At 70.9% G+C, this 224,293-nt stretch carries 209 protein-coding genes, 2 tRNA genes, 2 pseudogenes and 1 riboswitch (1 of these 214 cut by a window edge); of the genes and pseudogenes, 117 read left to right on the top strand and 96 right to left on the bottom strand.

Features of this window, described 5'->3' with window-relative positions; genetic code table 11:
• The 3 genes from ACZ6TU_RS01065 to ACZ6TU_RS01055 all read left to right on the top strand — a co-directional run.
• Positions 1-86 carry the final stretch of a SpoIIE family protein phosphatase gene (locus ACZ6TU_RS01065; RefSeq protein WP_467678764.1) on the top strand. The gene continues 2,551 nt to the left of window position 1, outside the view, so 86 of the gene's 2,637 nt are visible here — the last part of the coding sequence; its start codon lies off the left edge, out of view; the stop codon is at positions 84-86.
• Positions 87-155: 69 nt separating this feature from the next.
• Positions 156-1,259 carry a glycosyl hydrolase family 18 protein gene (locus ACZ6TU_RS01060; RefSeq protein WP_469545754.1) on the top strand — a complete coding sequence of 368 codons (1,104 nt, stop codon included), beginning with the start codon at positions 156-158 and terminating at the stop codon, positions 1,257-1,259.
• Entirely contained in the window at positions 1,256-2,251 is a 996-nt protein-coding gene (locus ACZ6TU_RS01055) for a phosphotransferase family protein (RefSeq protein ID WP_469545751.1), read from the top strand. The genes ACZ6TU_RS01060 and ACZ6TU_RS01055 overlap by 4 nt, the downstream gene beginning before the upstream one ends.
• Here ACZ6TU_RS01055 and ACZ6TU_RS01050 read toward each other — a convergent pair.
• The 4 genes from ACZ6TU_RS01050 to ACZ6TU_RS01035 are packed head-to-tail and all read right to left on the bottom strand — an operon-like array spanning position 2,226 to position 6,138.
• Positions 2,226-3,002 carry a succinate dehydrogenase/fumarate reductase iron-sulfur subunit gene (locus ACZ6TU_RS01050; RefSeq protein WP_469545748.1) on the bottom strand — a complete coding sequence of 259 codons (777 nt, stop codon included), beginning with the start codon at positions 3,000-3,002 and terminating at the stop codon, positions 2,226-2,228. The two genes, ACZ6TU_RS01055 and ACZ6TU_RS01050, sit on opposite strands and share 26 nt — an antisense overlap.
• Positions 2,999-4,939, bottom strand: a complete 1,941-nt coding sequence (locus ACZ6TU_RS01045; protein WP_467678770.1) for a fumarate reductase/succinate dehydrogenase flavoprotein subunit — start codon at positions 4,937-4,939, stop codon at positions 2,999-3,001. The genes ACZ6TU_RS01050 and ACZ6TU_RS01045 overlap by 4 nt, the downstream gene beginning before the upstream one ends.
• 16 nt (positions 4,940-4,955) lie before the next feature.
• The gene (locus ACZ6TU_RS01040) at positions 4,956-5,792 is read right to left on the bottom strand and encodes a hypothetical protein (RefSeq protein WP_467678772.1); all 837 of its coding nucleotides are present in this window, start codon (positions 5,790-5,792) and stop codon (positions 4,956-4,958) included.
• A gap of 55 nt (positions 5,793-5,847) precedes the next feature.
• Positions 5,848-6,138 carry a hypothetical protein gene (locus ACZ6TU_RS01035; RefSeq protein ID WP_467678774.1) on the bottom strand — a complete coding sequence of 97 codons (291 nt, stop codon included), beginning with the start codon at positions 6,136-6,138 and terminating at the stop codon, positions 5,848-5,850.
• Between the two features lie 288 nt (positions 6,139-6,426).
• Here ACZ6TU_RS01035 and ACZ6TU_RS01030 point away from each other — a divergent pair, with 288 nt between their 5' ends.
• The 8 genes from ACZ6TU_RS01030 to ACZ6TU_RS00995 all read left to right on the top strand — a co-directional run bounded on the left by ACZ6TU_RS01030 (position 6,427) and on the right by ACZ6TU_RS00995 (position 17,981).
• Positions 6,427-8,619, top strand: a complete 2,193-nt coding sequence (locus tag ACZ6TU_RS01030) for an ABC transporter family substrate-binding protein (RefSeq protein WP_469545742.1) — start codon at positions 6,427-6,429, stop codon at positions 8,617-8,619.
• Positions 8,620-8,733: 114 nt separating this feature from the next.
• A complete protein-coding gene (locus ACZ6TU_RS01025) occupies positions 8,734-9,411 on the top strand; it encodes a hypothetical protein (RefSeq protein ID WP_467678778.1) in 678 nt (225 codons plus the stop codon).
• Between the two features lie 178 nt (positions 9,412-9,589).
• Positions 9,590-11,497 carry a translational GTPase TypA gene (gene typA / locus ACZ6TU_RS01020; RefSeq protein ID WP_386634001.1) on the top strand — a complete coding sequence of 636 codons (1,908 nt, stop codon included), beginning with the start codon at positions 9,590-9,592 and terminating at the stop codon, positions 11,495-11,497.
• A 601-nt stretch (positions 11,498-12,098) separates the two neighbouring features.
• The gene (locus ACZ6TU_RS01015) at positions 12,099-13,739 is read left to right on the top strand and encodes a peptide ABC transporter substrate-binding protein (protein ID WP_467678780.1); all 1,641 of its coding nucleotides are present in this window, start codon (positions 12,099-12,101) and stop codon (positions 13,737-13,739) included.
• Between the two features lie 143 nt (positions 13,740-13,882).
• The gene (locus tag ACZ6TU_RS01010; protein ID WP_467678781.1) at positions 13,883-14,809 is read left to right on the top strand and encodes an ABC transporter permease; all 927 of its coding nucleotides are present in this window, start codon (positions 13,883-13,885) and stop codon (positions 14,807-14,809) included.
• Positions 14,802-15,770, top strand: a complete 969-nt coding sequence (locus tag ACZ6TU_RS01005) for an ABC transporter permease (protein ID WP_469545736.1) — start codon at positions 14,802-14,804, stop codon at positions 15,768-15,770. The genes ACZ6TU_RS01010 and ACZ6TU_RS01005 overlap by 8 nt, the downstream gene beginning before the upstream one ends.
• 11 nt (positions 15,771-15,781) lie before the next feature.
• Entirely contained in the window at positions 15,782-16,840 is a 1,059-nt protein-coding gene (locus ACZ6TU_RS01000; RefSeq protein ID WP_467678785.1) for an ABC transporter ATP-binding protein, read from the top strand.
• Positions 16,833-17,981 (top strand): ABC transporter ATP-binding protein, encoded by a 1,149-nt coding sequence (locus ACZ6TU_RS00995; RefSeq protein WP_467678787.1) that lies wholly within the window; start codon positions 16,833-16,835, stop codon positions 17,979-17,981. The genes ACZ6TU_RS01000 and ACZ6TU_RS00995 overlap by 8 nt, the downstream gene beginning before the upstream one ends.
• Positions 17,982-18,245: 264 nt before the next feature.
• Here ACZ6TU_RS00995 and ACZ6TU_RS00990 read toward each other — a convergent pair whose 3' ends face one another.
• The gene (locus ACZ6TU_RS00990) at positions 18,246-20,369 is read right to left on the bottom strand and encodes a S9 family peptidase (RefSeq protein WP_469545731.1); all 2,124 of its coding nucleotides are present in this window, start codon (positions 20,367-20,369) and stop codon (positions 18,246-18,248) included.
• Between the two features lie 178 nt (positions 20,370-20,547).
• Here ACZ6TU_RS00990 and ACZ6TU_RS00985 point away from each other — a divergent pair, with 178 nt between their 5' ends.
• From ACZ6TU_RS00985 to ACZ6TU_RS00970, 4 genes are all read left to right on the top strand, one after another.
• A complete protein-coding gene (locus ACZ6TU_RS00985) occupies positions 20,548-20,742 on the top strand; it encodes a hypothetical protein (RefSeq protein WP_019755516.1) in 195 nt (64 codons plus the stop codon).
• 25 nt (positions 20,743-20,767) lie between these two features.
• On the top strand, positions 20,768-21,628 hold the full coding sequence (mshB, locus tag ACZ6TU_RS00980; protein WP_467678791.1) for an N-acetyl-1-D-myo-inositol-2-amino-2-deoxy-alpha-D-glucopyranoside deacetylase: 861 nt from the start codon (positions 20,768-20,770) through the stop codon (positions 21,626-21,628).
• Positions 21,625-22,035 carry a DUF6113 family protein gene (locus ACZ6TU_RS00975; protein WP_469545725.1) on the top strand — a complete coding sequence of 137 codons (411 nt, stop codon included), beginning with the start codon at positions 21,625-21,627 and terminating at the stop codon, positions 22,033-22,035. The genes mshB and ACZ6TU_RS00975 overlap by 4 nt, the downstream gene beginning before the upstream one ends.
• Before the next feature lie 156 nt (positions 22,036-22,191).
• Positions 22,192-24,936 (top strand): hypothetical protein, encoded by a 2,745-nt coding sequence (locus ACZ6TU_RS00970; protein ID WP_469545723.1) that lies wholly within the window; start codon positions 22,192-22,194, stop codon positions 24,934-24,936.
• Positions 24,937-25,177: 241 nt separating this feature from the next.
• On the opposite strand, the gene ACZ6TU_RS00965 is transcribed toward ACZ6TU_RS00970, so the two are convergent.
• Entirely contained in the window at positions 25,178-26,029 is an 852-nt protein-coding gene (locus tag ACZ6TU_RS00965) for a transglutaminase family protein (RefSeq protein WP_467678797.1), read from the bottom strand.
• Between the two features lie 30 nt (positions 26,030-26,059).
• Entirely contained in the window at positions 26,060-27,112 is a 1,053-nt protein-coding gene (locus ACZ6TU_RS00960; protein WP_467678799.1) for a GNAT family N-acetyltransferase, read from the bottom strand.
• A gap of 140 nt (positions 27,113-27,252) precedes the next feature.
• On the opposite strand from ACZ6TU_RS00960, the gene fdxA reads away from it, so the two are divergent.
• Together fdxA and ACZ6TU_RS00950 are read left to right on the top strand one after the other, a co-directional pair.
• Positions 27,253-27,570, top strand: a complete 318-nt coding sequence (gene fdxA, locus ACZ6TU_RS00955) for a ferredoxin (RefSeq protein ID WP_010047804.1) — start codon at positions 27,253-27,255, stop codon at positions 27,568-27,570.
• 127 nt (positions 27,571-27,697) lie between these two features.
• On the top strand, positions 27,698-28,789 hold the full coding sequence (locus ACZ6TU_RS00950) for a bifunctional succinyldiaminopimelate transaminase/glutamate-prephenate aminotransferase (protein WP_467678801.1): 1,092 nt from the start codon (positions 27,698-27,700) through the stop codon (positions 28,787-28,789).
• A 61-nt stretch (positions 28,790-28,850) separates the two neighbouring features.
• Here ACZ6TU_RS00950 and ACZ6TU_RS00945 read toward each other — a convergent pair whose 3' ends face one another.
• The gene (locus ACZ6TU_RS00945; RefSeq protein ID WP_469545718.1) at positions 28,851-29,297 is read right to left on the bottom strand and encodes an ATP-binding protein; all 447 of its coding nucleotides are present in this window, start codon (positions 29,295-29,297) and stop codon (positions 28,851-28,853) included.
• Between the two features lie 345 nt (positions 29,298-29,642).
• A complete protein-coding gene (locus tag ACZ6TU_RS00940) occupies positions 29,643-30,623 on the bottom strand; it encodes a VldE C-terminal domain-containing protein (protein WP_467678805.1) in 981 nt (326 codons plus the stop codon).
• Positions 30,624-30,707: 84 nt separating this feature from the next.
• On the opposite strand from ACZ6TU_RS00940, the gene dapE reads away from it, so the two are divergent.
• Both dapE and ACZ6TU_RS00930 read left to right on the top strand, forming a co-directional pair.
• Complete coding sequence (gene dapE, locus ACZ6TU_RS00935; protein ID WP_467678807.1) at positions 30,708-31,787, top strand: succinyl-diaminopimelate desuccinylase; 1,080 nt, start codon at positions 30,708-30,710, stop codon at positions 31,785-31,787.
• A 119-nt stretch (positions 31,788-31,906) separates the two neighbouring features.
• Positions 31,907-32,665 (top strand): LOG family protein, encoded by a 759-nt coding sequence (locus ACZ6TU_RS00930; RefSeq protein WP_467678808.1) that lies wholly within the window; start codon positions 31,907-31,909, stop codon positions 32,663-32,665.
• A gap of 96 nt (positions 32,666-32,761) precedes the next feature.
• Here the strand turns inward: ACZ6TU_RS00930 and folP are convergent, their stop codons facing one another.
• Complete coding sequence (gene folP / locus ACZ6TU_RS00925) at positions 32,762-33,622, bottom strand: dihydropteroate synthase (RefSeq protein ID WP_467678810.1); 861 nt, start codon at positions 33,620-33,622, stop codon at positions 32,762-32,764.
• A gap of 134 nt (positions 33,623-33,756) precedes the next feature.
• Here folP and ACZ6TU_RS00920 point away from each other — a divergent pair, with 134 nt between their 5' ends.
• On the top strand, positions 33,757-34,158 hold the full coding sequence (locus ACZ6TU_RS00920; RefSeq protein ID WP_467678812.1) for a DivIVA domain-containing protein: 402 nt from the start codon (positions 33,757-33,759) through the stop codon (positions 34,156-34,158).
• Positions 34,155-34,739: a DNA-3-methyladenine glycosylase I gene (locus ACZ6TU_RS00915; RefSeq protein ID WP_469545711.1), complete on the top strand. Its 585-nt coding sequence runs from the start codon at positions 34,155-34,157 to the stop codon at positions 34,737-34,739. Before ACZ6TU_RS00920 ends, ACZ6TU_RS00915 begins: the two co-directional genes overlap by 4 nt.
• 15 nt (positions 34,740-34,754) lie before the next feature.
• Here ACZ6TU_RS00915 and chcB read toward each other — a convergent pair whose 3' ends face one another.
• The gene (gene chcB / locus ACZ6TU_RS00910; RefSeq protein WP_467678816.1) at positions 34,755-35,558 is read right to left on the bottom strand and encodes a 2-cyclohexenylcarbonyl CoA isomerase; all 804 of its coding nucleotides are present in this window, start codon (positions 35,556-35,558) and stop codon (positions 34,755-34,757) included.
• Between the two features lie 385 nt (positions 35,559-35,943).
• On the opposite strand from chcB, the gene ACZ6TU_RS00905 reads away from it, so the two are divergent.
• Positions 35,944-36,111: a DUF3117 domain-containing protein gene (locus tag ACZ6TU_RS00905; RefSeq protein WP_003966491.1), complete on the top strand. Its 168-nt coding sequence runs from the start codon at positions 35,944-35,946 to the stop codon at positions 36,109-36,111.
• Between the two features lie 118 nt (positions 36,112-36,229).
• Here the strand turns inward: ACZ6TU_RS00905 and ACZ6TU_RS00900 are convergent, their stop codons facing one another.
• Positions 36,230-36,928 carry an O-methyltransferase gene (locus tag ACZ6TU_RS00900; RefSeq protein ID WP_467679080.1) on the bottom strand — a complete coding sequence of 233 codons (699 nt, stop codon included), beginning with the start codon at positions 36,926-36,928 and terminating at the stop codon, positions 36,230-36,232.
• Between the two features lie 162 nt (positions 36,929-37,090).
• Here ACZ6TU_RS00900 and sigE point away from each other — a divergent pair, with 162 nt between their 5' ends.
• The 5 genes from sigE (at position 37,091) to ACZ6TU_RS00875 (ending at position 42,427) form a co-directional block, all read left to right on the top strand.
• Positions 37,091-37,861 carry an RNA polymerase sigma factor SigE gene (sigE, locus tag ACZ6TU_RS00895; RefSeq protein ID WP_467678818.1) on the top strand — a complete coding sequence of 257 codons (771 nt, stop codon included), beginning with the start codon at positions 37,091-37,093 and terminating at the stop codon, positions 37,859-37,861.
• Entirely contained in the window at positions 37,858-38,907 is a 1,050-nt protein-coding gene (locus ACZ6TU_RS00890) for an anti-sigma factor family protein (RefSeq protein ID WP_467678819.1), read from the top strand. The genes sigE and ACZ6TU_RS00890 overlap by 4 nt, the downstream gene beginning before the upstream one ends.
• Before the next feature lie 132 nt (positions 38,908-39,039).
• Positions 39,040-40,887 carry a S1C family serine protease gene (locus ACZ6TU_RS00885; RefSeq protein WP_467678821.1) on the top strand — a complete coding sequence of 616 codons (1,848 nt, stop codon included), beginning with the start codon at positions 39,040-39,042 and terminating at the stop codon, positions 40,885-40,887.
• A gap of 194 nt (positions 40,888-41,081) precedes the next feature.
• Positions 41,082-41,522: a sec-independent translocase gene (locus tag ACZ6TU_RS00880; RefSeq protein WP_467678823.1), complete on the top strand. Its 441-nt coding sequence runs from the start codon at positions 41,082-41,084 to the stop codon at positions 41,520-41,522.
• 233 nt (positions 41,523-41,755) lie between these two features.
• Complete coding sequence (locus tag ACZ6TU_RS00875; protein ID WP_467678825.1) at positions 41,756-42,427, top strand: hypothetical protein; 672 nt, start codon at positions 41,756-41,758, stop codon at positions 42,425-42,427.
• Positions 42,428-42,564: 137 nt separating this feature from the next.
• On the opposite strand, the gene ACZ6TU_RS00870 is transcribed toward ACZ6TU_RS00875, so the two are convergent.
• Genes ACZ6TU_RS00870 through ACZ6TU_RS00860 form a run of 3 tightly spaced genes read right to left on the bottom strand, consistent with a single transcriptional unit; the run spans position 42,565 to position 45,616 of the window.
• Positions 42,565-43,698 carry an Mrp/NBP35 family ATP-binding protein gene (locus ACZ6TU_RS00870; RefSeq protein ID WP_467678826.1) on the bottom strand — a complete coding sequence of 378 codons (1,134 nt, stop codon included), beginning with the start codon at positions 43,696-43,698 and terminating at the stop codon, positions 42,565-42,567.
• A 42-nt stretch (positions 43,699-43,740) separates the two neighbouring features.
• Complete coding sequence (locus ACZ6TU_RS00865) at positions 43,741-44,340, bottom strand: DUF1003 domain-containing protein (protein WP_467678828.1); 600 nt, start codon at positions 44,338-44,340, stop codon at positions 43,741-43,743.
• A complete protein-coding gene (locus ACZ6TU_RS00860) occupies positions 44,330-45,616 on the bottom strand; it encodes a magnesium transporter MgtE N-terminal domain-containing protein (protein ID WP_467678829.1) in 1,287 nt (428 codons plus the stop codon). The genes ACZ6TU_RS00865 and ACZ6TU_RS00860 overlap by 11 nt, the downstream gene beginning before the upstream one ends.
• A gap of 213 nt (positions 45,617-45,829) precedes the next feature.
• Here ACZ6TU_RS00860 and ACZ6TU_RS00855 point away from each other — a divergent pair, with 213 nt between their 5' ends.
• The gene (locus ACZ6TU_RS00855; RefSeq protein WP_467678830.1) at positions 45,830-46,585 is read left to right on the top strand and encodes a hypothetical protein; all 756 of its coding nucleotides are present in this window, start codon (positions 45,830-45,832) and stop codon (positions 46,583-46,585) included.
• Positions 46,586-46,589: 4 nt separating this feature from the next.
• Here ACZ6TU_RS00855 and ACZ6TU_RS00850 read toward each other — a convergent pair whose 3' ends face one another.
• Both ACZ6TU_RS00850 and ACZ6TU_RS00845 read right to left on the bottom strand, forming a co-directional pair.
• Positions 46,590-47,102: a hypothetical protein gene (locus tag ACZ6TU_RS00850; RefSeq protein WP_467678831.1), complete on the bottom strand. Its 513-nt coding sequence runs from the start codon at positions 47,100-47,102 to the stop codon at positions 46,590-46,592.
• A 23-nt stretch (positions 47,103-47,125) separates the two neighbouring features.
• A complete protein-coding gene (locus ACZ6TU_RS00845; protein ID WP_467678833.1) occupies positions 47,126-48,241 on the bottom strand; it encodes a magnesium and cobalt transport protein CorA in 1,116 nt (371 codons plus the stop codon).
• A gap of 459 nt (positions 48,242-48,700) precedes the next feature.
• On the opposite strand from ACZ6TU_RS00845, the gene ACZ6TU_RS00840 reads away from it, so the two are divergent.
• Positions 48,701-49,285: a suppressor of fused domain protein gene (locus ACZ6TU_RS00840; protein ID WP_467678834.1), complete on the top strand. Its 585-nt coding sequence runs from the start codon at positions 48,701-48,703 to the stop codon at positions 49,283-49,285.
• A 30-nt stretch (positions 49,286-49,315) separates the two neighbouring features.
• On the opposite strand, the gene ACZ6TU_RS00835 is transcribed toward ACZ6TU_RS00840, so the two are convergent.
• Complete coding sequence (locus ACZ6TU_RS00835) at positions 49,316-50,539, bottom strand: MFS transporter (protein ID WP_467678835.1); 1,224 nt, start codon at positions 50,537-50,539, stop codon at positions 49,316-49,318.
• A gap of 158 nt (positions 50,540-50,697) precedes the next feature.
• On the opposite strand from ACZ6TU_RS00835, the gene ACZ6TU_RS00830 reads away from it, so the two are divergent.
• From ACZ6TU_RS00830 to ACZ6TU_RS00820, 3 genes are all read left to right on the top strand, one after another.
• Entirely contained in the window at positions 50,698-51,339 is a 642-nt protein-coding gene (locus ACZ6TU_RS00830) for a DUF6758 family protein (RefSeq protein ID WP_467678837.1), read from the top strand.
• A 122-nt stretch (positions 51,340-51,461) separates the two neighbouring features.
• Positions 51,462-52,319, top strand: a complete 858-nt coding sequence (locus tag ACZ6TU_RS00825; protein WP_467678838.1) for a PHP domain-containing protein — start codon at positions 51,462-51,464, stop codon at positions 52,317-52,319.
• A 140-nt stretch (positions 52,320-52,459) separates the two neighbouring features.
• The gene (locus tag ACZ6TU_RS00820) at positions 52,460-53,065 is read left to right on the top strand and encodes a MarC family protein (protein WP_354741149.1); all 606 of its coding nucleotides are present in this window, start codon (positions 52,460-52,462) and stop codon (positions 53,063-53,065) included.
• 12 nt (positions 53,066-53,077) lie between these two features.
• On the opposite strand, the gene ACZ6TU_RS00815 is transcribed toward ACZ6TU_RS00820, so the two are convergent.
• Positions 53,078-55,168 carry a trypsin-like serine peptidase gene (locus ACZ6TU_RS00815; protein ID WP_467678840.1) on the bottom strand — a complete coding sequence of 697 codons (2,091 nt, stop codon included), beginning with the start codon at positions 55,166-55,168 and terminating at the stop codon, positions 53,078-53,080.
• 135 nt (positions 55,169-55,303) lie between these two features.
• On the bottom strand, positions 55,304-55,480 hold the full coding sequence (locus ACZ6TU_RS00810) for a hypothetical protein (RefSeq protein ID WP_167337993.1): 177 nt from the start codon (positions 55,478-55,480) through the stop codon (positions 55,304-55,306).
• 204 nt (positions 55,481-55,684) lie between these two features.
• On the opposite strand from ACZ6TU_RS00810, the gene ACZ6TU_RS00805 reads away from it, so the two are divergent.
• Positions 55,685-56,578 (top strand): NYN domain-containing protein, encoded by an 894-nt coding sequence (locus ACZ6TU_RS00805; protein ID WP_467678841.1) that lies wholly within the window; start codon positions 55,685-55,687, stop codon positions 56,576-56,578.
• Here the strand turns inward: ACZ6TU_RS00805 and ACZ6TU_RS00800 are convergent.
• Both ACZ6TU_RS00800 and ACZ6TU_RS00795 read right to left on the bottom strand, forming a co-directional pair.
• Positions 56,575-57,447: an alpha/beta fold hydrolase gene (locus ACZ6TU_RS00800; protein ID WP_467678842.1), complete on the bottom strand. Its 873-nt coding sequence runs from the start codon at positions 57,445-57,447 to the stop codon at positions 56,575-56,577. The two genes, ACZ6TU_RS00805 and ACZ6TU_RS00800, sit on opposite strands and share 4 nt — an antisense overlap.
• 122 nt (positions 57,448-57,569) lie before the next feature.
• On the bottom strand, positions 57,570-60,320 hold the full coding sequence (locus tag ACZ6TU_RS00795; protein WP_469546545.1) for a DEAD/DEAH box helicase: 2,751 nt from the start codon (positions 60,318-60,320) through the stop codon (positions 57,570-57,572).
• Between the two features lie 479 nt (positions 60,321-60,799).
• On the opposite strand from ACZ6TU_RS00795, the gene ACZ6TU_RS00790 reads away from it, so the two are divergent.
• Positions 60,800-61,555, top strand: a complete 756-nt coding sequence (locus ACZ6TU_RS00790; RefSeq protein ID WP_467678844.1) for a ferritin-like fold-containing protein — start codon at positions 60,800-60,802, stop codon at positions 61,553-61,555.
• Between the two features lie 121 nt (positions 61,556-61,676).
• On the opposite strand, the gene ACZ6TU_RS00785 is transcribed toward ACZ6TU_RS00790, so the two are convergent.
• The 4 genes from ACZ6TU_RS00785 to ACZ6TU_RS00770 form a co-directional block, all read right to left on the bottom strand.
• The gene (locus tag ACZ6TU_RS00785) at positions 61,677-61,946 is read right to left on the bottom strand and encodes a hypothetical protein (protein WP_467678845.1); all 270 of its coding nucleotides are present in this window, start codon (positions 61,944-61,946) and stop codon (positions 61,677-61,679) included.
• Between the two features lie 204 nt (positions 61,947-62,150).
• On the bottom strand, positions 62,151-62,378 hold the full coding sequence (locus ACZ6TU_RS00780) for a DUF3107 domain-containing protein (protein WP_010047710.1): 228 nt from the start codon (positions 62,376-62,378) through the stop codon (positions 62,151-62,153).
• A gap of 135 nt (positions 62,379-62,513) precedes the next feature.
• Positions 62,514-63,161: a TetR/AcrR family transcriptional regulator gene (locus tag ACZ6TU_RS00775; RefSeq protein WP_020269805.1), complete on the bottom strand. Its 648-nt coding sequence runs from the start codon at positions 63,159-63,161 to the stop codon at positions 62,514-62,516.
• Positions 63,162-63,368: 207 nt separating this feature from the next.
• A complete protein-coding gene (locus tag ACZ6TU_RS00770; RefSeq protein WP_467678847.1) occupies positions 63,369-63,593 on the bottom strand; it encodes a hypothetical protein in 225 nt (74 codons plus the stop codon).
• Between the two features lie 301 nt (positions 63,594-63,894).
• On the opposite strand from ACZ6TU_RS00770, the gene ACZ6TU_RS00765 reads away from it, so the two are divergent.
• From ACZ6TU_RS00765 to ACZ6TU_RS00730, 8 genes are all read left to right on the top strand, one after another.
• Positions 63,895-64,929 carry an alpha/beta fold hydrolase gene (locus ACZ6TU_RS00765; RefSeq protein WP_467678849.1) on the top strand — a complete coding sequence of 345 codons (1,035 nt, stop codon included), beginning with the start codon at positions 63,895-63,897 and terminating at the stop codon, positions 64,927-64,929.
• Positions 64,930-64,937: 8 nt separating this feature from the next.
• Complete coding sequence (locus ACZ6TU_RS00760; protein ID WP_467678851.1) at positions 64,938-66,560, top strand: DUF3152 domain-containing protein; 1,623 nt, start codon at positions 64,938-64,940, stop codon at positions 66,558-66,560.
• Positions 66,561-66,848: 288 nt separating this feature from the next.
• Positions 66,849-68,570, top strand: coding sequence for a DUF3492 domain-containing protein (locus ACZ6TU_RS00755; RefSeq protein ID WP_467678853.1), 1,722 nt, complete (start codon positions 66,849-66,851; stop codon positions 68,568-68,570).
• Complete coding sequence (locus ACZ6TU_RS00750; protein WP_467678855.1) at positions 68,567-69,808, top strand: hypothetical protein; 1,242 nt, start codon at positions 68,567-68,569, stop codon at positions 69,806-69,808. The genes ACZ6TU_RS00755 and ACZ6TU_RS00750 overlap by 4 nt, the downstream gene beginning before the upstream one ends.
• 119 nt (positions 69,809-69,927) lie before the next feature.
• On the top strand, positions 69,928-70,887 hold the full coding sequence (locus ACZ6TU_RS00745; protein WP_467678857.1) for an NAD-dependent epimerase/dehydratase family protein: 960 nt from the start codon (positions 69,928-69,930) through the stop codon (positions 70,885-70,887).
• Positions 70,875-71,624 carry a spherulation-specific family 4 protein gene (locus tag ACZ6TU_RS00740; RefSeq protein WP_469545687.1) on the top strand — a complete coding sequence of 250 codons (750 nt, stop codon included), beginning with the start codon at positions 70,875-70,877 and terminating at the stop codon, positions 71,622-71,624. The genes ACZ6TU_RS00745 and ACZ6TU_RS00740 overlap by 13 nt, the downstream gene beginning before the upstream one ends.
• Positions 71,625-71,687: 63 nt before the next feature.
• Positions 71,688-72,866 (top strand): adenylyltransferase/sulfurtransferase MoeZ, encoded by a 1,179-nt coding sequence (moeZ, locus tag ACZ6TU_RS00735; RefSeq protein ID WP_274819265.1) that lies wholly within the window; start codon positions 71,688-71,690, stop codon positions 72,864-72,866.
• A 231-nt stretch (positions 72,867-73,097) separates the two neighbouring features.
• Entirely contained in the window at positions 73,098-73,505 is a 408-nt protein-coding gene (locus ACZ6TU_RS00730; RefSeq protein WP_467678860.1) for a DUF7919 family protein, read from the top strand.
• A 153-nt stretch (positions 73,506-73,658) separates the two neighbouring features.
• Here ACZ6TU_RS00730 and ACZ6TU_RS00725 read toward each other — a convergent pair whose 3' ends face one another.
• The 4 genes from ACZ6TU_RS00725 to ACZ6TU_RS00710 form a co-directional block, all read right to left on the bottom strand.
• Positions 73,659-74,231, bottom strand: coding sequence for a LysR substrate-binding domain-containing protein (locus ACZ6TU_RS00725; protein WP_467678862.1), 573 nt, complete (start codon positions 74,229-74,231; stop codon positions 73,659-73,661).
• A complete protein-coding gene (locus ACZ6TU_RS00720) occupies positions 74,228-75,697 on the bottom strand; it encodes an alpha/beta hydrolase (RefSeq protein ID WP_467678864.1) in 1,470 nt (489 codons plus the stop codon). Before ACZ6TU_RS00720 ends, ACZ6TU_RS00725 begins: the two co-directional genes overlap by 4 nt.
• A 135-nt stretch (positions 75,698-75,832) precedes the next feature.
• A complete protein-coding gene (locus ACZ6TU_RS00715) occupies positions 75,833-77,380 on the bottom strand; it encodes an alpha/beta hydrolase (protein WP_469545680.1) in 1,548 nt (515 codons plus the stop codon).
• 101 nt (positions 77,381-77,481) lie between these two features.
• Positions 77,482-80,274 (bottom strand): lysylphosphatidylglycerol synthase domain-containing protein, encoded by a 2,793-nt coding sequence (locus tag ACZ6TU_RS00710; protein ID WP_467678868.1) that lies wholly within the window; start codon positions 80,272-80,274, stop codon positions 77,482-77,484.
• A gap of 186 nt (positions 80,275-80,460) precedes the next feature.
• Here ACZ6TU_RS00710 and ACZ6TU_RS00705 point away from each other — a divergent pair, with 186 nt between their 5' ends.
• From ACZ6TU_RS00705 to ACZ6TU_RS00680, 6 genes are all read left to right on the top strand, one after another.
• The gene (locus ACZ6TU_RS00705; protein WP_467678870.1) at positions 80,461-80,883 is read left to right on the top strand and encodes an MGMT family protein; all 423 of its coding nucleotides are present in this window, start codon (positions 80,461-80,463) and stop codon (positions 80,881-80,883) included.
• Positions 80,884-81,149: 266 nt separating this feature from the next.
• On the top strand, positions 81,150-84,506 hold the full coding sequence (locus tag ACZ6TU_RS00700; protein ID WP_469545676.1) for an ATP-dependent helicase: 3,357 nt from the start codon (positions 81,150-81,152) through the stop codon (positions 84,504-84,506).
• 91 nt (positions 84,507-84,597) lie between these two features.
• The gene (locus ACZ6TU_RS00695; protein WP_469545672.1) at positions 84,598-88,146 is read left to right on the top strand and encodes an ATP-dependent DNA helicase; all 3,549 of its coding nucleotides are present in this window, start codon (positions 84,598-84,600) and stop codon (positions 88,144-88,146) included.
• Between the two features lie 10 nt (positions 88,147-88,156).
• Complete coding sequence (locus tag ACZ6TU_RS00690; protein WP_467678876.1) at positions 88,157-89,560, top strand: dipeptidase; 1,404 nt, start codon at positions 88,157-88,159, stop codon at positions 89,558-89,560.
• A gap of 155 nt (positions 89,561-89,715) precedes the next feature.
• Positions 89,716-90,660, top strand: coding sequence for an NAD(+) diphosphatase (nudC, locus tag ACZ6TU_RS00685; RefSeq protein WP_467678878.1), 945 nt, complete (start codon positions 89,716-89,718; stop codon positions 90,658-90,660).
• 13 nt (positions 90,661-90,673) lie between these two features.
• Complete coding sequence (locus ACZ6TU_RS00680) at positions 90,674-91,291, top strand: class I SAM-dependent methyltransferase (RefSeq protein ID WP_469545668.1); 618 nt, start codon at positions 90,674-90,676, stop codon at positions 91,289-91,291.
• A gap of 94 nt (positions 91,292-91,385) precedes the next feature.
• On the opposite strand, the gene ACZ6TU_RS00675 is transcribed toward ACZ6TU_RS00680, so the two are convergent.
• Positions 91,386-91,625 (bottom strand): mycoredoxin, encoded by a 240-nt coding sequence (locus ACZ6TU_RS00675; protein WP_059417293.1) that lies wholly within the window; start codon positions 91,623-91,625, stop codon positions 91,386-91,388.
• A 184-nt stretch (positions 91,626-91,809) separates the two neighbouring features.
• On the opposite strand from ACZ6TU_RS00675, the gene ACZ6TU_RS00670 reads away from it, so the two are divergent.
• From ACZ6TU_RS00670 to ACZ6TU_RS00650, 5 genes are all read left to right on the top strand, one after another.
• Positions 91,810-94,005, top strand: coding sequence for an ATP-dependent DNA helicase UvrD2 (locus tag ACZ6TU_RS00670; RefSeq protein ID WP_469545664.1), 2,196 nt, complete (start codon positions 91,810-91,812; stop codon positions 94,003-94,005).
• Positions 94,006-94,169: 164 nt separating this feature from the next.
• The gene (locus ACZ6TU_RS00665) at positions 94,170-94,496 is read left to right on the top strand and encodes a hypothetical protein (protein ID WP_467678884.1); all 327 of its coding nucleotides are present in this window, start codon (positions 94,170-94,172) and stop codon (positions 94,494-94,496) included.
• A gap of 173 nt (positions 94,497-94,669) precedes the next feature.
• A complete protein-coding gene (locus tag ACZ6TU_RS00660; protein WP_059417291.1) occupies positions 94,670-95,038 on the top strand; it encodes a WhiB family transcriptional regulator in 369 nt (122 codons plus the stop codon).
• A complete protein-coding gene (locus ACZ6TU_RS00655; protein ID WP_150482912.1) occupies positions 95,035-95,358 on the top strand; it encodes a hypothetical protein in 324 nt (107 codons plus the stop codon). Before ACZ6TU_RS00660 ends, ACZ6TU_RS00655 begins: the two co-directional genes overlap by 4 nt.
• 138 nt (positions 95,359-95,496) lie before the next feature.
• A complete protein-coding gene (locus ACZ6TU_RS00650; RefSeq protein ID WP_467678886.1) occupies positions 95,497-95,715 on the top strand; it encodes a hypothetical protein in 219 nt (72 codons plus the stop codon).
• A 38-nt stretch (positions 95,716-95,753) separates the two neighbouring features.
• Here ACZ6TU_RS00650 and ACZ6TU_RS00645 read toward each other — a convergent pair whose 3' ends face one another.
• Together ACZ6TU_RS00645 and ACZ6TU_RS00640 are read right to left on the bottom strand one after the other, a co-directional pair.
• Complete coding sequence (locus ACZ6TU_RS00645) at positions 95,754-97,124, bottom strand: ABC1 kinase family protein (RefSeq protein ID WP_467678888.1); 1,371 nt, start codon at positions 97,122-97,124, stop codon at positions 95,754-95,756.
• The gene (locus tag ACZ6TU_RS00640) at positions 97,117-98,331 is read right to left on the bottom strand and encodes a TOMM precursor leader peptide-binding protein (protein WP_467678890.1); all 1,215 of its coding nucleotides are present in this window, start codon (positions 98,329-98,331) and stop codon (positions 97,117-97,119) included. The genes ACZ6TU_RS00645 and ACZ6TU_RS00640 overlap by 8 nt, the downstream gene beginning before the upstream one ends.
• A gap of 281 nt (positions 98,332-98,612) precedes the next feature.
• Between ACZ6TU_RS00640 and ACZ6TU_RS00635 the strand changes: the two genes are divergently transcribed.
• From ACZ6TU_RS00635 to ACZ6TU_RS00620, 4 genes are all read left to right on the top strand, one after another.
• Complete coding sequence (locus ACZ6TU_RS00635) at positions 98,613-99,221, top strand: M48 metallopeptidase family protein (protein ID WP_467678892.1); 609 nt, start codon at positions 98,613-98,615, stop codon at positions 99,219-99,221.
• Between the two features lie 195 nt (positions 99,222-99,416).
• Positions 99,417-101,210 carry a TerD family protein gene (locus tag ACZ6TU_RS00630; protein ID WP_469545652.1) on the top strand — a complete coding sequence of 598 codons (1,794 nt, stop codon included), beginning with the start codon at positions 99,417-99,419 and terminating at the stop codon, positions 101,208-101,210.
• 11 nt (positions 101,211-101,221) lie between these two features.
• Positions 101,222-101,902 (top strand): AIM24 family protein, encoded by a 681-nt coding sequence (locus tag ACZ6TU_RS00625; RefSeq protein ID WP_338782945.1) that lies wholly within the window; start codon positions 101,222-101,224, stop codon positions 101,900-101,902.
• Positions 101,903-101,919: 17 nt separating this feature from the next.
• Entirely contained in the window at positions 101,920-102,675 is a 756-nt protein-coding gene (locus tag ACZ6TU_RS00620; protein ID WP_469545649.1) for an AIM24 family protein, read from the top strand.
• A gap of 63 nt (positions 102,676-102,738) precedes the next feature.
• Here ACZ6TU_RS00620 and ACZ6TU_RS00615 read toward each other — a convergent pair whose 3' ends face one another.
• Positions 102,739-103,266, bottom strand: coding sequence for an NUDIX hydrolase (locus ACZ6TU_RS00615; RefSeq protein ID WP_467678898.1), 528 nt, complete (start codon positions 103,264-103,266; stop codon positions 102,739-102,741).
• Positions 103,263-104,714 carry a zinc-dependent metalloprotease gene (locus tag ACZ6TU_RS00610; protein ID WP_469545645.1) on the bottom strand — a complete coding sequence of 484 codons (1,452 nt, stop codon included), beginning with the start codon at positions 104,712-104,714 and terminating at the stop codon, positions 103,263-103,265. Before ACZ6TU_RS00610 ends, ACZ6TU_RS00615 begins: the two co-directional genes overlap by 4 nt.
• Before the next feature lie 193 nt (positions 104,715-104,907).
• Between ACZ6TU_RS00610 and ACZ6TU_RS00605 the strand changes: the two genes are divergently transcribed.
• The 4 genes from ACZ6TU_RS00605 to ACZ6TU_RS00590 all read left to right on the top strand — a co-directional run bounded on the left by ACZ6TU_RS00605 (position 104,908) and on the right by ACZ6TU_RS00590 (position 108,080).
• Positions 104,908-106,029: an SDR family oxidoreductase gene (locus ACZ6TU_RS00605; protein WP_467678902.1), complete on the top strand. Its 1,122-nt coding sequence runs from the start codon at positions 104,908-104,910 to the stop codon at positions 106,027-106,029.
• Between the two features lie 115 nt (positions 106,030-106,144).
• Positions 106,145-106,606, top strand: coding sequence for a molybdenum cofactor biosynthesis protein MoaE (locus ACZ6TU_RS00600; RefSeq protein ID WP_355846341.1), 462 nt, complete (start codon positions 106,145-106,147; stop codon positions 106,604-106,606).
• Between the two features lie 61 nt (positions 106,607-106,667).
• Positions 106,668-106,886, top strand: a complete 219-nt coding sequence (locus ACZ6TU_RS00595) for a hypothetical protein (RefSeq protein WP_467679092.1) — start codon at positions 106,668-106,670, stop codon at positions 106,884-106,886.
• A 102-nt stretch (positions 106,887-106,988) separates the two neighbouring features.
• Complete coding sequence (locus ACZ6TU_RS00590) at positions 106,989-108,080, top strand: YlbL family protein (RefSeq protein WP_467678904.1); 1,092 nt, start codon at positions 106,989-106,991, stop codon at positions 108,078-108,080.
• A 43-nt stretch (positions 108,081-108,123) separates the two neighbouring features.
• On the opposite strand, the gene ACZ6TU_RS00585 is transcribed toward ACZ6TU_RS00590, so the two are convergent.
• Positions 108,124-108,666 carry a PPA1309 family protein gene (locus tag ACZ6TU_RS00585; RefSeq protein WP_467678906.1) on the bottom strand — a complete coding sequence of 181 codons (543 nt, stop codon included), beginning with the start codon at positions 108,664-108,666 and terminating at the stop codon, positions 108,124-108,126.
• A gap of 163 nt (positions 108,667-108,829) precedes the next feature.
• Here ACZ6TU_RS00585 and ACZ6TU_RS00580 point away from each other — a divergent pair, with 163 nt between their 5' ends.
• The 4 genes from ACZ6TU_RS00580 to ACZ6TU_RS00565 all read left to right on the top strand — a co-directional run bounded on the left by ACZ6TU_RS00580 (position 108,830) and on the right by ACZ6TU_RS00565 (position 114,217).
• Positions 108,830-111,766: a UPF0182 family membrane protein gene (locus ACZ6TU_RS00580; RefSeq protein WP_467679083.1), complete on the top strand. Its 2,937-nt coding sequence runs from the start codon at positions 108,830-108,832 to the stop codon at positions 111,764-111,766.
• Positions 111,767-111,823: 57 nt separating this feature from the next.
• Positions 111,824-111,897 (top strand) — tRNA-Met (locus ACZ6TU_RS00575).
• Positions 111,898-112,131: 234 nt separating this feature from the next.
• Positions 112,132-113,955: a tetratricopeptide repeat protein gene (locus tag ACZ6TU_RS00570; RefSeq protein WP_467678907.1), complete on the top strand. Its 1,824-nt coding sequence runs from the start codon at positions 112,132-112,134 to the stop codon at positions 113,953-113,955.
• Positions 113,956-114,143: 188 nt separating this feature from the next.
• Positions 114,144-114,217: transfer RNA gene (locus ACZ6TU_RS00565), tRNA-Met, on the top strand.
• A gap of 48 nt (positions 114,218-114,265) precedes the next feature.
• Here ACZ6TU_RS00565 and ACZ6TU_RS00560 read toward each other — a convergent pair.
• The 4 genes from ACZ6TU_RS00560 to ACZ6TU_RS00545 all read right to left on the bottom strand — a co-directional run bounded on the left by ACZ6TU_RS00560 (position 114,266) and on the right by ACZ6TU_RS00545 (position 117,579).
• Positions 114,266-115,405, bottom strand: coding sequence for an ABC transporter substrate-binding protein (locus ACZ6TU_RS00560; protein WP_467678909.1), 1,140 nt, complete (start codon positions 115,403-115,405; stop codon positions 114,266-114,268).
• A complete protein-coding gene (locus ACZ6TU_RS00555; protein WP_467678911.1) occupies positions 115,402-116,265 on the bottom strand; it encodes an ABC transporter permease in 864 nt (287 codons plus the stop codon). The genes ACZ6TU_RS00560 and ACZ6TU_RS00555 overlap by 4 nt, the downstream gene beginning before the upstream one ends.
• Positions 116,262-117,029, bottom strand: coding sequence for an ABC transporter ATP-binding protein (locus ACZ6TU_RS00550; RefSeq protein ID WP_469545637.1), 768 nt, complete (start codon positions 117,027-117,029; stop codon positions 116,262-116,264). Before ACZ6TU_RS00550 ends, ACZ6TU_RS00555 begins: the two co-directional genes overlap by 4 nt.
• A gap of 133 nt (positions 117,030-117,162) precedes the next feature.
• A complete protein-coding gene (locus ACZ6TU_RS00545; RefSeq protein WP_010047623.1) occupies positions 117,163-117,579 on the bottom strand; it encodes a Fur family transcriptional regulator in 417 nt (138 codons plus the stop codon).
• Between the two features lie 127 nt (positions 117,580-117,706).
• Between ACZ6TU_RS00545 and ACZ6TU_RS00540 the strand changes: the two genes are divergently transcribed.
• Entirely contained in the window at positions 117,707-119,176 is a 1,470-nt protein-coding gene (locus ACZ6TU_RS00540) for a catalase (RefSeq protein WP_469545634.1), read from the top strand.
• Positions 119,177-119,246: 70 nt separating this feature from the next.
• On the opposite strand, the gene ACZ6TU_RS00535 is transcribed toward ACZ6TU_RS00540, so the two are convergent.
• The gene (locus ACZ6TU_RS00535) at positions 119,247-119,639 is read right to left on the bottom strand and encodes a CBS domain-containing protein (protein WP_467678916.1); all 393 of its coding nucleotides are present in this window, start codon (positions 119,637-119,639) and stop codon (positions 119,247-119,249) included.
• Between the two features lie 132 nt (positions 119,640-119,771).
• Positions 119,772-120,572 carry a histidinol-phosphatase gene (gene hisN / locus ACZ6TU_RS00530; RefSeq protein WP_059421254.1) on the bottom strand — a complete coding sequence of 267 codons (801 nt, stop codon included), beginning with the start codon at positions 120,570-120,572 and terminating at the stop codon, positions 119,772-119,774.
• Positions 120,573-120,938: 366 nt separating this feature from the next.
• On the opposite strand from hisN, the gene ACZ6TU_RS00525 reads away from it, so the two are divergent.
• Positions 120,939-121,547, top strand: coding sequence for a TetR/AcrR family transcriptional regulator (locus ACZ6TU_RS00525; protein WP_467678918.1), 609 nt, complete (start codon positions 120,939-120,941; stop codon positions 121,545-121,547).
• A 7-nt stretch (positions 121,548-121,554) separates the two neighbouring features.
• Here the strand turns inward: ACZ6TU_RS00525 and ACZ6TU_RS00520 are convergent, their stop codons facing one another.
• From ACZ6TU_RS00520 to ACZ6TU_RS00505, 4 genes are all read right to left on the bottom strand, one after another.
• Complete coding sequence (locus ACZ6TU_RS00520; RefSeq protein ID WP_467678920.1) at positions 121,555-121,878, bottom strand: DMT family transporter; 324 nt, start codon at positions 121,876-121,878, stop codon at positions 121,555-121,557.
• A 147-nt stretch (positions 121,879-122,025) separates the two neighbouring features.
• Entirely contained in the window at positions 122,026-123,036 is a 1,011-nt protein-coding gene (rsgA, locus tag ACZ6TU_RS00515; RefSeq protein ID WP_467678922.1) for a ribosome small subunit-dependent GTPase A, read from the bottom strand.
• 17 nt (positions 123,037-123,053) lie between these two features.
• Positions 123,054-124,370 (bottom strand): 3-phosphoshikimate 1-carboxyvinyltransferase, encoded by a 1,317-nt coding sequence (gene aroA, locus ACZ6TU_RS00510; RefSeq protein ID WP_469545629.1) that lies wholly within the window; start codon positions 124,368-124,370, stop codon positions 123,054-123,056.
• A gap of 108 nt (positions 124,371-124,478) precedes the next feature.
• Positions 124,479-125,201 carry a M50 family metallopeptidase gene (locus ACZ6TU_RS00505; protein WP_467678925.1) on the bottom strand — a complete coding sequence of 241 codons (723 nt, stop codon included), beginning with the start codon at positions 125,199-125,201 and terminating at the stop codon, positions 124,479-124,481.
• A gap of 50 nt (positions 125,202-125,251) precedes the next feature.
• On the opposite strand from ACZ6TU_RS00505, the gene ACZ6TU_RS00500 reads away from it, so the two are divergent.
• The 10 genes from ACZ6TU_RS00500 (at position 125,252) to ACZ6TU_RS00455 (ending at position 135,369) form a co-directional block, all read left to right on the top strand.
• Positions 125,252-126,067, top strand: a complete 816-nt coding sequence (locus ACZ6TU_RS00500) for an SOS response-associated peptidase (RefSeq protein WP_467678926.1) — start codon at positions 125,252-125,254, stop codon at positions 126,065-126,067.
• Between the two features lie 19 nt (positions 126,068-126,086).
• Positions 126,087-126,734 (top strand): alpha/beta hydrolase family protein, encoded by a 648-nt coding sequence (locus ACZ6TU_RS00495; protein WP_467678928.1) that lies wholly within the window; start codon positions 126,087-126,089, stop codon positions 126,732-126,734.
• Positions 126,735-126,990: 256 nt separating this feature from the next.
• A complete protein-coding gene (gene sigR / locus ACZ6TU_RS00490; RefSeq protein ID WP_086846661.1) occupies positions 126,991-127,677 on the top strand; it encodes an RNA polymerase sigma factor SigR in 687 nt (228 codons plus the stop codon).
• Positions 127,674-127,985 carry a mycothiol system anti-sigma-R factor gene (gene rsrA, locus ACZ6TU_RS00485; RefSeq protein WP_467678930.1) on the top strand — a complete coding sequence of 104 codons (312 nt, stop codon included), beginning with the start codon at positions 127,674-127,676 and terminating at the stop codon, positions 127,983-127,985. The genes sigR and rsrA overlap by 4 nt, the downstream gene beginning before the upstream one ends.
• 153 nt (positions 127,986-128,138) lie before the next feature.
• Positions 128,139-129,470, top strand: a complete 1,332-nt coding sequence (locus ACZ6TU_RS00480; protein ID WP_467678932.1) for an HD-GYP domain-containing protein — start codon at positions 128,139-128,141, stop codon at positions 129,468-129,470.
• Positions 129,467-130,714, top strand: coding sequence for an HD-GYP domain-containing protein (locus tag ACZ6TU_RS00475; RefSeq protein WP_469545624.1), 1,248 nt, complete (start codon positions 129,467-129,469; stop codon positions 130,712-130,714). The genes ACZ6TU_RS00480 and ACZ6TU_RS00475 overlap by 4 nt, the downstream gene beginning before the upstream one ends.
• 117 nt (positions 130,715-130,831) lie before the next feature.
• Complete coding sequence (locus tag ACZ6TU_RS00470) at positions 130,832-131,812, top strand: tetratricopeptide repeat protein (RefSeq protein WP_467679085.1); 981 nt, start codon at positions 130,832-130,834, stop codon at positions 131,810-131,812.
• A 158-nt stretch (positions 131,813-131,970) separates the two neighbouring features.
• Entirely contained in the window at positions 131,971-132,621 is a 651-nt protein-coding gene (gene def / locus ACZ6TU_RS00465) for a peptide deformylase (protein ID WP_469545621.1), read from the top strand.
• A gap of 295 nt (positions 132,622-132,916) precedes the next feature.
• Complete coding sequence (gene cyc1 / locus ACZ6TU_RS00460) at positions 132,917-134,002, top strand: epi-isozizaene synthase (protein WP_467678937.1); 1,086 nt, start codon at positions 132,917-132,919, stop codon at positions 134,000-134,002.
• Positions 133,999-135,369, top strand: coding sequence for a bifunctional albaflavenone monooxygenase/terpene synthase (locus ACZ6TU_RS00455; RefSeq protein ID WP_467678938.1), 1,371 nt, complete (start codon positions 133,999-134,001; stop codon positions 135,367-135,369). Before cyc1 ends, ACZ6TU_RS00455 begins: the two co-directional genes overlap by 4 nt.
• Before the next feature lie 13 nt (positions 135,370-135,382).
• On the opposite strand, the gene ACZ6TU_RS00450 is transcribed toward ACZ6TU_RS00455, so the two are convergent.
• From ACZ6TU_RS00450 to ACZ6TU_RS00420, 7 genes are all read right to left on the bottom strand, one after another.
• Positions 135,383-136,345: a helix-turn-helix domain-containing protein gene (locus ACZ6TU_RS00450; RefSeq protein ID WP_467678940.1), complete on the bottom strand. Its 963-nt coding sequence runs from the start codon at positions 136,343-136,345 to the stop codon at positions 135,383-135,385.
• A 248-nt stretch (positions 136,346-136,593) separates the two neighbouring features.
• Positions 136,594-137,598, bottom strand: a complete 1,005-nt coding sequence (locus ACZ6TU_RS00445; protein ID WP_467678942.1) for a ribonucleotide-diphosphate reductase subunit beta — start codon at positions 137,596-137,598, stop codon at positions 136,594-136,596.
• A gap of 56 nt (positions 137,599-137,654) precedes the next feature.
• A complete protein-coding gene (locus ACZ6TU_RS00440) occupies positions 137,655-140,012 on the bottom strand; it encodes a ribonucleoside-diphosphate reductase subunit alpha (RefSeq protein WP_469545615.1) in 2,358 nt (785 codons plus the stop codon).
• Between the two features lie 122 nt (positions 140,013-140,134).
• A riboswitch (cobalamin riboswitch) is annotated at positions 140,135-140,262 on the bottom strand.
• A 52-nt stretch (positions 140,263-140,314) separates the two neighbouring features.
• Positions 140,315-140,821, bottom strand: a complete 507-nt coding sequence (locus ACZ6TU_RS00435; RefSeq protein ID WP_469545611.1) for a GNAT family N-acetyltransferase — start codon at positions 140,819-140,821, stop codon at positions 140,315-140,317.
• A gap of 85 nt (positions 140,822-140,906) precedes the next feature.
• Positions 140,907-142,535, bottom strand: a complete 1,629-nt coding sequence (gene mctP / locus ACZ6TU_RS00430; RefSeq protein ID WP_467678948.1) for a monocarboxylate uptake permease MctP — start codon at positions 142,533-142,535, stop codon at positions 140,907-140,909.
• Positions 142,532-142,765 (bottom strand): DUF3311 domain-containing protein, encoded by a 234-nt coding sequence (locus tag ACZ6TU_RS00425; protein WP_029181722.1) that lies wholly within the window; start codon positions 142,763-142,765, stop codon positions 142,532-142,534. The genes mctP and ACZ6TU_RS00425 overlap by 4 nt, the downstream gene beginning before the upstream one ends.
• A 238-nt stretch (positions 142,766-143,003) precedes the next feature.
• The gene (locus tag ACZ6TU_RS00420) at positions 143,004-143,768 is read right to left on the bottom strand and encodes a GntR family transcriptional regulator (RefSeq protein ID WP_467678950.1); all 765 of its coding nucleotides are present in this window, start codon (positions 143,766-143,768) and stop codon (positions 143,004-143,006) included.
• A gap of 314 nt (positions 143,769-144,082) precedes the next feature.
• Between ACZ6TU_RS00420 and ACZ6TU_RS00415 the strand changes: the two genes are divergently transcribed.
• The 6 genes from ACZ6TU_RS00415 to ACZ6TU_RS00390 all read left to right on the top strand — a co-directional run bounded on the left by ACZ6TU_RS00415 (position 144,083) and on the right by ACZ6TU_RS00390 (position 149,674).
• Entirely contained in the window at positions 144,083-145,366 is a 1,284-nt protein-coding gene (locus ACZ6TU_RS00415) for an extracellular solute-binding protein (RefSeq protein WP_469545608.1), read from the top strand.
• 72 nt (positions 145,367-145,438) lie between these two features.
• A complete protein-coding gene (locus tag ACZ6TU_RS00410; protein ID WP_467678953.1) occupies positions 145,439-146,428 on the top strand; it encodes a carbohydrate ABC transporter permease in 990 nt (329 codons plus the stop codon).
• Positions 146,425-147,264 carry a carbohydrate ABC transporter permease gene (locus tag ACZ6TU_RS00405; protein WP_467678954.1) on the top strand — a complete coding sequence of 280 codons (840 nt, stop codon included), beginning with the start codon at positions 146,425-146,427 and terminating at the stop codon, positions 147,262-147,264. Before ACZ6TU_RS00410 ends, ACZ6TU_RS00405 begins: the two co-directional genes overlap by 4 nt.
• Before the next feature lie 9 nt (positions 147,265-147,273).
• Positions 147,274-148,818 carry a glycoside hydrolase family 3 protein gene (locus ACZ6TU_RS00400; RefSeq protein ID WP_469545603.1) on the top strand — a complete coding sequence of 515 codons (1,545 nt, stop codon included), beginning with the start codon at positions 147,274-147,276 and terminating at the stop codon, positions 148,816-148,818.
• A gap of 65 nt (positions 148,819-148,883) precedes the next feature.
• Positions 148,884-149,132, top strand: a complete 249-nt coding sequence (locus tag ACZ6TU_RS00395; RefSeq protein WP_467678957.1) for a helix-turn-helix transcriptional regulator — start codon at positions 148,884-148,886, stop codon at positions 149,130-149,132.
• The gene (locus ACZ6TU_RS00390; RefSeq protein WP_467678959.1) at positions 149,129-149,674 is read left to right on the top strand and encodes a hypothetical protein; all 546 of its coding nucleotides are present in this window, start codon (positions 149,129-149,131) and stop codon (positions 149,672-149,674) included. The genes ACZ6TU_RS00395 and ACZ6TU_RS00390 overlap by 4 nt, the downstream gene beginning before the upstream one ends.
• Here the strand turns inward: ACZ6TU_RS00390 and nagB are convergent.
• Complete coding sequence (nagB, locus tag ACZ6TU_RS00385) at positions 149,671-150,456, bottom strand: glucosamine-6-phosphate deaminase (protein ID WP_467678961.1); 786 nt, start codon at positions 150,454-150,456, stop codon at positions 149,671-149,673. The genes ACZ6TU_RS00390 and nagB overlap by 4 nt on opposite strands.
• A 246-nt stretch (positions 150,457-150,702) precedes the next feature.
• Between nagB and ACZ6TU_RS00380 the strand changes: the two genes are divergently transcribed.
• Positions 150,703-151,773, top strand: a complete 1,071-nt coding sequence (locus ACZ6TU_RS00380) for an SIS domain-containing protein (RefSeq protein ID WP_467678963.1) — start codon at positions 150,703-150,705, stop codon at positions 151,771-151,773.
• Here the strand turns inward: ACZ6TU_RS00380 and ACZ6TU_RS00375 are convergent, their stop codons facing one another.
• Positions 151,774-152,526, bottom strand: coding sequence for an SDR family oxidoreductase (locus ACZ6TU_RS00375; RefSeq protein WP_467678965.1), 753 nt, complete (start codon positions 152,524-152,526; stop codon positions 151,774-151,776).
• A 190-nt stretch (positions 152,527-152,716) separates the two neighbouring features.
• Here ACZ6TU_RS00375 and ACZ6TU_RS00370 point away from each other — a divergent pair, with 190 nt between their 5' ends.
• Positions 152,717-153,340, top strand: coding sequence for a TetR/AcrR family transcriptional regulator (locus ACZ6TU_RS00370; protein WP_467679086.1), 624 nt, complete (start codon positions 152,717-152,719; stop codon positions 153,338-153,340).
• A gap of 385 nt (positions 153,341-153,725) precedes the next feature.
• Entirely contained in the window at positions 153,726-155,192 is a 1,467-nt protein-coding gene (locus tag ACZ6TU_RS00365; protein ID WP_467679088.1) for a sensor histidine kinase, read from the top strand.
• 183 nt (positions 155,193-155,375) lie between these two features.
• On the opposite strand, the gene ACZ6TU_RS00360 is transcribed toward ACZ6TU_RS00365, so the two are convergent.
• Positions 155,376-155,633, bottom strand: coding sequence for a WhiB family transcriptional regulator (locus tag ACZ6TU_RS00360; RefSeq protein ID WP_003992873.1), 258 nt, complete (start codon positions 155,631-155,633; stop codon positions 155,376-155,378).
• 322 nt (positions 155,634-155,955) lie between these two features.
• Complete coding sequence (locus ACZ6TU_RS00355) at positions 155,956-156,924, bottom strand: diacylglycerol/lipid kinase family protein (protein ID WP_467678967.1); 969 nt, start codon at positions 156,922-156,924, stop codon at positions 155,956-155,958.
• A 115-nt stretch (positions 156,925-157,039) separates the two neighbouring features.
• Between ACZ6TU_RS00355 and ACZ6TU_RS00350 the strand changes: the two genes are divergently transcribed.
• Entirely contained in the window at positions 157,040-157,480 is a 441-nt protein-coding gene (locus ACZ6TU_RS00350) for a hypothetical protein (protein ID WP_467678969.1), read from the top strand.
• Between the two features lie 3 nt (positions 157,481-157,483).
• Here ACZ6TU_RS00350 and ACZ6TU_RS00345 read toward each other — a convergent pair whose 3' ends face one another.
• The 3 genes from ACZ6TU_RS00345 to ACZ6TU_RS00335 form a co-directional block, all read right to left on the bottom strand.
• Positions 157,484-158,626 (bottom strand): RNA polymerase sigma factor SigF, encoded by a 1,143-nt coding sequence (locus ACZ6TU_RS00345; protein WP_467678971.1) that lies wholly within the window; start codon positions 158,624-158,626, stop codon positions 157,484-157,486.
• 17 nt (positions 158,627-158,643) lie between these two features.
• On the bottom strand, positions 158,644-159,057 hold the full coding sequence (locus tag ACZ6TU_RS00340) for an ATP-binding protein (RefSeq protein ID WP_003992877.1): 414 nt from the start codon (positions 159,055-159,057) through the stop codon (positions 158,644-158,646).
• A 260-nt stretch (positions 159,058-159,317) separates the two neighbouring features.
• A complete protein-coding gene (locus tag ACZ6TU_RS00335; RefSeq protein WP_469545596.1) occupies positions 159,318-159,578 on the bottom strand; it encodes a UBP-type zinc finger domain-containing protein in 261 nt (86 codons plus the stop codon).
• 62 nt (positions 159,579-159,640) lie between these two features.
• Here ACZ6TU_RS00335 and ACZ6TU_RS00330 point away from each other — a divergent pair, with 62 nt between their 5' ends.
• Positions 159,641-161,239 (top strand): Na+/H+ antiporter, encoded by a 1,599-nt coding sequence (locus ACZ6TU_RS00330; RefSeq protein WP_467678975.1) that lies wholly within the window; start codon positions 159,641-159,643, stop codon positions 161,237-161,239.
• Between the two features lie 39 nt (positions 161,240-161,278).
• Here ACZ6TU_RS00330 and ACZ6TU_RS00325 read toward each other — a convergent pair whose 3' ends face one another.
• Entirely contained in the window at positions 161,279-162,187 is a 909-nt protein-coding gene (locus ACZ6TU_RS00325; protein ID WP_467678977.1) for a 1-aminocyclopropane-1-carboxylate deaminase/D-cysteine desulfhydrase, read from the bottom strand.
• Positions 162,188-162,197: 10 nt separating this feature from the next.
• Complete coding sequence (locus ACZ6TU_RS00320) at positions 162,198-162,662, bottom strand: DUF6010 family protein (RefSeq protein ID WP_467678978.1); 465 nt, start codon at positions 162,660-162,662, stop codon at positions 162,198-162,200.
• 291 nt (positions 162,663-162,953) lie between these two features.
• Between ACZ6TU_RS00320 and ACZ6TU_RS00315 the strand changes: the two genes are divergently transcribed.
• The 3 genes from ACZ6TU_RS00315 to ACZ6TU_RS00305 all read left to right on the top strand — a co-directional run bounded on the left by ACZ6TU_RS00315 (position 162,954) and on the right by ACZ6TU_RS00305 (position 166,579).
• Positions 162,954-164,363 carry a family 2B encapsulin nanocompartment shell protein gene (locus ACZ6TU_RS00315; protein ID WP_467678980.1) on the top strand — a complete coding sequence of 470 codons (1,410 nt, stop codon included), beginning with the start codon at positions 162,954-162,956 and terminating at the stop codon, positions 164,361-164,363.
• Positions 164,364-164,474: 111 nt separating this feature from the next.
• Positions 164,475-165,644 (top strand): family 2 encapsulin nanocompartment cargo protein polyprenyl transferase, encoded by a 1,170-nt coding sequence (locus ACZ6TU_RS00310; protein ID WP_469545590.1) that lies wholly within the window; start codon positions 164,475-164,477, stop codon positions 165,642-165,644.
• Positions 165,645-165,973: 329 nt separating this feature from the next.
• Positions 165,974-166,579, top strand: coding sequence for a GNAT family N-acetyltransferase (locus ACZ6TU_RS00305; protein ID WP_467678984.1), 606 nt, complete (start codon positions 165,974-165,976; stop codon positions 166,577-166,579).
• Here the strand turns inward: ACZ6TU_RS00305 and ACZ6TU_RS00300 are convergent.
• Positions 166,576-167,190 (bottom strand): TetR/AcrR family transcriptional regulator, encoded by a 615-nt coding sequence (locus tag ACZ6TU_RS00300; RefSeq protein ID WP_469545587.1) that lies wholly within the window; start codon positions 167,188-167,190, stop codon positions 166,576-166,578. The two genes, ACZ6TU_RS00305 and ACZ6TU_RS00300, sit on opposite strands and share 4 nt — an antisense overlap.
• A 112-nt stretch (positions 167,191-167,302) precedes the next feature.
• On the opposite strand from ACZ6TU_RS00300, the gene ACZ6TU_RS00295 reads away from it, so the two are divergent.
• The 4 genes from ACZ6TU_RS00295 (at position 167,303) to ACZ6TU_RS00280 (ending at position 169,649) form a co-directional block, all read left to right on the top strand.
• Positions 167,303-167,887 carry a dihydrofolate reductase family protein gene (locus ACZ6TU_RS00295; protein WP_467678988.1) on the top strand — a complete coding sequence of 195 codons (585 nt, stop codon included), beginning with the start codon at positions 167,303-167,305 and terminating at the stop codon, positions 167,885-167,887.
• 368 nt (positions 167,888-168,255) lie between these two features.
• The gene (locus ACZ6TU_RS00290; protein WP_469545584.1) at positions 168,256-168,669 is read left to right on the top strand and encodes a YciI family protein; all 414 of its coding nucleotides are present in this window, start codon (positions 168,256-168,258) and stop codon (positions 168,667-168,669) included.
• Between the two features lie 34 nt (positions 168,670-168,703).
• Positions 168,704-168,934, top strand: coding sequence for a hypothetical protein (locus ACZ6TU_RS00285; RefSeq protein ID WP_469545581.1), 231 nt, complete (start codon positions 168,704-168,706; stop codon positions 168,932-168,934).
• Between the two features lie 484 nt (positions 168,935-169,418).
• Complete coding sequence (locus tag ACZ6TU_RS00280) at positions 169,419-169,649, top strand: hypothetical protein (RefSeq protein WP_467678992.1); 231 nt, start codon at positions 169,419-169,421, stop codon at positions 169,647-169,649.
• Here the strand turns inward: ACZ6TU_RS00280 and ACZ6TU_RS00275 are convergent.
• Complete coding sequence (locus ACZ6TU_RS00275) at positions 169,646-170,380, bottom strand: VOC family protein (RefSeq protein WP_469545578.1); 735 nt, start codon at positions 170,378-170,380, stop codon at positions 169,646-169,648. The genes ACZ6TU_RS00280 and ACZ6TU_RS00275 overlap by 4 nt on opposite strands.
• Before the next feature lie 104 nt (positions 170,381-170,484).
• On the opposite strand from ACZ6TU_RS00275, the gene ACZ6TU_RS00270 reads away from it, so the two are divergent.
• Together ACZ6TU_RS00270 and ACZ6TU_RS00265 are read left to right on the top strand one after the other, a co-directional pair.
• Complete coding sequence (locus ACZ6TU_RS00270; protein ID WP_467678996.1) at positions 170,485-171,639, top strand: inorganic phosphate transporter; 1,155 nt, start codon at positions 170,485-170,487, stop codon at positions 171,637-171,639.
• Between the two features lie 15 nt (positions 171,640-171,654).
• Complete coding sequence (locus tag ACZ6TU_RS00265; protein WP_467678998.1) at positions 171,655-171,888, top strand: hypothetical protein; 234 nt, start codon at positions 171,655-171,657, stop codon at positions 171,886-171,888.
• A 75-nt stretch (positions 171,889-171,963) separates the two neighbouring features.
• On the opposite strand, the gene sodN is transcribed toward ACZ6TU_RS00265, so the two are convergent.
• Positions 171,964-172,359, bottom strand: a complete 396-nt coding sequence (gene sodN, locus ACZ6TU_RS00260) for a superoxide dismutase, Ni (protein ID WP_059416585.1) — start codon at positions 172,357-172,359, stop codon at positions 171,964-171,966.
• On the opposite strand from sodN, the pseudogene sodX reads away from it, so the two are divergent.
• Positions 172,247-172,756: pseudogene (sodX, locus tag ACZ6TU_RS00255) on the top strand (nickel-type superoxide dismutase maturation protease); the annotation flags it as partial. The gene sodN and the pseudogene sodX sit on opposite strands and share 113 nt — an antisense overlap.
• Before the next feature lie 65 nt (positions 172,757-172,821).
• Here sodX and ACZ6TU_RS00250 read toward each other — a convergent pair.
• A complete protein-coding gene (locus ACZ6TU_RS00250) occupies positions 172,822-173,475 on the bottom strand; it encodes a CGNR zinc finger domain-containing protein (protein ID WP_467679000.1) in 654 nt (217 codons plus the stop codon).
• Positions 173,476-173,564: 89 nt separating this feature from the next.
• Here ACZ6TU_RS00250 and ACZ6TU_RS00245 point away from each other — a divergent pair.
• A pseudogene (locus tag ACZ6TU_RS00245) lies at positions 173,565-174,333 on the top strand (class I SAM-dependent methyltransferase).
• Positions 174,334-174,388: 55 nt separating this feature from the next.
• On the opposite strand, the gene ACZ6TU_RS00240 reads toward ACZ6TU_RS00245, so the two are convergent.
• The 3 genes from ACZ6TU_RS00240 to ACZ6TU_RS00230 are packed head-to-tail and all read right to left on the bottom strand — an operon-like array spanning position 174,389 to position 177,084.
• The gene (locus tag ACZ6TU_RS00240; protein WP_467679003.1) at positions 174,389-175,150 is read right to left on the bottom strand and encodes an amino acid ABC transporter ATP-binding protein; all 762 of its coding nucleotides are present in this window, start codon (positions 175,148-175,150) and stop codon (positions 174,389-174,391) included.
• Complete coding sequence (locus tag ACZ6TU_RS00235; RefSeq protein ID WP_467679005.1) at positions 175,147-176,094, bottom strand: amino acid ABC transporter permease; 948 nt, start codon at positions 176,092-176,094, stop codon at positions 175,147-175,149. Before ACZ6TU_RS00235 ends, ACZ6TU_RS00240 begins: the two co-directional genes overlap by 4 nt.
• Before the next feature lie 30 nt (positions 176,095-176,124).
• Positions 176,125-177,084: an ABC transporter substrate-binding protein gene (locus tag ACZ6TU_RS00230; RefSeq protein WP_469545571.1), complete on the bottom strand. Its 960-nt coding sequence runs from the start codon at positions 177,082-177,084 to the stop codon at positions 176,125-176,127.
• A gap of 623 nt (positions 177,085-177,707) precedes the next feature.
• Between ACZ6TU_RS00230 and ACZ6TU_RS00225 the strand changes: the two genes are divergently transcribed.
• The 4 genes from ACZ6TU_RS00225 to ACZ6TU_RS00210 all read left to right on the top strand — a co-directional run bounded on the left by ACZ6TU_RS00225 (position 177,708) and on the right by ACZ6TU_RS00210 (position 181,313).
• The gene (locus ACZ6TU_RS00225; protein WP_059416591.1) at positions 177,708-178,940 is read left to right on the top strand and encodes an NAD(P)-dependent malic enzyme; all 1,233 of its coding nucleotides are present in this window, start codon (positions 177,708-177,710) and stop codon (positions 178,938-178,940) included.
• A gap of 523 nt (positions 178,941-179,463) precedes the next feature.
• A complete protein-coding gene (locus tag ACZ6TU_RS00220) occupies positions 179,464-180,429 on the top strand; it encodes a zinc-binding dehydrogenase (protein WP_467679008.1) in 966 nt (321 codons plus the stop codon).
• A gap of 99 nt (positions 180,430-180,528) precedes the next feature.
• Positions 180,529-180,738, top strand: coding sequence for an HTH domain-containing protein (locus ACZ6TU_RS00215; protein WP_467679010.1), 210 nt, complete (start codon positions 180,529-180,531; stop codon positions 180,736-180,738).
• On the top strand, positions 180,738-181,313 hold the full coding sequence (locus ACZ6TU_RS00210; RefSeq protein ID WP_467679012.1) for a Clp protease N-terminal domain-containing protein: 576 nt from the start codon (positions 180,738-180,740) through the stop codon (positions 181,311-181,313). Before ACZ6TU_RS00215 ends, ACZ6TU_RS00210 begins: the two co-directional genes overlap by 1 nt.
• A gap of 19 nt (positions 181,314-181,332) precedes the next feature.
• Here ACZ6TU_RS00210 and ACZ6TU_RS00205 read toward each other — a convergent pair whose 3' ends face one another.
• Positions 181,333-182,388 carry a PadR family transcriptional regulator gene (locus ACZ6TU_RS00205; RefSeq protein WP_467679014.1) on the bottom strand — a complete coding sequence of 352 codons (1,056 nt, stop codon included), beginning with the start codon at positions 182,386-182,388 and terminating at the stop codon, positions 181,333-181,335.
• 1 nt (position 182,389) lies between these two features.
• Positions 182,390-183,361, bottom strand: a complete 972-nt coding sequence (locus tag ACZ6TU_RS00200; RefSeq protein ID WP_467679016.1) for a DUF4097 family beta strand repeat-containing protein — start codon at positions 183,359-183,361, stop codon at positions 182,390-182,392.
• Positions 183,362-183,509: 148 nt separating this feature from the next.
• Between ACZ6TU_RS00200 and ACZ6TU_RS00195 the strand changes: the two genes are divergently transcribed.
• Positions 183,510-184,346, top strand: coding sequence for a hypothetical protein (locus ACZ6TU_RS00195; protein WP_467679018.1), 837 nt, complete (start codon positions 183,510-183,512; stop codon positions 184,344-184,346).
• A 49-nt stretch (positions 184,347-184,395) separates the two neighbouring features.
• Here ACZ6TU_RS00195 and ACZ6TU_RS00190 read toward each other — a convergent pair whose 3' ends face one another.
• The 5 genes from ACZ6TU_RS00190 to ACZ6TU_RS00170 all read right to left on the bottom strand — a co-directional run bounded on the left by ACZ6TU_RS00190 (position 184,396) and on the right by ACZ6TU_RS00170 (position 191,410).
• Positions 184,396-184,575, bottom strand: coding sequence for a DUF6104 family protein (locus ACZ6TU_RS00190; protein WP_003992906.1), 180 nt, complete (start codon positions 184,573-184,575; stop codon positions 184,396-184,398).
• A gap of 86 nt (positions 184,576-184,661) precedes the next feature.
• A complete protein-coding gene (locus ACZ6TU_RS00185) occupies positions 184,662-188,477 on the bottom strand; it encodes a multifunctional oxoglutarate decarboxylase/oxoglutarate dehydrogenase thiamine pyrophosphate-binding subunit/dihydrolipoyllysine-residue succinyltransferase subunit (protein WP_467679020.1) in 3,816 nt (1,271 codons plus the stop codon).
• 281 nt (positions 188,478-188,758) lie between these two features.
• Positions 188,759-189,871 (bottom strand): sensor histidine kinase, encoded by a 1,113-nt coding sequence (locus ACZ6TU_RS00180; protein ID WP_467679021.1) that lies wholly within the window; start codon positions 189,869-189,871, stop codon positions 188,759-188,761.
• Positions 189,868-190,608 carry a response regulator transcription factor gene (locus ACZ6TU_RS00175; RefSeq protein ID WP_003992913.1) on the bottom strand — a complete coding sequence of 247 codons (741 nt, stop codon included), beginning with the start codon at positions 190,606-190,608 and terminating at the stop codon, positions 189,868-189,870. The genes ACZ6TU_RS00180 and ACZ6TU_RS00175 overlap by 4 nt, the downstream gene beginning before the upstream one ends.
• Positions 190,609-190,732: 124 nt before the next feature.
• Positions 190,733-191,410 carry a spermidine synthase family protein gene (locus ACZ6TU_RS00170; RefSeq protein WP_467679023.1) on the bottom strand — a complete coding sequence of 226 codons (678 nt, stop codon included), beginning with the start codon at positions 191,408-191,410 and terminating at the stop codon, positions 190,733-190,735.
• A 172-nt stretch (positions 191,411-191,582) separates the two neighbouring features.
• Between ACZ6TU_RS00170 and ACZ6TU_RS00165 the strand changes: the two genes are divergently transcribed.
• Complete coding sequence (locus tag ACZ6TU_RS00165; protein ID WP_469545560.1) at positions 191,583-192,410, top strand: rhomboid-like protein; 828 nt, start codon at positions 191,583-191,585, stop codon at positions 192,408-192,410.
• A 12-nt stretch (positions 192,411-192,422) separates the two neighbouring features.
• Here ACZ6TU_RS00165 and ACZ6TU_RS00160 read toward each other — a convergent pair whose 3' ends face one another.
• The gene (locus ACZ6TU_RS00160) at positions 192,423-193,070 is read right to left on the bottom strand and encodes a GNAT family N-acetyltransferase (RefSeq protein ID WP_467679027.1); all 648 of its coding nucleotides are present in this window, start codon (positions 193,068-193,070) and stop codon (positions 192,423-192,425) included.
• 174 nt (positions 193,071-193,244) lie between these two features.
• On the opposite strand from ACZ6TU_RS00160, the gene lon reads away from it, so the two are divergent.
• Positions 193,245-195,698, top strand: coding sequence for an endopeptidase La (lon, locus tag ACZ6TU_RS00155; RefSeq protein ID WP_467679028.1), 2,454 nt, complete (start codon positions 193,245-193,247; stop codon positions 195,696-195,698).
• A 171-nt stretch (positions 195,699-195,869) separates the two neighbouring features.
• Positions 195,870-196,361 (top strand): MarR family winged helix-turn-helix transcriptional regulator, encoded by a 492-nt coding sequence (locus ACZ6TU_RS00150; RefSeq protein ID WP_467679089.1) that lies wholly within the window; start codon positions 195,870-195,872, stop codon positions 196,359-196,361.
• A 17-nt stretch (positions 196,362-196,378) separates the two neighbouring features.
• Here the strand turns inward: ACZ6TU_RS00150 and ACZ6TU_RS00145 are convergent, their stop codons facing one another.
• Positions 196,379-197,164: a protein phosphatase 2C domain-containing protein gene (locus ACZ6TU_RS00145; RefSeq protein WP_469545555.1), complete on the bottom strand. Its 786-nt coding sequence runs from the start codon at positions 197,162-197,164 to the stop codon at positions 196,379-196,381.
• Between the two features lie 356 nt (positions 197,165-197,520).
• On the opposite strand from ACZ6TU_RS00145, the gene ACZ6TU_RS00140 reads away from it, so the two are divergent.
• From ACZ6TU_RS00140 to ACZ6TU_RS00120, 5 genes are read left to right on the top strand one after another with little or no spacing between them, the layout of a single operon-like run.
• Positions 197,521-200,355, top strand: coding sequence for a sensor histidine kinase (locus tag ACZ6TU_RS00140; protein WP_467679032.1), 2,835 nt, complete (start codon positions 197,521-197,523; stop codon positions 200,353-200,355).
• A complete protein-coding gene (locus ACZ6TU_RS00135) occupies positions 200,352-200,876 on the top strand; it encodes a roadblock/LC7 domain-containing protein (RefSeq protein ID WP_467679034.1) in 525 nt (174 codons plus the stop codon). The genes ACZ6TU_RS00140 and ACZ6TU_RS00135 overlap by 4 nt, the downstream gene beginning before the upstream one ends.
• Positions 200,873-201,295 (top strand): DUF742 domain-containing protein, encoded by a 423-nt coding sequence (locus tag ACZ6TU_RS00130; RefSeq protein WP_338783068.1) that lies wholly within the window; start codon positions 200,873-200,875, stop codon positions 201,293-201,295. Before ACZ6TU_RS00135 ends, ACZ6TU_RS00130 begins: the two co-directional genes overlap by 4 nt.
• Positions 201,276-201,923, top strand: a complete 648-nt coding sequence (locus ACZ6TU_RS00125) for a GTP-binding protein (protein ID WP_467679036.1) — start codon at positions 201,276-201,278, stop codon at positions 201,921-201,923. The genes ACZ6TU_RS00130 and ACZ6TU_RS00125 overlap by 20 nt, the downstream gene beginning before the upstream one ends.
• 12 nt (positions 201,924-201,935) lie before the next feature.
• Positions 201,936-203,198, top strand: a complete 1,263-nt coding sequence (locus tag ACZ6TU_RS00120) for a styrene monooxygenase/indole monooxygenase family protein (protein WP_469545549.1) — start codon at positions 201,936-201,938, stop codon at positions 203,196-203,198.
• On the opposite strand, the gene ACZ6TU_RS00115 is transcribed toward ACZ6TU_RS00120, so the two are convergent.
• The 11 genes from ACZ6TU_RS00115 to ACZ6TU_RS00065 all read right to left on the bottom strand — a co-directional run bounded on the left by ACZ6TU_RS00115 (position 203,162) and on the right by ACZ6TU_RS00065 (position 214,425).
• Positions 203,162-204,352 (bottom strand): C40 family peptidase, encoded by a 1,191-nt coding sequence (locus ACZ6TU_RS00115; protein ID WP_469545546.1) that lies wholly within the window; start codon positions 204,350-204,352, stop codon positions 203,162-203,164. The genes ACZ6TU_RS00120 and ACZ6TU_RS00115 overlap by 37 nt on opposite strands.
• A 108-nt stretch (positions 204,353-204,460) precedes the next feature.
• Positions 204,461-204,760, bottom strand: a complete 300-nt coding sequence (locus ACZ6TU_RS00110; RefSeq protein WP_467679041.1) for a hypothetical protein — start codon at positions 204,758-204,760, stop codon at positions 204,461-204,463.
• Positions 204,761-204,770: 10 nt separating this feature from the next.
• Positions 204,771-205,424, bottom strand: a complete 654-nt coding sequence (locus ACZ6TU_RS00105) for a TetR/AcrR family transcriptional regulator (protein WP_467679043.1) — start codon at positions 205,422-205,424, stop codon at positions 204,771-204,773.
• A 263-nt stretch (positions 205,425-205,687) separates the two neighbouring features.
• Positions 205,688-206,692, bottom strand: a complete 1,005-nt coding sequence (locus ACZ6TU_RS00100; RefSeq protein ID WP_469545542.1) for a DUF8094 domain-containing protein — start codon at positions 206,690-206,692, stop codon at positions 205,688-205,690.
• Positions 206,693-206,784: 92 nt separating this feature from the next.
• Complete coding sequence (locus tag ACZ6TU_RS00095; protein WP_467679046.1) at positions 206,785-207,723, bottom strand: AurF N-oxygenase family protein; 939 nt, start codon at positions 207,721-207,723, stop codon at positions 206,785-206,787.
• A gap of 175 nt (positions 207,724-207,898) precedes the next feature.
• Positions 207,899-209,377, bottom strand: a complete 1,479-nt coding sequence (locus ACZ6TU_RS00090; protein WP_469545537.1) for a penicillin-binding transpeptidase domain-containing protein — start codon at positions 209,375-209,377, stop codon at positions 207,899-207,901.
• On the bottom strand, positions 209,374-210,738 hold the full coding sequence (locus tag ACZ6TU_RS00085; protein ID WP_467679049.1) for an FtsW/RodA/SpoVE family cell cycle protein: 1,365 nt from the start codon (positions 210,736-210,738) through the stop codon (positions 209,374-209,376). The genes ACZ6TU_RS00090 and ACZ6TU_RS00085 overlap by 4 nt, the downstream gene beginning before the upstream one ends.
• A gap of 52 nt (positions 210,739-210,790) precedes the next feature.
• Positions 210,791-211,153, bottom strand: a complete 363-nt coding sequence (locus tag ACZ6TU_RS00080; protein WP_467679051.1) for an SH3 domain-containing protein — start codon at positions 211,151-211,153, stop codon at positions 210,791-210,793.
• Positions 211,154-211,266: 113 nt separating this feature from the next.
• Positions 211,267-212,520: an ATP-binding protein gene (locus tag ACZ6TU_RS00075; RefSeq protein WP_467679053.1), complete on the bottom strand. Its 1,254-nt coding sequence runs from the start codon at positions 212,518-212,520 to the stop codon at positions 211,267-211,269.
• On the bottom strand, positions 212,517-213,263 hold the full coding sequence (locus tag ACZ6TU_RS00070) for a hypothetical protein (protein WP_467679090.1): 747 nt from the start codon (positions 213,261-213,263) through the stop codon (positions 212,517-212,519). The genes ACZ6TU_RS00075 and ACZ6TU_RS00070 overlap by 4 nt, the downstream gene beginning before the upstream one ends.
• Before the next feature lie 658 nt (positions 213,264-213,921).
• A complete protein-coding gene (locus tag ACZ6TU_RS00065; RefSeq protein ID WP_469545532.1) occupies positions 213,922-214,425 on the bottom strand; it encodes a protein-tyrosine phosphatase family protein in 504 nt (167 codons plus the stop codon).
• A 286-nt stretch (positions 214,426-214,711) separates the two neighbouring features.
• Between ACZ6TU_RS00065 and ACZ6TU_RS00060 the strand changes: the two genes are divergently transcribed.
• On the top strand, positions 214,712-215,515 hold the full coding sequence (locus ACZ6TU_RS00060) for a nuclease-related domain-containing protein (RefSeq protein ID WP_469545527.1): 804 nt from the start codon (positions 214,712-214,714) through the stop codon (positions 215,513-215,515).
• A gap of 77 nt (positions 215,516-215,592) precedes the next feature.
• On the opposite strand, the gene ligD is transcribed toward ACZ6TU_RS00060, so the two are convergent.
• Complete coding sequence (ligD, locus tag ACZ6TU_RS00055; RefSeq protein WP_469545525.1) at positions 215,593-216,474, bottom strand: non-homologous end-joining DNA ligase; 882 nt, start codon at positions 216,472-216,474, stop codon at positions 215,593-215,595.
• 63 nt (positions 216,475-216,537) lie between these two features.
• Here ligD and ku point away from each other — a divergent pair, with 63 nt between their 5' ends.
• Positions 216,538-217,560 carry a non-homologous end joining protein Ku gene (gene ku, locus ACZ6TU_RS00050; protein WP_467679060.1) on the top strand — a complete coding sequence of 341 codons (1,023 nt, stop codon included), beginning with the start codon at positions 216,538-216,540 and terminating at the stop codon, positions 217,558-217,560.
• A gap of 20 nt (positions 217,561-217,580) precedes the next feature.
• On the opposite strand, the gene ACZ6TU_RS00045 is transcribed toward ku, so the two are convergent.
• Positions 217,581-219,389, bottom strand: coding sequence for a rhamnogalacturonan lyase family protein (locus ACZ6TU_RS00045; protein WP_469545522.1), 1,809 nt, complete (start codon positions 219,387-219,389; stop codon positions 217,581-217,583).
• A 171-nt stretch (positions 219,390-219,560) separates the two neighbouring features.
• A complete protein-coding gene (locus tag ACZ6TU_RS00040) occupies positions 219,561-220,130 on the bottom strand; it encodes a helix-turn-helix domain-containing protein (protein WP_467679064.1) in 570 nt (189 codons plus the stop codon).
• A 189-nt stretch (positions 220,131-220,319) separates the two neighbouring features.
• On the opposite strand from ACZ6TU_RS00040, the gene ACZ6TU_RS00035 reads away from it, so the two are divergent.
• Positions 220,320-220,943, top strand: coding sequence for an AzlC family ABC transporter permease (locus tag ACZ6TU_RS00035; protein WP_469545516.1), 624 nt, complete (start codon positions 220,320-220,322; stop codon positions 220,941-220,943).
• Entirely contained in the window at positions 220,940-221,278 is a 339-nt protein-coding gene (locus ACZ6TU_RS00030; protein WP_467679067.1) for an AzlD domain-containing protein, read from the top strand. The genes ACZ6TU_RS00035 and ACZ6TU_RS00030 overlap by 4 nt, the downstream gene beginning before the upstream one ends.
• 73 nt (positions 221,279-221,351) lie before the next feature.
• Here ACZ6TU_RS00030 and ACZ6TU_RS00025 read toward each other — a convergent pair whose 3' ends face one another.
• Together ACZ6TU_RS00025 and ACZ6TU_RS00020 are read right to left on the bottom strand one after the other, a co-directional pair.
• Entirely contained in the window at positions 221,352-221,858 is a 507-nt protein-coding gene (locus ACZ6TU_RS00025) for an Asp23/Gls24 family envelope stress response protein (protein WP_467679069.1), read from the bottom strand.
• A gap of 117 nt (positions 221,859-221,975) precedes the next feature.
• Entirely contained in the window at positions 221,976-222,572 is a 597-nt protein-coding gene (locus ACZ6TU_RS00020) for a TetR/AcrR family transcriptional regulator (RefSeq protein ID WP_467679071.1), read from the bottom strand.
• Positions 222,573-222,676: 104 nt separating this feature from the next.
• Here ACZ6TU_RS00020 and ACZ6TU_RS00015 point away from each other — a divergent pair, with 104 nt between their 5' ends.
• Positions 222,677-222,955 (top strand): hypothetical protein, encoded by a 279-nt coding sequence (locus tag ACZ6TU_RS00015; RefSeq protein ID WP_467679072.1) that lies wholly within the window; start codon positions 222,677-222,679, stop codon positions 222,953-222,955.
• Positions 222,956-223,260: 305 nt separating this feature from the next.
• Here the strand turns inward: ACZ6TU_RS00015 and ACZ6TU_RS00010 are convergent, their stop codons facing one another.
• Both ACZ6TU_RS00010 and ACZ6TU_RS00005 read right to left on the bottom strand, forming a co-directional pair.
• The gene (locus ACZ6TU_RS00010; protein ID WP_037688430.1) at positions 223,261-223,908 is read right to left on the bottom strand and encodes an MSMEG_1061 family FMN-dependent PPOX-type flavoprotein; all 648 of its coding nucleotides are present in this window, start codon (positions 223,906-223,908) and stop codon (positions 223,261-223,263) included.
• 60 nt (positions 223,909-223,968) lie between these two features.
• Positions 223,969-224,293 (bottom strand): transposase (locus ACZ6TU_RS00005; RefSeq protein ID WP_469545510.1); only part of this gene is annotated, 325 nt, incomplete at its 5' end.

The raw sequence follows: 224,293 nt of genomic DNA, 5'->3' as shown, positions 1-224,293 counted from the left end.
GGAAGACGGTGTGGTTCGAACTCCCCCTGCCGGGTGGCGAAACGAGCCTGACGGACCCGGCGGAGGCGCTGCTGAGCCTGTTCTGATCGCAACCGAACACCGGTACGGCTCGTCCTCCCCGGCAACACCAACCGCACCACCCGGGGGGAGACGGCATGGAACGCGTGGAGGGCACGACCCAGGACGAAGCAGCAGTCGGCGACGGCGAGAACCGCGCACAGGAGGCTCCCGCACCCGACAGTGAAAGAAACAGAAGGCGTCGGCGCCGGGTCAGACGCACGGTGCTCGTCCTGCTTCTGGTCCTCCTGGTCCCTCCCCTGTCCGGCCTGACAGCCCTCTACATCAACTACCAGGGCGACCCCGCACAAGGCACCCACACCAGAAACCGCGACGCACTCTGGCTCGGCCACGCCTGGGTCGACGGCCGCAAGAAGGACGCCGACGTCACCGCCCTGGCCCGCCGCCTGCGAGGCACCGGCATCCGCGACCTCTACGTCCACTCAGGCCCGTTGGAACACGACGGCACGCTCCCGAAGTCGGTCTATCCACGAGCCCGTTGGTTCATCGACGCCGTACGCGGGAAACTCCCCGGCGTCCGCGTCCAGGCCTTCCTGGGCGACGTTCTCGCCACCGAGGGCCCTGACGGCATGCGCCTGGAGAACCCGGACACCCGAGCCGCCGTTCTCCGCTCCGCCCGCCAGGTCCTGGACACCGGCTACGACGGCATCCACCTCGACCTGGAGCCCCTGCACTCCGGAGACCGGAACTACCTCACCCTCCTCGACGCCCTGCGCCGCGAGACCCGCTCCCGGGGCGCCCTGCTCTCCGTAGCGGCCCACCAGATCGACCCGCTCCCCGCCCTCCACTCCGTCTTCGGGACGTTCACCGACCACCCCAAGTGGTGGTCGCAGGAGTTCTTCGGCCAGGTCGCCCGCCACGTCGACCAGATCGCCGTCATGTCGTACGACACCGCGCAGCCACTGGAGAGCACCTACGGCGGCTACGTCGCCCAGCAGACCTCCCTCGCCCTGGAGGTCACCCCGCCCTCCACCGACCTGCTGATGGGCCTGCCCTTCTACTGGGAGAGCAACTTCGACCACTGGGGCCACGCCGAGACCGTGCCCGCCGCCGTCCGGGGCGTCCGCCTGGGCCTGTCCCGCACGGACGCCGACCGGGCCCGCTTCGGCGTCGCGCTGTACATCGACTTCGCAGCGACCGATGCGGACTGGCGTGCGTACAAGGAAGACTGGGTGCGGTGACCAGGACCCGACGGCACCTCACCCGCACCGACCTCGCCCCCCTGACCCGCGCCGCCCTGGGCCCCGGCCGCACCCTCACCACCGTGGAACGCCTGCGCGGCGGCACCAAGAAGGGCGTCTACCGCCTGACCCTCGACGACGACTCCACGGCCGTCGCCTACGTGTGGTCGGCCGACGAGGACTACTGGGACCAGCCGGACCCCGACCCCCGGGACGTCTTCTCGCACGGCACCGGCCTCGGCTTGTTCACGGCGGCACACGACCGCCTGGCCGCCTCCGGCGTCCGCACCCCACGCCTCCTGTACGCCGACGCCACACACACGCACCTCCCGGCCGACGCGGCCGTCGTGGAGGACGTGACCGGCGGCAGCCTGGAGGACGCCCTCGCCCGGGACCCGCGCGAGGCACCTCGGCTCATGGACCGGATGGCGGACCTGCTCGCCGCCCTGCACTCCCACACCGGTCCCCGCTTCGGGAAGGTCGCCGTCGTCGACAACGGCGGTTCCTCCCACGGCGTCTCCTGCGAACAGCGCATCACCGACGGCGCCCTGCGGTGCATCGCGGAAGCGGCCCGGCGCGAACCCCGTGCCGCCGCCGTACGCCGGGAACTGGAGGACACGATCCACGCCCTGGCCGCCGAGGTCCGCCCCCGTGACCGTCACACCCTCGTCCACGCCGAACTGGGCCCGGACCACGTCCTGCTCACGCCCGACGGGCAGCCGGCGCTCATCGACATCGAGGGCCTGATGTACTTCGACGTCGAGCACGAGCACGTCTTCCTCAGGCTCCGCTTCGGCCCCCACTACGACGCCTTGCGGGCCCCGGGTCTGGACGAGGCCCGCCTGCGTCTCTACCGCCTGTCGATGCACCTCGGCCTGGTCTCGGGGCCGCTGACGCTCATCGAGGGTGACTTCCCGCATCCGGAGCGCATGCGGGAGATCGCCCAGCACAACCTCCAGCAAGCGCTCAGCCTGCTGAAGAGCGCCTCCTGATCTTCGAACCCAGCCACACCAGCGGGTCGTACTTGCGGTCGATCGCCCGTTCCTTCAGGGGGATCAGCGCGTTGTCCGTGATCTTGATGCCCTCCGGGCAGACCTCCGTACAGCACTTGGTGATGTTGCAGTAGCCCAGGCCGTGTTCGTCCTGGGCGGTGGTCTTGCGGTCCAGGCCGGATTCCGCCGCCGCGTCCAGCGGATGCATGTCCAGCTCCGCCACCCGCATCAGGAAACGGGGCCCCGCGAACGCCTGCTTGTTCTCCTCGTGGTCGCGGACCACATGGCAGGTGTCCTGGCACAGGAAGCACTCGATGCACTTGCGGAACTCCTGCGAGCGGTCCACGTCCTCCTGCATCATCCGGTACTCGCCGGGACCGAGATCCGCGGGCGGCACGAAGGCCGGGACCTCCCTGGCCTTCGTGTAGTTGAAGCCGACATCGGTGACCAGGTCGCGGACGACCGGGAACGCCCGCAGCGGCGTCACCGTGATCGTCTCATCCCGGTCGAACACCGACATGCGTGTCATGCACAGCAGCCGCGGCCGGCCGTTGATCTCGGCGGAGCACGAACCGCACTTGCCCGCCTTGCAGTTCCAGCGCACGGCGAGATCGGGGGCCTGGGTGGCCTGGAGGCGGTGGATGATGTCGAGCACCACCTCGCCGTCGTTGACCTCGACCTTGAAGTCCTCAAGGCCGCCGCCGCTCACGTCCCCGCGCCACACCTTGAAGTGGGCCGTATAGCCGCTCATTCGTAGAGCTCCTCTTCGGCGAGGTACTTGACCAGCTCCTCCTTGTCGAACAGGGCGAGCAGGTCGGCACGGACGGGTTCGGTGGTCTCGCGGGTGAGGGTGATCTGGCCGCGGACCGGGTCCGAAGCCGCCAGACCGCCCGTCGGGTCGGTGAGCGCGCACAGCAGGTTGATCCGGCGCCACTTGCGGTCCATCCCCGGATGGTCCTCGCGGGTGTGCCCGCCGCGGGACTCGGTGCGCTCCAGCGCGGCCCGCGCCACGCACTCGCTGACCAGCAGCATGTTCCTGAGATCCAGGGCGAGGTGCCAGCCCGGGTTGAACTGCCGGTGCCCCTCGACGCCGGCCCGGCGCGCCCGGCCCCGCAGCTCGGCCAGCTTCTCCAGGGCCTGCTTCATCTCCGTCTCGCGGCGGATGATGCCGACCAGGTCGTTCATCGTCTGCTGGAGTTCCTGGTGCAGGGTGTACGGGTTCTCCGGCGGGCCGCCCTTCGGCTCCTCGATCTCCGCCTCGGCGGAGAAGGGCCGCAGGGCCTCGGCGGCGGCGGAGTCGATCTGGACGTCGTCCACGGCGGGCCGCGCCCCCGTCAGCCCCGCCGCGTACTCGGCCGCGTGCCGGCCCGCCCGGCGGCCGAACACCAGCAGGTCGGACAGGGAGTTGCCGCCGAGCCGGTTGGAGCCGTGCATGCCGCCGGCCACCTCACCGGCCGCGTACAGCCCGGGCACGCCGCGCGCCGCCGCCGTGTCGGACTCGACCGCGACGCCGCCCATCACGTAGTGACAGGTGGGCCCGACCTCCATCGCCTCCGCCGTGATGTCGACGTCCGCCAGTTCCTTGAACTGGTGGTACATCGACGGCAGCCGACGCTTGATGACCTCGGCGGGCATCCGGGTCGACACGTCGAGGAACACGCCCCCGTGCGGCGAGCCGCGCCCCTCCTTCACCTCGGTGTTGATCGCCCGCGCGACCTCGTCACGGGGGAGCAGCTCGGGTGGGCGCCGGTTGTGGTCCGGGTCGTCGTACCAGCGGTCGGCCTCGTCCTCGGTCTCGGCGTACTTGTCCTTGAAGACATCGGGGATGTACTCGAACATGAACCGCTTGCCGTCGGAGTTGCGCAGCACCCCGCCGTCGCCGCGCACCGACTCGGTGACGAGGATGCCCTTGACCGACGGCGGCCAGACCATGCCCGTCGGGTGGAACTGCACGAACTCCATGTTCAGCAGGGGAGCGCCCGCGAGGAGGGCCAGCGCGTGACCGTCGCCGGTGTACTCCCAGGAGTTCGACGTCACCTTGAAGGACTTGCCGATGCCGCCCGTGGCGATGACGACAGCCGGTGCCTCCAGGACGAAGAAGCGGCCGGACTCGCGCTCGTAGCCGAAGACCCCGGAGACGCGCCCGTCCTCCTTCAGGACTCGGGTGACCGTGCACTCCTGGAAGACCCTCAGCCGGGACTCGTAGTCGCCGGTCTCCTTGAAGTCCTCCTGCTGGAGCGCGACGATCTTCTGCTGGAGGGTGCGGATCAGCTCCAGGCCCGTGCGGTCGCCGACGTGCGCGAGGCGCGGGTACTCGTGGCCGCCGAAGTTGCGCTGGGAGATCCGGCCGTCCTTGGTGCGGTCGAACAGCGCCCCCCAGGTCTCCAGCTCCCACACCCGCTGCGGCGCCTCCTGCGCGTGCAGCTCGGCCATCCGCCACTGGTTGAGGAACTTGCCGCCGCGCATGGTGTCGCGGAAGTGGACCCGCCAGTTGTCGTTCTCATTGGCGTTGGCCATCGCCGCCGCGATACCGCCTTCGGCCATCACCGTGTGCGCCTTGCCGAACAGCGACTTGCAGATCACGGCCGTACGGGCGCCCCGCTCGCGGGCCTCGATGGCGGCGCGCAGCCCGGCGCCGCCGGCTCCCACCACGACGACGTCCCACTCCTGCCGGTCGACCACGGACATCAGAACGCACCCCTCATCAGAAGAACCGCGGATCGTCGAAGGCACCGGACGCGACCAGGTAGACGTAGAAGTCGGCGAGCGCCACGCTCACCAGCGACGCCCAGGCGAGCAGCATGTGCCGGGCGTTGAGCTTCCCGACCCACTGCCACATCCGGTAGCGCACGGGATGCTTGGAGAAGTGCTTGAGCTTGCCGCCGACGATGTGCCGGCACGAGTGGCAGGACAGCGTGTACGCCCAGATCAGCGCGATGTTGACCAGGAACACGAGCGTGCCGAGGCCCATGTGGCCCCACTCGTAGTTCTCGTCGCGGAAAGCGAGCACGGTGTCGTAGGTCAGGATCCCGGCGACGAGGAGCGCGGCGTAGAAGAAGTACCGGTGGATGTTCTGGAGCACCAGCGGGAAGCGGGTCTCGCCCGTGTACTTCTCGTGCGGCTCGGCCACCGCGCAGGCCGGCGGGGACGCCCAGAAACCCCGGTAGTAGGCCTTGCGGTAGTAGTAGCAGGTCAGCCGGAAGCCGAGCGGGAAGATCAGGATGATGATCGCGGGGGAGATCCCCCACCAACTGCCGAAGATCTCCCAGTTGGGGCCGGCCTTCATCGGCTCGCATCGCTCCGCCAGACACGGGGAGTAGAAGGGCGAGACGTACGGCGCCGCGTAGTAGTCGGCGTCGGCGAAGGCCCGCCAGGTGGAGTAGACGATGAAGGCCAGCAGGCCGGCGACCGTGCCGGCCGGGGCCAGCCACCAGCGGTCGGTGCGCAGGTGCGGGGCGTCGATCGCGGCGCGCGCACCCGCCCGTACGCCGCCGCTTCGGGGATGGGGTTCTGTGGCGGGAGGTTCCGTACCAGTGGCCACTGTGACGACTCCGGTCGGGTTCGGGGGAGGTGCCGGTCGCTCGACGCCCTCCTGGTCAGGGAGCGCGCCGGTCCCGGGCGCCGAGCCCCTCGTCGTCCGAGTCGACCCACAGCGCGGGGTCGTACGGCGCGTCCGAGATGGTGACGAGGTCGGGGCGCTTCGGTGCGGCCGGTGTGGCGGCGGCGTCGCGCAGCAGGGCGACGCTCTCGCGCAGGTGGCTGGCGTCGGCACGGACGCGGCGCATCTCCAGGCCGCCGGTGCCGAGCTGCTTCTCCAGGCGTCCCAGCGACCGGAACAGCTCGTCGAGACTGCGCTGGACTGACGTCAGTTCATCGTGAACGGACATGACTTGCCCTCACTTCCGCGGGTCCTTCGAGGCCCAAGGCGGCAACGTTCATGCGCCTGCGAGTGTTGCGCGTCACACCTTGTGCTGTGAAGGGATGTGCATCGATTGGCCGAGGCGCGTGGGTGCACTCTGCGGTGCGTTGCGCCGCACGGGTGACTTCCCGACCGTGACCGCCGTGTCGCCCTGTGTTGCCGAACCCTTTCCTCTTCAGTGGCCGCATACATCAGATGAACTCCAAATACCGCCAAAAGTGATCATAACGCCCGCGGCTTCCCGGAGGTAGCACAGATGTCCCAGCACGGCGTCGGCCCGCGCGCGGTCACGCGCTCGGTCGCCCTCCTCACCGCGGGCGTGCTCGCGGTGCCCGCGCTCGCCGGATGCGGCTCCGAGGACCCGGCGGGCACGCCGCTCGCCGCACCGGACACCCGGCCCGCGAGCCGCGACCGGATCGCCGACGGCGGCACCCTGCGCTGGGCCGTGGACTCCGTGCCCGACACCCTGAACACCTTCCAGTCGGACGCCGACGCCACCACCGCCCGCGTCGCCCAGGCCGTCCTGCCGTCGATGTTCCGGATGAACGCCAGTGGCCGTCCGGAGCGCAATCCCGCCTACCTGGAGTCCGCCAAGGTCGTCGAGACCGAGCCCAAGCAGGTCGTCCTGTACAAGCTGAACCAGCAGGCCGTCTGGAGCGACGGCCGGGAGATCGGCGCCGCCGACTTCGCCGCCCAGTGGCGTGCCCTGTCCGGCAAGGACACCGCCTACTGGACCGCACGCAACGCCGGCTACGACCGCATCCAGAAGATCGAGCGCGGGGACAGCGCCCTGGAGGTCAGGGTCACCTTCAGCCGCCCCTACGCCGACTGGCGGTCGCTGTTCTCGCCGCTGTACCCGAAGGACGTCATGGGCACCCCGGACTCCTTCAACGACGGGGCACGCAAGAAGCTCAAGGTCAGCGCCGGTCCCTTCACGGTGAAGAAGGTCGACCGCGAGGACGACGAGATCACCCTCGCCCGCAATCCGCGCTGGTGGGGCAAGCCGGCCAAGCTCTCCGAGATCGTGCTGCGCTCCGTGCCGCGCGACGAACGGGCCGCCGAGCTGGCCGCCGGCACCCTCGACGTGGCCGAGATCGACCCCGTCGCCGCCCGCCGCATCACCGTCGCCGCCCGCCCCCGCAGCTCCAGCAGCCCGCTGACGGGCCCCGGCGCCGCCCGGTCCACCGCGAACGCCCTGCGCTCCTGGGCCGTCACCAACGGCTCCGACGAGAAGGCCGCGGACGAGGAGACCGTCGCCCGCAGCAAGCTGCGCAAGGCGGCCGCCAAGTACGCCCGGCAGCAGCAGGCCCTGCGCGGCTTCGAGGTGCGCAAGTCCCTGGAGCCCGCCTACACCCAGCTCGCCCTGAACGGCGCCGAGGGCCCGCTCGCCGACGAGCGCGTCCGCAGGGCCGTCGCCCGCGCCCTCGACCGCAAGGAACTGGCCGAGGCCGTCCTGAAGCCCCTGGGCCTGCCCGCAGTCCCGGTGGGCAGCCACCTCGCCCTCTCCGGCCAGGCCGCCTACGCCGACAACAGCGGCGCCCTCGGCGGCCGGGACACCAAGGAGGCACAGGCCCTGCTCGCGGACGCCGGGTGGGTGCGCGGCGGCCCCGTCAAGGAGCAGGAGAAGAAGGAGGAGGGGGAGAAGGCGGCCGGCGCCGAGGGCGAGAAGGCCGGCGCCTCCAAGGAAAAGTCGGACGACGACGGCACGTACGTCGACGGCGAGGACAACAAGGCGCACGGCCGGCAGGACCCCGCCGACCACCTCGCCCAGGACGGCAAGCAGCACACGCAGCCGGACCAGGGCGCCGCCCCCGGCGCGTACGCCCCCAAGGGCACCGCCGCCCCGGCCAACCAGGAGGCCGCCCGGCTCGCCAAGAACGGCAAGCCGCTCACCCTCCGCTTCGTCCTCCCCTCCGGGCCCGGCTCCCAGACGCTGCGCACGGTCGCCGACCGCATCTCGCGCATGCTGGAGCGCGTCGGCATCGGCACGGACATCTCCAAGGTCTCCGACGAGTCCTACTTCAAGGACCACATCGCGTCCGGTCAGTACGACCTCGCCCTGTACTCCTGGCCCGCCACCGCCTTCCCCGCCACCGACGCCCGCCCCGTCTACGCCAAGCCCGTCCCGGCCGCCGACGGCTCCCTGAACGTCGAGCAGAACTACACCCGCGTCGGCACCGACCAGGTCGACCAGCTCTTCGACGAGGCCGTGTCCACCCTCGACGAGGGCGAGTCCCGCTCCCTCATCCGCAAGGCCGACTCCCGCATCTGGGCGGCGGCCGGCTCCATCCCCCTCTTCCAGCGCCCCCAGCTCATCGCGGCCCGCAAGAACCTCGTGAACACCGGCGCCTTCGGCTTCGGCACGCCGGTGTTCGAGGACATGGGTTATCTGAAGAAGGGCGCGAAGCCGGCTTCGGGCCCGTCGGCGAAGGAATCAGCCGCCCCGTAGCTCTGGGAACGCTCAAACGCCTTGCCGTCTCCCGCCCGGCGTCCGCACCATGAGATCAGCAGTGATCATGGTGCGGACGCCGGGCGTCCGTACACGGGGGACAGGAGCCGGCGGATGCGCGGAACGGTACGGCGGGCCTGCGCGGCCGGGCTGGCCATCGGGGTGCTGGTGACGGGGCTGACGGCATGTGCGGGGGACGCGGGCGACGACAAGGCGCCCAAGGCCCGCAAGACCGACAGGGCCGTCGTGAAGGCCTGCGCGGACGGCACCTTCACCTGGTCCCGGGTCACGGAGCGGGACCGGCTGACCGGCGTCTCCGCCCTCGAGCGGCTGGGCACGGGTGGCGGCAGGCTGCACAACTCGATGCGGCGGGTGTACACGCCCAGCCCCTCGGTGCGCGCCGACGGACCGGCCCCGTCCGCCGCCGAGATCCTCTTCTCGCTCGGCAAGAAGACAGGCGAGATCGACTCCGACGCGCCCACCCTGGCCGAGGCGGGCGGAGACACCTGGGGGTTCACCGACGTCCGGCTCCCGGCCCCGGAGCTCGACTCCGACCGCGTCGCGCCCGGCGCGGCGGGCGAGTTCGTCCAGTACGCCGGCGTGAAGGAAGTCTCGGCGGACTTCCGCTACACGTGCCCGGACGGGGGAACCGTCTCCGGCCACGCCCGGAACTGGACGGTCGACTTCACCGGCCTGATCGACTGCGAGGAGCGCCCCGACTCGCCCCTGGGCCGCGAGGCCGCCCGGCACTCCTGCGGCGAGGCAGGGGCTGACGCCGCCGGCCCCCGGTGATCCGGGAACGCCGAGCACCAGTAAAACCACCCTGACCTGCACCGACGTATCCCGGCTAACCCCAGCGGTAGCGGACCCGTACCATGGGGTGAGGCCGTGGCATGTTGAGCCCGGCAGGGCCCGCGCACCACCGATGTACGCGCAGGGCATTCCTCACACTCCGGGAGTACGCCTTCTTATGGCCACGCGCCACGACATCCGCAACGTCGCCATCGTCGCCCACGTCGACCACGGCAAGACCACCATCGTCGACGGCATGCTGAAGCAGGCCGGCGCCTTCGCCGCCCACCAGCTCGAAGGCGTCGACGACCGCATGATGGACTCGAACGACCTGGAGCGTGAGAAGGGCATCACGATCCTGGCCAAGAACACGGCGGTGAAGTACCACCCGAAGGACGGGGGGGACGTCATCACCATCAACATCATCGACACCCCCGGCCACGCCGACTTCGGTGGTGAGGTCGAGCGCGGTCTGTCGATGGTCGACGGTGTCGTCCTGCTCGTGGACGCCTCCGAGGGCCCGCTCCCGCAGACCCGCTTCGTGCTGCGCAAGGCGCTCCAGCAGCGGCTGCCCGTCATCCTCTGCATCAACAAGACGGACCGCCCGGACTCCCGGATCGACGAGGTCGTCAACGAGACGTACGACCTGTTCCTCGACCTGGACGCCGACGAGGAGCAGATCGAGTTCCCGATCGTCTACGCCTGCGGCCGCGACGGCATCGCCTCGCTGACCAAGCCGGACAACGGCACGGTCCCCGCCGACTCCACCAGCCTGGAGCCGTTCTTCTCCACGATCCTGGAGCACATCCCGGCCCCGACCTACGACGAGGCCGCCCCGCTCCAGGCCCACGTCACCAACCTGGACGCCGACAACTTCCTCGGCCGCATCGCGCTGCTCCGCGTCGAGCAGGGCGAGCTGCGCAAGGGCCAGACGGTCGCGTGGATGAAGCGCGACGGGTCCGTCAGCAGCGTCCGCATCTCCGAGCTGATGATGACCGAGGCGCTCACCCGCAAGCCGGCGGAGAAGGCCGGCCCCGGTGACATCTGCGCGGTCGCCGGTATCCCGGACATCATGATCGGCGAGACGCTGGCCGACCCGGAGAACCCGGTCGCGCTGCCGCTGATCACGGTCGACGAGCCCGCGATCTCCATGGTCATCGGCACCAACACCTCCCCGCTGGTCGGCCGTGGTGCCACCGGCAAGGGCGCCGACAACAAGGCGGCGGTCAAGGACCGCAAGGTCACCGCCCGTCAGGTCAAGGACCGCCTCGACCGCGAGCTGATCGGTAACGTCAGCCTCCGCGTGCTGGACACCGAGCGGCCGGACGCCTGGGAGGTGCAGGGCCGTGGTGAGCTGGCGCTGGCCATCCTGGTCGAGACGATGCGCCGGGAGGGCTTCGAGCTGACCATCGGCAAGCCGCAGGTCGTCACCAAGGAGGTCGACGGCAAGGTCTACGAGCCGGTCGAGCGCATGACGATCGACGTGCCCGAGGAGCACATGGGCGCCGTCACGCAGCTCATGGGCGTCCGCAAGGGCCGCATGGACAACATGTCCAACCACGGCTCCGGCTGGGTCCGCATGGAGTTCGTCGTGCCCTCGCGCGGCCTCATCGGCTTCCGGACCGAGTTCCTGACGCAGACCCGCGGCACCGGCATCGGCCACTCCATCCACGAGGGCTTCGAGCCCTGGTTCGGCACCCTCCAGACCCGTAACAACGGCTCGCTGGTCGCCGACCGTTCCGGTGCGGTCACCGCGTTCGCGATGACCAACCTCCAGGAGCGCGGCGTGCTGTTCGTGGAGCCGGGCACCGAGGTGTACGAGGGCATGATCGTCGGAGAGAACTCCCGCGCCGACGACATGGACGTCAACATCACCAAGGAGAAGAAGCTCACCAACATGCGGTCGTCGACGGCCGATGTGACCGAGTCGATCGTCCCGCCGCGCAAGCTGTCGCTGGAGCAGTCCCTGGAGTTCTGCCGGGACGACGAGTGCGTCGAGGTCACCCCGGAGGCCGTGCGCATCCGCAAGGTGAACCTGGACGCCCGCGAGCGCGCCCGCGCCGCGAGCCGCGCCAAGCACGGCTGACGCCTGCCGTTCGACGACACCGGGCACTCCGCCTCGCGGGGTGCCCGGTGTCGTCGTAAAGCGGAGGGAACGCAAAGGGAAGGGTTAGGGAAAACCCTCGATTTGCCGGGTAAAGCCGTCCGGAGCGCCCCGTTCGCACTACCCTGCTGCGGAAGCGCCGCGCCCTGCCCACGCACGGGCCGTACAACGGCCTTGCGGCGGAGGCCTCTTGAGTGCGCGACAGCCACGAGTGGCACCCTGCACGGCGGCCACGGTAGCCGCAAGCGGTTTATCTCATTCTCGCGTCCGGAATGCGGACACTCGCCACCGATAGATGTGTAACAAGTCCGTTTCGCAGGGATCTTTCACCAAACCCTTTGTCCGGATTTTGGAAGATGTAGGCGCGAGCTGTGATCGAACCGAGACCTCGAGAGTGTGGTTCGCTCCTGGCGCATGGCAGATAGTTAGGCGCGTAGAGCTCGGATGAACGGGTCACTCGCTGGAGGCGGCGCCGACTCACGAGCGCGGGGGCACCTGACGATTTCCGGCACCGGCGACGGGCGGTGCGGTGGTCTGTCTGTGCTCCCCTTGCGGTGAACCAATGACTTCATAGGAGGAACCCATGCGCGGTGCCAAGAGCGCCAAGTGGGTCGCGGGGGCGATAGTCGTCGCCCTGGCCGCCACCGCCTGCGGCGGCGGCGACGACAGTGCCGGCGACGACATGAACAAGGGGAAGGCCGACCCGAACGGCATCGTCACTGCGCAGCTGAGCGAACCTCAGAACCCGCTGCAGCCGGCCAACGCCAAGGAGAGCCAGGGCAGCCGTGTCCTGCGCACGATCTTCGCGAACCTGGTCGACTACGAGCCCGGCACCGGCAAGCTCGAGTACGTCAACGCCGAGTCGGTCACGCCGAACGACGACTCGTCGGAGTGGACCGTCAAGCTCAAGCCGGGCTGGAAGTTCCACGACGGCACGCCGGTCACCGCGAAGTCCTACGTGGACTCCTGGAACTGGTCGGCCAACATCAAGAACAGCCAGACCAACTCCAGCTGGTTCGCGGACATCGTCGGCTTCGAGGACGTGCACCCGGAGAAGGGTGACCCGAAGACCGACAAGATGTCGGGCCTGAAGGTCGTCGACGACAACACCTTCACCATCAAGCTGACGCAGCCGGTCTCGTACTTCGCGTACAAGCTGGGCTACGACGTGTGGGCGCCGCTGCCTGAGGCCTTCTTCAAGGACCCGAAGGGCTTCGGCGAGAAGCCGGTCGGCAACGGCCCGTACAAGTTCGTCTCCTGGGAGCACAACAAGCTCATCAAGGTCCGCAAGTTCGCGGACTACCAGGGCCCGAACAAGGCCAAGAACGGCGGCATCGACTTCAAGAACTACACGACCGCCGACGCCGCGTACTCGGACCTGCGCTCCGACAACGTGGACTGGATCGAGCAGGTTCCGACCACCGCGCTGACGAACTACAAGACGGACCTCGGCGACCGCGCCATCGACCAGCCGTACTCGGCCGTCCAGTCGATCGTCCCGGCGTTCTACACCAAGCAGTTCAAGGACATCGACCCCAAGGTCATCCAGGGTCTGTCCATGGCGATCGACCGCCAGACGATCACCAAGACCGTCCTCCAGGGCACGCGTACCCCGGCCGACTCCTACGTCGCCCCGGGTGTCCTCGGCTACAAGAAGGGCGCGCTCGGCGACATCGTCAAGTTCGACCCGGCCCAGGCCAAGAAGCTCATCCAGGAGGGTGGCGGCGTCCCGGGCAACAAGCTCCAGATCCAGTACAACGCCGACCAGGACCACAAGCCCTGGGTCGACGCGGTCTGCAACTCGATCCGCAAGTCCACCGGCGTGGAGTGCACCGGCGACCCGAAGCCGACCTTCCAGGCCGACCTCGACGCCCGTGACAACGACCAGGTCAAGTCCATGTACCGCGGTGGCTGGGTGCTCGACTACCCGGTCAACTCGAACTTCATGCGCGACCTGTACGGCACCACGTCGGCCGGTAACACCAGCGGTTACTCCAACAAGGAGTTCGACAAGCTGAGCTCCGAGGCCGACAAGGCGAGCTCGATCGACGAGACCGTGGCGAAGTACCAGCAGGCGGAGCAGCTCCTCGCCAAGGACATGCCGGCCATCCCGCTCTGGTTCTACAAGGTCAACAGCGGCCAGTCGACGCACATCCTGGGCAAGATCCCCTACGGCCAGGACGGTGACCCGATCTTCGACGAGGTCCAGGTCAAGCAGAAGTAAGAAGACGACCGCAGACCGGTGCCGCCCTCCCGTCAGGGGAGCGGCGGCGCCGGTCCGTAGGCACAGGCCTCCACCTCACCCCCTTAACCTGCGGTAGATGAGTGCGCAGGCCTCGCCGACCCCTCACGGCATGGAGGCGCAAGATGGGGCGCTACGCCGCCAGGCGACTGCTCCAGATGATCCCGATCTTCATCGGGACGACTCTGTTGATCTTCTTGATGGTCCACATCCTGCCGGGCGACCCGGTCCGGGCCATCTACGGGGACAAGGCTCCCGATCCCGCACAGATCGCGCAGATCAAGCGCGAGTACGGCTTCGACAAGCCCGTCCTCGAACAGTACGTCCACTACATGTGGAATCTCCTCCAGGGAGACTTCGGCAAGAACCTCGCCGGCCGTCCGGTCACCGAGCTCATGTCCGAGGCCTTCCCGGTGACGCTGCGGCTGACGCTGCTGGCCATCACCATCGAGATCATCATCGGTGTGGGCCTCGGCGCGTGGGCCGGTCTGAGGGCCGGCAGGGCCGCCGACACCGGTGTGCTGGTCTTCACGCTGACGGTGATCTCCATCCCGGTGTTCGTCCTGGGCTTCATCGCCCGGTTCATCTTCGCGGACGAACTCGGCTGGCTGCCGCCCAACGTCCAGGACTCCACGGACTTCTCACAGTTGTTCCTGCCGGCCTTCGTCCTCGCCATGCTGTCCATGGCGTACGTGGCCCGGCTGACCCGGACGACCTTCGCCGAGAACCTGCGGGCCGACTACATGCGCACCGCGCTCGCCAAGGGTTTGCCCCGGCGCCGCATCATCGGTGTCCACCTGCTGCGCAACTCGCTGATCCCCGTGGTCACCTTCGTCGGCACCGACGTCGGCGGCTTCATCGGCGGCGCGGTCATCACCGAGGGCATCTTCAACATCCAGGGTGTCGGCAACCTCCTCTACAGGGCGATCCAGACGAGCGAGGGCTCGACGGTCACGGGTGTGGTGACGGTGCTCGTCCTCGTCATCCTCCTGATCAACCTGCTCATCGACCTGCTGTACGCGGTCCTGGACCCGAGGATCCGGTATGCCTGACGTGACCAAGGCCGAGACCACCGACGCCGCGGCCGTGGACGCCGTGGCCCCGCCGGCAGTCGGCGTACCCGCCGAGGAGAGCGGCGATAAGCGCGACAAGCCCCGCTCTCTGTGGGGCGACGCCTGGTACGACCTGCGGCACCGGCCCATGTTCTGGATCTCCTCGGTGCTGCTGCTCCTGCTGCTGGTGATCGCCGCGTTCCCCGGCTGGTTCACCAGCGTCGACCCGCGTGACGGCGACCTCGTCCACCATTACCTGGGCAAGCCGCAGATGGGACACTTCTTCCAGCCCGACTGGTTCGGCTACGACCAGCAGGGCCGTTCCATCTACTCGCGTGTCATCCACGGCACCCGTGCCTCGATCCTCGTCGGCGTCGGCGTGACCGCCCTGGTCACCCTGCTCGGCGGTCTGCTCGGCATGCTGGCGGGCTACTTCGGCGGCTGGATCGACTCGGTGATCTCCCGGATCGTCGACATCTTCTTCGGTCTGCCGTTCCTGCTCGGCACGATGGTCGTCCTGAACGCCTTCACCGAGCGCAAGGTGTACGTGGTGATCCTGGCCCTGGCCTTCCTGGGCTGGACCTCGATCGCGCGCGTCACGCGCAGCTCCGTGATCACGGCCAAACAGGCCGACTACGTGATGGCGGCCAGAGCACTCGGCGCCGGCACCACGCGGATCCTGTTCCGCCACGTGATGCCGAACGCCATCGCGCCGACCATCGTCGTGGCCACGATCGCCCTCGGCGGTTACATCTCCGCGGAGGCGACGCTGTCGTTCCTCGGCCTCGGCCTCAGCGACCCGACGATCTCGTGGGGCATCGACATCTCCGAGGGCAGCAAGGTGATCCGGGACAACCCGCACACGCTGCTGTTCCCGGCGGGCATGCTCAGCCTCACGGTCTTCGCGTTCATCATGCTCGGCGACGCGGTCCGCGACGCCCTTGACCCGAAGCTGCGCTGAGGAGGGCGTACGTGACCACCATCGAAGAGACCCGTGACGTGCCCGAGCCGCGAGGCGCGGCCGGGGACGACATCCCCCTGCTCGAAGTGCGCGATCTGCACGTCGAGTTCCACACCCGCGACGGCGTGGCCAAGGCCGTCAACGGCGTCAACTACACCGTGAGCTCCGGCGAGACCCTCGCCGTGCTCGGCGAGTCCGGCTCCGGCAAGTCCGTGACCGCCCAGGCGATCATGGGCATCCTCGACATGCCGCCCGGCCGGATCCCCCAGGGCCAGATCCTGTACCGGGGCGAGGACATGCTCACCATGTCCAATGACGCCCGGCGCAAGATCCGCGGCAGCAAGATCGCGATGATCTTCCAGGACGCGCTCTCCGCGCTGAACCCGGTGCTGTCCGTCGGCTACCAGCTCGGCGAGATGTTCCGCGTCCACCAGGGCCTGAGCAAGAAGGACGCCAAGGCCAAGGCCATCGAGCTGATGGACCGCGTGAAGATCCCGGCCGCGAAGGAGCGCGTCGGCGACTACCCGCACCAGTTCTCCGGCGGTATGCGCCAGCGCATCATGATCGCGATGGCGCTCGCCCTGGAGCCGGACCTGATCATCGCCGACGAGCCGACCACGGCTCTCGACGTGACGGTCCAGGCCCAGGTCATGGACCTGCTCGCGGAGCTCCAGCGCGAGTACAACATGGGCCTCATCCTGATCACCCACGACCTCGGCGTCGTCGCCGACGTCGCGGACAAGATCGCGGTGATGTACGCGGGCCGGATCGTGGAGACCGCCCCCGTGTACGAGCTGTACAAGCGGCCCGCGCACCCCTACACCAAGGGTCTGCTCGAGTCGATCCCGCGCCTGGACCAGAAGGGCCAGGACCTGTACGCGATCAAGGGCCTGCCGCCCAACCTGACCCGCATCCCGTCCGGTTGCGCCTTCAACCCGCGCTGCCCGCAGGCGCAGGACATCTGCCGTACGGACGTCCCGCCCCTGCACCCGGTCACCGAGCGGGACGGCGGCGAGCTCGTCGGCCGCGGCAGCGCGTGCCACTTCTGGAAGGAGACGATCCATGGCTGAGCTGGACAAGGCGGACGAGTCCATGGACGCCACCCCCAACGTCACCGAGGTCGAGACGGTCGAGGCGGCCACCGACGAGGAGGCCGTGGCCGCGATCGAGGCGCCGGTCGAGCGCGGTGAGCCGATCCTTCAGGTGCGCAACCTGGTGAAGCACTTCCCGCTGACCCAGGGCATCCTGCTGAAGCGTCAGATCGGCGCGGTCAAGGCCGTGGACGGGGTCTCCTTCGACCTCTACCAGGGCGAGACGCTCGGCATCGTGGGCGAGTCCGGCTGTGGCAAGTCCACGGTCGCCAAGCTGCTGATGATGCTGGAGAAGGCGACCGCGGGCGAGATCTTCTACAAGGGCCAGGACATCACCAAGCTGTCCGGCCGCGCCCTGAAGGCCGTACGCCGCAACATCCAGATGGTCTTCCAGGACCCGTACACGTCGCTCAACCCCCGTATGACGGTGGGCGACATCATCGGGGAGACCTTCGAGATCCACCCCGAGGTGGCGCCGAAGGGCGACCGCCGCCGCAAGGTCCAGGACCTGCTGGACGTGGTCGGTCTCAACCCGGAGTACATCCACCGCTACCCGCACCAGTTCTCGGGCGGTCAGCGCCAGCGCATCGGCATCGCCCGCGGCCTGGCGCTCAACCCCGAGATCATCATCTGCGACGAGCCGGTCTCCGCGCTGGACGTGTCCGTCCAGGCGCAGGTCATCAACCTGATGGAGAAGCTGCAGGACGAGTTCAACCTGTCCTACCTCTTCATCGCGCACGACCTGTCGATCGTCCGGCACATCTCGGACCGGGTGGGTGTGATGTACCTGGGCAAGATGGCCGAGATCGGTACGGACACGGAGATCTACGACCACCCGACCCACCCCTACACCCAGGCCCTGCTCTCCGCGGTCCCGGTCCCCGACCCGGAGTCCCGCGAGGGCCGCGAACGCATCATCCTCACCGGCGACGTCCCGTCCCCGGCCAACCCGCCCTCGGGCTGTCGCTTCCGCACCCGCTGCTGGAAGGCCCAGGACAAGTGCGCCCAGGAGGTCCCGCTCCTCGCGGTCCCCGAGCGTTTCAAGGGCGAGGACACCCCGGCGGCCCACGAGTCGGCCTGCCACTTCGCCGAGGAGAAGGACGTGGTCCACGCGGCCTGAGGCGTCCCTACGACGCCCTTTCCGGTTCCCGGCCCTTCCAGGAGGTGCCGGGAACCGGCGCGTCCGCGATCGGCCGGGCTGAGGGCAGTCGTGCAGTCCCCTGCCCTGCCGAAGTGCCCACAAACCTCCGCGAACTGCGTTAACACGCAGGCAACTTCGCCGACCCGATCCCGATATACGGACGCGTCAGGCTGGACAGCGTACGGCCGTGCGGGTGCCGTAAACGGGCCGGGGCGCGCCATGTCGCCCCGGCCCGTTGCATGCTCAGACGCCGGTGATCCCCAGGGACCGCTTCAGGAAGTCCACCTGGAGCAGCAGCAGGTTCTCCGCGACCTGTTCCTGTGGGGTGATGTGCGTGACCCCGGACAGCGGCAGCACCTCGTGCGGGCGGCCGGCGGCCAGGAGGGCCGAGGAGAGGCGCAGGGCGTGGGCGACGACCACGTTGTCGTCGGCGAGGCCGTGCACGATCATCAGCGGGCGGCGCGGCTCGGCGGGGGAGGACAGGCCGTCCGCCGTGACGAGGGAGCTCCTGGCGTACGCGTCCGGGTGCTCGGCCGGGTTCCCCAGGTAACGCTCCGTGTAGTGCGTGTCGTACAGGCGCCAGTCCGTCACCGGCGCGCCCGCGATCCCCGCGTGGAAGACGTCCGGCCGGCGCAGCACCGCGAGGCCGGCCAGCCAGCCGCCGAAGGACCAGCCGCGGATCGCCACCCGGGACAGATCCAGCGGAAACCTCTTCGCGAGGTCCTCCAGGGCGTCCACCTGGTCGTCCAGCGACAGCGTGAAGTCGTGGTGGATCTCCTTTTCCCATGCGGGAGAGCGGCCCGGGGTGCCCCGGCCGTCCGCGACGACCACCGCGAATCCCTGGTCCGCGAACCACTGCGAGGTGAGATGCGGGTTGTGGGCGGCGAAGACCCGCTGCCCGTGCGGCCCGCCATAGGGGTCCATGAGCACCGGCAGAGGGGTGTCACCGGCGTAGTCCCGAGGCATAAGCACGGCGCATGGGATGCGGCGTGCGCCCCCCTCTGTGAGTTTCACGCGGGGGGACATACCAGGATCTTCGGCGTACGAAGGAACAACAGCCGTCGGTTTTCCATCGCGCACCACCTGCACCCGTGCACCCGGCCGGTCCAGCGTCGCCGAGACCAGAACCGTCACGTCCCCGGCCCGCGCCGCCGAGTGCACGCCCGGCTCCTGCGACACCCGCTCCACGCCCAGCTCGTTCACCCGGTACACATGCACCTGGCCCGTCTCCGCCTCGGCGGCCTCCTCGCCGGCCGACGCGGAGACCAGCACGTCGTCGTCGGAGACGTCCAGCACGGCCCGCACATGCAACTGCGCTCCCGTGAGCGGCCGGTCCCCGACGGCCAGCACCCGCGCACCGCCCTCGTCCGCGATCCGCACCAGCTGTCCGGCCGGACTCCAGCACGGCACCCCGGGGAAAAGATCAAGCCATGTTCGATCTTCATCGGCGTGCACCATCCGGGTCGCACCCGACTCCGGGTTCACGGCAAGAATCAGCTGGCTGCGCTGGTCGCGCGCCTGTACGAGCAGCAGCGGCGCGCCCGCCGCTGACCAGTGCACACGCGCCAGATACGGGTACCGTGCCCGGTCCCAGGCGACCTCCGTGCGCGCGCCGTCCAGGCCGATCACGAACAGCCGTACGTCCGCGTTGCCGGTGCCCGCTGCCGGATACGCCACCCGCTGCGGCTCGCGTTCCGGATGCGCCGGGTCGGAGATCCACCACCGGTCCACCGGCGTGTCGTCCGCGCGCGCCACGAGCAGCCGGTCCGACTCCGGAGCCCACCAGAAGCCGCGCGACCGCCCCATCTCCTCGGCCGCGATGAACTCGGCCAGTCCATATGAGACATTTTCCGACTCCGGCTCGGCGAGCGCCCGGTCGTCCTCCCCCTCGGCGCCCACGACGCGCAGCGCACCCTGCGCGACGTAGGCGACATGCCGCCCGTCGGGCGACGGACGCGGGTCGATCACCGGCCCGGGCGTGGGCAGTTCACGTGCCGTCCCGGCCCGCAGCTCGGCCGCGAAAAGCCGGCCTGACAAGGCGAAAGAGGCCAACTCGACGGCCGCGTCGGTGGCGTACCCGACGATGCCGGCGCCGCCCTCCCGGCTGCGTTCACGCCGGGCGCGTTCCTCGGGTGAGAGGTCCTCCGAGGCGCCGCCCAGCAGGGAGCGCGGGTCGGCGGCCACGCGCTCCCCGCCCTCCTCCGTGTCGAGGACCCACAGCGAATTCGCCCGGTCGGTACCGGAACCGGAGCGCAGGAACACGACACGCGAACCGTCGGGCGCCACAGTGAACGAACGTGGCGCGCCCAGCGTGAAGCGCTGGGTACGGGCGTGCCGCCGGGGGAAGGAGTCAAGCTCGGTCGTCATGCCCTGACCATATTGGCCATGCGCCCCCTTGTGCGGCCGTGCGCCGATCGATGCGCACGGACGGATAGTTATGATCAATGGCGCATAGTGGGTATGAACCTGCTGGCTGTTGTACGGATTTGATGCCCCCATAGTCCGACCCCCCCCTGCCCTCGTGGATCTTTGGAGGTGAGCCGCCGTGGCACTCTCGATTTCGGCGGTGGTGCTGCTGGCGATCATCGTCTTCCTGCTCATCAAGAAGTCAGGGCTGAAGGCCGGGCATGCGGTGGTGTGCATGCTGCTCGGCTTCTACCTCGCCTCCTCGACCGTGGCTCCCACGATCAGCGAGCTGACGACCAACATCGCGGGCATGATCGGCAGCATCAAGTTCTGACTGTCGGACCTCGTAGTCTGGGTCCATGACGGAACTGCCCGACCGGCGTCTGCTGCTGGTGCACGCGCACCCGGACGACGAGTCGATCAACAACGGCGCGACCATGGCCAGGTACGCGGCCGAGGGTGCTCACGTCACCCTGGTCACCTGCACCCTCGGCGAACGCGGCGAGATCATCCCGCCCGACCTCGCGCACCTGACCGGCCCCGCGCTGGGCCAGCACCGTCGCCGGGAGCTCACCGCCGCCATGGCCGAGCTCGGCGTCCAGGACTTCCGCCTGCTCGGCGGCGCGGGACGCTACAGCGACTCCGGGATGATGGGCCTGCCCGACAACGACGACCCCGCCTGCCTCTGGCAGGCCGACGTCGACGAGGCCGCCGCACACCTCGTCGAGGTGATCCGCGAGGTACGCCCCCAGGTCCTCGTCACCTACGACGACAACGGCGGCTACGGCCACCCCGACCACATCCAGGCCCACCGCATCGCCATGCGGGCCGCCGAGCTGTCCGCCGAGGCCGGCCGGCCGATCCCGAAGGTCTATTGGAACCGGGTCCCCCGGTCCGTTGTGGAGCAGTCCTTCGCCCGGCTCCGGGAGGACCTGCCCGGCCTCCCCTTCGCCAAGGCGGCCGACGTCGGCGACGTACCGGGCGTCGTGACCGACGAGCGGATCACCACCGCGGTCGACGGCACCGCACACGCCGCCGCCAAGGCCGCCGCGATGCGCGCCCACGCCACCCAGATCACCGTGTCGGGGCCGTACTTCGCGCTGTCCAACGAACTCGCCCAGCCGATCCTCACAACCGAGTACTACGAGCTGGTGCGGGGCGAGCGGGGTCCCGGCGAGCGGGAGACGGACCTGTTCGCCGGTGTCGAGGAGGTCTCATGAGTGACCGGAGTCCGATGCTCGCCCAGCCGATGCGGCCGCCCTCCGCCGGACGGATCGGCGCCTGTGCCGGGTTCTTCCTGCTCGGGGCCGTGGTCGGCGCGGCCGGCGCGCTCGTGCAGCCCGGGTGGTTCCCGGGCGGACTGCTGCTCGCCCTCGCCGGTGAGGCCGGGCTCGTCCTCGGTGCAGCGCGCGTCATCCGCGGGCGGGCCGGGGGTGTCGCGGCAGCCGTCGGCTGGATGCTCGCCGTCGTCCTGCTCACCGCCAGCCGCCCGGAGGGCGACTTCCTCTTCGCGGCGGGAGGCGGCTCCTATCTCTTCCTGCTCGGGGGCATCGGCGTGGCTGTGATCTGCGCCACCCTCGCCCCGGGGCGGCAACCGGACGGCGACCCCGTCCGACTTGGCAAGTGACGTACCACTTCGCCAGGACGAGCCCGTGGGGGTCCGGTGTGAGTTTCCCCAGCGGTCCTGGGATACGGGTGAGAAGTGGCCAGTATGGTGGTGCGCGCCGCCGAGCTGCCCGCGTGAGGTTGTGTCGGGCGGCGGAGCCAACCGGGAGAACCTGCCTTGAGTCGTGAAACTGACACTCCGTCCTCCGGGCCCAACGGGCGCGGCGGAGCCGCCTACCCGTCGGGTACGCCGCCCTACGGGACCCCGACGGTCTCCGACGGCGGTACGGAAGCGGGCCGTTCGGCCACGCGGCCGGAGGAACGCAAGACCGAGACCACGCTGACGACCCGGATCCGGATCAACATCCCCGGGTCACGGCCCATTCCGCCCGTGGTGGTGCGCAAGCCCGTCGCGGATGCGGAGGGCTCCGGCGACACCGGTACCAGTTCCGGTGCCGGCGCGGGCAGCGAAGCGACGTCTCCGGGCGCCGCCACGCCCAGAGGAACCGGCACCGTCGAGCCTCCTGCCGAGCCCACCCAGTCCGCCGAGGACAAGCCGACCAGCGACTGGTTCGCGCCCCGCAAGTCCGGCCCGGCCAAGGGCGGTCAGGGGAGCGGCTCCACCAACGGGGCCGGTCTGCCGGGCGGTTCGGGTCCGGCGGGTGGTTCCGGTGCGGGTGGTCCTGGCACCGGTGGCACCGGTGCCGGCGGCCCCGCTGCGGGCGGCTCCGGTGCCGGGCGGCCCGGAGGCGTGGTCGGTTCCATGAGCAGGCCGGGCGGCTCCCGGCCCGGCGGCACGAACGGTGCGGGGCTCCCCGGCGGCGCGACGGGCGGCCCCGTCGCGCCCGGGCACGGCGGCGGCACGGGCTCCTTCGACGTCACCGAGGCACTGGCGGCGGGCCCGCTCGGCAACGGCTCGCGTCCCGCCCCGGGCAACGGCGGCGAAACGCGCCGCGACGACCTGCCGTACTTCTCGGAGAACGACCGCCTCAGCGGCCAGAACGGTCAGGGGGGCTACGGCGGTCAGAGCGGCCAGGGCGCTCCCAACGGCTTCGGCGACGCGGGCGGGCCCGGCGGCCCCGGCCCCCAGGGCCCGGCCGGCCCGACGGGCGGTCCGGTCATGGGGGACGGCTCCATGGTCCCACCGAGGGGTGGCCCTGGCGGACCGAGCGGCTTCAACGAACAGAGCGGCCCCGGCGGACCTGGCGCTTTCCATGAGCCGGGTGGTCCTGGCGGCCCCGGCGGCTTCAATGAGCCGGGTCGCTCCGGTGGCCCCGGCGGCTTCAGCGAGCCGGGTGGTCCTGGTGGCCCCGGCGGCTTCAATGAGCCGGGTCGCTCCGGTGGCCCCGGCGGCTTCAGCGAGCCGGGTGGTCCCGGTGGCCCCGGCGGCTTCAGCGAGCCTGGTCGCCCCGGCGGTCCCGGTGGCCCCGGCGCGCCCGGCGGCCCCGGAGCCCCCAGCGCCTTCAACGACCCCGGCCGACCGGGCGGCCCCGGCGCACCTGCCGGTCCCGGGGCCATAGGCGGCCCCGCCGGCACGGGCGGACCCGGCGGACCCTCCGGTACGGCCAACCCCGGAGGCCCTGGCGGCCCCGCCGGTACAGGCAAGCCCGGAGGCCCTGGCGGCCCCGGCGCCCCCGCGGGCCCCGGTGGCCCCGGCCCCGTCGGCGGCGCCCCCGGCGCTGCCGCTCCCACCGGCCACGGCGCCGCAGGCCGCGGCCCCGGCGGCGGGATGAGCGACGACACCGCCATCCTCACCCCGCAGAAGCCGGCCCCCGAGCCTCCGGACGGCCAGGGCTACGCCGCCCGCCACGACAACGTCTCCGGGCACACCGTCACCAGCGGTATCCCGGTCGTACCGCCCGGCGCGGCCTCGCCGTTCGGTCCGGGCGCGCCCGGTGACGGCCCGGTGCCCCACACGGCCCCGAAGCTGCCCGAGCCGGTCTCCCCGCCCCCGGCGAGCTCCTCGAAGGCGCCGAAGAAGAAGGGGCGCAACAAGCTCGTGCTGCTCGCCGTCGGCGTGGTCGTCGTGGCCGGTGGCGTCTACGGAGCCGGACTGCTGATGAACCGCACCGACGTGCCCAAGGGCACCACCGTGCTCGGCGTGGACATCGGCGGCACGACCCGTGACGGCGCGGTCAAGAAGCTCGACGAGGCCTTCGACGACCGCGTCGGCAAGGAACTGAAGCTGTCGGTGGGCGGCAGGACCGTCGCCCTCGACCCGGACAACGCGGGCCTCCAGTTCGACATGGACGCCACGGCCGACGCGGCGGCGAAGAGCGACTACAACCCGGTCTCCGTGATCGGCTCGCTCTTCGGCAACCACCGCGTCGTCACGCCCGTCATGCCCGTCGACGAGGAGAAGCTGCACGCCTCCCTGGAGAACGCCGCGGGCGGCTCCGGATCGGCGACCGACGGCACCATCAAGTTCCAGGGCGGCAAGGCCGTCCCCGTGTACGGCAAGGCGGGCAAGGGCATCGACCTCGCCAAGTCGACGACGGCGGTGGAGGAGGCGTACCGCTCCCAGGTGGAGACCGGCACGGCCGGCACGGTGAACCTCCCGACCACCACCCGGCAGCCGACCGTCTCGAACGCCGAGGTCGACCGGGTGCTGAAGGACTTCGCGCAGCCCGCGATGTCGGCCAAGGCCATCGTGCAGACCGACGCGGCGCACAGCATTCCGTTCGGCGCCCTGTCCCTGCCGAAGATCCTCAGCTTCAAGGCCGTCGACGGCAAGCTCGTGGACACGTACAACCTCAAGGCCCTCCAGGAGGCGTACGGCACCACGTTCGAGGGCGTGAAGATCGAGGGCGCGAGCGGCAAGCGCGACGTCAGGCCGCAGGACGTCGTCATCGCGCTGCGCGAGGCCCTGCGCGGCAAGACGTCGGCGGAGCGCGTCGGAGTCATCGACACCACGCCGAACTGACCTCCGGACGCCCGGCCGCACGAAGCCCCTGCCCACACCGGGCAGGGGCTTTCGTCGCTGTCACCCGAGAGGCTGCGCACTGACCCTCCACCACGACGGCACGGGCGCGGGCGACGGTTCGCGAGGCCCCGGCGCCCCGGCACAGCCATCCAGAAGCCGGCAGTGAGAAACCGCGCAGAGGCACTCCGAGCAGCACGGGAAAAGGGCTGGTGGCAAACAAGGCCCCTACGGCGAGAAGGCGTCAGTTGAGCATCGCCCTGGCCGCGTGAGCCTCCCCCCGCACCCGCTCGGCAGCCCTCTCATCCACCGCCCTCACCACTTCCGCGTAGGCCTCCAACTCCACGGCCCCATCCAGAAAATCCCCCCGCCCCACCAGCAACTGCGCCCGCTCGTACCGCAACCGAGCCGGATGCGAGGGCAACAACAGCGACAGCTCGACCGCCCACAACGCCACATCCGACCGCTCCGGCCGAGCCGCCGCCCACGCCCGCACGTTGTTCAGAATCCGCAGCACCACGTCCAGCGGATCGGCCGGCCGCAGCATCGACGCATCAAGGTGTGTCCCCGTCGCCCCGGCCACCAGCAACTCGGCGTCCGCCCCCGTCAGCACCCGCCCGCCGTCGAACGGGTCGGCAAGCACCTGCCCCTCGTCAGGCCCGAACCCGACCACGAAGTGCCCCGGCAGGGCCACCCCGTACACCGGCGCCCCGGCCCGCCGGGCCACCTCCATCCACACCACGGACAGCAGGATCGGCAGCCCACGACGCCGCTCCAGCACCTCGTGCAGCAGTGAGGACTCCAGGCGCTGATAGTCGGCCGGGGTGCCGTGAAACCCCAGCCGGTCCCCGAGCAGCTCCCGCAAGGCGACCGCCCACGCCCGCGGCCCCCCGGGCCGGTACGGCAGCAGCCCGGCCAGCCGGTCCAGCTCGACCTGCGCGGCGTCCATGCCCGTCTCGTCCAGCGCTCCGTCCGCCTCCGCGCCCACCAGCAGGCACAGCGTCGACAGATCGGGCCGCTCGGACCGGGCCTCTTCGGCGAACCGCCGCCGCAGCTCGGCGGAACGCTCGGGGGACGGGGGATACGGGGGACGCATAGCTGGCTCGTGCCCTCTCACGACGATCGGTTACCGGGCGGAGTCGCGGGCATCCGGCTCCCGGTAGTGGTGGTAGGCGTGGTGCGCGGCGAAACCCATCCCGGCGTACAACGCCCGCGCTCCCTCATTCTCGGCCTCGACCTGGAGCCACGCGGCCGACGCACCCTCGTCGAGGGCCCGCCGGGCCAGCGCCGCCATCACGGCCGTGCCCAGCCCCTGCCGCCGCAGATCCGGATCGACCTCGACGGCGGCGAACCCGGCCCACCGCCCGTCGACGACACACCGCCCGATGGCGGCCGGAGCCGCTGCCTCCGCCGAACCGGGCACGGTCGCGAACCACACCGAAGGCCCTCCCCCGCTCTCGGCTTCGCTCGAGCCGGGGGACCCCGATCCCAGCACCCGCAGCGCGACCTCGCTCACGCCCTTGCGCTGGTACCGCGCCAGCCACGCCTCGTCGGCGTCCCGGGACAGCGCGACCCCCGACGGCTCGGCGAGGTCGGCGATCGGCGCCAGCGGCCCGACCCACATCTCGGCGGTCACCTCTCGCACCCAGCCCCGTGCCTCCAGCTCCGCGCAGAGCGACTCCTGCGTGCCCTCGGCACCGGTCGCGGTCTGGACGTAGGCGGGCAGGCCGCGCTCGCCGTACCACCGCCGAACGGCGTCGAGGGCCGCATCCAGGGACACGCCCGGGTCACCGAGCGGCAGCACCGAATTGGCCCGCCGTGTGAACCCGGACGCGGCCCGCAGCTCCCAGTCCCCGAGCCGCTCGCCCTCCACGGGCCGCCAGGCCCGCGCGGCGACCCGGGCCAGCTCCTCGTAGGAGGCGGCCGGACCGCGGCGACGCGCCGGCGCGGCGGGCACGACCTTGCCCGCGACCAGCGTGGACTCCGCGATGCGGACGCTCTCGCCATCCTTGCGTGTGATCAGCAACACACCCTTGTCCCATGATGTGAGAACACCGACCGTGTCGGTGAACTTCTCACCCGGAGCCTCATGTTCGATCAAGCTCCGTACGGAGACCCGTTTGCCCACGTCAGCAGTGGTGATACGGACCTCGAGTCGCCCGGCGGCAGAGATTTCCACAGGTCAGTTCACCCCTCCTGTTCGGATCATGCCCAGGAACGGAGATACTAGGGGTGGGCATCGACGACGCCGCGCTCCCGCGCGCCAGGCGGCGGAGCCTGAGGAGGCCCGCCAGCGCCCTATCGAGGAGGAACGACAGCGTGACCTACGTCATCGCGCAGCCTTGTGTCGACGTCAAGGACAAGGCGTGCATCGAGGAGTGCCCGGTCGACTGCATCTACGAGGGCTCCAGGTCCTTGTACATCCACCCGGACGAATGCGTCGACTGTGGTGCCTGTGAGCCGGTCTGCCCGGTCGAGGCGATCTTCTACGAGGACGACACTCCGGAGGAGTGGAAGGACTACTACAAGGCGAACGTCGAGTTCTTCGATGAGCTCGGCTCGCCCGGCGGCGCCAGCAAGCTGGGGCTGATCGAGCGCGACCACCCCTTCATCGCCGCGCTGCCGCCGCAGGCCTAGTCACCGCAAGCGGCCCGCACATCCGTGCCGCCTCGGTCCCGTACGGCCCGACCACGCCCTGGTCGCCGTGCGGGGCCGAGGCGTTTGCCGCGACGGCTCGTACGTACCAGAAAGTGAGCCAGAAACCGTGTCCGCAGTCTCCGACCGTCTCCCCACTTTCCCCTGGGACAAGCTGACGCCGTACAAGGACACGGCCGCCGCCCATCCGGACGGCATCGTGGATCTGTCGGTCGGCACCCCGGTCGACCCGGTCCCCGAGCTGATCCAGAAGGCGCTGGTGGCCGCGGCCGACTCCCCGGGCTACCCGACCGTCTGGGGCACGCCCGAGCTGCGCGACGCGATCACGGGCTGGGTCGAGCGCCGCCTCGGCGCCCGGGACGTCACCCACCGCCATGTCCTGCCGATCGTCGGCTCCAAGGAGCTCGTGGCCTGGCTCCCGACCCAGCTCGGCCTCGGCCCCGGCGACCGGGTGGCCTACCCGCGCCTGGCCTACCCGACGTACGAGGTGGGGGCTCGTCTGGCCCGCGCCGAGTACGAGGTCTACGACGACCCGACGGAGCTGGCCCCCGAGGGCCTGAAGCTCCTCTGGTTGAACTCCCCGTCCAACCCGACGGGCAAGGTTCTGTCGAAGGCGGAGCTCACCCGGATCGTCGCCTGGGCCCGCGAGCACGGCATCCTGCTCTTCTCCGACGAGTGCTACCTGGAGCTGGGCTGGGAGGCCGACCCGGTCTCGGTGCTGCACCCGGACGTCAACGGTGGCTCGTACGAGGGCATCGTCGCGGTCCACAGCCTCTCCAAGCGCTCGAACCTGGCCGGCTACCGGGCGGCGTTCCTGGCCGGCGACCCCGCGGTCCTGGCTCCCCTCCTGGAGATCCGCAAGCACGGCGGCATGATGACGTCGGCACCGACCCAGGCAGCGGTGATCGCGGCCCTCGGCGACGACGACCACGTCAGCGCCCAACGCGAGCGCTACGCCGCCCGCCGCGAGCTCCTGCGCGAGGCCCTCCTCGCCCACGGCTTCCGCATCGAGCACAGCGAGGCCAGCCTCTACCTGTGGGCCACGAGAGGCGAATCCTGCTGGGCCACGGTGGCCCACCTGGCCGAACGAGGCATCCTGGTCGCCCCCGGCGACTTCTACGGCCCGGCAGGTGCCGAGTTCGTCCGCGTCGCCCTGACGGCGACGGACGAGCGGGTAGCGGCGGCGGTAGAGCGTCTGTAACCCCCACAAACCGAGGGGTCCAGGGAAACTCCCCGGACCCCTCGGCGGCTGAGACGTGGCGTCAGCCCATCGGCAGACCCTTGACCGGCACCGAGTCAGCCGACGGCACCCCACCCTTCGTCAGAGAGTCCGTCGGCAGGCCACCCTGCGCCGAACCAGCCGCGTCACCGACGAGCTGCTCGGCCGAGCCCGCCGCGTCACCGGCGGCCTTCTGTGCGACCGGCGTGGTCTTCTTGACCGACTTGCCGCTGGTCTTGCCCGTGGCCGGCACCGCCTTCTTGACGGCCTTGCTGCCGGTGTCACCCGCGGACTTGGTGACGTGCTGCGTCGCGCCGCCGACGTTGTCGCCGACGTCCGCCCCGTCCAGGGCGGTGAGACCGCCGACGTTCGGGGTGGCCGGCAGCTCGGGGGCCGCGCTGGCGGAGCCGGCCGCACCGACCCCGGCAGCCGCTCCCGCAGCGACGATCAACGCGGCACGGGCGATCCGGCGGGTCAGGGGGAGGGACATGGTGCTCCTTCGACGGGAGAGAACGGTGAGGTTGTGAAGTGTCCGGCCGGGTCCGGGAGTTGATCGACTGGCTGTTGATCTCCCCGGCTCGGACGCAGTGACTACCGCTCGAAGCCCGCGAAGGTTGCGGCGCCGCAACGTAAAGAGTTGGCAATGCGTCGCATTATCGCCTGCGGAAAAAAACGGGCAAAGAGGCTCCCACCGGAAAGCCCGAAGAATCCTTCCGGCCCTTTGTTCCCAAGGGTTCTCACGTTTCCGGGGTGAGGACATGAGAACCTGCGCACACCGTCGCCACCACGCCGTCCGGGTAACCCCCGGGGGTGAAGCCCCGCACCCCTGCGCGATCTAGCGCATCGTCACGATGCGGACGGCGTCCGGGTCCCGCTCCGCACCCGCCGCGCCCTTCGCCGCGGTGTCCCGCCACTCGCTGGCGGTGTTCCCGGCGACCCACTCCCGCCCCGCGTACGTGACGCGTGCGATGTGCAGCTCGGAGGCGTTGGCCACGGCCCAGTGCGCCAGTTGCCAACCGCGCTGCTCCAGGCTCCGCCCGGCGGCGGAGCTCGTGTCGGCGGCCACCGGCAGCGTCATGGTCCGTCCGTCGGACCCGTCCGTGCCGCTCGGGGACGGCGTCGGCGTGGCCGCCGGCGAGCGGCCCACCTCCGCAGCGGCCGGCTCCAGCACATCGCGCCCGAAGTCCCGCGCGAGCGCGGCACGCACTCCGTCCGGGCCTGTCGCCCGGGTCGCGGCCGGGCGGCCCTCGCAGGTCAGCGTGGCCGGGGACTGCCCGGTGAGAGCCGCGGCGAGCAGTGCCGCGTCCGGCTCGTGCTTGGCGTAGGCCTGCGGGAAGCCGCTGCGCTGCACGCGCTGCGCGGCGACCGTGAGCGGCAGTCGCGTGTAGCCGGGCACCTTGACCAGGTGGTCGTAGAACTCGCCGGCCGAGTACGTCGGGTCCAGGATCTCCTTCGGCGTGCCCCAGCCCTGCGAGGGCCGCTGCTGGAACAGGCCGAGCGAGTCCCGGTCGCCATGGCTGATGTTGCGCAGGGCAGACTCCTGGAGCGCGGTCGCCAGCGCGATGGTCACGGCCCGCTCCGGCAGGCCGCGCCCGTCGCCCACGGCGGCGATCGTCGCCGCGTTCACCGCCTGCTCGGGTGTGAACTCGTACGACGCCCCGTCGCCCTTGCCGGAGACGACTTTGCAGCCCGGCCCGCCTGTGCCTCCGGTGACGTACTGCACCACGAGGTAACCGGCGATCGCGAGCAGGATCACGAACGCGGACCCGCATCGGAAGAAGCGGCCGCGACGTTTGGGAGAGGACGGCGATGACACGCCGTACAAGGTACTGGAGAGTACGGAGTGCCTTGAGCCGGATGGGGACAGTGTGCACCGGCCTGGCGCGTTAGGGTCGACGGCATGGCCGACACCTCCCTTGACCTCACGCTGGACGCCGCGGAGCTCACCGCCCGGCTCGTCGACTTCCGCTCCGAGAGCGGCACCGAGAAGCCGCTCGCGGACGCGATCGAGACCGCGCTGCGCGCGCTGCCCCACCTGACGGTCGAGCGCTTCGGCAACAACGTCGTGGCCCGGACGAACCTGGGCCGCCCGGAGCGGGTGATCCTGGCCGGTCACATCGACACCGTCCCGATCGCGGACAACGTCCCCTCCCGGCTCGACGAGGACGGCGTCCTGTGGGGCTGCGGCACGTGCGACATGAAGTCGGGCGTCGCGGTGCAGCTGCGCATCGCGGCCACGGTCCCGGCCCCCAACCGCGACCTGACCTTCGTCTTCTACGACAACGAGGAGGTCGCCGCGGAGCTGAACGGCCTCAAGCACGTGTCCGAGGCGCACCCCGAGTGGCTCCAGGGCGACTTCGCGGTCCTCCTGGAACCGTCGGACGGCCAGGTCGAGGGCGGCTGCCAGGGCACGCTGCGGGTATTGCTGAAGACCAAGGGCGAGCGGGCCCACTCGGCACGCGGCTGGATGGGCTCCAACGCGATCCACGCGGCCGCCCCGATCCTGGCCCGCCTGGCCTCCTACGAGCCCCGCTGGCCGGTGATCGACGGCCTGGAGTACCGCGAGGGCCTGAACGCGGTGGGTGTCACCGGGGGAGTGGCCGGCAACGTGATCCCCGACGAGTGCGTCGTCACCGTCAACTTCCGCTACGCGCCCGACCGCACACCCGAGGAGGCCGTGGCACACGTCAGGGAGGTCTTCGCGGACTGCGGCGTGGACGAGTTCGAGGTGGTCGACCACAGCTCGGCCGCGATGCCGGGCCTGTCCCATCCGGCGGCGAAGGCCTTCATCGAGGCGGTGGGCGGCACGCCGAAGCCGAAGTACGGCTGGACGGATGTGTCCCGCTTCTCGGCCCTGGGCGTCCCCGCGGTCAACTACGGCCCGGGCAACCCCCACTTGGCGCACAAGCGGGACGAGCGCGTGGAGACCGCGAAGGTCCTCGCGGGCGAGGAGCGCCTGCGGACCTGGCTGACGGCCTGACCGGGCCGGGACGCCGTCGTGTTTACGGCGCTCCATCGCGGACATGCTCACGTCCCTCGTTCGTAACCCGCGTAGATCTACGCTGAGGCGGAACGACCGGCACGACGGAGGGAGCGCACATGGCGACCGGCAACCCCGAGGGGAAGAAGCAGCCGCCGGAGGAACAGCGCCTGGGCCCGGTCCTCCGGCGGCGGGGGCAGGTACAGGCGAGCACGACCGACCAGCGGCTGCTGGACGCGGGCGGACCCTCCGACTGGGTCCACACCGACCCCTGGCGCGTGCTGCGCATCCAGTCGGAGTTCATCGAGGGCTTCGGCACGCTCGCCGAACTCCCGCCCGCGATCAGCGTGTTCGGCTCGGCCCGCACGCCGGTGGACTCGCCCGAGTACGACGCGGGCATCCGGCTGGGCCGGGGCCTGGTGGAGGCGGGCTTCGCGGTCATCACGGGCGGCGGACCGGGCGCGATGGAAGCGGCCAACAAGGGCGCCGTCGACGCGAGCGGCATCTCGGTCGGCCTCGGTATCGAGCTGCCGTTCGAGCAGGGTCTGAACCCGTACGTCGACATCGGCCTCAACTTCCGCTACTTCTTCGTCCGGAAGATGATGTTCGTCAAGTACGCCCAGGGCTTCGTCGTCCTGCCCGGCGGCCTCGGCACCCTCGACGAGCTCTTCGAGGCCCTCACCCTCGTCCAGACGCAGAAGGTCACCCGGTTCCCGATCGTCCTCTTCGGCAGTGAGTACTGGGGCGGCCTGGTCGACTGGCTGCGTCACACGGTCATCGCCCAGGGCAAGGCCGCGGAGAAGGACCTCCTCCTGTTCCACGTCACGGACGACGTGGACGAGGCGGTGGCACTGGTGTCGAAGGAAGCGGGCAGGTAGCGGCGAGCCGGGCTTCCTGCCCGACCGAGTCCGGTGGCGGGTGGGCATAGCCGGGGGTCCAGGGGGCGGAGCCCCCTGGTACCTCGGGTCGACGCCCTAGGCCAGCCCCCGCCGGGCAACCGCAGGCTCCCGCCACCCCGCAATCGCCCCGACCATCTCCAGCACCTGCCGCGTCTCCGCGACTTCATGCACCCGGTACACCTGGGCCCCCAGCCAGGCGGACACCGCCGTGGTCGCCAACGTACCGATCACCCGCTCCTTCACGGGCCGATCCAACGTCTCCCCGACGAAGTCCTTGTTGGACAGGGACACCAGCACCGGCCACCCCGTGGCGACCATCTCGTCCAGCCGCCGGGTCGCCTCCAGACTGTGCCGGGTGTTCTTCCCGAAGTCGTGGCCGGGGTCGATCATGATCGACTCCCTCGGCACGCCCAGCGCCAGCGCCCGCTCGGCCAGCCCGACCGTCACACCCAGGATGTCGGCCATGACGTCGTCGTACTCCACCCGATGCGGCCGGGTCCGCGGCTCCGCACCGCCCGCGTGCGTACACACCAACCCCACCCCGTACCGCGCGGCGACCTCGGCAAGCCCCGGATCCACCCCGCCCCACGCGTCGTTCAGTACGTCGGCTCCGGCTTCGCACACGGCCGCCCCGACCTCGGCCCGCCACGTGTCCACGCTGATGATCACGTCCGGGAACCGCCGCCGCACCTCCGCCACGAAGCCGACCGTCCGCCGGGCCTCCTCCTCGGCCGTGACCTCTTCGCCCGGCCCGGCCTTGACCCCGCCGATGTCGATGATCGCGGCTCCCTCGGTCACCGCCTGCTCCACGCGCGCGAGGGCAGGCTCGTCACGGAAGGTCGCGCCCCGGTCGTAGAAGGAGTCCGGGGTCCGGTTCACGATCGCCATGATCACCGGCTCGTGCGGCCCGAATTCCCGCCTGCCCAGCCTGAGCATCCGCTGTGACCTTTCCTGGTACGTCCCGTCTTCCGCCGCCTGCGACCCTAACTGTCAGAGTCGCATGGCACGATCGGAGCCTGACACCATCCGTGTCCGAAGACACCGACACATCCGACCGTGGGGGCTCCGCGATGGTTATGTTCCTGTTCCTGGTCGTCGCGCTAGCCGTCGTGGTCGCCGCGGTGACCCTCGCCGTGGTGGGCGGCGGCGAGAACGGCCCGCTGCCCGAGACCGCCCCCGAGCGGCTGCGGGACCCGCTGCCCCCGGACCGCCCGGTGGACCGTGCCGACGTGGAGGGCCTCCGCTTCCCGCTCGCCGCCCGCGGCTACCGCATGGCGGACGTGGACGACGCCCTCAGCCGCCTGGGCGCCGAGCTCGCCGAGCGTGACGCCCGCATCGCAGACCTGGAGTCGGCCCTGGCGGGCGCGCGAGCGGCCGCCGGCCACGGCCCGGCGCCCAGGGAGAACCACACCTCGGCGGGGAACCACGTGTCCATGGACAAGCCCGACCCGCGCCAGGAGGACCGGCCATGAGCGACGGCGCCGCCCTCGCCGGCCCGGACGGCGCGCTGCGCTGCCCCTGGGCCCTGTCCACCCCGGAGTACGTGACGTACCACGACGAGGAGTGGGGCCGCCCGGTCCACGGTGACGACGCGCTCTTCGAGCGCCTCAGCCTGGAGGCCTTCCAGTCCGGCCTGTCCTGGATCACGATCCTGCGCCGCCGCCCCGGCTTCCGCGCCGCCTTCGCCGACTTCAAGATCGCCTCCGTGGCCGCCTTCACCGACGAGGACCGCGAGCGCCTCCTGGCCGACGCCGGCATCATCCGCAACCGCGCCAAGATCGACGCGACGCTCGCCAACGCGCGCGTGCTGACCGAGTGGGCCCCGGGCGACCTGGACGAGCTGATCTGGTCGCACGCCCCCGAGCCGGGCACCCGCCCGGTCCCGAGGGCGCTCTCCGACGTCCCGGCCGTCACCCCCGAGTCGACGGCCCTGTCCAAGGCGCTGAAGAAGCGGGGCCTGCGCTTCGTCGGCCCGACGACGGCGTACGCGCTGATGCAGGCCTGCGGACTGGTCGACGACCACCTCCAGGCCTGCTCCGCGCGGCGCACCTGACGCCGTCGCAGCAGGTCAGCGGCCCAAATACCGGGGCTTCTCCTTGTTGACGAAGGCCTGCACCGCGATCGCGTGGTCCTCGGAGGAGCCCGCCCGGGTCTGGAGCTCGTCCTCCTTCTCCAGGGTCTCCTCCAGGGAGTGCGTCAGCCCGTAGGCCATCGACTCCTTCAGCGCCGCGTACGCCACCGTCGGCCCCTCGGCCAGCGCCCGCGCCACCTTCTCGGCCTCCGCGCGCAGCTCTCCGGCCGGCACCAGCCGGTTGGCGATGCCGAGCTCGTACGCCTCCTGCGCGCTGATGCTCCTCGGGAAGAGCAGCAGGTCAGCAGCTCGCCCGGGGCCGATCACCCGCGGCAGCGTCCACGAGATCCCCGAGTCGGCGGTCAGCGCCACCCCCGCGAACGAGGTGTTGAACGCGGCCGTGTCCGCCACGATCCGGTAGTCCGCCGCGAGCGCGAAGCCGAAGCCCGCCCCGGCCGCCACGCCGTTCACGGCGGCGACAACCGGCTTCGCGGCCTCGGCCAGCGCCCGCACGATCGGGTTGTAGTGCTCCCGCACCGTGCTCATGGTCTGCCTGGAACCGGTCTCCCGGTCCTCGATCAGCAGACCGATGTGCTCCTTGAGGTCCTGCCCGACGCAGAACGCCCGGTCACCGGCGGCGGTCAGCAGCACCGCCCGTACGGCGGTGTCGTCCACCGCGGCCCGGACCGCCTCCCGCAGGGCGACCTTGGCCGCCACGTTCAGCGCGTTCATCGCCTCCGGGCGGTTCAGCGTGATCGTCGCGAGCCCGTCGCTCACCTCGTAGAGCACGGTGTCGGCCATGGTGTATCCCCTCCGTGTCGCTGCGCGGGGACGTACCGGCCGGTACGCCCCGGGTCTGAGGACAGCATGACGGAGATCGCCGACGGGTGATCGGACCGCACGTGTGACCTGCGTCAAAGAATTCTCGTCCGGATCTGTCCGGCGGATGGGTGTGCGGTGGCGGAGTATCGCAGTCACATCGCCGAATTGAGTGGTTTTGCTCGCGTGCGTTGCCCAAGCGATGCCGACTGATGTTGGTCATCGGGTCCTGAGATGCGGGATAATGGCTTGGAAGCAATGTGTTCGATGCCGGTGTCGCGTGTCCTGCCTCAAGGACCGCACTGTGCCCTTCTTCAGGGGGCCGTCGGCTTTGACGATGAGCTGGGTTTCAGGAAGGGGAACGAGCATGGCGGCCATGAAGCCGCGAACGGGCGATGGCCCGCTCGAGGTGACCAAGGAGGGGCGGGGCATCGTCATGCGCGTTCCGCTCGAAGGCGGCGGTCGGCTCGTCGTCGAGCTGACCCCGGACGAGGCCGACGCCCTGGGCGATGCCCTCAAGAAGGTCGTCGGCTGACGCGCAAGCGACCATACCCTTTCAGCTGCCCCGGCATCACATGAGGTGCCGGGGCGGCTGTTTTCTCACCGATGTCTCTCGCCTTCCCCGGCTTCCGCTCGGCTAACGTGCGGCCCGGCTACCGTTTCACCGCGCACAGCAGCCCGTCGCCCACCGGCAGCAGGGACGGCACCAGCTCCTGGCTCTCGCGCACCGCGCGCAGCAGTTCCCGCAGCCGCAGCACCTCGGTGGGCTGCGGACCGGAGTCCACCGTCCGGCCGTTCGCGAAGGCGCCCTCGAAGACGACGAGCCCGCCGGGGCGCAGCAGCCGCAACGATTCAGCGAGGTAGTCCATGACCTCCAGGCGATCGCCGTCGCAGAAGACGAGGTCGTAGCCGGCGTCCGCGAGGCGGGGCAGCACGTCCAGGGCGCGGCCCGGGATGAAGCGGGCCCGGTTGCTGGCGAAGTCGGAGGCGCGGAAGGCCTGGCGGGCGAACTGCTGGTGCTCCGGCTCGGAATCCACGGTGGTCAGAACACCGTCCGGGCGCATACCGTGCAGGAGGTGGATCCCGGAGACGCCGCAGCCGGTCCCGATCTCCGCGACGGCCTTCGCGTCGACGGAGGCGGCCAGCAACCGCAGCGCGGCGCCCGTGCCGGGCGACACCGAGCGCAGACCCGCCTCACGGGCCCGGTCGCGGGCCCAGCGCAGCGCGTCGTCCTCGGCGACATAGGCGTCGGCGAACGCCCAGCTCGTCTGCCGGTTGCCGGTAATGACCCTCTCCTGTCCCCGTGAATGCCTGGGCGTGACTGTATCCGTTGGCCCCGGGAACCCGCAGATGGGACCGGTCGTTTAGAGGAGTGAGCGAGTGGCGCGGGCCGTGACGGGGGGCAGGCAGTGGATCGAGGCGCCGAGCAAGTACCGACGCAGCAGTACGAGGCGTATCAGCACAGATCAAATTCTCGTAAAACCGCTTATCCGGTCCTAACGGGCGAGGTGGCTATGGTAGGGGCTCCACTGGACACCACCAGAGCTGACAGGGGAGGTGCGGCTGCGCCTGTGGATAGGGGAGGAGTGCTGCGGCGCTTCTTCACATCGGCGGGCAGGCCGACATCCGTGAACGACACCGCTGACCACAGCCACGCCGCTGACTTCGCCCAGACCGCGACCTTCACCACCGACGCGGACGGGCAGGCGTGGACTCCGCCCACGTGGGAGGAGATCGTCAGCACGCACAGCGGCCGGGTCTACCGGCTCGCCTACCGCCTGACCGGCAACCAGCACGACGCCGAGGACCTCACGCAGGAGGTCTTCGTCCGTGTCTTCCGTTCCCTGTCGACGTACACGCCGGGCACCTTCGAGGGCTGGCTGCACCGCATCACCACGAACCTGTTCCTGGACATGGTCCGCCGCAAGCAGCGCATCCGTTTCGACGCGCTCGGCGAGGACGCGGCCGAGCGGCTGCCCAGCAAGGAGCCCTCGCCGCAGCAGGTCCTCAACGACGCGCACTTCGACGCGGACGTCCAGCAGGCCCTCGACACCCTCGCCCCCGAGTTCCGCGCCGCGGTCGTCCTGTGCGACATCGAAGGACTGTCGTACGAGGAGATCGCCGCGACCCTCGGCGTCAAGCTCGGCACGGTCCGCTCGCGGATCCACCGTGGCCGCTCCCAGCTGCGCAAGGCCCTCGCGCACCGCTCACCGGAGGCGCGCGCCGAGCGCCGCTCCTTCGTGCCCCGTGTTCCCGCACTGGGAGGAGGGGGCGCGAGCGCGTGAGCGGATCACGGCCGAAAGCTTCCGAGGGACACCTCGCAGAGCAGCACCTGGGAGACCGACTCTCCGCCCTGGTGGACGGAGAGCTCGGTCATGACGCGCGTGAGCGCGTACTGGCGCACGTGGCCACCTGCCCGAAGTGCAAGGCAGAGGTGGACGCGCAGCGCCGACTGAAGAACGTCTTCGCGGAGGCGGCCCCGCCGCCCCCCTCCGAGAGTTTCCTGGCCCGCCTGCAGGGACTACCCGCGGGCGGCGGCCCGGACGGTGATGCCACATCGCCGGGCGGGGGAGGGCTGCCCGGCGGGCTGTCCGGACGGTTCGGATCGTCCGGAGCCTTCGGAGCGAAGCGTGGCGACCGGTTCGAGTTCGGGTACGTCCCGGCCCGGCCGCACGTTCCCGTGCTGCCGTCCTCCGCGGGGAACCAGGGCCTCCCCTCGGGTGAGTGCGGCCTGCCGTCCGACGGCCGCGGCCTTCCTCCGGGCAGCCGGGGCTTCCGAATCCACGACGTCGGTCGGCACGAGCCCGAGAGATCCTCCTCGCGGCTGCGGTTCGCCTTCGCGGCCGCCGGAGCCGTGTCCCTGGCCGCGATCGCCCTGGGCGGCGTCACCACCGGCGCCCCGATCGACACGGAGGCCCGCGGCGGCTCCGGCACGGGGAGCAACGTGACACCGATGCGCACGCAGGGCACGGGCGCAGCGGCGCAGCCGGAATCCCAGCGGCGCCGCAGTACCGGGCCGATGCTCGGGCAGGTGCACGGCCAGAGTGTGCTCGGCCAAACCCTGGTCGCCCCGACCGAGGTGTCCGCACCGCTGCTGCCGGGTGTGCCGCATTCCGCCGCAGGGCAGCATGCCGTACACGCGCTGGCCGCCCCGGTGATGGCCGGTGCCGCCGCGATGTCCCCGCTGATAGGCCCGCTCGAGACGGCCCCGCCGACCGCCCTGAGCTCGTGGTCCGCGGTCCCCGAGATCGCGGCGCCCCTGCTCGCCGTGCCCCTCCCGGACACGACCTCGTCCCCCTCTCCTCCCGCCTCCTCCCGAACGGCCCGCTGACCGGCCGCTGCGCGGCGGCGAGCGAACCTGATTGAATCCGGGGGTGGCGCCCGCGGCCGAGGCGTGGCCGTGGCGCCGATTCGACGAACTGCGGCTACCGCCGTCGAGCCGTGCCGCGGCTGTGGGGAGAGCATGAACGAGGGGAAGCCCGCGAAGGCCAAGTGGTGGAGCCGTCCTCGGCCGCAGAGCCTTTCGGGGGAGCCGGAGAGCACGGGGCCGGCTCGGGGGGACTCGGCCGACACCGGCGGCGACTTCGAGCTGGCGCGGCCCGTTGCGCGGGCGGACGAGGACGGTGGCGACTACGAGTTGAGGCGCCCCGATCCGGTACCGGCCGACGGCGAGCCCGCTGGGGCGCCTGCTGGGCGTGCCGAGGACGGTGTGTCCGCCACGTCCGCCGTGCCGGCCCAGGGAGGACCTGCCGGGAGCGCTGTGGAGGCCGGGAACTCCACCGCCGCCGTGCTGCCGGTCGCCGGCGCCCCCAAGCCCCTGCACGATCCCGACCCGTACAGCACGCCGCCCTATGGTGAACCCGGCCCCTGGGCGCCCGCCCCGCCGGTGCAGCATCCGGCGGCGACACCGGCACACGGCGTGACGACGGTGGACCGGTCGGCCATGCCCGGCACGCCCGTGCCGCCGCCGCAGGGGACACCGGCGGCGCCTCCCGGCATCCCCGCGCCCGCCGCGCCCCTGCCGCCCTCCACCGCCCCCACGCCGGTACCCGCTGCGGCTGTCTACGCCGACGCCCGGCCCTCGACCCAGGCCTCCGGCCCCTGGCAGCGCTACGACCCCTGGGCGGCCCCCGTGGCCCCCGGCGGCCACGGCCCCCTCCAGCAGAACGGGGCCGGAGTACTCAGCCCGGAGCAGCGGCGCCGACGGGGCAGGAAGGCGCTGCTCGCCGGTGCCGTGCTGCTCGCGCTCGTGTCCGGAGGCGTCGGCGGCGGCATAGGGACGTATCTGGAGCGCAACGGCGGCATCGGGACCGTCGAACTGCCGCAGGCCGGGAAGGAGCCCGCCGGACGGGACGCGGACAGTGTGGCCGGGATCGCCGGGCGCGCCCTGCCCAGCGTGGTCACGCTGCATGTGAGCGGCTCCGGAGAACAGGGCACGGGCACCGGCTTCGTGCTCGACAACCGGGGGCACATCCTCACCAACAACCACGTCGTGCGGGCCGCCGGATCCGTCGGCGAGATCACGGTGACCTTCAACGGCGGGGAGACCGCCGAGGCCGAGCTCGTCGGCCGGGACAGCGGCTACGACCTCGCCGTAGTGAAGGTGAAGGGCGTGCGGGGACTCACCCCGCTGCCCCTCGGCAACTCGGACAACGTGCAGGTCGGCGACCCGGTCGTGGCCATCGGCGCACCCTTCGACCTGGCCGGCACCGTCACCTCCGGCATCATCAGCGCCAAGCAGCGGCCCATCACGGCGGGCGGCGAGAAGGGCGACGGCAGCGACATGTCGTACGTCGACGCGCTTCAGACCGACGCGCCCATCAACCCGGGCAACTCCGGCGGTCCCCTGCTCGACGCCAAGGCCCGGGTCATCGGCATCAACTCGGCCATCCGGTCGGCGGACAGCGGCTCCGAGCCTGACAGCGGCCAGTCCGGCTCGGTAGGCCTCGGCTTCGCCATACCCATCAACCAGGGCAAGCGCGTCGCCGAGGAACTGATCAACACCGGCAAGGCGACCCACCCGGTGATCGGCATCACTCTCGACATGGACTACACGGGCGACGGCGCCCGGGTCGCCGCCGAGGGCAGCGAGGGCGGACCGCCGGTGACCGTGGGCGGTCCGGGCGCCAAGGCCGGGATCCAGGCGGGCGACGTCATCACGGAGGTCGACGGGCAGCGCGTCCACTCCGGCGAGGAACTGATCGTCAAGACCCGTGCCCACCGCCCCGGCGACCGGCTGGAGCTGACCGTGGAGCGCGCCGGCAAGGAGCGGACGGTGTCGCTCGTCCTCGGGTCCTCCGGAGGCAGCTGAGTCGTGATGTCCGGGACTTACAGGGACGAAGAAGGCAAACATTCGGGAAAGCGCTCCCACTCCCCGCACTCGGAGGTCTCGGGACGGTACCGGTCGGACAGGATCGCCGGGTACCGTGGATCCGGCCCGGACCACGGCAAGACCCGCATCGACCATCGAGGGCCGAGGACCGAGGACATCGCAAGGAGCTTCAGGTGTTCAATGACATAGGACCACTCGAGCTGGTGACGCTCATCGTCCTTGCCGTGCTCGTCTTCGGTCCGGACAAGCTCCCCAAGGTCATCCAGGACGTGACGCGGACGATCCGGAAGATCCGTGAGTTCTCGGAGAGCGCCAAGCACGACATCCGTGAGGAACTCGGCCCGGAGTTCAAGGACTTCGAGTTCGAGGACCTCAACCCCAAGACGTTCATCCGCAAGCAGCTGGACAACGAGGACCTGGGGCTCAAGGAGATCCGCAACGGCTTCGACCTGAAGAAGGAGATGGCCGAGGTCACCGACGCCGTCCACAGCCGTGACTCCGACACGTCCGCCTCGTCGTCCTCCGGCTCCTCCGGTGGCCGTATCGACATGACGAAGAAGCCCGAGATCCCTGACCGGGACGACCGGCCGCCCTTCGACGCGGACGCCACCTGAGCGATACACCGGGGCGTATGCCCCGGCGCGCGTGACGCGTTTCATACTCCGGTCGGGCTGTGTACGGCCTGAAGCAGGCCCACGCGCGGCCCATGCGCCGGGCGGTTTCCCTGCTGCTCGCAGCGGTGTGGCTATGCTGCCGAGTTGATGGGCGGGCCGTACTGGACCAGCAACGCCGCCCGAAGGGGGGCGGGCCGTTCCGGCCCGACGAGAGCGAGGAGGCGTCCGGGCACATGGAGACGACGAGTCGGGCAGTCGCACAGGCGTCGGCCGCGGAGGGCGGACAACAGGCCCCCTCCGCCCGGCGCACGGTCGACGGCTACCTGCGCGCGCCCTTCCCGTGGTACGGCCTCGACGAGGCGTTCACGGGACCGCGCTGGCTGATGCAGGTCGGTACGACGGCCGACGGAGCCGTGGAACACGGGTCGATCGGGCACGGTGACGAGCCCACGGTGCGCAACGAGCATGCCGCCGGGGGTGATCAGGAGGCCAAGGAGAAGTTCGCGGTCGTGGTGACCGTGGCGGCGAGTCCCTCACGGCGCAGTGCGGACGGTACGGGGTTGCTGGAGGCGACGTCGGTGTCCTCGGCGGCGTGGCTCGCGGGCGTGGGGCTGCTGTCCTTCACGTGGCCCGGGCAGATGGACCACTCCCTGCGGGACGACTGGCTGGAGCAGCAGACGGAGACGGCGTGGGTGCTGGCGGATGACCTGGACGGGTCCCACTGGTCGACGTTGTCGCTGCCGGTGGATGGGGTGCCGACGGCCTTCCACTACCGGGAGTCCGAATTCGGGTGGGTGCTGGCCGGGTCGACTTCCGCGGGTGTCCATGTGGGCGCGTACGGGCGTGGCATGAGTGCGTACGGGCTTGGCTTCGCCGTGGTGAAGGACATCGCCGCTTACGCGTGAGTGTGGGGCGCCGTGTGTTTTCGGCGCCCCTTCGCCGTAGGGGTACGGCACTTCGGGGCGGCTGCGGCTGCGGGTCCGAGGTGGTCGGTCGCGCAGTTCCCCGCGCCCTTAGGGCGCTGCCCCCTGGCTCGTCTCGATCAGAACTTGTTCCTCGGAGTGATCCCCAGGGACAGGCCCGACAAGCCCCGCTGCCGTCCCCCCAGCTTTCCGGCGATCGCGCGCAGGGCCGAGCCCGCCGGCGAGTCCGGGTCCGTCAGGACCACCGGCCTGCCGTCGTCGCCGCCCTCGCGGAGGCGGACGTCGATGGGGATGCTGCCGAGGACCGGGACGTTCGTGCCGGTCGTGCGGGTCAGGCCGTCGGCGACCACCTGGCCGCCGCCCGTGCCGAAGACGTCGACCATCTCGTCGCAGTGCGGGCAGGGCAGGCCGGACATGTTCTCGACGACGCCGACGATCTTCTGGTGGGTCTGGACGGCGATGGACCCGGCGCGCTCGGCGACCTCGGCAGCGGCCTGCTGCGGGGTCGTGACGACCAGGATCTCGGCGTTCGGGACCAGCTGGGCGACGGAGATCGCGATGTCGCCGGTGCCGGGCGGCAGGTCCAGCAGGAGGACGTCCAGGTCGCCCCAGTACACGTCCGCCAGGAACTGCTGGAGGGCGCGGTGGAGCATCGGGCCGCGCCAGACGACCGGGGTGTTGCCCGGCGTGAACATGCCGATGGAGATGACCTTCACGCCGTTCGCGGACGGCGGCATGATCATGTTCTCGACCTGGGTGGGAAGGCCGTCGGCGCCCAGCATGCGCGGCACGGAGTGGCCGTAGATGTCGGCGTCCACGACACCGACCTTGAGGCCGTCGGCCGCCATCGCCGCCGCCAGGTTGACCGTCACCGAGGACTTGCCGACGCCGCCCTTGCCGGAGGCGACCGCGTAGACCCGGGTGAGGCTGCCCGGCTTGGCGAAGGGCACCTCGCGCTCGGTCTGGCCGCCGCGCAGGGCGGTCGCCAGCTCGCGGCGCTGCTCGTCGCTCATCACGTCGAGCGTGACGTCGACGCGGGTGACGCCCTCCACGCGGGAGACCGCCTCGGTCACGCGCTGCGTGATCGTGTCCCGCATCGGGCAGCCCGAGACCGTCAGGTACACGGTGACCGCGACCGCCCCGTCCGCGCCGATCTCCACGGATTTGACCATCCCGAGTTCGGTGATGGGCTTGTGGATCTCGGGGTCGTTCACCGTCGCCAGTGCCTCGCGCACCGCGTCTTCCGTAGCCATAGGACGATGGTACGGCGCCGTACCGTGGGGTAGGAAAGGCTGTCAGCGGTCGTCTGCGTCACGTCCCGGTGACCGTTCCGCCGGGAATACGACCGAGCCGTGACGGTGCCCGTCGTACCGTTCCTCCAGTTCCTTGACCGTGTCCTGGAGTTCCGAGCGGATCCAGTCGCGGGTGGCGACCTCGCCGAGGCCGATGCGCAGGGCGGCGATCTCGCGGGTCAGGTACTCGGTGTCCGCGATCGACCGCTCGTTCTGCTTGCGGTCCTGCTCCAGATTGACCCGGTCGCGGTCGTCCTGCCGGTTCTGCGCGAGCAGGATCAGAGGGGCGGCGTAGGAGGCCTGGAGCGACAGCATCAGGGTCAGGAAGATGAACGGGTACTCGTCGAAGCGCAGGTCGCGCGGGGCGAGGCTGTTCCAGGCCACCCACAGGATGATGACGGCCGTCATCCAGACCAGGAACCGTCCGGTGCCGAGGAAGCGCGCGATGCGTTCCGAGAACCGTCCGAAGGCCTCCGGGTCGTACTCGGGCAGGATCCGGCGCCTGGGCACGCCCGGCTGGTCGAGGCGGGTGGTGCGCGGCCGGCCCGCGGCCGTGGAGCCGGACGGCGTGCGCTCGCGCAGGGTCTCGCGCTCAGGAACCATCGGTCGCCACCTCCTCCTCGTCCAGGTGGAACTCCGTCTCCCGCCAGTCCTCCGGGAGCATGTGGTCGAGTACGTCGTCCACGGTCACCGCGCCCAGCAGCGACCCGGCCTCGTCGACCACGGGCGCCGCGACCATGTCGTACGTGGCGAAGAACCCGGCGATGGCGGGCAGGTCCGCGTCGGGGTCGAGCGGTTGCAGGTCGCTGTCCAGGATCGAGCTGACCAGGGAGGGCGGTGGCTCGCGCAGCAGGCGCTGGAAGTGGACCGTGCCGAGGTACTTGCCGGTCGGCGTCTCGTCCGGTGGCCGGCAGACGTAGACCTGCGCGGCCAGGGCGGGGGAGAGGTCGGGGTTGCGGACGCGGGCGAGGGCGTCGGCGACGGTGGCGTCCGGGCGCAGCACGATCGGCTCGGTGGTCATCAGACCGCCTGCCGTGCGGTCCTCGTACGACATCAGGCGCCGCATGTCGGCCGCGTCCCCGGGCTGCATCAGGCTGAGCAGCCGCTCCTGATCGTCCGTCGGCAGCTCGCCCAGCAGGTCGGCCGCGTCGTCCGGGTCCATGGCCTCAAGGACGTCGGCGGCGCGCTCCTCCTTGAGCTTGCCGAGGATCTCGATCTGGTCGTCCTCCGGGAGCTCCTCCAGCACGTCGGCCAGCCGGTCGTCGTCGAGGGCGGCGGCGACCTCGGCGCGGCGCTTGGGGGAGAGGTGGTGCAGGACGTTGGCCAGGTCGGCGGGGCGCAACTGCTCGAACGTGGCGAGCAGGCTCTCGGCGCCCTGTCCCTGCTCCTCCAGGGAGAAGCCGGTGACGGCGGTCCACTCGACGGTCAGCGCCTCGCCCTTGGCGCGCCGGAAGGCACTTCCCTTCCTGCCCTTGCGGACGAAGACCCGGTCGATCTCCCACTCCCGGCGGGCCGGCAGCTGATGCACCGACAGGTCGAGGACGTTGACCTCCTCGCCGGTCTCGGTGAGCGTGACGCGCCGGTCCAGCAGCTCCCCGAAGACCAGCCGCTCGGTGGGCCGCTGCTCGAAGCGCCGGACGTTGAGCACGCCGGTGGTGATGACCTGCCCGGACTGGATGGCGGTGACCCGGGTCATCGGCAGGAAGATGCGGCGGCGGGTGGCGAGTTCGACGACGAGGCCGAGCAACCTCGGCGGTCGCTGCGCCATCCGGAGCATGACGACCAGATCGCGGACACGCCCCACCTGGTCACCGGCGGGGTCGAAGACGGCGACACCGGAGAGGTGCGATACGAAGATCCGGGGGGCGCCCGCTGCCATGGCCGCGGCTCCTTTTCGTGCGGGGTGTTCCGTGGGTCCTGTCTGCGTGCCTGTCTTTTCCGAATTGCCCGCTCGGGTGGGCTTCAGGCTAGCCCGTCCCGATCGGGGGCGCGTCGGCGGGCGGTCCGGACGGACTGGCTCCGACCTGCCCGCACGTGCCCGGTACCCTGCGGTACGCCGTTCAGGTCTCCCCTCAGAGAGGCAGCCCCACCTGTGACTCCGATGCGCCAGGGCCGCAACCACAGTGCCGCACTCGCGAGCGCGATGTGCGCACTGGCCGTGACCGGAACGGTGCTCACGGGCTGCGCGGAGGATCCGAACGAGGGCACCAACGGGGTCGGCAGACTGCCCGTCGAGAAGATCCAGGCCAAGACCCGTACGGCCGCCGAGTCCGCCGGGGCGGTCCGGGTGCACGGAAACGTCGTCAGCGGCGGGCGCACGTACGCGCTCGACATGCGGCTGAAGGACGACGGCGGCGAGGGATCGGTCACCACCGAGGGGGCGACCTTCCGGCTGCTGCGCGTCGGCGAGCACCTCTTCCTCAAGGCCGACGCCGAGTTCTGGAGTCACGGCGCGGGCCAGGGCGGGGGCGGCGAGGCGGACGCTGCCGCGGCGTCCAAGCTCGGCGGCAAGTTCGTGAAGGTGCCGCAGGGCGACCCTTCGTACAAGAAGTTCAGCGGTTTCACGGACAAGGGTGTCCTCCTCGACGGTCTGCTGACCCTGCACGGCAAGCTCGCGACGGACGGCCACGACGAGCAGGCGGGCATCCGCACCATCCGCATCTCGGGCGAAAAGGGCTCCGGCGGCACCCTGGAGGTGTCCCTGGAGGGCAAGCCGTATCCGCTGCGCCTGGAGCGGGCCGGTGGGGCGGGTACCCTCACGTTCTCCGCATGGGGGCAGGACTTCTCCCTCAAGGAGCCGGAGAAGAACGAGACGGTGGACTACGGCAGGCAGCTCCCGACGTCGTAGGCCGTCACGGGCGTTTGCGCTTCTTCAGCAGCAGGCGGGGCAGACCCGCCGGAATCGGCCGGCGGGTGATCGCCGGGGTCGGCAGCGGTGGCTCGGACAGGGAGTCGTCGGGCAGCGGCGCCGTCCTCCCGGTCGGCTCCAGGCGCAGCACCCGGCACTCGCGGGCCCAGCGGCCGGTCATGGCCTCGCCGTCGGGCGCGTTCAGCCGTTTGCCCTTGAGCTCGGCGACGGCCGCGTCCCACGCCTCGGAGCCCGGTGCGAGCTGGGTGACCCGGGCCGTCCAGGAGACCATCCGGCCCCCCTTGTCCTTGCTGCGGACCGTCACCTGGGCCTCGGTCCCGTCGGCCAGGCCCGGCAGCGGCTGCTCGCCTGGCCCGTCGCCGACCAGGCACGCGGCACCCTCGTGCCACACGTGCCACAGGGCACGCGCCGGGCCGTCGGGCCCCTGGACCCAGACGAGGCCGGACTTCTTCGTGGCCTCCTCGACGAGGGCCTGGCCGAGCAGCTCGCTTGTCATGGCCCCCAGCCTATCCACGCTGTTCACAGCCAGCCGTTCCGCTTCAGTGTGCGGTGGATGCCCAGGCAGATGACCACCGTGATGCCCATGATCACCGGGTAGCCGTACCGCCAGTGCAGCTCCGGCATGTGGTCGAAGTTCATGCCGTACACCCCGCACACCATCGTCGGCACGGCGATGATCGCGGCCCACGAGGTGATCTTCCGCATGTCCTCGTTCTGCGCCACGGACGCCTGCGCGAGGTTGGCCTGGAGGATGGAGTTGAGCAGCTCGTCGAAGCCGAGGACCTGCTCCTGGACCCGGGCCAGGTGGTCGGCGACGTCCCGGAAGTACTTCTGGATGTCCGGGTCGATCAGCCGCATCGGCCGCTCGCTCAGCAGCTGCATGGGCCGCAGCAGCGGCGACACGGCCCGCTTGAACTCCAGCACCTCGCGCTTGAGTTGGTAGATCCGGCCGGCGTCCGAGCCGCGCGGCGAGCCCTTGCGCCCCGGGGAGAACACCTCGGTCTCGACCTCGTCGATGTCGTCCTGCACGGCGTCGGCGACCGCGATGTAGCCGTCGACGACATGGTCGGCGATGGCGTGCAGCACGGCCGAGGGGCCTTTGGCCAGCAGCTCGGGGTCGTCCTGGAGCCGGTGCCTGAGGGCCCGCAGGGAGCCCTGACCGCCGTGCCGGACGGTGATGAAGAAGTCCCGTCCGGTGAAGCACATGACCTCGCCGGTCTCGACGACCTCGCTGTTGGCGTCGAGCTGGTCGTGCTCCACGTAGTGGATGGTCTTGAAGACCGTGAAGAGGGAGTCGTCGTAGCGCTCCAGCTTGGGCCGCTGGTGGGCCTGGACGGCGTCCTCCACGGCCAGCGGGTGCAGTCCGAACTCACTGGCGATGCCGGAGAATTCGGCCTCGGTCGGCTCGTGCAGGCCGATCCACACGAAGCCGCCGTCGCGGCGCGCCAGGCGCACCGCCTCGTGCGGGGTCAGCGGGGTCTCGGTCTCGATGCGGTGGCCGTCCCGGTAGACGGCGCAGTCGACGACGGCGGAGGACGTCGCGGGGCTGCGGGTGGCGTCGTACGTCCCGCCCTCCTTGCGCAGCGACACGCGGGACGGACGGACGACGGCGCGCAGGTCGCGGATCATCGACATGGCGGGCTCCTTCGCGACAGGCAACGAAAGGCGCCGGACCCGACAGGTGGAACTGCCCGGAATGAGGACGTTGGGACCGATGATGTTTGGCACGTCCACAAAGCGGGGAGCACCGCACCGTCGCGGTGGCGAGTCTCGTTACTGATTCAGCTACTGAGGCAGATCAGGCAAAGCGAAACGAAGCGCTCTTCCGCGTGAAGCGAGTGCGAGAGGTGGCGACCAGCCAGAGCCAGAACAGCTACGTCAGCGGCGGGAAGAGCGTGGTGCTACTGCACGGTCGACTTCGGTCCATTGCAGTCCCACCTCCTCCGGCCGGTCCCTCGTAAGGGAGTTCCTTCGGCGTCGGGGCTTGATCGCGACGCTTCTGCGTGCTGCCCCGAACCACCGGGCAAGAGTATCAGCCGCCCGACGTGTCAAGGCCCTTGTTTGCCCGCTACTGACGAGTTCTATGCTCGCCGCATGGCAAATGTTCTTCCTCTGGTCGAAGCCCGGTTGCGCAGCGCGCTAGGCGAACCGGACGGGCGCGCGGCGGTCACCTTCCTGGGCACGGACCGCGTCGAGGTGCTCCGCTTCCAGGAGGGAGAGATCGTCCGCTACGCCACGCTCGGCATGTCCGCGCACCCCATGACGGACCCCACGGCGGTGGTCGCCGACCCCGTCAAGGGTCCGCGCGCCGAGCTGGTCCTCTCGGTGCGCGCCGGGCTGGCCGACACCGACAAGGTGCTCCGCCCGCTCGCCGTACTCGCCGCGTCTCCGCAGGTGGAAGGCCTGGTCGTGGCCCCCGGAGCCTCGCTCGACGTCGGTGAACCGCTGTGGCCCGGCGCCCCCTTCACCTCGGTCCTGGTCGCCGAGCCGGGCGGCCTGGTCGAGGACCTGGAGCTCGACGAGCCCCTCGACCCCGTGCGGTTCCTGCCGTTGCTGCCGATGACCCCGAACGAGGCCGCCTGGAAGCGCGTGCACGGCGCCCAGGCGCTCCAGGAGAGGTGGCTGAACCAGGGGACGGACCTCCGGGATCCGTCCCGGAAGTCCGTCCCGCTGGAGTGAGGAAGCTCACCAAACCCTGGCCGGGGAGCGTCAGTTGGCGAAGACAGCGACACCGTCCTCGGTGGCGTGCTTCGGCTCCGGTTCCTCGACTTCGTGCGTGAGTGCCTTGCGCCGTACGGCGACCACGAGCGCGCCGACGACCGCGGTGACCGCCGCCACGACGAACGGGATGTGCAGGTCGGTCCACTCCTCGATCTTCGGCGCGAAGTAGGGGGCGGCCGCCGCCGCGAACCAGCGCACGAAGTTGTAGCCCGCGCTCGCCACCGGCCGGGGCGCGTCCGAGACGCCGAGGGCCAGCTCGGTGTAGACGGTGTTGTTCACGCCGATGAAGGCGCCGGACAGGATCGTGCAGACCACGGCGGTCGTGTGGTCGCCGTAGCCGAGCACGAGCACGTCGGCCGCGAGCAGCACCAGTGAACCGCCGAGCACCTTCAGCGAGCCGAACCGCTTCTGGAGCCGCGGTGCCACGATCACCGAGAAGACGGCGAGCAGCACACCCCAGGCGAAGAACACCGCCCCTGACCGGTACGGGCTCATGTTCAGCACGAACGGCGTGAAGGCCAGCACGGTGAAGAACGTGTAGTTGTAGAAGAACGCCGAGACCGCCGCCGAGGCGAGGCCGCCGTGGCCGAGGGCCTTGACCGGGTCCAGGAGCGAGGTCTTGCGGGCCGGCTTCGGCTGCTCCTTCAGGAGCACGGCGATGCACAGGAAGCCGACCGCCATCAGGAACGCCGTGCCGAAGAACGGGTAGCGCCAGCTGGCGTCCCCGAGCAGGGCGCCCAGCAGTGGACCGCACGCCATGCCGAGGCCGAGGGCCGACTCGTACAGCAGGATCGCCGCCGCGCTTCCGCCGGCCGCCGCGCCGACGATGACCGCGAGGGCCGTCGAGACGAACAGCGCGTTGCCGAGGCCCCAGCCGGCCCGGAACCCGACCAGTTCGCCGACGGATCCGGAGGTGCCCGCGAGCCCGGCGAACACCACGACGAACGCGAGGCCGACCAGCAGTGTCCTCCGGCCGCCGATCCGGCTGGAGACGAAGCCGGTCACCAGCATCGCGACGGCGGTGATGAGGAAGTACGAGGTGAAGAGCAGGGAGACCTGGCTCGCCGTGGCGTGCAGGCCCTGGGCGATGGACGGCAGGATCGGGTCGACGAGTCCGATGCCCATGAAGGCGACGACCGACGCCCCGGCGGTCGCCCACACGGACTTGGGCTGCTTCAGGAGGCCGCCCGCTCCGGCGTCGAAGGGGTCCATGGTTGCTCCCTTTCCCGGACGGAAGTAGTTGGTATATGCACATACTAAGTTAGCCAGACTAATTAATGCAAGGGGCATCTAATGTGGGGGTGAAGGGTTCCGTCCGGTTGGGTGATCGTCCTTGACGCGACGGGACGGGGGTAGGACCGTGGGGCCCTATGAGGGGCGAACCCAGTTGCCCGAAGTGCGGTGGCCGGGTCAGGGCTCCCGGCCTCTTCTCCGACTCGTGGCAGTGCGATGTGCACGGCACCGTCCATCCGGTGCAGCCCGTGATACCGCCCAGCGTCGACGCCCTCAACGTCGTGGTGCATCGCACCCGCGTGCCGGTGTGGATGCCCTGGCCGCTGCCGGTCGGCTGGCTGTTCACCGGTGTGGCGTGCGCGGGGGACGACCGCACGGGCGGGCGTGCCACGGCCGTGGCCTGCACGGGGCCCGGGCCGCTCGGCGGGATGGGCGAGCTGATCCTGGTGGCGGAGGAGCTCGGTGTCGGACTCGGTGCGCGGTACGCGGGGATGGAGGGTCCGGATCCGGGGCCGTACATGGATGTCGGGAAGCCGGCTCAGGCGAAGGTTCTCGCCGCCGGGCGTCCGACTCCGCTGTGGCATGTGTCCGGTGCCCCGGATGATCGTGCGGTTTTCGCCGGTGAGGCGCTCGGGATGTGGCTGTGGGCGGTCGTGTGGCCGGAGCAGTCGGGGTTGTTGATGTACGACGAGTTGGTGCTGGCGGATCTGCGGGATGCGGGCGCGGAGGTGGAGTTGGTGCCGTGCGGGGCTCTGTCGCCGCGGTTGCTTCAGCCGTAGCACCACAGGGCAGGGTGTTGGCTGTAGGGGGCGCTTCCGGGCTTCGGGTGTGACAGGGATGTTGAAAATCTGGTTATCCTTGAGCAGCCCTGCTCGTCCCGTCAGTGTCTGGAGTCCGCGTCGTGCGTGTCGATCTGCACACCCACTCCACCGCTTCCGACGGCACGGACGCTCCCGCCGAGCTGGTGCGGAAGGCCGCCGCGGCCGGGCTGGACGTCGTCGCGCTGACCGATCACGACACCACCCGTGGCCACGCCGAGGCGATCGCCGCGTTGCCCGAGGGGCTCACGCTGGTCACCGGAGCCGAACTCTCCTGCCGGCTCGACGGCATCAGCATGCACATGCTGGCGTACCTCTTCGACGCCGAGGAGCCGGCGCTGCTCGCCGAGCGCGAGCTGGTCCGGGACGACCGGGTGCCCCGGGCGCAGGGCATGATCGCCAAGCTTCAGGAGCTGGGTGTGCCCGTGACCTGGGAGCAGGTGGCGCGGATCGCCGGTGACGGCTCCGTCGGGCGTCCGCACGTGGCGACCGCGCTCGTCGAGCTGGGTGTGGTGCCGACCGTCGGCGACGCGTTCACCCAGGACTGGCTGGCCGACGGCGGCCGGGCCTTCGTGGAGAAGCACGAGACCGACCCCTTCGAGGCGATCCGGCTGATCAAGGGCGCGGGCGGAGTCGCGGTGTTCGCGCACCCCGGGGCGAGCAAGCGGGGGCGTACGGTGCCGGAGGCCGCCATCGCCGAGATGGCCGCGGCCGGGCTGGACGGCGTCGAGGTCGACCACATGGACCACGACGCGGACACGCGTGCGCGGCTGCGGGGGCTGGCGAAGGAGCTGGGGCTCCTCGTGACCGGGTCCAGTGACTATCACGGCAGTCGGAAGACGTGTGTACTCGGGGAGTACACGACGGATCCCGAGGTGTACGGGGAGATCACGCGGCGGGCCTTCGGGGCGTTTCCCGTGCCGGGGGCCGGCGGGGTCTGAGGTTCCTGTCCTGTAGGTCCGTTTCGAGGCACCCGGCGCTGTCGGCCGTGCCCACCTGTTCCGCGGTGCGGAACGCCTGCCCACAGCGGTCGCGGATGCCCGCTGCCCACCCTCGGTACCCCCGCAAGGCCACCACGCTCATGTTCGATCTCGCCGTTTTCGGCTCCCTGTTCCTGACCCTCTTCGTCATCATGGATCCCCCCGGGATCACCCCGATCTTCCTCGCGCTCACCGCCGGACGGCCCGGCAAGGTGCAGAAGCGGATGGCCTTCCAGGCTGTCTGTGTCGCCGGTGGTGTGATCACCGTGTTCGGGCTGCTCGGGCATCAGATCCTGAACTACCTGCATGTGTCCGTGCCCGCGCTGATGATCGCGGGTGGCTTGCTGCTTCTGCTGATCGCGCTCGATCTGCTGACCGGTAAGACGGACGAGCCGAAGCAGACCAAGGACGTCAACGTCGCTCTCGTGCCGCTGGGCATGCCCCTGCTGGCCGGACCAGGGGCGATCGTGTCGGTCATCCTCGCCGTGCAGAAGGCCCACAGTGTCGCCGCGCAGGTCTCCGTGTGGACGGCGATCCTCGCCATCCACGTCGTGCTGTGGCTGGTGATGCGCTACTCGCTGGTGATCATCCGGATCATCAAGGACGGAGGTGTGGTGCTGGTGACGCGGCTCGCGGGCATGATGCTGTCCGCGATCGCCGTGCAGCAGATCATCAACGGCGTCACGCAGGTGATCCAGGGCAGCTGAGGGGCCGCCGCGTCAGGCAGGCCGGGGGAGGACGGTGCCGATCTCCCTGGCCGATCCCGCGTGGGCGAGGTACTCCTCCATCTTGTGCGCGCGGTCCCGGCTGTTCTGGACGGCCAGCTGCGTGAGCTTGCCCCACCGCTCGTCCTCCAGGGGACAGCCGACGGCCACCGCGTCGGTGGGGCACCAGACGTTGACCCAGTCGCGCACCTTCGGCGGCCGGTGCGGGCCGCGGGCGAGGAGCCGCTCGTTGACGCCGTCCAGCCCGAGCGGGCTGCCCGCGGTGACCAGCAGTACGGGGTCGAGGCCGTCCGGGAGCCGGGTCAGCAGGTCCATTCCTACGACCGTGCCCAGGCTGTGCGTGACCAGCACCAGTTCGCCGGTGACGGGCATCGTCTCCAGGACGGTGTCCAGGACGGCCTGCCGCACGGAGCTGTCGCCGAGGTACAGGTCGACGTCCCGCAGGAACGTGGCGATGGTCCACTCGTCCAGGTCGGATCTGGCGGCGAGCCAGCCCAGCGGCCGTTGCAGTGCGCCGACCAGCCCCGTACCGAAGCCCTCCGTGGTCGCCGGCCCGTTCTGGGGCATGCCGGCCCGGGCGGCCGCCTCGTGGAGCAGTTGCTCGTAGGAGCCGGTGGGCGATTCGGCGGCGAAGACCTCGGCGGCAGCGGCGGCGCTCACCTCGTCGAGTCCGACGGCCTGGGCCGTGCCCGGCCGCCCGCTCACGAGGTCGGCCAGTCGCGTGCCGTAGAACGGGAACCACACGTCCTCCGGGGCGACCGTGGGCAGTGCCGCGAGCGTGAGTCCGCGGTTCAGGCCGGACGTCCATCTCCGGCGGAGGTCGTCGGGCTCCTTGCTCTGCTGGTCCCTGCCGTGCAGGAAGACCAGGTGCTGACGGCCGCCGAAGGCGGTGCCACGGGCTGGGCGTCCCTTCTTGGGGCTCTGCGTGCGGGTCTCGCTCCCGGCCATGCTCACCGTCACCGGGACGGCGGGGACTGACGGAGTCGTGATGCCGGGTACGGCCGGTGTGGTGCTCTCCGGCTGACGTGCGGGGGCGGCCGTGCTCCGGTCCAGGCCGGAGTCCGGGCCCATCTCGGCCAGCAGCGTACGGCGCCCGGGGTCGAGGTCCAGCTGGGCCAGATGCTTCAGGATCGAGCTGATGCGGACGCCCTCGTTGGCGACCCAGTCGATCGCGTCGTCGCCGTCTCCCGGGCCCCAGGGCCGGCCGTCCTTCCGCAGGACGCGGCCCTGGCCGTCCTTCTTCGGTACGCCGCTGTGGTGCAGGGCCACGACCTCCCACTGGTCGTTGAAGACGGGGGAGCCCGAGTTTCCGGGGCGCGTGTCGGTCCGGTAGTGGACGAAGTCGTCGAGCCGAACCAGCACGGCGTTGTCGCGCAGAACGATCTCCTTGAGGCGCCCGTCCGGGTGACCGATGATGTTCACCTTCTCGCCGAGTACCAGCTTGCCGAGCTGCACGCTGAGCCGGTTCCAGCCGAAGATCTCGCCCGGCTGACGGCCGTCCAGGGCGGGTGTGACCGCCACGAGGGCGAAGTCCAGCCGCCTGTCCGCGGTGAAGAAGGTCCCCGGGCCGAGTTCCATGCGGACGGCGGTGTCGGGGACGTTGTCGACCGTGACCTGGGCGTTGAACTCCGCGAAGCACTGGCGGGCGAAGCTCTCGTCGGGCAGCACGTGGTGGTTGGTCATCATCAGCCGCGGCGAGACCAGGAAGCCGGTGCCGTGCGGAAGCTCACGACCGTCGCGGCGCAGGGTGATCCGGGCGACCGTGGCTCCGGCCCTGACCCCGCGCGGCAGGAAGCTCCACGCCTGGAGCTCGTTCGACAGGTCGATGATGCGCTCGTTGGTGTGGGGCAGGTCCATGGCCTCGCCGTGGATGTCCGCCACCACCGCCGAGGGCGACAGACCGCCCCGGTCGAGGATCCGGTCGGCGCGCACGGCGAGCGCGTCCGGGTTGTCCGGGAACCGCACACCGGCCGCCATCCGGCCCTCGACCCGCTCACGCTCCGTGGTGGAGTCCGCGTATCGCTGCGCGGCCTCGTCTTCGGCCTGCTTGTGCAGTTCCTCGTTCGACCGGCCCGTCACGGACATGCGGTCCACCGTCCTGTTCTCGCTCCCGCCGTCCCTCTCAGCCAGTACGCCCCCGACCACGGAGGACCGCAACAGCGGAGCCCCCGCACGGCCGATGCCGGGCGGGGGCTCCGAAGTGTGGGAGAGCAGCGCGCGTTATGAGGCCGTGGTCCCGGCCGGGCGGATCCAGAGGCGCTGCCCTGTGGCGGCGGCCTGCTGAACGATGCGGTTGACGGAGGCGGCGTCCACGACGGTCGTGTCCACGGGCGTGCCGTCGACGTCGTCGAGGTGCATGATTTCGAAGCGCAAGGGCTTCTCCCTTCGTCTGGTCATCCTCCTGAGGAGAACTACTTGGTGGTAGGCCCACGAGGCAGCGGTGCCCGGTGTTCCATATGGGTCAACAGGACTGCACCGTTGAAACATTCCCTACGCTAAGGAAATTTTTCGAACTGCTAATTACCGAGCCGTAAGACTGTGGTTACGGGACCGACCGGGACCAGTTGTGTTCGCAGTGTGACCGCCGGGACAATGGAGGCAATGAACGACGACCTCGCGGCCCTGAGCGCCCGCATCGACCGCACCAACGAGCTGCTTCAGCGCATGCTCGCCGAGGTGGCGAAGACGCCCTCGACCCATGCGATCTTCGTCGATGCCGGGTACCTGTACGCGGCCGCGGGACGGCTCGTCGCCGGCACGGAGGACCGCCGGGCCTACGACCTGGACGCCGAGGGTCTGATCGACGCGCTCATCGACACGGCCCGCACGATCTTCGCGGACAGCAGGCTGCTGCGGGTCTACTGGTACGACGGCGCCCGCCGCCGCATCCACACGGCGGAGCAGCAGAGCATCGCGGAACTGCCGGACGTGAAGGTGCGGCTGGGCAACCTGAACTCCAACAACCAGCAGAAGGGCGTCGACTCGCTCATCCGCACCGACCTGGAGTCCCTCGCCCGGCACCGCGCCATCAGCGACGCGGCCCTGCTGGGCGGCGACGAGGACCTGGTGTCGGCGGTGGAGGCGGCCCAGGGGTACGGCGCCCGCGTCCACCTCTGGGGCATCGAGGCACCAGAAGGCCGCAACCAGGCGGAGCCCCTCCTGTGGGAGGTCGACAGCCAGCGCACCTTCGACCTCGACTTCTTCAAGCCCTACGTCTCCCGCCGCGCGGCCCCCGCCTACGAGGCGACCACGGGCCGGCCCACCCGTGAGGACGTGCGGTTCGTGGGCGCGCAGATCGCGGCGAAGTGGCTGGCGGCCCGCGGCCGGGACACGCTGGTCGAGCTGCTGCCCGGCCACCCCTACCTGCCCGGCTCGGTGGACCAGGACCTGCTCGTGGAGGCGGAGGGCCTGTTGCAGTACTCGCTGCGCGGACAGGCGGAGCTGCGGCGCGCACTGCGGGACGGCTTCTGGGAGCACCTCCGGACGCAGTACTAGGGCGTGTGGGATCCGTCCCAGAAGTCGGCGAGGGCGTGGGCGGTCGGCAGGGGCTGATCGGCGTTGGGGGAGTGCTCGGCTCCCGCGATGACCGTGCGGTGCGCGTTCAGCCGTACGGCCATGTCGTCGAGGATCGCCACCGGCCAGGTGTCGTCGTGCGCGCCCGACAGGACGTGGAACGGCAGCGGTACGGCTGCGAGTTCGGCGACGCGGTCCGGCTCGTTGCACAACTGGCGTCCGGTCGCGAGTAGTTGGGCGGGGCTGTGGCCCAGCCAGCGGCGGCGCAGCTGCTCCGGGTCACCGGGGCCGCGGGCGGGCCCGCCGACCTCCTCCGGCGGTCCCATGGCCTGGATGGCCTCCCACACCTCCTCCATCGACAGCACGGCGAGCGCGTCCCGCAGCAGCTTCACGCGCTGCTGCTGGGAGACGGAGATCTGCGCCGGGCCGGACGAGACCAGGGTGAGGGAGAGGAAGGGGGAGTGGTCGAGCAGCACGGCCGCACGGGCGATCTGTCCGCCGAGCGAGTGCCCGACGAGGTGCACGGGCACGCCGAGCGCCTCGGCCTGCGCGAGCACGTCCCGTGCCAGTTCCCGCTGGGCGTAGGCGGATTCGTCGTCCACGGGCCCGTCCGACTCGTGCTGCCCCCGCCCGTCCACGGCGACGAGCCGGTACCCACGCTCTGCGAGCGGCTCGTGGAGCAGCCTGAAGTCCTCCTTGCTCCCGGTGAATCCGGGCAGCATCAGGACGACTCCCTTGACCTCCGCCCCCGCCTTCGGCGACGAGTCGACGACGGCGAACTCACCGCGGGCTGTGCGCAGGAGGCAGGCGCGGGCGCCCGGGGGCGGGGTGAAGGTGGCTTGCCTGGTCACGAGGTGAGGGTAGCGGGTGGGGGTGGGGTGGCGGCCAGTGGAGATGCGGGGCGGGGCTGCGCTCGGGCGAATGCCGATGGCCCGGCCCCACACGCGGTGGGGCCGGGCCATCGGGGAGAGCGTCAGCCCTCCGTGGGCTCCGCGCCGGCCGTGGCCTTGCGGGTGCGGCGGGCCCTCGGCTTCGCCTCGGTCGCGTCGTCCGCGAGCTCGGCGGAGGCCGTGGCGGCCGCGGTCGACTTCCGCGTGCGACGCGGCTTGGCGGCCTCCGGCTCCTGCCCGGCCTGTGCCGGGATATCGGCGGGCTCGGTGACCTTGCGGGTGCGGCGGCGCGGCTTGGCTTCCGTGCCTCCGGCCGTGTCGGCGGCGGCTTCGGCTGCCGCGGTGGTCTTCCGCGTGCGCCGGGGCTTGGCCTCGGCGGTCTCGGCATCCGCAGCAGAGGCGGCCGTCTTCCGCGTGCGGCGCGGCTTCGCCTCGGTCGCCTCGGCCGTGTCGACGCTCGCCTCGGCCTTGGCCGTCGCCTTGCGGGTCCGCCGCGGCTTGGCCTCGGCGGCCTCCGGCTCCTGAGCCGTCTGGGCCGGGATCCCGGCGGCGACGGACTCGGCGGGATCGGCGGTTTCGACGGCCTTGCGGGTGCGGCGGCGCGGTTTGGCTTCCGTGCCTTCGGCCGTGTCGGCGGCGGCTTCGGCTGCCGCGGTGGTCTTCCGCGTGCGGCGGGGCTTGGGCTCGGCGGTCTCGGCCGTGTCGACGGCGTCCTCCGCTGCGGCGGTCGCCTTGCGCGTACGGCGCGGCTTGGTCTCCGTGCCTTCGGCCGTGTCGGCGGCGGTCTCGGCTGCCGCGGTGGTCTTCCGCGTGCGGCGGGGCTTGGGCTCGGTGGCCTGCGCCTCGCCGGCGGCGACCTCCGTCGCTGCCGTTGCCTTGCGGGTACGCCTGGGCTTCGCTTCGGCGGTCTCGGCCGTGTCGACGGCGTCCTCCGCCGTGGCGGTCGCCTTGCGCGTGCGGCGCGGCTTCGCCTCGGTCGCCTCGGTCGGGGTCTCGGACTTGGCAGCCGCCTTGCGGGTGCGCCGCGGCTTCGTCTCCGTCGGCTCCGGTGCGGACTCGGTGGTCCCCTCGGCCGTGTCGAGCGCCGACTCGGCCGCGGAGGCAGCCGTGGTCTTGCGGGTGCGGCGGCGCGGCTTGACGGGAGCCTCGGGCTGTTCGGTCACGGGTGCCGCCACGACCGACGCGACATCCGCCTCCGCCGGGGCCTCCACAGCGGCCGACGGCGTCACCGCGGCCTCGGCCTCCACCGCCGGCGTCTCCGACCTGCGCGTACGGCGCCGGCGCGGCTTCGCCGCCTCCGTGCTCGTGCCCTCCGCCGTCGCCACGGCGTTCTCCGCCGACTCGGACGCGGGGGACTCGACCGCCGTGACCGGCGCCGACTCGGTAGAGGCGCCACCGCGGGTGCGGCGACGGCGACGCGGGGTGCGAGGAGCCGTGACGGCCTCCGCCTCGGCGGAGCCGCCCGTGGCCGTGCTGTCCGGAGCGGCGGTGCCGGTGGCCTCCGGCGCCCCGTCCAGCGGCGTCCCGCCGCGCGTACGGCGGCGGCGTCGCGGCGTACGGGCGGAACGCTCGCGGTCGGCCGACGGGGATTCGTCCCGGCCACTACGGCCGCGGCCCCCGCGCCCGCGCGGCCCCCGGCCGCCCGTTTCGCCCAGGTCCTCCAGCTCCTCCGCGTCCAGCCCGGCGCGCTTGCGCTCCGAGCGCGGCAGGAGGCCCTTCGTGCCCTCGGGGATGCCGAGGTCGGCGTAGAGGTGCGGGGACGTGGAGTACGTCTCCGGCGGGTCGTTGAAGCCCAGGTCCAGCGCCTTGTTGATGAGCTGCCAGCGCGGGATGTCGTCCCAGTCGACGAGCGTGATCGCGATGCCCTTGGCGCCCGCGCGGCCCGTACGGCCGATGCGGTGCAGGTACGTCTTCTCGTCTTCCGGCGACTGGTAGTTGATGACGTGGGTCACGCCCTCGACGTCGATACCGCGGGCGGCGACGTCGGTGCAGACGAGGACGTCCACCTTGCCGTTACGGAAGGCCCGCAGGGCCTGCTCGCGGGCGCCCTGGCCGAGGTCGCCGTGGACCGCGCCGGACGCGAAGCCGCGCTGCTGGAGCTGGTCGGCGAGGTCCGCCGCGGTGCGCTTCGTACGGCAGAAGACCATGACCAGTCCCCGGCCGTCGGCCTGCAGTATGCGCGCGACCATCTCCGGCTTGTCCATGTTGTGCGCGCGGTAGATGTACTGCTTGGTGTTCGCGACCGTCTTGCCCGCGTCGTCCGGCGCCGTGGCGCTGATGTGCGTGGGCTGCGACATGTAGCGGCGGGCCAGTCCGATGACCGCGCCCGGCATGGTCGCCGAGAACAGCATGGTCTGGCGCCTGACCGGAAGCATGTTGATGATCTTCTCGACGTCGGGCAGGAAGCCCAGGTCGAGCATCTCGTCGGCCTCGTCGAGGACCAGGCACCTGACGTGCTTCAGGTTCAGCTTCTTCTGCCCGGCGAGGTCGAGCAGCCGGCCCGGGGTGCCGACGACCACGTCGACGCCCTTCTTGAGGGCGTCGACCTGGGGCTCGTAGGCCCGGCCGCCGTAGATCGCGAGGACGCGCACGTTGCGCGCCTTGCCCGCGGTCAGCAGGTCGTTGGTGACCTGCGTGCACAGCTCGCGCGTGGGGACGACGACGAGCGCCTGCGGGGCGTCGGTGAGGTCCTCGGGCTTGGCGCGTCCGGCCTCGACGTCGGCGGGGACGGTGACGCGCTCGAGGAGCGGGAGGCCGAAGCCCAGCGTCTTGCCGGTGCCGGTCTTGGCCTGGCCGATGACGTCCGCGCCCGAAAGGGCCACGGGGAGCGTCATCTCCTGGATGGGGAAGGCGGTGGTGATGCCGACGGCCTCCAGGGCCTCGGCGGTCTCGGGGAGGATTCCGAGCTCTCGGAACGTCGTAGTCAGGGTGCTGCCTCTTCTGTGTGGGCGGCGCGAGGCGAGCGCGGGGGTCTTGTCGGACCGTGCCGGGGACGTCGGCTGCCTACGGGCGGGCCGTAGAGCACGGGACCGCGCCGACGCTCTAGCGCTCATGCCGCTGAGGGTGTCCCCCTCCGGGTCTCGTACGCACTCTGGCGGACGGCCGGGGAGGGCTGTCGGGTCGGAGCCGATCGGGCCACCGACCGGGCATCCTCATACGTGCGGCCTGTCGAGGTACGTCGACGTACCAGCAGGCGCATTACCACCATACCCCGGAATCCCGCACATGCGATGGCCGATTTGGTCACGTAGTCGTCGTCACACTGATTGACCAGGGCCTTACGCCTCCCGGCGGGCGGGTTATTGTGCGCTTCATGACGAGCTCTGACAAGCCTGAGAACGCCTCGGACGCCACCGCCACCCCGGCCGAACACACCGGAGTCGCCGCCCGGGACTGGGCGACGGCCTCCGCCGACCCGCAGTACCGCGCCGCGGTCGTGGACCTGCTCGGTGCGCTCGCGTACGGGGAGCTGGCGGCGTTCGAGCGGCTCGCTGAGGACGCCAAGCTGGCGCCGACGCTGGGGGACAAGGCGGAGCTGGCGAAGATGGCGTCGGCCGAGTTCCACCACTTCGAGAGGCTGCGCGACCGGCTCGCCGAGATCGGGGAGGAGCCGACGCGGGCGATGGAGCCGTTCGTCGCGGCGTACGACGGGTTCCACAAGCAGACGGCCCCCTCGGACTGGCTGGAGGGCCTCGTCAAGGCCTACGTCGGCGACTCCATCGCCAGCGACTTCTACCGGGAGGTCGCGGCCCGGCTGGACTCCGACTCCCGCAGTCTGGTGCTGGCCGTGCTCGACGACACCGGGCACGGCGGCTTCGCCGTGGAGAAGGTGCGTGCCGCCATCGACGCGGACCCGCGTGTGGGCGGGCGGCTCGCGCTGTGGGCGCGGCGGCTGATGGGCGAGGCCCTGTCGCAGTCCCAGCGGGTGGTCGCCGACCGGGACGCGCTGTCGACCATGCTGGTGGGCGGTGTCGCGGACGGCTTCGACCTGGCTGAGGTCGGCAAGATGTTCTCCCGGATCACAGAGGCCCACACCAAGCGGATGGCTGCGCTGGGCTTGGCCGCGTAGCGCCTCTGTGCCGAGTGGTTCCGGCCGCGTAGCGCTCCCCAGAAGGGGTTCCGGCTGTGTCGCGGCTGCGGGGCGTTGCCGGCGGGCGCGCAGGTCCCGCGTCCGCCCCGGTCAGCTCCGGCTACGCCGTCGCTGATCGTCGGCGCAGCCGCCCCGTGGGGCGCAGCAGCAGCGACAGCGAGGCCACCGAGACGATCACCGCGCCGAGCAGCACCAGCAGCAAGTGCCCGGTGTCGAGCGCGCTGTGCATGACGAACGCCCCGAAGAGGGCGCCGGCCACGCCGGTCGACAGCACCAGGGGACGGGCCGGGAGGCGATGTGCCAGGCGATGTGTGGCCGCCCATGCCAGAGCCAGGCCGAGGATCGCGGAGCTCAGCGCTTCCAGGAGCATGTCGGGGTCCCTCCCACATGGCCGGCTGCCCAAATCGGTCGTAGCCCGTCTTACCCCTGACCTGCGGAATCCAACCCACTTCTGTGGGCGATCCGTGCTCCATCCGTGGAGGAACCCGTGTGCCGCACGGGGGGCCGTGGGGAAGAGGGAACGCGAACGGGGCGGGTCGGCCGACAGCCGCCCCGCCCCGTTCCACACATGCGCCTACAGAGCGCCGAAGCCCACCTTGCGCGGGGCCGGCTCGCCGATCTCGATGTACGCGAGACGGTCGGCCGGGACCAGGACCTTGCGGCCGTGCTCGTCCACGAGGGTCAGCAGCGGCGACTTCCCGGCCAGCGCCTCGGACACCGCCCGCTCGACCTCCTCGGCACTCTGACCGCTCTCCAGAACGATCTCGCGGGGCGCGTGCTGCACGCCGATCTTGACCTCCACGGCTATGTCCCTCCGACGGTCAGTGATGTGCGCGACCTTCCGCGCCGTACGCAGCACACATTAGCCCGGTGAGGGGACCGGCATGCTCCGCCCGAGAACGCCACGAGCGAACAACGGGCGGGAACAAAGCGGCCGTCAGTGGTGCTGCTGGTCGGTTCCGTGCAGCGGGAAGCCCGCGATGCCGCGCCACGCCAGCGAGGCGAGGAGCTGTACGGCCTGGTCGCGCGGCACGCTACGGTCGCTGTGCAGCCAGGACCGGGCCACCACCTGGGCGAGGCCGCCCAGACCCGAGGCGAGCAGCATCGACTCCGCGCGCGACAGGCCCGTGTCCTCGGCGATGACGTCGCAGATCGCCTCCGCGCATTCGTTGGTGACCTTGTCGACGCGCTCACGCACGGCGGGCTCGTTCGTCAGGTCCGACTCGAAGACCAGGCGGAAGGCGCCGCCGTCGTCCTCGACGTACGCGAAGTAGGCGTCCATCGTCGCCCGGACGCGCTGCTTGTTGTCGGTCGTCGACGCCAGCGCGTTCCGCACGGCCTGGATGAGCGACTCGCAGTGCTGGTCCAGCAGCGCGAGGTACAGGTCGAGCTTGCCCGGGAAGTGCTGGTAGAGCACCGGCTTGCTGACGCCGGCACGCTCGGCGATGTCGTCCATCGCGGCCGCGTGGTAGCCCTGGGCCACGAAGACCTCCTGGGCGGCGCCCAGGAGCTGGTTCCGTCGGGCACGGCGCGGCAGGCGTGTGCCCCGCGGGCGAACCGCCTCTGTCTGCTCGATGGCTGTCACGCCGCCTCCCATGTTCGTCCATGTGCGGATCTGGCCGCGTCGCCATCGTACTTTTCGGTAACCGTGGTGTGCGCGGTGAGAACGCAGAATTTCACGGACCGGACGGTTACGAAAGCGGTTGAGAAGGTTTCAAACAGGGGCAGAGCGGGCAAAATGCGGCTCCTTTCCTGCTCGGTGATGCTCCCTGTCGCCGCCCGGCGGCGTGCGTCACCGGTAGTCGTCCTCGTCGAGAGAGACGATCCGGGCCTGCTCCACCAGGTCGGCCTCATTGGCGCGGTCGGGGTCGACGCCGGTCAGCGGGTCGTCGCGGTTCGGCGTGACCTCCGTGTGCTGCTCGGCCGCGTCGACCTCGGGGGCCTCGACGTCGTACTCCGGCGTCTCCGGCACCTCCTCGGCCTCGAACGTCTCCGGGTCTGTGGGGTCTACGGCCATGCTGGGCTCCCTTCCTACGAACGTCCCTGGGGATGCAGGGGCCACACGCGGGTGCCCTCTCTACGAGCCTAGGAGACACCCGATCCGGACGCTATGCGATCCGCATCCGGGGTGTGACGCGGTGCGCATCCCGTTGAATGCTTCTCATGTGCCCTGCCTTTCCCAGGTGCCTCCCTCTTCTCGGTCGTCTTTCCGTTCCCCGTGCTCTTCCCGTGTCTGTCCCATGTGCCCGCCTCGCATGGCCGATTCCTGTGACGGCGAACACGTGAGCCACTACGTGATCGTCTCGTAACATTGCCGCATGTCTTCGACCGAGCTGCCGTTCGTGCCGCCCGCCAATGTGCTGCCGAAGGTGGCGGCCGTCAGGGTCGCCGAGGGCGAGAGGCTCAGCTCGGTCGAGCTGCCCGGGGTCACGCTGGCGGTGCGGTCGAGGCCCCCCGCGCGCGAGGGGCTGGCTCCCGCGCTGTACGTGCACGGGCTCGGGGGTTCCTCGCAGAACTGGTCGGCGCTGATGCCGCTGCTGGAGGACGTCGTCGACAGCGAGGCCCTCGACCTGCCGGGCTTCGGCGACTCCCCGCCGCCCGACGACGGCAACTACTCCGTCACGGCGCACGCGCGCGCGGTCATCCGGTACCTCGACGTCACCGGTCGCGGGCCCGTGCACCTGTTCGGGAACTCGCTCGGTGGCGCCATCACCACCCGTGTCGCCGCGGTGCGGCCCGATCTGGTCCGTACGCTCACGCTCGTGTCGCCTGCTCTGCCCGAAATCCGAGTGCAGCGCACCGCCGTGCCCACAGCGCTGCTGGCGGTGCCCGGTGTCGCCCCGCTCTTCACCCGGCTGACCCGGGACTGGACGGCGGAGCAGCGCGTCCGCGGCGTGATGGCGCTGTGTTACGGGGATCCGGGGCGGGTGACGCCGGAAGGATTCAGCAACGCCGTGCACGAGATGGAGCGGCGGTTGCGGCTACCGTACTTCTGGGACGCGATGACGCGTTCCGCGCGCGGGATCGTCAACGCGTACACGCTCGGTGGCCAGCAGGGACTGTGGCGCCAGGCCGAACGGGTTCTCGCGCCGACCCTCCTCGTCTACGGTGGCCGTGACCAGCTCGTCGGCTTCCGGATGGCCCAGAGGGCGGCCCGCGCGTACCGCGACTCGCGGCTGGTGACGTTGCCGGACGCGGGGCACGTGGCCATGATGGAGTACCCGGAGACGGTGGCTATGGCGTTTCGTGAACTCCTCCAAGACGCTGGGGAGTTGGGCGAACGGCGGGCGAGGAAGGCTCGCGCGGACGAAACCGTCGACGAAGCAGACACAGACGAGAGCATGGGGGGCTGAGGCGCGACGTGGGACGCCACAGCCGCCGTGGGCCGGTCGCCAAGGGCGACGCCGCGGACACAACCGCCGTACGGGACGGCCGAACCGGGTCGGGACAGAGGTCAGGGCAGGACCAGGCACCGGACACGAGCCGGGGAGGCCGGACGGCCTCGCCCCGCTCCGCGTCGCAGGGCGGCTGGCCGCCTCCGGGTGCGGGCCCCCGCCGGACGCCGGGGCCTCGGCCCGCGCCGGTGGACGGCACGCCCACGCACGGAATGCCGCGTCTTCCGGACGGCTGGCTGCCGGACGGCACGCCCGTGCACGGCGCTCCGCGCCTGCCCGACGGCGCCCCCGCGCGGGGGCTGCCCCGTTTTCCCGACGGCACGCAGGCGCGCGGTGTTCCACGGCTGCCCGACGGGACTCCCGCGCAGGGCTTTCCGCGGCTTCCGGACGGCACGCCGGCCCGCGGTGTTCCACGACTTCCGGACGGCACCCCCGCACGCGGGGTGCCCCGGGTTCCCGACGGCACTCCCGCGCACGGCTTCCCGCAAGCGCGTGGCGGGCATCCCGAGCAGCGAGAAGCCGGGGGTGGCTGGGGTGAGTTGAAGGGCGGCGGCGGTGCTCCCATACCGCGGCAGCGGCGGGCCCCCGTGCCCGGGCCGCGGCAGGAGTATCTCGAGGCCTTCGACGAGGAGGACGACGTCTTCGCACCCCGTACGCCCGCCTCCGCACACGCGGCGGACGCCTACGCCTCCGTCACCGACTGGAACGCCGGCGCCCCGGCCGGCATCCGCTCCGACGATGACGACGATGACGACGCGGCGCCCACCGGCACACCCGCGCCGGTCAAGGGCGGCAAGGGCCGTACGTTCACGGGCATCGCGGCCGCCGCCGTCACCACCGTGCTGGCCGTGATCGTCGCCGGTCAGGTCACCGACAACCCTGGCGGCGGGGACGTGCAGTCGCAGTCCGTCACCGATCAGGCCCGCGACCTCCGGGACTCGTCCCGCGCGGACGGGCGGGCGCCCGCACCGGACTCCGGCGCGAAGCCGCTGACGTACGACGAGAAGATGGGCAAGACGTATCCGCTCGGCGCCACGTTCAAGGGCTCGGGGGAGTTCGACGCCGTGCCCGGAATCGCCGAGGGGCCGGGTGCGGGGCAGAAGTTCACCTATCGCGTGGACGTGGAGCAGGGGCTCGGGCTCAACGCCGAGCTGTTCGCCGAGGCCGTGCAGAAGACGCTCAACGACCAGCGCAGCTGGGCCCACAACGGCGCGCGCACCTTCGAGCGGATCTACTCCGGCAAGCCCGACTTCGTGATCACGCTCGCCAGCCCCGGCACGACCGCCGACTGGTGCGCCAAGTCCGGTCTGGACACCACCGTGGACAACGTCTCCTGCGACTCGGCCGCAACCGAGCGCGTGATGATCAACGCCTACCGGTGGGCGCAGGGCTCGAAGACGTACGGTGACAAGATTCACGCCTACCGGCAGATGCTGATCAACCACGAGGTCGGCCACCGCCTCGGCTACGGCCACGTCACCTGCGACAAGGACGGCGGCCTCGCCCCGGTCATGCAGCAGCAGACCAAGTTCCTCGACCACGACGGCATCCACTGCCGGGCCAATCCCTGGCCGTATCCCGGAAGCTGACGGGCGTCACCGGGGGTCGGCCCACGCAGCGCGCTGACATGTGCGGAAGTTGCCGCCACGCGACGCCGGGCGGGGCGACGGGAGCCGGCCACGGCATGACGATCCGTGTCCGGTTGATCTCCTAGCGCGACGGAACGCGATCCGCACGCGAAAGTTACGACCGTTCACCCCTTCTGGTGGCGCGACGGACAACCGTCCGTCGCGTCACCGCCTTGTCCGCATACGTTCGTCCCGCTGCGAGCCGCCGGGCAACGGCGGCTCCTCATACGGGAGATCGGGGGTGCACTCGTGCGCATCGGACTGCTTACGGAGGGTGGCTATCCGTACGTGAGCGGTGACGCCAGGCTCTGGTGCGACCGGCTGGTGCGCGGGCTCGGACAGCACGAGTTCGACGTCTACGCGCTCAGCCGCAGCCAACACCAGGAGGACGAGGGCTGGATCCCACTGCCGCCGAACGTCCGCAGGGTGCGCACCGCACCGTTGTGGATGGCCGAGGACGACGAAGTGATCCTGGGCCGCCGCGCGCGCCGGCGGTTCACCGAGTGCTTCGGCGAACTGGCAGCCGTGCTGAGCGGGGTGACCGGAGGGGCGCCGACCACCCGCAAGGGGCCTTCGGAGGGTACGTCGACCCCCGAGGCGGACCGTTTCGCCAACGCTCTGTACGGGCTCGCCGAACTCGCCCGCGAGGAGGGCGGCCTGGTGGGAGCTCTCCGTTCCGAGACCGCCGTACGCACACTGGAACGCGCCTGTCGTGCGCCCGGCGCCCACCGCGCGGCGCGCGAGGCGCGCGTACCGGATCTGCTCGCCGTGGCCGCACACCTGGAACGCGCCCTGCGCCCCCTCTCCCTCGACTGGTACGAGGGCGACGGACTCGGCGCGGTCGACCTCTGCCACGCCGCGTCCGGCGGCCCGGCCGCCCTGCCGGGCCTGCTCGCCCGCCACTTCACCGGCGTGCCCCTGCTGATCACCGAGTACGGCGTGCGCCTGCGCACCCACTACCTGACCGCCCCGGACGCTCCGCCCGCCGTTCGGTCCCTGCTGGCGGCCTTCCACGGCAGGCTGGCGGCCGAGGCCTACGCGCGGGCCGAGGTCGTCACGGCCGGCAACACGCACGCCCGCCGCTGGCAGGAGCGCTGCGGCGCCGACCGAGAGAAGCTCCGCACGGTCTACCCCGGCATGGACGCCCGGCCGTTCGCCGAGGTCGGCGAGTCCCCCGAGTGCGCCGATCCGGACACGCTCGTCTGGGTCGGACGCGTCGAGCCCGCCAAGGACCTGATCTCGCTGCTGCACGCCTTCGCGGAGATCCGCAAGCGGCAGCCGAAGACGCGTCTGCGCATCGTCGGAACCCCCGCCGGTTCCGAGGGCACGGCCTACTTCGGCCACTGCCGGGCTCTGGCCGCCCAGCTCTTCCCCGACGAGGCCGAGGGACCGCACGCCGCCGGCGACAACCCGGTGTCCTTCGAGGAGATCGGCGGGCCCGAACTCCCGGCCCCCGCCGACGCCTACGCCTCGGGCGCCGTGGCCGTCCTCTCCAGCGTCGTCGAGGGCTTCCCGATCAGCCTCGTCGAGGCCATGCTCTGCGGACGCGTCACGGTGTCGACGGATGTCGGCGCGGTCGTGGAGGTCATCGGCGGCACCGGGCTCGTCGTACCGCCGCGCAACCCGCGGGCCCTCGCCGAAGCGTGCGTGGCCCTGCTGCGCGACCCCGAGCGCTGTGCGCGCCTGGGTGCCGCCGCCCGCGCCCGTGCCCTCGAACTGTTCACGGTCGAGCAGAACGTCGAGGCATTCAACAGCATTTACCTGGAGATCGTCTCGCGCGCGCCGATCCGCCGCGTGGTCCTCGACGAAGCAGGGGCGCCGCTGCCCTTCGCGGTTCCCGCCGAGGCCCACGTCCCGATCCGCTGGGCCGCCCCGTCGCCCAGCCTCGTCGCCCGCGACGGCCCCGGCTGGGCGACGGACAGACCTGTACGGGCGACCACTCCCGTCCCGGCCCCGGAGGGAGCACGATGAGCGGCCTGGACGAACTGGACCGCCCGGAGGCCTCGACGAGCCCGGGGGCGTGGGATGCCCGCTCGGAGCAGGCGCTGAGCCCCGCGAGCACGCCCGCGACCACGCCTGCGCCCGCCCCGGAGGCGGCCGCCGACCGCAAGCCGTCCACCCCGCGTCGCGGTGCCGCCGACCCGGTGAAGGCACTGATGCACCGTCACCGGGAGCTCTGCGAACGTGCGGTGGACTCCCTCGAGATCGCGGCGGGCCTGGAGGCGCACGGCATCACCGACCGGACCGCCGCCCGCTTCCGCCACCGGGACGTCTTCTCCCTGGCGGAGGAGATGCACGCGCGGGTCTCCCGGGACGGGGACCCACCCCCGCCTCCCGCGCCCGCCGCTCCACGGGCTCGCGCCGACGGGGCCCTGCTGACGCTCCTGCCGGGCACGCTGGGCGCCGCCGCCGTGGCCGCCGTGCACCTCACCCAGGGCCAGTCGCGCCTGTTCGCGGCGGCAGCCGGCACCCTCGCCGTGGCCCTGGGCCTCCGCGCGGCCCTGCGCCGAGGCCCCTTGAGCAGACCCGACCGCACAGCCCCCGGCAGGGCCACGACTTGGACCACCTGGCTCGTCGCCTACGCCCTCCTGGGCAACGGTCTGCTCGACAGCGCCCTCGCCGGAGGCCCCGACGGCCTGCCCACCGGCACGGCCGACGGCCCCTGGCCCCTCACCGCCGTCCCCCTCCTGGCCCTCGCCCTGGCCTGCGCGCCCGCCGCCTGGGCCGCCCACCTCTTCACCGCGCGCGCCCGCCGTAAACTCGCGGCCAGCCGCGGCCTGGAGGACTTCGCCGCCGCCGTACGACCGCTCCTGCTCGGCGCGTTCGCCCTCTTCCTGGCTGCGCTGGCGGCCCTGCTCACCCTCTGCGCCGCGGTCCTCGACGAGCCCGCGGCCTACGCCGAGGCCCTCGCGCTGGGCGCTCTCCTCTTCCTGGCCCGCCTCCTCACCATCCACGGTTTCGCCTACGCCCCGGCGGTGGTCCTCACCGCCACGGCCATGATCCAGGCGGCCGCCCTCGCCGCGGTCTTCGCCTCCCGCCTCCCCGGCTGCGGCTTCCTGGCCACCCCCGTCGAAACCCTCGTCACCACCTGGGGCGCCGGCAGCGTCCCCAGCCTCGCCTGCGGCGTGGCGGCCCTGGCCCTCCTGATCCACGCGACCCGCAAGCTGACCAGGGCCTCGGCCCACGCACCACCGGAGCCCTCCCGGTGACCGCCGCTGCCACCGGCCCCGCGCCACCGGCAGCACTCGTCACATCCCTTCCTTATCGCCTCAAGGAGAACCCGCATGACCACCCGCCCAGCAGCCCCGGCCGCCCCAGGAGCCGCGCGATGAGAGTCCTGCTGATCGGAGCCAACGGCTACATCGGGCGCTTCGTCGCCGACCGGCTGCTCGCCGACCCGGCCGTGCAGCTCACCGCCCTCGGCCGCGGCGACGACGCCGACGTCCGCTTCGACCTCGCCTCCGGCAGCCCCGGCGCCCTCACCCGCTTCCTCGACGCGGTCCACCCGGGCGTCGTCGTCAACTGCGCCGGAGCCACCAGGGGCGGGGCCCGCGAGCTCACCCGCCACAACACCGTCGCCGTGGCCACCGTCTGCGAGGCCCTGCGCCGCAGCGGCTGCGGTGCCCGACTGGTGCAGATCGGGTGCAGCGCCGAGTACGGCCCCAGCCAGCCCGGCTCCTCCACGGCGGAGGACGCCGTCCCCCGGCCCGGCGGCCCGTACGGCGTCAGCAAACTCGCCGCCACCGAACTGGTCCTCGGCTCCGGCCTGGACGCCGTCGTCCTGCGCGTCTTCTCACCGGCCGGTCCCGGCACCCCCGCCGGCTCTCCGCTGGGCCGGCTCGCCGAGGCCATGCGCCGCGCCATGCAGTCCGGCGACGGCGAACTGAAACTCGGCGGCCTCGGCGCGCAGCGTGACTTCGTCGACGTCCGCGACGTGGCCCGCGCCGTCCACGCCGCCTCGCTCTCCGCCGCGCAGGGCGTCATCAACATCGGCTCCGGCCGCGCCGTACGCCTGCGCGACGCCGCCGCGGTCCTCGCCCGCGTGGCCGGATACGGCGGCGCCCTCCACGAACTCGACGGCCCTCCCGGCGCCCTGCGCCCGGCCATCGGCCACCCCCGGCCCGACCCGGACCACGCGCCCCTGGTCGCGTACCCGTACCCGGACGGCTGCGGCAGCTGGCAGCAGGCAGACGTGCGCACCGCCCGCGACCGGCTCGGCTGGCGTCCCAGGATCGGCTTGGAAGAGTCCCTCGCCGACATCTGGATGGAGGCGGCATGCCGCATCTGACCAGCACGCGGCCACGCACCTCCGGCACGGAACTCCGCCCCGGCGTCGGCGTCCCCGGCTACGCGCACCCCCTCCTCGCCCCCACCGAGTGGGGCGAACTCACCCGCCCGGGCACCCCACTGCACTGGGTGGTCCTCAACGTGGCCGACGGCCCCGGCGCCCGCCCCGACCCGCACTGCCTGGAGGCGGCCGGCCGCCTGGGCAACGCCGGTGTCCGCGTCCTCGGCCATCTGGACACCCGATACGGCACCCGGAACTTCGAGGAGCTGATCTCGGAGGCCCACCGGTTCGTCGACTGGTACCAGGCCGACGGCTTCCTCCTGGACCGCTGCCCGGCGGACCACGTCGGGCAGCCAGAGGTGCGCCGCACGGTCGCCACGCTCCGCGTGATCCGTGACGATGCCCACATCGTCCTCGGTCACGGCATCCATCCGCACCCGGGCTACGCCCAGCTCGCCGACCAGCTGGTCACCTTCTCCGGACCGTGGAGCGACTACCGCTGGTCGCAGGTGGCCGAGTGGACCGCCGACCATCCGCCCGAGCGCTTCTGCCACTTCGTCCACGGAGTGCCCCGCCCGCACCTGGCGGAGGCACTGCGCATAGCCCGCCGACAGGGCGCCGGGACGATCTGGTTCACCGACCGCACGGACCAGGGCGGCCGCACCGACCCCTGGGAGACCATGCCCGGCTACTGGGACGAAATCGTCTCGATGGTCGGAACGGGTGTCTCGGAATGAAAAAGCGCATGGCACTGTTACGGGGAGAACAACCGTAGTGATTGACCGACCAACGGAGTCCCCGTGTCGCTGCCACCCCTGGTCGAGCCGGCTTCCGAGCTCACCGTAGACGAGGTCCGCAGGTACTCCCGCCACCTGATCATCCCCGACGTCGGGATGGACGGGCAGAAGCGGCTGAAGAACGCCAAGGTGCTGTGTGTGGGCGCCGGCGGCCTGGGCTCGCCGGCGCTGATGTACCTGGCCGCCGCGGGCGTCGGCACCCTCGGCATCGTGGAGTTCGACGAGGTCGACGAGTCGAACCTGCAGCGTCAGATCATCCACAGCCAGGCCGACATCGGCCGCCCCAAGGCGGAGTCCGCCCGCGACAGCGTCAAGGGCATCAACCCGTACGTGAACGTGATCCTTCACGAGGAGCGGCTCGAGGCCGACAACGTGATGGACATCTTCAGCCAGTACGACCTGATCGTCGACGGCACGGACAACTTCGCGACCCGCTACCTGGTCAACGACGCCTGCGTGCTGCTGAACAAGCCGTACGTGTGGGGCTCGATCTACCGCTTCGACGGCCAGGCCTCCGTCTTCTGGTCCGAGCACGGTCCCTGCTACCGCTGCCTGTACCCGGAGCCCCCGCCCCCCGGCATGGTCCCCTCCTGCGCCGAGGGCGGCGTCCTGGGCGTGCTGTGCGCGTCCATCGGCTCCATCCAGGTCAACGAGGCCATCAAGCTGCTCGCCGGTATCGGTGAGCCGTTGGTCGGCCGACTGATGATCTACGACGCCCTGGAGATGCAGTACCGCCAGGTCAAGGTCCGCAAGGACCCGGACTGCGCGGTCTGCGGCGAGAACCCGACCGTCACCGAGCTCATCGACTACGAGGCCTTCTGCGGCGTCGTCTCCGAGGAGGCCCAGGCGGCGGCCGCCGACTCCACGATCACTCCCAAGCAGCTCAAGGAGTGGATCGACGACGGCGAGGGCATCGACATCATCGACGTCCGCGAGCCGAACGAGTACGAGATCGTCTCCATCCCGGGCGCCCGGCTGATCCCGAAGAACGAGTTCCTCATGGGCACCGCCCTGGAGAGCCTCCCGCAGGACAAGAAGATCGTCCTGCATTGCAAGACGGGTGTCCGCAGTGCGGAAGTCCTCGCGGTCCTGAAGTCCGCGGGCTTCTCGGACGCGGTGCACGTCGGCGGCGGCGTGATCGGCTGGGTGAACCAGATCGAGCCGGACAAGCCGGTGTACTGACCGGCCCTTCCGCTGACCAGCGGCACTGACGAAGCCCACGGCTCTGACCAGGTCGGATGCCGTGGGCTTCGGTCGTTGTTGATTGGCGTTGGCTGACCTTGGACGGCCCAGGGACGGCCCGGAATTCGTGCCAGGCCGTGGTCAGCCGATGGGGCCGGATTGGCAAGGCCGTTTCGTCCTTGCTGACGCAGGCCTGGTGCGCCGTCCCGCTGGGACTGGTAGACAGCCGCCGTGACGTACTACGCAGACCTGACGCCTTACACGTACGACAGAGACAACTGGGATCCCGAGGCATCCGGCCTCTGGCAGGGCGTGCCAGTGCTGAATGTGGGCTGGCTTAGTCGGGGCAAGGGGTACGCGACCGGCTCTGCGCCGCCGGGCCTGGTCGAAACGCTGCAAAGCATGGCCCGCACCCACCGAACCCAGCAGACACGAGGCTTCCACTTCTGCCCCTGGTACACCCCGCGTCTGGGTGACGGGCTCACCGATGGTCCTCGGGGGAGTGCGGAGATACGGGTGATGGGACGCGGCGTCGCCTACGCCGCGCCTGAGCTGATTGCCCACTATGTTGAAGCCCACGGCTACCTGCCGCCGGCCGACTTTGTCGCGGCGGTGCTGTCCTCCGAACCAGCCGCCTGAGGCGGGGCGGATCAGGCGGCTGGATATCGCGCCTACACCTGAGGAGCGATTCCGTGCGAACCGGCGCTTAGAAGGTCACCGGGAGAGGGCCGAGGTCGGCGGCGGTTTGGGCCGGTGCACGGATGACGGGGCTGTCGTTGTTGGAGCGCCACGTCAGGGCGAATTGGATGGTGGGGGCGTCGTGGATGGGCAGAAACGCGATGCCAGGGGAGTGTTGTAGCGGGCGACGATTTCGCCGAGCGGGTGGACGCAGTGTCCGGCGGTGACCAGGGAGAGGATCTCGTGGAAGGTCCGTGCGGCGGGCCCCCCGGGGGATGCGGCGGCCGAGTGGGTGCGCGTGGGGACCATGGCCGACACCCCGTACTCGGGGGCCTCGGGGCCGAGGTCGACGACGTGGTTGTCGGCGAGATCCTCCAGCGACACGCCGCCGCGATCGGCCAGCGGATGGTTGGTTGATATGGCCAGCACGCGGCCTCCAGTGAGCACGGTGGGGCCGACGGTGCAGTCCGGTTCGGCAACGGGCAGCCACAGCACCTGCACGTCATGGTCTCCGGTGCGCAGGGCGGTGAACGGGTCGCTGCCGTCGATTGCGCGGAACTGGACGTCGCAGTCGGGGTGACGAGCGAGGAACGCGTCGAGGAGTGGGCGTAGTTCGTGTCCAGCGTGGCTGAGCGAGTGGCGGAGGCTGCGCGCACCACGGGTGCCCGGAGCCCCCGTCGTGGTCATGAGCAGACCTTGCCGTCCTTCGGTACCGTCCCGTCCAGCAGATACGCGTTCACCGTGGAGTCGACACAGTCGCTGCCACTGCCGTACGCGCCATGCCCCTCGCCCCGCCAGGTGAGCATCACTCCGACGCCCTTGCCCAGCTCGTCGGCCATCCTCCGGGCACCTTCGTACGGGGTGGCCGGGTCGCCCGTGTTGCCGACCACCAGGACCGGTGCCGCGCCGGGGGCGCTCACCTCCGCGGTGTCGTGCTGCCCGGGCACCGGCCAGTCGTGGCACCAGCCGGCCGTGTCCCAGCCGAGGAACGTCCCGAAGACCGGGGAGATCTTCTCGAACTCCGGCAGCAGTTTTTTGGTGGTCGCCGCGGTCGGCCGCTGCCGGTCGTCCAGGCACGATATGACCCGTTGCGCGTGGGTCGTCGTGCCGTAACGCCCCGACGGATCGCGCTCGTTGTAGCCGTCGGCGAGGGCCATCAGCTCCGAGCCGTCTCCCCGCTCGGCCGCGTCGAGGGCGCTGGTCAGCCTCGACCAGCTGTCCTTGCTGTACAGCGGCAGGATGATGCCGGTGGCCGCGAGCGTCTGCGTCAGCTTCCGCCCGGGCGTGGCCGTCGGCAGGGGCCGGGCGTCGATCCTGTGCAGCAGGTCCGCGATCTTCCGCGAGCCCTCCACCGGGTCCTGGCCCGTGGACTCGAGGTAGCCGTTCAACGCGCGCTGGAAGCCCCTGGCCTGGTTCTGGGCATGCCCCACCGTGTCGGCGCCGGGGTCGACGACTGCGTCCAGGGTCATCCGCCCCACGTTCTTCGGAAACAGGTGCGCATACGTGCCGCCCAGTTCGGTGCCGTAGGAGATGCCGAAGTAGTGCATCTTCTCGTCGCCGAGGACCTCCCGGATGCGGTCCATGTCGCGAGCCGAGTCCGCGGTCGACACGTGCGCCATCAGCTTCCCGGCGTCCTTCTGGCAGCCCTTGCCGAAGTCGGCGGCGTCCTGGAAGTACGCCTTCTCCTCGGCGGGTGTGTCCGGGGTGACGTCCACCGACTCGGCCGCCTGGATCTCCTTGTCGCCGCGGCAGCGCACGCCCTCGCTGGCGCCGACCCCGCGCGGGTCCCAGCTCACCAGGTCGTACCGCTCACGCAGTCGGGAGACGGTCGGGGCGTACGACGGCATCATGGACACGCCCGAGGCGCCGGGGCCGCCGAAGTTGAACAGGAGTGAGCCGACGCGGTCGTCACCGCGGGCCTTGGCGCGGATCAGCGCCAGCCCGATCGTCTCGCCGTCCGGCTTCGACCAGTCCAGCGGCACCTTCAGCGTCGCGCACTGCCAGTCGCTGCTCGGCGCGGGGGCGTCGGCGGTGGCCTTGCAGCGGCCCCAGGAGAGCCCGCCCTTGTCGTCGTCCGACGAACCGCCGCCGCATCCCGCGGCGAGCAGTGCCGAGGTGACCGCCAGAGCGGTCCACCGTGCGAAACGCGTCATGTGCCCATCCCCCCTCGTAGGCCGTCCGCACCGTGCCGCGGATGGCGGTCAGGCCATGGTAGGCAGATCCCGCGTCGGCCGTTGCAGCCTGTGGATAACCCTCTGACGTGCGTTTATATCGGGCGCTGGGGATTGTCAGGTACAGACGGTCCCCGTCCGCGGTACCTTTCCGTCGAGCAGATAGCCGTTTACCGCGCCCTGCACGCACTTGTTCTTGCTGCTGTAGGCGCCGTGTCCCTGCCCCCGGTACGTCAGCTCGACACCGACGCCCTTGCCCAGCGCGTCCACCATCTTCCGTGCGCCCTCGTACGGGGTGGCCGGGTCGCCGGTGTTGCCGACGACCAGGATCGGCGCCGCGCCCGGCGCGCTCACGTCCGGATGGTCGGCGGCGCCCGGCACGGCCCAGTCGGTGCAGCCGATCATGCCCCACGCCATGGCGTCGCCGAACAGGGCGGACGCGGCCCGGAACTCGGGCAGCTTCCGCTCCACGTAGGCGGCGTCGTAGCGGGGTTTGGCGTCGGCGCAGCTGATGGCCGTGTGGGCGGCGGTCGAGTTGTCGTACTCGCCGTTCTCACTGCGCCCGTTCATCGAGTCGGACAGCAGCATCAGAATCGTGCCGTCACCGTCGTACGCCTGCTGCAGGCCCTCGGTGAGGTACTCCCAGAGGTCCTGCGAGTACAGCGCCTGCACGATGCCGTTGGTCGCCGCAGTCTGGGTCAGTTCGCGGGGGAAGACGCCCGGGATCGGCCTGCGGTCGAGGTCCTTCAGCAGCGTGGCGATACGGTCCTTCACGTCCTGCGCGCTGTCGCCGAGGGGGCACTCCTCGGTCTTCGACACGCAGTCCTCGGCGAAGTTGTCGAGCGCGAGCTGGAAGCCCTTGGCCTGCCCCAGCGAGCCCTGTTCGCCGTTCTGTGTGGGGTCGACGACGGCGTCGAACACGGCACGGCCGACCTTCTTGGGGAACAGGTGGGCGTAGACGCCGCCGAGTTCGGTGCCGTAGGAGATGCCGAAGTAGTGGAGCTTGTCGTCGCCGAGGACCTGGCGCATCAGGTCCAGGTCGCGGGCGGCGTCGGTGGTGCGCACGTGCGGCAGCATCTTCTTGGAGTTCTGCTCGCAGGCGTCGTTGAACTCCTTGGTGTTGTGGAGGAGTTCGGTGCGCTCGGCGGCGTCGTCGGGGGTCGCGTCCTGCTGGAAGTACGCGTCGAGCTGCTGGTCGTTCTCACATATCACCGGGGCGCTGCGGCCGACCCCGCGCGGGTCGAAGCTGACCAGGTCGTACCGGGTGCGCAGGGTCTCGTAGGTCTCCGCGAAGGACGGCAGCGAGGTGACGCCCGAGCCACCGGGGCCGCCGAAGTTGAAGATCAGCGAACCGATGCGCGCGCTCGCGTCGCCGCTGCTCCTGGCCCGGATCAACTCGAGGCCGATCGTGTCGCCCTCGGGGTCGTCCCAGTCGAGCGGGGCCTTCATGGTGGCGCACTGCCACTCGCCGCGGTCCGGCAGCGGTGAGGGCGCGGCGCCTCCTCCCTGGGCATCGGACGGGGTCGGGCAGTCCTCCCAGCTCAGCTCCTGCTGCGTCAGGTCCTCGTCCTCGGCGTCGTCGTCACCGCAGCCGGCCAGCACGGTGGACAGCAGCACGGCGGTGGCGGTCAGGGCGGCGGCGCGCAGCCGGAGGAGGGTTGGCATGGTTCCATCCTGCGGCGGCGGAAGGCCGGACGCGCGGGACGCGTGCCGTACGAGGTAAGGGGGCAGGTGGTGCTGAAGCGCCTGCTTCTGGGCTGGTCGGGTCAGAGAGCTTGCTTGCGAGTGAGGTGGTTGAAGGCCAGCCAGCCGGGCAGCACGGGCAGCCACAGCGTCAGCAGGCGGAACAGCAGGACCGCCGGCGCCGCGACCTCCTTCGGAAGGCCGACGGCGATCAGACCGACGGTCAGGGTCGCCTCGACCGCCCCTACACCGCCCGGCGTCGGCGCCGCGGACCCCAGGGCGTTGCCCGCGAGGAAGACGACTGCGACGCCGGCGAGGCTGATCGACGTGGACTCGTCGCCGAACGCGCGGATCGACGCGTCCAGGCACATCACGAAACAGGCGGTCAGCAGCAGCATGCCGCCGATGCCGGTGACCAGCTTCTGCGGCCGCTGGAGCACGTCCAGCATGCGCGGCACGACACCGGCGAACAGCGACCTCACGCGCGTGACGACGAACTTCCGCAGGAACGGCACAGAGGTCACCACGAGCACGAGCACCGCCACCGTCAGCAGACCGGCGATCACCGTCCGGGACGGCGACAGCGACGGCGTCTTCTCGGTGCCGGTCAGATAGCCGAAGGCAAGCAGCATCAGGATGTGGCAGCCGAGCCCGAACAGCTGGGACGCTCCGACGCTCGCCACCGCGAGCCCCGGCCGCACTCCCGCGCGCTGGAGGAAGCGCGTGTTCAGGGCGACACCGCCCACCGCCGCGGGGGCGACGATCTTGACGAACGACCCGGCGACCTGCGCCGCCACGGTCCGCACGAACGGCACCCGCTCGGGCACGAACCCCAGCAGAGCCATCGCCGCCGCGACGTAGCTGCCCATCGAGAACAGCACGGCCGCGGCGACCCAGCCCCACTCGGCGTTCGCGATGAGCGGCCCGAACTCGATGTGCGTGAGCTGCGTCAGCAGGAAGTACGCGCCGATCGCGCCGGCCATGAAACTGATCAGCGTGCGCGGCCGCACCCGCTCCAGCCGGGCCGGCTCGACCGGTGCCTGCGGCCTGATCCGCAGCACCTCGTGCCGGATCTGCGTGAGCAGGTCCTCCTCGCGCGCCTCCTCCAGGGCCTCGTCGATGGCCCGCTTCTCGGCCCGCTGCTCCGCCCGTACGGCCTTCTTGTCGGGCTTCTCCAGGACCGGAGCGTCGTCCGAGGCGTCCTCCAGGCGTGCCTGCTTGGCCTGCCGGGACGCCTCCAGGACCGCCTCGCGCTCGCGCTGTGCCCGCTCCCGGGCCAGTCTGCGCAGCGTCGCGCGCGTGGAACGGCTGAGCGCGATGGGCTGGAGCATCGGCAGACAGTCCGCCACCGCGTCGGGGCCGAGCACCTCCACCGCCGAGGCGACCGCCCGCTCCGCGCCCACCCGGAGGCCGAGGGTCACCAGCAGCTGGGACGTGTCCATGCGCAGCAGCAGGTCGCCGGCTGCGATCTCGCCGACGCGCAGGTCGGTGAGGATCACCGTGCCGGAACGATCCACCAGAATCGCGTCGCCGACCAGCCTGCGGTGCGCGATGCGCCGGGACTGCAGAGCCTTCACCTGGTGCCAGGCGTCGCTCAGCAGGTCGTCGGTGATCTCCTCGTCCGGCAGCGAGTCCAGGGTGCGGCCGCCGCTGTGCTCGTAGACGAGTATCACCGCGTCGGGACCGAGTTCGGAGGTGGCGATCAGCTTGGGCGCGTTGGCGCCGGCCGCGATCGCCGCGTACGCCAGCAGCGCCTCCTGCTCCAGGGCCTGGCGCAGCGACTGGAGGCTGCTGCGGGTGGCGAAGCCGCGCAGGGTCAGGTTGCGCCAGGCGCGGTAGAAGAAACCCTGGGCCTGCTGCTCCCTGTCCACCACCGTCACGTCCAGCGGCGGGCCGTCCTCGAGCGTGACGAAGTAGCGGCGGCCCCGGTCGCCGGTGTCCGGGCTGTCCGACGTGTCCTCGCGGGACGCGCTGACCGGGCGGAAGCCGACGGTCCGCAGGCCCGCCATCAGGGTCTGCCCGGTGGGCCGGACGTTGGGCGAGCCGACCGCGTAGAGCGTGCCGTAGGCCACGGTCCAGCCGATCAGCACGGTCAGGATGATCGAGAACGGGGTCGTGTACCCGGTGACGAGCATCGAGAAGGCGTCGAGGAGCAGCACGACCCACAGCACCGTGCGCCATCTGGGCCTGCGCGACATGCCGACGGCCGTCATGTACGCGATGACCGGCGCCAGATAACCGTGCACGGGGTCGGTCAGCGCGTGGATGTCGCCGGGGGAGGGCTGGGTGAGCGCCTCCTGGATCGAGCCGGGGGCGGCGCGGGCGACCCACAGGTCGGTGGCGAGGGTCACACCGTGGGCGAGGACGGCCGCGAGCACGCCGTCGGCGATTCTGAGCCCGTCCCGTTTGATCAGCCGCTCGATGGCGAAGGCGACCGGGACCAGCAGGATCGCGATGCTGGAGGCCAGCCCCGCGATCTTGATGAGCAGGTCGGGCGCCTGGCCCGTGCCCTTGTTGATGTCCTGTTCGAGGCCCGAGGTGGTGCCGTGCGCGAACGCGGCGATCCCGATCAGCACCGCGACGGCGAGCACGCCCACCAGGAGCCGCATCAGATCGGACGGGCGGTGCACGCGCGCGGGGAGCAGCGGTTCGTCGCCCTCCACCTCGTCGATGTGCACGGTGTCCTCGTCCTCGGCTGCCGTCGGAGCCTTCTTGGCGGACTTTCCGGCTGCCGTCGGAGCCTTCTTGCCGGACTCCTCGGCGGCCGTCCCGGCCTTCTCACCGGCCGGCTCGGAGCCGTCATCCGGAGTGCCCGGGCGCGACGAAGCGTCAGAGGTGCCCTCCGTGTCCTCGGGGTGCGCACCTTGCTGCTTCATCGTCTCTTCTTGGTCTCGTATCACCGGTCACCGACCGCACGATGGTGGCATGCCGCACCGACGCGCGGGGGCATCAGGGTGCACATGCGGGGGCGGACAGTCTGCCCGACGCGCTCCTGCCGGGCGAGGGAAACGCTCCGGAGGACGCCCGTCTCTCTGTCGGTGGGGTGGGGCAGGATGGGGCGGATGAGCGAGGAGAGCCTTCCGGGGGACGCCCGCGCGCAGGACGCCCCCGCGGACCACGACGAGACCCGTGAGGAGCCCGGGGAAGCGCTGCCCGCGTACGCCGAGCGGGTCCTGGACGTCGCCGAACTGATCCCGCCGGGTCGTGTCATGACATACGGGGACGTCGCCGAGTGGCTGGAGGAGGGCGGTCCGCGGCAGGTCGGCCGCGTGATGGCCCTCTACGGCGGAGCCGTTCCGTGGTGGCGCGTCGTCCGCGCGGACGGCGTCCTGCTTCCGGGGCACGAGCAGCGGGCGCTCGGCCACTACCGGGCGGAGGGCACCCCCCTGAAGGAGGCGAGCCGGGCCACCGAGGGCCACCTGCCGCGCCTCGACATGAGACGGGCGCGCTGGGACGGCGGCGAACGCGCGGAGGGTCACACCTGACAGCTTCCGCCATCGGACGCCCTCCCGTGTGACCCGTGATCCGTACGGGGGAATCGGGGCACGTCGCTGACATGACGTACGTTCGTGAGATGAGGGACATGTGTGCCATGAGCGCCCTGAGTGACTGGCGGGAAGAAGGGGAAGCCCTGCTTCCGCCTCACCCGTCGGCGTAGCGTCGGCTGCACGCGTCCCCGTCACCCCGCGGTCACCGCCCGCCACGCGCGGTGGCCCGCCAACCAGCACTTCCACCAGGACCGGCGAACCACGTGAGCTCCTCTTCCTCCACCAGCGGCCTGTCGCACCCCCGCGTGCGGCGGGGGAGCCGTGGCGCCTACCGACTCGTACGTACCCCTCCTGCCCGGGTGGCCCCCCCACTCTTGGACGCCTCGCAGCGCTCCGTGGTTGACCACACCACCGGCCCGCTGCTCGTTCTCGCAGGTCCGGGTACCGGCAAGACCACCACGCTGGTCGAGTCCGTGGCCGAGCGCATCGCCGGGGGCGGAGATCCCGAGCGGGTCCTGGTGCTCACCTTCAGCCGCAGGGCGGCCGTCGAGCTGCGCGACCGCATGGCCCTGCGGAGCGGCGCGGCCCGCGCTCCCCAGGCGACCACCTTCCACTCGTTCTGCTACGCCCTGGTCCGTGCCCACCAGGACAGCGACCTGTTCGTGGAGCCGCTGCGGCTGCTGTCAGGCCCCGAGCAGGACGTCTCGGTCCGGGAACTGCTCGCCGGCCAGGTGGACCTGGAGCGGCTGGGCCTCGCGCACGTGCGCTGGCCGGACGAACTGCGCGCCTGCCTGACCACCCGTGGTTTCGCCGACGAGGTCCGCGCGGTCCTCGCCCGCACTCGTGAACTGGGTCTCGGCCCCGACGCCCTGGACGCCTTCGCCCGCCGCACGGGACGCCCCGACTGGCGCGCCGCCGCCGCCTTCCTCGCCGAATACCTCGACGTCCTCGACCTCCAGGGTGTGATCGACTACGCGGAACTCGTCCACCGCGCGGTGCTCCTCGCCCGCCGGCCCGAGGTCGCCGCGTGGCTCGCCGCCCGGTACGACGCCGTCTACGTCGACGAGTACCAGGACACCGATCCCGCTCAGGTACGACTCCTGCACGCGCTGGCCGGCGGCGGCCGCAACCTCGTCGCCTTCGGAGACCCCGACCAGTCGATCTACGCGTTCCGCGGGGCGGACGTGAACGGCATCCTCGACTTCCCGCACGCCTTCCCGCGCGCGGACGGCCGCCCGGCCCCCGTCGCGGTGCTGCGCACGTCCCGCCGCTCCGGCGCCGCCCTGCTGGCCGCCACCCGGCTGCTGACCCAGCGCATGCCGCTGACCCGCCTGCCCGCCGAGAAGGTGCGCGCCCACCGCGAACTCGCCCCCGTACGGGACGGCGGCCGCGTCGAGGCGTACACGTACCCGACGCCCGGGACGGAGCTGGACAACATCGCCGACATCCTCCGCAGGGCCCACCTCGAAGACGGCGTCCCCTGGAACGAGATGGCCGTCCTGGTGCGCGCCGGCTCCCGCACCATCCCGACGGTCCGCCGCGCCCTCACGGCGGCCGGCGTACCCGTGGACGTCGACGGCGACGACGTGCCCCTGCGCCACGAACCGGCCGTGGCACCGCTGCTGACGGCGCTGCGGGCGGTGGCCACGGCGGAGGCAGGGACTTCTGGGACGGGACCTGCTGGGCCTCAGGACTCCGAGAGGGACACCTCCGCCGAGGCCGTCCCTTCCGCGCGGCCGGACACCTGCTGGCTCGACACCGAGACCGCCCTCACCCTCCTCACCTCCCCGCTCGCGAGCATGGACGCCGCCGACCTGCGCCGCCTCGGCCGGTCCCTGCGCGACGAGGAACGGGCCGCGGGCAACCCGCTGCCGCCGCCCTCCGACGTGCTGCTCGCGCAGGCACTCGCCGAGCCGGAGCGCCTCGCCGTGCACGACCCCACGTACGCGCGTGGCGCCCAGCGTCTCGGCGCGCTGCTGCGCAAGGCCCGTGAGCGGCTGGCGGGTGGCGGGACGGCCGAGGAGGCGCTGTGGGACCTGTGGGAGGGCACGCCGTGGCCCGCGCGGCTGGAACGGGCCGCCCGCCGGGGTGGCGCGGCCGGGCGCAACGCGGACCGCGATCTGGACGCCGTCTGCGCGCTGTTCGCGACCGCGGCCCGCGCCGAGGAGCGCACCGGCGGCCGGGGCGCCCTCAACTTCCTGGAGGAGATCGAGGCCGAGGACATCGCCGCCGACACCCTCACGCGCCGTGCCGTACGCCCCGACGCCGTCCGCCTGATGACCGCGCACCGCGCCAAGGGCCTGGAATGGCGCCTCGTGGTCGTCGCGGGCGTCCAGGAGGGACTGTGGCCGGATCTGCGCCGCCGCGGCTCCCTGCTGGAGGCCGACCGCATCGGCCGCGACGGACTCGCCGAACCCCTCACGCCCGGCGCGCTGCTCGCCGAGGAGCGCCGCCTGTTCTACGTGGCCGCCACGCGCGCGCGTGAACGCCTCGTCGTGACCGCCGTCAAGGCCCCGGCGGACGACGGCGACCAGCCCTCCCGCTTCCTGACCGAACTCGGCGTCGAACCCAAGGACGTCACGGGACGCCCGCGCCGCCCGCTCTCCGTCGCGGCACTCGTCGCCGAACTGCGCGCCACCACGGTCGACCCGCGTGTCTCCGACGCCCTCCGGGAGGCCGCGGCCCGCCGCCTCGCCCGGCTCGCCGCCCTCGCCGACGAGGACGGCCGCCCCTTGGTGCCGTCCGCGCACCCCTACCGCTGGTGGGGCATGTTCGAGCCGACCGAGTCCAAGGTGCCGCTGCGCGACCGCGACCAGCCCGTCGTGCTCTCCGGCAGCGCCCTCGATCAGCTCGCCAACACCTGCGTCCTGCAATGGTTCCTGGGCCGCGAGGTGAAGGCCGACGCGCCCGCGACCGCCGCCCAGGGCTTCGGCAACGTGGTGCACGTCCTCGCCGACGAGATCGCCTCCGGGCACACCCCGGCCGACCTCTCCGTCCTCATGGAACGGCTCGACTCCGTGTGGAACGCCCTCGCCTTCGACGCGCCGTGGAAGTCGGACCAGGAGAAGGACAACGCGCGCGTGGCGCTCGAACGGTTCCTGAAGTGGCACGTCATGGACCGCACCGGGCGTACCCCGGTCGCCAGCGAGCACGACTTCGACGTCACCCTGGAAGCCGGCGACTACCGGGTGCGCATCCGCGGCCAGATGGACCGCGTGGAGGCCGACGGCGAGGGCCGTGCCTACGTGGTCGACTTCAAGACCGGCAAACAGGCGCCCACCGGCAAGGAGGTGGAGCGCCACCCGCAGCTCGCGGTCTACCAGCTGGCCGTCCGCGAGGGCGCCGTCGACGACGTCTTCGACGGTGTGCGACCCGAGCCGGGCGGCGCCGAACTCGTCCATCTGCGCCAGGGCGCCGCCCAGCGCGACGGCGGCGAGACCCTGCCCAAGGTGCAGACCCAGGAGCCGCTGGAAGGCGAGTGGGTCGGCGACCTGCTGGCCACCGCGGCCGGCAAGGTCCTCGACGAACGGTTCACACCGACCGCCGGACAGCACTGCACGCACTGCGCGTTCCGGGCCTCGTGCAGCGCGCGGCAGGAGGGCCGCCAGGTTGTCGAGTGACCTATCGCACCACATGTGCTGACCTGCGCTTCTTCCGTCCCGGGAAGCGATCCGGCCGCCGCTGTCAGTGGCCGCCGCTAGCCTCTCTGACGTGCCCGCCCGTATCTCCGATCCAGAACAGCTCAAAGAACTCCTCGGTATCCCGTTCACCCCTGAGCAGATGGCCTGCATCACCGCGCCGCCCGCCCCGCAGGTGATCGTGGCCGGAGCCGGCTCGGGCAAGACGACGGTGATGGCGGCACGCGTGGTGTGGCTGGTCGGCACCGGCCAGGTCGCACCCGAGCAGGTGCTCGGCCTCACCTTCACCAACAAGGCAGCCGCCGAACTCGCCGAGCGCGTCCGCAAGGCGCTCGTCAAGGCCGGCGTCACCGACCCGGACGCCATCGACCCGGACAACCCGCCGGGCGAGCCGGTGATCTCCACCTACCACGCCTTCGCGGGCCGCCTGCTCACCGACCACGGCCTGCGCATCGGTCTCGAGCCCACGTCCCGGCTGCTCGCCGACGCGACCCGGTTCCAGCTCGCCGCGCGCGTGCTGCGCGAGGCCCCGGGGACCTACCCGGCCCTGACCCGTTCCTTCCCGGACCTGGTCGGTGACCTCCTCGCCCTCGACGCCGAGCTCGCCGAGCACCTCGTCCGCCCCGAAGCGCTGCGCGCGTACGACGCCGAACTGCTGCTGACCCTGCGCGGCGCCAAGCTCACCAACGCCGACCTGCGCAAGGTTCCCGACGCGGCCGCGGCCCGCCGTGAACTGGCCGACCTGGTGACCCGTTACCGGGCCGCCAAGCGCGAGCGGGACCTGCTCGACTTCGGCGACCAGATCGCCCTCTCGGCCCGGCTCGCGAAGACCCCCGAGGTGGGTCGCCTCCTGCGCGACGAGTTCCGGGTGGTCCTGCTCGACGAGTACCAGGACACGTCGGTCGCCCAACGTGTCCTCCTGGCCGGCCTGTTCGGCGAGGGCACCGGCCACCCCGTCACCGCCGTCGGCGACCCCTGCCAGGCCATCTATGGCTGGCGCGGCGCCTCCGTCGCCAACCTCGACGACTTCCCCGAGCACTTCGCCCACGCCGACGGCCGCCCCGCGACCCGGCAGGCGCTCAGCGAGAACCGCCGCAGCGGCGGCCGCCTCCTCGACCTCGCGAACGGCCTCGCGGAGCCCCTGCGCGCCCTGCACGCGGGCGTGGAGGCCCTCCGCCCGGCCCCCGGCGCCGAACACGACGGCCTGGTGCGCTGCGCCCTGCTGCGCACCCACGCCGAGGAGATCGACTGGGCCGCCGACTCCGTCGCCCATCTCGTACGGACCGGGACGGCACCCGGCGAGATCGCCGTCCTGTGCCGCACGGCGACCGACTTCGCCGAGATCCAGGGCGCCCTGGTCGCCCGGGACATCCCGGTCGAGGTGGTCGGCCTGTCCGGGCTCCTGCACCTGCCCGAGATCGCCGACCTCGTCGCCGTCTGCGAGGTCCTCCAGGACCCCGGCGCCAACGCCTCCCTGGTGCGCCTGCTGACCGGCCCGCGCTGGCGCATCGGCCCGCGCGACCTCGCCCTGCTGGGGCGGCGCGCCCGGCGTCTCGTGGCCCCCGCGCGCGTGGAGGGCGACGACGACCCGGACCGCCGGCTCGCCGAGGCCGTCGAGGGGGTCGACCCCTCCGAGGTGATCTCGCTCGCGGACGCCCTCGACACGTTCCTGGAGACGCCGCTGGACGGCCACGGGGACGACGACGGACTGCCCTTCTCACGCGACGCGCGCGTGCGCTTCGCCCGCCTGGCCACCGAGCTGCGCGAGCTGCGCCGCTCCCTGGCCGACCCGCTGATGGACGTCCTGCACCGCGTCCTCGCCGTCACCGGCCTGGAGGTCGAGCTGTCGGCGTCCCCGCACGCCCTGGCCGCCCGCCGCCGCGAGACCCTCTCCAACTTCCTCGATGTCGCCGCCTCCTTCGCCGCCGGTGACAACGAGGCCACCCTGCTCGCCTTCCTCGGCTTCCTGCGCACCGCCGCCCAGTACGAGAAGGGCCTCGACAACGCCCTCCCCGGCGGCGAGAACACCGTCAAGGTGCTCACCGCCCACAAGTCCAAGGGCCTGGAGTGGGACGTCGTGGTAGTCCCCGGGCTGGTCACCGGCACCTTCCCCAGCAGCCAGGGCCGCGAGAAGTGGACCTCCCAGGGCAAGGTCCTTCCGCACCGGCTGCGGGGCGACGCCGACACCCTGCCCGACGTGGAGTCCTGGGACGCCAGGGGCCTGAGAGCCTTCCACGAGGCCATGAAGGACCACCAGCACACCGAGGAACTCCGCCTCGGCTACGTCACCTTCACCCGCCCCCGCTCCCTGCTCCTGGGCTCCGGCCACTGGTGGGGACCCACCCAGAAGAAGCGCCGCGGACCGTCCGCGTTCCTCCAGGCCCTCTACGAGCACTGCGAAGCCGGGTACGGCGAGATCGAGGCCTGGGCGGACGAACCCGCCGAGGACGAGGAGAACCCGGCCCTGCACCAGGCCACCGCCGAGCAGGTCTGGCCCCTGCCCCTGGACGAGACGGCCCTGGCCCGGCGCCGCGCGGCCGCCGCGACCGTCCTGGCGCACCTGGCATCCCACGAGGACCGGCACCCCGCGGCCGTGCACGACCCGGACGGGGCCGACGACCCGGAATGGCCGCCGCCCCCCGAGGACTACGAGCCTCCGTACGACGAACCGGACCCTTTCGAACAGGCCCGTTTCGAAGAGGCCCCCTTCGCAGAAGACCCCTTCGCGAGCGACACCCTCGTGGAAGATCCGGCCGACCGGGACGAGCGGCCCGCGGACCGCCCCACGGTTCCCCATCAGGCGGCTCCACCGGAGCCCCCAGTCGCGCGCCCCCACCCCACGACCCCGGACAACCCGCACCTCACCCCCGAGGAGGACCGCACCGTCGCCTCCTGGGACCGCGACCTCGATGCCCTCACCGGCGAGCTCCTGCGCGCCCGTGACGACGTCACGGAAGTCCGCCTCCCGGCGTCGCTCACGGCGTCCCAGCTGCTGCACCTGGCCGCCGACCCGGACGGATTCGCGCAGGAACTGGCCCGCCCCATGCCCCGCCAGCCCCAGCCCGCCGCCCGCCGCGGCACCCGCTTCCACGCCTGGGTCGAGGCCCGCTTCGAAGAGCTCACGCTGCCCATGCTGGAGCCCGAGGAACTGCCCGGCAGCGAGGCGGAGATCGCCGACGAACGGGACCTGGAGGCCCTCAAGGACGCCTTCGAACGCACCGAGTACGCGCATCGCACGCCCTACCGCGTGGAGACCCCCTTCCAGCTCGCGATCGCCGGCCGTGTCGTGCGGGGCCGCATCGACGCCGTTTACAAGGAGGGCGACGGGGAGGACACGACGTACGAGATCGTCGACTGGAAGACGAACCGCTCCCGCAACGCCGACCCGCTCCAGCTCGCCGTCTACCGCCTCGCCTGGGCCGAGCAGCAGGGCGTGCCTCCGGAGTCGGTCACGGCCGCGTTCCTGTACGTGCGCGGCGGGGAGGTCGTACGCCCGGACGAGCTGCCGGACCGCGCCGACCTGGAGCGGCTGCTGCTGGAGGAGCCGGCCGGTGAGGACTCCGCGTCCGGTGAGGACACCGGTGAGGAACCGCACTCCGATGACGTCAGTGCGGGCCGATAGGCTCGTGACCATGAGCCAGACCCCGGACAGTGTCGTCCGTACGTACATCGAGCAGCACCGCGCCGCCTTCCTCGACGACCTCGCCGAGTGGCTGCGCATCCCGTCGGTGTCGGCCCAGCCGGACCACGCGCACGACGTACGACGCAGCGCCGACTGGCTCGCCGTCAAGCTGAAGGAGACGGGGTTCCCGACGGCCGAGGTCTGGCAGACCCCGGGCGCGCCCGCCGTCTTCGCCGAGTGGCCCTGTGACGACCCGCAGGCCCCCACGGTGCTGGTCTACGGCCACCACGACGTGCAGCCCGCCGCCCGGGAGGACGGCTGGGACAGCGACCCCTTCGAGCCGGTCGTCCGTGAGAATCGCCTCTACGCGCGCGGGGCGGCCGACGACAAGGGCCAGGTGTTCTTCCACACCCTCGGCGTCCGCGCCCACCTCGCCACCACCGGCCGCACCACCCCGGCGGTGCACCTGAAGCTGCTGATCGAGGGCGAGGAGGAGTCCGGCTCGCCGCACTTCCGGGCCATGGTCGAGCAGCACGCCGAGCGGCTCGCCGCCGACGCCGTGATCGTCTCCGACACCGGCATGTGGTCCGAGGACACCCCCACGGTGTGCACCGGCACGCGCGGCCTCGCCGAGTGCGAGATACGGCTGCACGGCCCCGGCCAGGACATCCACTCCGGCTCCTTCGGCGGCGCGGTGCCCAACCCGGCGACCGCCGCCGCCCGCCTCGTCGCCGCCCTGCACGACGAGCACGCGCGCGTCGCGATCCCGGGCTTCTACGAGGGCGTGGTCGAACTCACCGACCGCGAGCGGGAACTCTTCGCCGAGCTGCCCTTCGACGAGCGGCAGTGGCTGCGCGCGGCCAAGTCGTACGCCACCCAGGGCGAGGCCGGGTACACCACCCTGGAGCGCGTCTGGGCCCGCCCCACCGCGGAGGTCAACGGCATCGGCGGCGGTTACCAGGGCCCAGGCAGCAAGACCATCGTGCCGTCCTCCGCCCTGGTGAAGCTGTCCTTCCGGCTGGTGGCGGGACAGGACCCCGACCTTGTGGAGAAGGCGGTCCGGGCCTGGGCCGAGCAGCAGGTGCCCGCCGGGATCCGCTGCGAGATCACGTTCAGCGGGGCCACGCGCCCGTGCCTGACGCCGCTGGACCACCCGGCCCTGAAGTCGGTCGCCCGCGCGATGGGCCGGGCCTTCGAGAAGCCGGTCCTCTTCACCCGCGAGGGAGGCTCCGGACCGGCGGCGGACCTCCAGGACGTTCTCGGCGCTCTGGTGCTCTTCCTCGGCATCTCCGTCCCGTCCGACGGCTGGCACGCCCCGAACGAGAAAGTCGAACTCGACCTGCTCCTCAAGGGCGTCGAGACCACCGCGTACCTGTGGGGCGACCTCGCCGAGCACTGGCGCCATGTGCCCTGAGCGTCCCGTGCCGTCCGGACCGGCAGCGCGCGCGGGGCACACTGGAAGGACCGCCCCGCACCGCGGAACCCCGCCGGACCCGGTCGCCTCCCGCCGTACGTCCCGCTGATCAGCCCGCCGAACCCGACCGTTCCACCGGGGAGTTGGAAGCACCCGTGACCACCTGGACCGACCAGAACGCCGACCGACCCATCTCGCTCACCGCACCGAGCGGCATCGACCGGGCCGCGCATCACCGGCTCGACGAGGCCTGGCTCGCGGCGGCGTGGAGCCACCCCTCCACGCGCTGCTTCGTGGTCTCCGGCGGCCAGGTCCTCATCGACGAGACGCCGGACGGGCACACCGAACTCGTCATGACGCCTTCCTTCGAGGCCCCCCTCACCGAGGCCCACCGCTACTTCCTCGGCATCGACGAGGACGGCGTCAGCTACTTCGCCCTCCAGAAGGACTCCCTGCCCGGGCGCATGGACCAGTCCGCGCGGTCGGCGGGGCTGCGTGAGGCGGGCCTGCTCCTGTCCGCCCGGGACGTGGGCCTGATGGTGCACGCGGTCGGCCTGGAGAACTGGCAGCGCACGCACCGTTTCTGCTCGCGCTGCGGTGAGCGCACCGTCATCGCCGCGGCCGGTCACATCCGCCGCTGCCAGGCCTGCGGCGCGGAGCACTACCCGCGTACGGACCCTGCCGTGATCATGGCCGTGACCGATGAGGACGACCGCATCCTGCTCGGCCGCCAGGTGCACTGGCCCGAGGGCCGCTTCTCGACGCTCGCCGGTTTCGTCGAGCCCGGCGAGTCCATCGAGCAGTCGGTGCGCCGCGAGGTCCACGAGGAGGTCGGCATCACCGTAGGCCAGGTCGAGTACGTCGCCAGCCAGCCCTGGCCCTTCCCGTCCAGCCTCATGCTGGGCTTCCTGGCCCGCGCCACCTCGACCGAGATCGACGTCGACGGCGACGAGATCCACGAGGCCCGCTGGTTCTCCCGCGACGAGCTGCGCGCCGCCTTCGAGTCGGGCGAGGTGCTCCCGCCGTACGGCATCTCGATCGCGGCCCGCCTGATCGAGCTCTGGTACGGCAAGCCGCTCCCGACGAGAAGCGCCCTCTGACGGGGCCGGCCGCGTGTCCGACCCGTACTGGAACCACAACGTCCATCACCACCCCGAGGTGCTCGACGCCGTCCCGGACGGCTGCGGCAAGGCCCTGGACGCGGGCTGCGGGGACGGCCTGCTCACCCGCAAGCTCGCGGCGCGGGCGGCATCCGTCACGGGCGTGGACCGCTCGCCGGAGATGATCAAGCTCGCCCGCGAGCACGCGCACGTGCCCGGCAACGTCACGTACCTGGAGGCGGACTTCCTCGCCGACGGGTCCCTGCCTGGGGGTGCGTACGACTTCGTCAGCGCGGTCGCCGTGGTCCACCACGCACCGTTCGAGGAGGCGGTCACCCGCCTCGCCCGGCTCACCGCGCCCGGCGGCCGTCTGGTGATCGTCGGAATGGCCGCCAACCGGACGGTCCTGGACTGGATCATCAGCGCGTGCGGCGTGCCCGCGAGCCAGTGGCACGCCCGCCGACACGGCGGCAAGCGGGGCCCGGCCGGGATGCCCATGGAAGACGTGCACATGTCCTGGGGAGAGATCCGGCAGGCGGTCCACCGGCTGCTGCCCGGCTGCGACTTCCGCCGCACGCTGCTGTGGCGCTACGTCGTGGTGTGGGACAAACCACGAGAAGGCGGTTCCTGAGCCGCCTCAGGAACCGCCTTCTCGGCACAACCGCGGCGACCAGGCGCCGGTCTTCCGCTTCAGCCGGTCTTTCCGCTTCAGCCGGTCTTCTGCCTCAGCCGATCTTCTGCTTCACCTGAGCCAGAGACGGGTTGGTGAGGGTGGAGCCGTCCGGGAACAGAACGGTGGGCACCGTCTGGTTTCCGCCATTCGCCTTCTCCACGAACGCGGCGGACTCCGGGTCCTGCTCGATGTTGATCTCGGTGTACGCGATGCCCTCGCGGTCCATCTGGCTCTTCAGCCGACGGCAGTAGCCGCACCACGTGGTGCTGTACATCGTCACAGTGCCCGGCATGTCTCTCGTGCTCCTTCGGTGGCTCGGGGACGGGTGCTCGCAGTGGTGGAACGTACGTGAAATCGCAACCATTCCCGGGGCCCGCGCCCTGGCGGACGTGACGCCTGCCGCATTGGTACGACTATCGGTCCGTGCCTGTGGACAACCGGCACAGCGGTCTCCGGCGACCTGGCAGCATGGCTGTGTGACAGCAGCAACGCACTCCACCCTGTTCCCGCAGGTACCGGATTCCGCCGATGCGGTGCTCGACGGGCTCGACCCCGAACAGCGCGAGGTGGCCACGGCCCTGCACGGTCCGGTGTGCGTCCTGGCGGGCGCCGGCACGGGCAAGACCCGGGCGATCACCCACCGCATCGCCTACGGAGTGCGCGCCGGCATCCTGCACCCCTCCAGCGTGCTCGCCGTCACATTCACCAACCGCGCCGCCGGGGAGATGCGGGGCCGGCTGCGCCAGCTCGGCGCCGCCGGTGTCCAGGCGCGCACGTTCCACTCGGCGGCGCTGCGCCAGCTCCAGTACTTCTGGCCGAAAGCGATCGGCGGCTCCATGCCCCGGCTCGTCGACCGCAAGATCCAGCTCGTCGCCGACGCGGCCGCCGCCTGCCGCATCCGGCTCGACCGTGGCGAGCTGCGGGACGTCACCGCCGAGATCGAGTGGTCCAAGGTCACCCAGACCGTCCCCGCCGACTACGCGCCCGCCGCCGCCAAGGCCGGCCGTGAGACCCCCCGCGACCCCGCCGAGATCGCCCAGCTCTACGCCGCCTACGAGGACGTCAAGCGCGAGCGCTCCGTCATCGACTTCGAGGACGTGCTGCTGCTGGCCGTGGCCGTCCTCCAGGACCGGCACGACATCGCCGAGCAGGTCCGCGCCCAGTACCAGCACTTCGTGGTCGACGAGTACCAGGACGTCAGCCCCCTCCAGCAGCGCCTGCTGGACCTGTGGCTGGGCGACCGGGACAACCTGTGCGTGGTCGGCGACGCCAGCCAGACGATCTACTCGTTCACGGGCGCGACCCCGGACCATCTGCTCGATTTCCGCACCCGCCACCCCGGCGCCACCCTCGTCAAGCTGGTCCGCGACTACCGCTCCACCCCCCAGGTCGTCCACCTCGCCAACGGCCTGCTCGCCCAGGCGAAGGGCCGGGCCGCGGACCACCGCCTGGAGCTCGTCTCCCAGCGCGCCCCGGGGCCCGAGCCGGTCTACACCGAGTACACGGACGAGCCCGCCGAGGCGGAGGGCGCGGCCCGCCGTATCCGCGAGCTCATCGACTCCGGAGTCCCGGCCGCCGAGATCGCCATCCTGTTCCGTACGAACGCGCAGTCCGAGACCTACGAGCAGGCCCTCGCCGACGCCGGGGTGCCCTACCAACTGCGCGGCGCCGAGCGGTTCTTCGACCGCCCGGAGGTGCGTAAGGCGGGCGTCGCCCTGCGCGGCGCGGCCCGCTTCGGCGGCAACGACTCCCTCCTGGACGACGCCGTCGACCTGCCCTCCCAGGTGCGCGCCGTGCTGTCGGGGGAGGGCTGGACGCCGCAGCCACCGGCCGGCTCCGGCGCCGTGAGGGAACGCTGGGAGTCCCTGGCCGCCCTGGTGAACCTCGCCCAGGACTTCGCCGCCGCCAAACCCGGCGCCACCCTGGCGGACCTCGTCGCCGAACTCGACGAACGGGCGAACGCCCAGCACGCCCCCACCGTGCAGGGCGTCACCCTCGCCTCCCTGCACTCGGCCAAGGGCCTGGAGTGGGACGTCGTGTTCCTGGCCGGCGTCGCCGAGGGCATGATGCCGATCACCTACGCCAAGACCGACGAGCAGATCGAGGAGGAGCGGCGCCTGCTGTACGTCGGCGTCACCCGCGCGCGGGAACACCTCCATGTCTCCTGGTCTCTCTCCCGCTCACCCGGCGGCCGTCCCAACCGCCGCCCCAGCCGCTTCCTGGACGGGCTGCGCCCGGGTTCGACGGCCACCACGGGGCGTACCGCCGCCGGCGGTGCGGGCGGCATCGAGCGTGGAACCCCCGGAACCAGGGGCTCCGCCCCGAGGCGAGTCCAGCGAACGCCCGCCCGCTGCCGAGTCTGCGGCCGCACGCTGACCGACGCGGGCGAGATGAAGCTGATGCGCTGCGACGACTGCCCCTCCGACATGAACGAGGGCCTCTACAAGCGGCTGCGCGAGTGGCGTGCCGACCAGGCGCGACGCAGTGGCCAGCCCGCCTTCTGCGTCTTCACGGACAGGACCCTGGTGGCCATCGCCGAGACCGCGCCCGACGACGAGCACGAGCTGGCGCGCATCCCGGGCGTGGGGATGCGCAAGCTCAGCCGCTACGGAACCGACGTACTGGCCATCTGCGCAGGCCAGTTCGTCGGAGGGGACACGGATCAGGACTGACAGGAACTCGTCGAAAAAATAGTTTGCGCATGCCCCAGCAATCCCCATAGGTTCTTAGACACGAGAGCAGCGGCCTTCTCGGAGGCCCTGGTTCCGTGATGTACTTGCATTTCCGCCGGACTGGTTCATCCAGTCCCCCGAGACGCCGAGAGGAGGCGAGTCCAGTGATCAGCATCTACACCAGCTCCATCAGCACCGTGAAAATGACCGATCGCTCGGCCGTCTCCGCGTGCATGCTCGGCGTTTCGAACCTGGGCACCGGTCTGTCCGGCATTCGTGCCGTGCGTCCGGCGTCCTCCTCCGTTGCCCCCGCGGGTCTTCCCGTCCGGGAGCGCAATGAGCGACCGACCGAGGCACTGGAAGCGGCAGTAGTGGCACAGGCGCATGCCTATGCCTTTACGGCGACCGGTGCCGGATTCCGGAAGCAGACGACGCAGAACCACCTGATGTGGGCCTTCCGTGGGCCAGAACCCTGGAGTGATCCAGCCTGATCGCCGATCAGGCCGGCGCCTTCAGGGCCGCGGAACCCCATCCGGGATCCGCGGCCCTTCTGTTTGTCCCTGAACAGGGACGACGGACCGAAGGAGCCTCGGGACAAGAAAAGAACCCGGTACCAGCCGCCCCCGGCCAACAGGTCGGAACGACCAGACGAGGAAGACGAACCGTGCAACTCGAAGCGCACGCCCCGTCCGTACCGCCTTCGGAAACGATCCCCAAGCCCGGCCCCACGGAGGACTCCGCCTTGACCCCGCTCACCGCGCTCACCGCGCTCGACGACGCCATCGAGAACCTCGGCGTACCCGTCCCGTGCCGCTCCTACGACCCGGAGGTCTTCTTCGCCGAGTCGCCCGCGGACGTCGAGTACGCCAAGTCCCTGTGCCGCACCTGCCCGCTGGTCGAGGCCTGCCTCGCCGGCGCCAAGGAGCGGCGTGAGCCCTGGGGCGTCTGGGGTGGCGAGCTGTTCGTGCAGGGTGTCGTCGTCGCCCGGAAGCGGCCGCGTGGCCGCCCGCGCAAGAACCCGGTCACAGCATGAACACCGCAGGAACGATCGACCGCCCCCTCACGCACGACCCCCAGAAGCAGGCCCCGATGAAGCCGTCCACTTACGAGCCCGCAGGCTCCGCGACCCAAGACTTCACCACCACCGGCGCGAAGGACTCGCGTCAGAACAGGACCCGAGAGATGCAACTCATTCCAGAAGCCATGGCTCGTGCGCATATGCACGAGCGACTGCAAGAGGCGGAGCGGGAACGCCCGGCCGTGCGCCTGGCGTCCGCCCGCCGGATGCAGCGCAGGGCGGAGCGCGCCTCACGGCGTGCCCGCCGGGCGCTCGCCATGGCGGTCATGCAGTAACCGACCTCACCTGAAGCGGTGGCCTCCCGACCCCGGGAGGCCGAGCTCTCCCCGCGGGGGCCGGTCCGTGCCGAACGGACCGGCCCCCGCGGTGCGTTGTGCCCAGCGGGCCGTCGGGCACGGCGATATCGTCGCCGGGTGACGAGTCCTCTCGGAGGCGGTGACGACGGCCCCGCCGCGGAATCTCAGCCGCTCGTGTGCGACCGCTGCGGCACGACGGCCGGCACCCTGGCCGACGGCCCACCAGTCACCTGGACCTGCTCCGTGGAGAACGGCGTCCGCCGCTACTTCTGCGAGACCTGCTCCCGGGAGAACCTCAGGTCGATCGAGGGGCGCCTGGACTCGGACTGGTGGTGAGGCGGGGGCACCCCGTCACCCGCGGTGCCCGCTCAGGCTCATGCCTCCGCCACCGACTCTCCGCCATCCGCCGGATCCTCCGGGACGAACCCCGGCAGCCACTCCTCCAACTCCTCGCGCAGACGCACCGTGGCCCCCAGCTGGCACAGCACGCCGATCGTGCTCAGCGTCACCCGGTGGATCAGCAGATACGACGGGGGCAGGTTGAGCTGCTTGCCCAGCTGGTAGGCGGGGGAGCGCGGGTCTGCGATGCGGGCCGCCTGGCTGCGCATCCAGCCTCGCGTGAAGGTGAACTCCTCGACCTCGGCCGGTTCGATGATCGGCAGCAGATAGTCCAGGACCGCGTCGGGATCCAGCTCTATGGTCTCCCTCACGAACCCCTCCTCGCACAGGAGCTCGTAGACCGTCTCGGCCTCCCCGTCGAGGGTCATGCGCAGGGACTCGCCGATGGTGGCCGGCAGACCGCCCGGGAGACGGTCGACCGTGCCGAAGTCCAGGACGCCCAGGCGCCAGTCGTCCTCACCGTCCGGGCCGCCGGGCAGCAGCCGGAAGTTGCCCGGGTGCGGATCGGCGTGCAGCAGGCCGGTGCGGGCGGGGCCGGAGAACAGGAAGCGGGCCAGGAGCTGTCCGGCCCGGTCGCGCTGCTCCTGTGAGCCGTCCGCGATGATCTCCGACAGCGGGATGCCGTCGATCCACTCGGTGATCAGGACCTGGTCGGACTGGTGCACCACCTGCGGCACGATCACGTCCGGGTCGTCCGTGAACTCCTCGGCGTGGGCCTGCTGGGCCTGCGCCTCCAGGCCGTAGTCCAGCTCCTCCGAGACGCGGTCCTTCAGTTCCGTGATCAGCGGCTTGATGTCCATGCCGGGGATCAGCGGGCCGAGCAGGCGGGAGAAGCGGCTCAGCTGGTTCAGATCGGACAGCAGGGCCTCGCCTGCGCCCGGGTACTGCACCTTGACCGCCACCTCGCGGCCGTCGTGCCACACCCCCCGGTGGACCTGGCCGATCGAGGCCGCCGCGGCGGGCTTGTCCTCGAACTCCAGGAACAACTCGTGCCAGCCCTCACCGAGACGCTCCTCGAGCACCGCGTGCACGGTGCGCGTCGGCATCGGCGGCGCCGCCTCCTGGAGCTTGGTCAGCGCGGCCCGGTAAGGGCCGGCCACCTCCTCGGGCAGCGCCGACTCGAAGACGGACAGGGCCTGGCCGAACTTCATCGCGCCGCCCTTGAGCTCGCCGAGCACCTTGAACAGCTGGTCGGCCGTGCGCTGTTGGAGTTCGCGGCCGACGAGCTCCGCGGACTCGCCGACGATCCGCTTGCCGAATCCCCAGGTCGCCCGCCCGGCGATGCCGAGCGGGAGCGCGGCGAGCTTGGCGGTCCGGGTGACCGCCTTCCGGGGAAGATCAGACATGCGCCCTCCAAGTCCCAGCCGGCCGCTTCGCCGCTGCCTCACGGCACCGCTCCGACGGCCGTTGCACCGCCATTGTCTCGTGTGACGCCCCATCCTCCGAGGGGTGCTCCCCCTTTCCTCTCTCCGCAGCCCCGCACGGGCATGCCGGATGCGCCCAGACCGGCCGCGCATGCCAGTGGAGACCGGGTACGGAGACCTCCCAGCGTGCCCCGGCGCTCGACGGAACCCGGCCGTCGAGGAAGGCGAGCGCGTGGGCGGCGGCCAGCCCGGCCACCGTAGTGGCCAGCGTCAGGTCACAGGGCCGCACCTGCCGCTGCCGACCGGAGCGCCACTGGGCGACCAGGCGCGGCCAGGTCGGATCCCGCTCGGCGCGGCTCTCGTGCAGACACCCGGCGCAGCCCGTCTCCCCGGGCAGGACGAGTGGGCCGACCACCCCGGTCCCCTCCACGACCCCGGCGTACAGATGGGGTGTCCCGGAGGACATCAGGGGCTCGGCGGCCGACGGGTCGGGCGCGTGCACGGCGACATCGTCCCGCGGGGCGATGATCACCAGCGAGAAGCCCGGGTCGCCTTCCTCCGGGGATGCCTGGGCTGCCGCGCGGCGCGGCGGCCTGTCCGGGGCCGCCCGGCGCACGGCCCGGCGGGCCGACTCGTCCCTGCGGTCGCCGACGGCCTCCGCGGGCAGCCCGCCCGGAGCGACGTCCCACGGTTCCACACGGCCGCCGTCGCGCACGTCGACCTCGCCCACACCCGCCCCGGACAGCAGCGACGCCAGCACGGCACCCACCCGGCCCGCGCCCCGCACCTGCACGCGCTGCGAGCGCCGGGCGGCCAGCTGCCGCATCGCGTCGCCCGGCGCCGAGGTGGTCAGGGACAGGGAAGCGAGGTCGGGACGCAGCCGGTCGAGGACCTCCTTCTTCTGTCGCAGGGCGTCGGCGGCCGGTCCGCCGCCCCGTGCGTCGTCGAGGAGCCCGGCCTGTGCGAGCCGCCGCACCAGCCCGTCGACATGGCCGTCCGGCAGATCCATCCGGTGTCCCTCCTCGCGCAGCAGCTTCAGCCCTCGCGTGCCGTTCAGCAGATCGAGGAAACTGCCCGTCGCCAGGTCCATCGGGCCGAGCGTCATCGCATGCGCCGGTGTCATCCCGAACTGCACGGTGTTGAGGTCGCGCCAGCCGCGCCTGAGCGCGGGTTTCACCATCGGATGCATGAGAGGCCCCCGTATGCCATAGATAGTCCCCGTATGCCGGTTGAGCATGACGGCAGCGCTAAAACCGGCCGCACGCTGAACCCGGTCACGGGCCCGGCCTGGTCCCGGGCCTGTCCGTCGCTTCGCCGACAAGAGCCAGCATGCCCAAACCCGCCGCCGGCTGCCGAAAGTTGTCCACAGGCGCGGGTATTCGTCGTACAAATCCGGCGGCCGGTGAGGGTATGGACATCGAACCGTCTCGGAGCCGGGACTTCCCCGGGTGCAGCGGGTAACGTCGGGGCGTGCCCGCCGACCCACTGCACCGTGCCGGAAAGCCACAGCGCAGCACGACGAGCCAGCCGCCGAGCGGCTCGGGGGCGAGCGCGATCGAGGTCCGCAGGAGCGCCCGCCGACGCAGAACGGTCTCCGCGTACCGCGAGGGCGATCGCACCATTGTGCTCATCCCCGCCCGGATGTCCGAGGCGGAGGAGCAGCGCTGGGTGAACGTCATGCTCGACAAGCTGGCCGCCCAGGAGAGCAAGCGGGCCCTCGGCGACGCCGAGCTGGTCGAGCGGGCCCGGCGCCTTTCGGACCAGTACTTCGACGGGCGGGCCCGGCCCGCTTCGGTGCGCTGGGTGACCAACCAGAACACGCGCTGGGGGTCCTGCACCCCGTCCGAGGGCAGCATCCGCCTGTCGCACCGCCTGCAGGGAATGCCCGAGTACGTCGTCGACTACGTCCTTCTCCACGAACTCGCCCATCTGCTCGTACCCGGGCACGGGCCCCGCTTCTGGGAGCTGCTGGAGGCCTATCCGCGGACGGAGCGGGCCCGGGGCTATCTCGAAGGCGTGGTCGCGGCCGAGCGGTTGCCCCATGTGCCCGGTGCGCGGGGTGAGCGTCCCGTGGGCTGAGCGTCCCGTGGCTGAGCGCCCGGGATGAGCACCCGCGGTGAGCGCCGGGGTAAGTGACCGCTTTCCGCGAGAGAGCTGCCGATACGGCCGCACGCGGGTTCTGTACCGGGTCTGTACCGACTGCGTCCGGTGTCCGAGTTTGCCGTTAGCCTGGCGCGACGCAATCACGTTCTGGATGGGGGACGGTCGTTACGCATGGCCAGGGAATTCCAACGCGGCCACAAGGCCAGGATCAGTGACCTCACCGCGGGCACGGATCTGTACGTAGGCGTGCAGATCTCCGGTCCCGGACTGAGCTTCGACATCAGCTGCTTCGGCCTCGACGCCGACGAACGCCTCTCGGACGACCGGTACTTCGTCTTCTACAACCAGCCGAAGTCCCCCGAGGAGGCCATTCAGCTCCTGGGCGCCCAGGCGGGCGACACGGAGTCCTTCCGGGTGACGCTCGACCGGATCCCGCCGCAGATCCAGAAGCTGTCCTTCACGGCGACGATCGACGGCGCCGGGGATATGTCGCAGATCGCCCCCGGTTACCTCCGTATCGTCGCCGGCGGCGAGGAGGTGGCCCGCTACCCCTTCAACGGCTCGGAGTTCTCCACCGAACGGGCCGTGATGCTCGGCGACTTCTACCTGAAGGACGTCTGGCGGTTCGCCGCCGTCGGACAGGGCTTCGACGGTGGTCTCGACGCGCTGCTGCAGAACTTCGGCGGCGAAGTGGCCGAGGAGGAGACGCCCGCGCCGCCCGCGCCCGCCGCGCAGCAGCCGCAGGCCGGCGCCGTCCCGGGCTTCGCGCCGCCCGCGTTCGGCGTCCCCGGCACTCCGGAACCCGCCCCGGCTCCCGCACCCGCACCGGTAGCGCCCCCGGCCCCGGCTCCCGCCCCGGCGCCCGCTCCCCAGCCCGCGGCACAGGGCTTCGCGCCCCCGCCCGGCGCCTCTCCGCCTCCGCCTCCGGCCCCTGCGCCCCAGGTGCACGCCGCCCAGACCATCGTCGCGCCCATGCACACCCCGCCCGGCGGCTCCCCGGTGCCGCCTCCGGCCCCGGCGCCCGCGCCGTACGGCCAGCCGGGCCAGCAGCCGCCGCCGTACGGCCAGGTCCCCGGCCAGACGGCCCCGCCGCCGCCCGGCTACGGCCAGCCCCAGGCACCCCAAGCACCCCAGGCTCCGGCCCCGCCCCCCGGCTACGGCCAGCCCACACCGCCCCCGGGCTACGGCCAGCAGCCGCCCTTCGGGCAGCAGACCGGGCAAGCCCCTTACGGAGCGTCCCAAGGAGCGCCCCAAGGAGCGCCCCAAGGAGCGCCCCAAGGAGCGCCCCAAGGAGCACCGCAGGGCCCCGGTGTCGCCGCCGCGCTCCAGCAGTTCAAGGAGACCCCCACCGGGCAGCGCTGGACGCAGCAGAACAAGAAGCTCGTCCGGGTCGACCTCGGCATCGGCGGGCAGCCCGTGCTGGCCCGGCAGGGCAGCATGGTGCTCTACCAGGGCAAGGTCGACTTCAGTTACAAGGGCGCCGGCTTCGCCGGCCGGATCGTGGGCAACGCGACCGGCCAGGAGATGCAGCTGATGCGCTGCACCGGCCAGGGGCAGGTGTTCCTCGCCGAGGACTCCACGATGCTGCACCCCATCGAGCTCCAGGGTGACGGCATCTGTGTCTCCGCCGAGAACGTCCTCGCCTTCGACGAGAGCCTCCAGTACGAGGTGCGCCGCATCGAGGGACACGGCATCCCCGGGGGCGCGCTGTTCACGATGCAGTTCACGGGCACCGGCACGATCGTCGTGAAGACCCACGGCACGCCCGTGGTCCTGCCGGTCACGCCCACCACGTTCGCCGACTGCAACGCCGTGGTCGCCTGGTCGGCCGCCGCCCAGGTCGTCGTCTCCAGCCAGGTGCGGATGCGCCGCAACGCCTACCCGGGTGACACCGGGGAGAGCGTCAACCTCCAGTTCCGGGGAGCGCCCGGGAACTTCATCGTCGTCCAGCCGTACGAGGTCTGAGGGAGCCCGTCATGACACAGCAGCTCGCGGGCCACGCCCCCGCACCCGTCACCGCCCGCATGGAGAACCACGGCAACCACATGCTGAAGGTCGCCATGCAGACCGGAAACGACCTCCTCGCGCGCGTGGGGTCGATGGTCGCCTACGAAGGGTTCGTGCAGTACGAGCCCAACCCGCCGGCCGTGCGCCAGATCGCGAAGGACTGGATGACCGGCGAGGGCGCGCCTCTGATGAAGTGCTCCGGCGACGGCCTGCTCTACCTCTCCGACTACGGGGCGAACGTCGTCGTCATCAACCTCAACGGCGACGGCATCTCCGTCAACGCCACCAACCTGCTCGCCTTCGACGCCCACCTCACGTGGGGTGTCGAGCGGGTCAAGGGCCTTGCGAAGTTCGCCGGACAGGGCCTGTGGAACACCAGGATCTCCGGGCAGGGCTGGGTCGCGCTGACCTCCCGGGGCAAGCCCATCGTCGTCGACTGCGGAGGCGGCGAGGACGAGACGTACGTCGACCCAGACGCCCTGGTCGCCTGGTCCCCGAACCTCAAGGTGAAGGGCAAGCGCAGCTTCCGGGCACAGTCGCTGATCGGCCGCGGCAGCGGTGAGGCCTACCAGATGGCCTTCTCCGGTCAGGGCATCGTCGTCGTCCAGCCCAGCGAGGACAGCACCGACCGCCTCCGGGCCCGGGGCTGAGGGGGAGCCACAAAGCCATGCAGAGCCCGATTTTCGCCTACAACGAGCAGCAGACCCAGGACCGCTGGAGTCTGCAGAACAAGCAGATGCTGCGCGTCGCCCTGGAGGGTCACGACGACATCCTGGCCCGCAAGGGCACCATGGTCGCCTACCAGGGCCTCGTCGAGTTCGACGCCGAGTACCAGAGCAACGACCAGGCACGCTCGCGTGCGCACACCGGTGAGGGGCTCGACCTGATGCGCTGCCACGGGCAGGGCACGGTCTACCTCGCCAACCTCAAGCAGCACGTCCACGTCATGGAGGTCGAGCAGGACGGTCTCACCGTCGACAGCAGCTATGTGCTGGCGATGGACTCCTCCCTGCACCACGAGGTCATCGCCGTCGACAGCCTCTACGGCATCTCCGGCTCCGGGAAGTACCAGCTCAACATCACCGGCCGGGGCAAGGTCGCCCTGATGACCTCGGGCATGCCGCTGCTGATGCAGGTGACGCCCGACAAGTACGTCAACTGCGACGCCGACGCGATCGTCGCCTGGTCGACGAGCCTGCGCGTGCAGATGCAGGCCCAGACGCACTCGTCCGGGGTGTGGCGGCGCCGCGGCAGCACCGGTGAGGGCTGGGAGCTGAGCTTCATGGGCACCGGCTTCGCGCTCGTCCAGCCCAGCGAACTGCTGCCGCCGCAGAACGCCCGGATCGGCTCGGGCCTCGCCGCCCAGTACGGCATGGGCCAGCAGGGAGCACGCGGGCAGAACCAGGGCAACGTCTGGAACTGACCGGCCACGGACCCGGCAAGGCGTAAGGGGCGACCGCCCAGGCGGTTCGCCCCTTACGATGCCTCAGGCCGCGAGCCTCGCGCGCGTGGCCTCCAGCAGGCGTACGACCGACTCGTCGGCCACCTCCGCGACCTCGTCGTACCCGAACCAGCGCACGTCGAGCGACTCGTCGCTGATCGCGTGCGCGGCGTCCGGCGGCGCCAGGACCGCGTACTGGACGTCGAAGTGGCAGTGGCAGGGCGGCGGGATCGGATGCCGGTCCAGGCGCACCGGGCCGCCCGGCAGCAGCGAGAGCCCCGAGACGCCGGACTCCTCCGTCGCCTCACGCAGGGCCGCGGCCGCCAGGGAGCTGTCGCCCGGCTCGCAGTGGCCGCCCATCTGGAGCCACATCCGCAGCTTTCTGTGCAGGGTCAGCAGGACCCGGCCGGCCTCGGGGGCGATCACCATGGCACTCGCCGTGATGTGGCCCGCGTGGCACGCCTTCCAGAGGCCGTCCGGGTGTTCCGCCAGATGGTCGAGGTAGGCCTGGCACAGGTCCGTCTGGTCCTCGTACTCCTTGAGCACGAGGACCGCGTCGTCGTACAGGCTCACTCGGCGTCGTCGCCCTTGTTCTTGTCTTCGCCCTCGTCCTTCTTCTTCAGGTCGGGCTTGTCCGCCGCCTCGCCGAGCATCTTGTCCAGCTCGGAGAAGTCGATCTGCTCACGGTGTACGAAGCCGTCCGGATCGTCCAGGTCGGTGGCCGTCGGCAGCATGTCCGGGTGGTGCCAGAGGGCGTCCCGGCCGTCGACACCGCGCGCGTCCGTGAGCGAGGCCCACAGGCGGGAGGCGTCACGCAGGCGGCGCGGGCGAAGCTCCAGGCCGATCAGCGTGGCGAACGTCTGCTCGGCCGGGCCGCCCGAGGCGCGGCGGCGGCGCAGCGTCTCGCGCAGGGCGTCGGCGGACGACAGACGGGGCTTCGCGGCGGCGTGGACCACCGCGTCGACCCAGCCTTCCACGAGCGCCAGAGCCGTCTCCAGACGCGCCAGGGCGGTCTTCTGCTCGGGCGTGTCCTCGGGCTGGAACATGCCCTGCTGGAGGGCCTCCTGGAGCTGCTCGGGGTTCTGCGGGTCGAACTGGCCGACGACGTCCTCCAGCTTGGCCGTGTCGACCTTGATCCCGCGGGCGTAGCCGTCGACCGCGCCGAACAGATGCGAGCGCAGCCACGGCACGTGCGCGAAGAGGCGCTGGTGGGCGGCCTCGCGCAGGGCGAGATACAGCCGCACCTCCTCCTGGGGGACGCTCAGGTCCTTGCCGAACGTCTCGATGTTCACCGGCAGCAGCGCGGCCTTGCCGGCCGGGCCGAGCGGCAGGCCGATGTCGGTCGAGCCGACGACCTCGCCCGCGAGCACGCCGACGGCCTGACCGATCTGCGTACCGAACATGGCGCCGCCCATCGAGCGCATCATGCCGATCAGCGGGCCGGCCATGGCCTGCATCTCCTCCGGCAGGACGTCGCCCATGGCGGTGCCCACGCGCTCGGCGACCGGGTCGACGAGCTCCTTCCAGGCGGGCAGGGTCGCCTCGACCCACTCCGCGCGGCTCCAGGCCACCGCGGAGGCGGCGCCGGACGGCAGGGACGTGGCGTCGTCGAGCCACAGGTCGGCGAGGCGGACGGCCTCCTCGACGGCCTTGCGCTCGGCGGGGCCGACGCTGGTGTCCTTGGTGCCGTCAGGACTGCCCTGGGAGACCGTCTGACGGGCGATCTGCTTGGCCATGTCCCAGTTCACCGGGCCGCCCTCGTAGGAGAGCATCTGGCCCAGCTGCTGGAACGCGGCGCCCAGGTCGTTGGGGTTCAGGGAACCGAACATGGCAGCGAACGGATTGTCCGCACCGGGGCCACCAGGGCCGCCGCCAAAGCCTCCGGCTCCAGGCAGGCCGCCCAGACCGAAGGGATTGGCCGGTCCCTGACCACCACCGCTCTGCTGGTCCTTCTTCTTGCCCTCGTCGCCGTCGTCCGGCTCCTCCGGCGGAAGGCCGAATCCGAATGGGGTGTCACTCACGGGATTCCTCGGCTGGTAGGGCCGCCGGTTCTTTCCGGCGGCACGGCTGCCCGACATCACCACCCAGCGTAGACACCTGGGGCGGATCGGGCCTCGGTGCTTCGCCGACTGACGGCCTGCGGCAGGATGGATGCCACCTGGTACGCACGCTTTCATTCGTGCTCGTACTGAAGACAACCGCTGGAGACGCCCGGTGAGTTCCCCAGATCCGCAGGTTCGCGCAGCGCGAAACCAGTCAACCAGTTCCGCGAGCTCCGCGGCGCGCGGGCCCGTCGTCGCGGTCACCGGCGCCGCGTACGGCATCGGCGCGTTGCTCACCGAGCAGCTTGCCGCTTCCGACGAGGTCAAGCAGGTCGTCGCCATCGACGAGCGGCGTGGCGAGTGCGCGGCGGCGCAGTGGCACATCCTGGATGTACGTGATCCGGCCATCGCGGACAAGCTGCGCGGCGCCGACGTGGTGGTGCACCTGGCACTGGACCTCGACCTGGAGACCGACGCGGCCGCCCGAACGGCCTACAACGTACGGGGGACGCAGACCGTCCTGACGGCGGCCGCGGCCGCCGGCGTGCACCGGGTGGTGCTGTGTACCTCGGCGATGGTCTATGGGGCGCTGCCGGACAACGAGCTGCCGCTCTCCGAGGACGCGGAGCTGCGGGCCACGGCGGAGGCGACGGGCGTCGGCGACCTGCTGGAGATCGAGCGGCTGGCGCGGCGGGCGCCGCGGGCACATCCAGGGCTCAACGTCACCGTGGTGCGGCCGGCGATCCTGGTGGGAGGCACGGACACCGCGCTGACCAGGTACTTCGAGTCTCCTCGGCTGCTCGTCGTCGCCGGGTCGCGGCCCGCGTGGCAGTTCTGCCACGTCGAGGACCTGTGCGGCGCGCTGGAGTACGCCGTCCTAGAGAAGGTCGACGGGGAACTGACCGTCGGGTGCGACGGGTGGCTGGAGCAGGAAGAGGTCGAGGAGCTCAGCGGCATCCGGCGGATGGAGCTGCCGTCGGCGGTCGCGCTGGGTGCGGCGGCGCGCCTGCACCGCATCGGGCTCACGCCGTCCCCGGCCGGGGATCTGGCGTACACGATGTATCCCTGGGTGGTCAGCGGCAGCCGGCTGCACGACGCCGGGTGGCGGCCGCAGTACACCAATGAGGAGGTGCTGGCGGAGCTCCTGGAGGAGGTCTCCGGCCGGCACACGGTGGCCGGCCGGCGGCTGGGCCGCAAGGACGCGACGGCCGCGGGTGCCGCGGGAGCGACGGTGGCGCTGCTGGGTGCGGCCGCCGTGGTGCGACGGGCTCGGAAGGCCCGGCGGCGCATCTGACCCGCCCGGCCGGCCGGCCCGGCCGGTCCCGTCGTAGGAGAGTCCAACGCCCACGCGCGCGTGCCGGTCGATAGCTCTATTCCGCGCTGTCGGTCGCGTGCGGCACGATGGAGGCATGGCATCCACGAGCGATCACCCGGGTGAGCAGGCCGCGCAGGATCCGATCAGGCTGATCGGGATCCGGGACACGGCCCTTTCCGTGGACGAGGTGTTCCGGGCCGTAGGGGACGACGCGGCCGGCGGCACCGCGCTCTTCGTGGGCACCGTGCGGAACCACGACGGGGGTGCCGACGTGGCGGAGCTGGGGTATTCCTGTCACCCCAGTGCCGAGGCCGAGATGAGGCGGATCGCCGAGAAGGTCGTCGCCGAGTTCCCGGTGCGGGCGCTGGCGGCCGTGCACCGGGTGGGGGATCTCCGGGTCGGTGACCTCGCCGTGGTCGTCGCCGTGTCGTGTCCGCACAGGGGAGAGGCCTTCGAGGCCTGCCGGAAGCTGATCGACGACCTCAAGCACGAAGTGCCCATCTGGAAGCACCAGAAGTTCTCCGACGGCACCGAGGAGTGGGTGGGCGCCTGCTGAATCCGGGACGCGGTCTTCCGGTTGCGTAACCGAACCCCTGGCGTGAGCGTTGTCACTGCGGATGGTTAATCTGCTGATCAGTCAGTTGCGGACGCTCAAGGGGTTGGAGTTCGGCATGGCGGCGCTTGCCTGGTTGCTGATTCCGCTTGTGGCTGCGATCGGCGCGGGCCTCTGGGGCAGTTGGGCCAGCCGGACCCGCAAGGTCCGTGGCGACGGCCCGGAGCTCGTCGGTTACGCCCGCTTCCGCGAGGCCATGGAGAAGCCTCGGCCGGGTAGCTGACGGCCGGGAAAACCGCAGGTCACAGGCGTTTTAGCGCGCAGGGCCGCCCCGGACGGGCGGCCCTGACGGTACGCTGACAGGACCGTCCCGTACTGTCGAGTCATGCCACGCCGCACCGCGACGATGCTCGCCTCCACCCTGATGCTGATCGCGCTCCTGTGCGCGGGAGTGTTCATCCCCGTGCCGTATTCGGAGATGTCCCCGGGGCCGACGGTGAACACGCTGGGCGATCACGGCGGCGAGCCGGTGCTCCGGATCTCGGGGCGGAAGACGTATGCGGCCGGTGGTCATCTGAACATGACGACGGTCCGGGTCACCAGCGCCGACTACCGGATGAACCTGGTCGAGGCCGTCTACGGCTGGCTCGCGCATGACAACAAGGTGGTGCAGCACGAGACGCTCTACCCGGACGGCAAGACCGAGGAGCAGTCCACGCAGGAGAACGCCGAGGAGTTCAGTCAGTCCCAGGAGAGCGCCAAGGTCGCCGCGCTGAAGGAACTCGACGTTCCGGTGAAGTCGTGGGTCATCGTCTCGACGGTCGTCAAGGGTTCGCCGGCCGAGGGCGAGCTGCACGCGGGGGATGTGATCAAGGCCGTCGACGGTACGCCGGTGAAGGAGCCGACCGACGTCTCGAAGCTCGTCACGAAGCACAAGCCGGGCCAGGACGTGCGCTTCACGATCGTGCCCGCTAAGGAGCAGGCCGCCGCGGAGAAGGAGAAGCGGACGCCGACGAAGACGCAGGACATCACCCTCACCACGACGACGTCGGACGACGCCGGCGAGAAGCGGGCCATCGTGGGGATCTCCGCGGGGACCGACCACACGTTCCCGTTCACCATCGACATCAAGCTGGCCGATGTCGGCGGGCCGAGCGCAGGTCTGATGTTCGCGCTCGGCATCTACGACAAGCTCACGCCGGGCAGCCTGACCGGGGGCAGGTTCGTGGCCGGTACGGGGACGATCGACGACGAGGGCAAGGTCGGCCCGATCGGTGGCATCGAGATGAAGACCGTGGGTGCGCGGGCCAAGGGCGCGCAGTACTTCCTGACACCCGCGGAGAACTGCGAGGCCGCCGCCAAGGACACCCCCGAGGGCCTCACCCTCATCAAGGTGAACACCATCGAGGACGCCCTCGGCGCTCTCAAGGACCTCCGCACCGGTGACACCGCCGATCTGCCGAAGTGCGGTAAGTAGTCCGCCGGGCCGGGCGACCGGCCCGGGCCGCGCAGGCGCCCGGCTACTCCTCGAACGTCGCCGCCAATGCCTCCGCCAGACCCGGTACCAGGTCGGAGCCGGTGAGGACGTCCGTCGGGGAGTCCTTCTCGCGCAGGCGCAGGGCCGACTCGCGGGTGCCGTCCCGGAGGACCGCGACCGTCATGCGGACCTCCTGACGGTCCGGGTGTTCAGCCACCCACTTCGAGAGCGCGGCCTTGTCCAGGCCCTGCGGAACCTGGGCCTCCGCGGACGGCGGCAGCATCAGGCGCTCCACGGCGAGGGCGCAGCCGGCCACCGCGTCGGGCCAGGCGATGGTGGCGAGGAACTCGTCGAGCGGCTTGCCCGTTGGTACTTCGTCCTGCTCGATCGGGGTGAGGCCGGAGTTCTCCGACTCGTCGTCCAGACCGAGCCGGTCCGCGAGCGAGGGCTGTTCGGCCCGGAGCCGGGCGGTGTCGACGAGTGCGAAGAGGCGGGCGGGCTGGTCCCAGCCGAGGCCGGAGACGTACTCGTCGATCTCGAGCACGGCCCGGGTGAGCGGGCTCGCCGCCATGGGAGTGTTGGACATGGTCACAATCCTGCCTCGTTCCCGGCCGGAATCGGGAACCGAGTAAGCGGTGAGTAAGTTGCATAGGTGGGGGCCCACGATCACGGGGGCCGCAGACGGTCCGTGAAGACGCGGGCCTGACGAATCAACAGCGAACTTCGAGGTGCGCACCTTGGCTTTCCAGATGCCGGACCGCGGCGGGGGCCCGACAGGGCCGCGGATCAGAGTGGGCCGCCCGTCCCGGCGTGTCCGGACCCTGCTCATGACACTGGGCGTCCTGGCCGTCCTCGGCATGGCGTTCACCATGTTCGCGGGCTTTTGGACGGACTGGCTCTGGTACCGGTCGGTGAAGTACTCGACGGTCTTCACCACGACCCTGTGGACCAAGATCGGGCTCTTCTTCGTCTTCGGCCTGCTCATGGCCCTCGCGGTCGGCTTCAACATCTGGCTGGCCCACCGGATGCGGCCGCCGCTGAGCGCCATGTCCATGGAGCAGCAGAACCTCGACCGCTACCGGATGGGCATCGCGCCCTACAAGAAGTGGCTGCTGCTCGGGATCACGGCCCTGGTGGGCCTGATCGCCGGCGCCTCCGCGTCCGGCCAGTGGCGGACGTGGCTGATGTGGGTCAACGGCGTGCCCTTCGGCCAGAAGGACCCCCAGTTCAAGCTGGACGTCTCCTTCTACGCCTTCGACCTGCCCTGGTACCGGTTCCTGCTCGGCTTCGGCTTCGCCGCCGCGATCCTGTCCGTGATCGCCGCCGCGCTCACGCACTACCTGTACGGCGGGCTGCGCGTCACCAGCCCCGGCGCCCGCGCCACGGCGGCGGCCACCGGGCACCTGTCGGTGCTCATCGGCGTCTTCGTGGCCCTGAAGGCGGTCGCGTACTGGCTCGACCGGTACGGACTCGCGGTCAAGTCCAGCGACTTCAGGGCGACCGACAACTGGACGGGCCTGAGGTACGTCGACGCCAACGCCTATCTGCCGGCCAAGACGATCCTGTTCTGCATCGCCGTCATCTGCGCGCTGCTGTTCTTCGCCACCCTGTGGCGGCGCACCTGGCAGCTGCCGGTGATCGGCTTCGGCCTGATGGTGCTCTCCGCGATCCTCATCGGCGGCCTCTACCCGGCGATCGTGCAGAAGTTCCAGGTCCAGCCGAACGAGCAGGCCAAGGAAGCGCCGTACGTCGAGAAGAACCTCGAGGCGACGCGCAAGGCGTACGGCATCGACGGCACCAAGGTCACCGACTACTCGGGTACGAGCAAGACCGAGGACAAGACCACGCTCCGCGACGACGTCGGCTCCACGGCGAGCATCCGGATCATGGACCCGAACATCGTCTCGCCGACGTTCCAGCAGCTCCAGCAGATCAGGAACTACTACGCGTTCCCGACCAACCTGGACGTCGACCGCTACGCCAAGGACGGCAAGGACCAGGACACGGTCATCGGCCTGCGTGAGCTGAACCTGGCGGGCATCCCGAAGAAGAACTGGATCAACAACCACTTCCGTTACACCCACGGCTACGGAGTGGTCGCCGCCGAGGGCACCAACTCGGACGCCCAGGGCCGGCCGGTCTTCACGGAGTCCGACCTGCCCTCCGAGGGCGACCTCGGCACGTACGAGCAGCGGGTCTACTACGGCGAGAAGACCACCACGTACTCGATCGTCGGCGGTCCCCAGAAGGAGATCGACTACTCCGACGACAACGGCGAGAAGACCACCAGCTACAAGGGCGACAGCGGGGTCAACCTCTCCAACCCGGTCAACCGGGCCGCGTACGCGGTGGCGTTCGGCGAGCCGCAGATCCTCTACTCCGGCGCCATCGGCGACGGTTCGCGGATCCTGTACAACCGCACGCCCAAGGAGCGCGTCGAGGCTGTCGCCCCCTGGCTGACCATCGACGGCGACGCCTACCCGGCGGTGGTGAACAACCGGATCCAGTGGATCGTCGACGCGTACACGACGACGAACGGCTACCCGTACTCCTCGCGTACGACCCTCGGTGACACGACGGCCGACTCGCTGACCGCCACCAACGACAACCGCGCGGTGGTGGCCCAGCAGAACCAGGTCAACTACATCCGCAACTCGGTGAAGGCGACCGTCGACGCGTACACCGGCGAAGTCAAGCTCTACCAGTGGGACACCAAGGACCCGGTCCTGAAGACCTGGATGAAGGCCTTCCCGGACACGGTGAAGCCCAAGAGCGAGATCTCCAAGGGCCTGATGGACCACCTGCGCTACCCGCAGGACCTGTTCAAGGTCCAGCGGGAGCTGCTCACTCGCTACCACGTGAAGGACGCGACGACGTTCCTCAGCGGCAGCGAGGTGTGGCAGGTGCCGGACGACCCGACGAACCGGTCGGGCAGCGCGGTGCCGCCGTACTACCTGAGCATGAGGATGCCCGACCAGAAGGCCCAGTCGTTCTCGTTGACGACGACCTTCACGCCCAACGGCCGGGACAACCTCAGCGCGTTCATGGCGGTCGACGCCGAGGCGGGCACCAGTGACTACGGCAGGATCAGAATCCTGAAACTGCCGACGAACACGACGGTCAACGGACCCCAGCAGGTCCAGAGTCAGTTCAACTCGCAAGAGGAGATCGCCGAGTCCATCAGGCTCCTGAGAGGCGGTGACTCCGAGGTCGAGTACGGCAACCTGCTGACGGTGCCGCTCGACGGCGGACTGCTCTACGTGGAGCCGGTCTACGTACGCGGTGGTGGACTGAAGTACCCGCTGCTGCGGAAGGTGCTGGTCACCTACGGCGGCCAGACCGCCTTCGAGAACACGCTCGACGAGGCCCTCAACAAGATCTTCGGAACGGAGGGGCCGGCCCAGGAGCCACCGGACGAGGGTGACACCACGACGCCACCGCCGACGTCCGAGAACCCGACGGTCCAACAGGCCCTGGAGGACGCCCAGAAGGCGTTCGACGCGGGTCAGGAGGCCCTGAAGGGGAACGACTGGGAGGCGTACGGCCGGGCGCAGAAGGACCTGGAGGACGCTCTGCAGCGGGCCGAGGACGCGCAGGCCGAGGCCGGCCGCGGGGGTGCCGGGGGCGGCGAGAGCAAGCCCAGCGCCGGCCCGAGCGGCAGTCCGAGCCCGAAGCCGAGCAGCTAGGGGCCTGGCCTGGTCAAATGCCCACCCCGCGCCGTGATACGGTTGTGAACACAACGGCGCGGGGTGGAGCAGCTCGGTAGCTCGCTGGGCTCATAACCCAGAGGTCGCAGGTTCAAATCCTGTCCCCGCTACTGAAATCGCGAAGTCCGAGTGACGGAGCGACCACGAAGGCCCGGATTCCACAAAGGAATCCGGGCCTTCGTGATGTGTGAACGCATGTGCTGGCGCGGGCTACGGCCGCGCCGCCGGGGGGAGTTGGGAAATCTGTGTTTGACTTGTCTCTCTGTGGGCATGTCGACAAAACGCTGTAGTGACCTCACTGGCTGCGGTATACCAGGTGTACCCAGGTTGCAGGTGGTGCGACGATGGACGTTATGGGGGACAAGGCAACTCTGTTCGAGACAGGGCGTTTTGTGCAGCCTTCCAGCCGGGAGGACACCGACAACCCGGACGAATCCGGGGAGATCGCCGACGAGGCGGCCGAGGAGCTGCGTCAGCGGCTCGCTGCGGAGGCCGGCGACGTCGAGGCGATGAGTGTCCTCGGGGCCATGCTGCTGCGCCGTGGTGATCTCGACGGTGCCGAACCACATCTGCGTGCCGCCACCGCCGCGGGCGACCGGGCCGCCGCCAACAACCTGGGAGTCCTGCTCCATCAGCGGGGCTACGCCGACGAGGCCGCCGGCTGGTGGCGGATCGCCGCCGTCGCCGGATCCACGGCGGCCGCGCACGCCCTCGGACGGCACCACCGCGAGCGCGGCGACGAACCCGCCGCCGAGTACTGGCTGCGCCAGTCCGCGGAACAGGGCCACACCCTGGGCGCGTACGCCCTCGCCGACCTGCTGGAGCACCGCGGTGACGCCGGGGCCGAGAAGTGGATGCGGGTCGCGGCCGAACGCGGGCACCGGGAGGCGGCGTACCGCCTGGCCCGGGCGCTGGACCGGAAGGCGGCGCGGGAAGCCGACGGTGACGACGGTGTCCGGGTTCTGGACGAGGTCGAGCAGTGGTACCGGCAGGCCGCCGCGCGCGGCCACCGGCGAGCCGCGCTGCACCTCGGGACGATCCTGGAGAAGCGCGGCGAGCTCAAGGAGGCCGGACGCTGGTACCTGACGTCCGCCAAGGACGGCGAGGCGCGGGCCGCCTGCGCGCTCGGCTTCCTGCTGCGCGACGCGGGCGACACCGAGAACGCCGCCGTGTGGTGGCTGCGGGCCGCCCAGGACGGTGACGGCAACGCGGCGAACGCGCTGGGCGCGCTGCACGCCGAGCGGGGCGAGACCCAGACCGCCGAGCGCTGGTACCGGGCCGCGATGGACGCGGGCGACGTGAACGGCGCCTACAACCTCGGGCTGCTCTGCGCCGAGCAGGGACGCACCGCGCAGGCCGAGCAGTGGTACCGGCGTGCGGCCTACGCCGGGCACCGGGAGGCCGCGAACGCGCTGGCGATCCTGCTGCTGCGGGGCGGGGACGAGACGGGCGCGGAGCCGTGGTTCTCCAAGGCCGCGGAGGCCGGGAGCGTGGACGCCGCCTTCAACCTGGGCATCCTGCACGCCGGCCGGGGCGAGGAGCGGGCCGCGCTGCGCTGGTACGAGCAGGCCGCGGCCGCCGGGCACACCGAGGCGGCGCTCCAGGTCGGCATGGCCCGGCTGCGGGACGGCGACGAGCAGGAGGCCGAGCGGCATCTGCGGTGTGCCGCCGGCGGCGGGAGCGCCGAGGCCGCGTACCGGCTGGCGACCGTGCTCGACGCGCGTCGGCCGCCGGAGCCCGCGCACGAGCTGGGGGAGCCGGTGCACCGGCGGAGCGAGTGCGAGGAGTGGTATGAGAGAGCGGCCTCGCAGGGGCACCGGCGGGCGCAGGTGCGGGTGGGCATGCTCGCCGCGGCCCGGGGGGACGTCGTCGAGGCGGCTCGGTGGTACCGGGAGGCGGCCGAGGCCGGGTCCCGCAACGGGGCGTTCAATCTCGGGCTGCTGCTGGCCCGGGAGGGGAGTGAGCCCGAGGCGGCGGTGTGGTGGACGCGGGCGGCTGACGCCGGGCATGGGCGGGCGGCGTTGCGGCTGGCCCTGGTCTACGCGCGTCGGGGGGAGCTGGCGGAAGGGCAGCGGTGGGCCGATCGGGCGGTGGCGTTGGGGCCGGAGTCCGTGGCGGAGCGGGCGGCTCGGTTGCGGGATGCGCTCAGGCAGGAGCTGTCGGCTTGATGCCGGGTTTCGTGACTGTGGGCCGCATGGTGCTCGGCGTCGTGGCCGGGGGCGGGGCGGGCCCGCTGCCCGGCGGTGCGGGGTGCCGTCTCGGTGGGACGGGCGCCGCCCCGAGCGGCACGACTGCCCGCAGCTGGGTAAGCGATTTGCATCCGCCCTCCGCGTTGACGTAACGTTGCATTCACCGACGCGGGGTGGAGCAGCTCGGTAGCTCGCTGGGCTCATAACCCAGAGGTCGCAGGTTCAAATCCTGTCCCCGCTACTGAAGGCCGAGGGCCGGAATCCGAAAGGGTTCCGGCCCTCGGTGTTTCTATCGGCGGTGTCCTACCGCCTCCTCGTAGAGGGAGCGGTTCACGGTCTGCGACTCGGGGAGCGAGTGGCCTTCCGCTACGCCTTGGGTGCGGTAGGCGGACTGGAGGCGGTCCGTCGTGCCGGTGCGGATTTCCCAGTCCATGCGGAGCGGCGGTGTCGAGCGCAGGATCGTCTCGTCCGTCTTCAGGAGCTTCGCCAGGTACGTGACGAAGGTCTCGTTCTTCTTGTAGTCGGCCGCGAAGTACGTGTTCACCGTGCGGATGTACGCCCGCAGCAGTGCAACGCCCGCGTCCACGTCGTCGTTCAGCAGGCTCGGGCCGTAGAGCATGCCGCCCAGTGGCTCGCCGGGCGGCTGGCCGCCCAGGAAGGCGTAGCCGGGTTCGCCGTCGACCCGGCGCCATACGGGGTCGAGCAGCCATGCGGAGTCGACGCCGCCGTTCTCCAGGGCCGTGAGGACGTCGGCGGAGCCCAGTTGCTGGTAGCGGATCCGGTCGAGGCCGCCGCCGTGCTGCTCCAGGGCCTGTTCCATGGGGTAGGCGATCACGGAGCCCTTGCCGATCATCGTGCCGAGCTTCCGGTCGGCCATCCGGACGGCGGTCGCCGTCTCGCCGCCCTTCAGCCGGACCCACAGGCCGCTCTTGGACTTCGGGTCGGGCGAGAAGTTCCCCGCCACCCAGCGGATGGTGAAGCCGCCGCGGATGCCGTTCATGACGGCTGCCTCCGGGGCGGCCCAGAGTGCGTCGACCTCACCCTTGGCCAGCAGCGGGAGTGCCTCGGGCGTCGGCAGCACCTTCAGCGTGACGTCCAGGCCCTCCTTGTCGAACTCGCCCTTGTCGAGGGCGACGCGCAGGGGCGCCACATACTCGGCGCCGAGTGTGCCCGTCGCGATGGTCAGCTCGCGGGGCTCGGGGAGCCGCTGGGCGGGCGGGGAGCCCGGGCGGCAGCGGGCCGGGGTGCGGTCGGGGGTGAGGCCGGCGGGGTCCGTCCAGGAGCCGGCGCCGCACCCCTCGACCGGGTGGACGGTGCGCGTTCCGGCGTCCGCCTTCGGCGTGGAGGTCCCGGGGGACGGCGACGAGCAGGCCGCCGAGGCCAGCAGCGCTGTCGCGAGCAGGGCGAGGCCGTAGGTACGTCCCCTCATGACTGCCCCCGTCCCCGGTCGCGCGGGGCCCACGGGGTGAGCAGTCGGCCGACGAAGCGGACCAGCTCGGAGAAGAGCACGCCCAGGACGGCGACGCAGACGATGCCGACGAACATCACGTCGTTCTGGAAGAGGGCGCGGGAGTCGAAGATCAGATGGCCGAGGCCGTCGGTCGCGGCGATCTGTTCCGAGGCGACGATCACCAGGACCGCCACACCCGCCGCGATCCGCGCGCCGACCAGGACGGCGGGCAGAGAGGCCGGGAGGAGGACGTGGCGGAACATCTGCCAGAGGGAGGCGCCGAAGACCCGCCCGGCGTCTCGGTGGCCGTCGGGGACCGCCATGACCGCCGACATCGTGGAGATCCAGACGAAGAAGAAGACCGTGGCCGCGACCAGGGCCACCTGCGGGCCCTCGCCCAGGCCGAACATGTTCAGGAAGACGGGGAGCAGGGCCAGCTTCGGTACGACGTACAGGGCGTCCAGGAGCGGTTCCAGGGCGGCCCGTACCAGCGACAGCGAACCCATCAGCAGACCCAGGAGGTAGCCCGCCGCCGTGCCGGCGGCGTAACCGGCCAGGACGCGCCTGAGCGTCGCCCACACGTCAGGCCACAGGTCACCGGCCGCGGCCCGGTCCCAGCCGTCCGCGAGGATCGTGGACGGCGCCGGGTAGACGCGGTCGTCGATCCAGCCCCGGAGCGCCGCCAGCTGCCAGAGCAGCACCAGCAGGAGGGGGACGGCCGCCGCGAGGGACAGTTCCAGGGTGCGGCGGCGGCGATGGGTGCGTATGGGGTGCAGTTCGCGGGGGCCCGGGCGGCGGACCAGGACCGAGGCCCTCGTCTCGGGAGCGACCGTGGTCATGCGGGCACCGCCTCCTTGCGCAGCAGGTCCCACAGCTCGCTCTTCAGCGCGGTGAACTCCGGGGTGGTGCGGACGTCGCCGGTGCGCGGGCGCGGGAAGGGCGGACGGTGTTCGGCGATGATCCGGCCCGGGCGGGCGGACATCACCAGGACGCGGTCGCCGAGGACGATCGCCTCCTCCAGGCTGTGGGTGATGAACAGGGTCGTCGTGCGCAGCGCCTGGGTGATCTCCAGCAGCTCGTCCTGGAGGATCGTGCGGAGCTGGGCGTCCAGGGCGGCGAAGGGCTCGTCCATCAGCAGCAGTTCGGGCTCGACCGCCAGGGCGCGGGCGAGGGCGACGCGTTGCCGCATCCCGCCCGAGAGGGTCGCCGGGTAAGCGTGCGCGAAGTCGGCGAGGCCCGTGCGGGCCAGCCAGTCGGCGGCGCGGGCGTTCGCCTCCCGGCGTGGGACGCGCTGGACGTCGAGACCGAAGCGGACGTTGGCCTGGACGGTCTTCCAGTCGTAGATGCCGTAGTCCTGGAAGATCATGGCGGCCGGGCGCGGACTGGACGTGCGGATCTCCAGGGTGCCGGTGCTGGGCCGGAGCAGACCGGCGGCGATGCGCAGCAGGGTGGACTTGCCGCAGCCCGAGGGGCCGACGAGGCAGACGAACTCGCCCGGCGTGACGGTCAGGTCGAGGGGGCCGAGGGCGTCGACCGCGCGAGGGCCCCGGCCGAAGGTGCGCGTCAGGTCATGGGCGGTGACTTTCGGATACGGCTCTCCCACTTCGGTCTCCTCGCGGAGTGCGGAACGGACTGGTGGGTGCCGTTGACCATATGACGACCCGTCAGATACCGGAAGTGTGCGGGCAGCGCGAAGCCCCGGCACCCATCGGTGCCGGGGCTCTCGTGTGCGGAGGCTAGGCTGCCGCGCAGTTCGGGCAGACGCCGCGGTACGTCACCTCGACGTCCGAGACCGTGAAGCCGAAGCGCTCCGAGTCGGGGAGGTCCGCCAGGGGATTGCCGACCGGGTGTACGTCGCGGATCGCGCCGCACTGGGCGCAGACCAGGTGGTGGTGCGGCTGGTGGGCGTTCGGGTCGTACCGCTTGGCGCGCTGGTCGGTGGAGACCTCGAGCACCTCGCCGAGCGACACGAGTTCGCCGAGCGTGTTGTAGACGGTCGCCCGGGAGATCTCGGGCAGCTTGGCGACGGCACGGGCGTGGACCTCGTCGGCCGTCAGATGGACGTGTTCGCCGTCGAGGACCTCGGCCACGACGCGCCGCTGCGCGGTCATCCGCCATCCGCGTCCGCGCAGCCGTTCCAGAAGGTCGCTCATGGTCACCAGCCTAACAGCAAAAGCGACCAGGTCGCGAACAGGTGTGAAGTTAGATCATCGCTCGCTTTAGACAATGTCTATTGTAGGATCGAGAACGACTTTGGCCGAGTGACAGGAACGGTCAGGAATGGCCCAGGAGGCACACGTGACGCAGGGACCGCTTACGACGGAGGCCGGGGCTCCGGTCGCTGACAACCAGAACAGCGAGACCGCGGGTGTGGGCGGCCCGGTGCTCGTCCAGGACCAGCTCCTGCTGGAGAAGCTCGCCCACTTCAACCGGGAGCGCATCCCGGAGCGCGTCGTGCACGCTCGCGGCGCCGGCGCCTACGGCACCTTCACGGTGACCGCCGACGTCACCCCGTACACCCGCGCCGCGTTCCTCTCCGAGATCGGCAAGCAGACCGAGGTCTTCCTGCGCTTCTCGACCGTGGCCGGCAACCTGGGCGCGGCGGACGCCGTCCGCGACCCGCGCGGCTTCGCGCTGAAGTTCTACACCGAGGAGGGCAACTACGACCTCGTCGGCAACAACACCCCGGTGTTCTTCATCAAGGACGCCATCAAGTTCCCGGACTTCATCCACACCCAGAAGCGCGACCCGTACACCGGCTCGACGGAGGCGGACAACGTCTGGGACTTCTGGGGCCTGTCGCCCGAGTCCACGCACCAGGTGACCTGGCTGTTCGGCGACCGGGGGATCCCCGCCTCGTACCGCCACATGGACGGCTTCGGCTCGCACACGTTCCAGTGGCAGAACGAGGCCGGCGAGGTCTTCTGGGTCAAGTACCACTTCAAGACCGACCAGGGGATCAGGAACCTCACCCAGGCCGAGGCCAACAGGCTGGCCGGTGAGGACCCGGACAGCCACCAGCGCGATCTGCGCGAGGCCATCGAGCGCGGTGAGTTCCCGTCCTGGACGGTTCAGGTGCAGATCATGCCGGAGGCGGACGCGGCGGCGTACCGCTTCAACCCGTTCGACCTGGCCAAGGTCTGGCCGCACGCCGACTACCCGCCGATCGAGATCGGCAAGCTGGAGCTCAACCGCAACCCGGAGAACGTCTTCGCCGAGGTCGAGCAGTCGGTCTTCAGCCCCGCGCACTTCGTGCCGGGCATCGGCCCGTCCCCGGACAAGATGCTCCAGGGCCGCCTCTTCGCGTACGGCGACGCCCATCGCTACCGCGTCGGCATCAACGCCGACCACCTGCCGGTGAACCGCCCGCACGCCACCGCGGCGCGCACCAACTCCCGTGACGGTCACCTCTACGACGGCCGCCACAAGGGCGCGAAGAACTACGAGCCGAACAGCTTCGGCGGCCCGTTCCAGACGGACCGCCCGCTGTGGTCCGCCACGGCCGTGAGCGGCGTGACGGGCGACCACCCGGCCCCGGTCCACGCCGAGGACGACGACTTTGTGCAGGCGGGCAACCTCTACCGATTGATGGGCGAGGACGAGAAGGAGCGGCTGATCGCCAACCTGGCGGGCTTCATCGCCAAGGTCTCGCGGGACGACATCGTCGAGCGGGCGATCGACAACTTCCGTCGGGCCGACGGAGACTACGGCAAGCGGCTGGAGGTTGCGGTCCAGGCCCTGCGCGGCTGAACTCCAGCACTGGACCGCTTGCGGTGGGGACGGCCCGGGCTCCTTCACGGGGTCCGGGCCGCCCGTGCTGTCAGGCGGGCACCTGCTGACGCGCCGGTGCCCAGCAGCGGATGATGTCGCGGACCGAGACGACGCCGGCGGGCTCGTCGCGGTCCAGCACGATGAGGTGACGGAAACCGCCGTGCGCCATGGCGCCGGCCGCCTCCTCCAAGGTCCAGGCCGGAGTGGCGAACACGACGTCGGTGGTGGTGTGGGCGTGGGCGAGTTCCGTGTCCGGGTCCTGGCCCTGGCCTACTGAGATGAGGATGTCGCGTTCGGTGAGGATGCCGATGCCGCCGGCGTCGGGGTCGTGGACGATGGCCGCGCCGACCTTGCGGGCGGCCATCAGCGCGGCGGCCTGGCGGAGGGTGTGGGTCGGGCCGATGGTCAGGACGACGGTGCTCATGGCGTCACGGACGAGCATGGATGGAGCCACCTCCTGGGAGTGTCCCCGCCGTTTGTTCATCTTTTCACAAGTGCACAAGCGGGCGGACTCTCAGAGTGGCAGGCAAAGGGAGGGCCAACAAGGGGGCGCTCGGTAACAGCGGGCGCGCGCTCAGTAGCGCTGGTTGAGATACCCCAGCAACTCGTCGTGCAGCAGGCCGTTCGACGCGGCCGCGTTGCCGCTGTGCGGGCCCGGGCGGGAGTCGAGTCCGGTGAAGGTGCCGCCGGCCTCGGTGACGATGATCGCGTTGGCGGCCATGTCCCAGAGCGACAGCTCCGGCTCGGCGCACATGTCGACGGCGCCCTCGGCGACCATCATGTACGGCCAGAAGTCGCCGTACGCGCGCGTGCGCCACACCTCGCGGGTGAGGTCCAGGAAGCCGTCCAGGCGGCCCTGTTCCTCCCAGCCGCTGAGTGAGGAGTACGCGAAGGAGGCGTCGGCGAGCTTTCCGACCCGGGAGACCTGGAGGCGGGTCGCCTTCGTGAGGCTGCGGCCGGAGAACGCGCCGTAGCCCTTCGCGGCCCACCAGCGGCGGCCGAGGGCAGGGGCGGAGACGACGCCGACGACGGGCTGGAAGCCGCCCTCGCCGGCTTCCATCAGGGAGATGAGGGTGGCCCAGACGGGGACGCCGCGTACGTAGTTCTTGGTGCCGTCGATCGGGTCGATCACCCAGCGGCGGGGACCGGTGCCCTCGACGCCGTACTCCTCGCCGAGGATCGCGTCCCTGGGACGGGCGCGGGCGAGTTGGCCGCGGATGAGTTCTTCGGCGGCCTTGTCCGCTTCGCTGACCGGGGTCATGTCCGGTTTGGTCTCGACCTTGAGGTCGAGGGCCTTGAACCGGTCCGTCGTCGCGGCGTCGGCGGCGTCGGCGAGGACGTGGGCGAGACGCAGGTCGTCGAGGTAGTCGGGCATGTAACGAACCTATCTGCCGAGGTGGGGGTGGGGCTACAGGGGGTTTGTGGGCGGGGGTGGGGGTGTTGTGGTGGCTCGGCGTGTGGGGGGTGCTGCGGCGTCGGGGCCGGGGCGGGGCGGGTCCGCAGTCCGGCGGCCCGCGGCAGCTGAGCGGACCGCCGCGCGCCTGCACTCGCAGCGAAGGCCTGCGGCGTCGGTGCTGAGGGGTCGGTTCGCAGCCCGGCGGCTGGTCGAGGACCGGCTGAACCGCCTGAGGCACCCGCGCAGGTCGACTCAGAGGCGCTCCCGAGTGCGCTCGTGAACCCTTGACAGTGGGTTCGCGCCCGTCAAATCTGGGCGCAGAGCCGCTCGCCCCAAGGGGAGGCCTTGATGCCTGCAGCGCGGGAATCTCTACTGGACGCCGCTTACACGGCGCTGGCGCGCCGGCCGTGGTTCGCCGTGCGGATGGTGGACGTGGCCGCGGCGGCAGGAGTGTCCCGGCAGACGCTGTACAACGAGTTCGGCAGCAAGGACGGTCTCGCCCGGGCGCTCGTGAGGAGAGAAGCCGACGGGTATCTCGCCGGGGTCGACCGCGCGCTCACCGGGCACAGCGGCCTGCGCGACCGGCTCGCCGCCACCGCCGAGTGGACCACCTCGGCGGCCCGTGAGAACGCCCTCGTCCGCGCCATGCTCACCGGCTGCTGGAGCGAACGGCTGCCGTCCCCGGCCCTGTCGGCCGTGCCCTCCACCTCCGCGGTACCGGCCCAGCGCCGTGCCGACGGCCCACTGCCCTCACCCGGCGACTTCGTCGCCCTCGTCCGCGACCGTGCCGTCACCGCCCTGGCAGGCCCCGGCACCCTCAAGTCCGACAACGCCGACCTGGCCCGCTCCTGCGAACTCGCCGTCCGGCTCGCCCTGTCCTGCGTGGCCGCGCCCCCCGGCGAGGGCGGTGTCGCCGACCTGGTCCGCAGCGCCCTTCAGCGGCAGGCAGGATGACGGGACGTCAGTGCGCCGACCCCGACAATTGAAGCCCGATCACGCCGATGATGACGAAGCTGATCGACACGATCTTCAGCGTCGACACCAGGTCGCCCAGGAACACCATGCCGTAGATCGCCGTGCCCGCCGCGCCGATGCCGGTCCACACCGCGTAGGCGGGACCCACGTCGAGTTTCTTCAGCGCCAGGGTCAGCAGGCCGAAGCTGCCGAGGGCGAAGATGCAGAACGCGACCGTCGGCCAGAGCCGGGTGAAACCGTGCGACAGCTTCAGGCACACGGCGAAGCCGGTCTCCAGCAACCCCGCCACAATGACCAGCAGCCACGCCATGAGTCGTTCCTCCCGTATCCCACGTTCAGCGACCGCTTAGTCAGTTTGAGCATGTTCGCCAGATACTTCAGCTTCTGGTCGGTCTTGCATCCGGCTCGGTGCGATTATGCACTTACCGCCCGCACGCCAGGACAAACAACGCGGAGGTCAGTCGCCTTCCTTCCGCTCCCGCGTGGACAGCAGCCGCCGCAGTGAGTACAGCCGCGCCGGATCCGCGTGCCCCTCGGCCACCCACGCGTCCAGCGCGCAGTCTGGCTCGTCGTGGCTGCACGCGCGCGGGCAGCCCTCGGTGCCCGGCTCGAGGTCGGGGAAGGCGCGGATGACCCGGGACGGGTCCACGTGGTGCAGCCCGAAGGACCGCAGGCCCGGCGTGTCGATCACCCAGCCGTCACTGTCCGACAACGGCAGCGCCAGGGCCGAGGTGGTGGTGTGCCGGCCACGGCCCGTCACCGCGTTCACATGCCCGGTCGTACGCCGCCGCTCCTCCGGCACCAGCGCGTTGACCAGGGTCGTCTTGCCGACACCTGAGTGGCCGACGAACGCGGTGATCTTGTCGTCGAGCTGCTCGCGTACGCGGGCGACGGCGGTGCCGTTCTGGAGTTCCTCACGGCTGGTGACGACGTAGGGGATGTCGAGGTGGCCGTACAGCTCCAGCAGCTTGTCGGGCGGGGCGAGGTCCGACTTGGTCAGGACCAGCAGCGGGTCCAGGCCGCCGGCGTACGCCGCGACCAGGCAGCGGTCGATCAGCCGCGGGCGGGGCTCCGGGTCGGCCAGGGCCGTGACGATGGCCAGCTGGTCGGCGTTGGCGACGACCACGCGCTCGAACGGGTCGTCGTCGTCCGCCGTACGACGGAGGACCGAGGTCCGCTCCTCGATGCGGACGATCCTCGCGAGTGTGTCCTTCTTGCCGGACAGGTCGCCGACGAGCGCCACGCGGTCGCCGACCACCGCCGCCTTGCGGCCCAACTCGCGGGCCTTCATCGCCATGACCACACGGTCCTCGACGAGGCAGGTCAGGCGGCCCCGGTCGACCGTGAGGACGAGGCCCTCGGCGGCGTCCTCGTGCTTGGGCCGGATGTTCGTCCGGGGCCGGGTGTTCCGGCGGCCGGGACGGCTGCGGATGTCGTCCTCGTCGGTGTGCTTGCCGTAGCGGCGCATGACCTGATCCCCGCGTCCTACGCCCCGAGCATCCCGGTCCACAGGTCGGGGAAGTCGGGCAGGGTCTTGGCCGTCGTCGCCACGTTCTCGATCTGCACCCCGTCGACCACGAGGCCGATGATCGCGCCGGCCGTGGCCATGCGGTGGTCGTCGTACGTGTGGAAGATCCCGCCGTGCAGCCGGCGCGGGCGGATGTGCAGACCGTCGGCGGTCTCCGTGACGTCACCGCCGAGTTCGTTGATCTCCTTGGTCAGCGCGGCCAGGCGGTCCGTCTCGTGCAGCCGCAGATGGGCCACGCCCCGCAGGGTCGAGGGGGAGTCCGCGAGGGCCGCGACCGCCGCGACGCCCGGCGTCAGCTCGCCGACCTCGCTCAGGTCGACGTCGATGCCGTGGATCGAGCCGGAGCCGGTGAACACGAGCCCGAACTCGGTCAGCTCGCAGGAGCCGCCCATCTCGGTGAAGATCTCGCGCAGCCGGTCACCGGGCTGGGTGGTGCGGGCCGGCCAGTCCGGGATGACGACCCGGCCACCGGTCACCAGCGAGGCCGCCAGGAACGGCTGGGCGTTGGACAGGTCGGGCTCGATGGTCAGGTCGCGGCCGAGCAGGGCGCCGGGCGTGACCCGCCAGACGTTGGGCTCGCCGCCCGACTCGGGCGTGTCCACCTGGGCGCCGATCGCGCGCAGCATGTCGACGGTCATGCGGATGTGCGGCATGGAGGGCAGCGTGGCGCCGGTGTGGCGGACCTCGACGCCCTGGTTGAAGCGCGGGCCGGACAGCAGCAGGGCGCTCACGAACTGCGACGAGGAGGACGCGTCGATGGCGACCGGGCCGCCGTCCAGGGCGCCGCTGCCGTGCACGGTCAACGGCAGCGCGCCACGGCCGTCGTCGTCGATCCGGGCGCCGAGCTGACGCAGCGCGTCGATGACTCCGTTCAGGGGACGCTCGTAGGAGCGCGGATCGCCGTCGAAGCGGACGGGGCCGTCGGCGAGCGCGGCGACGGGTGGCAGGAACCGCATCACCGTGCCGGCGTTGCCGACGTCGACCGTGGCCGGACCGCGCAGGCCCGTGGGGAGCACACGCCAGGCCTCGCCCGTGCCGTCCGGGCCGACGCCCTCCTCGATCTCGATGCCCATGGCGCGCAGCGCGCCGGCCATCAGCAGCGTGTCGCGGGAGCGCAGCGGGCGGCGCAGCCAGCCCGGTTCGGAGGCGAGGGAGGCGAGGACCAGGGCGCGGTTGGTGACCGACTTGGACCCGGGCACGTGGACCGTCGCGTCGACGGCTCCGCTCGCGTGCGGGGCGGGCCAGAGGGCGGTGTCTGCGGTGTTCGGGGCCATGGCTTCACTTTATAAGGAGGCAGTGGCTCGAGTGCGGCGCCGTGGGGGCTGTTCGCGCCCGGGCGGCGGAACCACACATCGGCACAGCCCCACCCCCTTCGGGGGGCGTCACATTTCCAAGAGCCACCTGCCGCCACCGATCAGCGAGCACAGCGACACCGCGTGGAAGAGAAACAGCCACAACCCCGCCGGCACATGCGTCAGCCGCGACAACTGGTCGGCGTCCGAGTCGCCCGCCCCGCCCCGCGCCCGCTTGGCCTGGAGCTCGAACGCCGGACGCACCCCGCCGATCAGCAGGAACCACACCACCACGTACGCGAACGCCGCCTGGACCTGGGGGCCGGCCAGCCAGGAGACCAGGACGAACAGTCCGCCAGTGACGATCATGGTCAGGGCGCCGTACGCGTTGCGGATCATCACGAGCATGGCCAGCAGCAGGGCTGTGGCCAGCCACAGCAGGAGCGTGATGCGGCCGGAGCCCAGCAGGGCCGCGCCGCCGAGGCCCAGCAGGGGCGGGGCGGTGTAGCCGGAGGCCGCGGTGAGGATCATGCCGATGCCGTACGGCTTGCCGCGGCTGACGGTGAGGCCGCTGGTGTCCGAGTGGAGCCGTATGCCGGTGAGGGTGCGGCCGCTGAGCAGGGCCACGAGCCCGTGGCCGCCCTCGTGGGCGATGGTGATGGCGTTGCGGGAGATGCGCCACGCGCCGTGCGGGATCACCACGGCGAGCGCGGCCACGAGGGTCGCGATCACGACCCACAGGTCGGGGTCGGGCTGGGTGCCGGAGACCTCGTCCCAGAGGGAGGCGAGCGAGGCGGTTGCGGTGCTGTCCATGTGCGGCGTTGGCTCCCTGTGGGCGGATGGAATCTGGCAGTGTGGCACGTATGTGCGGACGGTATGCAGCGAGTCGTAGGCCAGAGGATCTCGCAGGAATCTTTGAGGTCGAGAAGTGGGAGCCCGAGGAGACTCTGGAGCCCGACTACAACGTGGCGCCCACCAAAGAGGTCTACGCCGTCCTGGACCGCCCTCTGAAAGACGCGGACGACCCGCGACCGGTTCGGCAGCTGCGCACGCTGAAGTGGGGGCTCGTCCCGTCCTGGTCGAAGACCCCCGAGGGCGGCGCCCGGATGATCAACGCCCGCGCGGAGACCGTCCACGAGAAGCCGTCCTACCGCCGCGCCTTCACCTCCCGGCGCTGCGTCCTGCCCGCCGACGGCTACTACGAGTGGGTCACCGGCCCGCAGGAGCGCGAGCTGGAGGTCGAGGGCAAGAAGAAGCGTCCGCGCAAGCAGCCCTACTTCGTGACCCCGGCGGACGGGTCGGTCTTCGCGATGGCCGGGCTGTACGAGTTCTGGCGGGACAAGACGCTGCCGGACGACCACCCGCAGGCCTGGTGGGTGACGTGCTCGGTCATCACCACCGAGGCCGAGACGAGCCCGCTGGCGGTGTCCCCGGCGGACGGTCCGCGGGCCCTGGCCGAGATCCACCCCCGGATGCCGCTGATGCTGACGCCCGACCGCTGGGACGCCTGGCTGGACCCGGCCCGCACGGACGCCGACGACCTGCGCGAGCTGCTCGCCCCGCCGCCCGCCGGGCTGATGCGCGCCTACCCCGTCCCCACGGCCGTCAGCAACGTCCGCAACAACGGCCCGGAGCTGCTGAAGGAGCTGGAAGGGCCGGAAGAGGGCACACTCTTCTGACGTGACGAGTGCGATTAACGTGACAAAAGCGACTATCGAGACCAGTGAGACCGTCGAGACCGATGCCGGTCCCGCCCGTATCACCTGGCACAAGGCGAAGAAGGCGCGGCTGGTGCTCGCCGTCAGCCACGGCGCCGGCGGCGGCATCGAGGCCCGCGACCTGAAGGCCCTGGCCGCCGTCCTGCCCGCCCACGGCGTCACCGTGGCCCGTGTGGAGCAGCCCTGGCGGGTGGCCGGGAAGAAGCTGGCGCCCGCGCCCAAAACGCTGGACGTCGGGTGGCGGGGCATCTGGCCCGCGCTGGCGGAGCCCGGACTGCCGGTCGTCTCCGGCGGCCGCAGCGCCGGGGCCCGGGTCGCCTGCCGCACCGCCACCGAGCTCGGCGCCCACGCGGTCCTCGCCCTCAGCTTCCCCCTCCACCCGCCCGGCAAGCCCGAGAAGTCCCGCGCCGCCGAACTGCTGGATGCCGGGGTGCCCACCCTGGTCGTGCAGGGCGGGAACGATCCGTTCGGGAAGCCCGAGGAGTTCCCCGAGGGGCCGTACGAGCTCGTCGAGGTGCCGTACGGCGATCACGGCTTCGCCGTCCCCAAGCGCGCGGAGATCACGCAGGAGGAAGCAGTGGCGGTCATCACGGACGCGGTCGTGGAGTGGACCGGGTCACTCGGGTAAAGCCCCGGGAATGCCGGGGCGGCGAGCACTGTTGTGCGGGACGTACGTGCTGGAGACCAGCACTGATGCCGTAGGAGAGGAAGTCCGCCGCATGGGTTCGACCTTCTGCCCGAGCCGCAGCAGCCGCGCCGACCTGGACTGGACGGTGCTGCACGCGGCCAAGACCGCCCCTATTCGGGCGGCGGGCGGACCGGATCGTCGTCTATCCTCCGATTCGGGTGAGACCGGTCTCGGTCTCACGAGAACACTGGAGGAGGTGGGTCCGGTCACTGGGACCGACGCAGGGACCGAACACGGCCAGGCGGAGCAGCCCGAGGGCCAGGGCGGCACGGGTGCGGAGACGGCCGCGGAGCGCAATGCGCGCTTCGAGCGGGACGCGCTCGAGTTCCTCGACCAGATGTACTCGGCCGCGCTGCGCATGACGCGCAACCCGGCCGACGCGGAGGACCTGGTGCAGGAGACGTACGCCAAGGCGTACGCGTCCTTCCACCAGTTCCGCGAGGGCACCAACCTCAAGGCGTGGCTGTACCGGATCCTCACCAACACCTTCATCAACTCGTACCGCAAGAAGCAGCGCGAACCTCAGCGCTCCGCGGCCGAGGAGATCGAGGACTGGCAGCTCGCCCGCGCCGAGTCGCACATGTCGACCGGTCTGCGCTCAGCGGAGTCGCAGGCGCTCGACCACCTGCCCGACTCGGACGTGAAGCAGGCGCTCCAGGCGATCCCCGAGGAGTTCCGCATCGCCGTGTACCTCGCGGACGTCGAGGGCTTTGCGTACAAGGAGATCGCCGACATCATGGGGACTCCCATCGGTACGGTGATGTCCCGGCTGCACCGGGGACGCCGTCAGCTGCGCGGCATGCTGGAGGACTACGCCCGTGACCGCGGGATGGTCCCGGCCGGCGCCGGAGAGTCGAACGAAGCGAAAGGCTCGGGGTCATGAGCTGCGGAGAGCCGCACGAGACGGATTGCAGCGAAATCCTCGATCATCTCTACGAGTTCCTCGACCGTGAGATGCCGGACTCGGACTGCGTGAAGTTCGAGCACCACTTCGAGGAATGCTCGCCCTGTCTGGAGAAGTACGGGCTCGAGCAGGCCGTGAAGAAGCTGGTCAAGCGCTGCTGCGGGCACGACGACGTGCCGGGCGACCTGCGCGACAAGGTCATGGGGCGGATCGAGCTGATCCGCTCCGGCCAGGCCGTCCCCGAGCAGGACGTCACAGCCTCGCCTGTCACGCCGCACGAGTCCTGACACTCCTGCGCTTTTCAACTACCCCGCCTCTGCAGGGGTAGTCATGCTCGAACGCATCACTCGAACGTGCTAATCCGCGGGTTATCGACCCGCGGAGCCCCCCGCTGGCGTCCTAGGCTCCGGGCCTGACGGACATGGCCGGGGGAGGAGCGCATGGAAGCGGTACCGGTGCGGGCACGTGTGTACGTCGCCTGTGTCGTCATGGCCGCCCTCCTCTGTCTGCTGCCGCTGCCGGGCGTCCGTACGCCCTGGTGGGCCGTGGCGCTGCTCGCCGCGCTGTACGCGGGCTGCGAGCGCGTCGCCCGATCCCGGTTCGTCGGGATCTCCCACCCGGCCGGGACCTTCTATCCCGTGCTGCTCGCCGGTGCCTTCCTGCTGCCCGCGCCCGCCGCCGCCCTGGTGGCCGTGCCCGCTGCGCTGCTCTCGCACGTCGAGCAGCGGCCCGTGGCGCTGCGGCGGGTCTGGCGGGCCGCCCAGCTCGTCCTCGGCGTGTGGGCCGCGGCCCGGGTGCACCGGGCGCTCGGCGGGCGGGACGCGGTCGTCGCGGGCGACGTCCCCTACGCGCTCGGGCCGGCCGGGGCGGCCGTGCTGGGGTTCTGCCTGGTGCTCGCGCTGCTGGACGGCGGGATCCTGGCCGTGGCCGAGCGGGTGCCGGTGCGGCGGGCCTGGCGGGGACTGGTGGCGCGCTCCCTCGCGCCCATCGCCGTGCACGGGCTGGCCGGGCTGATGATGGCCGTGCTGTGGCGCAGCCCGTACGGTCCCGTGGCCGCGCTGCTCGTGCTGCTGCCGATGTGCGTCTCCTGGTGGGCCTTCGCGCAGTACCACCGGGAACGGGCCGCCCACCAGGCGACCATCCGGGCGCTGGTTCAGGCCGTCGACATCAAGGACGGCTACACACGCGGCCACAGCGAGCGCGTCGGGCAGGCCTCCATGATGATCGCGCGCGAGCTGGGCATGGACGACGAGCGCGTCGAGGTGCTCCGGTTCGCCGGCATCCTGCACGACGTCGGCAAGCTGGGCGTCCCCACCCGGCTGCTCAGGAAGGACGGGCCGCTCACGCCCGAGGAGCGGCGGGTGATCGAGCTGCACCCCGAGTACGGGCACGAGATGGTGCGCGGCATCGGCTTCCTCGGGGAGGCCCGCGCCGCCGTGCTGCACCACCACGAACGGCTGGACGGCACCGGGTACCCGTACGGCCTGGTGGGCGGTCAGATCCCGGAATCCGCACGGGTCGTGGCGGTGGCGGACGCCTTCGACGCCATGACCTCCACACGGAGCTACAGCAGGGCCCGGCCCGTCGCGGTCGCCCTGGCGGAGCTGAAGCGGTGCGCCGGCAGCCAGTTCGACCCGGTGATGGTCGCGGCCCTCGTGGAGGCCGTCGGCCGGGCCGGGTGGCGCCCCGCCGTGACCGCCGACGACGTACACCCGCCGTGGATCCCCCCGCCCGGCGCACCCGTCTCCAGCCGGCCGGGAGCCCACCGGTGAACGCGTACCGCCCGCCGCCGCTGTTCACCCTCGTCCACGCATGTGCCGCCCTCCTCGCCGCCGGTTCCCTCGCCGTCACCCTCTACAGCGGACTGGAGGAACGCCGGGTCGCCCTCGCCTTCGGCATCCTCGTCACCGTCGGTGAGCTCGCCCGGCGCAACGGAGCGCAGGTCAGGGAGCCGGCGCCGCTCGGGGCCGCCGGGGCCCTGTCGTACGCGCTGCTCGGCGAGGCCGGCGGTCGGGCCACGCACCACGGCCTCGCCCAGGTCGTCGCCGTCGTGCTGGCCGCCTCGCTGCTCGGCAGCGTGCCGCACGTGGCGCGTGGGCAGGGACCCACACTCGACCATCTGGCGCGCAGGGTGCTCACCGTCGGGTTCGTCGCCGTGTGCTTCCAGCCCCCCTACAACCGGGGCATGTTCGACGACTGGGGCGGCCCCGCCTACGCCCTGCTGCTGCTCGCGCTGCTGTCCCTGACCGCGCTGTGCGACGCGGTGCTCGCCGCCGCGCTGGCCCACTCCCGCACCGGCTGGCCCTTCGGGCCGGTGCTGCGGGACGAGCTGCGGGCCGTGTGCGGCATCGGCTCCGCCGTCATCGCGACCGGGGCGGTGATGGCGCTTGCGGTCGCCGTCGTGGGCCTGTGGGCGCTGCCCGTCTTCTCCGTGCCGCTGCTGCTCGCCCAGATGTCGTTCCGGCGGTACGCCGCCGTCCGGGCGACCTACCGGCAGACCATCGCCTCCCTCGCCCGGGCCACCGAGGTCGCCGGATACATCCCCTGCGGGCACGCTCGCCGCGTCGCCGCGCTCAGTCGGGCGGTGGGGCGTGACCTGGGCCTCACCGAGCCCGAGCTGGCCGTGCTGGAGTACGCCGCGCTCATGCACGACATCGGCCAGCTCAGCCTCGTCGACCCGGTGCCGGCGGGCGCCACCGCCGGACTGCCCGCCGCGGAACAGCGGCGGATCGCGCTGCTCGGCGGAGCGGTCGTACGGCAGACGGGCGTCGACGAGGCGGTCGCCGTGGTCGTGGAGCGGCAGGCCGACCCCTACGCGGAGCAGCCGCTCGCCGCGCGGATCGTCCGGACCGTGAACGCGTACGAGGAGAAGTCCCGGGAAGGCGGTCCCGGCGGACCGCTGACGGCGCTGGAGGAACTCCGGCTCGCCACCGCCGGGGAGTACGCCCCGGAGGTGGTGGAATCGCTGGCCCGGGTACTGGCAAGGAGCAGTCTGACCTTGCCCGTAACTGGGTAACCCATGGGTAATGAGCGCCCCGGAGGCCGTACGTGGTTGGATGCGAAGAAGAAGGTGTCCGGGGGCTCGAAACACAGCTACGGCCAGCCCACCGCACGGAACTGGCAGGCGGGAATCGTGAGGATCTTCGGCAAGGGACGGCACCGGCCCTCCGCCTCCTGGCGGCAGGCCACAGACCGGGCGTTCACTCTCATCGGCGACGGCCGGTACGAGGACGCCGGAGCATTGTTGACACGTGCCGCCGACCTGGAGCCCTGGCTGTCCGAGTCCTGGTTCAACCTCGCCCTGCTGCACAAGTTCCGGCACGACTGGGAGCAGGCGCGGGCGGCGGGGCTCAGGGCCGTGGCGCTGCTCGACCGGGACACCGGCGCGCCCGACTGGTGGAACGTCGGCATCGCCGCGACCGCCCTCCAGGACTGGCCACTGGCCCGGCGCGCCTGGCAAGCCTATGGGCTGCGGGTGCCGGGGCCGCCCAACGACTCCGGTGAGCCCGTCGGCATGGACCTCGGCAGCGCGGCCGTACGGCTGTCCCCGGAGGGGGAGGCCGAGGTCGTGTGGGGGCGGCGGCTGGATCCCGCGCGGATCGAGGTGCTGTCCATTCCACTGCCGTCGTCGGGGCGGCGCTGGGGTGAGGTCGTGCTGCACGACGGTGTGCCGCACGGCGAGCGGACCACGGCCGCCGGGCACACGTACCCGGTGTTCGACGAGATCGAGCTCTGGGCGCCGTCGCCGGTGCCGACCTGGGTGGTGCTGCTGGAGGCCGCTACCGAGGCGGACCGGGACGCGCTGGAGCAGCTCGCCGCGGATGCCGGGTTCGCCGCGGAGGACTGGTCTTCTTCGGTTCGGTTGCTGTGCCGGATGTGCTCCGAGTCACGGATGCCGTCCGATGAGGGGGACGGTGAGCATCTCGATCCGCACGATCACAGTGAGCCGGGGCATCCCGGGCCGCTGGGGCATCGGACGGATGGGCAGCTGTGGGTGCCGGAGCGGGAGTGCGGGCTGGCTGCGCCGGCTTCGCTGGTTCAGGGGTTGCTGGACGGGTGGGTGGCCGACAGTCCGGATTCTCGGGGTTGGCGTGATCTGGAAGAGGTCTGCTAGGTCCTTTGCCGGGGTGCGGCGCCGTCGTGGCTTCTCGCGCCCGCGCGGCGGAGCCGCACATCGATACAGCCCCGCGCCCCCGAACATGGTGTCCGACACCCGCGTACCCTGTATCAGCATCCCGGCTTGGATTTGTTCAGGAAGGCGTACGAAGCGTCATGGCTCAGCAGGACACCGATCAGCAGCGCGCGGGCGGGCTCCCCGTCGATGACGAGGGGTACGTGATCGACACGGAGGACTGCGAGGAGCGGGAGGCGGCCTGGCGTGAGCGGGGGACCTCGCGGCCGATCACGGTGGTCGGGAACCCGGTGCTGCACAAGGAGTGCAAGGACGTCACCGACTTCGGCGACGAGCTCCAGCAGCTGGTGGCGGACATGTTCGCCTCGCAGCGCACCGCCGAGGGTGTGGGCCTGGCCGCCAACCAGATCGGTGTCGACCTGAAGGTCTTCGTCTACGACTGCCCGGACGACGAGGGCGTCCGGCACACCGGCGTGGTCTGCAACCCGCGGCTCGTCGAACTGCCCGCGGACAAGCGCCGGCTGGACGACAGCAACGAGGGCTGCCTGTCGGTGCCCACCGCGTACGCGCCGCTCGCCCGTCCCGACTACGCCGAGGTGACCGGGCAGGACGAGAAGGGCACCCCGATCCGGGTGCGCGGCACCGGATACTTCGCTCGGTGTTTGCAGCACGAGACCGACCACCTGTACGGCTACCTGTACATCGACCGCCTCTCGAAGCGTGAACGCAAGGACGCGCTGCGGCAGATGGCCGAGAACGAGCCCCGGTATCCCGTCGTCGCGAACGACTGAGACCTCACGACCACCAGGCGCACGGCGTCTGTTCGGGATTCCCGTCCTGAACAGGCGCCGTGCGCCTGTGTCGTTCACCCGTCCGTCGCACGTTCGATCGCTTCCGCTCTCCTGGTGATCCGGTACCAGCCACACAACAGGAGGTTCCCGGCACTGTGGGGTAGCGAATGAAGCAAATACGTTCCCAGGATGGTCAGTTGTAGTGCTGAATGGGAGGAGCGGGGTATGCAACGGCGCACGCCCGGCACGGAAGGAGGGGCGCCCGCGCCAACTGGCGGCTGAGAGGGGTTAGTTCGTGCATGCGTTGTCACACGGCACCACATCGACACCGACCACCATCGCAGTTCCACCGTCGCTCTCCCTTCCGGTGATCGAGGCGGCGTTTCCCCGGCAACTCCACCCGTATTGGCCGAAGTGCCAGGAGAAGACCCGGGCCTGGCTGCTCGAAAAGCGGCTCATGCCCGCCGACAAGGTGGAGGAACATGCCGACGGCTTGCGCTACACCGACCTCATGGCCGGGTACTACATCGGCGCCTCCGACGAGGTCATGCAGGCGATCGCGGATTACAGCGCCTGGTTCTTCGTCTGGGACGACCGCCACGACCGCGACATCGTGCACGGCCGTCCGGTCGCCTGGCGGCGGCTGCGGGACCGGCTGCACTCGGCCCTCGAGTCCCCCGGGGAGCACCTGCACCACGAGGACCCACTGGTCGCCGGGTGCGCGGACAGTGTGCTGCGGCTGTGCGCCTTCCTGCCGGCGACGTGGAACCTCCGGTTCGCCCGGCACTTCCACGAGGTGATCGACGCGTACGACCGCGAGTTCCACAACCGCACCCACGGAATCGTTCCCACGGTCGAGGAGTATCTCCGGCTGCGTCGGCTCACCTTCGCCCACTGGATCTGGACGGATTTGCTGGAGCCGACCGCGGGATGCGAACTCCCCGATGCCGTACGGAAACACCCGGCTTATCGTCGGGCCGCGCTGCTGAGTCAAGAGTTCGCCGCCTGGTACAACGACCTCTGCTCGCTCCCGAAGGAAATAGCGGGCAACGAGGTGCACAATCTCGGGATCAGTCTCATCGCCCATGAGGGGTTGACCCTGGAGCAGGCGGTCACGGAAATCAGGAACCGTGTCGAGAACTGCATCACGGAATTCATCGACATCGAACAGGAAGCATTACGGTTCGCCGACGACCTCGCCGACGGCACCGTGCGAGGAAAGGAACTCAGCGCCGCCGTGCGGGCCTGTCTGGGCAATATGCGGAACTGGTTCAGTGCCGTCTACTGGTTCCACCACGAGTCCGGCCGGTACATGGTCGACAGCTGGGACGACCGGTCCACGCCCCCGTACGTCAACAACGAAGCGGCAGGTGAGAAATGACCGTCGAGTCCGTGAAGCCCGAAGCCCCTCTGGTTCCGGAACGGCGCGAACCGCCCCGGGCCGGCGGCGGTGTCCCCGTTCTGGGGCACGGCTGGAAGCTGGTGCGCGACCCGCTGGCGTTCATGTCCCGGCTGCGCGACCACGGCGACGTGGTCCGGCTGAGGCTCGGGCCGAAGACGGTGTACGCCGTCACCGCCCCGGCGCTCACCGGGGCGCTGGCGCTGAGCAACGACTTCATCATCGCCGGGCCCCTGTGGGAGTCCCTGGAGGGCCTGCTCGGCAAGGAGGGCGTGGCCACGGCGAACGGCCCGCGGCACCGGCGCCAGCGGCGCACCATCCAGCCCGCCTTCCGGCTCGACGCCATCCCCGCCTACGGGCCGATCATGGAGGAGGAGGCGCACGCGCTCACCGAGCGCTGGAAGCCCGGCGAGACCATCGACTGCACCTCCGAGTCCTTCCGGGTGGCCGTGCGCATCGCGGCCCGCTGTCTGCTGCGCGGCGACTACATGGATGAGCGGGCGGAGCGGCTGTGCGTCGCGCTCGCCACCGTCTTCCGCGGGATGTACCGGCGGATGGTGGTGCCGCTCGGACCGCTCTACAAGCTGCCGCTCCCGGCCAACCGCGAATTCAACCGGGCATTGGCCGATTTGCATCTCCTGGTGGACGAGATCGTCGCCGAGCGCCGCGCATCTGGTCAAAGGCCGGACGATTTGCTGACGGCATTGCTGGAGGCGACGGACGAGAATGGCGACCCCATCGGGGAACAGGAGATCCACGACCAGGTCGTCGCGATCCTCACCCCCGGCAGCGAAACCGTCGCCTCCACGATCATGTGGCTGCTGCATATGCTCGCGGAACACCCTGAACACGCGGACCGGGTGCGCGACGAAGTAGAAGCCGTCACCGGTGGGAGGCCGGTGGCATTTGCAGACGTCCGAGGACTCAGGCACACCAACAATGTCGTCGTCGAGTCCATGCGTTTGAGCCCGGCCGTGTGGATTCTGACGCGGCGGGCGGTGCGGGACACGGAACTCGGCGGATACCGGATTCCGGCCGGAGCGGACATCGTCTACAGCCCCTACGCCATCCAGCGCGACGCGAAGTCGTACGCGCGGAACCTGGAGTTCGACCCCGACCGCTGGCTTCCGGACCGGGTCAAGGACATCCCGAAGCACGCCATGAGTCCGTTCAGTGTGGGAAACCGCAAGTGCCCGAGCGACCACTTCTCGATGGCCCAGCTGACGCTGATCACGGCGGCGCTGGCCACCAGGTACCGCTTCGAGCAGGTGGCCGGCTCGAACGACGGCACGCGCGTCGGGATCACGCTGCGGCCGCACGACCTGCTGCTGCGGCCGGTGCCGAGGTGAGCGTGGGGGAGGGTCAGGCCGCTTCGGGGCCCCGGAAGGTCCGCCGGTAGGCGTTCGGCGTCGTGCCCACGGCCCGGACGAAGTGGTGGCGCAGCGTGGCCGCGTTGCCGAACCCTGTTCGACCGGCGATCGCGTCCATGGTCTCGTCCGTCGCTTCCAGCAGCCGCTGGGCCAGCAGGACACGCTGGCGCAGGATCCAGCGGTAGGGGGTCGTCCCGGTCTCCTGCTGGAAGCGACGGGCGAAGGTCCGCGGGGACATGTGGGCACGGGCTGCCAGCTGCTCGACGGTGACCTCCTCGTCGAGATGGCGCTCCATCCACGCCAGCACCTCGCCGATCGTGTCGGCCTCGGAGTGCGGCAGCGGGCGCTCGATGTACTGGGCCTGGCCGCCGTCGCGGTGCGGCGGCACCACCATCCGCCGGGCGATCTTGTTGGCGACCTCGGAGCCCTGCTCCTTGCGCACCAGGTGGAGGCAGGCGTCGATCCCGGCGGCCGTGCCGGCGGAGGTGATCACCGGGTCCTCGTCGGCGTACAGCACGTCCGGCTCGACGGCCACCCGCGGGTACTGCCGGGCGAGGGCCTCCGCGTGCCGCCAGTGCGCGGCGCAGCGCCGGTCGTCCAGCAGCCCGGCCGCGGCCAGCACGAAGACGCCGGAGCAGACGCTGAGCACCCGGGCGCCGCGGTCGACTCCGCGCCGCAGGGCGTCCAGCAGCTCCGGCGGGAAGTCCCGGGACTCGTAGCCGTGGCCGGCGGGCACGGCGATCAGATCAGCCGTCTCCAGCCGCTCCAGACCGTGCTCGACGTGCAGCGAGAAGCCCGTGTTCGTCCGCAGGGCCGGGCCCTCGGCCGAGGCCACCGCGAAGTCGTAGACCGGCAGGCCGTCGTCGCTGCGGTCGGTGCCGAAGACCTCGCACACCACGCCGAGTTCGAAGGGGTTCACACCGTCGAGGAGGACGACGGCCACGTTCTGGAGCATGCCTCCAGTGTGCCTCGCCGGTGGCAGTAATTCGAGGGTCTACGGCAGTACTGCCACTGACGGTAAGGAGTCATCGGCGCGACAGTGGTGTCCATGGACACCAACCAGGCACAGACACTCATCGCAATGATCTTCGTACTCGGGATGCTGGTCCTCCTGGTCCTCCCGTCAGTGATCGGTAGCGTCCGCGACCGGCGCGTCGACCGCCAGATCAGGGAGGCCCAGGAGACCCGCGAAGGCGTGTCGGCTCAGAAGTCCTCGTCCAGGTCGACGGTGCCCTCCACCGCCACCTGGTACGCGGAGGGCCGCCGCTCGAAGAAGTTGGTCAGCTCCTGAACCCCCTGGAGCTCCATGAAGGAGAAGGGGTTCTCGGAGCCGTACACCGGAGCGAAGCCCAGACGGGTGAGCCGCTGGTCGGCGACGCACTCCAGGTACTGCCGCATCGACTCGGTGTTCATGCCCGGGAGGCCGTCACCGCACAGGTCGCGCGCGAACTGCAGCTCGGCCTCGACGGCCTCGCGGAGCATGTCCGTCACCTGCTGCCGGAGCTGGTCGTCGAACAGCTCCGGCTCCTCCTTGCGGACGGTGTCGACCACGTCGAAGGCGAACGACATGTGCATCGTCTCGTCGCGGAACACCCAGTTGGTGCCGGTGGCCAGACCGTGCAGCAGGCCCCGGCTGCGGAACCAGTAGACGTAGGCGAAGGCACCGTAGAAGAACAGGCCCTCGATACACGCGGCGAAGCAGATCAGGTTCAGCAGGAAACGGCGGCGGTCGGCCTGCGTCTCCAGCCGGTCGAGCTGGTCCACCGAGTCCATCCACTTGAAGCAGAACCCGGCCTTCTCGCGGATGGAGGGGATGTTCTCGACGGCGGCGAAGGCGGCCGCGCGGTCGTCGTGGTCGGGGAGGTAGGTGTCCAGGAGCGTCAGATAGAACTGGACGTGCACCGCCTCCTCGAAGAGCTGCCGGCTCAGATACAGCCGCGCCTCGGGGGAGTTGATGTGCTTGTACAGCGTCAGCACCAGGTTGTTCGCGACGATCGAGTCGCCCGTGGCGAAGAAGGCGACGAGCCGGCCGATGAGGTGCTGCTCGGCGGGGGAGAGCTTGGAGAGGTCGGCGACGTCCGAGTGGAGGTCGACCTCCTCCACGGTCCAGGTGTTCTTGATGGCGTCCCGGTAGCGCTCGTAGAAGTCCGGGTAGCGCATGGGGCGCAGAGTCAGCTCGAAGCCGGGGTCGAGAAGGTTCTGAGTCATAACAGTCGGCGCGAAGCGCCGTCCTCCAGGGGTGGCGGTCGGGTGGCGGGTGGGAATTACTGACAGGCCTCGCAGGACTCGGGGTTTTCCAGGGAGCAGGCGACGGCGTCTTCCGGCGCCGGCTGCTGCACGGGGACGGTGGCCTGTGCCGCGCGGGCGATGCGGGTCGCCGGGCGCGAGCGCAGGTAGTACGTGGTCTTCAGCCCGGACTTCCAGGCGTAGGCGTACATCGAGGAGAGCTTGCCGATGGTCGGCGTTTCCAGGAAGAGGTTCAGGGACTGGGACTGGTCCAGGAACGGGGTCCTGGCCGCCGCCATGTCGATCAGGCCGCGCTGCGGGATCTCCCAGGCCGTGCGGTAGAGGGCGCGTACGTCCTCGGGGATCCAGGCGAAGTCCTGCACCGAGCCGTTCGCCTCGCGCAGGGCCTCCCGGCTGCGCGCGTCCCACACGCCGAGCCGCTTCAGCTCCTGAACCAGGTAGGAGTTGACCTGGAGGAACTCACCGGACAGCGTCTCGCGCTTGAACAGGTTGGACACCTGCGGCTCGATGCACTCGTACACGCCCGCGATGGAGGCGATGGTGGCCGTCGGCGCGATGGCGAGGAGCAGGGAGTTGCGCATGCCGGTCGCGGCGATGCGCTCACGCAGGGCCGCCCAGCGCTCCGGCCAGGCCAACTCCACGTCGTAGTGGTCGGGGTGGAGCACACCCTTCGCCGTACGGGTCTTCTCCCACGCCGGCAACGGGCCGTTGCGCTCCGCGAGATCGGCCGAGGCCTCGTAGGCGGCGAGCATGATCCGCTCGGCGATGCGGGTGGAGAGCCGCTTGGCCTCCGGCGAGTCGAAGGGCAGGCGCAGCTTGAAGAAGACGTCCTGGAGGCCCATGGCTCCGAGGCCGACGGGACGCCACCTGGCGTTCGACCGGCCTGCCTGCTCGGTCGGGTAGAAGTTGATGTCCACGACCCGGTCCAGGAACGTGACGGCCGTACGGACGGTCTCGTCCAGCCGCTCCCAGTCGATGTCCCCGCCGGCCTGGTCGACGAGCGCGCCGAGGTTGACCGACCCCAGGTTGCAGACCGCCGTCTCCCCGTCGCTGGTGACCTCGAGGATCTCCGTGCAGAGGTTGGAGGAGTGGACGACGTGGCCCGGCTCGGCCGTCTGGTTGGCGGTGCGGTTGGCGGCGTCCTTGAAGGTCATCCAGCCGTTGCCGGTCTGCGCCAGGGTGCGCATCATGCGGCCGTACAGCTCGCGGGCCGGCAGGGTCTTCCTGGCGAGGCCCTTCGCCTCGGCCGCCCGGTACGCGGTGTCGAACTCCTCGCCCCACAGGTCGACCAGCTCGGGCACGTCCGAGGGAGAGAACAGCGACCACTGCGCGTCGCCGTTCACCCGCCGCATGAACTCGTCGGGCACCCAGTGCGCGAGGTTCAGGTTGTGCGTACGGCGGGCGTCCTCGCCGGTGTTGTCGCGCAGCTCCAGGAACTCCTCGATGTCGGAGTGCCAGGTCTCCAGGTAGACCGCGGCGGCGCCCTTGCGGCGGCCGCCCTGGTTCACGGCGGCGACCGAGGCGTCGAGGGTCTTCAGGAACGGGACGATGCCGTTGGAGTGGCCGTTGGTGCCGCGGATCAGCGAACCGCGCGCGCGGATACGGGAGTACGCGATTCCGATGCCGCCGGCGTGCTTCGACAGCCGCGCCACCTGGTGGTAGCGGTCGTAGATCGAGTCCAGCTCGTCCTTGGGGGAGTCGAGGAGGTAGCAGGACGACATCTGGGGGTGCCGCGTGCCGGAGTTGAAGAGGGTGGGGGAGGAGGGGAGGTAGTCGAGCCGGCTCATGAGCCCGTAGAGCGCGGCGACTTCGTCGACCGACCTGCTCGTGTCGTCCTCCGCCAGACCCGCGGCGACGCGCAGCATGAAGTGCTGGGGCGTCTCGACGACCTTGCGGGTGATCGGGTGCCGCAGCAGGTAGCGGCTGTGCAGCGTGCGCAGGCCGAAGTAGCCGAAGCGGTCGTCGGCGGCCGTGTCGATCAGGGCGTCGAGACGGGCGCCGTGGACGCGCACGAACTCGGCGGTCCGGTCGGCGATGAGGCCCTCCCGGTGCCCGACCGCCACGGACTCGGTGAAGCACGTGACGCCCTGCGAGGCGGCCTCGGCGCGGATCCCGATCGTCAGCAGGCGCGCGGCCAGCCGGGAGTAGACGGGATCCTCGGAGATGAGGCCGGCGGCCGCTTCGGTCGCCAGCTCGCGCAACTCCGACTCGTCGGCCCGGGCGGACCGGCCGCGCAGCGCGGCGGCGGCGACCCGGCCGGGGTCGGCGTCGGGGAGGTCGGCGGTCAGCTCGGTCAGGGTCCGCAGCAGCGCGGCACCGGGACCGTCGTGCTCTTCTTCGGCGGCTGAGACCGGATCGGCTGGCGCGATGGTCACGTGGGGCTCTCCCTCGCTCGGCACGGGGGCCTCGCAGGGCAGGGGGCAGCACACGAGCGCACGCGGCGTCGCGTCCACCGGCCCATTCCACGAGGCCCGGACATCGGGGCACACCGGCCGGACGGCCGGGCGCGCTGTCGGCAGGTCCTCGGACTGACTCCCATACGCGCATAAAAGGCATGGGTACACCGTTGCGGGACAGTTCCGGATTCCCACCGGATTCCCCTGCGGCGACAGCGAGCATGAGCATACATCTTGTGCCGTGTTCCGGTGACACCCCCAGATGTTGTGTCGCGCTGGTTTCAGAGCGTCAACTGATAGGTGAGGAGCGTGAACTTGTCGTCGCCCGGGATCGGGTTCCAGTCGCGCTCGGGGGCACGGGTGAAGCCGAGCCGTTCGTAGACGCGGTGGGCGGCGTGCATCGTGGGCTGGGTGCACAGGACGAGGGTGGTGCAGGCGTCCGTGGCCCTCGCGCGTTCGACGCAGGCGCGGACGAGGGCTTCGCCGACGCCACGGCCTCGGGCCGGCCGGGCCACGGCGAGCATCCGGATCTCGGCCTCCCCGGGACGGGCGAGGTCGGCCATGGGGCCGCCGGAGGGCACGAACGTGACGCCGCCGAGGATGTGGTCGTCCTCCGAGGCCACCAGGACGTCGGCGGCTGCCGCCCGCTTGGCCACGTCCTTCAGTTCGCCCAGGTACCAGTCGCTCTCGCCGAAAGCGAGGAGGCCGTCCTGGAGATAGGCCTGGGCCGTGATCTCGCCGAGCGTGGTGTATTCGTCGGGCTTCACTGCCCTGACAACTATGTCCATGCGGGTGAGTGTGCACGACAGCGGGCCGCCGTGGATGGTTCTCACGGCGGCCCGCTGCGGGTTGTACGTGGCTGGTCCCAGTGGCTCAGTGACCGGCCCCTGCCGTGGCCGGGGGAAGCTCCACCTGGACCCCGGGGTCGCCCGCGTCCGCCGTGTAGTCCTCCGGCTTGGTCTCGTCGATGCCGTCGGGGGCCTTCAGGGCCTTGAGGACGAAGGTCAGGACCACGGTGACGACGACGTTCAGGACGAACGCCGTGAGGCCGATGTAGCCGATCTCGCCGATGCCCGGAATCTCCTTCGACGACCCGCCGAAGTGCTTCTGGGTCGGGGAGGCGACACCGTACGCGGCGACCGTGCCGTAGACCATGCCGACCGCCCAGCCCGCGAGCAGGGCCCAACGGTGGAACCAGCGGGTGAACAGGCCGCCGACCAGGGCCGGGAAGGTCTGGAGGATCCAGATGCCGCCGAGCAGCTGGAAGTTGATGGCGACCGTCTTGTCCATGGTGAGGACGAAGGCCAGCGCGCCCACCTTCACCAGCAGGGAGACCAGCTTGGAGACCTTCGTCTCCTGGGCGGGCGTGGCGTCGGGCTTGATGAAGTCCTTGTAGATGTTGCGGGTGAAGAGGTTCGCGGCCGCGATGGACATGATGGCCGCCGGGACCAGGGCCCCGATACCGATCGCCGCGAAGGCCACGCCCGCGAACCAGTCCGGGAACATCGTCTCGAACAGCTGCGGGATCGCCAGCTGCCCGTTCTGCACCTTGATCCCGGCCGCGATCGCCATGAAGCCGAGCAGTGCGAGCAGGCCCAGCATCAGCGAGTACAGCGGCAGGATCGTGGTGTTGCGGCGGATCACCTCACGGCTCTTCGAGGACAGCGTCGCCGTGATCGAGTGCGGGTACATGAAGAGCGCGAGCGCGGAGCCCAGCGCCAGCGTGGCGTACGTCCACTGCCCCGCCTCCGGCGGCACCAGCGCACCGCGCGGCGCGCCCGTCGCCGGGTTGGTCTGGCTGTACGCCTCGCCGGCCTTGGCGAAGATTTCGTCGAACCCGCCCAGCTTGATCGGGATGTAGATGATCGCCACCGCGATGACGATGTAGATCAGGGTGTCCTTCACGAACGCGATCAGCGCCGGCGCCCGCAGACCCGACGAGTACGTGTACGCCGCCAGCACACCGAAGGCGATCAGCAGCGGCAGGTCCTTGATGAACCAGTTGGTGTTCTCGCCGCCGCCGATACCCATCACGTCCAGCACGGCCTGGATGCCGACCAACTGGAGCGCGATGTACGGCATCGTCGCGAGGATGCCGGTGAGGGCCACGGCCAGGGAGAGGCCCTTGGAGCCGAAGCGGCCGCGCACGAAGTCGGACGTCGTCACGTACCCGTGCTTGTGCGAGACCGACCACAGGCGGGGGAGGAAGGTGAAGATCAGCGGGTAGACGAGGATCGTGTAGGGCACCGCGAAGAAGCCGGCCGCGCCCGCCGCGTAGATCGCCGCCGGTACGGCCACGAAGGTGTACGCCGTGTACAGGTCGCCGCCGAGCAGGAACCAGGTGATCCAGGTGCCGAACGAGCGGCCGCCCAGGCCCCACTCGTCCAGGCTGTGCTCGTTCTCGGCCTTGCGCCAGCGCGCGGCCAGGAAGCCCATGACCGTGACGGCCAGGAAGAAGAAGATGAAGACGGCGAGTGCGACGCCGTTCACGCCGTCCTTCACTCGGACGCACCGCCCTTCGCGGCAGAGCGGGCGCGCTGGTCACGCTGCCACAGCTTGTAGGCGATCATCGTCAGCGCGGTGGAGATCAGCACCCACGCCATCTGGTACCAGTAGAAGAACGGGATCCCGATGAAGGCCGGGTCGGTCTTGGCGTACGAGCCGACCCACAGCATGGCCACGAAGGGCGCTATGAGGCAGAGGCCGATGACGACGCGCATCGGCGTCACCATTGTTTCTCTGCTGGCTTCTGGGGCTTGCGACATCAGGCGGCTCCGTCCCCTCAGTGATCACCTGTGTAATGCGCAGGCAATCTAGGACAGGGTGTGGCAAGAACGGAACCCCTCGTCCGTAATGCGGTACTCAAAAGAAACCTGCTCTGTACAGCGGCGCTCAGCAGCGGCGGAACCCCCGCGGGGCCCTGCTCCTGCCGGTCCGTGCGCATCCGCTCGAAGGGCCGCACGGCGTGCACTACTCCTGAGGCCGCTTCAGACGCGCCACGAACTTGTACCGGTCCCCCCGGTACACCGACCGCACCCACTCCACCGGCTGCCCTTCCCGGTCCAGCGAGTGCCGGGAGAGCATCAGCATCGGCAGGCCGACGTCCGTGCCGAGCAGACCGGCCTCGCGCGGGGTGGCCAGCGAGGTCTCGATGGTCTCCTCGGCCTCCGCGAGATGGACGTCGTAGACCTCGGCGAGCGCGGTGTACAGGGACGTGTACTTCACCAGGGACCGGCGCAGGGCCGGGAAGCGCTTCGCGCTCAGGTGGGTCGTCTCGATGGCCATCGGCTCGCCGTTGGCCATACGCAGCCGCTCGATGCGCAGCACCCGTCCACCGGTCGTGATGTCGAGCAGCCCGGCGAGGCGGTCGTCGGCGGTGACGTAGCCGATGTCCAGGAGCTGCGAGGTGGGTTCGAGACCCTGGGCCCGCATGTCCTCGGTGTAGGAGGTCAGTTGCAGCGCCTGCGAGACCTTCGGCTTGGCGACGAACGTGCCCTTGCCCTGGATGCGCTCCAGCCGGCCCTCGACGACCAGCTCCTGGAGCGCTTGGCGCACGGTCGTGCGCGAAGTGTCGAACTCCGCCGCCAGTGTGCGCTCGGGCGGGACCGGCGTGCCGGGCGCCTGGGTCTCGGTCATGTCGAGCAGGTGCTTCTTCAGGCGGTAGTACTTGGGCACGCGTGCGGTACGGACGGGTGCCCCGCTCTCGTTCTCCGCACTGCTGATGTCGGTGCTCATGCTCCGCCTTCCCGGCTCCTGTGCCGACACGATCCCACTTGTATACCGTCGGCGGCTCTTTTGGTCTAGTCCATAACTCCAAGTGGTCTACCTGGAGTATGCCGTGCCTGGCTGGGTTTTCGCCGGGTTCTTACTTAAAGGTTCCTGCATATGTAGGTCGTATAACGGCTGGTCAGAGCCTTATTCCGGACCCTTGACAGGTCAGCTGGCCCGGTCCAAGCTCCCGCTACTGGTCTACACCATTGGTCCAGGGTCCTGGCCCCACGTTCACCGCGGGGAGCAGGGGGGTCGGTGGCATCCCTGAGGAGGATGGCGTGAAGCGCAAGCTGATATCCGCGATCGGTATCGCGGGCATGATGGTCTCCATCGTGGCGTGCGGGGGCGAGGGTGGCAGTGGGGGTTCGGACAAGGGCGCGGACGCCGAGGAGCTGACCGTCTGGCTCACCGTCGATGCCCAGAACAACTGGCCGGAGCTGGTGAAGGCCGCCGACGCGGCGGTGCGGAAGAAGCACCCCGGCCTCAAGATCAACCACGAGTACTACGGCTGGCCCGACAAGAACGCCAAGCTCGACGCCGTCCTCGCCACCGACAAGGCCCCCGACGTGGTCGAGATGGGCAACACCGAGATGCTCGGCTACATGGTCAAGGGCGCCTTCGCCCCCCTCGACCCGGCCGAGTTCGACAGCTCGGACGCCTGGCTGGACGGTCTCAAGGCCTCGGTGACCTACGAGGGCAAGACCTACGGCGTCCCTTACTACGCCGGCGGCCGCGTCGCCAACTGGCGCAAGGACGTGGCGGCGTCGGTCGGTGTGAAGTCCACGCCGAAGACATACCAGGAGCTCACCGCCGCCCTGGACGAGATCCAGAAGAAGCAGGGCGACAAGTTCAGCGCCTGGTACCAGCCGACCCGCGACTGGTACGCGGCCATGTCCTTCGTCTACGACGCCGGCGGCGCCATCGCCACCGAGTCGGGCGGCCGGTGGAAGGCCTCTCTCTCCTCACCCGAGTCCCTCAAGGGCCTGAAGGAGTTCAAGAACGTCGTCGACTCCTACATGCACGGCGACAAGACCAAGGACGAGTCCGACCGCTACATCGTCTACGGCCAGGGCAAGTCCGCCATGATCTTCGCCGCCGCCTGGGAGGGCGCGACCGCCGAGGACCCGAAGAACGACAAGACCGGCAAGCTCAAGGGCAACCTCGAGAACTTCGTGATGCCCGGCCCGTCCGGCAAGAACATGCCCGTCTTCCTGGGCGGCTCCGACCTCGCCGTGCCGGTGAAGTCCGACGCGCCGGCCCTGGCCGCCGAGTGGATCAACGCGTTCACCGGCTCCTCCGGCCAGAAGGGCCTGATGGCCAAGGGCAACCTGCCCAACAACAAGACCGACCTCGCGACGCTGAAGAACGACCCGAAGACGGCGGTCCCCGCCACCGCCGCCGAGTCCAACTGGTTCGTCCCGATGGCCCCCGGCTGGGGCCAGGTCGAGAAGGCGCAGATCCTTCAGACCATGCTCCAGGGCATCGGCACCGGCAAGAAGTCGGTCGAGGCCGCCGCCAAGGAGGCGGCCGCCGCGATCGACGAGGTCATCAACACCAAGTGACCTACGGGCGGGGCTCCCGGTCGCGGAGCCCCGCCGTCGTCAAGACCTGAGGGACCCGCCGAGGAGCGCGCGATGAGTGCCGCACACACCACCACCCCTGCCAAGGTGCCGCCACCGCGGCAGGCACCACCGCCGCCCGTCGAGGACCGGCGGCCACGTGGGCAGCGCAGGTCGGGCGGGCCCGCCGTCCCCTGGCTGCTGCTCGCGCCCTGCCTGCTGATCCTGGCCCTGGTCATGGGCTATCCGCTGACCCGTCTGGTCACCCTGTCCTTCCAGAAGTTCGGGCAGTCCCAGCTGTGGGGCTTCCAGCCGGCCGAGTCGGTCGGGTTCGACAACTTCGCGGAGGTGCTGGGCGACGGCGAGTTCTGGACCGTCGTGGTCCGCACGATCGTCTTCGCCGCGGGGGCCGTCGTCTTCACGATGGTCGTCGGCATGGCCATCGCCCTGCTGCTCCAGCGCGTCTCCGGTTGGCTGAAGATGCTCATCAACATCGTGCTGGTGGCCGGCTGGGGCATGCCCGTCATCGTGGCGACCACGGTCTTCAAGTGGCTCTTCGACTCGGATTACGGCGTCTTCAACGCGCTGCTCAGCAAGCTGCCCGGCGTCGAGATGACCGGCCACAACTGGTTCGCGAGCGGGCCCCAGGGCCTGGCCGTGATCATGCTGCTGGTGGTGTGGGGAGCCGTGCCGTTCGTGGTCATCACGCTCAGCGCCGGTCTCACCCAGGTCCCGAAGGAACTGGAGGAGGCCGCCCGCCTGGACGGCGCCGGCTCCTGGGGCGTCTTCCGCTATGTCACCCTGCCCGTCCTGAAGCCGATCATCGTGATGCTGACGACCCTGTCGGTCATCTGGGACATGGGCGTCTTTCCCCAGGTGTTCGTCATGCGTAACGGCCACCCCGAGCCGGAGTTCCAGGTCCTCAACACCTACTCCTACGACCGGGCGTTCGTGGTCAACGACTACGCCCAGGGCTCGGCCATCGCGCTGATCACCGTCCTGCTGCTGCTCGGCGTGGTCGCCGTCTACATGCGGCAGATGCTGAAGATCGGAGAGGTCGAATGAGCAGCACGCTGACCGGCCGCCGGGCGCCGAAGCTCTGGTGGAACCTCCTCGGCCTCCTGGTCTTCGTCACCGCGGGCTTCCCGCTCTACTGGATGCTCAACACGGCGTTCAAGCCCGCCGAGGACGCCATCGACCCGGATCCGAGCCTGCTGCCGACCGGCATCACCTTCGCCAACTTCGGCCGGGCGCTGGACATCGCCGACTTCTGGGGCCCGGTGGGTCGCAGCCTGGTGGTGTCGCTGGCGGTGGTCGTCATCGGCATGGCCGTGGGGATGCTGGCCGCGCTCGCCATCTCCCGCTTCGCCTTCCGTGGCCGCAAGATCGTGATCGTGGGCATCCTCGCGGTCCAGACGGTCCCCCTCGTCGCCATGATCATCCCGGTGTTCCTGCTGCTCAACGACCTGGGCCAGTACGACCGGCTGACGGGCCTCATCATCACGTACCTGACCTTCGTCCTCCCGTTCACCGTGTGGACGCTGAGGGGCTTCATCGTCAACATCCCGAAGGAACTGGAGGAGGCGGCCATGGTCGACGGCTGCTCCCGCACGGGCGCCTTCCTCCGGGTCGTCTTCCCGCTCCTGGCCCCGGGCATGGTCGCCACCTCGGTCTACGGCTTCATCCAGGCCTGGAACGAGTACCTGTACGCCCTGATGCTGCTCAGCCAGAAGAACCAGACGGCGACCGTGTGGCTCGGCAACTTCACCACGAAGCACGGCACCGAATACGCCCCGATGATGGCCGGCGCCACGATGATGGCCGTGCCGATCGTCGCCCTCTTCCTCCTCGTCCAGCGCAAGATGGCCGCGGGTCTTACCGCGGGCGCCGTGAAGGGATGACCCCACCCGATGACGACACTCGCCGACGGTACCGACACGCTCACGCGCGACGCCCTGACGGTTCTCCAGCCCGGCTTCACCGGAACGACCGCCCCTGACTGGCTGCTGCGCCGGCTCGGCGAGGGCCTCGCCTCCGTCGGCCTGTTCGGCCGCAACATCGCCTCGCCCGGCCAACTGGCAGCGCTGACCGCGCGGCTGCGGGCCGAGCGCGACGACGTGCTGGTCGCGATCGACGAGGAAGGCGGTGACGTGACGCGCCTGGAGGTGCGGACCGGCTCCTCCTTCCCGGGCAACCACGCCCTCGGCGCGGTGGACGACGTGGAGCTGACGCGAGAGGTCGCCCATGAACTGGGCCGCCGCCTCGCGGCCTGCGGCGTGAACCTCAACTGGGCCCCGTCCGCCGACGTGAACTCCGACCCGCGCAACCCGGTGATCGGTGTCCGCTCCTTCGGCGCCGACACCCAACTGGCCGCCCGGCACACCGCGGCCTATGTGACCGGCCTCCAGTCCGCCGGAGTCGCCGCCTGCACCAAGCACTTCCCCGGCCACGGCGACACGGCCGTCGACTCCCACCACGCCCTCCCTCGCATCGACGTCCCCGCGGACGTGCTGAGTGACCGCGAACTGACACCGTTCCGCGCGGCCATCGCCGCCGGCAGCCGGGCCGTGATGAGCGCCCACATCCTGATCCCGGCCCTGGACCCGGACCGCCCGGCCACGCTCTCCCGCCGAATCCTGACCGGCCTGCTGCGCGGCGAACTCGGCTTCGACGGCCTCATCGTCACCGACGGCATGGAGATGCGGGCCATCGCGGGCACCTACGGCATCGAACGCGGCAGCGTCCTCGCCGTCGCCTCCGGTGCCGACGCGATCTGCGTGGGCGGCGGCCTGGCCGACGACGCGACCGTACGGCGCCTGCGGGATGCCCTGGTCGTGGCGGTACGCACGGGTGAGCTTCCCGAGGAACGCCTGGCCGAGGCCGCGGACCGGGTCCGGGCGCTGGCCCGCTGGGCGAGCACGGCCGGCCGCGCGCCTGAGGAGACGCGCGGCAGCGAGATCGGCCTGCACGCCGCCCGCCGCGCCCTCACGGTCACCGTCGCCCCGGGTCTGGGGAGCCCGGAGACCTTCAAGCCCCTCACCGAACCGCCCTACGTCGCCGCCCTCACGCCCGTCGCCAACATCGCGGTGGGCGGCGAGACCCCCTGGGGCGTCGCCGCCGAACTCGTCCACCTCCTGCCGGGCACGGTGACGGGCAGCTTCTGCGCCGAGGACGGCAAGGGCGAGGACTGCAACGAGGGCGATGCCGGTGACAGCGCCGGGCGGGCGGCCCTTCAGGCAGCCGGTCCGCGCCGCGTCGTCGCCGTAGTCCGTGACGAGCACCGCCACCCCTGGATGGCCTCGGCCCTCGACACCATGCTGGCCGCCCGCCCCGACACCATCGTGGTGGAAATGGGCGTCCCCCAGGCCGCACCCCGAGGCGCCCTGCACATCGCCACCCACGGCGCGGCCCGTGTCTGCGGCCGGGCGGCGGCCGAGGTGATCGCCGGGTTGTAGGCGGTGGCGCGGCGCGTTGCCGAAGCAGGTTGTAACCCTGCCTCCAGATGTAGTACTTCTTATACATGAGCGAGCAGGTGCACAACAGGCTGGCCATGGTGCGCGCCGAACGGAAGGTGTCGCGCCAGAGCCTGGCCGAGGCAGTGGGAGCCCACTACCAGACCATCGGCTACATCGAGCGAGGGCAGTACAACCCGAGCCTCGACCTGGCACTGAAGATCTCGAGGTTCTTCAGCCTGCCGGTCGAGGCCCTGTTCTCCCTCGAACCGTTCCGGCCGCTCACGGACGAGGTCTACGGGAGGAACCAGCCATGACGACGACACGCCTGACCCACTACGACCGGAGCATGCTGCGGATCATGAACGACCGTCGCGGCCAGGCCTGGTACGCCACGGCGGCGCGCCGACGGCTGGCCGTCGCCGCGCACATCACCCTCACCGTGGCCATCGGCGCGCTGATGACCCACTTCTTCCTCGCCAAGGACGAACCGCTGTGGCCCGTCGCCGCGATGGCGGTGCTGCTGCTTCCCTGGATGGTCGCGACCGGGATCATCAACGGCGCCACCCGGGGCCTGCTGGAGCTGCGCGAGCACGTACTGGACGAGCGGCAGTCGGCCGAACGCAGCCGCACCCTGGCCCGGGCCCACCGCATGACGACGCTGCTCCTGGCCGCGACGGCGGTCGCCCTGCTGATCACAGGCGGTGTCGACGGCAACGCCCCGAAGGCCTACGCGGCACCCCTCCTCATCGCCGTCCTCGTCGTCCACTGGGTCATGCCGCTGTGGGTGGCCGGCCTGCGGGCCGAGGACGAGCCGGCCGACGACGAGATCCTGGAGGCGGGGGCGCTCGGCCGTTAGATCCCCTGCCACTCCGGCTTGTTGGCGTATGTGTACCGGAAGTAGTCCGCCAGCTTCAGCTTCGACGCGGCGGCCTCGTCGACCACGACGGTCGCATGCGGGTGGAGCTGGAGCGCGGACGCGGGGCACACCGCGGCGACCGGCCCTTCCACCGTCGCCGCGACCGCGTCCGCCTTGCCCTCGCCGGTGGCGAGCAGCACCAGGTGCCGGGCCTCCAGAATGGTGCCGATGCCCTGCGTGATCACGTGGTGCGGCACCTGGTCGATGTCGCCGTCGAAGAAGCGCGCGTTGTCGATCCGGGTCTGCTCGGTCAGCGTCTTGATCCGTGTCCGCGACGCCAGCGACGAACACGGCTCGTTGAACCCTATGTGCCCGTCGGTCCCGATCCCGAGCAGCTGAAGGTCCACACCCCCGGCGTCCGCAAGCGTCCTGTCGTACGCCTCGCACGCCCCTTGCACGTCCTCGGCCGTACCGTCCGGCCCCGTGAACTGGTCCATCCCGATCCCGAGCGGCTCCAGCACCTCACGCCGCAGCACCGAGCGGTACGACTCCGGATGGTCGGCGGGCAGCCCCACGTACTCGTCGAGCTGGGCTATCCGCGCCCCCGCGACGTCCACGGCACCGGCGCGCACCTTGGCCGCCAGCGCCTCGTACACGGGCAGCGGCGTCGAGCCGGTCGCCACGCCGAGCAGGGCGGCGGGCTTGCGCCGGAGCAGCTGGGCCATGGCCTCGGCGATGAGATCGCCGCCCGCCTTGGCGTCCGGAACGATGACAACTTCCACGCTGGGCCTGCCGATCTGAGAGGGGTGCTCAACTGGGACTGGACCCGGAAGGGCCGTGTGGTTTAGACCAATCTAACAGAGCGGGGAGCGCCGCTCCCAGGGTGAATGCCGCCGGTCCCACAGGGGCAGCCGCCCGGTGCCGACCAGGTCTCCGGCAGGTGAACAGCGCCGGCCCCGTGTGGGCGTTCCGCGGTGCGGGGGAGTGGAATGGGAGCTGCATCGGCCCGCGTCCGGAAGGAACCCGCCATGACCGCCGCCACACCGGACGCCCCCAGCGAGCGCCCGGGCCGGATCATGGCCCGGGAGATGGCGGAGCAGCCCGCCGTCCTGCGCCGGATCCTCGCCGACGGCGCCCCCGCCATCCGGGACGTGGCACGCCAGATCGCCGCCCGCGCTCCCCGCTTCGTCCTGCTGACCGCCCGCGGCACCTCCGACAACGCCGCCCTCTATGCCAAGTACCTCCTGGAGATCCGGCTCGGCCTGCCCTGCGGACTCACCTCGATGTCCACCACCACGGCTTACGGTGCCCGGCCCGACCTCACGGACGTCCTCGTCGTCACCGTCAGCCAGTCCGGCGGCTCCCCGGACCTGGTCGCCTCGACCCGGGCCGCCCGCGAGGCCGGCGCGATCACGCTCGCCGTCACCAACAACCCGGACTCACCGCTCGCCAGCGTCTCCGAGTACCACATCGACATCATGGCCGGACCGGAGAAGGCCCTCCCCGCGACCAAGACGTACACCGCCTCCCTCCTCGCGCTCTACCTGTTCGTCGAGGGCCTGCGCGGCGGCGACGGCGCGCAGGCCCACGTGCTGCCGGACCTCGCCGGGCAACTGCTCGCCCGGCAGGACGAGGTGCGCGCCCTCGCCGCCCGCTACCGCTTCGCCGAGCGCATGGTGATCACCTCACGCGGCTACGGCTACCCCACGGCCAAGGAGGCCGCCCTCAAGCTGATGGAGACCAGCTACATCCCCGCCCTCTCCTACTCCGGCGCCGACCTGCTGCACGGACCGCTCGCCATGGTCGACAACGTCTCCCCGGTCATCGCCGTGGTCACCGACGGCAAGGGCGGCGAAGCGCTCCAGCCGGTCCTCGACCGGCTGCGCGGCCGCGGTGCCGACCTGGTCGTCATCGGCCCCAGGCATCAGGTCGAGCAGGCGTCGGCCGGCTTCGTCCTGCCGACGGACGACGTGGCCGAGGAGGTCCAGCCCGTCCTGGAGATCATTCCGCTTCAGCTCCTGGCCTACGAGGTCACCATCGCCCGAGGTCAGGACCCGGACGCGCCTCGGGCGCTGGCGAAGGTGACGGAGACTCGTTGACTAGGTGAGCGAACCCCCCGTCACGTCCACCCAGCTTCCCGTGACCCACCGCCCTGCGTCCGAGACCAGGAACGCCACCACGTCGGCGACTTCGGCCGGCTCGCCCACCCCGCCCAGGGCCGAATACGCCGCGGCCTTCGCCCAGCCGTCGGCACTGCCGTGCAGCAGCGGGGCCGTGTTGTCCGTGTTGATGATCCCCGGCGCCACCGAGTTCACCGTGATACCCCGAGGGCCCAGCACCTTGGACAGGTCCCGCGAGAGGACGTCCAGCGCGCCCTTCGTCATCGCGTACGCCATGTTGTCCGGCATCGCCGCCGTCCGGGCCAGCCCCGAGGAGATGTTGACGACCCGGCCGCCGTCCCGCAGCCGGCTCATGCCCTGCTTGAGTATGAAGAACGGCGCCTTCACGTTCACCGCGAAGACCTTGTCGTACTCCTGCTCCTCCAGCTCCTGGATCGGCCGCGTGTTGCCGATCCCCGCGTTGTTCACCAGGATGTCCAGCCCGTCCGCGTGCCGGTCGAACTCCGCCCACAGCGCCTCGGCGTCCCCCGGTACGCCCAGCTCCACGCCCACCGCGAACGCCGAGCCGCCCGCCGCCTCGATCGCCGCGACCGTCTCCTTCGCCGCCGTCTCGTTCCTGCCGTAGTGCACTCCGACCCGCGCGCCGTCGCGCCCCAGCCGCTCGGCGATCCCTCGCCCGATGCCCCTGCTCGCCCCCGTGACGAGTGCCGTCCTGCCCGTGAGCACGCCCATGTCGGCGCCCCCTTCTCATATTTCTAGTGGTCGCTACAGAAATGACCGTACCCCACCCCGGCGACATTTCTCTAGTGCCCGCTATAAAATGCACTCCATGGTGAACGACGACGGGACCGCGAGGGCCGAGAGGCACGGAACCGCGACGGGCAAGGGCGACGAAACCGCGACGGGCAAGGGCAACGGAACAATGACGAGCAGGGGCAAGGGAAGGCCCCGCGGCCGCCCCCGCTCCTTCGATCGCGAGACCGCACTGGAGAAGGCACTCCTGGCCTTCTGGGAGCACGGTTACGAGGCCACGTCCGTCTCCGACCTCACTCGCGTCATGGACATCGGCGCCCCCAGTCTCTACGCGGCCTTCGGCGACAAGCGGTCCCTCTTCGAGGAGGTCGTGCAGGTCTACGGCACGGGGTACGGCTCGTTCACCGACCGGGCTCTCGCCGAGGAGCCCACCGCCCGGGCCGCCGTCGAGCGCACGCTGCGCGAGGCCGCCGTCGCGTACACGGAACCCGGCCACCCGCACGGCTGCCTCGTCGTCCACGCCGCCGCGAACTGCTCGACCCCCGAGGTCGAACAGTCGCTGCGGGACCGCCGCAACGCCAACATCGCCGCGTTCGAGAGCCGCATCCGAGCCGATGTCGCCGCCGGCGTGCTGCCGCCGGGCACCGACGCCCCCGCCCTGGCCCGCCACACCGGAGCGATGATCCAGGGCATGTCACAACAGGCGCGGGACGGGGCGAGCCGGGAGGAACTGGAGGCGGTCGCGGAAATTGCCATGTCCATCTGGCCCCGCACAGGAACCCACACGGGTTAGGCTGCGGGGAGGACGCCAGCGTGTCCGACCCGTCGGAGAATTAACAACAACGAACAGCCTCCAACGCATGGACACCCACGAGTGGTCTAGTCCACAATGCGTGACGAGAGCGCGTGTGCAGCGCGCACCAGCCTCCGCCTTCCCCGCACAGGAAGGCGGACAGAGGAACCGAGGCTCTCTGCCCTGACTGCCCCGGCTCCTCGTCCTTCGGCCGACCGGGACCGCACACCCCACGGCCGATACTGCTCCGGGCTGCGGTGCCGGGAGGGTTGAGGGTCCCTCTCAGGCGCCGCGGCCCGCGGGTGTTCCAGGAGCCCGTACCTGTCCGGGCCCGTACATTTCAGAGCCGTACAAACCCCCGGGTACGCTCGCTCACGTGCCCTCCATGAACGAACTCGTACGCCAGCACACCGCCCTCGACGACACCGATCTCGAGTGGCTCCACCTGCTGGTCTCGGAGTGGCAGCTGCTCTCCGACCTCTCCTTCGCCGACCTGGTGCTGTGGGTTCCCACCAGCGACGGCACGCGGTACGTGTCCGTCGCGCAGATGCGGCCCAACACCGGTCCGACGTCCTACCAGGACGACATGGTGGGCCACCTCGTCCCGCGTGGCCGCCGCCCGATGCTGGACGCCGCCCTCGACGAGGGTCGCATCGTGCGCGAGGGGGACCCCGAGTGGCGCGAAGAGGTCCCGGTCCGGGTCGAGTCGATCCCCGTACGGCGGGAGGGGCGCGTCCTCGGCGTCATCGCGCGCAACACCAATCTCCTCACCGTGCGTACCCCGAGCCGCCTGGAGCTCACCTACCTCCAGAGCGCCTCCGATCTCGCGCAGATGATCGCGGCCGGCGCCTTCCCCTTCGCGAACCAGCAGCTCGACATGGACGCCTCGCCCCGGGTGGGCGACGGACTGATCCGGCTCGACGCCGACGGCATCGTCCAGTACGCCTCCCCGAACGCGCTGTCCGCCTACCACCGCATGGGCCTCGCCTCCGACCTCGTCGGCCAGCACTTGGGCAAGACCACCGCCGAACTCGCCCCGACGCGGGGACCGGTGGACGAAGCGCTCGCCAAGGTCGCCAGCGGCTGGGCTCCCCGCGAGTTCGAGATCGAGGGCAGCGACGGGGTCATCCAGTTCCGCGCGATCCCCCTCAAACCGAAGGGCACCCGCATCGGCTCGCTGGTCCTGCTCCGCGACGTCACCGAACTCCGCCGTCGCGAACGCGAGTTGATCACGAAGGACGCGACGATCCGGGAGATCCACCACCGCGTCAAGAACAACCTCCAGACGGTGGCTGCTCTGCTCCGCCTCCAGGCCCGACGCATCGAGTCCGACCGCGGACGCGAGGCCCTGGAGGAGGCGGTGCGACGCGTCGGATCGATTGCGATCGTGCACGAGACGCTCTCCCAGAACCTGGACGAGCGCGTGGAGTTCGACGACATCGCCGACCGCGTCCTGGCGATGGTCGCGGAGATTTCCCCGGGCAAGGTCACGGGCCGGCGCACCGGCCACTTCGGCATCCTCGACGCCGAGGTCGCCACCCCGCTCTCGATGGTGCTGACCGAGGTTCTGCAGAACGCGCTGGAGCACGGCTTCCGCGAGGGCGACACCGGGACGGTCGAGGTGTCGGCGGTTCGCGGCGGTACGACGAAAGAGGCCCGCCTGCTGGTCACCGTCCAGGACGACGGCGTCGGCCTGCCGGCCGGCTTCGATCCGCAGACCGCGGGCAACCTCGGCCTCCAGATCGTACGGACCCTGGTGGAGGGCGAGTTGGGGGGAACGTTCGACATGGTCCCGGCCCCGGAGCGTGGCACCCGTGTGATCCTGGACATCCCGGTGCCTACGCGGAAGTAGAAAACGCCCAGCGGGATCAGGCCCTGAAAAGCATTGAGCCCCGGGCCATCAAATGGCCCGGGGCTAAAGCTCGTTGCTGCTTAACTAAGCGCATCGGGGGAACTGCGCGCTGCGGCTCGGGGGCGGGAGATGCGTACTCGCTGTACGCGCCGCCAAGCTCAGGCTGTCAGCAGGGGTGGATTGTCAGGCGGAGGCCTGACGAGCCCGGTTGCGGGCGGCGCGGCGCTTCATGGCGCGGCGCTCGTCCTCGCTGAGACCACCCCAGACGCCGGAGTCCTGGCCGGACTCAAGCGCCCACTGCAGACACTGCTCGATAACCGGGCAGCGACGGCAGACGGCCTTGGCTTCCTCGATCTGCAGCAGCGCAGGACCGGTGTTGCCGATGGGGAAGAAGAGCTCGGGGTCTTCCTCGCGGCAAACGGCGTTGTGACGCCAGTCCATGGCTGCTACCTCTCCTTGGTATTACGTGCAGGGCTTGCTTGTGAATGTGAACGCTTTCACGAATCCCTCAACAAGTGAAGGGCCGACCGCCAGGTTCCCTGGCGTGGGTCCTGTGATTTGAAGAGGGGTTCTGGTGATCAGTGGAGGCCGATGTTGCGGGCCGTCCCGATCGCCATGTAGAGACTCGCAAACCTCAGCGGCGGACACAACCCCTTCTGGAAAGTTTTTTTTGATTCTTCGGTGTCGACTAGGTCACAGCCGTACTTCCATGGGGTGGATCCTGGCCTAAACGTTCGAGTGAAAGGACTTTAGCCAGTTCTGCTCACACAATCACACGCAGTGCACGGCGTACGCCTGTGAACGTCACGCTTGTTCGCAGCCCCAGGTGGTCACCGTCCATCTGGAGGGGGAGCGGCACCTTCGAATGCAAGGTGAACTCGGTCAAATCGTGCAGAGAGGTCGCGTGCTTGCCACGGGGTCCGCGCTCGGGGGACGAAGTGAGCAACTGGGTGCCATACCGGGCAACCGCCGCCGTGGAGAGCCGGCTGAGACCGAAGAGATCGAGTCCGGTATCGAACGAGGCCTTAGGCGCCGCGTAGATCGGGCGATTCCCCAGAAACGTCCATGGGGAGGTGTTCGAGACTATGGACAGCACCAAATCGGTGATCGGATCCTCCCCGGCCCGCTCCAGCGTGATCGTGCCGTGCCGGCGGTTCGGCTCGCCGAGGAGCTGGCGTACGACCTGGCGTACGTAAAGGGCGTGTGTGGATTTCCGGCCGCGCTCGCGGTGCTGCTCCACCCGGCCGACCACACCGGCGTCGAAGCCGAGCCCCGCGTTGAAAGTGAACCAGCGGGAGGGCACCGCCTCGTCCTCCGTGCCCGGCGTGCCGGAGGTGAGGCCCAGGCCGACGGTACGTTCACTGCCGTCGCGCAGGGCGTCCAGCAGGGCCCCGGTGGCTTCCACCGCGTCGTTGGGCAGGCCCAGGGCGCGGGCGAAGACATTGGTGGAGCCGCCCGGGACCACGGCGAGACCGGGGAGGCGTCCCGGCTCGGGGCCGGCGTGCAGGAGGCCGTTGACCACCTCGTTGACCGTGCCGTCGCCGCCGAGGGCCACCACCAGGTCGATGTCGTCGCTCTCCGCCGCGTGCCGGCCCAGGTCGCGCGCGTGCCCGCGGTACTCGGTGGTGACCGCTTCCAGCTTCATCTCGCTGGCGAGCGCGTGGATCAGTACGTCGCGTGTACGCGCACTTGTGGTGGTTGCCGCCGGATTGACCACGAGAAGTGCACGCATGACTGGCAGCGTACCTACTGGGTGGTACCTGGCCCAGACCGAGGTAGGGATCAGGTAAGAGAGCGGGGGTGAACCTCGCCACGAGGGGCGCGTAGCCGAGGGCTACTCTTCAGGGGTGAGCAGTGAGCAGACCCCCACCACCCCGGAGAACACCGGCCCCCGCCCGCGGCGGCTGACGTACGCCGCGCTGCTGGCCGCACTGGAGGGGCTGGCGCTGGTCGTCGGCGGCGTGTGGATGCTGGTCCTCGGACTCACCGGCGAGCCGGACAGCCGCCAGCAGGCCGTGACCGGGGGCGTCACGCTCGTCGTGCTCGCGTTGCTGCCGCTGCTCGCCGCGCGCGGGCTGCTCGGCCGCCGCAGCTGGAGCCGCGGCCCGGCCGTCATCACCCAGCTCATGGCGCTGCCCGTGGCCTACAACCTGCTCCAGGCCGACAGCATGGCCATTCCGGCCGGGATCGCCCTCGCGGTCGTGGCCGTGTCGGCGCTCGTCCTGCTCGTGAACCCCGAGACGACCCGGGCCCTCGGGATCCGCGGGCCCGGCAACGTACAGAAGTAGCCGTCACTCCTCGACGAGGAGCTTCTCCCGGAGCTGGGCCAGTGTGCGCGCCAGCAGCCGCGAGACGTGCATCTGCGAGATGCCGACCTCCTGCGCGATCTGCGACTGGGTCATGTTGCCGAAGAAGCGCAGCAGCAGGATCCGCTTCTCGCGCGGCGGGAGGTCCTCCAGCAGCGGCTTGAGGGATTCCCGGTACTCCACGCCCTCCAGCGCCTCGTCCTCCGCGCCGAGGGTGTCGGCGACCGCCGGGGACTCGTCGTCGGTGTCGGGGACGTCCAGGGACAGCGTGGAGTACGCGTTGGCGGACTCCAGGCCCTCCAGGACCTCCTCCTCCGAGATCGCCAGCTTCTCGGCGAGCTCGTGGACCGTGGGGGAGCGGCCGTGCAGCTGCGAGAGCTCGGCCGTGGCCGTCGTCAGCGAGAGGCGCAGCTCCTGGAGTCGACGCGGGACGCGCACCGCCCAGCCCTTGTCGCGGAAGTGCCGCTTGATCTCGCCCACGACCGTCGGGGTCGCGTACGTCGAGAACTCCACGCCGCGGTCCGGGTCGAAGCGGTCGACGGACTTGATCAGCCCGATCGTGGCGACCTGGGTGAGGTCGTCGAGCGGCTCGCCGCGGTTGCGGAAGCGGCGTGCGAGATGCTCCACGAGCGGCAGGTGCATACGGACCAGCTGATTGCGCAGCTCCGCGTACTCGGGGCTGCCATTGCTCAGCGTGCGCAGTTTGAGGAACATCTCGCGCGCCCCGCTGCGGTCCGGGGAGCCGTGCTGCGCACCCTGTGCGTGGTGCGCGCGCGGCGTTTCGTCCTCGGAGTGTCGCTCGTGCTCGCTCATCGTCCCGCCCGTCGCCCTTCCCCGAGCCCTCGCCTCCTCCGCCACTCCCGACTTGGCGCGAGTGGGGGGACCCCCCTGGGCAGGAGGTGCCGCGATCCCTCCGCCCGGAGGCGCGCTCCGCACGACACCGTCCTGGGTCCGCTGCCCGCCGCCCGGGAGGACGGCCTCCGCGGAGTCGTCCTCCGGATGCGGGCGGGCCTGCTCGGGGATGCCGTCGATGCCGTCCGCCATGCGCCGGGCTTCGCTCGGACCGCACGTGTCCGTGGCCGTGCCCTCGGCCGGCAGTTCTCGTGTACTGCGCTCTTCGTCCCGCACCGGCCCGTCCTCTTTCCTCACGCCGGCCCGGGTCCCGCGCCGCGCTGTTTGTAGAGGCTGATCGAAACGGTCTTGTCCTTGTCCACGGCGGAGGAGACCTTGCCCGCGAGAGCGGACAGGACGGTCCAGGCGAAGGTGTCCCGCGAGGGGGCATGACCATCCGTGGTCGGCGCCGAGACGGTGACCTCGAGTGAGTCGTCGACGAGGCGGAAGACACAGCTGAGTACGGAGCCGGGCACGGCCTGCTGAAGCAGGATCGCGCAGGCCTCGTCCACCGCGATGCGCAGGTCCTCGATCTCGTCGAGGGTGAAGTCCAAACGGGCCGCGAGACCGGCCGTGGCCGTACGCAGCACCGACAGGTAGGCACCCGCGGCCGGCAGCCGGACTTCCACGAAGTCCTGAGTCGCGGGCTCGCCTGCGATCTGGGACACCCTCACCTCCATGGTGGTACAAGTGTTTCAGGGCCGAGGGTCGCCCCCCGGGGTAACGCGATACATGGTTCAGCGGTGACGCTACCGCGCTCTCAACGGTCCTGTCCCCGGGACCCCAACCCCTTGCCGTCACTCACAGTAAACCTGTGGATACGCTCCGTGTCTAGAGGGTTGGCGAGCCCAAATGGGAAGAGCGTGCGCCGGGTTGACGTACCCAGACGTCAGACGGTCGAACCGTCCCACGCCGGGGTCCTGTCGAGTCACACCAGGACATGATCGACGAAGCACCAGCGCCAAGTCTCCCCGGGCTCATGGGTCCGCATCACGGGATGCCCGGACTCCTTGTGGTGCTCCGCCGCGTGCCGCCCCGACGAGGAGTCGCAGCAGCCGACGTGACCGCAGCTCAGACACAGCCGTAGTTGCACCGGATCCATGCCCTCCGCCAGGCACTCCGGACACGTCTCGCTGAGCGGGACGGGTTCGGGGTGGGGCAGCGCCCCGGCGTGCGTGCACTGTTTCATGATTGCCAGGTTACGACGGTCGCGCGGAAGACCGCGTCGAAAAATGAGGGCGGGCGAGAACGATGGACGTGATGCCACTGCTGTTGCTGGTGGCGGGCAGCGCCGCGATCGCCGCGGTGGCCAGGCGCACACCGGTGCCGGCGCCACTGCTGCTGGTGGCGGTCGGGCTGGCGGTCAGTTCCGTCCCCGGGGTGCCGGACTACACTCTCGACCCGCACATCGTCCTGCCGCTCCTCCTGCCCCCGCTGCTGCACACGGCCGCCACCGACAGCTCGTACCTCGACCTGCGGGCGCAGCTGCGGCCGGTCGCGCTGCTGTCCGTCGGGTACGTGCTGTTCGCGACCTTCGTCGTCGGCTGGGCCCTGTACCAGATCGTGCCGGACCTGCCGCTCACCGCGGCGCTGGTCTTCGGCGCGGTGGTGGCGCCGCCGGACGCGGTCGCGGCGACGGCCGTGGCCCGCCGGGTCGGACTGCCGTCGCGGATCACCACGATCCTCCAGGGCGAGTCCCTGCTGAACGACGCCACCGCGATCACCGCCTACCGGGTGGCCCTGGCCGCCGCCGTCGGCGAGGGCGCGACCTGGGCCGGGGGCATCGGCGAGTTCCTGCTCGCGGCGGTCGGCGGCGTCGTGGTCGGGCTCGTGCTGATGGCGCCGATCCACTGGCTGCGCACGCACGTGAAGGAGGCGCTGTTCCAGAACACGCTCTCCCTGCTGACCCCGTTCGTCGCGTACGCCGTCGCCGAGCAGGTGCACGCCTCCGGTGTCATCGCGGTCGTGGTCGTCGCGCTCTACCTGGGGCACCGCGCGTGGGAGGTCGACTTCGCCACGCGTCTGCAGGAGGAGGCGGTGTGGAAGATGGTCGCCTTCGTCCTGGAGTCGGCGGTGTTCGCGCTGATCGGACTCCAGCTGCCGGTGGTGCTGAGGGGCCTCGGGGAGTACGAGGGGGTCCTGGCCGCCTGGTACGCGGTCGCCGTCTTCCTGGTGGTCGTCGCGGCCCGGTTCGCGTGGGTGTACCCGGCGACCTTCCTGCCGCGGCTGCTGTCGGCCCGGATCCGGGAGCGGGAGGCGACTCCGACCTGGAAGGGGCCGTTCGTCGTCGCGTGGGCCGGTATGCGGGGCGTGGTCTCGCTCGCCATCGCCTTCTCGATCCCGCTCACCCTGCACGACGGCGAGGAGCCCTTCCCGCACCGCAACCTCATCCTCTTCCTGACCTTCACGACGGTCATCGGGACACTGGTCGTGCAGGGGCTGACCCTGCCCCCGCTGATCCGGTTGCTGAAGTTCCCCGGGCGGGACACACAGGCCGAGACACTGGCCGAGGCCAACGCCCAGGCGCAGGCCTCCCGGGCCGCCGAGCGGCGCCTGGACGAACTCCTCACCGACGAGCGCAACGCCCTGCCCGCGCCGCTCGCCGACCGGCTCCGCACCGTCCTGGAGCGCCGCCGCAACGCCGTCTGGGAACGGCTCGGGCAGTCCAACCCGGTCACCGGGGAATCCGTCGACGACGCCTACCGGCGGCTGTCGCGAGAAATGATCAGCGCCGAGCGCGAGGTGTTCGTCAAGCTCCGGGACGCCCGGTACATCGACGACGAGATGCTGCGGACCCTGCTGCGCAGGCTGGACCTGGAGGAGGCGGCGGCGTTCCGGGAGACGGCGTAAAGGTCGCAGGGGCGGACGGCGCGGACGCGCTGCCGGGCGTCACGGGAAGGGGCGGCCGGTGACCACGGCCGCCACTGTCGTCCCGCGCGGGAAGGCGCCTTCGCCGGCCAGGGCGACGAGCCCGTACAGCAGCTTGGCGACATACAGGCGTTCGACGGGCAGTCCGTGACGGTGCTCGAAGTCCGCGGCGAAGGAGTCGAGCTCGCCGGGCACGCGCGCGTAGCCGCCGAAGTGGAAGCGGTCGTCGAGGCTCCAGGTGCCGCGCGGGCCGCCGAAGGCCCGGTGCTGCAAGGCCCTGACGTCGGCGGCCAGGAAGCCGCCCTTGAGGACCGGGACACCCAGGGCACGTTGCCCAGGGGCGAGACCGGCCGCCAGCCCCGCCAGAGTGCCGCCGGTGCCGCAGGCGACGGCCACGACATCGGCCCGGCCGTGCAGTTCGGCGCCGAGCGCCCGGCAGCCGCGTACGGACTCCGCGTTGCTGCCGCCCTCGGGGACGACGTACGCCTCCTCGGCGTCCGCCGCGCGCAGGATCGCGGCCAGGGCCCGCGGCTCGGACTTGCGGCGGTACGTCGCCCTGTCGACGAAGTGCAGGCGCATGCCGTCGGCCGTGCAGCGGGTCAGTGAGGGGTTGAGGGGTCGGCCCGCCAGCTCCTCGCCGCGTACGACCCCGACCGTGGGGATGCCGAGCAGCCGGCCGACCGCGGCCGTGGCGCGCAGATGGTTGGAGTAGGCGCCGCCGAAGGTGACGACGGTACGGCCGGCCGCCGCCGCGAGGTTCGGTGCCAGCTTGCGCCACTTGTTGCCGATCAGCTCCGGGTGGATCAGGTCGTCCCGCTTCAGCACCAGCCGGACGCCGTGGCGCTCGAACCGGTCGTCCAGGACCTCCTGCACCGGCGAGGGCAGCCGGGGGCGCAGTGCGGCGAATCCGGAGGTTTCGGGGCTGGTCACCGGGCCATTGTCACCCGGGGGTGGGGGAGGGGGACTCGGGGCTGACGCCTTCCCGCGAGCCAGGGCCGGGCCGCGGCTGCCCGGACCGGCGGCGGTCACGTACGAGCTCGATGAGTGATGGGCCGCCGCGCAGGCACCAGAGGGCGATCACCGGGTCGCAGATCGCGCAGCCCAGGGAGGAGGTGTGGGCGAAGGGGATGATCGGGTTGCCCTTCATGTGGTGGACGATGTCCCACGCCGTGTGCAGCAGCCAGCCGATGCCGATCCAGGTCCACGACTCCAGGCCCCGGAAGGCGACGTAGGTGAGCAGCACGGTGAAGGGGAACTCCCAGCCGCCCATGCCGCCGCCGCTGAGGTACGCGGCGCCGGCGCCGCCGACCATGAGCGCGTTCAGGCGCCGCCGGTGCGGTTCGCGGACGAGGGACATCAACAGGGCGTAGAGGATGCCGATGCCGATCGGCGCGATGTACTGCATGGGTGAGCCGTCTCTGGAGTGGTTGGCAGGAACGGATCACCACGCTAGGTCCGGTTCCGCACGCTCCCCAGCGGCATTGTCGACAGGTTCCCACGGGTATTCGCCAGCCGCCCAGGGGCCGGTTCGTGCCGCCCGCAACGGGCGGAAAAGCGGGCCCCTGCCCAGTAGTACGAAGATCCATTCCCGCTCTTTCGTGTAATAGCACCGCGATGCTGCGTGAGGAAGGCTTGGGCGTGCACATCGATTCCCGAGGCATATGGGCGTCGGTCACAACTGGGAGGGCAGTTCTCTATGTCGGTAGGCGAAGAGGTCCGCACGGAGGAGGAGACCAAGCCGCAGCAGAGTCTCGGCACGGCGGCCGCGCGGAACCTGGCCACCACGACCAAGTCCGTGCCGCAGATGCAGGAGATCAGTTCCCGCTGGCTGCTGCGCATGCTGCCCTGGGTCGACATCCAGGGGGGTACGTACCGGGTGAACCGGCGGCTGACGTTCGCCGTCGGCGACGGCCGGATCACGTTCGTGAAGACCGGCGACCGCGTCGAGATCATCCCCGCGGAGCTGGGCGAACTGCCGGCCCTTCGGTCGTACGAGGACCAGGAGGTCCTCTCCGAGATCGCCCGGCGCTGCGAGCAGCGGGAGATCGCCGCGGGCGAGGTGATCGCCTCGTTCGGCAGCCAGTCCGACGAGGTGTACCTGCTGGCGCACGGCAGGGTGGAGAAGATCGGCACGGGCCCGTACGGCGACGACGAGTCCCTCGGGGTCCTCGCCGATGGCGCCTACCTCGGCGACGAGGCGCTGCTGGACGAGGACGCCATCTGGGAGTACACGGCCCGGGCGCTCACGGCGTGCACCGTGCTCGTCCTGACCCGCCAGGACGTCGAGCAGATCGCGGAGCGCTCGGACTCGCTGCGCGAGCACCTCCAGCAGCGCCGCTCGATTCCCGAGCAGCGCTCCAACAAGTACGGCGAGAAGGAGATCGACCTCGCCTCCGGCCACTCCGGCGAGCCGGACATCCCGCACACCTTCGTCGACTACGAGGCCAGGCCCCGTGAGTACGAACTGAGCGTCGCCCAGACCGTCCTGCGCATCCACACGCGCGTGGCCGACCTCTACAACCAGCCCATGAACCAGACCGAGCAGCAGGTCCGGCTGACGGTCGAGGCGCTGAAGGAGCGCCAGGAGCACGAGCTCATCAACAACCGCGACTTCGGTCTCCTGCACAACTGCGAGTACGAGCAGCGGATCCAGCCGCACGACGGCGTGCCCAGCCCGGACGACCTGGACGAGCTGCTCAGCAGGCGCCGCGGCACGAAACTGCTCCTCGCTCACCCGCGCGCGATCTCCGCGTTCGGCCGCGAGCTCAACAAGCGAGGGCTGGTCCCCGAGACCATCGACATGGCCGGCAACCGCATTCCCACCTGGCGCGGGGTGCCGATCTTCCCGTGCAACAAGATCCCGGTGACCCCGGAGCGGACGACGTCGATCATCGCCATGCGTACCGGCGAGAGCGACCAGGGCGTCATCGGCCTGCGGGCCTCCGGCATCCCGGACGAGATCGAGCCGAGCCTGTCGGTGCGCTTCATGGGCATCAACGAACAGGCCATCATCAAGTACCTGGTCACGGCCTACTACTCGGCCGCGGTCCTGGTACCGGACGCGCTCGGCGTCCTGGAGAACGTCGAGATCGGCCGCTGGCAGTGACGCTGCCGGTACGCCGGCCGTGTCCGCGCCCGGCAGCGCGGGTACACCCTCGGGGTACGCGCCCAGCGGCAGCGGAAGCGCCACCGTCCGCTCAGTTTCCGAGGCGGTCCCATGGGTGAGTCCCTTACGGAGTTCAGGACGGAGACGACGCTGCCCACCCCCGGTGGGCAGCACGGTACCGAGCCAGGGCGTGCGGCCGGAGCACCGGAAAGGCGGGAGCCCATCGGGACACAGCGGGACGGTCGGCCGGGACCGGCCGAGGGGCACGAGGCGGTCATGTTCCTGGAGCGGGCCCGGGCGGAGGTCGATCCGGTACTGCGGGACGTGCTCGGCTCGCTGCCCGGGCCGATGCGCCGGATCGCGCTCTACCACTTCGGCTGGGAACAGGCGGACGGCACACCGGCCGAGGGTGGCTCCGGCAAGGCGATCCGGCCGGCGCTCGTCCTCGCCGCGGCGGCCGCCCTGGGCGGACCCGAGGCACGGGGGGCGGCGGTCCGGGCGGCCGCGGCGGTGGAGCTGGTCCACAACTTCACGTTGCTGCACGACGACGTGATGGACCGGGACACCACTCGTCGGCACCGGCCCACCGCGTGGACCGTGTTCGGCGACTCCGACGCGATCCTCGCCGGGGACGCCCTTCAGGCGCTGGCCATGCGGCTGCTCGCCGAGGACCCGCATCCGGCGGCCCCGGCCGCCACCGCCCGGCTCGCGGACTGCGTGGTCGAGCTGTGCGCGGGACAGCACGCGGACACGGCCATGGAGCGGCGCGGTCCCGGCGAGATCACGCTCGACGAGGTGCTCGCCATGGCGGAGGCCAAGACCGGCGCGCTGCTGGGGAGCGCCTGTGCGATCGGCGGGCTGTACGCGGGAGCCGGGGACGCGGACGTGGCGGCGCTGGACGCGTTCGGCCGGGAGGCCGGGCTCGCCTTCCAGCTCATCGACGACGTCATCGGCATTTGGGGAGACCCGCGCCGCACCGGCAAGCCCGTCGGCGCGGACCTGGCCGCCCGCAAGAAGTCCCTGCCGGTCGTGGCGGCCTTCGTCTCCGGCACGCCGGCGGCCGCGGAACTCGCCGAACTGTACGCACGACCCAGCGAGAAGGAGGACCTCGACCACATCGCCCTGACCGTGGAGCGGGCGGGCGGCCGCGACTGGGCGCAGGACCAGGCGGCCGACCGGATGGCAGTGGCGATGCAGCAACTGGCACGCGCGGTGCCGGACCCGGAGTCGGCGGGCGGTCTGCTGGCCCTCGCCGAGTTCGTGACACGGCGCCGCAGTTGACGGCCGACGATGCGGAAATCGGCGGTCGGCAAGGGCCGGCGGTGCGGCAACCAGCCGCCGGCGGCATCTGACGGTCCTTCGGGTGACCGAAGGGCAGGACCCCGGAGTGCCGGGGCCGTGCGGCTCCTGACCCCGTACGGCTCCGGCCCTCCGGTCAGGCGGGCCCCGCACTGCCCCACGGTGTGCGGGGCCTGCCTCCTACTGCCGGTCATGACAGGCGCTTGGGGCAACTGCTCGATGAAATCCCGCCAAGTTCCCGCCCCGCTCGCCGGGCGGCTCCCAACCGCCCTACGATCAACGCCCGTCGGGACGAGCGAAGGGGCGGGGACATGGGCGTGGCGATCCGGACGGCGGGCGAGGGGGACCGGGAGCTGGTTGTCCGGCGGCTGGACGAGGCGTTCCAGAACGACCCCGTGAGCGGTTGGGTCTTCCCCGGGGTGGAGGACCGTCGTGCCAAGCATCCCGGGCTCATGGCCGCCTTCACGGACATCGTGCTCGAGGCCGGGCGCATCGAGCTCACCGAGGACGGTTCGGCCTGTGCGCTGTGGCTGTCCATGCCGGCCGACGACCATGACGGCGACGCCGAGGACGACGGTCCGGCCCAGGTGCGTCAGGCCGTCGACCCGGACAACGAACGCATCGAGACGATCGGCCGGCTGACCGCCGCCATCCACCCCTCCGGGCGGGCCCACGAGTACCTGTGGATGATCGGCGTGGCCCCCGGCCGCCAGGGCGAGGGCCTCGGCACGGCGCTCATCGAGTCGGCCCTCGACCGTTGCGACCGTGAGGGACTGCCCGCCTACCTGGAGGCGAGCAACGCCCGCAGCCGCAAGCTGTACGAGCGCCTCGGCTTCGAGCTCGCCGGCCCGGTGCTCGACCTCCCGGAGGACGGCCCGGCCATGTGGCCGATGTGGCGCGAGCCCCGCATCTCCTAGCCCGCGCTATCCTGTCGGGCTTCGTCCTCCGGCAGCACCGTCGCCACGATCCTCTCCACCAGCCCGTCCGGCACGCTCACCCCGGGCAGTACGTCCTCCAGGACGCCCGGCAGGGTCAGATGCTCCAGGAGCAGTCCCAGCATGGCCAGGTACAGCACGGCGACGGACTCGTCGCCGCCGGGCAGGCCGGCCGTTCGGTGGAAGTCCATGGCCTCCTCCAGGTCACCGCGCACCGACTTGGTGTAGGAGCTGAGCAGTTCGGGACGTCGGGTGGCCTCCAGGCGCAGCTCCATGAGGGCCAGATAGCCCGTGCGGTCGCGGGTCGCGCGGGCCATGAGGTCGTACATGAAGGCCGTGACCAGTGAGCGGTCCTTGGGGCGGGTCATCAGCTCGGCGATCACGTCGGGGTCGGGCGCGAGCCGTACGTGCAGCCGGGTGTCGATCTGGCGCAGCAGTTCGGCGCGGCCGGTGAAGTAGTTGGAGGCGGTGCCCACGGGCACGCCGGCCTCCGCGTCCACCGCGCGGAACGTCAGCCCGCGCGCTCCCTCGCGCGCGAGCACCTCGACGCCGGCGTCGACGAGCGCGGCCCGGCGCCCGGGATTGCTGACCATGCGGAGTCCCTTCTCCCACTTTTGGCGGTTCACGGATATTGCCTTGCAACCACTACATCAGGAGTACTACAACTGAAGTTGTTGCATCGGCAGCCTACGAAAAGAGACCGGCTTGCGAAAGCTCACGTACTTCATCGCCTGTTCCATCGACGGCTTCATCGGCGACCCGGGCGGAGACGCGACGTCGATGCTCCGCTTCCTCGACGAGGAGTTCCTCGCCTTCCTGAAGGCGGAGTATCCGGAGACCGCGGCCACCCAGGGCCGCCGGGCCCTCGGCTTCGACGGCCTGCCGAACAAGCGGTTCGACACCATCGTTCAGGGCCGCGGCAGCTACGACCTCGCCCTGGCGGGGGGCGTCACCAGCCCGTACGCCCACCTGCGCGAGTACGTCGCCTCCAGCACGCTGAAGGAGTCGCCCGACCCGAACGTCGGGATCATCGCGGGTGACCTGGTCGGAAAGGTCCGCGAACTGAAGGCCGAGGACAGCGAGTTCGGCATCTACCTGTGCGGCGGCTCCAGGATCGCGGGCGAACTGCTCGACGAGATCGACGAGCTCGTGATCAAGACGTACCCGCTCGTGTACGGCACGGGCATGCCGATGTTCGGCTCCGGTTTCGCGATCTCGGAGTTCGCTCTGGAGTCGGTGCGTACCTTCGGCAACGGCATCCTGGTGCGCACATACAGCAGGAAGCGCTGAGGCCCCGACCGGCCTACCCTGAGGACATGGGCAGCGAAGGACACGTCTGTCCGACCTGCGGACAGCCAGTGGAAACAGTCGTCCGGCGCCACAAGACGCTGGGCGCGTGGGTCCCCCTGTGGGTGGCGGGCCCCTGTCGCGACCCCGAGTGCGCGGCCTATGAAGCGGAAGGCGCCGAGGGGGGTCACGTCGCCGACCAGCCCCGATCCGCCGAGGACATCGCCTCACCTGCGTCGACCCCGCCCGAAGACGCCCCCGGGGGAACCGTCGTGGAAAATCGCTGAGCTCGTGTCGAGAATCCCGGCCCGGCTCCGACGTCCCGTGTGAGAGCCGCCCACCAGGGCGGTGAGAGCCGAAGGAGCGGACTGATGAAGTACCTGGTCATGGTGCAGGGCACGCAGGCGGACTACGAAGCCATGCGCGGCAAGTCGTCGGCGAACTCCCCCGCCTGGAGCGAGGAGGAGCTCCAGGCCATGTTCGCCTACATGGGCGCCATCAACGACGACCTCTCCGATACGGGAGAACTCGTCGACGGGCAGGGCCTGGCCGAGCCGGCGCAGACCCGGCACGTCACTCTCGGTGACGATGGGAACGCGGTGATCACCGACGCCCCGTACCGCGATACCAAGGAGCTGCTGGCCGGCTACTGGGTCCTGGAGTGCGAGAGCCTGGAGCGGGTCACCGAGATCGCCGAGCGTGTCGCCCGATGCCCCCAGCCGGCCGGCGCCCCCGACTACCCGGTCGTGATCCGTCCGATCATGGACGGCTCCGGGGACATCTGAGGGCCGGGCTGCGCAGACGGACGCGCCGGTCAGGGTGCCCGGCAATCCACGTGGCCGGCCGATCAAGGTCGCCTCGCCGCTCTTCCTGTGCTGCCGTCCGGACCTGACGCCGCCCGCCCAGATCGCGCTCAGGCTGCGCGCCGTCGGCGGTCTGACCACGGCGGAGATCGCCCGCGCCTATCCGGTGCCGGAGGCCACGATGGCGATGGGGTACCACCTGTCCGAGCGAAGCCGAGAACCTGAGGTCCGTCCTCCAGCGCCGTGACCTCGCGGGCCAGGCCGTACGCCTGACCCGCACGGTCCACCGGCCGCTCCCCGACGACTGCGAGGTGACCGGCCTGCTGGTCACCGAGGCGCTGTCCCGGGGCCGGCCCGGGCCGGCCAACCTCGTGCCGCGATCGCCGCCGTCCACGACGAGGCAACCTCGCCCGAGGTGACGGACTGGGCCGAGATCCTGGGCCTGTACGACGTCCTCGTCCGCATGGCCCCCGGCCCGGTCGAACGCCTCGACCGCGCGGCAGCCGTCGCCATGGTCCACGGCCCTCGCACGGGCCTGGCCGAACTGGACGCCCTGGCAGGCGAGTTGAAGGGACACCACCTGGATACCTACGAGGCCCCTCCTGGAGCGCGCGGGCGAGCCGGAAGCCGCTCGCGCCGCCTGCGAGTCGGCGGCCGCCCAGACCCTCAGTCTGTCCGAGCAGCGCCACCTCAGGCGCGGGCGGCGCGGTGGAACGGCTAGCGTGTGAGGCATGGACATGGCGGGGGAGCGGCGGCGCAAGGTGTGGCGCCGGGTGATGATCGTGTGGGCGCTGGTCGTGGTCGTCGCGGGCGGGCTGACGCTGTGGATGCAGGACTCGACGGAGCCGCGGGGGCCGTACGTCTGGGAGCAGGCGAACCCCGACGAGACACCGGACCTGCCGCCCTGCCCGACGCCCGAGGGCGGCGGGGCCGCCCTGTGCGCGTATGCCGAGTCGGATTAGACGCGCAGCCCGCCCGTCTCCGGATCCCGGGTCGTCAGGCAGTACGTGCCGCCCGCCGGGTCGCGCATCACCGTCCAGCCCGGGAAGTCGGCCACGAACACGGCCCCGAGTTCCTCGTGCCACGCCCGGGTCGCCGCGGCGTCCGCGCAGGCGAGGTCGAGGTGGGCGGAGGCCGGGTGTTCCTCGTCGAGGCGTTGCAGGAGCAGGCGAACCGGCAGGCCGGGCGGCGGCTCGACCACGTGGAACTCCGGGAGCGAACCGGGCCGTGACGTCCAGTCGGCCAGCAGGCCGCTCCAGAAGGCGACTTCGGCGTCGTAGGCGGACGGCGGCACGTCCACGCACACCTGGTCGAGGCGGCTGCCCCGCACCACTCCCGGCCGCGACGATTGCCCGCGCCAAGGGTCCGCGCAGAACAACTGCCCGCCGGGCGACCGCAGCACTACGAGCGACCCGAGGTCGGCCACCACGTTCGCGCCGAGCCGCGTCGCCGAGTCGGCGAACTCCCTTACGTCGTCCACACAGAAGTCGAGATGCGCACCGCCGTCCCCCGACCGCACCGCCTGGGCCTTCAGGCAGGCGTCCGCGTCGTCCGGGACCAGCGTGACGAACTCGGAGTGTTCTCCGCGCAGTTCGGAGAGCCGGGTGTCCGTGACCGCCGTCCAGAAGTCGCAGGCGGTGGCGAAGGCCTCATGTGGGCGGTCGATGAAGGCGTACGTCCAGTGGATCCTCATGGGCGTGATCGTAGAGGGCGACGTCGCCGCCGCCCGCGTGAACCTTGACCAGCCTTTGCCTCGCCGTTCCCCGCGTATTGGCCTGCTCTTGTTTGCATTCAGGAATGGACCACATCACGTTCCTCGTGGCGGTCGTCATCGTGACGGCACTCGCCTTCGACTTCACCAACGGATTCCACGACACGGCGAACGCGATGGCCACGTCCATCGCCACCGGCGCACTCGCTCCCCGCACGGCGGTCCTGATCAGCGGTGTCCTCAACGTGGCCGGTGCCTTTCTGTCCACCGAGGTCGCCAAGACCGTCTCGAGCGGCATCGTGGACGACGCCCTCGTCACCCCGGGGATGATCTTCGCAGGCCTGGTCGGGGCGATCCTGTGGAACCTGCTGACGTGGCTGCTCGGACTGCCGTCGAGTTCCTCGCACGCCCTGTTCGGCGGGCTGATCGGGGCCGTGTGGGTCGGGGCGGGCAGCTACGGCGTCGACTTCGACAAGGTCGTCGAGAAGGTGCTGGTGCCGGCGGTGGCCTCGCCGGTCGTGGCCGGTGTCGCCGCGCTGCTGGCCACCCACCTCGCCTACCGGCTCACCGGCCGCGCCCGCAAGGACTCCGTGACCAAGGGCTTCCGGATCGGTCAGATCGCCTCGGCCTCGCTGGTCTCCCTCGCCCACGGCACGAACGACGCGCAGAAGACGATGGGCGTCATCACCCTCACCCTGATCTCGGCCGGCGCGCTCGGCCACGACGCCGGACCGCCCCTGTGGGTGATCGCGTCCGCGGGCCTCGCCATCGGCCTCGGCACGTATCTCGGCGGCTGGCGCATCATCCGCACCATGGGCAAGGGCCTCACCGACATCCAGTCGCCGCAGGGCTTCGCCGCCGAGACCGCCTCCACCACCGTCATCCTGGCCTCCGCGCACCTCGGCTTCGCCCTGTCCACCACCCAGGTCGCCTCGGGCAGCATCCTCGGCGCGGGGCTCGGCCGCAGGCTCGCGGAGGTCCGCTGGGGCGTCGCGGGCCGCATGGCGGTCGCGTGGCTGATCACGCTGCCCGCCGCCGCGCTGGTCGGCGGCCTGGCCGCGAGCGTGGTCCAGAGCGGCGGCGACCTCGGTACGGCGGTCGTCGCCCTGGTCGGCGCGGCCCTCGCCGCGGGCATCGTGGTCGTCTCGCGCCGCAACCCGGTGCACGCGCACAACGTCAACGACGCGCAGCAGGTCACCATCAGCACCGAGCCGCCCGCCAAGGTCGGCACGGCCGCCTGAACGACGGGAGTCGACATGCATCTGGACTGGACCGCACTCGGCCAGGTCACCGCGGTGAGCATCGGCGTCACCGTCGCCGTGGTCGTCGTCTTCGCCCTCGGCGTCCTCGGCCTCGCCCCACTGGAGGGCGCCCGCGAACAGCGGGGCCGCACCTCCGCCCTCGGCCTCACCCAGGCGGCGCTGTGCTTCCTCGCCTGCGCGGCCGTGGTGGCGTACGGGATCTTTCTGATCGTCCCGCAGTTCCATTGACCGGCCCCGACGCCACCCACGACGAAGGGGCCCGGCCGGTTCTCCCGGCCGGGCCCCTTCGTCTGCCCGTGGACTTCAGGCCTTCTTGGTCTCCCAGAAGATCTTGTCGATCTGGGCGATGTAGTCCAGCGCCTTCTGGCCCGTCGCCGGGTCGGTCGAACCCTTGGCGGCCGAGAGGGCCTTGAGGGCGTCGTTGACCAGCTGGTGCAGCTCCGGGTACTTCTCGAAGTGCGGCGGCTTGAAGTAGTCACTCCACAGCACGGACACGTGGTGCTTCGCGAGCTCCGCGCGCTGCTCCTTGATGGTGGTGGCGCGCGCCTGGAAGTGCGGGTCGTCGTTGCCGGCCATCTTCTCCTGGATGGCCTTCACCGACTCCGCCTCGATGCGGGCCTGGGCAGGGTCGTACACACCGCAGGGAAGGTCACAGTGTGCGCTGACCTTGACCTTGGGGGCAAACAGGCGGGAAAGCATGGAGCGTTCCTTCCTCGTGATCGTCTTCTCACAGGGGACATTACTCCGTGAGGGACGGCTTTTCGCGAGTGCCCCCATGGGCTTAGGACAAAAGTCCGGGGTGAGACTGAGACTGGTGGACGAAGAACCGGGGAGGTGCCGGGTGATGCCGGAGCTGTCGCAGGAGTCCGAGCGGGGGAGGCCGGCCGCGCCCTTCGGGGTGGCCGAGGTGACCGGTCCGTCCATGGTGCCCACGCTGTACCACGGGGACCGGCTCCTGGTGCACTACGGGGCCCGGATCAAGCGCGGTGACGTCATCGTGCTGCGGCATCCCTTCCAGCAGGACCTGCTCGTCGTCAAGCGGATCGCCCAGCGGCGCGAGAACGGCTGGTGGGTGCTCGGGGACAACGCGTACGCCGGCGGCGACAGCACCGACTACGGCGTCGTGCCCGACGACCTCGTGCTGGGGCGGGTCCGGTTCCGCTACCGGCCGCTCAGGCCCGGCCGGCGTTCGCCCTGGGCGCTGCTGGGCTGGGCGCTGTCGGCCGCCAGGCCCGTCTTCTCGGGCAGGTGGGCGGCTTCGAGGCGTTTGCGGGCGCGGTAGGCCGCCACATTGGCGCGGGTCGCGCAGCGGTCGGAGCAGTAGCGCCGGGAGCGGTTGGTGGAGGTGTCCAGGTAGGCGTTGCGGCAGGGCGCGGCCTCGCACAGGCCGAGCCGGTCCACTCCGTACTCGGTCAGGTGGAACGCCAGGCCCATCGCCGCGATCGCCGCGTAGCCCGCGGTCGCGTTGGACGGGTGGTCCGCCAGATGCATGTGCCACAGGGGACGGCCGTCGTCGTCGCGGAAATCGTGCCCGGAGATCTGCGGGCTCACCGGGAACTCCAGCAGCAGTGAGTTCAGCAGGTCCACGGCGAGCGTCTCGTCGCCCTTGTCGGCCGCCTCGAAGACCGCGCGCAGCCGGGCCCGGACCGAGCGGAAGCGGGTGACGTCCGCGTCCGTGGTGCGGCGGGCCGCCGACTGGTTGGCGCCGAACAGCTCGCGGACCGCCTCGACCGACGTCAGGGTGTCCTTGCCCCGGGCCGGTTCCTCGGTGTTGACGAGGCGCACCGCATAGTCCGAGTAATAGGCCAGTTCCACTTGTAGTCCTTACGGAGGGGCTTTATTGTCGTGAGCGCGCACTTGTAACAGCTGATGGCGCTTCCAGGGTATTACGAGGGAGGGGTTCGATGACGGACGCCGACATCTCCACCACCACCGCCGACTGGCAGGCCTGGCAGAAGAGCTGGGACCGGCAGCAGGAGTGGTACCTGCCCGACCGCGAGGAGCGGTTCCGGATCATGCTCGACATGGTCGAGGCCCTCGTGGGCACCGCCCCGCGCGTGCTCGACCTCGCCTGCGGTACCGGGAGCATCACCGCCCGGCTGCTCGCCCGGTTCCCGGAGGCCACCAGCACCGGCGTCGACCTCGACCCGGCGCTCCTCGCCATCGCCCGGGGCACCTTCGCGGGGGACGAGCGGGTAAGCCTCGTCACCGCCGACCTCAAGGACCCCGACTGGCCGGCGAAGCTGCCGTACGACTCGTACGACGCCGTCCTGACCGCGACGGCCCTGCACTGGCTGCACCGGGAACCCCTCGCGGACCTCTACGGCCAGATCGCGGGAGTGGTCCGCGACGGCGGTGTCTTCATGAATGCGGACCACATGATCGACGAGACGACGCCCCGGATCAACGCCGCCGAGCAGGCACAGCGGCACGCACGCATGGATCAGGCCAAGCGGGACGGCATCCTCGACTGGTCGCAGTGGTGGCAGCTCGCCGCCAAGGACCCGGTCCTCGCGGAGCCCACGGCCCGGCGCTACGAGATCTACGGCGAGCACGCGGACGGCGACATGCCGTCCGCGGCGTGGCACGCGCATGCTGCGCGAGAAGGGGTTCGAGGAGGCCAGGCCGGTGTGGTGCTCGCCCTCGGACACCCTGCTGCTCGCCCTGAAGTAGCACGCCGAAGGGGGCGGTACGGAGTTCCCGTACCGCCCCCTCGCCGTGTGTGCAGTCAGAGCACCTTGGACAGGAACGACTTCGTCCGCTCGTGCTGCGGGTTCGTCAGCACCTCACGCGGGTGACCGGATTCGACCACCACACCGCCGTCCATGAAGACCAGGCTGTCGCCCACCTCGCGGGCGAAGCCCATCTCGTGGGTGACGACGATCATCGTCATGCCGGACTCGGCGAGGTCGCGCATGACGTCCAGGACGTCACCGACCAGCTCGGGGTCGAGCGCCGACGTCGGCTCGTCGAACAGCATCAGCTTCGGGTCCATGGCGAGGGCCCGGGCGATGGCGACGCGCTGCTGCTGGCCGCCGGAGAGCTGCGAGGGGTAGCTGCCCGCCTTGTCGGCCAGGCCCACCCGGTCCAGGAGCTCCAGGGCACGCTGCCGGGCCTGGCTCCTGCTCACGCCCTTGACCTGGACCGGTGCCTCCATGACGTTCTCTACGGATGTCATGTGCGGGAACAGGTTGAAGCGCTGGAAGACCATGCCGATGTCCCGGCGCTTGAGGGCGACCTCGCTGTCCTTCAGCTCGTAGAGCTTGTCGCCCTTCTGGCGGTAGCCGACCAGCTCCCCGTCCACGTACAGGCGGCCGGCGTTGACCTTCTCCAGGTGGTTGATGCACCTGAGGAAGGTCGACTTGCCGGAGCCGGAGGGGCCGATGAGGCAGAACACCTCGCCGGACTTCACCTCCAGATCGATGCCCTTGAGGACCTCGACGGGGCCGAAGCTCTTGTGGACGCCCTCGGCCTTGACCATGGCGGTCATGCGGTTCCTCCCGTCGACGCCGAGCGGTTGGACAGGGACAGCAGGTTGGCCTTGACCTTCTGGAACGGGGTGTCCGGGAGCGACCGGCTCGAACCACGCGCGTAGTACCGCTCCAGGTAGTACTGGCCGATGCTGAAGACCGAGGTCAGCAGCAGGTACCAGGCCGCCGCCAGGAACAGCATCTCGGCGGGGGCGCCGGAGGTCTGGCCGATGTCCTGGGCCACGCGGAACAACTCGGAGTACTGGACGACCGAGACCAGCGAGGTCGTCTTCAGCATGTTGATGACCTCGTTGCCCGTCGGCGGCACGATCACGCGCATCGCCTGCGGGATGACGATCCGGCGCAGCGTCTTGGAGTGGCTCATGCCCAGCGCGTGCGACGCCTCGGTCTGGCCCTCGTCGACCGAGAGCAGACCGGCCCGGCAGATCTCCGCCATGTACGCGGCCTCGTTGAGACCGAGGCCCAGCAGCGCCGTCAGGAACGGGGTCATGAAGTCCGACCACTCGTCCTTGTAGAGCGGCCCGAGGTTGATGTACTCGAAGACCAGGCCCAGGTTGAACCAGACCACCAGCTGCACCAGGACCGGCGTACCGCGGAAGAACCAGATGTAGAACCACGAGATCGCCGAGGTCACCGGGTTCTTCGACAGGCGCATCACGGCCAGCATGATGCCGCCGACGATGCCGATCACCATGGACAGGACGGTGATCAGGAGGGTCCTGCCCACACCCTGCAGGACACGGTCGTCGAAGAAGTAGTCCGGGATCGCGCCCCAGTTGATCTTGCCCTGGGAGAACGCGTAGACGACCCCGACCAGCAGGGCGATGGCGACGACGGCGGAGACGTACCGCCCGTAGTGCCGGACCGGGATGGCCTTGATGGCCTCCGGACCGGCCGGGGGCGTGTCGGACGGCCCCGTCGTCTTGTCGATGTCAACAGTCACGGGTGTTGCCTTTCAGTGCCGCTGCGCGCGTCACTTGCCGCCGGCGTTGATGGTGGCTTCCTTCACGGCGCCGTCCGTGACGCCCCACTTCTTGACGATCTTCTCGTACTCGCCGTTCTTGATGATCGCGTCCAGGGCCGCCTTGAGGGCGTCGCGGAGCTGCGTCTGGTTCTTGGCGACCGCGATGCCGTACGGAGCGGCCTGGACCTGCTCGCCGACCAGCTGGAAGTCCTTGCCGCCGCCGGAGGTCTTCACGGCGTACGCGGCGACCGGGAAGTCGGACGAGCCGGCGTCGGCACCGCCCGCGCGCAGGCGGGTCTGGGCCTGCTGGTCGTTGTCGAAGGGCTCGATGGCGATCTTCTTGCCGGCCGGGCACTTCTTCGCCTCGGCGTTGGCGAGCTCCTCGGAGACCGTGCCGCGCTGGAGCACGATCTTCTTGCCGCACAGGTCGGACCAGTTCTTGATGCCCTGGTCGTCGCCCTTCTTGGTGTAGATCGAGACACCGGCGGTGAAGTAGTCCACGAAGTCGACGCCCTCGCCGACCTTCTTGCCGGTCTTGGAGTCGATGCCCTCCTGACGCTCCTTGGAGTCGGTCATCGCGGACATCGCGATGTCGTACCGCTTGGAGCGCAGACCCGTGATCAGGGTGTCGAAGGTGCCGTTCTCGAACTGGAAGTCGACACCGAGCTGCTTGCCCATGGCGGCCGCGATGTCCGGGTCGATGCCGACCACCTTGCCGGAGCTGTCCTTGAACTCGACCGGCGCGTACGCGATGTCCGAACCGACCTTGATGACGCCCTTGTCACGGATCGACTGGGGCAGCTTGTCGGCGAGCGGGGCCGCGGACGTCGCGGTCTCGCTGTCCGAGCCGGTGTCCTTGGTCTGGTCACCGCATCCGGTGAGCATCAGCGCGCCTGCGACCGCGATCGCACCGACCGCTGCTAGCCGGGGGTGCGCGGCGGTCGTACGACGGGTGGAGCTTGCGGTCATGGTGGGTTCCTCCGGCGGATGGGTGGAGTTGCCGATGGGGCGGGCGCTGCCGATGGGTTCGGCAGTGCCGTGGACTGCCGACGGTGCCGGCAGTGCCGTGGGTCGACGAGAACACACGTCTTCGAGTGTCGCGACCTCGTGTGATTACGGCATCTTGCCATTCGGACTGCGCCATTCTGGGGGCCAGCCATGTCAAAATCGGATAACGGGCGACCCCCGAACCGCACCACTCCGGTACATCACGACCGGACCTTCTGCGGGAATCACTCCTTCCGGCCGGAAGATCTGCGGTATGTCCCGGGAATCCGATACGGGGACCGAAGGACTCGTCGCTGCTTGAGTGGTTGTCGAGGGCTTGTCCAGGCCTTGTCCCGATTTTGGACGAAGAGTCAGGCGACCGTGTGTGACCTTCGCGTTATGGACTCGTCGTCGGCGCCGTCCGTCCGGTAAGAAGGGTCTTTACACCCCTCATCCGGGGCTCAGGGCGCGTGTGCGGCGCGCCCGTCGCGTATGCGCCCGTACGTATCACGTACACAGCACGACCACGGCCGTACGCGGTCCCGCCCACACCTCACCAGGAGTGGCCACCCTCAAACCAATGAAGATTTAAGGGGTAAAACGAAGTGGCAGCGGAGATCGTCAATCCTCGCAGCGAGAGCACGACGGACCATACGGGTCACGAGGGCGGTGCGGAGCCCCTCGACTCCTTCGATCCGGCGTTCGCGCTCCACCGCGGCGGCAAGATGGCCGTGCAGGCCACGGTGCCCGTCCGTGACAAGGACGACCTGTCCCTGGCGTACACGCCCGGCGTCGCGAAGGTGTGCAGCGCGATCGCGGAGCAGCCGGAGCTCGTCCACGACTACACGTGGAAGTCGTCGGTCGTGGCCGTCGTGACGGACGGTACGGCCGTGCTGGGGCTCGGTGACATCGGGCCCGAGGCCTCCCTCCCGGTGATGGAGGGCAAGGCGATTCTGTTCAAGCAGTTCGGCGGCGTGGACGCGGTTCCGATCGCCCTGAACTGCACGGACGTCGACGAGATCGTCGAGACGGTGGTGCGGCTCGCGCCGTCGTTCGGCGGGGTCAATCTGGAAGACATCTCGGCGCCGCGGTGCTTCGAGATCGAGCGGAAGCTCCAGGAGCGGCTGGACATCCCCGTCTTCCACGACGACCAGCACGGTACGGCGGTGGTGACGCTGGCGGCCCTGCGGAACGCTGCGCGGCTGAGCAAGCGGGCGCTGGGGGATCTGCGGGCCGTCATCTCCGGCGCCGGTGCGGCGGGTGTCGCCATCGCGAAGATGCTGGTCGAGGCCGGGATCGGGGATGTCGCGGTGGCCGACCGCAAGGGTGTCGTGTCGGCGGACCGGGACGATCTGACGCCGGTGAAGCGGGAGCTGGCCGGGTTCACGAACAAGGCGGGCATCAGCGGGTCGCTGGAGGCGGCGCTGGCCGGGGCCGATGTGTTCATCGGGGTGTCCGGTGGGACGGTGCCGGAGGACGCGGTGGCGTCGATGGCCGAGGGGGCGTTCGTGTTCGCCATGGCGAACCCGAATCCCGAGGTGCATCCCGAGGTCGCGCACAAGTACGCGGCCGTGGTGGCTACCGGGCGGTCGGACTTCCCCAACCAGATCAACAACGTGCTGGCGTTTCCGGGGATCTTCGCGGGTGCCTTGCAGGTGCGGGCGTCGCGGATCACGGAGGGGATGAAGCTGGCTGCCGCGGAGGCGTTGGCGGGCGTGGTCGGGGACGACCTCGCGGCCGACTACGTCATCCCGTCGCCGTTCGACGAGCGGGTCGCGCCGGCGGTGACGGCCGCGGTGGCGGCGGCTGCGCGGGCTGAGGGTGTGGCTCGGCGCTGACGTTCGCCGGTGTTGTGAGGTGGCCCTGCCCTGGTGGTGGGGTCACTCTTTCTGCCTTCGGGTGCGGCTGTTCGTGTGGTGTGCGGGTGCCTCCGGCGGTTGGGCGGGGTGCCTGCGGGTGCCTCCGGCGGTTGGGTCGTATGCCTGCGGCGGCCTGTGCGGGTTCGGTGGGGGTGCGCGTGGCGCCTTCGCGGCGGCCCTGGGTCGGGGCCGTGTCGGGGGGTGTCCGTCCTCGGAACGGCGCGATGGGGTGGGGCGCCGACTGACTGTCCGTTGACGCGCCAACCGCTGCGGGCGGACACCCCCCGACACGTCCCCTTCTCGCCGTAGGCTGCGGGCCGGTGGTCCGCTAGCTGCGGGCAGTCGTGCCGCTGGGGCGGCACGGGTGAGTGCAGCGGCAGCCCGTTCCGCCGGGCTGCGGGCCCACCCGGCAGCGGTACCCACTCCGTGAGCCTGGCAAGAGGGTGTGTCTCACACGGGCCGGTGGTTCCCCGGGTCCGCTCGGGAACCTATCGTCAAGGTCATGTTCGCTGTCTACGCCGCCCGAATCGACCGCGACCAGCCACTGGCCGGCCTGGAGTTGGGAGAGCGTCCGGCTCCCGAGGCCCGCCCCGGCTGGAGCACCGTCACGGTCAAGGCCGCCTCCCTCAACCATCACGACCTGTGGTCCCTGCGCGGCGTCGGCCTCGCAGAGGACAAGCTGCCGATGATCCTCGGCTGTGACGCCGCCGGCGTCGACGAGGACGGCAACGAGGTCGTTCTGCACTCCGTGATCGGACAGAGCGGGCACGGCGTCGGCCCGAAGGAGCCCCGTTCCATCCTCACCGAGCGCTACCAGGGCACGTTCGCCGAGCAGGTCGCCGTGCCGACCTGGAACATCCTGCCCAAGCCCAAGGAGCTCTCCTTCGAGGAGGCCGCCTGTCTGCCCACGGCGTGGCTGACCGCGTACCGGATGCTGTTCACCAACGCGGGCGTCCGGCCCGGCGACTCCGTGCTCGTGCAGGGCGCCGGCGGTGGTGTCGCCACGGCCGCCATCGTGCTGGGGAAGGCGGCCGGCCTCCGGGTCTTCGCCACGAGCCGGGACGAGGCCAAGCGGAAGCGGGCCGTGGAGCTGGGGGCCGTGGAGGCACTGGAGTCGGGGGCGCGGCTGCCGCAGCGGGTCGATGCCGTGATCGAGACCGTCGGGGCCGCCACCTGGTCGCACTCCGTGAAGTCGCTGAAGCCAGGCGGCGCGCTCGTGATTTCCGGTGCCACCAGTGGTGACCGGCCCTCGCACGCCGAGCTGACCCGGATCTTCTTCCTGGAGCTCAAGGTCGTCGGGTCGACGATGGGCACCAAGGACGAGCTGGAGGATCTGCTCGCGTTCTGTGCCGCCACCGGTGTGCGGCCGGTCATCGACGAGGTGCTGCCCATGGACCGCGCCCGGGAGGGCTTCGAACGGCTGGCGTCCGGTGAGCAGTTCGGGAAGGTCGTGCTCACCAATCCCTAGTCCCTGCTGAATGTGCTGACGGCCGGTCCGGGTTCGGGCCGGCCGTTTGGTTTGTCAACTGGGGTTGACGAGAGCGTGGTGTCAACGTAGGTTGACGTCATGACCGAAGCAACCGATCTGGCCGAGCGGGCGGGCGACCGTGATCCACGGATCGGCCTGCGGGCCGTCGCCGCCCTGCGCAGGCTGCTGGAGCAACTGGAAGCCGTGCAGGTGCGCAACGCGCGCAATCAGGGCTGGTCGTGGCAGGAGATCGCCACCGAACTCGGTGTGAGCAGGCAGGCCGTGCACAAGAAGTACGGGAGGCATTGATGTTCGAGCGGTTCACGAAGGACGCCCGGAGCGTGGTCAAGGGCGCGTTCGAGTATGTGGAGGGCGGTGGTGGCGGGCGGGTCGTGGAGCCGGAGCATCTGTTGCTCGCGCTGCTCGACCGGGAGGGCAGCCGTGGCTCGTTCGCGCTCGCCGCTCTCGGGGTCGGTGAGCGGAGGGAGTCCGTGCGGCAGGCGCTGGCCGAGGCGCGGCGGCGGGCCGGGCTGTCGCAGGCCGAGACCGACGCGCTCGCCGGGCTCGGGATCGATGTGGAGGAGATCGTCGCCCGGGTGGAGGAGGCGCACGGGGCCGGCGCCATGTCCGGTGACCGGAAGGACAAGGGGTGGTGGTCGGGGCGGGCCGGGCGGGCCTCCTTCGGGCGCGGTGCCAAGGACGTTCTGGAGCGTTCCCTCAGGGTCGCTCTCGCTCAGCGGGACCGGCACATCGGTGACGAGCACATCCTGCTGGCCCTGACCATTCGCCCCGGTGTGCCGGCCGAGGTCCTCGCCGACCACGGGGTGACGTACGAGTCCCTGGTGCGGGTGCTGTACGGGGGCGGCGAGGCCAAGGCCGGGTGACGGGCGGGGCTCCGGCCGCCTACTTCTTCGGGGTGCGCAGCAGTGCTCCTATGTGGGCCGCCGCCGTCGACAGATGGCGGCGGGCGTCGCGCAGCTGGTCGGGGGTGACGCCGTGGTCGCGGGCCGCGTCGCGGATGTCGTCCCGGAAGCGGTCGAGCAGGCGGTCCAGGTCGCGGGCGGGGTCGCCGGTGGAGTCCGCGGCGTCCTCGTGCGCCCAGGCCGGTTCGTAGGCCGCCGGGAAGTCCTCGGCGGGCTGTGAGGGCGTCGGCTGCGAGGTCGGCTTGCCGGCACCGGTCCAGTCGAAGCCGAAGTCCTTGCCGTAGTCCTTGCCGAACTCGCCGACATCCTTGGCCAGTTCGCTCAGGCCCTCGCGCAGCCCCGTGGGCCAGTCACCGCGGGCGAAGTGGTCCTGGACCTGCTCCTGGACGCGGCGGGCGATGCGCTGCACCTGCTCCTGGGCCTGGGCGCGGGCCTGTTCCTGGGCCTCCTTCGCCTGGCGGCGGGCGCGCTGGGCGTCCTCGCGGGCGCGACGGCTCTCGTCCTTGGCGCGGCGGGCCTGTTCCTTCCACTCCTGCCTGGCACGCCGCATCTCCTCCTTGGCGACGCGCCAGGCCTCCTTGTCGCCGTACTGCCCGAAGTCCCCGAAGGGGGCGTCCTCCGCGGCACGGGGCCTGGTGCCGTTCTCCCGGCGGGCCTCGGTCGCGGCGGCGCGCATCTCGCGGCGCAGGTCGCCGGCGGCCCCGCGGACGTCGGCGCGGATCTCCGCCGCCAATTCCGCGACCGACTCCCGGATCTCCAGCTCCAGGTCGGCCAGTTCGCCGCTGCGATCGGCCAGTTCGGCGCGGCCCGCGTCCGTGATCGAGTACACCTTGCGGCCGCCCTCGGTGGTGTGGGTGACCAGGCCCTCGGCCTGCAGCTTGGCCAGGCGCGGGTAGACCGTGCCCGCCGACGGTGCGTACAGCCCCTGGAAGCGCTCTTCGAGGAGGCGGATCACCTCGTAGCCGTGCCGGGGAGCCTCGTCCAGCAGCTTCAGCAGGTAGAGGCGGAGGCGGCCGTGGGCGAAGACGGGGGGCATGTCAGAGCACCTTCTTGTCGGTCGTGCCGTCGGCCGGGACGCCGGCGTCGGTGGCGCCCCGGTCGGAGACGGAATTGTCTCCCGACCGGGCCTGCGAGTCGTCCTGCGGGTCGGCCGGCGAGCTGCCGGTGCCCGGCCGGGTGGCCCACGGCTCGTCGGGCTCGTGCTCCCTGGAGGGGCGGCGCAGCAGGGCGATCGAGCCGGAGACCGTCGTGGCTCGCAGCTTGCCGTTGCCCGCGCCCAGGCGGCCCGTGATCTTGTGGGCGCCCCACTGGCCGTGCACCCGCAGATCGTCGAAGGCGTTGGAGACCGCGCCGCTCGCCGTGTTCACCTCGACCTCCGCGTCCGCCGGGTCCGGCAGCCTGATCGCGATCTCGCCCGAGATGCTGGTCAGCCGCACGTCCGTGGGACCGTCCGGGTCGAGGTCGACGATCATGGAGCCACTGACCGAATCGGCCCGCACGGAGGAGCCGGAGCCCTCGATCACCGTGAGGTCGCCCGAGACGGAGTTGAACCGGAGGTCGCCGGTCACGTCCTGGGCCTCCACGCTCCCGGAGGCCGTGTCGGCGCGGACCGGGCCGGAGAGTCCCACGAGGGTCGTGTCGCCCGTGACGCCCTTCACCACCGCCGGCCCCTCGATCCCGGAGATCACGGCTGCCGCGCCGACCACCCCCACCTCCACCCGGGTGGAGGCCGGGACCGCCAGGGAGACCACCGCGCTGCGGCGCCGGCCCTTGCGGTCCAGCCACTTGAGGAAGCCCTTCCAGGGCAGGTCCTCGTAAACCACCGTGAGGGTCCCGCCCTGCTGGGTCACCACCAGGGGCGGTCCCTCGATCTCGGAGATCTCCAGGCGGGCGGGATCCTCGTCCGTGCCCACCACGTTCACCGCTCCGTTGACGAGGCGCACGTGAAGCTCGCTCACGGGCTCGTCGAAGGTGAGTTTCCTCGGCTCCGCGACAGACCACTCGGACATGGTGCAGACCTCCCCGACGTGACGCGCCATATCGCGTCATCCTCGATTCACGATATATCGCGGACAGGGAAAGTCAAGACCCTTGTTCCGGGGGCGTCGGGGCGCATAAAAGTACCCAAAGAGGGGGGATTCGCCCTAGCGTGTGACCATGCCGACGGAAGCCGACCGCACCGGTCCAGCCCCTGGGGCGCTGCTGTTGTGCCGGGCGGCGCCCGGGGCCGTCGCCCCCGTCGCCCGCCTGCTGCGGGAGCGTATGCAGCTCACCCGGGCGGGCGACGAATGGAGCGTCCTCGTCCCCGAGGGCGGGCCCTGGCGGGACACCGGCGAGCCCGTCGACCGTGTGGTCACCGGCTGGGCCACGGCCCTCGCCGTCGGCGCGCCCTGGCCCGTCCTCGCACTGTGGTGGGACGCCGACCACGCGGGTTTCACGCTCGCGTCCGGCTTCCGCCGCCCGGTCGGCTTCGTCTGGCTCGCGAGCGGCGTCCCGGTGGGGGAGGAGGAGGCGATGCGCACCTTCGCCGCGCGCGTGGGACTCGACCCCGTCCTGGACCTCCAGGCCCTCGACCGGCTGACGAAGCCCGACTCCGAGGCCGACGCCCGTGTCCGCCTGCGCGGCCTGCTGGCGGTCCTCGCGCGTGTGGGCGTCTCACTGCACCCCGAACTTGCCCCCGGCCGGCCCGCCGACCGCCTCCGGGAGGCCGCCGCACTCCAGCCGGACAGCCTCCCGGTCGAATGGCCGGGCTGGCACGACGCGGTCGCGGAACGCGACGCCGTCGACCACAGCCGCCTCGGCCCCTGGATGCCCTGGACCGGCCACCCAAGGGCCCGCGCCCTGGCCCTCGCCCAGGTGGCGGCGGGCGTCCCGCTCATCGCCTGGGGGCTACGGCGTCCCAGCGGCGGCTGGGGCTGGGCCACGGCCGGAGCGCTGCTCCTGGCTCATGGCGCACTGGGTCTGGCGTACGGCCTCACGCACCCGCGCGACTGATCGCCGGACGGCGCCGGACCCCGGCTCCCGCGCGACTCCGGCGCGTCTCCTACTCGTCGTCCTCGTCGTCCAGCCGCGCCAGCCACGTGGCCAGCCGTTCCACCGGCACCTCGAAGTCGGGGTTGAGATCGACGAACGTCCGCAGCTGCTCGGCCAGCCACTCGAAGGTGACCTCCTCCTCGCCGCGCCGCTTCTCCAGTTCCTCGATGCCACGGTCCGTGAAGTACATGCCGTCAAGGATATGTGGGCGCAAACGGCCGGGCCGCACCCCCGAAGCGGGGATGCGGCCCGGTCACACAGGACGCGCGAGGGCGCTTACGCGTCGAACACCTCACGCACCAGCTGCTCCTGCTCGGCCTGGTGCCGCTTCGCGGAACCCACCGCCGGGGACGAGCTGTGCGGGCGCGAGATGCGGCGCAGGCGCTCGCCGTGCGGGACGTCCGCGCCGACCGCCAGGTCCAGGTGGTCGATCAGGTTGAGCGCGATGAACGGCCAGGAACCCTGGTTCGCCGGCTCCTCCTGGGCCCACAGGTACTTCTCGGCGTTCGGGTACTTCTTGATCTCCGCCTGGAGCTCGGCACCCGGCAGCGGGTACAGGCGCTCGATGCGGATGATCGCCGTGTCCGTGACGCCGCGCTTCTGACGCTCGGCCTCCAGGTCGTAGTAGACCTTGCCGGCGCAGAAGACGACCTTCTTGACCGCGGCAGCGTCCACCGACGCGTCACCGATGACCGGCTGGAACTGGCCGGTCGTGAACTCCTCCGCCTTCGAGGCCGCCGCCTTCAGGCGCAGCATCGACTTCGGCGTGAAGACCACCAGCGGCTTGTGGTGCGGGTTGTGCACCTGCCACCGCAGGAGGTGGAAGTAGTTCGACGGAGACGTCGGCATGGCGACCGTCATGTTGTTCTGGGCGCACATCTGGAGGAAGCGCTCCGGGCGGGCCGAGGAGTGGTCCGGGCCCTGGCCCTCGTAGCCGTGCGGCAGGAGCAGGACGACGCCGGACGTCTGGGCCCACTTCTGCTCGGCCGACGAGATGAACTCGTCCACGACCGTCTGCGCGCCGTTGACGAAGTCGCCGAACTGCGCCTCCCACATCACGAGCGCCTCGGGGCGGGCCAGCGAGTAGCCGTACTCGAAGCCCATCGCGGCGTACTCGGAGAGGAGGGAGTTGTAGACGTTGAGCCGCGCCTGGTCCTCGGAGAGGTACTGAAGCGGCGTGTACTCGTCGCCCGTGCTGCGGTCGATGATGACCGCGTGGCGCTGGCCGAACGTACCGCGCTGCGAGTCCTGGCCGGCCAGGCGGACCGGGACACCCTCCAGGAGGAGGGAGCCGACCGCGAGGGTCTCGCCCATGCCCCAGTCGATCGTGCCGTCCTCGACCATCGACGCCCGGCGCTGGAGCTGCGGCAGCAGGCGCGGGTGGACGGTGATGTGGTCGGGGATGTTGACCTGGGACTCGGCGATCCGCTTGACGACCTCCGTGGTGACCGCGGTCTTCACGGCGACCGGGAACTCGGCCTGCGGGTCGGTGGGCTCCGCGGCGGCCGGCTGCGAGGTGGCCTCACGGACCTCCGTGAAGACCTTCTCCAGCTGGCCCTGGTAGTCCTGGAGCGCCTGCTCGGCCTCTTCCAGGGTGATGTCGCCGCGACCGATGAGGGACTCGGTGTAGAGCTTGCGCACCGAGCGCTTCTTGTCGATCAGGTCGTACATCAGCGGCTGGGTGAAGGCCGGGTTGTCCGACTCGTTGTGACCGCGGCGGCGGTAGCAGATGAGGTCGATCACCACGTCCTTGTTGAACGCCTGGCGGAACTCGAAGGCCAGGCGGGCCACGCGGACCACGGCCTCCGGGTCGTCGCCGTTCACGTGGAAGATCGGGGCCTCGATCATGCGGGCCACGTCCGTCGCGTACATGGAGGAACGCGAGGACTCCGGGGCCGCGGTGAAGCCGACCTGGTTGTTGATGACGATGTGGACCGTGCCGCCGGTGCGGTAGCCCCGCAGCTGCGACATGTTCAGGGTCTCGGCCACCACGCCCTGGCCCGCGAAGGCCGCGTCGCCGTGGATCGCGACCGGCAGGACCGTGAAGTCCGTGCCGCCCTTGCCGATGATGTCCTGCTTGGCGCGGGAGACGCCCTCCAGGACCGGGTCCACCGCCTCCAGGTGCGAGGGGTTCGCGACCAGGCTGACCTTGATCTGCTCGCCGTCCAGGCCCGTGAAGGTGCCCTCGGCGCCCAGGTGGTACTTCACGTCGCCGGAGCCGTGCATCGACTTCGGGTCGAGGTTGCCCTCGAACTCGCGGAAGATCTGGGCGTACGACTTGCCGACGATGTTGGCCAGGACGTTCAGACGGCCGCGGTGGGCCATGCCGACGACGACCTCGTCCAGGCGGGACTCCGCAGCGCTGTCGAGGACCGCGTCCAGCAGCGGGATGACGGACTCGCCGCCCTCCAGGGAGAAGCGCTTCTGGCCGACGTACTTCGTCTGGAGGAACGTCTCGAAGGCCTCGGCGGCGTTCAGGCGGCGCAGGATGCGCAGCTGCTCCTCGCGCTCCGGCTTGGAGTGCGGGCGCTCCACACGGTCCTGGATCCACTTGCGCTGCTTCGGGTCCTGGATGTGCATGAACTCGATGCCGGTGGTGCGGCAGTACGAGTCGCGCAGCACGCCGAGGATGTCGCGCAGCTTCATCATCGACTTGCCGGCGAAGCCGCCGACGGCGAACTCGCGCTCCAGGTCCCACAGGGTGAGCCCGTGCTCGGTGATGTCCAGGTCGGGGTGCTTGCGCTGCTGGTACTCCAGCGGGTCGGTGTCGGCCATGACGTGGCCGCGGACCCGGTAGGAGTGGATCAGCTCGAAGACGCGGGCGGCCTTCGTGACGTCGTCGTCGTGCGAGGCGTCGATGTCCTTGAGCCAGCGGACCGGCTCGTAGGGGATGCGCAGCGCCTCGAAGATCTCGTCGTAGAAGTTGTTCTCGCCGAGCAGGAGGTTCGCGACCTGGCGCAGGAACTCGCCGGAGGCGGCGCCCTGGATCACCCGGTGGTCGTAGGTCGACGTGAGCGTCATGACCTTCGAGATGCCGAGCTTGTTCAGGGTGTCCTGGGAGGTGCCCTGGAACTCCGCCGGGTAGTCCATGGAGCCGACGCCCATGATCACGGACTGGCCGGGCATCAGACGCGGCACCGAGTGGACCGTGCCGAGGCCGCCGGGGTTGGTCAGGGAGACCGTGACCCCGGAGAAGTCGTCCATCGTCAGCTTGCCGTCGCGGGCGCGGCGGACGATGTCCTCGTAGGCCTGCCAGAACTCGAAGAAGTTCAGCGTCTCGGCCTTCTTGATCGCCGCGACGACCAGCTGGCGGTCGCCGTTCGGCTTGACCAGGTCGATGGCGAGACCGAGGTTGACGTGGTCCGGCTTGACCAGGGTCGGCTTGCCGTCCACCTTCGCGAACGAGTTGTTCATCGCCGGCATCGCCTTGATGGCCTGGACCATCGCGTAGCCGATGAGGTGCGTGAAGGAGATCTTCCCGCCGCGCGCCCGCTTGAGGTGGTTGTTGATGACGATGCGGTTGTCGAACAGCAGCTTCACCGGGACCGCGCGCACGGACGTGGCCGTGGGCAGCTCCAGGGAGGCGTCCATGTTCTTCGCGACCGCGGCGGCGGGGCCGCGCAGCACGACCTGCTCGGGACCCGAGGGGGCCTCGGCGGCGGGTTCGGCCTTCGGCTTCGCGGCGGCCGGCTTGGCGGCCGGGGCGGCCTTCGCCGGAGCGGCGGCCTGAGCCGGGGCCTGCGCGGCGGGCTTCGCCGGAGCGGGAGCCGGCGCGGCGGCCGCGGGCTTCGGGGCCGCCGGGGCGGGGGCCGCGGCCTGGGCGGGGGCGGCCTGGGCCGCCGGCTGAGCGGTGGTGGTCCCCGCGGCCCCCGCGGCCGCGGTACCCGCCGGAGCCGAGGCGGCAGCCGCCCCCGGCTTGTAGTCGGCGAAGAAGTCCCACCAGGCTCGGTCTACCGAATTCGGGTCCTGGAGGTACTGCTGATAGATCTCGTCGACGAGCCACTCGTTGGCACCGAACGACGCGGCGGGGTTCTTCCCCGCTTGGTCGGTGTCGGTCGAGATGCTCGAGTTACTGGGGGACTGTGGCGACACGGCGGCAACCGCCCTCTTCCGCTTCACAAGATGATGGACAGCGGGAATCAAGGCTACGCCCCCCGCACCGGGTAGGTCAGGTCGGGCCCGTTCAACGTCGCGCAAGTCACATCTCGGAGCGTGTTTCGGGGCTTGAAATGGCGGGAAACAAGCGTGGTTCCGCTTAATGAGGGAAGGGCTGAGCCGGGCCTCATGCGCCGACGGCGCGGGCCTGTGCCTGATCACACGTGTCCGTCAGCGCGGACGCCCGTGGATCTTGTGGCTCCGCTTCGAACTTTACGTCAACTTGGCACAGATGGAAGTCCCGGAAGAGTGACAAGAATCCGGCAACCTCGCTCGGATTCAGCCACTCCGATGCGCCCGCCGTGCAGATCCACCGCCCAGCGGGCGATGGCCAGGCCGAGGCCCGTACCGCCGTCGCTGCCCGGCCCCTGCGCCCGCTTGGCGTTGCCGCGGTTGAACCGCTCGAAGACCCGGTGCCACTCGGACTTCGGAATGCCGGGACCCTCGTCCAGAACCTCCAGCTCCAGCGACTCCGGCAGCGCGCCGCGCCGCGCCTTGACCGTCACACGGCCGTGCGGCGGACTGTGCTTGACGGCGTTGTCGATGAGGTTGGCCACCACCTGGTGGATGCGCTCCGGGTCCGCGTGCGCGGTCAACTCCGGCGGATGGACGTCGAGGTGCAGATGGACGTCCGTACGGGTGTGACTGCCCGAGCCGGTGGCGATGCCCGCGCGCACGGAGGCGACCATGTTGGCCTCCTTGAGCACGCCGGACAGATACGGCCACACCTCGAACCGCCGCTGTTTCAGCGGTACGACGCCGTTGTCCAGGCGGGACAGGTCCAGCAGCGTCTCCACCAGCCGGCCGAGCCGCTCAGTCTGCTTCAGGGCCGTACGCATCGTCTCCGGGTCGGCCTGTGTGACGCCGTCGACGATGTTCTCCAGCACCGCGCGCAGTCCCGCGATGGGGGTGCGCAGCTCGTGCGAGACGTTCGCCACCAGCTCCTTGCGCTGGCGGTCCTGGGCCTCCAGCTCGTCGGCCATGGCATTGATCGTCACGGCCAGGTCGCCCAGCTCGTCACGGCGGTTCTCCCGCACCCGGCGGGTGTAGTCGCCCTGTGAGATGGAGCGGGCCACCGCGGTCATCTCGTCCAGCGGCGCGGTGAGCGAATGGGCCACGAACTGCGTAATCAGCAGTGTGGCGATCATCGAGAAGACCGTGATGAAGCGCAGTTCCGTCTTCGTGTGCACCGCGATCACCGACAGGCCCGTGGTGATCAGCACCGAGATGACGACCAGCGCGCCCAGCTTGGTCTTGATCGAGAACGGGCTCACCCCGCCCCAGGGTTCCGGACTCCCGGGGCCTCTCCGTGCGGCCGGCCCGCCGCTCATGGCGTCGGGGTCTCCAGGGCGTAGCCCACGCCGTGCACCGTACGGATCCGCTCGGCGCCGATCTTCCGGCGCAGCGCCTTGATGTGGCTGTCGACCGTGCGGGTGCCGGAGGCGTCCGCCCAGTCCCAGACCTCGGCGAGCAGCTGCTCGCGCGAGAGCACCGCGCGCGGGGTGTTCGCCAGGCACACCAGGAGGTCGAACTCGGTGGGTGTGAGGTGAACATCCTCGCTCCGCACCCGGACCCGGCGCTGCGCGTGGTCGATCTCCAGCTCGCCGAGGCGCAGGATGCCGCTGCGCGGCGTCGCGGCGGCCAGCGCGGCCCGCTCCACGCGGCGCAGCAGCACATGCACGCGTGCCGCCAACTCCCGCATCGAGAACGGCTTCGTCATGTAGTCGTCGGCGCCGACGCCCAGCCCGACCAGCATGTCGGTCTCGTCGTCGCGCGCGGTGAGCATCATCACCGGCACCGGCCGGGCGGCCTGCACGCGCCGGCAGACCTCAAGACCGTCGAAGCCGGGCAGCATGATGTCGAGGATCAGCAGGTCGGGCTGCCAGGCCTCGGCCGTGTCGACGGCGGCCGGACCGTCACCCGCTGTTTGCACGAGGAATCCCTCGGCTCGCAGGCGGGTCGCGATGGCATCCACGATAGTGGCGTCGTCCTCGACGACGAGAACCCGGCGCTGGGCGCCCGGGGTAGCCGTCGCCGAACCGTTGTGGGAGGTGTGTGTCTGCTCCATCGCCCGCCCCTGGGGTGTGCTTTCCGGAATCAGTGGGGTGATTCCTCGGTCTGCGCATGGTTGCGATTGACGCTTGAATGATCGGCGTCAGAGGAGCAGCGTACGGGGAGTCAGCACACCTTTGCTATCCAGGGCTGATGCCGAGGTGCACGACGTCCGGAACGCCCCGGGCAACCGGGATCTCTTCGGTACGCACCCGCTGGAACCCGGCATTCCGCAAGGTTTCTTCGAATTCCGGAGAGGGCTGGGCGGACCAGACGGCGAGAACCCCACCAGGTCTCAACACCCTTGCGCAGCTTGCCAGTCCGGCCTTTCCGTAGAGATTTCCGTTGCCCTCGGTGACGGTCCAGCCGGGTCCGTTGTCGATGTCGAGGCACAGGGCGTCGTACGTGGCGGATGTCTCATTGACGTAGGCGACGAGATCGGCTTCGACGATTTTCGTGCGGGGGTCGGCGAGGGCGTCGGCGGAGAACGCGGAGAGCGGGCCGTCGAGATGCCATTCGACGATCGCTTGCTCGCGTTCCACGACCGTGATCCCTCCCCAGCGCGGCTCCGCCGCCGCGTGGGCCAGGGAGAAGCCGACGCCGAGGCCGCCGATCAGCACGTCCGGGCGGTCCCGGCCTGCCACGGCGTCCAGGGCTGCGTCGACCAGCCGCCGCTCCGAACGGCCGTCGGAGGTGTCCATCAGGAAACAGCCGTTCGCGATGATCTCCAGCCGGTCATCGTGCCGTCGCAGCACGACCTCGCCGTGCGGGCCCTCGCGACGGTCCAGCACGTGGGGGATGTCGTTCGAGGTAGGCATCCGAGCATCCTGGCAGGTGGGGGGTGTCCGGTGCCAAGAATTACGGAGCGGCCGGCGAGGGGACGCGGTGCACTGCTGTCAGGTTGCTGTGAATCGGTTCTCGCGTGGCGCCCGTCACAGACAGGAGGCGGAGGTGCGCGAAGGGTAGGGCGTGACGGAAGGAGCGCCCGCCGTGGAACGCACCGCGCCGGCCGACGAGACGGCCACGCCGACGCCGACGGGCGCGCCCGTTCCCGACGTGTCGGGGCTGCTGGACGGGGTGCCGCGGCAGCGGGCCGGCGGCCGAGGGCCGTGCGAGACCGTGGTCCCGGCCGCACGAAAGCCCACCGCGGTGGAGAAGCCTCGGCCTCGGCTCCGGATGCCGCGGCTCTGGCGGCTGTTCCCCACTCCCACAGGGACGCCGTTCACGTTCGGGTACGGGATCGTCCTCTGCCTGACCTCGCTGTTCTCCGCGTACGCGGACCCCGCCCTGGTGCACGCCCTGCTCCAGGGCTCCAGTACGGATGTGGCGCACCTGGTGCGGACGCCGGAGCTGGTGCTGGTCGGCAGTGGGCTGTGGCTGGCGGGCGGGGTGGCCTCGCCGTTCGCGATCGGGTTCGTGCTCGTGCTGACCGCGCTGGAACGGCGGATCGGCGGCCTGCGCACGGCCGGTGTCTTCCTGCTCGGGCACGTCCTTGCCACCCTGGCGACCGAGGTCCCGGTCGGGCTCGCGGTGCTGGCCGGGCAGCTCCCCGAGAGTTCGCTGCACCGGCTCGACTACGGCGTCAGCTTCGGCGTCGCCGCCGGCACCGGCGCCCTGGCCGGCCTGCTGCCGCCCTGGCTGCGCGTGCCGCTGCTTGCCGGGTTCGGCGGGATGCTGCTCCAGGACCTGCTCGACCTCACCGACCCGATGACGAACTGGGGTCACCTGATCGCCCTGGCCATCGGTGTCGCGACCTGGCCGGTGGTCCGGCGGTGGCGGGAGAGGCGCGCCGGTTCACCCGGACCGGCCCGGAGCTGAGGGCGAGGCCGTTCAGGTCCGCGGGTCGTGCTTCGCGCTGGTGAGCAGGGCCACCACTTCCCAGCCCAGCGCCTCGTAGAGCCCTCGCCCCGCGGGCGTACCGGCGAGGACACCGGTCCGTGCTCCCTCCCGTACGGCGGCACTCTGCAAGGTCCGCATGACGAGACTGCCGAGTCTCTTGCGGCGATGCTCCGGGGCCGTCTCGATCTGGTCGGCGACGGCGGTGGCGCCCGTCGGGGCCATCTGCCCGCGCGCCGCCAGGGAACCGTCCGGCGCGGTCACCATCACACGCGTCACTCCGCCGCGCGACCAGCTGCGCAGCCGGTAACCGTCGGGTACGTCCGGAGCGCTCCCCGGGAGCAGCGGGACCGTCATCAGGTAGCCGGGCTCGGGGTCGATCCACCAGCTGTCGTCCAACCAGCCGGCGACCACCGACGGGTCCCGGAACGCCTTCAGCCACACGCCGGCCCCGGTCACCGCGCCGGCCACCTTGCGGACGGACGTCTCGTCGAGGTCGTCGCCGGTCGCGCCGAACACATGCCGAGTGACGTGCCCGTTCGTCCCCACGTCGATCGTGCAGCCCCATGGCTCGGTCACGGGGGGAGCCGCCCCGCGCGACACGACCCATCCGTCCACCCACGCCTGCACGGTCCCGTCCACGCCAACCCCCTGTAATGAGCGCTTCGCCATTTGGCTTATTACTCTCGGACCTTACGCGCCCTCTCGCTCCCGGCGTCACAGGTGATCGCTGACAGCGAACGCCCGTCGGGGAACATCCGGCCGCTCCCGTGCATTGAGTCGGCATAGCTCAACTTGACTGCCGAAGGGGAGATCATGGCTTCGACGTCCACACCGCTCACCCTGCCCGTGCTGCCACTCGACGACGAGGTCGTGCTGCCCGGGATGGTGGTCCCGCTGGACCTGAGCGACTCCGAGGTCCGTGCCGCGGTGGAGGCCGCCCAGGCCGCTGCCCGGTCAACGCCCGGAAAGCCGCGGGTACTCCTGGTGCCACGCATCGACGGGACGTACGCGAACACCGGTGTGCTCGGCACCGTGGAGCAGGTCGGCCGGCTGGCCGACGGCGACCCGGGGGCGCTGATCCGCGGCCGGGGCCGGGTGCGCATCGGTGCGGGGACCACGGGTCCCGGCGCGGCCCTCTGGGTCGAGGGCACCCGCGTCGACGAATCCGTCCCGGAGCCTTCCCCAAGTTCTCAACTTCGTTCGAACAGGGGAGACCCCTATCCCGGGCAGGTCGCCGAACTGGTCAAGGAGTACAAGGCCCTCGCCACCGCCTGGCTGCGCAAGCGCGGTGCCTGGCAGGTCGTCGACCGGGTCCAGGCCATCGACGACGTCTCGGCGCTCGCCGACAACTCCGGCTACTCGCCCTTCCTGACCACCGAGCAGAAGGTCGAGCTGCTGGAGACCGCCGACCCGGTGGCCCGGCTGAAGCTCGCCACCCAGCAGCTGCGCGACCACCTCGCCGAGCAGGACGTGGCCGAGTCCATCGCCAAGGACGTCCAGGAAGGCGTCGACAAGCAGCAGCGCGAGTTCCTGCTGCGGCGTCAGCTGGAAGCGGTCCGCAAGGAGCTGCGCGAGCTGAACGGCGAGCAGGAGGGCGAGGAGTCCGACGACTACCGCACCCGCGTGGAGGCCGCCGACCTGCCCGAGAAGGTCCGCGAGGCCGCGCTCAAGGAGGTCGACAAGCTGGAGCGGTCCTCCGACCAGTCGCCCGAGGGCTCGTGGATCCGCACCTGGCTCGACACGGTCCTGGAGATGCCGTGGAACGAGCGGACCGAGGACGCGTACGACATCCAGGGCGCCCAGGCCGTCCTCGACGCCGAGCACTCCGGCCTTCAGGACGTGAAGGAGCGGATCACCGAGTACCTGGCGGTGCGCAAGCGGCGTACGGACCGGGGACTGGGCGTGGTCGGCGGGCGGCGCGGCGGTGCCGTGCTCGCGCTCGTGGGTCCGCCCGGCGTCGGCAAGACCAGCCTGGGCGAGTCCGTCGCCCACGCGATGGGGCGCAAGTTCGTGCGCGTCGCCCTCGGCGGCGTCCGCGACGAGGCCGAGATCCGCGGTCACCGGCGTACGTACGTCGGCGCGCTGCCCGGCCGGGTCGTCCGCGCCATCAAGGAGGCCGGGTCGATGAACCCGGTCGTGCTGCTCGACGAGATCGACAAGGTGGGCTCGGACTTCCGGGGCGACCCGGCCGCGGCCCTTCTCGAAGTGCTCGATCCGGCGCAGAACCACACCTTCCGGGACCACTACCTGGAGGTCGAGCTGGACCTGTCGGACGTGGTCTTCCTCGCGACCGCCAACGTCCTGGAGGCGATCCCGGAGGCGCTGGCCGACCGGATGGAGATCGTCCGCCTGGACGGCTACACCGAGGACGAGAAGGTCGTCATCGCCCGCGACCACCTGCTGCCGCGCCAGCTGGAGCGGGCCGGGCTCGACAAGGACGAGGTGGCCATCGACGAGGGCGCGCTGCGCAAGCTCGCCGGTGAGTACACGCGCGAGGCGGGCGTCCGCACCCTGGAGCGGTCGATCGCCCGGCTGCTGCGCAAGGTCGCGGCCCAGCACGAACTGGGTGAGCGGGAGCTGCCGTTCACCGTCCGGGACGAGGACCTGCGCGACCTGATCGGACGGCCGCACCACGTGCCCGAGTCCGCCCAGGACCCGGCCGAGCGCCGGACGTCCGTGCCGGGCGTGGCGACGGGCCTCGCGGTGACGGGCGCCGGCGGTGACGTGCTGTACGTCGAGGCGTCGCTGGCCGACCCGGAGACGGGCGCGGCCGGGCTGACCCTGACCGGTCAGCTGGGGGACGTGATGAAGGAGTCCGCGCAGATCGCGCTGAGCTTCCTGCGCTCCCGCGGTGCCGAGCTGGAACTGCCGGTGGGTGATCTGAAGGACCGGGGCGTGCACATCCACTTCCCGGCGGGCGCGGTCCCCAAGGACGGACCCAGTGCCGGAGTCACGATGACCACGGCCCTCGCCTCGCTCCTGTCCGGCCGTCTGGTCCGCACGGACGTGGCGATGACCGGCGAGGTCTCGCTGACCGGCCGGGTCCTGCCGATCGGCGGCGTGAAGCAGAAGCTGCTGGCCGCCCACCGCGCCGGGATCACCACCGTGATCATCCCCAAGCGCAACGAGCCCGACCTGGACGACGTCCCGGCGGAGGTGCTGGACAAGCTCGACGTCCACGCCGTCACCGACGTCCGCCAGGTCCTGGAGCTGGCGCTCGCGCCGGCCACGGCGGATGCGGCGCCGGAGGTTCCGGTGGCCGCGTGACGGAGGTCACCGGATGGTGAAGGCCCGGGTCCGTGAGGGAGCCCGGGCCTTCACCATGTGGCGGCCCTGTGGACCCGCACCCCGTGACCTGCGGAATACTTGCCGAACTGCGGCGATGGCCGCGGACGGCGGAAAATGCAGGTAGCGGGCGACGACCGAGGCAGGGCTCACGTGCACCAGGACGGCAACGACGACGGACACCGGGACGCCTCTCTGGCCGGAACCGGTGTGGATCAGCCTGCCTTTCTGGCGCTGGAGCGGGAGCTGACCGTGCTGCTGCGGCGGGCCCGGGCCAGTCAGGGCGAGATGGCCCGGGAGGTCCACCCCGACCTGGAGTCGTCCGCGTACGGCCTGCTCGTACGGCTGGACGAGTGCGGCAAGCAGCGGGCCACCGAGCTCGCCGCCTACATCGGCGTCGGCAAGGCCACCATGTCCCGCCAGCTGCGCGCCTTGGAGGAACTCGGCCTCGTCGCCCGCGAGCCCGACCCCGTCGACGGACGCGCCTGGCTCGTCGCCCTCACGCAGGAGGGCCACGACCGCGTCAGCCGGGTGCGCGAGGCCCGCCGCGCCCGCTACGCCGGGCGCCTGGCCGACTGGGACACCCACGAGGTCACGGAACTGGCCCGGCTGCTGCACCAGCTCAACCGCGGCATGGAGAAGTAGCGCCCGGTTCCGGGTGTTCAGAACTCGACGTACAGGGCCGTCGCGTCGTCGTGCGTCTTGCTCCGGCCCAGGAACGATGTGGCCGAATCCGCCCGTTCCAGCGTCCTTACCCGGTCCACCAGCGCCTGTGGCCCCTCCTTGCGCATGACGTTGAAGCAGTCCGTCCAGTCGCCCTCCTCGAACCTCTCCACCCAGCGGGCCGCCCCGTCCGTCAGAGCGGCCAGGGCGCGTACCTCACGGCGGGGCAGGATTCCGGTCACCGCGCGCCGCGCCACCGAGGGATCGGCCGCCGCCGTGAAGAAGCCGCCCTCCTTGTTGCGGACCGTGGAGTCCACCAGCGCGTCCGTGGCCAGGACAGAGCGGGGGAGGAGAGCCAGACGATCGTCCAGGAAGGGCGTCACCACGCCGTCCGGGGACTCCACGAGAAGAGCCGAGTCCGACAGAACCAGGTGCTCCACCGTTTCCGGGGACCAGCGGGCCACGACCACCGTGGCCTGAGGTGTTCGGGGGTGAGAAAGGTCACAGGTTGAGGCGTGTGCCTCGGCGGTACGCGCGATGGCACGGGACAAGACGTCAACCAGGGGAACATCCGGGAGTGAAACGGTCAGTTCGGTCAGCGCTCCACCGAGGCGCGCGGTGAACCAGGGGACGGAATGCAGACAACCCGTCCCGCCCTTCGGCGGTGTGACACCGTCCAGGACGACGACCGAACCGCCCTGCCCGGAGGCCGGTAGTCCGATACTGGCGAAGTCCTCGTTGGGGCGCTCCGCGTCTCCCGGTTCCGTGGCGAGTTCAGTACGCATCCAGCCAGTCTGCACGAGCCCTTCACAAGGCCCGCAAAAGGCTGGCAATGGTTGCCGGGCCGGCGCGGCCATACAGGTCAGGCGCCCCGTTTGGGGTGGAATGCTTTGTTCCGGGAAGAGGTGGTGGCGAATACTGCCACCGCCTGCCCGCGGCGTCCAACCGGCCTGCCGCGCAAGGCCGCTGCAAGGGCCAGCGGAACTTGCCCCTCAACTCGCCTCCGGGGTTCACTCCTTCGGGTGGCGGGTCAGGTGATGCGTGTGCGCTGCCCACCGGCGCTGGGAGGGTCGGGAAGTGTACCCGGAGTACGCGCCAGTTGACGGAGCGTCATCCGGGCCCAGGAGTTCACGAGTCAGGAATGCGAGCACCGGTGCAGAAGACGCGGCCTCGTCGCACAGGCAAGCAGACGGCCCCCGTTCAGGGCGCTGAGCCGACACCCCCCACCGGCAAGGGCCGCTCCACCCATGTACGCAACCGGCTCATCGTCGCCGTGGCCGTGGTAGCCGCGGCCATCGCCGGTGCGGGCACCCCGTCCGTCCTCGCCGCCTCCGGGCAACTCCACGACTCGCAGGAGCTGGTGACGCTCGCCGAGCAGACGCAGGACGCCCTCGGGCTCGCGCACTCCCTCGCCGACGAGCGTGACGACGTCACCTCCTACATCGCGGCCGGCCGCCCCAAGTCCAAGGCGCCCTCCGAGCAGCGCAGCGCCCGCGTGGACCGGCAGGTCGAGGAGCTGCGCGCCGACACCGACACGCCCGCCTCGCTCCGCTCCGACCTCGACGAGATCGCGGCCGTACGCCGGGCCGCCCTCACCGGCAAGAGCAGCGCCCTCGAAGCGCACCAGGCGTACTCCACCGCCATCACCGAACTCCACCGGCTCGCCGAGCAACTGGCGCAGCAGACGCCGCCCCGCGCGGGCTCCGGCGGACACGCCCTGGCCGAACTGGACTCCGCCGTGCAGCAGGCCGCCGCGGCCCGGGGGCTGCTGCTCGCCGCCCTCAGCGTGCCGCGCGGCACCGAGACGGTCATCGACCCGGTCACCGGCCTGCCGGCCGAGACCTCCTCGGACGCCGACGCCCGGCAGCGCGACGCCCTGAGCGCCGCCGCCCAGCAGGCCCGGCTGCGATCCGACGCTGCCCTGGCCGACTTCCGCGACACCGCGCCCAAGCCGGCCCGTACCTCCTTCGACAACACGGTCACCGGCACCGAGGTCAACTCCGCCGAGAGGTACCTCGCCACGCTCACCGACCAGCCGAACCTCTCCAGCGGCGAACTCTCCACCAACGCCAGGAAGCTGGACGCGGCCCTCTCCGCCCGCATCGACCTGATGCGAGGCGTGGAGTCCGCCCTCTACGACCGGCGCACCAAGGACCTCGAGGTGCTGCGCGACGACGACGTCACCGCGCTGGAGATCCGCATCGCCGTCCTCGGCGCCCTGATGCTGCTCGCCGTCGGCGTCGCCACGGGCATGGCCCGCAGCCTCACGCGCCCCCTCGCCGTCCTGCGCCTGGGCTCGAAGCGCTTGGCCGAGGCGGAGGTTCCGACGGCCGAGGAACCCGTCAAGTTCACCGGCCGCGACGACGAGTTCGCCCAGGTCGTCCGCTCCGTCAACGCCCTGCACGCGCACGCCGTCGCCCTCAACGAGCGGATCGCCACGCTGGAGTCCGACCGCAAGCACCTCGTCGGCCAGCGCCAGAAGATGGCCGACGCGCGCGAGGAACTGCGCGGTGAACTCGCCGAGTCGGCCGCCCAGCTGGAGCGGCTGCGTACGGCCATCGGCGGTACGTTCGTCAACCTCGCGCTGCGCACCCTCGGCCTGGTAGAGCGGCAACTGGCCGTCATCGAGAACCTGGAGGAGCGCGAGCAGGACCCGGACCGCCTCGCCACGCTGTTCAAGCTCGACCACTTCGCCACGGTCATGCGCCGGCACAGCGAGAACCTCCTCGTCCTCGCCGGTACCGAGCACGTTCAGCACGCCGCCGGGCCCGTGCCGCTCGTGGACGTCGTCCGCGCCGCGGTGAGCGAGATCGAGCGGTACGAGCGGGTCCGGATCGCCGCGCTGCCGCCGCACGCGCACATCGCCGGGTTCGCCGCGGACGACCTGTCCCACCTGCTGGCCGAACTCCTGGAGAACGCCACCTCGTTCTCGCCGCCCGACCTGCCCGTCGAGATCTCCGGCTGGCTGCTGGAGAACGGCGAGGTCATGCTCTCGGTCCAGGACGAGGGCATCGGCATGACCGAAGACCGGTTGGAGCGCCTGAACTCCCGCCTGGCCGACTTCGACCCGGAGGCGCCGTACGACCAGGAGGGCGAGGACGGCCTCGGCCTCGGCCTGTACGTCGTGGCCCGCCTCGCCCACCGGCACGGTGTGCGCGTGCAGTTGCGCGAGCAGAAGCAGGGCGGTGTCGCGGCGGTCGTCGTCCTGCCCCGCACCCTGCTGGCGGCGGCCCCGCCCGCGGCCGTCCCGGCCTCCGGCCCTCTCTCCGGCACCACTCACACCGTCGCGTTCCCCGGTGCCGACGCCGAGGCCAACTCCAACGTCCTGCACGGCCGCGCGAGCAACGGGGACCCGCTGGTGGCGCTGGCGGAGAACGCGGTACGGCGCGAGGAGGCGGCGGCGGAGTCCGTAGAGCACACGGAGGCCGCGGAGCACACGGAGGCCGCGGAGCATCCGGAACCGGCGGAACCGGATATACCGGAGGAAACCGTACCGGTGGCACCGGCGGAAACCCCTGCCGAGACCACGATGGAGCTGCTGCTCCCGGCGTCCCATGCGGAGCCGGAGCCGACGCAGCACGAACCCGCTGCCACCGGCGGCGAGTCCGCCCCACAGGGGCCACCCGCACCGGACCACGGAACCCGCACGGGGGGTGCGGGCGAGAACCGCGACGCCGAAGGCGAAGCCGAGGCCGACGTCGAACACGAACGCGTCACCGACAAGGGCCTCCCCAAGCGCACCCCGAAGATCACCGCCCCGACCACCGCACCACGCCAGCGCAGCGGCTCCGTGGACGCCGAAGCCCTTCGCCGCCGACTCGGCGGCTTCCGCCAGGGCGCCCAGGCCGGCTACCGCGACGTGGAGGCGGAAATCGCCGAACGGACGGCCTCGCACAAGCGGCCGGACACCGGCGCATCAGAACCAGCTGAATCCGAAGAAGCCACGGGGGGCACAGTCGAGGAGGCAAGCAGTTGACCGCTCCCAGTACCTTCGGACTGATCGGACTGAGCAGTGAGGCCCGCAACCTGCACTGGCTGCTGACCAACCTCGTCGAGGAGGTACCCGGCATCCTCTCGGTCGCGGTCGTCTCGTCCGACGGACTGCTCCTGCTGTCCTCCGACGCCGACCGCAACCATCAGGCCCGGCAGGCGCTTCAGGCCCGCGGGATCAAGAAGACGGGCCCGCGCGGCTCCGCCGCCGACCTGGCCACCATCGTCTCCGGCATCGGCAGCCTCACCATCGGCGCCGCCAAGCTGATGGACTTCGGCGGGATCCGGCACACGATGGTCGCGATGGACGAGGGCAGCCTGTTCGTGATGTCCATCAGCGACGGCTCGCTGCTCGGCGTCCACGGCTCCGCGGACTGCGACATGAGCGTGGTGGCGTACCACATGGCTCTGTTCGTGGGCCGCGCCGGCCACGTCCTGACGCCCGAACTCCGCAACGAACTCCGAAAATCCCTGGAGGATTCCCAGACCACGGGGAGTGCACGATGAGCAGTACGCCCAGGCAGCAACTCCCGGTCCGCGGCGGTGACCGCAAACCCGCCCGGGTCCGCCCCTACTCGCTCACCGGCGGCCGTACCCGCTTCGGCCACGTCCTCCTGGTGGAGACGTTCGTGGCGAGCACGGCCGCGCTGGACGCCCCGGAGGAGCGCAAGGAACTGACGAACGGTTCCCTGTCCACCCGCGTGATGCCGGAGCTACGGGCCATCGTCGAACTGTGCCGCCGGATGCGTACGGTGGCCGAGATCGCCGCGCTGCTGAAGATGCCGCTCGGCGTGGTCCGCGTGCTCCTCAGCGACCTCGCGGACCAGGGAAAGATCCGTGTGTACGGAACGGGCACCGGCCACGGCACGGGCCGCCCGGACCGAGCTCTGCTGGAAAGGGTGCTGAGTGGACTCCGTCGTCTCTGACGCCGCTCACGGCGTCGTTGGTTCATCCCCGTTCGTCCAGCCCGGCGAGAGCATGCACGCCTGGGAGACGGACCGCACCCGTGCCCCCATAGCCACGAAGATCGTGGTGGCAGGCGGCTTCGGCGTGGGCAAGACCACGCTGGTCACCGCCGTCTCGGAGATCACGCCCCTGCAGACCGAGGCGCTGATGACCGAGGCGAGCGAGGCGACCGACGACCTCACCGCCACGCCGGGCAAGACCACCACCACGGTCGCCATGGACTTCGGGCGCATCACGCTCGACGACGACCTGGTGCTCTACCTGTTCGGCACGCCGGGCCAGCAGCGGTTCTGGTTCATGTGGGACGACATCGTGCGCGGCGCGATCGGCGCCGTCGTCCTGGCCGACACCCGCCGCCTGAAGGACTGCTTCCCGGTCCTGGACTACTTCGAGAGCTCCGGGCTGCCGTACGTGGTCGCGGTCAACCACTTCGACGGCAGCGAGCTGTTCGAGCCGGAGGATGTGCGGGAGGCCCTGACCATCCCGCGACACATACCTGTCATGATCATGGACGCGCGTCGCCGGATCTCCGTGATCGAGACCCTCCTGGCCCTGGTGGGCCACGCGCTCGACGAAACCCCCGAGTAGAGGACAGCCCGCATGCGGAAGATACTCGTCGTCGGAGCCGGTCAGTCCGGGCTCCAGATCGCTCTCGGCCTCCAGTCACAGGGGTACGAGGTCACCCTGATGTCCAACCGGACGGCGGACGAGATCCGCACCGGCCGGGTCATGTCCACGCAGTGCATGTTCCACACGGCCCTGCAGCACGAACGCGATCTCCAGCTGAACTTCTGGGAGTCCCAGGCCCCGAAGATCGAAGGACTCGGCGTCTCGGTCGCCGCCCCCGGCTCCTGGGCCGAGGGTCCCGCGGCACGTGCGATCGACTGGCTCGGCAAGCTCGACGGGTACGCGCAGTCGATCGACCAGCGCGTGAAGATGGCCGGCTGGATGGAGACGTTCGCCCAGCGCGGCGGGCAGCTCGTCATCCACGGCGCGGCCGTCGGCGACCTCGACTACTTCTCCCGCACGTACGACCTGGTGCTCGTCGCGGCCGGCAAGGGCGAACTGGTGCAGATGTTCGGCCGGGACCCGGAGCGTTCGCCCTACAGCGAGCCGCAGCGCGCGCTGGCCGTGTCGTACGTCCACGGCCTGGGCCCGCGCCCCGAGCACCCCGGCACCGAAGGGGTCCGCTGCAACCTCGTGCCGGGCGTCGGCGAACTGTTCGTCATGCCCTGCCTGACCACCTCCGGCCGCGCCGACATCCTGTTCTGGGAGGGCATACCCGGCGGCCCGCTCGACGTCTTCAACGGCGTCAAGGACCCGGCGGAGCACCTCTCCCTGACCCTGGAACTCATGGAGCGGTACGTCCCCTGGGAGTACGCGCGGGCCACCAAGGTCGAGCTGACCGACGCGGGCGGCACGCTGGCCGGCCGCTACGCCCCCACCGTCCGCAACCCCGTCGGCCGCCTCCCCGGTGGCGGGCTCGTGCTGGGTGTGGCAGACGTCGTCGTGGCGAACGACCCGATCACCGGCCAGGGCTCCAACTCCGCGTCGAAGTGCGCGGCCGCCTACCTCTCCTCCATCGTCGAGCGCGGCGACAAGCCGTTCGACGAGGAGTGGATGCGGGCCACCTTCGACCGCTACTGGGCCACCGCCCAGCACGTCACCAAGTGGACCAACGCGATGCTCGGGCCGCCGCCGGAGCACATCCTGAACCTGATCGGCGCCGCCGGCGAGCTCCAGCCGGTCGCCGACCGGTTCGCCAACGGTTTCAACGACCCGGCCGACTTCGAGAACTTCTTCTACGACCCGGAGAAGACGCAGGCCTACCTGGTCGAGGTGTCCGGCGCGGGCGCCGCGTAGGCCCCTTCCCCGTCGTATCCCTCGTCCGACCCGTCCGTGGCCCCGTCGGGGAGCTCCGGTGGCTCGTACCGCCGCAGGGGCTCCTCGTCCGGGTCCGGGCGTACGGCGCCCAGGACCGGGTTGGCCGCGATCGGTGACACCTTCACCCTCGCGCCCGGCCGGGGTGCCTGTACGACCATGCCGTCGCCGAGGTACAGCGCCACGTGCGTGGCCTCGGGGAAGTACACGACCAGGTCTCCCGGCCGCAGCTCGGTGAGCGGGACCCGCTTCAGCCGTTTCCACTGCTCCTGGCTGGTCCGCGGGATGGGTGTCCCGGCCTCCGCCCAGGCCTGCGAGGTCAGGCCCGAGCAGTCGTACGACTTCGGGCCCTCCGCGCCCCACTCGTAGGGCTTGCCGAGCTGCCGCACGGCGTAGCGCACGGCACGGTCGCCCCCGGCCGACGGGTTGAGGACGCCGCTGCTGCCGCCGCCGCTGCTGCTGCTGAGCGCGCCGGACGCCACGAACTTCTGCTGTGCCCGCTCGATCCCGTTCTTCTCGAACGCGGCGAGGGCGGTGAGCTGGTCGCGGTCGAGGGAGACGAGCAGTTCCTCGACGTCGTGGAGCCGTTCGCGTACCTCGTCCCGTTCCTTCTTCCGCCGCTCGGTGAGGGCGAGCTGCCGGTCGAGGGCCTTGCGGGCCTTGCGGGCCAGCTCCTGGGCCTTCCGCTCAGCGCCGGTCAGCCGGCCGACGGTCTCGGCCCGCTCCCGCGCCAGCCGGCCGATCACATGGCCCTGGTCGATCGCGTGCTGCGGGTCGCGGGCCAGGAGCAGGCGGACGTACGGGGAAATGTCGGTGCTGCTCTGGTACTGCTGCCGGGCCAGTCGGCCGGCCGCGCCCCGGCTGTCGTGCAGGGTGAGCCGGGCACGGGCGAGGGCGAGGTCCAGGCGGTCGGTCTCGGCGCGCTGCTTCTTCAGCCTCTCCTCGGTGGCGTTGTAGGCCTCGGTGGCCTCTTCGGCCTTCCGGTACAGCCGCTGAAGGTCTGTCAGGAGGCCGGCGACGGAGGCGGGGTCCTGGGCGGGGCCGGGCTCCGGGACCGCCGTGGCGGGGGTGGGGGCGAGGACGGTTGTTGCCGCCGTCGCCGCGATGCAGACCAGCCGCACGAGTCGTCCTGACATGCCATCACCTCCGGTGTGAGGGCGGCCCTTTGGCCACCGGACACTCGTGAGGATCAGGCGTGTGCGCGAGGTGCGCGCGGTGGGTGTGCGCGGTTCGGCGCAAAAAGGTCACCCGTCGGCGTCGTCCCGCTTGCCGGGCGGCGTGGCGTCTGGCTTCGACCAGGGCCAGTTGAACCGGCGGGTCGGTGCGCCCTCGGGGGCGTACTCGTACTTCCAGCGGTGGGTCAGTCCGACCCTTCCCTGTGCCCGGGGCACGCGGCGGTAGACCAGGACGGTGGGCGGGCCGCCGGCGGCGTCCGGGACGGGGATGCGGTACGTCTTGGGCGGGTGGCCGGTGATGCCGAGCAGGACGGGCAGGACCCTGCCGTCCATGGGGCCGCCCTCGAAGGGGGTGTCTTCGCTCTTCACGGGACCAGTGTCAGACATCCTCGGCGAGGGCCAGGACCAGGGCGTCGGTCTGCGGGTCGCGGCGGGCGGTCACCGACAGCATGGCCACGAACTGCTCGACGAGCCAGTCGCGCAGCTCCTCGGCGGGAGGCTGCTTGTCCTCGTCGAGCCAGATGAGCGACGACGCCTCGACGGCGGTGATCCACATCCGGACGGTCATCCGCAGTCGCCGGCCGGGCCCGGTGACCTCCAGGTGCCGGAAGATGTGCTCGGCGGCGGCGCGGCGTACGCCGTCGACGATGGCGGTCGTACGCGAGGTCTCGACGACGCTGCCGCCCTGGAGGAGGGCGCTGAAGCCGGCGTCGTGCTGGTCGACGAAGGCGAGGTAGCGGTCGAGGGCGCGGGACAGCCGGGGGAGCAGGGAGCCCTCGCGGGGTTCGTCGAAGCAGTTCTGGAGCTCGTCGGCGGCGGAGCGGAGGGCGGCCTCGTACAGCTGCTGCTTGCCGCCCGGGAAGTACCGGTAGACCAGGGGCCGCGAGACCCCGGCCGCCTCCGCCACGTCGTCCAGGGACACGTCCTCCGGGGCGCGGTGCGCGAAGAGGTTCAGCGCGGAAGTGAGGAGCTGACTGCGGCGTTCCTCGACGCTGAGTCGCCGGTAGGCGGGGGTGGGGGCGGCTGGTGTCATGACTCGCAGGGTAATCGGGGGGCCGGGGGGCTGCGTAGCGGATGCCTCCGGCGGTGGAGCGGGGTGCCCGCGGCGGCGGGTGGCTGCTTCGGCGGGGGTGCGCGTCTGGGCCTGCCCGGTGGGTGGGTCGGGGCCGCGTCGGGGGATGTCCGTCCTCGGAACGGCGCGATGGGGTTGCGTACCGGCTGACCGTCCGGTGACGCGCCAACCGCTGCGGGCGGACATCCCCGACACCGCGTGCCCGAGTGGGGCCGGGCCGCCTGCTAGCGGGCGTCGACGTGCTGGAAGTCGACGGCGGTGATCCTGGCGGCCTTCGGGGTCAGTTCGGCCAGGCCCTGGCCCTCGAACACGTCGGTGATGAGGACGCCCCTGGTGGCGCCGAGAGCGGACTGTTCGTCGTTGGGGACGAGTGCCGCATTGGAGCGGTAGGCCTCCTTCAGCAGGGATTCCTGCTTGTGGGCGGCCGGGAACAGGGCGAGTACGCCGCCGTCGGCGGTACGCAGGGCGTACACGCTCGGGTCGGCCGGGGGCTTGGTGAAGAACTTCTCGGTGGCCTTGCCGTCGGCCGCGCCCTCGGTGCTGCTCCGCTGGTAGGTCTGCTTGGCGTTCTCGACCGGCTTCGTGACGGTCAGGGCCTTGCCCTCCTTCTTGCCGCCGGTCTCGAGGAAGTCCTCGTAGGCGGCGCCGACCTCGGAGGGGGCGAGCATGCCGACCTTGGTGCCGGGGTCGACGGCCTCGGCGAGACCGTGGCGGTCGAGGGCCGGCTTCGGGGGCTCTTCGCCGTCGGTCCACAGGGACAGCACCATCTTGTAGGTGCCGCCCACCTTGTCGAAGACCAGCAGCACGCTGTTCTTGCTGTTCTCGCTGGACTTGGCCTGGACGGCGAACCAGGTGGCCGTGCCCTTCTCGGGGATGACGTACTCGCGGTCCTGGTAGGAGAAGGGCTTGGCGTAGGCCTTCTGCTCCTTCTTCGGCCAGTTCTCGAAGAGGGTGTAGGTGGCCTTGTCCATCGCGTAGACCTGACCCGCCTCGACCGTCCCCAGGAGCTTCTCGTCCTGCGCCGCGTTGGCCTTGTTGTTGACCTCCTCGTAGTGATCGGCGATCTTCTTGGCGGCGGCCTCGCTGACCACACCCTGCGGGGTGTCATCGGCGCCGGAGTCCGAGGCGGCCTGGCCGCCGCACGCGGTCAGGGCGAGAGCGGTCGTGACCCCGAGGGCAGCGACCTTGAGACGAGGCAGCGGTACGAGGCTGGTGGTGTGGGGGGACATGCTGTGATGATCTCCTTGGTGGCCACGGAGGGTGACGAGTTCAAGGAGGACAGTAGCCACCCCGCATGGACATGATCTGACCCGGGTATGCCCTAGGCCAGCAGCCCCGACGCCTTCCACAGCCGCCGCCCGACGCCCCGCAACACCCCGATGTCGTCAAGGAAGTCCGTCAGCCGCCTGGATCCGTTCTGCATGACCTCGCGGCGATGCCCGCTCGCCCGTACCTGGGCGAGAGCCTCCCGCTTGTCCAGGCCCACGTTCGTGTAGACGTCGGGGTTCACGAACGCCACGGAGAACACCCGGGCGAACTCCCCGGAGGTGACGCGGGTGAACTCCTGGGACCACTTCGGGGCCGTCACCATCTGGCGGCGGAGTTCCTCGCGGGCGTAGCGGACGTGGCGGGCCTCCTCCACGACGTGGATGCGGGTGACGCCGCGGATGAGGGGCTGGACCCGCTCGTCGGGGAACGTCAGGCGCTGCATCCAGTCGAGGACCTCCTCGCCGAGCAGCGTGGCCGTGAAGGAACCGGGCGTGGTGGAGATGGTCTTGAACAGGCGGCCCAGATGCTGGTGCGCGCGGCTGACCGGGTACCAGGGCGTGCCGCCGTGGGATATCAGGCGGGCGAACATCTTGGAGTGCCGGCACTCGTCCTCGATCTCGGTGAGCGCGTAGCGCACGTGCGCGCTCGTCGCCGCCTTGTCGTAGATGTGCCGGACCAGCAGCTGCATGAGGATGATCTCGAACCAGATGCCGAGCGAGGCCAGCGCCGCCGCCTCGTGCTGGGAGAGCAGGATCCGCTGCTCCTCGCTCATCCGCTTCCAGAGCGGCGTGTCGTAGAGGGACACCAGCTCCGGCGGCCAGAACCACTTGCCCTCCTCGAAGGGCGCGTCCCAGTCCAGTTCCTTGTCCGGGTCGAAGGAGTGCTTGGCGGAGGAGTCGAGCAGCCGCTGGGCCACCTGCTCCCGGTCCTTGAGCAGGCCCAGGGCATCGCGCAGGCCGTCGAGCGCGTCGGCTTCGGTCAGGGTCGTCATGGCTGCCCACCTCGTTGTGCACACGTCACTGTTCCCCTTATGAGACTACCTGTCAGCAAGCTCGTCAATCCCCTGCGCGCGACTTGTTGACCCGGCGTCTACCCCGCGTGCGCCAGGGCGTCCCTGAGCTGGGCGACTCCGACCTGGAGCGGATGCATGCCGGTACGGTCCCGTCTCATGAACCGGGCAGCCGGTCCCGGGCTTTGAGCACCGCCTCCATCACCGCCCGCGCGATCGGCGCCGCGTCGCCGCCCCCGCTGATGTCCCGGCGCTCCGCCTCCGCGTCCTCCACGACCACCGCGACCGCCACCCTCGGTGCCAGGTCGCGGTCGCCCTGTGCCCAGGAGATGAACCAGGCGTACGGCATGCCGGAGTTGCCACGGCCGTGCTGGGCGGTGCCGGTCTTGCCGCCCACCTTGGCGCCCCGGATCGCGGCCCGGCGTCCGGTGCCCTTCTCGACCACCTCCCGCATCAGCGCGCGCAGCCGGACCGCGGTCGAGGGGTACATCGCCTGGCGGACCGCGCGCGAGCCGGATGTCGCGAGGGTGCTGCCGCCCGGTCGTGTCGTGCGTTCCACCAGGTACGGCTCCCGTAGCTGACCGCCGTTGGCGACGGCCGCCGCGACCATCGCCATCTGGAGCGGTGTGGCCCGGGTGTTGTACTGGCCGATCGACGACAGGCCGAGCTGGGCCTTGTCGAGCGAGGTGTCGAAGGTGGACCGGGCTGCCGGGAAGGGAATGCGCAGCGCCGGGTTGTTGAAGCCGAAGGCGTGGGCCGTGGCCGTCATGTCCGTCACACCCACCTCCACGCCGAGCTTGGCGAACACCGTGTTGCAGGAGAGGGTGAAGGCCTTGCGCACGGAGGCGTCCCGGCAGCCCCGGGACGCGTTCGTCAGGCGTGTCCGCGTCCCGGGCAGGGTGTACGGGTCGGGGGAGTCCGTCGGCGCGTCGAGGTCCCTGACCGCGCCGGCGTCCAGCGCGGCGGCCGCGGTGACGACCTTGAAAGTCGAGCCCGGCGGATACGTCTGCCGTACCGCCCGGTTGAGCATCGGCCGGTCCTTGTCCGAGGTGAGCCGTGTCCAGGCCCGGGCCGCCGCCGAACCGTTCCCGGACAGCGGCTGAGGGTCGTAGGACGGGCGGGACGCCAGGGCCAGGATCCGGCCGGTCGACGGTTCCAGCGCCGCGACCGCGCCCTTGAGCCCGGCGAGTCCCTTGTAGGCCGCCTGCTGCGCGGCCGGGTCGAGAGTCGTGACGACGTCCCCGCCGGAGTTCCGTGCCCGCGTGAAGTCGTTCCACAGCGGGAACGGCGCGAGCAACGGGTCCGTGCCGGACAGGATGCCGTCCTCGGCCTGCTCCAGGAGCGTCGTTCCGTACAGCTGGGAGGCGAAACCGGTGACCGGCGCGTACAACGGGCCGTCGGTGTAGGTCCGTTCGTAGCGCAGGTGCTCGCGGGTGTCCTTCGAGCCGGTGACCGGCCGACCGCCGACCAGGATGTCGCCGCGCGGCTCCTCGTAACGGGCGATGTCGGGGCGGCGGTTGGCGGGGTTGCGGTCGTACTCGGGGGCCTGGACGACCTGGACGCGGGCGGCGTTCAGCAGCAGCGCCACCAGCAGCACGGCGCAGAAGACGCCGGCGTGCCGGATGTGCCGCGTCACCGGGGGCCCTGCCCGTCGTACTGACGGCGTGCCGAGTCGCTGACGCGGACCAGCAGCGCCACGATCGCCCAGTTGGTCACCACCGACGAGCCGCCCTGCGCCAGGAACGGCATCGCCATGCCGGTCAGCGGGATCAGGCCGGTCACTCCGCCCGCGATCACGAACACCTGGAGCGCCACGAGCGAGGCGAGTCCGACGGCGAGCAGCCGCCCGAAGGGCTCGCGCAGCGCGAGGCCGGCCCGGTAGCCGCGCTCCACCAGCAGGCCGTAGAGGAGGAAGATCGCGGACAGTCCTGCCAGGCCGAGTTCCTCGCCGGCCGTGGCCAGGATGAAGTCCGACTTCACGGCGAAGCCGATGAGGACCGAGTGACCGAGCCCGAGACCGGTGCCGAGCATGCCGCCCTCCGCGAAGGCGAACAGGGACTGGGCGAGCTGGTTCGGGCCTTCGCCCGCCTCGATCGAAGCGAACGGGTGCAGCCACGTCTCGATCCTGCTGTGCACGTGCGGCTCCAGCCGCCCGACGGCGACCGCCCCCAGCGCGGCCAGCAGCAGACCGACGGCGATCCAGCCGGTGCGGCCGGTGGCGACGTAGAGCAGGACGACGAACAGGCCGAAGAAGAGCAGCGATGTCCCGAGGTCCCGCTCCAGGACCAGGACCCCGACGCTCACCAGCCAGACGGCGGCGATCGGGCCGAGGACCCGGCCGGTGGGCAGCTGGAGCTTCCAGATGCGGCGGCCGGTGTAGGCGAGGGCGTTGCGGTTCGCGGCCAGGTACGCGGCGAAGAACACCGCCAGGAGCACCTTCGCGAACTCGCCCGGCTGGATGGAGAACCCGGCGATCCGGATCCAGATGCGGGCGCCGTTCACCGCGGGGAACAGGATCGGCAGGGTGAGCAGCACGAGCGCGGCGACGACACAGACGTAGGTGTAACGCTGGAGCACTCTGTGGTCCCGCAGCAGCAGGACGACCAGGATGAACAGTGCCACGCCGAGAGTCGACCAGATCAGCTGGGCCGGTGCCGCCCGGTCGCCCGGGGTCTCCAGATCGAGCCGGTAGATGAGCACCAGGCCGAGACCGTTGAGCAGCACGCCGATGGGCAGGAGGAGCGGGTCGGCGTGCGGGGCCCGCAGGCGCACGGCCAGATGTGCCAGCAACGCGAGCACGCCGAGCCCGGCGCCGTAGCCTGCGGCACCGGGCGGGAGGGTGCCGTGCTGGGCGAGGCCGACGGCGCAGTAGCCGTACACGGACAGCAGTACGGCCAGGACGATGAGAGCGAGTTCGACGCCACGGCGCCGGGGGAGGCGGCGGACGGCGGGGGCGGGCGGGTCCGCCGTCGCCACGGTGATTCCGGCCTTACTCATGTCCGGAACTTACCCAAACAGTGCGTCTTGTGCGCCTTTGGCTGACCGAATGTCAGCACCAGCGTGGCGCGGGTCCGATGTTGTCGATGTAGCGGGCCGCGCCCCAGGCCCAGGTGCCGTCCGTGAGGAGGTACCAGAGGGGGTTGCCCTGGACGGTCTCGCCGCCGGTCTTGCAGAAGATGCTGACGACGTCGCCCTTGTGGGCGTATCGGATGATCTGCGAGCCGCGGTTCGGGGCACTGCGCAGCGCCAGCGTGTTCGCCGTGACGACGCCCTGGGCGAGGTCCGGGTCGTGGCGGGTCCCGTTGCCGCCGCTCGGGCCCAAGTCGTCGTGCGCGGCGGCGGGCGTGACGGCGGCCGCGGCGGCGAGGAGCCCGGCGGCGGTTGTTATGGAGATGCGGGAGCGCAGCGACACGGGGTCACCTCCATGTGGGGGCGAAGGTGCCGAAGCTGACTGATCGCCACATTAGGAGCGGCCTCCGGCCCCCGCCCGTCACAGTGGGCCATAGGAGAACGCGCCCCGGGCTCTCACTCCGGCGCCAGTTTCAGGGTCGCCACAGCTCCACCGTCCGGGGCGTTGACGAACTCCAGCCGCGCCCCCAGCACCTCGGCCTGCCCCGACGCGATGGTCAGCCCCAGCCCATGCCCCTTGGTCCCGCCCTCCGTGCGGAACCGCTGCGGACCGTGCGCCACCAGATACTCCGGAAAACCGTCTCCGTGATCCCGAACGGTGACCACCGGCCCGTCCACGGTCAGCACGACCGGCCCCCGCCCGTGCCTGTGCGCGTTCGCCACGAGATTCCCCAACACCCGTTCCAACCGCCGCCGATCCGTCTCCACGGCCACATCCCGTACGACACGGACCTCCGTGTCGCTCCCCGCGCCCCGCACCACCCGCTCGGCCAGCGGCCCCAACTGCTCGGTGTCCAGCTCCAGCCGCTCCCGGCCCGTGTCCAGCCGGGAGATCTCCAGCAGGTCCTCGGTGAGGGTGCGCAGTGCCGCCACCCGGTCCCGCACCAGCTCGGTCGGCCGGCCGGGCGGCAGCAGTTCGGCCGCCGCGTGCAGCCCGGTCAGCGGGGTGCGCAGCTCGTGCGCCACATCCGCGGTGAACCGCTGCTCGGCGAGCAGTTTGCCCTGCAACGACGACGCCATGGAGTCCAGCGCGGCGGCGACCGCGGCCACCTCGTCCTGCGGGCGCGCAGGGTCCTTCCTGAGCGGGTCGGTCCGGGGGTCGTTCACGCGCGCGTCCAGGTCGCCCGCGCTGATCCGCCGGGCCACCAGCGCCGTGGTGCGCAGCCGCCGCGTCACCCGCGTCACCGCGAACGCGCCGACCAGCAGCGTCGCTCCGATCGCCAGCGCCGAGGACCACAGGATCGCCCGGTCCAGGCCCTGGATGGTGCTGGCCTGCTGCGAGTAGTCGACCGCCACGGCCAGGGCCCGGCCGCCGTCGGCGGGTCCGGCCGCCCACATCATGGGGCGCCCCTGGAAGTCGGCGACCATCGTGCCGCGATCCCCGCCGACCGCCAGGTTCCGCAGCGACCGGGGCAGGCCCGGGGGATCCACGCCGGCGCCACGCTTGAGCGTGTCCCCGGCCTCGTACCGCTCCGTCGCCTGCGTCAGCCGCTGCAACGCCTGGTCGCGGGCCTGGTCGACGGTCTGGTTCGTCACCTGCACGTGCACCAGGACGCCGAGCAGGGCGGCCAGCGCGCAGCACATCACGGTGATGAAGGCGGCGGCCTTCGCGGCGAGCGTTCCGGACCACTGGGGGAGCGTGGGTCTCATCCGGTGCTCGCCGAAGGGGAGAGGGAGGGGGCGGCGGAGGGCTGCCGGGAGTGCCTCCGCGGGCCGGTGCGCAGCATCTCGTCCTGGGTGAGGAGCATGGCCCGCTGGTCCGGGTCCCAGGTCCACTGGAGACGGTACTCGTAGCCCGCGACCTCGGACGGCGAGCGGATGACGAGGGAACGCCCGGCCAGCTCGACGCCGCTCAGCGCGTCCTCCCAGGCCATCACCTGCACGAGCCGGTGCTTCTCGACGGTGTAGACGCGCACCGCGGTGGTCTTGCCGGGCAGCAGCCGGAAGCCCAGCGTCAGGTCGTCGCGCCCGTCGCCGGTCAGGTCCCGATAGTACGGCCTGAGAACCGGGCACCGGCCGTGTTCCGGGCCCCTGCCGCAGTCGGCCATCCGGCGGTTCGTGTCGCGGTAGGGCGCCTTGTCGCCGTCGTAGTCGCCGGGGCTCGCGGCGATTTCGGCCCGGACGACCCCGACCGGGTCCACCCGGCGGATGTCGTCGGCGGCGACCTTGACGCCCTTGATCACCTCGGTGTTCACCTCACCGATCTCGAAGGCCGGACTGGACGCCGGCGTCAGCTCCGGCCAGAGCCGGGCCGGCCCGACGGCCGTCGGCGTCGCACCTGAGCCCTCCAGCCCACCTGCGTCTCCGCAGCCGACGGCGGCCGCCAGCAGGAGAGCGACGGCGGCGGCACGACGGGCGACTCTTCCGGGCCCCCGGCGGCGGCTTCCTGCGATGCCGGGCGGGTTTCCGAAGCGGGCCGGCGGTTTTCCGAGACGGCCGGGCGGCGTTTCGGCGCGGGCGGTCGGGTTTCCGACGCGACCGGGCAGGCCTCCGTAGCGGCCGAGGCTGCTTCCCGGTCGGTCCGGCAGGCTTCCGGGGTGCCCGAGGGGGTTTCCTGGGTGGTCCGGCGGGTTTTCGGGGTGGTCCGGCTCAGTTCCCGGGTGCCTGATGCTGCTCACTGGTTGGTCCGGCAGGGTTTCCGGGCGGTCGAGGCGGCGTCCCAGTCGGTCCAGCAGGTATCCCAGGAGGCCCGGGCGGCTTCCCGGTCGGTCCAGCAGGCATCCCCGGCGGCCGAGGCGGCTTCCGAGGCGGCCAGAAAGGCTGTCAGGACGGCCGAAAAAGCCGTCGGGGCAGCCGGAGGGGGCACCCGAGCGGTCGGAAGGGCGATCCGAGCGGCCGGAAAAGTCACAGGAGCGGCCGGAAAGGCCAGCCGAGCGACCGGAAAGGTCCTCGGGGCGACCGGAAAGGCTGTCGACGCGGCTGACCGGGCGGCTGACGGGCACTGCACTCCTGCCGTTCGAAGGTGATCACACAGCTCGGACCGACCGTCGGCCCCGTACACCTTATTCGCGGGGAAGTCCTATTTGGGCGCGAGGGAGTCCGTTGGCCGCCCTACTCGGTGAGCTCCTCCAGCAGCCGGGCCGTCGCCAACCCGGCCCGCAGGTACTCGACGAACAGCTCGTTGTGCAGCGCCCAGGGCGAACGACGGTCCCGGATCAGCCGGACCGCCGCGTCAGCGGAGCTTCCCCGCCGCATCAGCGCGTGCGCGACGACGAGGCCGGAGCGGTTGTACCCGTGGTAACAGCGGACGAGGACCTTGCGGCCCTCGTCCAGCGCCTCGCACGCCGCCTCGGCCAGCCGGATCACGCCGGCGAGCTGCGTCCCGTCGAGCGGCCCGTCGGGGATGGGCCAGACGTGGTGCGGGACGTCCGCGTCGGGCCCGTGCCCCGGCAGCCGCAGCAGCGTCTGCACGAGGTCGAACTCGTCCCGTACGACGGCGAACTCCGGATGGCCCAAGGCCCCGGCGTACTCATGGCCGCCCATCCACAACCCGGGGACGACCTCGCTCCACGGACTCTCCGGAGCCGGCACATCGGGTTTCCTGCGGGTACGCAACGGCGCCTCCCCAGCATCACCGCCCGAGGGCCTGCCCGGCGGATCGTGCCGCAGACGTGTGGTCCGGCACGCGTATCTGCCGCGTCGTCGTCGGTCCCCGACGCTCCGCGTCGGCTCCCTCCTCCGCCTTGCAGCTACCCGCACCAGACCACGCTCACCGGCGTTGACCAGGCACTCCGCCCTCACTGCGGCCTGATCCGCCGGGCAGGCCCAACTCCTCTCAAAGGTAACCGGGTTCTTGCCCCCGCAGCACCCCGCCTGTTCCCATGGACTGGGGTGATGGTGCATGGACGGACTGCGCGTCATACCGACCTGGCGGCACGGCCAGGAACGGCTGTACGTCTGCCTCCCGGACGGCAGGAACATCGCCTGGTACGACCGTGAGGCGGGCCGGGTCAACCTGCTGGGCGAGGACCGTGAGGACGACGTGCTCCGGGCCCTCGGGCCCTTCGTCACCGGCCCCGTGACGGTCGGGCCGCCCCCGGTCCCCACCCCCGCCGAGCTCGCCCGTCTGACTCTGCACCCCGACGACGACCTGGCCCCGAACCGCCCCGGCGAGGCCCTCCTCGTCGCCCTCGACCGCGACCCCGGCCCGGCTCACCGGCTGCGCCCCGACCCGCGCCGCCGGGCCCTGGAGGCGGAGCAGACGGTCGGGGACGCCCTGGACCGCCTGGACGGCGCGGGCTGGCACGCCGTGCACTCCGTCCCGCTCCCCGGCGGCAGCCGTATCCACCACCTGCTGATCGGCCCCGGCGGGCTGTTCGCCCTGCACACCCGGTACGCACGAAAGCAGCGGGTCACGGTCGCCGACCCCATGGTCACCCTGGGCCGCCGCGAACCGACCGCCCTGCTCCGCCGCGTCCGCGCCGACGCCGACCGTGCCTCCTACGCCCTGACGGCGGAGGTCCGCCCCGTGCTCGCCCTGGTCGGCCCGACGGCCGTGTCGATCCCGGCCGCACCGCGCGAGGTCCGCGTCCTCACGGACCTGGAGCTGCAGACCCTGGCCCGCCAGGGCGGCGTCCTGAAGCCGGCGGACGTGGAGGCCCTGCACGCGATGGCACGGGACCGCAACACGTGGACGCGGGTGTGAGGGCGTTCCGCCAGGCCCCTGGCCGAGCGCGTGCCGTCAGGCCGTAGCCGGGGCAGTCGTAGCCAGGGCAACCGCAGCTAGGGCAGCCGACCTGCGCTGCCCGGGTCGAGGAGCGGCGCGAGCAGATCCCCGTAGTCCTGCACCCGAGGTGCGATGTCGGTCGCGTGGAAGTCCAGACGGCCGGGCGAGCCGCACTCCTCGACCTCCTCCCAGGCCACGGGCGCCGAGACGGTCGGCTCGGGGCGGGCCCGAAGGGTGTAGGGGGTCGCCGTGGTCTTGCGCGCGGCGTTCTGGCTCCAGTCGACGAAGACCTTCCCGGGGCGCAGGTTCCTGGTCATCCGGTGCAGCGCGAGCCGGGGCATGGCCTTCTCCGCCTCGACGGCCAGCTCCTTGGCGTACTCGGACACCCGCTCGGAGGACGCTCCGCGCACGGCGGCGAGCAGATGCAGCCCCTTGGAGCCGGAGGTCTTGGCGTAGGCCTCGATGCCGTCCGCCGCGAGCCGTTCCCGTAGCCACAGCGCGACCTCGCAGCACTGCACGATGCTCGCGGGCGCTCCCGGATCCAGGTCGAAGACGATGCGGTCGGCCTCGTCCGGCGAGTCGACGAACCACTGGTGGGTGTGGAACTCCGTGACGAGGTTGGCCGCCCACATCAGGCTCGGCAGGTCCTGCACCAGGACCATCCGCGAGGGCCCCTCGACCCGCGGTACCTCGGCGGTGGTGACCCAGTCGGGCGTACCCGGCGGGACGTTCTTCGTGAAGAAGACCTGCCCGTCCGGCCCGTCCGGATACCGCAGGAAGGAGACCGCCCGATCACGCAGGTGGGGCAGCAGGACCTCGGCGACGGTCGCGTAGTAGTGCAGCACCTCGCCCTTGGTGAAGCCGGTGGCGGGATACAGCACCTTCTCCAGATTGCTGAGCGGGAGCCGTCGCCCCTCCACCTCCGTGATAGGCGCCATACGATAAGAATCCCATGCGAATCGCGACAAACGCTCCCGAGCGTGACCGGAAGGGTGCTGCACGTGAGATCCATTTGGAACGGCGCCATCTCCTTCGGCCTGGTCAGCATTCCGATCAAGCTGGTGAACGCCACCGAGAGCCACTCGATCTCCTTCCGCCAGATCCACACCGAGGACGGCGGCCGCATCCGCTATCGCAAGTTCTGTGAGCTGGAGGACCGCGAGGTCACCCAGGGGGAGATCGGCAAGGGCTACGAGGACGCGGACGGCTCGATCATCCCGATCACCGACGAGGACCTGTCCCAGCTGCCCCTCCCCACGGCCAAGACGATCGAGATCGTCGCCTTCGTGCCGGCCGAGCGGATCGATCCGCTCCAGATGGATGCCGCGTACTACCTTCAGGCGAGCGGCGCCCCGGCGGCGAAGCCGTACATCCTGCTGCGGGAGGCCCTCAAGCGCAGCAACAAGGTGGCGATCGCGAAGTTCGCCCTGCGGGGCCGGGAACGCCTGGGCATGCTCCGGGTCGTCGGCGAGGCCATCGCGATGCACGGCCTGCTGTGGCCGGACGAGGTCCGCGCCCCCGAGGGCCTGGCCCCCGACACGAACGTCACGGTCCGCGACCAGGAGCTGGACCTCGCCGACGCGCTGATGGACACCCTGGGCGAGGTCGAGCTGGAGGACCTGCACGACGAGTACCGCGAGGCCGTGGAGGAGGTCATCGCCGCGAAGGCCGCCGGCGAGGCCCTGCCGCAGGCCCCCGAGCCGGCCACGGGCGGCAAGGTTCTCGACCTGATGGCGGCCCTGGAGAGCAGCGTCCGCGCGGCACGCGAGTCCCGCGGCGAGGAGGCCGGCGAGCACGCCGAGGTCAAGTCGCTCCCGCAGCGCGAGACGGCCCGCGCGGCGCCCAAGCAGACCGGCGGCAAGAAGTCGGCGTCCACCGCGAAGAAGACGGCGGCCAAGAAGACCGCGGCATCCGCGAAGAAGTCGACCGCCAAGTCCGGCCAGGGCACGAAGAAGACCGCGTCGAAGGGCACCGCGAAGAAGACGCCCGCGAAGAAGACGACCGCGCGCAAGCGCTCAGCCTGATCCGCACCCGGCCGCACCCCTCACGGCGCGTACGTGATGTCCGGCCGGGGCGGCCGGGCCATACCCGCCCCGAGGAAGTAGTCGACGTGGTGGGACTGCATGTAGCCCTTGAAGGTCATGGCGTTCCGGTAGGCGGGGTTGTGGGCCAGGGTGTACAGCCGGTGGCTCGTCGGCTGGTTCGTCGTGAAGACGATCAGCTCGTCGTAGGACGCGTTGGTGTACACGGCCTCCTCGCGCCAGTCGCCGAAGAGGTCGCCGACGAGGGTGGGACCGCCCTGGGCGGCCTTGACCGCGCCGTGGTTCCAGGTGCTGACCAGCCGGGGCAGGCTGCCGCTCGGCGTCGGGCGGGCCGGGTCCCACTTCTCGATCTTGCCGTCGTTGAGCAGCTCCATGGTGAGGTCCCCGTCCCACCACAGACCCAGCTGGGGCCAGGGGCGCAGCGAGGCGTCCGGCTCGGTGAGCCGGTTGGCGGCCGCGTTGTAGAGACCGGAGAAGGACCACACCTCCATGCCGGGGAAGCGCGGGTCGACGTCACCCGCCATGCCACGACCGACGTCCCCGGGACCACCACCGTGCCGCCAGATCACGTTGCCGTTCGCGGCGTCGTAGTAATACTCGAGCAGACCGCTCGGGTTGTTCTGCTGCACGCCGTAGCCCTCCAGGCCCGGGCGGCTCGGATCCATGTCCGCGATGTGGAAGCGGTCGCCGTGGACGATGCCCTTCGGCCCCATCGAGTAGCGCAGCGTGCCGTTGCCGCCCAGCACGAACCCGATCTCGGCGACCTCGTCCGTCCCGTCGCCGTCGACGTCGACGGCACGCGTGTTGTGCCCGTCGGGCGCGTCCTGGCCGCCGCGCTGCCACGTCCACTGGCGGTCCAGCGAGTCGCCGTCGAACTTCCAGGCGCCCATCATCAGGTTGAAGGCCCCGTCGCCTTGCCGGTTCTTCATGTAGGCGACCAGGCTCGGCGTGGTGCCGTTGAGATACGCCACCCCGAGGCGCGCGGCCATCGGGCCGTCCGCCAGATACGTCGTGGGTACGGCGGACCAGTTGCGGAGTGCTCCGGTCCGGCCGTCGAGTACGGCCATGAACTGCCGCGCGTCGTTCTCGTGCGTCCAGGTCGTCCCGTCGCCGAACCTGACCCCGTCGGCGATCCGCAGGGCGACCTCCGCGCGGCCGTCGCTGTCGAAGTCGTAGACCGTGACGCCGTCCCAGTGGCCCAGGTCGATCGCGGACGACCCCGGCTCGATGTTGTCCTGGTTCCGGCTGTTCGGGCCCAGGTCGACCTCCCAGAGGAAGTCACCGTCACCGCTGTACGCCTCCAGCTTCTGCGGGGAGGTCTGCCGGTCGACGACATAGTCGTACTCGCCGTCGCCGTCGAGGTCGCCGACCCAGACGAACTTCACGGGCCCGCCGGGCCGTAACGGCACGCGCACCACGGGCTCCACGGCATGCCCGGCCGACAGCGTGAACGCACCGCTGGGCGCCTGCTCCTGGCCGCCGACGACCGGGGTCACGCGGTAGCTGTTGGAGCGCGTGAGATCGGCGGTGGAGTCGGTGTAGTTCGTACCGCCGGTCAGCACACCGGAGTTGAGCTTCACGTACGCGCCGCCGGCCGTGGACCGGTACACGTTGAACCCGATGCCCTCCGGGTCGAGCCCCAGCAGTCGCCAGGAGACCAGGACCTGGGTGCTGCTGGAGCGCACGGCCACGACGCCGCGGCCGAGGTTCTCCATCACGCGTGCGGCTTTCACCGTCGGGGCGGGGCTCGCGGCCGCGACGGTGAGTGTGGCGCAGACGGCCAGGACCGTCGCGGTGATCCTCATGCGCATGACAACACCGTCTCCTTCGGGTTGACCGCGTCGACCGAGGGCCGGAAGCCCCGGCGGTTAAACCGTTTTCACAGCTGCGATGGAAGCACCGAGCTGAGTAGCCGTCAATACTGGCGGAACGACACGACGCTCGACCGGAAACGCTTACAGGAGGCGGGAAGCCGTGGACGCTCAGTGGTGCTCGGAGACGAGCACCGCACGAGTGCCGGGCTCCAGTGCCTGGAACACGTGCGGGACGTCGGCCGGATAGCAGATGTAGTCGCCCGGGTGGAGTTCCACCGGCTCGTCGGCGATGCCCACCAGGGCCCGGCCCGCGCCGATCACGACGTGCTCGACGACTCCGGGCGGGTGCGGCGCCGAGGAGCGCTGCGGCCCGGGCTCGGCGGCGACGCTGTAGACGTCCCGCCGGGCCCCGGGCGGGGCGGCGCTGAGCAGCGTGGCCCGGTAGTCACTCTGCTCGGACCCGACGGCCGGCCCTTCGCCCGCCCGGATCACCTGCACCTGCGGCCGCGGCACGGCCACAAGCCGCGAGAAGGGGATCTCCAGGGCCACGCAGAGCGCCCACAGCGTCTCCAGACTCGGATTCCCGGTGCCCGACTCCAGCTGGGAGAGCGTGGACTTGGCGAGCCCGGCCCGGCGGGCGACCTCGGTGAGGGACAGCCCCGCCCGGACGCGCTCGGCCCGCAGTGACGCGGCGATCACTTCGATCGGTGGCTTGGGTGCGGGGCCGGTGTCGGGCATGGGGTGTTCGCTCCAGCGGTCGTTTCGTTCGCCTTGACGTACATCGTAGAGGTGTTCACTATAAAAATCATGCGTTCGTTATGGAGAACAATGGACGGCCGAACACGGGCTGGCCGAACTCGGGGTGGCCGAACAGGGGGTGGTCGACCACTGGGTGGTCCGCTGCTCCGCGACATCGCGCTGGTCTGCATGGCGGTGGGGGTGGTCGGCCTGTCGTACGGCGCCGTCGCGGTCACGTCCGGGTTCGCCTGGTGGTTCCCGGTCCTGACGGGGGTGCTCGTCCTCGCAGCCTCGTCCGAGTTCCTGTTCGTCGGGATCATCGCTGCCGGGGGCAGCCCGATCGCCGCGCTGCTGGCCGGGCTGCTCGTCAACGCGCGCCATCTGCCGTTCGGTCTCGCGGTACCCGACGCCCTCGGGCGGGGCTGGCGCGGAGCGCTCGGCGCGCATCTCATGAACGACGAGACGGTCGTCTTCGTCCTCGCCCAGGACGAGCCGGAGCGCAAGCGGGCCGCGTACCGGCTCTGCGGCCTGGGCATCCTGATCTGCTGGCCCGTCGGCGCCGCGCTGGGCGCACTGCTCGGCAGCGTCGTGCGGGACACCGACGCCCTCGGCCTGGACGCCATGTTCCCCGCGGTGATCCTTGCGCTGCTCCTGCCCGCGCTGAAGGACAGGCCCCTGCGGCGCACGGCCCTGGCCGGCGCGGCCGTGGCCCTGACCGTCACCCCGTTCCTGCCGGCGGGCCTGCCGGTCCTGCTGGCACTGGCCGCCCTGCCCCTGTCCGCCGCCAAGACGAAAAAGGAGGCGATGCGATGAGCGCCGCTGCCGCCATGCCGCTGCTGCCGACGCTGGCGGCGATGCTCGCCCTGGCAGTCGGCACCTTCCTGCTCCGCCTCTCCGGGCCGGCCCTGCGCGCGAGATTCACGCTCCCGGAGCGCGCCGAGAAACTGCTGGAGGTCTCGGCGGTCCTCCTGCTCGCCGCCCTGGCCGCCACGTCCGCCCTCACCGAGGACCACGCCTTCGCCGGCCCCGCCCGACCACTCGGGGTCCTGACCGGCGGAGTGCTCGCCTGGCGCAGGGCCCCGTTCCTCGTCGTCGTACTGGCGTCGGCGGGCACGGCGGCACTGCTGCGACTGGCGGGGGTGCCGTGACACACCCGGTGGTTCAAAAACCGCCCGACGGATATGCCACGCTCATGCGGTCGCCCGCAGCGGACTCGGAGCCTCAGGTCACGCGCCGCCCCTCCTGCCGGGACTCGCCCTCGCCCTCGTCCTCCTCCTCGTCCGGCAGATGAACGTCGTCGACGGCGATGTTGACCTCGACGACCTCCAGCCCGGTCATCCGCTCCACCGCGTTGACGACGTTGGTCCGGATGTCCGCGGCGGTGTCGGCGATGGCAGCGCCGTACTCGACGACCACGTCGAGGTCGACAGCGGTCTGACGCTCACCGACCTCCACCTTCACCCCCTGGGTGACCCCACTGCCTCCCCCGGGCACGCGCTGGCGTACCGCACCGAAGGCCCTGGTCATCCCTCCGCCGAGGTTGTGCACCTCGGGGATCTCCCGGGCCGCCATGCCCGCGATCTTCGCCACGACCGTGTCCGCGATCGCGGTGCTTCCCCGGGCCTCAGCGGGAGCGGCGCCGTCTCCCCTGCGGCCCTGCGGTGTCGTGCCCGCGTCCTGCTGTCCCGTCCCAGTAGCGGTGTTTCTGCGCTGTGTGGTCTCCGTCATGACCGTCACCTCGATGATCGGTGCGGGGTATGAGCAGCGTCGTTCTTATCCACCCTTATCCACGGTAGAACACAGGTGCCTACGGGGCGAAAGTGATGAAATCCCTCGGACGGACGCTCACGGCAGCAGGCGATCGACGTGGCGCTGAAGGACGGCCGACGCCGTCTCCGGTGAGTGATGCCCCGCGAGAACGTGCACGGTGAGACCGTCGGCCACGGCGAGGAGCGTATGCGCCTCCTGTGCGGCGTCGAGGTGCTGCGGGATCTCCTGGCTGTCCTGGCCGTAGCGGATGAGCCACACGACGAGGTCATGGAGCTTGCCGTACGTCTCATGCAGGACGGCGGCGAGCCCCTCGCTGGTCGAAGCATGACTGACGAAGGCCAGCCACACATGCGCCTGGGCCCTCGACTCCTCGCCCAGCAGGGCGAGTTCGGCCAGGGTGTGCGACAGCAGGGTGGACGCGGCCTGGGGGGTGGAGGTCGCGGCGATGCGCTGGTTGGCGCGCTCGCTGACGCGTTGTGAGATGTGCTCCAGCGCGAAGAGCAGCATGTCCTCCTTGGTGCGGAAGCACCGCTGCACGGCCCCCATGGACACGTCAGCCTCCGCGGCGACGTCCCGGAGGCTGACGGCCTCCATCCCGGAACGCGCGATCAGAGCGCACACCGCCTCCGCGATCCGCAGCCGCCGCTCCTCGTAGTCGACCTGCTTGGGCACGCGCCGCTCCTCTCCGACCTCTTTTTCCGATGCACTTGCATCATATCCGTCGACCCTGAAGGATGTGATGCGATCGCATCGAAAAACTCTCCGAAGGGCTTGTCATGCCACAACAGCAGCTCAAGACCTCCGACACCCACTCAGGCCAGGGCCTGCTCTGGCTGTTCGGCGCCATCCTGACCATCCAGGGCTTCGGCTCCGCCATCACGGAGGCCGGCTGGAACACGAGCTTCGGCGTCGCAGGACTCCTACGGGCAGCCCAGGTCCCTGAATGGGGAACCCTCCTGGTCGGCTGCGCGGGCGCGGCCCTGCTGGCGGCGGCGGCACGCCGCCACCACGCGCAGAGCCGGGCCCGTCGCCGCCCCCGGCAACCTCTCAGGTGATGGAGGGCTCCGTATCCACGAGTGGGTCGAGAACATCGAGAGCCGGCGAGAACGCCAGGGCATCGCCGGCGGCGACATCCAGATCTCCGGTGGCGCCCACACCGTGTGCACCCGCATGCGTGATCCACTCTCCGGGCGTCACCCACCTGACGTACCGGGTTCTGCGCGCTTGATGGTGCGAAGGCGCCTTGCTCACTCAGAACCGACTGTCATCGTTTTCAAACGTCGGTTCGCTTCGGGCGGCCCAGGGACGGCCCGGCAACCAGGACTCGACACTTGATGCATGTCGCCGCGGCGGACCGATATCAGGCCAGTCGATGCAGGAGGGAGTCACGCTGATCCTGCTCGACCTCGGCGAGCGTCAAGTTGGGGTCGCGCTGATGAGCAAGAGCGACCTCGGCCGGCGTCGGCTGCTCCGCCTTGAGCGGCCAGGCCTCGGGGCGCCAGAACTTCGACCGGACGAACGCCTTAGCGCAGTGGACGTACACTTCGTCGGTCCGCACGACCAGCGCAGTTTTCGGCGGCTTGCCGATCGGGGTCAGCCGCGCCAGTAGATCTTCATCGGCCGTGATCCAGGCTGCGCCGTTGACGCGAAGCGTCGTGTCCCGGCCAGGGATGACGAAGTTGAGCCCGGCGTGCCCGTTGGCCAGGATGTTGCGATAGCTGTCCAGCCGATTGTTCCCCGTCGCGTCCGGAATCACTACATGACGCTCGTCGAGGACTGTGACGAAACCGGGGGTGCCGCCCCGAGGGGCCACGTCACAGCGGCCATTGGCATCGCTGGTGGCGACGAACACCACGGGCGAGACCGCGATAAGGCGGCGCGACATTTCGTCGATGTGGTCGAGTTCTTTGCGAACCGCCCGCTCTCCGGGGTCCGCGTACAACTCTCGGAGTTGCGCCTCGCTGGTCAGAGCTCGGGGTATCAGGGTGTCATCCACTCTGGCGATCATAGCCCTGGTCGAAGACACGGGGAGCGTGCCCGCGCGGGCGGTGGAGTCTTAGACACCATCTCATTTGGTGAGTCGGCGGTAGCAGATGAGGGTGCAGGCGATGCTGGTGAAGGCGAGGAAGTGCTCGGCTTTGCGTTCGTAGCGTCGGTGGAGTCGACGGCATCCGGCGAGCCAGGACATCGTGCGTTCGATGGTCCAGCGGTGGCGGCCCAGGCGGGTGGAGGACTCGATGCCTTTTCGGGCGATGCGGTGCCTGATGCCGCGTCCGCGTAACCATCGCCGCAGGTGGGCGTAGTCGTATCCCTTGTCGGCGTGGAGCTTTGCCGGCCTGCGTCGGCGGCGTCCGCGCCGGGAGCGGATCGGCGGTATGCCCTTCACCAGTGGG

It is taken from the genome of Streptomyces sp. NPDC052064 (assembly GCF_055585925.1).
Note: the sequence above shows the minus strand (reverse complement) of the source record. Positions and strands in the feature narration are given on the sequence as shown.

Bases quoted from the DNA above. Each gene is read 5' to 3' on its own strand.
- ACZ6TU_RS01060 (WP_469545754.1), top strand. From the start codon at position 156: ATGGAACGCGTGGAGGGCACGACCCAGGACGAAGCAGCAGTCGGCGAC.
- ACZ6TU_RS01050 (WP_469545748.1), bottom strand. From the start codon at position 3,002: ATGAGCGGCTATACGGCCCACTTCAAGGTGTGGCGCGGGGACGTGAGC.
- ACZ6TU_RS01045 (WP_467678770.1), bottom strand. From the start codon at position 4,939: ATGTCCGTGGTCGACCGGCAGGAGTGGGACGTCGTCGTGGTGGGAGCC.
- ACZ6TU_RS01035 (WP_467678774.1), bottom strand. From the start codon at position 6,138: ATGTCCGTTCACGATGAACTGACGTCAGTCCAGCGCAGTCTCGACGAG.
- ACZ6TU_RS01030 (WP_469545742.1), top strand. From the start codon at position 6,427: ATGTCCCAGCACGGCGTCGGCCCGCGCGCGGTCACGCGCTCGGTCGCC.
- ACZ6TU_RS01025 (WP_467678778.1), top strand. From the start codon at position 8,734: ATGCGCGGAACGGTACGGCGGGCCTGCGCGGCCGGGCTGGCCATCGGG.
- typA (WP_386634001.1), top strand. From the start codon at position 9,590: ATGGCCACGCGCCACGACATCCGCAACGTCGCCATCGTCGCCCACGTC.
- ACZ6TU_RS01015 (WP_467678780.1), top strand. From the start codon at position 12,099: ATGCGCGGTGCCAAGAGCGCCAAGTGGGTCGCGGGGGCGATAGTCGTC.
- ACZ6TU_RS01010 (WP_467678781.1), top strand. From the start codon at position 13,883: ATGGGGCGCTACGCCGCCAGGCGACTGCTCCAGATGATCCCGATCTTC.
- ACZ6TU_RS01005 (WP_469545736.1), top strand. From the start codon at position 14,802: ATGCCTGACGTGACCAAGGCCGAGACCACCGACGCCGCGGCCGTGGAC.
- ACZ6TU_RS00995 (WP_467678787.1), top strand. From the start codon at position 16,833: ATGGCTGAGCTGGACAAGGCGGACGAGTCCATGGACGCCACCCCCAAC.
- ACZ6TU_RS00990 (WP_469545731.1), bottom strand. From the start codon at position 20,369: ATGACGACCGAGCTTGACTCCTTCCCCCGGCGGCACGCCCGTACCCAG.
- mshB (WP_467678791.1), top strand. From the start codon at position 20,768: ATGACGGAACTGCCCGACCGGCGTCTGCTGCTGGTGCACGCGCACCCG.
- ACZ6TU_RS00975 (WP_469545725.1), top strand. From the start codon at position 21,625: ATGAGTGACCGGAGTCCGATGCTCGCCCAGCCGATGCGGCCGCCCTCC.
- ACZ6TU_RS00965 (WP_467678797.1), bottom strand. From the start codon at position 26,029: ATGCGTCCCCCGTATCCCCCGTCCCCCGAGCGTTCCGCCGAGCTGCGG.
- ACZ6TU_RS00945 (WP_469545718.1), bottom strand. From the start codon at position 29,297: ATGTCCCTCCCCCTGACCCGCCGGATCGCCCGTGCCGCGTTGATCGTC.
- dapE (WP_467678807.1), top strand. From the start codon at position 30,708: ATGGCCGACACCTCCCTTGACCTCACGCTGGACGCCGCGGAGCTCACC.
- ACZ6TU_RS00930 (WP_467678808.1), top strand. From the start codon at position 31,907: ATGGCGACCGGCAACCCCGAGGGGAAGAAGCAGCCGCCGGAGGAACAG.
- folP (WP_467678810.1), bottom strand. From the start codon at position 33,622: ATGCTCAGGCTGGGCAGGCGGGAATTCGGGCCGCACGAGCCGGTGATC.
- ACZ6TU_RS00920 (WP_467678812.1), top strand. From the start codon at position 33,757: ATGGTTATGTTCCTGTTCCTGGTCGTCGCGCTAGCCGTCGTGGTCGCC.
- ACZ6TU_RS00915 (WP_469545711.1), top strand. From the start codon at position 34,155: ATGAGCGACGGCGCCGCCCTCGCCGGCCCGGACGGCGCGCTGCGCTGC.
- chcB (WP_467678816.1), bottom strand. From the start codon at position 35,558: ATGGCCGACACCGTGCTCTACGAGGTGAGCGACGGGCTCGCGACGATC.
- ACZ6TU_RS00905 (WP_003966491.1), top strand. From the start codon at position 35,944: ATGGCGGCCATGAAGCCGCGAACGGGCGATGGCCCGCTCGAGGTGACC.
- sigE (WP_467678818.1), top strand. From the start codon at position 37,091: ATGGTAGGGGCTCCACTGGACACCACCAGAGCTGACAGGGGAGGTGCG.
- ACZ6TU_RS00885 (WP_467678821.1), top strand. From the start codon at position 39,040: ATGAACGAGGGGAAGCCCGCGAAGGCCAAGTGGTGGAGCCGTCCTCGG.
- ACZ6TU_RS00875 (WP_467678825.1), top strand. From the start codon at position 41,756: ATGGAGACGACGAGTCGGGCAGTCGCACAGGCGTCGGCCGCGGAGGGC.
- ACZ6TU_RS00870 (WP_467678826.1), bottom strand. From the start codon at position 43,698: ATGGCTACGGAAGACGCGGTGCGCGAGGCACTGGCGACGGTGAACGAC.
- ACZ6TU_RS00865 (WP_467678828.1), bottom strand. From the start codon at position 44,340: ATGGTTCCTGAGCGCGAGACCCTGCGCGAGCGCACGCCGTCCGGCTCC.
- ACZ6TU_RS00860 (WP_467678829.1), bottom strand. From the start codon at position 45,616: ATGGCAGCGGGCGCCCCCCGGATCTTCGTATCGCACCTCTCCGGTGTC.
- ACZ6TU_RS00850 (WP_467678831.1), bottom strand. From the start codon at position 47,102: ATGACAAGCGAGCTGCTCGGCCAGGCCCTCGTCGAGGAGGCCACGAAG.
- ACZ6TU_RS00845 (WP_467678833.1), bottom strand. From the start codon at position 48,241: ATGTCGATGATCCGCGACCTGCGCGCCGTCGTCCGTCCGTCCCGCGTG.
- ACZ6TU_RS00840 (WP_467678834.1), top strand. From the start codon at position 48,701: ATGGCAAATGTTCTTCCTCTGGTCGAAGCCCGGTTGCGCAGCGCGCTA.
- ACZ6TU_RS00835 (WP_467678835.1), bottom strand. From the start codon at position 50,539: ATGGACCCCTTCGACGCCGGAGCGGGCGGCCTCCTGAAGCAGCCCAAG.
- ACZ6TU_RS00830 (WP_467678837.1), top strand. From the start codon at position 50,698: ATGAGGGGCGAACCCAGTTGCCCGAAGTGCGGTGGCCGGGTCAGGGCT.
- ACZ6TU_RS00820 (WP_354741149.1), top strand. From the start codon at position 52,460: ATGTTCGATCTCGCCGTTTTCGGCTCCCTGTTCCTGACCCTCTTCGTC.
- ACZ6TU_RS00815 (WP_467678840.1), bottom strand. From the start codon at position 55,168: ATGTCCGTGACGGGCCGGTCGAACGAGGAACTGCACAAGCAGGCCGAA.
- ACZ6TU_RS00810 (WP_167337993.1), bottom strand. From the start codon at position 55,480: ATGACCAGACGAAGGGAGAAGCCCTTGCGCTTCGAAATCATGCACCTC.
- ACZ6TU_RS00805 (WP_467678841.1), top strand. From the start codon at position 55,685: ATGAACGACGACCTCGCGGCCCTGAGCGCCCGCATCGACCGCACCAAC.
- ACZ6TU_RS00795 (WP_469546545.1), bottom strand. From the start codon at position 60,320: ATGACGCTCCCCGTGGCCCTTTCGGGCGCGGACGTCATCGGCCAGGCC.
- ACZ6TU_RS00790 (WP_467678844.1), top strand. From the start codon at position 60,800: ATGACGAGCTCTGACAAGCCTGAGAACGCCTCGGACGCCACCGCCACC.
- ACZ6TU_RS00785 (WP_467678845.1), bottom strand. From the start codon at position 61,946: ATGCTCCTGGAAGCGCTGAGCTCCGCGATCCTCGGCCTGGCTCTGGCA.
- ACZ6TU_RS00770 (WP_467678847.1), bottom strand. From the start codon at position 63,593: ATGGCCGTAGACCCCACAGACCCGGAGACGTTCGAGGCCGAGGAGGTG.
- ACZ6TU_RS00765 (WP_467678849.1), top strand. From the start codon at position 63,895: ATGTCTTCGACCGAGCTGCCGTTCGTGCCGCCCGCCAATGTGCTGCCG.
- ACZ6TU_RS00750 (WP_467678855.1), top strand. From the start codon at position 68,567: ATGAGCGGCCTGGACGAACTGGACCGCCCGGAGGCCTCGACGAGCCCG.
- ACZ6TU_RS00745 (WP_467678857.1), top strand. From the start codon at position 69,928: ATGAGAGTCCTGCTGATCGGAGCCAACGGCTACATCGGGCGCTTCGTC.
- ACZ6TU_RS00740 (WP_469545687.1), top strand. From the start codon at position 70,875: ATGCCGCATCTGACCAGCACGCGGCCACGCACCTCCGGCACGGAACTC.
- ACZ6TU_RS00725 (WP_467678862.1), bottom strand. From the start codon at position 74,231: ATGACCACGACGGGGGCTCCGGGCACCCGTGGTGCGCGCAGCCTCCGC.
- ACZ6TU_RS00720 (WP_467678864.1), bottom strand. From the start codon at position 75,697: ATGACGCGTTTCGCACGGTGGACCGCTCTGGCGGTCACCTCGGCACTG.
- ACZ6TU_RS00715 (WP_469545680.1), bottom strand. From the start codon at position 77,380: ATGCCAACCCTCCTCCGGCTGCGCGCCGCCGCCCTGACCGCCACCGCC.
- ACZ6TU_RS00710 (WP_467678868.1), bottom strand. From the start codon at position 80,274: ATGAAGCAGCAAGGTGCGCACCCCGAGGACACGGAGGGCACCTCTGAC.
- ACZ6TU_RS00705 (WP_467678870.1), top strand. From the start codon at position 80,461: ATGAGCGAGGAGAGCCTTCCGGGGGACGCCCGCGCGCAGGACGCCCCC.
- ACZ6TU_RS00690 (WP_467678876.1), top strand. From the start codon at position 88,157: ATGAGCCAGACCCCGGACAGTGTCGTCCGTACGTACATCGAGCAGCAC.
- ACZ6TU_RS00675 (WP_059417293.1), bottom strand. From the start codon at position 91,625: ATGCCGGGCACTGTGACGATGTACAGCACCACGTGGTGCGGCTACTGC.
- ACZ6TU_RS00655 (WP_150482912.1), top strand. From the start codon at position 95,035: ATGAACACCGCAGGAACGATCGACCGCCCCCTCACGCACGACCCCCAG.
- ACZ6TU_RS00645 (WP_467678888.1), bottom strand. From the start codon at position 97,124: ATGTCTGATCTTCCCCGGAAGGCGGTCACCCGGACCGCCAAGCTCGCC.
- ACZ6TU_RS00640 (WP_467678890.1), bottom strand. From the start codon at position 98,331: ATGCATCCGATGGTGAAACCCGCGCTCAGGCGCGGCTGGCGCGACCTC.
- ACZ6TU_RS00630 (WP_469545652.1), top strand. From the start codon at position 99,417: ATGGCCAGGGAATTCCAACGCGGCCACAAGGCCAGGATCAGTGACCTC.
- ACZ6TU_RS00625 (WP_338782945.1), top strand. From the start codon at position 101,222: ATGACACAGCAGCTCGCGGGCCACGCCCCCGCACCCGTCACCGCCCGC.
- ACZ6TU_RS00620 (WP_469545649.1), top strand. From the start codon at position 101,920: ATGCAGAGCCCGATTTTCGCCTACAACGAGCAGCAGACCCAGGACCGC.
- ACZ6TU_RS00600 (WP_355846341.1), top strand. From the start codon at position 106,145: ATGGCATCCACGAGCGATCACCCGGGTGAGCAGGCCGCGCAGGATCCG.
- ACZ6TU_RS00595 (WP_467679092.1), top strand. From the start codon at position 106,668: ATGGTTAATCTGCTGATCAGTCAGTTGCGGACGCTCAAGGGGTTGGAG.
- ACZ6TU_RS00590 (WP_467678904.1), top strand. From the start codon at position 106,989: ATGCCACGCCGCACCGCGACGATGCTCGCCTCCACCCTGATGCTGATC.
- ACZ6TU_RS00585 (WP_467678906.1), bottom strand. From the start codon at position 108,666: ATGTCCAACACTCCCATGGCGGCGAGCCCGCTCACCCGGGCCGTGCTC.
- ACZ6TU_RS00580 (WP_467679083.1), top strand. From the start codon at position 108,830: ATGCCGGACCGCGGCGGGGGCCCGACAGGGCCGCGGATCAGAGTGGGC.
- ACZ6TU_RS00570 (WP_467678907.1), top strand. From the start codon at position 112,132: ATGGACGTTATGGGGGACAAGGCAACTCTGTTCGAGACAGGGCGTTTT.
- ACZ6TU_RS00560 (WP_467678909.1), bottom strand. From the start codon at position 115,405: ATGAGGGGACGTACCTACGGCCTCGCCCTGCTCGCGACAGCGCTGCTG.
- ACZ6TU_RS00555 (WP_467678911.1), bottom strand. From the start codon at position 116,265: ATGACCACGGTCGCTCCCGAGACGAGGGCCTCGGTCCTGGTCCGCCGC.
- ACZ6TU_RS00545 (WP_010047623.1), bottom strand. From the start codon at position 117,579: ATGAGCGACCTTCTGGAACGGCTGCGCGGACGCGGATGGCGGATGACC.
- ACZ6TU_RS00540 (WP_469545634.1), top strand. From the start codon at position 117,707: ATGGCCCAGGAGGCACACGTGACGCAGGGACCGCTTACGACGGAGGCC.
- ACZ6TU_RS00535 (WP_467678916.1), bottom strand. From the start codon at position 119,639: ATGCTCGTCCGTGACGCCATGAGCACCGTCGTCCTGACCATCGGCCCG.
- hisN (WP_059421254.1), bottom strand. From the start codon at position 120,572: ATGCCCGACTACCTCGACGACCTGCGTCTCGCCCACGTCCTCGCCGAC.
- ACZ6TU_RS00520 (WP_467678920.1), bottom strand. From the start codon at position 121,878: ATGGCGTGGCTGCTGGTCATTGTGGCGGGGTTGCTGGAGACCGGCTTC.
- rsgA (WP_467678922.1), bottom strand. From the start codon at position 123,036: ATGCGCCGCTACGGCAAGCACACCGACGAGGACGACATCCGCAGCCGT.
- aroA (WP_469545629.1), bottom strand. From the start codon at position 124,370: ATGGCCCCGAACACCGCAGACACCGCCCTCTGGCCCGCCCCGCACGCG.
- ACZ6TU_RS00505 (WP_467678925.1), bottom strand. From the start codon at position 125,201: ATGGACAGCACCGCAACCGCCTCGCTCGCCTCCCTCTGGGACGAGGTC.
- ACZ6TU_RS00500 (WP_467678926.1), top strand. From the start codon at position 125,252: ATGTGCGGACGGTATGCAGCGAGTCGTAGGCCAGAGGATCTCGCAGGA.
- rsrA (WP_467678930.1), top strand. From the start codon at position 127,674: ATGAGCTGCGGAGAGCCGCACGAGACGGATTGCAGCGAAATCCTCGAT.
- ACZ6TU_RS00480 (WP_467678932.1), top strand. From the start codon at position 128,139: ATGGAAGCGGTACCGGTGCGGGCACGTGTGTACGTCGCCTGTGTCGTC.
- def (WP_469545621.1), top strand. From the start codon at position 131,971: ATGGCTCAGCAGGACACCGATCAGCAGCGCGCGGGCGGGCTCCCCGTC.
- ACZ6TU_RS00455 (WP_467678938.1), top strand. From the start codon at position 133,999: ATGACCGTCGAGTCCGTGAAGCCCGAAGCCCCTCTGGTTCCGGAACGG.
- ACZ6TU_RS00450 (WP_467678940.1), bottom strand. From the start codon at position 136,345: ATGCTCCAGAACGTGGCCGTCGTCCTCCTCGACGGTGTGAACCCCTTC.
- ACZ6TU_RS00445 (WP_467678942.1), bottom strand. From the start codon at position 137,598: ATGACTCAGAACCTTCTCGACCCCGGCTTCGAGCTGACTCTGCGCCCC.
- ACZ6TU_RS00435 (WP_469545611.1), bottom strand. From the start codon at position 140,821: ATGGACATAGTTGTCAGGGCAGTGAAGCCCGACGAATACACCACGCTC.
- ACZ6TU_RS00425 (WP_029181722.1), bottom strand. From the start codon at position 142,765: ATGGTGACGCCGATGCGCGTCGTCATCGGCCTCTGCCTCATAGCGCCC.
- ACZ6TU_RS00420 (WP_467678950.1), bottom strand. From the start codon at position 143,768: ATGAGCACCGACATCAGCAGTGCGGAGAACGAGAGCGGGGCACCCGTC.
- ACZ6TU_RS00410 (WP_467678953.1), top strand. From the start codon at position 145,439: ATGAGTGCCGCACACACCACCACCCCTGCCAAGGTGCCGCCACCGCGG.
- ACZ6TU_RS00405 (WP_467678954.1), top strand. From the start codon at position 146,425: ATGAGCAGCACGCTGACCGGCCGCCGGGCGCCGAAGCTCTGGTGGAAC.
- ACZ6TU_RS00400 (WP_469545603.1), top strand. From the start codon at position 147,274: ATGACGACACTCGCCGACGGTACCGACACGCTCACGCGCGACGCCCTG.
- ACZ6TU_RS00395 (WP_467678957.1), top strand. From the start codon at position 148,884: ATGAGCGAGCAGGTGCACAACAGGCTGGCCATGGTGCGCGCCGAACGG.
- ACZ6TU_RS00390 (WP_467678959.1), top strand. From the start codon at position 149,129: ATGACGACGACACGCCTGACCCACTACGACCGGAGCATGCTGCGGATC.
- ACZ6TU_RS00380 (WP_467678963.1), top strand. From the start codon at position 150,703: ATGACCGCCGCCACACCGGACGCCCCCAGCGAGCGCCCGGGCCGGATC.
- ACZ6TU_RS00375 (WP_467678965.1), bottom strand. From the start codon at position 152,526: ATGGGCGTGCTCACGGGCAGGACGGCACTCGTCACGGGGGCGAGCAGG.
- ACZ6TU_RS00370 (WP_467679086.1), top strand. From the start codon at position 152,717: ATGACGAGCAGGGGCAAGGGAAGGCCCCGCGGCCGCCCCCGCTCCTTC.
- ACZ6TU_RS00365 (WP_467679088.1), top strand. From the start codon at position 153,726: ATGAACGAACTCGTACGCCAGCACACCGCCCTCGACGACACCGATCTC.
- ACZ6TU_RS00360 (WP_003992873.1), bottom strand. From the start codon at position 155,633: ATGGACTGGCGTCACAACGCCGTTTGCCGCGAGGAAGACCCCGAGCTC.
- ACZ6TU_RS00355 (WP_467678967.1), bottom strand. From the start codon at position 156,924: ATGCGTGCACTTCTCGTGGTCAATCCGGCGGCAACCACCACAAGTGCG.
- ACZ6TU_RS00335 (WP_469545596.1), bottom strand. From the start codon at position 159,578: ATGAAACAGTGCACGCACGCCGGGGCGCTGCCCCACCCCGAACCCGTC.
- ACZ6TU_RS00330 (WP_467678975.1), top strand. From the start codon at position 159,641: ATGGACGTGATGCCACTGCTGTTGCTGGTGGCGGGCAGCGCCGCGATC.
- ACZ6TU_RS00320 (WP_467678978.1), bottom strand. From the start codon at position 162,662: ATGCAGTACATCGCGCCGATCGGCATCGGCATCCTCTACGCCCTGTTG.
- ACZ6TU_RS00315 (WP_467678980.1), top strand. From the start codon at position 162,954: ATGTCGGTAGGCGAAGAGGTCCGCACGGAGGAGGAGACCAAGCCGCAG.
- ACZ6TU_RS00310 (WP_469545590.1), top strand. From the start codon at position 164,475: ATGGGTGAGTCCCTTACGGAGTTCAGGACGGAGACGACGCTGCCCACC.
- ACZ6TU_RS00305 (WP_467678984.1), top strand. From the start codon at position 165,974: ATGGGCGTGGCGATCCGGACGGCGGGCGAGGGGGACCGGGAGCTGGTT.
- ACZ6TU_RS00300 (WP_469545587.1), bottom strand. From the start codon at position 167,190: ATGGTCAGCAATCCCGGGCGCCGGGCCGCGCTCGTCGACGCCGGCGTC.
- ACZ6TU_RS00290 (WP_469545584.1), top strand. From the start codon at position 168,256: ATGAAGTACCTGGTCATGGTGCAGGGCACGCAGGCGGACTACGAAGCC.
- ACZ6TU_RS00280 (WP_467678992.1), top strand. From the start codon at position 169,419: ATGGACATGGCGGGGGAGCGGCGGCGCAAGGTGTGGCGCCGGGTGATG.
- ACZ6TU_RS00275 (WP_469545578.1), bottom strand. From the start codon at position 170,380: ATGAGGATCCACTGGACGTACGCCTTCATCGACCGCCCACATGAGGCC.
- ACZ6TU_RS00270 (WP_467678996.1), top strand. From the start codon at position 170,485: ATGGACCACATCACGTTCCTCGTGGCGGTCGTCATCGTGACGGCACTC.
- ACZ6TU_RS00265 (WP_467678998.1), top strand. From the start codon at position 171,655: ATGCATCTGGACTGGACCGCACTCGGCCAGGTCACCGCGGTGAGCATC.
- sodN (WP_059416585.1), bottom strand. From the start codon at position 172,359: ATGCTTTCCCGCCTGTTTGCCCCCAAGGTCAAGGTCAGCGCACACTGT.
- ACZ6TU_RS00240 (WP_467679003.1), bottom strand. From the start codon at position 175,150: ATGACCGCCATGGTCAAGGCCGAGGGCGTCCACAAGAGCTTCGGCCCC.
- ACZ6TU_RS00230 (WP_469545571.1), bottom strand. From the start codon at position 177,084: ATGACCGCAAGCTCCACCCGTCGTACGACCGCCGCGCACCCCCGGCTA.
- ACZ6TU_RS00220 (WP_467679008.1), top strand. From the start codon at position 179,464: ATGTTCGCTGTCTACGCCGCCCGAATCGACCGCGACCAGCCACTGGCC.
- ACZ6TU_RS00215 (WP_467679010.1), top strand. From the start codon at position 180,529: ATGACCGAAGCAACCGATCTGGCCGAGCGGGCGGGCGACCGTGATCCA.
- ACZ6TU_RS00210 (WP_467679012.1), top strand. From the start codon at position 180,738: ATGTTCGAGCGGTTCACGAAGGACGCCCGGAGCGTGGTCAAGGGCGCG.
- ACZ6TU_RS00205 (WP_467679014.1), bottom strand. From the start codon at position 182,388: ATGCCCCCCGTCTTCGCCCACGGCCGCCTCCGCCTCTACCTGCTGAAG.
- ACZ6TU_RS00200 (WP_467679016.1), bottom strand. From the start codon at position 183,361: ATGTCCGAGTGGTCTGTCGCGGAGCCGAGGAAACTCACCTTCGACGAG.
- ACZ6TU_RS00195 (WP_467679018.1), top strand. From the start codon at position 183,510: ATGCCGACGGAAGCCGACCGCACCGGTCCAGCCCCTGGGGCGCTGCTG.
- ACZ6TU_RS00190 (WP_003992906.1), bottom strand. From the start codon at position 184,575: ATGTACTTCACGGACCGTGGCATCGAGGAACTGGAGAAGCGGCGCGGC.
- ACZ6TU_RS00180 (WP_467679021.1), bottom strand. From the start codon at position 189,871: ATGAGCGGCGGGCCGGCCGCACGGAGAGGCCCCGGGAGTCCGGAACCC.
- ACZ6TU_RS00175 (WP_003992913.1), bottom strand. From the start codon at position 190,608: ATGGAGCAGACACACACCTCCCACAACGGTTCGGCGACGGCTACCCCG.
- ACZ6TU_RS00170 (WP_467679023.1), bottom strand. From the start codon at position 191,410: ATGCCTACCTCGAACGACATCCCCCACGTGCTGGACCGTCGCGAGGGC.
- lon (WP_467679028.1), top strand. From the start codon at position 193,245: ATGGCTTCGACGTCCACACCGCTCACCCTGCCCGTGCTGCCACTCGAC.
- ACZ6TU_RS00145 (WP_469545555.1), bottom strand. From the start codon at position 197,164: ATGCGTACTGAACTCGCCACGGAACCGGGAGACGCGGAGCGCCCCAAC.
- ACZ6TU_RS00140 (WP_467679032.1), top strand. From the start codon at position 197,521: ATGCGAGCACCGGTGCAGAAGACGCGGCCTCGTCGCACAGGCAAGCAG.
- ACZ6TU_RS00130 (WP_338783068.1), top strand. From the start codon at position 200,873: ATGAGCAGTACGCCCAGGCAGCAACTCCCGGTCCGCGGCGGTGACCGC.
- ACZ6TU_RS00120 (WP_469545549.1), top strand. From the start codon at position 201,936: ATGCGGAAGATACTCGTCGTCGGAGCCGGTCAGTCCGGGCTCCAGATC.
- ACZ6TU_RS00115 (WP_469545546.1), bottom strand. From the start codon at position 204,352: ATGTCAGGACGACTCGTGCGGCTGGTCTGCATCGCGGCGACGGCGGCA.
- ACZ6TU_RS00105 (WP_467679043.1), bottom strand. From the start codon at position 205,424: ATGACACCAGCCGCCCCCACCCCCGCCTACCGGCGACTCAGCGTCGAG.
- ACZ6TU_RS00100 (WP_469545542.1), bottom strand. From the start codon at position 206,692: ATGTCCCCCCACACCACCAGCCTCGTACCGCTGCCTCGTCTCAAGGTC.
- ACZ6TU_RS00095 (WP_467679046.1), bottom strand. From the start codon at position 207,723: ATGACGACCCTGACCGAAGCCGACGCGCTCGACGGCCTGCGCGATGCC.
- ACZ6TU_RS00085 (WP_467679049.1), bottom strand. From the start codon at position 210,738: ATGAGTAAGGCCGGAATCACCGTGGCGACGGCGGACCCGCCCGCCCCC.
- ACZ6TU_RS00075 (WP_467679053.1), bottom strand. From the start codon at position 212,520: ATGAGACCCACGCTCCCCCAGTGGTCCGGAACGCTCGCCGCGAAGGCC.
- ACZ6TU_RS00060 (WP_469545527.1), top strand. From the start codon at position 214,712: ATGGACGGACTGCGCGTCATACCGACCTGGCGGCACGGCCAGGAACGG.
- ligD (WP_469545525.1), bottom strand. From the start codon at position 216,474: ATGGCGCCTATCACGGAGGTGGAGGGGCGACGGCTCCCGCTCAGCAAT.
- ACZ6TU_RS00045 (WP_469545522.1), bottom strand. From the start codon at position 219,389: ATGCGCATGAGGATCACCGCGACGGTCCTGGCCGTCTGCGCCACACTC.
- ACZ6TU_RS00040 (WP_467679064.1), bottom strand. From the start codon at position 220,130: ATGCCCGACACCGGCCCCGCACCCAAGCCACCGATCGAAGTGATCGCC.
- ACZ6TU_RS00035 (WP_469545516.1), top strand. From the start codon at position 220,320: ATGGCGGTGGGGGTGGTCGGCCTGTCGTACGGCGCCGTCGCGGTCACG.
- ACZ6TU_RS00030 (WP_467679067.1), top strand. From the start codon at position 220,940: ATGAGCGCCGCTGCCGCCATGCCGCTGCTGCCGACGCTGGCGGCGATG.
- ACZ6TU_RS00025 (WP_467679069.1), bottom strand. From the start codon at position 221,858: ATGACGGAGACCACACAGCGCAGAAACACCGCTACTGGGACGGGACAG.
- ACZ6TU_RS00015 (WP_467679072.1), top strand. From the start codon at position 222,677: ATGCCACAACAGCAGCTCAAGACCTCCGACACCCACTCAGGCCAGGGC.
- ACZ6TU_RS00010 (WP_037688430.1), bottom strand. From the start codon at position 223,908: ATGATCGCCAGAGTGGATGACACCCTGATACCCCGAGCTCTGACCAGC.